Genomic DNA, 230,686 nt, shown 5'->3' with positions numbered 1-230,686 from the left:
ATTCCCAAGTTCAAGCGCAACTTGCTGCTGCGTGAGTTCATCGCGTCGGAAGGTTGCAGTGCTCACACGATGAGCTGCGCCGCATTGGACTACATGGTGTTCGGGGAGGCCTATTTCCTGGCGCACGAAAACTTCCTGGGGCACGTCCTGGAGCTGGAGCACCTGCCGGCGATCAACATGCGCGTAAAGGTGGATGGCGGCTTTGTCCAGTTGCTGCAGAACGGCGAGGAGGAGGAGTACGACCAGGACGAGATTGTCCACATCAAGGACTACGACGTCGAGCAGAACATCTACGGGATTCCGGACTACCTCGGCGGCCTGCAGGCGCTGCTGCTGAATGAAGCGGCCACGCTGTTCCGTCGGCGCTACTACAGCAACGGTGCCCACGCGGGCTACATCTTCTATACCAATGATCCGAACTTGTCCGAGGAGGACGAAGACAACCTGCGCTCGCAAATCAGCGCAAGTAAGGGGGTGGGTAACTTCCGTTCGATGTTCGTGAACATTCCAGGCGGGCATGAGAACGCGATCAAGATCATCCCAGTGGGTGATTTCCAGGCGAAGGACGAGCTGGAGAAAGTGAAGAACATCACCAGGAACGACATCATCGCCGCCTGGCGCATGAATCCGGCACTGGCGGGCATCATTCCGGAGAACAGCGGTGGGTTCGGGGACATCGAGAAAATCGACAGGGTATATACCAGCAACGAGATTTTGCCGATCTGTCAGTTGTTCGAGCAGGCGAATGAAGTTCTGCGGGAAGATCGCAGGTTCAATTGGAGGGAGCAGGTTGCGGCTGAGTCTTGAAATGAACTATCGGCGCATTGAGCACTTTTGTGTGGCAAAATAGTACCCATACAGGAACCCTGGGGAGGGGATATGCGAGTTTACTGCAAGGAATGTAACGGGAAGGGGCGGATATCATCTAGGAACGACATATCACGGGAGTTTTCTTCCTTGTACTGCACTTGTCTGGATTGCGGCCACCGCTGGGTCGCGCACCTGACTTTCTCGCATACCCTGACGCCTTCTGCGCAGATGATGGACCGACTTGTGTTCGATCAACTGCGGGCGTTACCCAGAGCACGACAGCAAGAAATATTTCAACAGCTCGGTGCAATTGATGCTCGATAGCGCTTAAATTGCTTTTCGATCTTTTCGAAGTCCCTCATCAGGGAGTGTGAAAACTGGATAAGGCCTATGCGTCCACGATCAGTAAGTTCGTCTGCCGGGACTTCATTCAATAGGGCAAGCAAATTGCCGTGACTTTCAAGATCGTCAGCAAGCTGGATCAGGCAAGGCGCAGGGTGTGTCATGGCGTAACTCCGTTTTTGCATGATGGCACATGGCTAATATTCTGTGCGCCACAATGCGACGCGTCAAGATCTTGAATTTTCCTTTGAAGTGTGGAATTAAATTCTTGAAGGAGTCTTGTCAATATATGCAATATACAATACGTGTATATTGACACTTAATGTGTATATTGTGGGCATCTTGCAGTTTAGTAATCCGAAGATACGAAAAACGGGCGCATATGCGCCCGTTTTTATTGGGTCGTGCAAGACCTATATAGGTGTCAGCTTGACGGCTCCATATTTTCGGTCCCCGTTCGTGTTCTCGAATGCCATCACAAAGACGTCAGCGGGCAGAGGGATGATGGCCAGTCCGTTGTCGGTGTCGTGGTAAAGCTGCTGTGTTGCGTCGACAATGTAGAAGTCCAGGGGCAGGCCCAACTGCTGCCGGGCATTTGCCACATCCTGCTCACACAGAGCCACCAAGCGACCATCTATCAGCATTACGCGGCCTCCGTGTCAGACTGCAGCTTTTCCTCAAGTTCGGTAATGCGTTGCAGGAGCATGCCGATCAGCTTGGTTTGTTCCTCGTTCAACTGGTCTTGGGTGATCGAGCGCTTCAGGCGATTGACGATCTCCGAATTCATGCTGCGATCATTGTCCTCGGCCAGCACGGCGATGTCAGCGCGCAGACCGTCTGGCAACCGAACGACGAACTTATCAGCAGTGCGGGAGTTGGGGGTGGTGTATTGCTGTTGCATAGTCTTTCCCTCAGTTCAATACAGTGCGTGGGTGCTGTGCCAGCAGCTGGCGAACGATGGCGGTGTCCTGAGCGCTCAGATCGCCCAGGCGGCAGGCCATGTCGGCTACGCTTTCCAGTTGTGTGCGGGCTTCTGATGTCTTGGTTACCAAGAAACCAATCAAGGCCCCGCCGACGATGGCGGTAGCCTGCAGGTGGCGCGGCGTTGTGGTAGCCTTCGAACCGCTGCTGCTTGGGTTGGGTGCTTGCATGTCTCTTCTCCTGGTAGTGGTTGGTGCCGAGGAGCTGCAACTCCTTGGCACTGTCCCTTCTGCTCTACTTCATCGCCTTCGCCGTGAATACCGGGCGCGTCACACTTCGAACCTCAAAGCTCCCCAGGTCCGTGTTGTCTACGCTGTGCAGGTGCACTACGCAGCGCTCGGGTGGGGTCTGGTGATTGCGCCAAAAGTCGCTTGTCACCAGCTCAGCCAAGTCCTCTGGCCGGGCAACCAGCAGATAGGTCGCGGGCATCAGCATCGACCCGGCCTGTCCATCGATTGTGTAGAGCACATTCATTCCAACGTCTCCGGCGCCCACTGCTCGATCAGGCGCTGCCAGATCTGGCTGCCATTCGCGATCCGCTCATGCACCTCCAGGTCAGGCGTGTAATCCATCATCAGCACCTTCAGGCAGTCCTCGAACAACGTCAGGTCCAGACTGCGCAGATCGCTCATGACAAAGGGGAAGTCTTCGCCGTTGTAAACGCTCAGCAGGAAGCGGCCCAAGACACGGCTCTGGCCGCTGTCACGCAGTGCGATCGGTACCAGTCGGTTTAGTGCCTGAGTGCCTGCGATGCGGATAGCTGGGACTTGTGCCTGATGCGCCTGGATGGCGGCCAGTGCAGAAGCCATGGTGCGGAGTCCGTTGCTCATTTCCATTTTCCCCCTTCCTCGACGCGGTACAGCTCGCACTGCTGCAGTTCAGGATTAAGTTCTTGTCGCATGGATTGCCTCTCCTTAAATCGCCTGGTGGCGGAACAAACTTGTGGGTGCCCCCGTTTTGTCCGGAACATCCGGAACATCGTCAGGGGCGAAACTGGGAGCCCGCGAAATACGCGGCCTCCAGCCTTGCCAGAATGTTCTGGCAGTACCGGAACATTCCGGAACAGGGTTTTCTCTCAAAGTTGCTGCAGGCCGCGTGATTCGTGGCCTCCAGCCATGTTCCGGTGAGAAGTCACGGGTGGAACATTGCCGGAACATGGTAGAACGGAATTTGTTCGGGTCTGTTCTGGTAAGTTCTGGTGCTACCGGAACATGTTTACCTCTCTCAACTACCTGTATTTATTGATTTTTTTCTTATCTATTTACCAATGTTCTGGATATTCCAGATAAAACAGGGGGCTTCACACAAATTCCCTATCCCCCTTGGATCACCCCGGCCCAGGTTGACCCCATACGTTTTAGGCCCCTCCACGTTTGCTGAAGAACCAGAGGTTCAGGGACCGCTTCTCGATGCGGGAACGGGCTTTGCGTATCTCGATGAACTTGTGCGTGGTGCTGCTATAGAGGGCGCGGCGCAGCTGGACGTCGGGGATGACCTCCTGGCCGGCCATCCTGCAGCGCTGCTGGAAGTGCTCGATGTTGATAGCGATCAGCTCTTTGTCGATGCTGTGGTTCAGCGTCTCCCGGATTTCCTCGCGCTCACCATCGCCATCGATCGTCGTCACTACGTCTTCGTTGAGGTAGTGGTAGATCTGCCAGAACTTCGCCGCAGTAGGGTCTTCCGACTTGCAACGCTGCTGCCGATCGACAGCACGGGACTCGACATGGGCAGCGAGCTGATCCAGGTCCTGGTTGCTCCAGTCAGGGAAGAACATCTGTGTGGCATAGGCCGCTGCCAACACCTGGGCGTGGGATTGGTAGATCCGCATTTCGGTGATGGCCGGGTTTTCCATCAGCTTGCTCTCGTAGCGTGGAAAGGCTTCGAAGTAGCGTTCCAACCACACTTTTTCATTGGACAGGCAGCGGCGGAGGTAGCCGCCCAGTTGCTTGGCTCGCAGGGCTTTGAGGCGTTCGGCTTTTGGTTTCAGTGCGAGGCTGTGGCCATCCTTCGTGAAGTGGAAATGGACGATCCGGGACAGCGTGGCCTCGTCACCGGTTACGCTCGCGTTCTGTGCGATGGCCAGCGCGCCCCGCCAGAGGTCTACACGCTTTTCGTTGCCGGTCGTCTTTGCGCCGGTCACACGCAGCTGTGCGTGGTAGTCGAACATCGGTTTGACGTCATCCCAGGTGAACTGGATGGTGACCGTGCGCCCTTGGGCATCGATGTAGGTCCGATCGGACTCGATCAGTACCAGCGGTAGGTTGCTGACCTCAGCGAATGACCGGAGCAGGCCGACGGCACTTGCCCCCGAGCCGCTTGGTTTGATGCCTTCAGTATTTTCCCGACCGAGCAGGCGCCAGAGCAGGCGGAGCAACATGGACTTACCAGAGCCTGGTTCGCCGCTCAGCTCCAGGAAGCCGAACGATGCCTGCTGGCTTGCGATCTGCTGCACGAAGAGGGAGGCGGTCCACCACGCCAGCGCGCCAAGGCCATTCATACCAGTGACGTCCACGAAGTCGCGGAACCAGGACGGGTCGAACTCTTCGCCGCGTTCGAATTTGACGGTGGCCAGCGCCGTCTTGATCCCTCGACCTTTCACCTCGATGAAACCGTGGCTGTTCACCTGCAGCTCGCGGCCACCCTGAAAACCAAATTCAGGGAAGCAATAGGTGCCTGTCTCTTCGTCGTATCCAAGGAACGGCAGACTGCGCACGGTGCGAACAGGTCGGTATTCGTCATTCAGCCATTTGGCTTTGAGCCAGGCCAACTCGCGCGCGCCACCTTCGAAGTTACCGCCAGGTGTGAAGTCCAGCATGCCCTTCACGAAGCCACGGGGATCAGCGATCGATCCCGAGGAAAGTGCGGCTTGGCAGTTGCGGCTTTGGTCAGGGAAGGCAAAGCTGAAGTGATAGCGCTGCTCGCCGGTGATGACATCCTTTTCCAGGTAGTCCAGGTCCGGTACGCAGTTGGATACCTGCTCCACCCGTGATGCGCCGTAGAAGATGTCGCGGTTGCCTTCCAGCTTCTGGTCGTCCAGGGCCTTGGTCAGCTCGGCCTGGTTGACCCGAACAGAGAACAACTGGTTGTTGAACTCAACCAGGTAGAAGCCGGCCGGCCGGCGCAGGTAGACCAGGTAGGCCAGTTTGCGCGCACTCTCGGCGGTGAACAGCCGGCCCCTGTAGCAGGCATCATCGATGAAGGCCTGGTCAAGTTTGCCGTCACGGTAGACGTCGTCCCAATCCAGTTCGCCAGCCAGGGCAACCCACCCGATCTCTTTCATCGAGCGCAGTTGTTTGAGGTGCTTGCGGATATAGGTCCGGCCTGCCTTGTCGTCGTCCAGGGCGACTACCCAGGTGACCATCTTGCCTTCGTTGGCCTCGACGATGTCCCAAGGGAAGTTCACGCAGCTGATCGCGGCGATTGCCTTGAAGCCGGCCAGGTGGAGAGCGATAGCGTGGAAAATGCCTTCGACGATGTACACCCGATCATGTTTCTCGATCGTCTGCCCAGGCGGCACCCATCCGGAATTTGTGTACTTCATACCGGCCTTAATCCCGGCCTTCTGGTTCTCGTTACCCGCGATGGCTCGCGCATCGATGATGCGCTCCCAGTAGCCGTCGCAGAGCGGGAAACGGACAGTGTCAGCCCACTCCCCGGACGGCTTCATCTGGCGACGCCCTTGGGTGTACCAGCCCTGCAGCTTGCTGATGTCGAAGCCGCGGGCTCGGCTCAAGTAAGCGTCTGCGGTTGCGGTAGGGTTCTCCGGGGTCGACGGAAAACGCTCACTCAGGTTCTCGAACAGGTGCTGGTAGCGATCGCGGGTGCGTTCCTCATAGCCGCAGTTGTTCAGCCTGTTGCATTTGAGTTGGTATGGCTTCTCTTTCTTGACGAACACAGAACGCTTACCGCAACTCGGGCATACGCCCTTGTTCAGGTATTCCTTCGTCTCGTCCTTGGCTTGGAAACCCAGTTCCGGGTCGCGCTCAAGGGCGGGAATGACGTCCTCAAGGTAGATCCGGTCAAAGTGTTCCGGTGTGATCCGTGCGTTCATTTCAGTCCCTTACCGCTTCGCTGCCAAACGAACGCGCTCTGCCTGCTCTGCGGCTTCCAGAGTCATGTGGACCATGTTGATAAGCACTGCGCTTTTGGACCCGATTTCCTTCGGCCGGGTCAGGTAGTGCCCTGCCTTGATTTCGTTCTCGACGGCGCTTTTGGACTGGCCGGAACGCTTCACGAACTCAGCGATGGTCACGTATGGCGTGTCGATAGCAATCTGCATTCTGTTAACCTCTGCACCGGATATTTAGGGATATTTGGGTTAAAAGTACCCATATGGAACCTAGGTTAAGTACCCATACGGAACCATGTCAAGAGGGAGATGCAGTTAATGGAGCTAGCTGAGAAGCTGAAGGCGATCCGGATCAAGGAAGGTCTGACCCAGTCTGAGCTTTGCGAAGCGACCGGACTGAGCCTGAGCAGCTACAAAAAGTACGAGCTGGCACTGCGCACCGAAGTGAGTTCTGTAGCGCTGCTCAAGATCACGAATCACGAGCGCTTCAAGAAATACACGCTGTGGCTGATGACTGGCGACGTGGCTCCCACATGTGGCCAGGTGAGCCCGGTTTAACCCATGTCGATCAAGAAACTGGATTCAGGCGAATGGCTGGTCGATTGCAGGCCAGAGGGCCGTGATGGGCCTCGCGTGCGTCGCAAACTGAAATCCAAGAGTGAGGCGATTCACGCCGAGCGGATGCTGATGGGGGATGGAGCTCGAGGAGAATTCGAGAAGAAATCCAAGCGTGACGATCGACGTCTGACCGACTTGGTAGACCTCTGGCACAAGCTGCATGGCCAAACCTTGAAGCGAGGTGAGGAGCGTCAGCGGGCTCTGCAGGCTATGGCCGAACGCATGGGAAATCCTCGCGCAGCCGACTTTACAGCTGCGCACTTCACGAAGTACCGCGCCGAGCGTTTGGCTGGTGAGCATGGCCGCACTTCACCTGGGAATGGGATGAAGAAAGGGCAGAAGGCCAAGCCTGTGAGCCCCAACACCCTGAACCATGAACTGGCCTATCTCAGTGCGGTTTTCAACGAGCTGGATCGACTAGGAGAGTGGTCGGGGGGAAATCCCCTGGAGAAGGTTCGCCGGCTCAAGTTCGACGAAACGGAAATGGCTTACCTGGAGAAGGGCGAGATCCCATCACTGCTCAAGGCGTTGGATGCAATCTCGGACAAGGCCGGGGTGGTTGCAAGAGTTTGCCTCGCCACAGGTGCACGTTGGTCTGAGGCAGAAGGGTTGACCCCTAAGCAGGTTCGGGGCCAGCGAATCAGTTATCACCGCACCAAAAATTCCAAAAGTCGGGTAGTACCGATAACCCAGGCGCTGGAAGACCAGGTCAAGGCTGCTTTGCCATTTGGTGACTGCTACAAGAAGTTTGGCGAAGCGATCGAGGCCGCCGGCATCGAGTTACCAGATGGCCAGCTCACGCACGTTCTGCGGCACACCTTCGCCAGCCACTACATGGCCAATGGAGGCGATATCCTGACCTTGCAGCGGGTTCTTGGTCACTCCTCCCTGACCATGACGATGCGCTATGCCCACTTCAGTCCTGGCCATCTCGCTGAAGTAGTAGCTTTGAATCCGATTGCAGCCTTGGCAGGTGAACGATGAAGGCAGGTTTAGAGTGGTGCACCGTGGTCTGGCAGATCACAGGTGACAACGCAGGTAGCGGAAACAGCGGATATACGCCTTTAATTGTCGCCGTGCTCGCTGGCTGTTTCACCATTGCTTCAGTCATCTTTGGGCGCCTATATCAAGAGAGATGCGATAAGCGCAGTGTTAGGGCATCTCTCCTGGCGGAGGTCGCAGCCCTTAGAGATGTAGTCCGGATGCGGGGGTATTTAGACGATCTTCGAGAAACTGCAGTTGAGCTTAAAGGCTCGCTCGGCGAGCAGATGCGAGCGAAAGGCACCGTCTGGAAGTTCGAAATACCAATCTCCACAGACTACAACCAAATCTATAAGGCGAATCTCGGTCGATTGGGGGTACTGTCAGAGCATGAAGCGGTCTCTATTGTCCGATTCCACATCCTCGCTGAAAGCGTCCGAGCAGACGTTTCTGAGGGTGGCATTCTCGCCCAAGGTAGTGATGAGGCAGAAGATTTTGACGATGCTGCGGATTTATTGGAGGAGGCGATGCTTTTGGCTGATGAGCTTGTCGCCAAGCGCTCTTCGTGGCTGAAGAGGCTAGCTAACCGCATGTGGACATTTTGTGGACGCTGAGGCCATGTGAAAATCGCTTTCACGGAACCCCAGAAAGGCGAAAGCCCCGCATTGCGGGGCCTCTAAGGTGGTGCCGGCACCAGGAATCGAACCCGGGACCTACTGATTACAAGTCAGTTGCTCTACCATCTGAGCTATACCGGCAATGGGGCGTCATTATAACGATCGTTTGGCGCCTGTAAACCACTTCGTTGCGAATGTTCGCAAAAGACCTAAGTCACCGGCCCAAAAGGAGAATTTTCCTACCAGCCGCGGTGGATCGTGGTAACGCTCGGCTCGCTTTTACCCGGGTTGAAGAACAGCTTGTCGTTGTCGCAGCCGCGCTTGCGGCAGGGGCTTTCGGTGCGCAGGGGCAGGCCGTTGTCGCCGCCCAGTTGCATGCCGGGGTGGTTCCAGCCCAGGTTGCTGTTGGCGTGGGGCGCGGTGCCGCTGGCGCAGCCGGTCAGGGCCAGGGCGAGGGTTAGCAAGGCGAGGGGTTTGGCTTGGGTCACGATGGTCAGGTCCGTTGGTCCACTGTCGGTTCTGGCGCAACGCCAGAAGGTCGCGGGGCTGGCGGGCAGCGCGCGACGTCACTTTTTAAGGATTTGGGGGAGGGATCATACACGGTTGCGAGGGCGGGGTATTAGCCTTGTGTTGCCTGTCAGGGCCTTTTCGCGGGTGAGCCCGTTCCCGCAAGGGCCGCGTAAGCGGCTGCAATCTGTGTAAGGTAATTCTGAACCATGGGGCCAGGCGCTTCAGGGTTTGGCTGCTTAGGAAGTATCCTACGCGCGCCGCCGAAGTATCGCTGTTGTCGGGGAAGTGGCTCACGGATACCGTTTTCGGGTCGCTCTGGCGACCGGGTGTGAGAACCCGACTTTGAACGTATCGGCTGCGTAATGGCGACCGTGCGCGGGCAGACCTTGGTCTGGCCGGGCTTCCTATGTTCACTCGGTTTCTCACCTCGTGCACGGTTGCCGCCTTTGTTCCGTGGGAAAGAATGAACACGGCAACTCCTCTGAACTAGGGAGTTTGAAAATTGAAAACGATCGATACTGATCCCAGCAGCCCCAAGCCAATCACCACCGCAGGCGTAGAAACGTTCCTCGCAGCCGGTAACCCCTCCCTCAACCTACTACGCGTACAGCCCGGCATCCCGGTCGATGCGGCCTATGAGCATGTTTCGATCCTGATGGGCTACATCAAGCACCTGGTGCGCGAGGGGGATATGGAGGATGACCATAAGCTCCTGGGGGCGGCTGATTACTTGTGCGATATGGCCAAGGCGCTGATGAACGATATCGAGATTGCCAAGAATAAATCGCATTGAAAATGTGAAATCGATGGGGCCGCCTTGCGGCCCTTTCGCGGCGCAAGGCCGCTCCTACAAAAGACCGTACATGCAGCTCTAGTCGCAACCACAAGAAATGTTTATGCACAAGTGGCATTAGCGCCTTGCGCGAAAGGCATGCCGGATTGCTGCGCCGCCGGTCTTTGCGCAAACGCCTGTTTTTACTGGGCTTGACGCATAAGCAGGAATAAGCCAAGCGCTTGAAATAGCGCTTGGATCCAACAGGTAATCAAAAGCTTGTTCACAGACTTATCCACAGGTTGTGCTGCGGCTAACGGTCGCGTTCCGCGAGGATAAGCAGGTTGCGCGGCGTCAGCGGGTAGTCGCAGAAAAGGCCCAGGCGCACCTCAAAGCCTTGTTCTTCGAGGAACAGGGCGCGATCGAGCACCAGCCACACCTCCAATGGCCGACGGAACAGGTTGCGCACGCGCTCCAGATTGCGTACTTCGGCCAGGCGTTGCCAGCCGGCGGCTTCCAGAGCGGCCCAGTCCGGGTTGCCATTCAGGGGCAGTTGCTTAAGTTCGGCCAGGTCGCGGCAGTACTGCTCGAAGGGCTTTTCCAGCCAGGCTACCGGCAGCGACGGTGTAGGCAGGTATTCGTCGCGCTGGCGCTGCTGGCGTTGTAGCAGATCGAAGCCCAGGCGCCGGGCCATCGAGGTGTCACGTTGGCGCCGCACGCGAGCCCCGGCGGTAACGGTTTCACTCAGGGGCAGGCCCAGATCGTCCAGCGACAGCTGCAGGCCGGACGCTTGCGCGGCTGTGGATAACGGCTGGTAGTGCTGCACTGCAATGCGGTTGTAGCAGCAAGGGGCTATCGCCAATTGCCGGCAACCTTGCTGGCTGGCCAGTTGCATCAGGCGTACATGCAGGTCGCCGCAGGCGTGCAGGGCAACCACGCTTTTTTCACCCGCCAGGTGGCACGCGCTGTCGCTGGCCATCACATCCTGATGCACATGCTGCGCTGGCAAGTGGTGGTGCGCGCTCAGGGCCTGGCCGGCGGCGACCAGTTCGGCATCGTACTCCAGGCAGGTCAGCTGCTGGCCGGGTTGCAACAGGCGGCGGCCGAGGTGGCCTTTGCCGGAGCACCAGTCCAGCCAGTGGCGGGGCTGGTGGTGGAAGGCCAGGTGGCTGGCGAAGGCTTCGATCTGCTGCCATTTGCGGCCGGGGACTGCGACGTCCAGGCGGTGGGCGGCGGGGGGCAGGTCGGTTTGCGGGAGGCTGCCGAGGGCGGTGAGCTGTTGGGCTTGCTGGGCCAGTTGTGGGAACGGGGCGGGCAAGGCATCAGCTGCGCTATCGGTTTCGGCGTCGGCCAGCGAGCATTGGCGCAGGTGGGTGGCCAGCTCGGGGTGGGTGGTTTCCCAGTCCAGGCGCAGGGTGGTGAAGGGGCGGGGTTTCCACAGCTGTTGGTGCTCGATCAGGAACTGGTCGAGGGCCTGGAAGCGGGTGCTTAGGTGGTGGCTGTGGAGGTAGCTGGGCATGGGAGGATTTGGGTTGGGTTTGAGGGCCTCTTCGCGGGTGAACCCGCTCCCACAGGATTAGCACAGGTTTCAAGGCCTGTGATGTACCTGTGGGGGCCGGTTTACCCGCGAAATGGCCAGTAAGGTCTCAGCGACCCTGGCAGGCGTCGACGCGCAACCAACGTTCCAGCAGCTTGAAACCTTGCACCAGCAAGAACGAGATCACCAAGTAGAACACGCCTGCGGCAAAGAAGATCTCCACCGGCAGGTAGGTGCGGGCGATGATGGTACGGGCCATGCCGGTCAGTTCCAGCAGGGTTACGGTACTGGCCAGGGCACTGGCCTTGAGCATCAGGATCACTTCGTTGCTGTACGCCGGCAGGCCGATGCGCGCAGCACGCGGCAGCATGATGTAGAACAGTGCCTTGCCACGCGACATGCCCAGCGCCCGTGCCGCTTCGATCTCACCTTTGGGGATCGATTGCAGCGCGCCGCGCAGGATCTCGGCGATGTAGGCGGCGGTGTGCAGGGTCATGGTCAGCACCGTGCACCAGAACGGATCGCGCAGGTACGGCCACAGCGAACTCGAACGCACGGCATCGAACTGCGCCAGGCCGTAGTAGACCAGGAACAGCTGCACCAGCAGCGGCGTACCGCGGAAGAAGAAGATGTAGCTGAACGGCACAGCGCGCACGTACCAGTGGCGCGAGGAGCGGGCGATGCCCAGCGGGATGGCCAGGATCAAACCGGCAACCACCGCAATGGCCACCAGCTCCAGGGTCAGGACCGCGCCCTCGGCCAGGCGTGGCAGCCATTTGAAGATGACTTCCCAATTCATTATTCGGCCCTCGCAAAGCCGCGAGCGGCGCGTTTTTCCATGAAGTGCATGCCGGTCATGGCGATGACGGTCAGGCTCAGGTAGATGCAGGCCGCCACCATGTAGAAGGTGAACGGCTCTTTGGTCACGGTCACGCCGATTTGCGCGTGGCGCATGATTTCTTCCAGGCCGATCACCGACACCAGCGCGGTGTCCTTCATCAGGATCATGAACAGGTTGCCAAGGCCGGGCAGGGCGATGCGCCACATCTGCGGCAAAATGATCCGCGAGAGGATGCGGCCCTTGGACAGGCCCAGCGCCAGGCCGGCTTCACGGTGGCCCTTGGGGATTGCCAGAATGGCGCCACGGAACACTTCGGTGGCGTAGGCGCCGAAACACAGGCCGAGGGCGATCACGCCCGCCGCGAAGGCACTCAGCTCAAGGCCTGGCAGGTTCAAGGCCTCGCCGAGGGCGTTCATCAACCCGACGGTGCCGAAATAAATAAGCAGAACCCACAGCAGTTCGGGCACGCCACGAACCAGGGTCGAGTAGAAACCGCCAAGCCATTGCAGTGGCTTGACCGAGGAGGTTTTGGCCAGGGCGCCGAGCAGGCCCAGCACCAGCCCCAGCAGCAAGGCGCAAAGCGCCAGTTTTACGGTCATCAGGGTGCCGGCCATCATGGCCGGACCGAATCCGTGCAGGTCGATATTCATGGGCAGGTCATATTAGGGACTGGCGCGCCACGGGGGCGCGCCGGTCGGGGCGGGTCATTCGATGCTGAACGGGAAGTACTTGTCGTTGATCTTCTTGTACGTGCCGTCGGCCTTGATTTCGGCCAGGGCTTTGTTCAGGTCGTCGCGCAGCTTGGTGTCACCTTTGCGCACGGCAATGCCGATCTTGTCGCTGTCCATCACTGGCTCGCCCTTGAACTCGAAGTTCGAGCCGTCTTTGCTCTTCAGCCACTCGTATTGCACGTACTTGTCGGCCAGGATGCCGTCGATGCGGCCGGACACCAGGTCCAGGTAGGCGTTTTCCTGGGTGTCGTACAGCTTGATGTCGACGCCTTTGAAGTTGTCTTCCAGGTAGGTACCGGCCAGGGTGGCGCGCTGGGTGCCGATGACCTTGCCCTTCAACGACTCTTTGTCAGTCTTGAAGTCGACATTCTTCGGCGCAATGAACTGCAGCTTGTTGGAGTAGTACGGCTCGGTGAAGTCCACGGCCTGCTTGCGCTCGTCGGTGATCGACAGCGACGACACCAGGAAGTCGAACTTCTTGGCGTTCAGGGCCGGGATGATGCCGTCCCAGTCGGAGGTGACGACCGAGCACTCGACTTTCATCTTGGCGCACAGGGCGTCGCCGATGTCTTTATCGAAGCCGACCACGTTACCGCTGGCGTCCTTGTTGTTGAACGGTGGGTAGGCGGCTTCGATGCCCATGCGCAGTTTTTCTGCGGCCATGGCGTTTGCCGACATCACCAGCGTGGCAGCAGCTGCCAGGAGGAACTTCTTGTAAGTGTGCATGTATTGCTCCGTTAGCGGTGGCTGGACATGAATTGCTTGCAACGCGCCGAGGTCGGGTTTTCGAAGACCTGTTGCGGCGATCCCTGCTCTTCTACCAGGCCCTGGTGCAGGAAGACGACTTCACTGGACACATGGCGGGCAAAGCTCATCTCGTGCGTTACCAGCAGCATGGTACGGCCTTCTTCGGCCAGTGCGCGGATAACGTTAAGCACTTCCTGGACCATTTCCGGATCGAGTGCCGAGGTTGGCTCGTCGAACAGGATGACCTTGGGCTTCATGGACAGGGTACGGGCAATGGCGGCGCGCTGTTGCTGGCCACCGGAAAGCTGGGCGGGGTAGCTGTGGCGTTTGTCGTAGATGCCAACCTTGTTCAGCAGCGCTTCGGCGGCCTCGATGGCCTCGGCCTTGCTTTGGCCGAGCACGCGGCGTGGCGCCTCGATGATGTTGTCGAGGATCGACATGTGCGGCCACAGGTTGAAGTTCTGGAAGACAAAGCCGATTTCGCTACGCAGGCGGTTGATCTGGCGATTGTCGGCTGCGATCAGGTCGCCGTTCTTGGCGGCCTTGAGCTTGAGGGCTTCGCCGGCAACCAGGATTTCGCCCTGGTGTGGGTTCTCGAGCAGGTTGATGCAGCGCAGCAAGGTGGACTTGCCGGAGCCGGACGACCCCAGGATGGAGATCACGTCACCGTCGCGTGCGGTCAGCGAAATGCCCTTGAGAATTTCCTGCTCGCCGTAGCGTTTGTGCAGATTGCGGATTTCCAGCGCGGGCGTGGCCTGAGCCATGTGCGGTCCTCATGTGTTCGGGTGCGTTCCCAGCTGTTGGCGGCCTTCCTGGCGTGCGCCAAGCTAGCATAGCGGCATTATGACGGCCAACAGGGTCGCCGGGGACTGTGGGCACTGGTGGGGCAGTTTGTCGCATCGCTACAGCGTAACGTCGCGCAGATGTCCGCGAAGGTGTCGCCCAGCACCAGAGCCTTGATGAAAAAAGGCGCGATGGTGCCAGCTTTGGCCCGCTCATGGAAGCGGTTTTGGCCCATTCAAGGGGTAAACCCTACCTTCAGCTAGCAGACGCGGGTTTACCCGCGAAGGCGTCATGCGTTGATCAGGTTGTACCTGAGGGTTGCACTTTTTTGCATTGCGGCGGTGCGCAGGTGTTACCGAGGAGCACCTTTGGTGCGTTTGTAAGTGGGTATTTCAGTAATCCGATGATTTGGTGCCCTTTCGGTCAAGGTGTGGCCGAAAGCCCTCCAAACCGTGTCCTAAAAGGCCTGCGGAATTTTCTGACGAATGCATTCAGCACATGGCGCGCTTATTGCCAGTAGGAAACCGCCGATTGCAGCGACGCCTAGGTCAACCCTTGGCGCGCTCCGTACCCGCAGTCGGAGTGGTCCACTCCTTACAAAGGTAGTTTCAATGAGCGGTAACAATTCCAATGACCTCGCTCAGGGGCTCAAACAACGGCATGTCACCATGCTGTCCATCGCTGGCGTCATCGGTGCCGGCCTGTTCGTAGGCTCCGGCCACGCCATCGCAGCGGCCGGCCCGGCCGTGCTGCTGGCTTACGCCGCTGCCGGTACGCTGGTTGTGCTGGTGATGCGCATGCTGGGTGAAATGGCGGTCGCTTCGCCAGACACCGGTTCGTTCTCTACATACGCCGACCGCGCCATCGGGCGTTGGGCCGGTTTCACCATTGGCTGGCTGTACTGGTGGTTCTGGGTGCTGGTGATTCCGCTGGAGGCCAACGCCGCCGCCGCCATCCTGCACGCCTGGTTCCCTGCGGTCGACCTGTGGGCGTTTTCCCTCATCATTACCTTGGCGCTGACCCTGACCAACCTGTGCAGCGTGAAGAACTACGGCGAGTTCGAGTTCTGGTTCGCCCTGCTCAAGGTGCTGGCGATCATCGGCTTCATCGCCGTAGGTTGTGCTGCCATGTTCGGCTTCGTGCCAAGCAGCCAGGTGAGCGGTGCCAGCCACCTGTTCGATACCCAAGGCTTCATGCCCAATGGCCTGGGCGCGGTGCTGGCAGCCATGCTGACCACCATGTTCTCGTTCATGGGTACTGAAATTGTCACCATCGCCGCTGCCGAGTCGAAGGACCCGGGCAGGCAGATCAGCCGCGCCACCAACTCGGTGATCTGGCGTATCTGCCTGTTCTACCTGGTGTCGATCTTCCTGGTGGTGGCCCTGGTGCCGTGGAACGACCCGGCCCTGGCCGAAACGGGCTCCTACCAGACCGTGCTGAGCCGCATCGGCGTGCCGAATGCCAAGCTGATCGTCGACATCGTCGTGCTGATTGCCGTTACCAGCTGCCTGAACTCGGCGCTGTACACGTCTTCGCGCATGCTGTTCTCGCTGAGCAAGCGTGGCGACGCCCCGGCCATTGCCCAGCGCACCACCAAGTCGGCGACCCCGCATGTGGCGGTATTGCTGTCCACTGCAGCGGCGTTCCTCTGTGTGTTCGCCAACTTCGTGGCACCGGCCCAGGTGTTCGAGTTCCTGCTGGCCAGCTCGGGTGCCATTGCGCTGCTGGTGTACCTGGTGATTGCCGTGTCGCAACTGCGCATGCGTGCCCAGCGTGAAGCCCGCGGCGAGAAAATTACCTTCAAGATGTGGCTGTTCCCGGGCCTGACCTGGGCGACCATTGCCTTCATCGTTGCCATTCTGGTGGTGATGGCGCTGCGTGAAGACCACCGTGCGGAGATCATCGCGACTGCGCTGCTGAGCATTGGTGTGGTAGCGGCTGGCTTGCTGGTGCACCGCAAGCGTGAAGCTGCCGGGCGGGTGGCGCTGGATAACTGATTTGCGCTGGCTGTAACGAAAAGGCCGCGCCCTGTGAAGGGCGCGGCCTTTTTTGTTGCCTGTGCCGGCCCTTTCGCGGGCAGGTTACATGGCTCTGTCAGCCAAACTGTTTCTGCTGTTGCTGCTGCTTGGCCACCAGCTCGGAAGCGGCGATATAAGCCTCCTGGAACTCATCGCTCTCCAGCCAGGCCATGGTGGCCTCTTCATCAGCGCCGTCCAGCCATTTGCGGTAGGCGTTGAACACCAGCACGATGTAGTCGGTGGCGTGTTCTTCCTTGTGTCCCTTGAGCACCAGGGCCAGCAGCGGGTCTACCAGGAACACCGAAATCATCGGTACCAGGCCGCCCTCCTGGGCTTCCTTCATCTTGTTGAACATGGTGTCGTAGCTGCCCGATTCCATGGCCTTCTTGTACACCTGCTCGACGCTGGCGCTGTCACCGGCACTGGCCTTGACCGCCTGGCCGCTGCGTACCATGCGGTTTTGCTTGGCCTTGCTGGCGGCGCGCTTGGCGCGTTTCTGTTGCTTGGTAGGGGTGGCCATGGGGCAAGTCCTGGGGTTGTCTGAAAGTGCGCTATTGAAGCGCAATTACCCGAGAAACCCAAGCTGTGTGGTAGCGCTGCGCAGGCTGGCGGGATCTGACATGGATCCTCATCCAGATTATGTCGGCCAGGTGCGCGCTATAGCTTCTCTCTCGCTGTAGCCCAGTCCTACGCCATGTCGGCGTTTGGAAAATGCGCAAGTGTGCGCTGAGAGGAAGAGCCATGAAACATTACTATCTCGTAACCCTTTACGGCTATGACGAAGAGGGAGATCTTTACTTTCCGACTGTGTTCGCCAAGTGCAATCAACAGCTGATCACGAAGGCTGACTTGATTGCATGTATCGAGGATGGCGAAAAGCACGGTGAGCTTCAGTTGCACGCAATCGCCTACATGGGGCACATGACCGAGGACGCTTTCGAGCACCTTCGCTCCGTCGCGTAAGCGGCAGCCCGCAGCCCTTTTCCGGGCTGCGGGTGGCTGCCGATGGCATCTTGAGCTTCAGGCTGCTGGCTGAGCTCCCTCGTCTTCTTCGAAACCTCGCGAGGCCCGGCCAACCAGCAGCGGGTCGGGAGCATGTGCTACGTGAGGGTTTTTACCTGGATAGTCCAGTGCATGCAGAAAGTGGCGGATGCAGTTGATCCGTGCACGCTTCTTGTCATCGGACTTGATCACTGTCCACGGTGCATCGGCGGTGTCGGTATGGAAGAACATCGCTTCCTTGGCGCCGGTGTAATCATCCCACTTGTCTAGTGACTTGATATCGATGGGCGACAGCTTCCAGTGTTTGAGCGGGTCGTCACGGCGCGAAATGAAGCGGCGCAGTTGCTCTTCGCGGTTTACCGAAAACCAGTACTTGAACAGCAGGATGCCGCTGTTGCACAGCATGCGCTCCAGGTCCGGGGCTTGGCGCATGAACTCCAGGTACTGCAGCGGTGTGCAGAATTCCATCACCTTCTCGACCCCGGCGCGGTTGTACCAGGAGCGATCGAAGAACACCATTTCACCTGCGGTGGGCAGGTGCTGGATGTAGCGCTGGAAATACCACTGGCCCTGTTCCTGCTCGGAAGGTTTCTCCAGTGCGACGATGCGGGCGCCACGGGGGTTGAGGTGCTCCATGAAACGCTTGATGGTGCCACCCTTGCCTGCGGCATCGCGCCCTTCGAACAGGATCACCACGCGCTGGCCGGTTTCCTTCACCCAGCTTTGTACCTTCAGCAACTCGATCTGCAGCGCATGCTTGGCTTTTTCGTAGTCCTGGCGTCGCAGGCGGGTGCGGTAGGGGTAGCTCGCCGGCAGGCGCGCCGAGGTGCTGTCTTCGTTGCTGCCTTTGGGGGCGGTGGCCACTTCCAGTGCGGCGGGTTGCTGGCTGATGGTGGTGATCGTCGGTTCCGGCTTGCGCTGGCGTGGGCGCCGGGTGCGGACTGGATTGGTGGCGGGTTCGCTAGGGGCGGGGAGCAGGAGGGGGGATTCTTCGCTCATGGAGGTCCTTGCTGATCGATTCGGATGTCCGTCTCTGATTCTGAAGGTGGGCGAATGCTGGCTATTTGATGCTGGTCAATGAGCAGAAATTGTAGACAACAAAAAACCCGCACTAGGCGGGTTTCTTGTTGTCGCTTCGGGTAACTTTGCAACCACCAGAAGCTTGAAGGTGGTGCCCAGAGACGGAGTCGAACCGCCGACACGAGGATTTTCAATCCTCTGCTCTACCGACTGAGCTATCTGGGCGACGAGGTAAATTAAATAGATTTCCGGACCGCTCGTCAACGACTTTTTGAAAAAATTTTAAATTAATTCCGTCGCTTACGATTTTTGGGGTCATTCAGCCGGTGGAACGTAGCCTTCCGCCTGCGCGTATTCTTCGCCGGCGAAAAACTTGTCCATCTCGGCCTGGAGGAATTTGCGGTCCTCGGCGTTCATCATGTTCAGGCGCTTTTCGTTGATCAGCATGGTCTGGTGCTTCTGCCAGTCGGCCCAGGCCTTCTGCGAGATGTGTTCGAAGATGTCCTGGCCCTTGGCGCCTGGGTAGGGCGGGCGTTCCAGGCCTGGCAGTTCTTCTTGGTACTTGCGGCACATCACGGTGCGGGTCATCGGGCGTCTCCTGCAATCAGTTCGTCGGCCGCGCGTTTAAGCAGCTTTTTCACCGGGGCGGCAAGGCCAAGGCGCGGCGGGGTGGCGAGGTTATACCAGAGCCAGTCGGCCTCGGCCATGTGCTGGCCGACCGAGTCGACGCGCACCAGCCAGGGCTCGATGGCCAGCTGAAAGTGGCTGAAGGTGTGGGTCAGGCCGTCCATGGCGCGGCTGTCAGCCAGGCGCAGGCCATGCTGGTAGGCCAGGTCATCGAGCTGGGTGATGTCGTCCAGTTCCGGCAGGCTCCACAACCCCCCCCACAGCCCGCTGGAGGGGCGGCGGTACAGCAGGATGGCGCCTTCGTGGTTGGCCAGCAGTGGCATCAGCGTGCGCCGCTGCGGCAGTGCCTTGCGCGGCTTGGGCTCGGGGTAGCGGGTTTCTTCACCGTGTAGGTGCGCTTCGCAGCCGCGCTGCAGCGGGCAGATCAGGCAGCTGGGCTTGCTGCGCGTGCACAGCGTGGCGCCCATGTCCATCATCGCCTGGGTGTAGTGGTTGGCGCGTTGGTGCGGGGTAAAGCGCTCGGCCGTGGCCCACAGCTGGTTGGCCACCTTGGGTTCGCCGGGGTAGCCCGCCTGGGCGGTGTAGCGGGCCAGTACGCGCTTGACGTTGCCGTCCAGGATTGGCGCGCGGATGCCCAGGCTGATGCTGGCGATAGCGCCTGCGGTGGAGCGGCCGATGCCGGGCAGCTCGGTGAGCTGCTCGACACTGCGTGGGAATTCGCCGCCGTGTTGCTCGACGACGATCCTGGCGGCCTTTTGCAGGTTGCGTGCACGGGTGTAATAGCCCAGCCCTGTCCACAGGTGCAGCACTTCGTCCTCCGGCGCTTCGGCCAAGGCCTGCACGGTCGGCAGGGCCTGCATGAAGCGGTCGAAGTAGTTGAGCACGGTGCTGACCTGGGTCTGCTGCAACATGATTTCCGACACCCACACCCGGTACGGGGTGATGCCCTGTTGCCAGGGCAGGTCGTGCCGGCCGTGCTCGTCATACCAATCCAGCACAGCGCTGGAGAACTGCTCGGGGCTCATCGCTTGAACAGCCCCTTGAGTGCGTCTTTCACTTCCGGGCTCACTTTGTCTCCGAGTTTTTCATCAAGCTTTTCGTCAATCTTGTCTTTCAGGCGGTTGCCGGCCAGCTTGGCCGCGACTTTGCCCAGGCCGTTCTGGTCCAGGCGACAGGCCTTGGCGCCAAGTTCCAGCGGGCCACGGCAGCGCAGCGGCACTTCAACGCCAACGTAGCGTTCGTTGACCTGGCAGGCTGGGTCCGGCATGGCGCGCTGGTCGCCTTCGACGATCACACCCACGTTGTAGTCCATGCCCAGCACCCGCAGGTCGAGGTCGCCGTTACCGTTCACGGTCAGGCCCGGGATGCGTGCCTTGAGGTCGGGGTTGCTGGCGACGCCATTGCGCACCACCAGGCTGCCGCGCAGCTCCTGGAACGGGGTGTCCTTGCCCCGTGGCTCGCCGCTCAGGGTCTTGCGGTTGAGCGTGGCGATGGCCTGGCACAGCTGCTGCTCCAGGTTGGCGTTGACCAGCACGCCATCGTTGATGGTGAAGTTTGCGCTGCCATTAAGGGTGTCGACCAGTGCCTTCTGGCTGTTGCCGGTGGCGGTCAGATCACTGGTCAGGGTCAGCAGGCCCTTCACAGGGGGTGCCTGCTCCTTGCCTTCGGTCTTGATGAAGTGTTCCACCGGCACCCGCTGGATGTTGGTGTTCACACCCAGTTGCGGGACGGCAGGGCGTACGTCGACCGTGCCCTTGGCTTCGAAGGTGCCGTTGTACAGCTCGCCGCGCAGGGTTTGCAGGGTCAGCAGGCCGCCCTGGCCGATGGCCTTGAGCTGGGCGTCTTCGATCGGCAGTTTGTCCAGGGTCAGCGAACTGAAGGCCAGGTCGGCCTGCAGGTCCAGGGCCCGCAGGCGGTCGACGGGCAGCAACTTGTCGTCGCTCCAGGCCACTTGGGTCGGGGCATTTGGCAGTGGCGTGGTACCCGCACCGGCTACGGCGCTGGCCTCTTGCTGCTTGACCTCGGCCTGGCGCGCAGCGGTGGCGCCCTTGGCTTCTTCGCTCTTGGCGGGGAAGTAGCGGTCGGCGTCAAAGGCATCGCCCTTGAGCTGCAGGCGCAGGGCCTGCTTGGCGAAGTCTTCCACGGCCACGCGGCCGCTGAAGGTGCTGTCGTCCAGCTTTACGGCCAGGTCTTCCAGCGCCAGGCTGTTGGGCGTGCCCTGCAGGCGGGTGACCAGCTCCAGCTTGGCGAAGGCCGCCGGATCGTTGGTAGCCGGCAGCGGTCGGCCAATGCTGTCGAGGAAGGTGCGCAGGTTGAACTGGGCAATGGAAAGGCCGCCGCTCAGTTGTGGCGCCTTGTCCAGGTCACGCAGGTTCAGCTCGCCCAGGGCGCGTAGCTGGTTGGCCGAGACTTTCAGGCCGTTCCAGGAGGCGACATTGGCAGCCAGGTCGACCAGCAGCTGGCCTTGGGCGGCGAATGTCACGGTCTTGCCGCCGGTGGGTTCACCCGAGGTTTCGCCCGACAGGCGCATGTCTTCGAAGTTGTAGCGCTTGAGCTTGCGGTCGAAGCGCAGCTCGCCGGCCAGTTCGGTGCGGGCTTTGATGTTCGGCTCGCTGGCGCTGATGAAGGCGCTGGCCTTGAGCGGAATGTTGGCGCCTTCGTGGACCGGGCCCGTGCTTAGCTGGATGCTTTCGGCGCTATAGCTTTGGCCGGTCTTGGCATCGGTGTACTGCACGCGGGCGTTGTTCACGGTCAGGCTGTCGATGTCCAGCTTGACGGCACGCTCGTTGCCTTCGGGAGGTGCCGGCTTCTGTTCAGCGGGTGCCTGAACGGTGGCATTGGCCTGTGCATCGGCTGGGGTGCCGTTTTGCGCGGGCAGCGGTTTGCCGATGTCTTCCCAGTTGCCGTGGCCGTGTTCGTCACGGGCCAGGGTCAGGTTCAGGCCCTCGACGCGTACGTCGCTCATCTGCACTTCGCGGCGCAGCAGCGGCAGCACACGCACGGACAGGCCGAGCATTTGCAGGTCGGCGAACGGTTCCTTGGGTTTGGCCAGGGTGGCAATGCTGGCCTCATGCAGCTCCAGGCCTAGCCACGGGAACAGGCTCCAGCCGATATCCCCGTCGAGTGTCAGTTCGACGTTAGCCTTGTCGCGTGCCAGCTGGCGAATCTCGTCTTTGTAGTCGTTGGGATCAAAGAGGTGGGTCAGGGCGAAGCCCAGCGCCACGATGATCAGCAGCAACCCGAGAAGCCCCAGTCCCAGGATTTTGCCGAACGCTTTCATGGGCGAGTCCTTGTAGTCCGTTAGTGAAATTCAGGCGGCAGAGTATAACGCCGCAGTGGTTGTCCCTGCGTATTCGACCAGAGATACAGGGCATTTCTTACGGTTACAGCAGATGGTACGGCTTTCCACAAGCAAAACATGACCGTTTCAGCCGGGCAAAAATTAACGATATCAGACTGCTTTCACGCTACTTGGCTCTGCTACCCTTGCGCCGCTTTGCGAGCACCCTCCCTATAAAAAGGATCAGATCCATGACCAGTACCGTCGCAACCGGCTCTGTGGCCAGTGCGCCTGGCTTCCTGTCGAAGGAACGCATCATCGCCCGCCCGGGCTTCAACCGCTGGCTGGTCCCGCCAGCCGCCTTGGCCATTCACCTGTGCATCGGCATGGCCTATGGTTTCTCGGTGTTCTGGTTGCCCCTTTCGCAAGCCCTCGGCATCACCGCTCCTATCGCCTGTGCAGCGGACATGGGCTTCATGGCCCGTATGTTCAGCGCCGAATGCGACTGGCCGATCTCGATGCTGAGCTGGATCTACACCCTGTTCTTTGTTTTCCTGGGTTGCTCGGCGGCCGTGCTGGGCGGCTGGCTGGAGCACGCCGGCCCGCGCAAGGCCGGCCTGGTCTCGGCGCTGTGCTGGTGCGGCGGCATGCTGATCTCGGCCATTGGCGTGAAAACCCACCAGCTGTGGCTGATGTGGCTGGGCTCCGGTGTAATCGGCGGTATCGGCCTGGGGCTGGGCTATATCTCCCCCGTGTCGACGCTGATCAAATGGTTCCCTGACAAACGCGGCATGGCCACCGGCATGGCGATCATGGGCTTTGGCGGCGGAGCCATGGTGGGTGCGCCACTGGCCACTGCGCTGATGGGGCACTTTGGCAATGAGCACGAAGTGGGCGTATGGCAGAGCTTCGTCGCCATGGCGGCGATCTACTTTGTGTTCATGACCGCTGGCGCCCTGGCGTACCGCGTGCCGCCGACTGGCTGGAAGCCCGAAGGCTGGGTCGCTCCGGCCAAAAAAGCCGGCAATGCCATGGTCACCGACCGCCATGTGCACGTCAGCGTGGCCTGGAAAACCCCACAATTCGCCTTGATCTGGCTGGTGCTGTGCCTGAACGTGTCGGCCGGCATCGGCATTCTCGGCATGGCATCGCCACTGCTGCAGGAAGTGTTCGCGGGCAAGTTGCTGGGCAACGAGCTGACGTTCAGTGAGCTGAATGCGGCTCAGTTGGCGCAGATCGCCGCGATTGCTGCCGGCTTTACCGGCCTGTTGAGCCTGTTCAACATCGGCGGGCGGTTCTTCTGGGCGTCGTTCTCCGACTACATCGGCCGCAAGAACACCTACTTCGCCTTCTTCGCCCTGGGTGTGGGCCTGTACAGCCTGGTGCCGAACATGGGGCACCTGGGTAACGTTGCGCTGTTCGTGGCGGCGTTCTGCATCATCCTTTCAATGTATGGCGGTGGTTTTGCCACGGTGCCGGCGTACCTGGCCGACCTGTTCGGTACGCAGATGGTCGGGGCCATTCATGGTCGCCTGCTGACCGCCTGGGCGGCGGCGGGGGTATTGGGGCCTGTGTTGATCACCTACCTGCGCGAATACCAACTGGCGGCAGGGGTTGAGCGTGCGGCGGCCTACGACATGACCTTGTACATCCTCGCCGGCCTGCTGGTGCTGGGCTTTATCTGCAACATGCTGGTGCGGCCGGTCGCCGACAAGCACTTCATGAGCGATGCCGAACTGGCTGCCGAGCGAGCGTTGAGCCATGACAAAGGGGCCGACGGTGCGCGGTCGCTGGAGTGGAAAGCCGCACCGGGCAGCCTGCCGCTGGTGCTGCTGGCCTGGGCGGTGGTGGTTGTGCCGTTGGCCTGGGGGGTGTGGGTAACCTTGCAGAAAACGGCGGCGCTGTTCCACTGATCCCGGACATCGGGGTTGCAAAGCAGCCCCGATTACTGGCTTGTATAGACTTGTAGCAGCATCCAGCCCTTGTAATTCCTCGTTTTGCCATATGTCATCCGCGTTTCAAGCTGGCGCGTTCTGGGCCTATAATGGAGCCCTTTTCGCCCAATGATTTTGCGGAGCTGGTGATGGTCGAACGTAAGGCTTCCGTCGAGCGCAATACCCTGGAAACCCAGGTCAAGTGCTCGATCAACCTCGATGGCAGTGGCAAGGCCCGATTCGATATCGGCGTGCCTTTCCTTGAACACATGCTGGACCAGATCGCCCGCCATGGGCTGATCGATCTGGATATCGAGTGCAAGGGTGACACGCATATCGACGATCACCATACCGTCGAAGACGTCGGTATCACCCTGGGCATGGCATTCGCCCAGGCCATCGGTGACAAGAAAGGCATCTTCCGCTACGGCCACGCCTACGTGCCGCTGGACGAAGCACTGTCGCGCGTGGTCATCGACTTCTCCGGCCGCCCAGGCCTGCAGATGCATGTGCCGTACACCCGTGCCAGCGTCGGTGGCTTCGATGTCGACCTGTTCCAGGAGTTCTTCCAGGGCTTCGTCAACCACGCCCTGGTCACCCTGCACATCGACAACCTGCGTGGCCACAACACCCACCACCAGATCGAAACCGTGTTCAAAGCTTTCGGCCGCGCCCTGCGCATGGCCGTGACCCTCGACGAGCGCATGGCCGGGCAAATGCCTTCGACCAAAGGGTGCCTGTAAATGCAGACGGTAGCCGTAATCGACTATGGCATGGGCAACCTGCACTCGGTGGCCAAGGCGCTTGAGCACGTCGGCGCCGGCAAGGTGCTGGTCACCAGCGACGCTGCGGTCATCCGTGAAGCTGACCGCGTGGTGTTCCCGGGTGTAGGCGCGATCCGCGACTGCATGGCCGAAATCCGCCGCCTGGGCTTCGACAGCCTGGTGCGTGAAGTGAGCCAGGATCGTCCGTTCCTCGGTATCTGCGTCGGTATGCAGGCATTGCTTGAGCACAGCGAAGAGAACGACGGTGTCGACTGCATCGGCCTGTTCCCTGGCCAGGTGCGCTTCTTCGGCAAAGACCTGAAAGAAGACGGCGAGCACCTGAAGGTGCCGCACATGGGCTGGAACGAAGTGGGCCAGACCATCGATCACCCGCTGTGGCACGACATCCCCGACCGCGCGCGCTTCTACTTCGTGCACAGCTACTACATCAATGCCGGCAAGCCGGGCCAGGTGGTCGGTCGCGGCCATTACGGTGTCGATTTCGCCGCTGCGCTGGCCGATGGCTCGCGCTTTGCCGTGCAGTTCCACCCGGAGAAGAGCCATACCCATGGCCTGCAGTTGCTGCAGAACTTCGTCGCCTGGGACGGGCGCTGGTAAATGAGCAGGTCGAAGACCAAGGCCCCGGTCATTACCCTGGCCCCCGAGCAGGAGCGCGATGCGCTCGACACGCTCAAGCGCTTCCTCGAAGACCGTTTCGAGCTGCAGCTGGGGTCGTTCGAGGTGGCCGAGGTCCTCGAGCTGTTCAGCAAAGAAATTGCACCCCATTACTACAACAGGGCGATTGCCGATGTTCAGCTGCACCTCAAGGAGCGGTTCGAGAGCATCGAAAGTGATCTGTGGGCGCTCGAAAAGCCCTGAAACCCCAAGAACAGACAGGTTCCCAAGATGCTGATTATCCCCGCTATCGATCTGAAGGACGGTGCCTGCGTGCGCCTGCGCCAGGGCCGCATGGAAGACTCCACGGTATTTTCCGACGACCCGGTGAGCATGGCCGCCAAGTGGGTCGAGGGTGGCTGCCGCCGCCTGCACCTGGTCGACCTCAACGGCGCCTTCGAAGGCCAGCCGGTCAACGGTGAAGTGGTCACCGCCATCGCCAAGCGCTACCCGACCCTGCCGATCCAGATCGGCGGCGGCATCCGCTCGCTGGAAACCATCGAGCACTACGTCAAGGCGGGCGTCAGCTACGTCATCATCGGCACCAAGGCGGTCAAAGAGCCTGAGTTTGTGGCCGAAGCGTGCAAGGCCTTCCCGGGCAAGGTCATCGTTGGCCTGGATGCCAAAGACGGCTTCGTTGCCACCGATGGCTGGGCCGAAGTCAGCGCGGTACAGGTTATCGACCTGGCCAAGCGTTTCGAGGCGGATGGCGTGTCGTCGATCGTCTACACCGACATCGCCAAGGACGGGATGATGCAGGGCTGCAACGTGCCGTTCACCAAAGCACTGGCCGAAGCCACCCGCATTCCGGTAATCGCCTCGGGCGGCATCCACAACCTGGGCGACATCAAGGCCCTGCTGGATGCCAAGGCCCCAGGCATTATCGGCGCCATCACTGGCCGTGCCATCTATGAAGGCACCCTCGATGTCGCCGAGGCTCAGGCCTTCTGCGACAACTACCAAGGCTGAGGACTGAACCATGGCACTGGCCAAGCGCATCATCCCTTGCCTGGACGTGGACAACGGCCGGGTGGTCAAGGGCGTCAAGTTCGAGAACATCCGTGATGCCGGCGACCCGGTGGAAATCGCCCGTCGCTACGACGAGCAGGGGGCCGACGAAATCACTTTCCTCGACATCACCGCCAGCGTCGATGGCCGCGACACCACCCTGCATACCGTCGAGCGCATGGCCAGCCAGGTGTTCATCCCGCTGACCGTGGGCGGTGGCGTGCGCACCGTACAGGACATCCGCAACCTGCTCAATGCCGGTGCCGACAAGGTATCGATCAACACGGCGGCGGTGTTCAACCCGGAGTTCGTGGGCGAGGCGGCGGACCGTTTCGGTTCGCAGTGCATCGTTGTCGCGATCGACGCGAAGAAGGTGTCCGGGCCGGGTGAAGCACCGCGCTGGGAAATCTTCACCCACGGCGGGCGCAAGCCGACCGGGCTGGATGCAGTCGAGTGGGCGAAGAAGATGGAAGGCCTGGGGGCTGGCGAGATCCTGCTGACCAGCATGGACCAGGACGGCATGAAGAACGGCTTTGACCTGGGCGTTACCCGTGCCATCAGCGATGCGCTGGGTATTCCGGTGATTGCTTCGGGTGGTGTGGGTAACCTGCAGCACCTGGCGGACGGCATTCTGGAAGGGCATGCCAGTGCGGTGCTGGCGGCCAGTATCTTCCACTTTGGCGAGTACACGGTGCCTGAGGCCAAGGCTTATATGGCTTCGCGCGGCATCGTCGTTCGCTGATCCAGTGATTGGGGCCGCAACGCGGCCCCAATTGCATCACCCGTGATTCTTGCCGAGTAAAGCGTGGTAAAGCTCGGTATCCCCAAGAATCCCGACCACCCGGTCGTTATCCTGCAACACCAGCTTGTTGCCCGTCTGATAACGAATCTGCAGCGCCTCGCGCATGCCGATGTCGGCGTGCACCACGGTAGGCCTGCGCTGCAGTAGCTCCACATCCTGCCCCGGTGCCCAGTTCTGCATGTCCAGCCCGTTCTGGCCCTGGCGTGCACGCTTCAGCGCGCCACCTTCGCCCAGGTCCAGCCACGAATCGATACCCGGGTCCAGGCACACCGAACCATTGACCCGCTTGCAGTTGTCCAGGCTGCGCATCAGGCTGCGGCCACACAGCACGTTCAGCGGGTTGGTGTGGGCAACGAAGGTGCGCACGTACTCGTCGGCCGGGTTGAGCACGATTTCTTCCGGCTTGCTGTACTGGATGATCCGCCCGTCTTTCATGATGGCGATGCGGGTGCCCAGCTTCAGCGCTTCGTCCAGGTCGTGGCTGACGAACACGATGGTTTTGTTCAGCTTGCTCTGCAGGGTCAGCAGTTCGTCCTGCAGGCCTTGGCGGATCAGCGGGTCGAGGGCCGAGAACGGTTCGTCCATCAGCAGGATGTCGGCATCCATCGCCAGCGCCCGGGCCAGCCCCACACGCTGCTGCATGCCGCCAGACAACTCGTCCGGCTTCTTGTTGCGCCATTGGGTCAGGCCCACCAGCTCCAGCTTCTCGTCGACCAGTTTGCGCCGTTCCTTTTCCGGGCGGCCCTGCATTTCCAGGCCAAAGCTGATGTTCTCGCGCACCGTCAGCCAGGGCATCAGGGCGAATTTCTGGAACACCATGGCAATGCGCTTGGTGCGCATCATCTTCAGTTCGGCCGGGGTGCAGTGGGCAATGTCGATGTGCTTGCCTTCGTGCTCGACAAACAGCTTGCCGCGGCTGACGGTGTTCAGGCCGTTGATGCAGCGCAGCAGGCTCGACTTGCCCGAACCGGACAGGCCCATCAGCACGCAGATCTCACCCTTGTTGATGTCCAGGTTGGCCTTTTCGACGCCCACCACCAGGCCGGTCTGCTTGAGGATCTGCTCGCGGGTCTTGCCCTGGTCCAGCAGCGACAGCGCTTCGCGTGGCTTGTTGGAAAAGATGACGTCGACGTCTTCGAAACGAATAATGCTCATGCCTCACCCCTTACCGGCAGTTCCGGTTGCTTGCAGATACGGTCGAGCATGATCGCCAGCAGCACGATCGCCAGGCCCGCTTCGAAGCCCAAGGAGATATCGGCGGTGTTCAGTGCGTTGACCACAGGTTTGCCCAAGCCGTCCGCGCCGACCAGGGCGGCAATCACCACCATCGACAGCGACAGCATGATGCACTGGGTGACGCCGGCAGCGATGCTTGGCATGGCGTGCGGCAGTTCGATACGGGTGAGCAACTGGCGGCGCGAGCAGCCGAACGCTTTACCCGCGTCCATCAGCTCTTGTGGTACGTCGCAGATGCCCAGGTAGGTCAGGCGAATAGGCGCTGCGATGGCGAACACCACGGTAGAGATCAGCCCCGGCACTACGCCCAGGCCGAACAGGGTCAGGGTAGGGATCAGGTAAACGAAGGTCGGCACCGTCTGCATCAGGTCCAGCACCGGGCGCATGGCGGTATAGAACATCGGTTTGTGCGCGGCAAGGATGCCCAGCGGCACGCCGATGACCACGCATACCACCGTGGCGAAGGTAACCTGCGCCAGGGTTTCCATGGTTTCCTGCCAGTAACCCAGGTTGAGGATCAGCAGGAACGACAGGGCAACGAACACGGTCAGCGCCCATGTGCGCTGGATCAGGTGCGCCAGGGCGGCGAACAGGGCGATGAGTACGAATGGGTTGAACCAGGTCAGGGCACTGGTGACGCCATGGATCATGAATTCCAGGCCTTGGGCGATAGCATCGAAATAGTTGGCGCCGTTCTGGGTCAACCACTCGACAAATGAGGCGATGTACTGCCCCAGGGGTATTTTCTGATCGATAAGCATGATAGCGAGCTTCCACCTGCATAGATTGAAATCAACCCGGGGCAGGCACGGTCCTGCCCCGAGGTAGCGCTATTGCGTAGTACGTTATTGCGCGAGCTTGGCCTTGGCTGCCTCAAGGCCCGGTTTGCCATCCACGGTGGTTACGCCGGCCAGCCAGGCATCCAGCTTGCCCGGGTTGTCCTTGAGCCATTTCCTGGCGGCGGCATCGGGTTTCATCTTGTCGTCCAGGACATAGCCCATCATGGTGCTTTCATCCTTGAGCTCGAACGACAGGTTCTTCAACAGCTGGCCGACGTTGCTGCACTCCTGCGCATAGCCCTTGCGGGTGTTGGTCAACACGGTCGCCTTGCCGAAGTCGGGGCCGAAGAACTCGTCCCCGCCGGTCAGGTACTGCATCTTGAAGCGGGTGTTCATCGGGTGTGGTTCCCAGCCCAGGAACACCAGCGCCTCGCCGCGCTTCTGTGCGCGGTCGACCTGCGACAGCATGCCGGCCTCGCTCGACTGCACGATCTTGAAACCGGCGTCCTTCAGGCCGAAGGCGTTCTTGTCGATCATGCTCTGGATGGTGCGGTTGCCATCGTTGCCGGGCTCGATGCCGTAGATCTTGCCGTCCAGTTCCTTCTTGAACTTGGCAATGTCGCTGAAATCCTTCAGCCCCTTGTCGTACAGCGCCTGGGGTACCGCCAGGGTGTACTTGGCGTTTTCCAGGTTGGCGCGCACGGTTTCTACTGTGCCAGCGTCGCGGTACTGCTTGATGTCGTTCTCCATGGTCGGCATCCAGTTGCCGAGAAACACGTCCAGGTCCTTGCCGGTGGCCAGCGACTTGTAGGTCACCGGTACCGAGATCATGGTGGTGTGGGTCTTGTAACCCAGTGCTTCAAGCACAACGCTGGTGGTGGCGGTCGTGACCGTGATGTCGGTCCAGCCGACATCGGAGAAACGTACCGTCCGGCACTGTTCGGGCTCGGCGGCCTGGGCCAGCAACGGTGCGGACAGCAACGCAACCAGCAACAGCGAGGGTGAACCTTTCATGGATGGACTCCTGTGATTTTGTCTTCGGGTTCGCGTGGGTCGCCGGGCTTTCTCAGGGTCCGGTCGACCAGGCCTGCAGAGGGCAGGATGCGTGGCCGTGCTTTACGAGTCGCTTTCGATAATCCTCCAGCGCCGGGCAATCGCCTACTGGTGGGGTCGTAACCAGTACGGAACGGGTCGTATCCAGTATGGGCGATGTCGCTTATGGATTTTTCCACCCCCTCAGCCGCATTTTTACGTCACCAGGCCGCCGGAAAACGGCGAGGTGAGCGCTGCTCTCCCTGTAAAAAACGCGCGGCGCTGCTGGACAAAAGTACGTCGGTTGCAGACGGCGAGGGTGGCGTTAAAAGCCCGATGATGCTGGCATTCAAGGCGGCCCGCTGTTTGAGCCTAGCAGCTGCCCCGCCCTGCGCATGGCGCGCAGAGACAAGCCCATCAAGAGGTGATTCGACAATGGCCATCAGCGTGTTCGACCTGTTCAAGATCGGTGTCGGGCCTTCCAGCTCCCACACCGTCGGCCCCATGCGTGCTGGCGCCCTGTTCGTCCAGGGCCTGCGCGAGCGCGGCGAGCTGGAGCGTGTCAAGCGGATCGAAGTGCGCCTGTACGGCTCGCTGTCGGCCACCGGTATCGGGCATGGCACCGACAACGCCACCATCATGGGCCTGATGGGCGAATGGCCTGACGCCATCGACCCCACCCAGATCGTGCCGCGTATCGCCGACCTGCGTGAAACCAACACCCTGCAGCTTGATAGCCGCCTGCCCATCGAGTTTGTCTGGGCTCGCGACATGCTGCTGCTGGACGAGAACCTGCCGTACCACCCCAACGCCATGACCTTGATTGCCGAAGGCGAGCAGGGCGAGCTGCACCGCGATACCTATTACTCGGTGGGTGGCGGCTTCGTGGTCGATGCCGCCCAGGCCGCCAGTGGCGTGCTGGACGCCGACCAGACGGTGCTGCCGTACGATTTCAACAGCGCCGCCGAGCTGCTGCGTCTGTGCAAGCAAAACGACCTCAGCGTGTCGCAATTGATGATGGCCAACGAGAAGGTCTGGCGCAGTGAGGAAGAGATCCGTGCCGGCCTGCACAAGCTCTGGGAAGCCATGCAGGAATGCGTCAACAACGGCCTCAAATACGAAGGCACGCTGCCCGGCGGGCTGAACGTGCGCCGCCGCGCCGCCAAGCTGCACCGCAGCCTGCAGGAAGTCGGCAAGCCCAATGTGATCGGCTCGACCATGAGCGCCATGGAGTGGGTCAACCTGTTCGCTCTGGCGGTCAATGAAGAAAACGCCGCCGGCGGGCGCATGGTCACCGCACCTACCAACGGCGCGGCCGGCATTATCCCGGCGGTGTTGCATTACTACATGCGCTTTAGCGACGCGGTAAACGAGTCCAACGTGGTGGAGTACTTCCTCGCGGCGGCCGCTGTGGGCATCTTGTGCAAGAAGAACGCGTCGATTTCCGGTGCCGAAGTCGGTTGCCAGGGCGAGGTTGGCTCCGCTTGCGCCATGGCCGCTGCTGGCTTGGCCGAAGTGCTTGGCGCCACACCGCCACAGGTGGAAAACGCCGCTGAAATCGCCCTGGAGCACAACCTTGGCCTGACCTGCGACCCGGTCGGCGGGTTGGTACAGGTGCCGTGCATCGAGCGCAACGCGATTGCGGCGGTAAAAGCCATCAACGCGGTGCAGATGGCCCTGCGCGGTGACGGCGAACACTTCATCTCCCTCGACCAGGTGATCCGCACCATGCGTGATACCGGGGCCGACATGCACGACAAGTACAAAGAGACCTCGCGCGGTGGCCTGGCGGTCAGCGCCATCGAATGCTGATTGCTTGATCCGCCCTCAAGGACCCCTTCGCGGGCACGCCCGCGAAGGGGCCCTTGAGGTTGATGCAGGTGCAACTTGATCACCTATGCTCCCTAATGGTGCAAGCGACGCCTACCGATCGTCGGGTGTCGTTATCAGTGCCTGGATTGTCGGTGACACTCAAGAGTGTCGTTTCTGGGCAACTTACACTGCGCTTGTCACCAAATTGCTCAGCCGTTACACGCACGGCGCCTAGCACGCCCATTTGCGAACACCCAGCCAACTCGACCAAAGCACCTGATTTGCCGAACAAAGGCGTCGTTTTCAGGTTTTTTTGGACAGCCGTTCAATTTCAGGCACGGCGTTTGCGTTGAGATTGGCAACCAAGCCCCAGCACATGAACCGGGGCCATAACAAGAAATCAGTGCCCGCCTGAGGCACACCCTGCATTTGTGTGAGGAGAAATCGCGATGACGTCGTACACCTCCGGGAACCCAACCCAGAACCGCACAACACCCCAGTCCATCGGGTTTCTTCTATTGGACAATTTCACCCTGATTTCACTGGCATCAGCCGTTGAGCCGCTGCGTATGGCCAACCAGCTGTCCGGCCGAGAGCTTTACCGCTGGCATACCCTGACCGTCGACGGCGGCCAGGTGTGGGCCAGCGATGGCTTGCAGATCACTCCGGATGCTGCAATCAGCAATGCGCCGCCCATCGACACCGTGATTGTCTGCGGGGGGGTTGGTATTCAGCGTTCGGTCACCCGTGAGCACGTTACCTGGCTGCAAGCTCAGGCTCGCCAGTCGCGCCGTCTTGGTGCGGTGTGCACCGGCAGCTGGGCACTGGCCTGTGCCGGTCTGCTCGACGGCTTCGATTGCAGCGTGCACTGGGAGTGCCTGGCGGCAATGCAGGAAGCCTTCCCACGCGTAAACATGAGCACCCGCCTGTTCACCCTCGACCGCAACCGCTTCACCAGCTCTGGCGGTACCGCGCCGCTGGACATGATGTTGCACCTGATCAGCCGCGACCATGGCCGTGAACTGTCGGCGGCGATTTCCGAGATGTTCGTCTACGAGCGCATCCGCAACGAACAGGATCATCAGCGCGTGCCGCTCAAGCACATGCTCGGCACCAATCAGCCGAAGCTGCAGGAAATCGTCGCGCTCATGGAGGCCAACCTCGAAGAGCCGATCGACCTGGACGAACTGGCGGTATACGTGTCGGTTTCGCGTCGGCAGCTTGAGCGGTTGTTCCAGAAGTACCTGCATTGCTCGCCATCGCGCTACTACCTGAAACTGCGCCTGATTCGTGCACGGCAATTGCTCAAGCAAACGCCGATGTCGATCATCGAGGTGGCGTCGGTATGCGGTTTTGTGTCCACGCCACACTTCTCCAAGTGCTACCGCGAGTACTTCGGCATTCCGCCGCGTGACGAGCGCGTGGGCTCCAACACTGCGCAGCAGGTGGCGATGATGCCGATCCCGCAGGCCATGACACTGTCGCCGCACAGTGGGCCTATGGCCGCTCTGAGCCAGGCGCGCAACGAGTCGACGTTTGCCAGTGTAAGGCTCTGAAACAGCGCGGGCCCCTTCGCGGGCAAGCCCGCTACCACAGGTATCGCACCGCTTTTGAATCCGGTGCAGTACTTGTGGGAGCGGGCTTGCCCGCGAAGAGGCCAGTACAGGAAAATCAGTTAAGCGCGTTTGTTGAATTGCGCCAGCGCGGGTAACAGCTGTTTGTCGATCGCCTGGCGTACCGCCGGAAGGATGGTCGCGCTACCTGTATACATCTGCTCCACCATCCCCTTCAGCGCCCGAGCATTAGGCTCGGTCAGCCCACGCACCACCGCTTCGCAAGCCTGCTCGGCACTGGCGCCCGCCGGAATCTCGAACCCGCGTGCGCGCAGGTGGCCGGCGAGGTCGTCCTGATCAATCAAATCCGCATGCATCATGGCTGTTGTCCCTTTTATCGCTAAGAGAGTGCTGCTGTGATTTACGACCGATTCTGTGACGCCCGCGACATGCCCGCAACAACAAGATGCCGGCATGGCTGCTTTGGCTAAGAACAGGTCGTTTACGGCTAAATCCACCTGGCGGGAACTGCGCACACTCAAGCCATCTACAGCAACCGAGGGTTTGGTCACCCTCATTCATGCACAGTGGATGTTGCTCGCTCTTGGCCCCGGATGCTCACGGCTTTCCGGGGTTATTTTTTTGCAAGGCCGATCACGCGGCCTACATAAACGGGCGCTTGAAGTTGACGTTGTTCGTCCACTAGCCCCTGTAGTAACCCCGTGCTGTTCTCGCTGAACGGCGCCGACGTCGGCCCTGCCAAATCCACATGCAACAGCATCTGCTCACTGGCTGCCAGCGCCTCATCGAACCCTGCCCGGTGCAGGCTGTGGTACACCTGCAGACGCTTGCGATCAAAACCGATGATCTGCGTCTGCACCCACACCTCAGTCCCTAGCTTCACTTCGTGCAGGTAGTTGATATGCGCCTCCAGGGTGAACAGCGAGTGGCCGCTTTGCCCACGGCTATCAGCATCCAGGCCGATGCGCTCCATCAGCGCATCGGTGGCATAGCTGAAGATCAGTAGGTAAAAGGCATCGCGCAGATGCCCGTTGTAATCGACCCAATCTTCCTGGATCTGGGTGCGGTAAGTGATCAATGCGGGCATCGTTACCTCCTCAATCGCTGAACGACATGCCGTGGTTGGTCTTGCTGGTCTTCACCGCTTCCAGCACCGCCAGCAGGGTGTCATCACGATAGCGTTCCAGCGCGGCGATGCTGCGGTCGCCCAACTGCTCCGAGGTGCCGTCGACCACGTCGTCGATCAGCTTGTCGGTCAGCTCCGGTGCCGGCAGGTATGTCCAGGGCAGCTTCAGCGCCGGGCCGAACTGCGACATGAAGTGGCGCATACCGGCGTCGCCACCCGCGAGGGTGTAGGTGAGGAAGGTGCCCATGAACGACCAGCGAAGGCCCGCGCCAAAGCGGATCGCGTCGTCGATTTCCCCGGTAGTGGCCACGCCGTCGTTGACCAGGTGCAGGGCCTCGCGCCACAGCGCTTCCAGCAGGCGATCGGCAATGAAGCCGGGGACTTCCTTGCGCACATGTAGCGGGCGCATGCCAAGAGTGGTGTAGATGGTCTTTGCCGCCTCGATGGCTTCAGGCGCGGTACGGTTGCCGCCGACGATCTCGACCAGCGGCAGCAGGTACACCGGGTTGAACGGGTGGCCGACCACGCAGCGCTCGGGGTGGGTAGCCGACTCGTAGAATTCGCTGGGCAGCAGGCCTGAAGTGCTGGAGCCGATGATGGCATCAGGCTTCGCGGCAGCGCTGATTTTCGCGTGCAGGTCGAGCTTGAGGTCCAGCCGCTCTGGCGCGCTTTCCTGGATGAAATCGGCGTCGCGGACACATTCCTCGATGGTGGCAACGAACTTCAAGCGGTCCTGCGTCGCGCCTGGCGCAAGCCCCTGTTTTTCCAGTGCCGGCCAAGCGTTGGCGATGCGCTTGCGCAGTGCTTGCTCGGCACCCGGCGCCGGGTCCCAGGCGACCACGTCCAGGCCGTGGGCGAGGGCGCGGGCAACCCAGCCGCTGCCGATTACGCCGCTACCCAGAGCGGCGAAGGTCTTGATCTCGGTGATGAAGGGCATATCGGTCTCCTGAAGGGATCAGCGGCGCTTGAGGTTCATTTTTTCCCGGCCTTCTGCCGGGGTGAGTACACGGCCACCCATGCGGGTGATGATCTCGCTCGCGCGTTCGACCAACTGGCCGTTGCTGGCCAGCACGCCACGGTCCAGGTACAGGTTGTCTTCAAGGCCCACGCGCACGTTGCCGCCCAGCAGCACGGCTTGCGCCGCCATCGGCATCTGCATGCGGCCGATGCCGAAGCCGGCCCAGGTGACGTTGGCGGGCAGGTTGTCGACCATCGCCTTCATGGTGGTGGTGTCGGCCGGCGCGCCCCACGGGATGCCGAGGCACAGCTGGAAAAGGGGGTCTTCAAGCAGGCCTTCTTTCATCATCTGCTTGGCGAACCACAGGTGGCCGGTGTCGAAGATTTCCAGTTCGGCTTTAACGCCCAGTTCGGTGATGCGCTTGGCGCCAGCGCGCAGTTGCGCGGGGGTGGAAACGTAGATTGAGTTGCCGTCACCGAAGTTGAGCGTGCCGCAGTCGAGGGTGCAGATTTCCGGCAGCAGCGCCTCGACATGGGCCAGGCGCTCCAGCGGGCCGATCAGGTCGGTGCCTGGGCCGAACTCCAGCGGCGTTTCGCCAGGGCCGATTTCCAGGTCGCCACCCATCCCGGCGGTGAGGTTGACGATGATGTCTACGTCGGCTTCGCGGATGCGTTCCATGACTTCGCGGTACAGCGCCACGTCGCGGCTGAAACGGCCGGTTTGCGGGTCGCGGACGTGGCAGTGGACGACGGTGGCGCCGGCTTTGGCAGCCTCTACGGCGGCTTCGGCGATCTGTTTGGGGGTGACCGGGACCAGGTGGCTTTTCGAGGCGGTGTCGCCAGCGCCGGTGAGGGCGCAGGTGATGATGACGTCGTGGTTCATGGTGTGTTCCTTGTGGTGTCTGTGTTTGGCTTTTCGCGGGCATGCCCGCTCCCACAGGATCAATGTGATCCTGAGTGTGGAGCTGTACCTGTGGGAGCGGGCGCGCCCGCGAAAGGGCCCAGTCAGTTGGCAGTGAGCTTGAGGTTGTCCGCAGCCGGCTTGCCATCGAGGGTGGTCACACCTTCCAGCCAGCGGGCCTTGTCCTCGGGATGGTCTTTCAGCCACTGGCGGGCCGATTCCAGCGCGTCCTTGTGGTCGAGCAGCGGCTGCATCATGCGGCTCTCGTCTTCGGCGCTGAACTTCAGGTTGGCCAGCAGGCGGTGGGCGTTGGGGCAGCGTTCGGCGTAGTCCGGCGCGGTCACCGTCCATACCGTCGCGCGGCCTTCGTCCGGGCCGAGCGCGTCTTGGCTGTCGCCCAGGTAGGCCATGTCGATGTTCACGTTCATCGGGTGCGGCGCCCAGCCGAAGAACACCACGGCTTCCTTGCGCCGCACGGCGCGGTCGACAGCGGCGAGCATGCCAGCCTCGCTGGACTCGACCAGCTGGAACTTGCCAAGTTCGAATTGGTTCTTGGTGATCATTGCCTTGATCTGGGTGTTGGCGCCGGAGCCCGGTTCGATGCCATAGATCTTGCCGCCCAGCTCTTTCTCGAACTTATGGATGTCGGCGAAGGTCTTCAAACCCTTGTCGTAGAGGTATTTCGGCACGGCCAGGGTGGCGCGGGCATCCTCCAGGCTTGGTTTCTCCAGTACCTTGACCTGGTTGGCGTCGATGAACGGCGTGATGGTCTGGGTCATGATCGGGTTCCAGTAACCCAGGAACATGTCCAGGCGTTTGTCGCGGATGCCGGCGAAGATGATCTGCTGCGAGGCACTGGTCTGTTTGGTCTGGTAGCCCAGGCCATCGAGCAGCACCTGGGCCATGGCGCTGGTGGCGATGACGTCGGTCCAGTTGACCACGCCCAGGCGGATGTTCTTGCAGGCCGCAGGTTCGGCGGCGTAAAGCGGGGAGGTGGCGATGCTGCTCAGGGCAAGGGTCAACAGGCTGCGGCGGATCAAGCTGTGCATGGTGGCTCTCCATCGGCAGTGCATATTGTTATGGGGTTTCGACCTCTCTGGGCCGTGTGAACACGCTACGCTGCTGAAGGGGTGAAAAATCGCACCCTGGCGACCAACATTTGCACGGAGGCGACCACCTTTGCCGTGGAGCATGCAATGCTGCAAAACATTCATTTCCTGCTGTTACCCGGCTTTTCGGCCATGGGATTCATCAGTGCCCTGGAACCCCTGCGGGTGGCCAACCGCTTCAAGGGGCCGTCGTATCGCTGGCAGGTCTTGAGCCTGGATGGCGGCGCGGTGCAGGCGAGCAATGGCATGTCGGTGAATGCCGATGCAGCGTTGGCAGCGGGCGAGCCTGTCGGCATCTTGCTGATAGTGGCAGGCTTCGACCCCCTGGCATGCTATGGGCCAGTACTACAGCAGGCGCTACGCCGCCTGGACCATGACGGGGTAACCCTGGGCGGTATTGATACCGGCGCCGTGGTGCTGGCTGAAGCCGGGCTGCTCGACGGTCACCGCGCCACCGTGCACTGGGAGGCGTTGGAGGCGTTCAAGGAAAACTATCCAAGCTTGCAGGCGACCCAGGAGTTGTTCGAGATCGACCGTCGGCGCATTACGTGTGCTGGCGGTACGGCCTCGATCGACCTGATGCTCGATCTGATTGCCCAGGCCCACGGCAGTGAGCTGGCAGTGCAGGTGTCGGAGCAGTTCGTGCTCGGGCGTATCCGTCAGCGACAGGACCACCAGCGCATGCAGATCGCCAGCCGCTATGGCATCAGCAACAAGAAACTGGTGAAAGTGATTGGTGAAATGGAGCGCAACACCGAACAGCCGCTCAATACCCAAGTGCTGGCTGAGGCGGTGCAGGTGACCCGGCGGCAGCTGGAGCGGTTGTTTCGCGTGCATCTGGACGACACGCCCAGTGGGTTCTATTTGCGACTGCGCCTGGACAAGGCGCGGCAATTGTTGCGCCAGACCGACATGAGTGTGCTGGAGGTGGGGGTGGCGTGCGGGTTTGAGTCGGCTTCGTACTTTACCCGCTGCTATAGGGCGCGGTACCAGCGTTGTCCGCGGGAGGACAGGTTGGCCAGGGCAGTTTGATGTTTGTCTGTGCTGGCGTCTTCGCGGGACAAGCCCGCTCCCACAGAAAGGTGTGGTCCCAACGGATACGCAGCACCTGTGGGAGCGGGCTTGTCCCGCGAAGAGGCCGGTCCAGGACTACTGTTGGCCAATGGACTGCAAGTACTCCGAGCGGTCATCACTACGCTGCGCCACGCAGGTATCCCACGCCGCCTCGAACGCCTTGCTACCGGGCTTCTCGGCGTAGGTCTCAACCTTGCAATCCGCATCGCGCAGCTGTGTCCACAGCTTCTCGGCCGCATCCATACGCCCGACCAGAGCGGTAGCCTGGTCGCCCTCATCGGCATATTGGTCGCGAATACGCTGGATCAAGTCATCGTAAGCGGACTTCAGCTCACGCTCGGCAGTCTGCTTGTTGAACGCAGCGCACGCGTAGGTCTGCTGGTCGGTCTCGACGTTGTCGCACGGGGTGCTTTCTTCCTCGCCGGCCTGGGCGCCCGATACGACAGCCAGCAGTACCAGCCATGCCAATGATTTCATCCGTTTTCTCCTCAACAGGCTGACGAATCGCAAGGATTCTCGCTCAGCCGAAGGCAAGGCGGTAGCTCTCTGACGAAATGTTCATAAAACGGCCAGAAACGTCGCTATCGAGACTGTCTCTCATCGCCACGCCGCATGCCAGAGGGCGTGTTGTCGCGCATTGACGCTTTCGGCAAACCCCCTGTCGTTTTTGCATCGGGGCGTCATTGGGCACAGGCATATGCTGGCCCCAAAGCGCCGGCAGAAGGTTTGGCGCAGCCCAACTCAATAAAAGGGGACAGCCTGATGAGCCCAGCCGAACTTCACGCCGACAGCATCGTCATCGACGGCCTGATCATTGCCAAGTGGAACCGCGAGCTGTTCGAAGACATGCGCAAAGGCGGGCTGACTGCGGCCAACTGCACGGTGTCGGTCTGGGAAGGCTTCAAGGCAACCGTCGACAATATCGCTGCCAGCCAGAAGCTGATCCGCGACAACAGCGACCTGGTGATGCCGGTGCGCACCACCGCCGACATCCGCAAGGCCAAGGAACTGGGCAAGACCGGCATCCTCTTCGGCTTCCAGAACGCCCATGCCTTCGAAGACCAGATCGCCTACGTGGATGTGTTCAAGCAGCTGGGCGTGGGCATCGTGCAGATGTGCTACAACACCCAGAACCTGGTAGGCACCGGCTGCTACGAGCGTGACGGCGGCCTGTCGGGCTTCGGCCGCGAGATCGTGGCGGAAATGAACCGCGTCGGCATCATGTGCGACCTGTCCCACGTGGGTTCCAAAACCTCTGAAGAAGTCATCCTCGAATCGAAAAAGCCGGTGTGCTACTCCCACTGCCTGCCCTCAGGCCTGAAGGAGCACCCGCGCAACAAGTCGGACGAAGAGCTGAAGTTCATCGCCGACCACGGCGGCTTCGTTGGCGTGACCATGTTCGCGCCGTTCCTGGCCAAGGGCATCGACTCCACCATCGACGACTACGCCGAAGCCATCGAGTACACCATGAACATCGTGGGTGAAGACGCCATCGGTATCGGTACCGACTTCACCCAAGGCCACGGGCAGGACTTCTTCGAGTACCTGACCCACGACAAGGGCTACGCCCGTCGCCTGACCAACTTCGGCAAGATCATCAACCCGCTCGGCATCCGCACTGTCGGCGAGTTCCCCAACCTCACCGAAACCCTGCTCAAGCGCGGCCACTCCGAGCGCGTGGTACGCAAGATCATGGGCGAGAACTGGGTCAACGTCCTCAAGGACGTCTGGGGCGAGTAAGCCGCTCTCCAAGCCTGATAGCCCCTGCCAGCAACGCCGGGGCACCCACATAAAAATTTTATGGAGTTGAGTTTCCATGGCCAAGATCGCCCCGCAATTGCCAATCGAAGTCGACAGCGAGACCGGTGTCTGGACCAGTGACGCCTTGCCGATGCTGTACGTGCCGCGCCATTTCTTCGTCAACAACCACATGGGTATCGAGGAAGTGCTGGGCGCCGATGCCTACGCCGAAATCCTCTACAAGGCCGGCTACAAGTCTGCCTGGCACTGGTGTGAAAAAGAAGCTGAATGCCATGGCCTGGAAGGCGTGGCGGTGTTCGAGCACTACATGAAGCGCCTGAGCCAGCGTGGCTGGGGCCTGTTCGAAATCCAGGACATCGACCTGGACAAAGGCACCTGCAGCGTCAAGCTCAAGCACTCGGCGTTCGTGTACGTGTATGGCAAATGCGGCCGCAAAGTCGACTACATGTTCACCGGCTGGTTCGCCGGCGCCATGGACCAGATTCTCGCTGCCCGCGGCAGCAAGATCCGCACCGTGGCCGAGCAGGTCTACGGCGGGTCGGAAGAAGGCCACGAAGATGGCCTGTTCGTTACCAAGCCGTTGTAAGCCGGAGATAGCGTCATGGCATTCGAAGCAATGTTCCAGCCGATCCAGATCGGCAAACTGACCATCCGCAACCGCGTGCTCAGCACCGCGCACGCTGAGGTCTACGCCACTGACGGCGGCATGACGACCGACCGCTACGTGAAGTACTACGAAGAAAAGGCCAAGGGCGGCATCGGCCTGGCGATCTGCGGTGGTTCGTCCGTCGTGGCCATCGACAGCCCGCAGGAATGGTGGGCGTCGGTCAACCTGTCGACCGACCGCATCATCCCGCACTTCCAGAACCTGGCCGACGCCATGCACAAGCATGGCGCCAAGATCATGATCCAGATTACCCACATGGGCCGTCGCTCGCGTTGGGACGGCTTCAACTGGCCGACCCTGATGTCGCCGTCGGGTATCCGTGAACCCGTGCATCGCGCCACCTGCAAAACCATCGAGGTGGAAGAGATCTGGCGGGTGATCGGCAACTACGCGCAAGCGGCACGTCGCGCCAAAGAGGGCGGCCTGGACGGCGTGGAACTGTCGGCGGTGCACCAGCACATGATCGACCAGTTCTGGAGCCCACGGGTCAACAAGCGTACCGACGAATGGGGCGGCACCTTCGAAGGCCGCATGAAGTTCGGCCTGGAAGTGCTCAAAGCCGTGCGTGCCGAGGTCGGTGACGACTTCTGCGTGGGCATGCGTATCTGCGGTGACGAGTTCCACCCCGATGGCCTCAGCCACGAAGACATGAAGCAGATCGCCGCGTACTACGACGCCACCGGCATGCTCGACTTCATCGGCGTGGTCGGCTCGGGTTGCGACACCCACAACACCCTGGCCAACGTTATCCCCAACATGAGCTACCCGCCGGAGCCGTTCCTGCACCTGGCGGCCGGCATCAAGGAAGTGGTCAAGGTCCCGGTGCTGCACGCGCAGAATATCAAGGACCCGAACCAGGCCACGCGCATCCTTGAAGGCGGTTATGTGGACATGGTCGGCATGACCCGTGCGCACATGGCCGACCCGCACCTGATCGCCAAGATCAAGATGGGCCAGATTGACCAGATCAAGCAGTGCGTCGGTGCCAACTACTGCATCGACCGCCAGTACCAGGGCCTGGATGTACTGTGCATCCAGAACGCCGCGACCTCCCGTGAATACATGGGCGTGCCGCACATCATCGAGAAAACCACCGGCGTGAAGCGCAAGGTGGTGGTGGTTGGCGCGGGCCCTGCCGGTATGGAAGCTGCCCGCGTAGCGGCCGAACGTGGCCACGACGTGACCCTGTTCGAGAAGAAAGACCAGATTGGCGGGCAGATCACCATCGCCGCCAAGGCACCGCAGCGTGACCAGATTGCCGGTATCACCCGCTGGTACCAGTTGGAGCTGGCGCGTTTGAAAGTCGACCTGCGCCTGGGCACTGCCGCTGACGTGGCCACCATCCAGGACCTGCGCCCGGACGTGATCGTACTGGCAGTGGGTGGGCACTCGTTCCTGGAGCAGAACGAACACTGGGGCGCTGCCGAAGGGCTGGTGGTCAGCAGCTGGGATGTGCTCGACGGCAAGGTTGCGCCGGGCAAGAACGTGCTGGTGTACGACACCATCTGCGAATTCACCGGCATGTCGGTGGCCGACTTCATCGCTGACAAGGGCAGCCAGGTGGAAATCGTCACCGACGACATCAAGCCGGGCGTGGCCATGGGCGGTACTACCTTCCCGACCTACTACCGCAGCATGTACCCCAAAGAAGTGATCATGACCGGCGACATGATGCTGGAAAAGGTCTACCGCGAAGGCGAAAAGCTGGTGGCGGTGCTGGAGAACGAATACACCGGCGCCAAGGAAGAGCGCGTGGTCGACCAGGTGGTGGTGGAGAACGGCGTGCGCCCTGACGAGCAGCTGTATTACGCCCTGAAGGAAGGTTCGCGCAACAAAGGCCAGATCGACGTGGAGGCGCTGTTCGCCATCAAGCCACAGCCGATCCTCAGCCAGCCGGGCGAAGGCTACCTGCTGTACCGCATCGGCGACTGCGTGGCCCAGCGCAACGTGCATGCGGCGATCTACGACGCCTTGCGCCTGTGCAAGGACTTCTGATCCAGCAGGCATAAACGCCGTAGACCCCTGTGGGAGCGGGCTTGCCCCGCGAATGCGTCAGCAAGAACAACGATGTTGTCAGGCCGGACGTCTTCGCGGGACAAGCCCGCTCCCACAAGGGGCATAGCGGCGCAAGAATTCAGCTGTTTGTGGGAGCCTCCCATGTTGAACACCCTTCTACCCATCCTGCTGTTCGCTGCCCTTGGCCTGGCAGTGCTCGGCGCCCTGCGCCGGGTGCGCATGTGGCGGCGAGGCCGGCCGTCCAAGGTCAACCTGATCGGTGGCCTGCTGGCCATGCCGCGCCGCTACCTGGTGGACTTGCACCACGTGGTCGAGCGCGACAAGTACATGTCCAAGACCCACGTGGCCACTGCGGGCGGCTTCGTGTTGTCGGCCGTGCTGGCGATCCTGGTGCATGGCTTTGGCCTGCAAAGCAAAATCCTCGGCTACGCGTTGCTGGTGGCCACCGTGATCATGTTCAGCGGCGCCATCTTTGTCTTCAAGCGCCGCCTCAACCCGCCTTCGCGCCTGTCCAAAGGGCCGTGGATGCGCCTGCCGAAGAGCCTGATGGCGTTCGCCGTAAGCTTCTTCATCGCCACCTTGCCGGTCGCTGGCATCCTGCCCGCCAACACCGGTGGCTGGGTGATGGTCGGCATCCTTGGCCTGGGCGTGCTGTGGGGCGTGTCGGAGCTGTTCTTCGGCATGACCTGGGGCGGCCCGATGAAACACGCCTTCGCCGGTGCCCTGCACCTGGCCTGGCACCGCCGCGCCGAACGTTTCGGGGGTGGCCGCTCCACCGGCCTCAAGCCGCTGGACCTGGAAGACCCGAACGCGCCGCTGGGCGTGGAAAAACCGGCGGACTTCACCTGGAACCAGCTGCTGGGCTTCGATGCCTGCGTGCAGTGCGGTAAATGTGAGGCCATGTGCCCGGCCTTTGCCGCTGGCCAGCCGCTGAACCCGAAAAAGCTCATCCAGGACATGGTCATCGGCCTGGCCGGTGGTACCGACGCGCAGTTCGCTGGCAGCCCGTACCCGGGCAAGCCGATCGGTGAGCACGGTGGTCACCCGCACCAGCCGATCGTCAATGGCCTGGTCGATGCCGAAACGCTGTGGTCGTGCACCACCTGCCGTGCCTGCGTCGAGGAATGCCCGATGATGATCGAGCACGTCGATGCCATCGTCGACATGCGCCGCCACCTCACTCTGGAAAAGGGCGCCACCCCGAACAAGGGCGCCGAGGTGCTGGACAACCTGATCGCCACCGACAACCCTGGCGGCTTCGCCCCTGGCGGGCGCATGAACTGGGCTGCTGACCTGAACCTGCAGCTGTTGTCCGAGGTGAAAACCACCGAAGTGCTGTTCTGGGTCGGTGATGGTGCCTTCGACATGCGCAACCAGCGCACCCTGCGTTCGTTCGTCAAAGTGCTGAAGGCCTCGGGCGTGGACTTTGCCGTGCTCGGCCTGGAAGAGCGCGACAGCGGCGACGTGGCCCGTCGCCTGGGCGATGAAGCGACCTTCCAGCAACTGGCCAAACGCAATATCCAGACCCTGGCCAAGTACAAGTTCCAGCGCATCGTCACCTGCGACCCGCACAGCTTCCATGTGCTGAAGAACGAGTACGGCGCACTGGGCGGCGAGTACCAGGTGCAGCACCACAGCACCTACATCGCCGAACTGATCGCGGCCAACAAGCTCAACCTCGGTCAGCACAAGGGCGGTAGTGTCACCTACCACGACCCGTGCTACCTGGGTCGCTACAACGGTGAGTACGAAGCCCCGCGTGCAGTGTTGAAGGCGTTGGGGATCGAGGTCCGCGAGATGGAGCGCTCGGGCTTCCGTTCCCGTTGCTGCGGCGGTGGTGGCGGTGCGCCGATCACTGACATCCCGGGCAAGCAGCGTATCCCCGACATGCGCATGGACGACATTCGCGAAACCGAGGCCGAGCTGGTGGCCGTGGGTTGCCCGCAATGTACCGCCATGCTCGAAGGTGTGGTCGAACCGCGCCCACAGATCAAGGACCTGGCCGAGCTGGTGGCCGACGTGCTGATCGAAGAGGAATCGCCCGCCGCCCCAAAGCCGCAAGCGGCCAAACGTGAACCTGCGGAGGTGCACTGATGAGCGACATTATCCGCCGCGACCCTCGCGCCGAGTGGATCGCCCGTAACCGTCTGCACCCGCTGCATGCGGCCATGCAGACGCAACAGACCAGCTGGATGGGGCCCAACGGCCTCATCCGCAAGAACCCCCATGCGATTGCCGCAGGCTTCATCGGCCCGGCCGGCATCAAGCGCATTGATCGCAGCGGCGCCCAGCAGGGCACCGGTGTGGGCGGTCGGCGTACGGCGGCGGCAGAGGTCAAGTTGCCGTTGCACCAGGTGCCGGCGCCGGCGTTCTACATTGCCGTGGTGCCCGACATGGTCGGTGGCCGCCTCAGTAGCCACGACCGCGACCTGCTTGGCCTGGCCCACAGCCTGGCTGGCAGCGATGGTGCGGTATTGGCGGTGGTGTTCAACGAACACAAGGAAAGCAACTTTTCCACAGCCGGCGTCGACCGCCTGCTGGTCATCGAAGGTGAAGCATTCGAGGGTTATGCACCGGAGCAACTGGTGCAGGGCCTGCGGGCTGTGGATAACCAGTTCACCCCACGCCACTGGCTGCTGCCCGACAGCCGCACCGGTGGTGGCGAACTGGGCCGTCGCCTGGGTGCCGCGTTGGGCGAGCGTCCGGCGACGCGGGTGTGGCAGGTCAAGGATGGCCAGTGCATCGGCCGTGCCGGTGCCGGCCAGCAAGACCTACAGCGCGCCGTACCGCGCCTGATCCTGGCGGCGGCAGAGTGTGCCGAACCGGTCAGCGAAACCCGCCACGAAGCGTTGCCGGTGGAGTTGTCCACAAGCGTGGCGCGCAGCCTGTCGCGTATCGAAGACCTCGGCTCGGTGGCCGTGGACCCGGCCACCATTGCCATGGCCGAGGCTGAGTTCATCGTCTCGGGCGGTAACGGGGTCAAGGACTGGGACCTGTACCACAAGGCTACCGCTGCCTTGGGCGCCACCGAAGGCGCCTCGCGGGTGGCGGTGGACGACGGCTTCATGCCGCGCAACCGCCAGGTGGGTGCTACCGGTACCTGGGTGACCGCACGGGTCTACGTGGCTGTGGGTATCTCGGGCGCGATCCAGCACCTGCAGGGCATTGGCGCCTGCGACAAGGTGGTGGCGATCAACATGGACCCTGGCTGCGACATGATCAAACGGGCCGACCTGTCGGTGATTGGCGACAGCTCGGCGATTCTCAAGGCACTGATCGAGGCTGTGGACAACTTCCGCAGCGGCGGCCAGCGCGACGCGGCATAAGGGCACGAGCATGAGTACGAAAGTGATCAGCCTGGTATCCATCGGTGCCCACCCAAGCTCTGGCCGCGCCCGCCGCGCCGAGCAGGATGCCCGCGCGGTGGAGCTGGGTTTGCAGCTGGCTGGGGAAAACTTGCAGGTGGTGCACGCCGGCGACCCGCGTGAAGAGGCATTGCGCGCCTACCTGGGCATGGGCCTGGACCACCTGGACGTGCTGGAGCAGCCGGCTGGCGCCGATGTACTGGGCGTGCTGGGGGACTACCTGCGCGATGCCGGGGCACAGCTGGTATTGACCGGCAGCCAGGCCGAGACCGGAGAGGGGTCGGGCATGCTGCCGTTTCTGCTGGCGGAAAAGCTCGGCTGGCCGTTGATCGTGGGGTTGGCCGAGGTGGAGTCGATCGACAACGGCACGGCCCAGGTGCTGCAAGCGTTGCCGCGTGGTCAGCGGCGTCGGCTGAAAGTGCGCCTGCCGTTGCTGGCGACTGTGGATAACGCAGCGCCCAAGCCACGGCAGAGTGCCTTTGGGCCTGCACGCCGGGGTGTGCTGGCGGCGCGTAATGTGGCCATCGTCGAGGACGACCTGCTGGCCGATGCCGAGTTGCAACCGGCCCGTCCTCGCCCCAAGCGCCTGAAGGTGATCAAGGCCAAGAGCGGTGCGGACCGGATGAAAGCGGCGACGGCCAAGGCCAGTGGCGGCGGTGGCAAGGTGCTGAAGGATGTTTCACCGCAGGAAGGCGCCGAGGCGATCCTCAAGCTGTTGGTAGAAGAAGGTGTGCTGCGCTAAAGCCTTTAGCCTTTACTGGCCTCATCGCCGGCAAGCCAGCTCCCACAGGATCACCACTGCCTTCGGGTTTAGTGGAATACCTGTGGGAGCTGGCTTGCCGGCGATTGGCCCTGACAGGCTAATGACGTCCCCAGGCCACATTGAACGCCCAGTAGCCCAATACCTCGGTCACAGGATTGAATGACACCCGCATCCCCCTCGACAACGCCACATTCACCGCTGCGCAGCGTAGAACCAGGTATTCCCGGGTTTGACCTTCGGCGCTGATAACCCCAATCCCCCGCCCTTCATCGAACCACTTCACAGTGCCCTCCTGGCGGCTGTGCATAAGTCACTCCTGGATAATGACAAAGTAGTAACCATTACCCCATCACATTGCGGTATTTGACGAAACTGGCAGAAATATCAGGTACCCCTCCGTTTTGCCCACGGAATCTGTTCGCCAAGGTGTGGATAAAGTGTTGGCGCATGGCTGTGGGCCTTATATAGCGGGCGTTACAGAGTTTTGATCATAAAGTGATCAGCGCTGATGTGGCTCCTCAGCTACAGATTCGCGTCACTCTGTCTGCTTTTGCCCACAATCGCTGTTAGCGGGTCTGTGGATAATCTGTTCGGCACTACCTGAAAGCCGCGCAGATCATGGCTTGTGAGGGATTGGCTAAAAAACGATCAAATTGGCGCGAATGTCTTCTGATCCACGATTATCAAGATCTTGAATCGCTTATCCACAGAACGAACGCTGCATGGCTGCGTTTTGCTCACAAACTCTGTTGGTGTCTCTGTGGACAACGTGTACGGAGTAGCCTGCAGGCCTTTGGGGCCAAGGCCTTTACCGGTTTGATCAAATATTGATCAGATGATCTGGATTTTTGCTCAAAGCGGCGCAAAGCCAATCCTCCACCGGTCTCTTCACAACCTGTGAATAAGTCGCGGGCACCTGTCATTACTGTCAGTTCGCAGCGCTGCTTGCAGCTGTTAGGGTTAGCCATCACAAACGGTCGGGCCCTTACCATGCACCATACCCTGCAAACATCCATGCGAACCCGGGCAGGCGGGGTTGCCAGGTCTTATCTACCCTACGGTGCCCGCGGATTGGACGATGCCGCGTCGCTCGCATTTACCGGGCAGCCTGTCGATCCTCTGACCGGTTGCTACCACCTGGGTAATGGCCGGCGAACATACAACCCGGTATTGATGCGCTTCCAATCCCCCGACTCATTCAGCCCATTTTCCATCGGCGGGCTGAATGCCTATGCCTATTGTGATGGCGATCCAGTCAACCGGTCAGACCCAAGTGGGGCAAGTTGGCTAAGCAAATTGATAAGTGGCATTAGCATGCTTTCAAGTTCGGTCACCATGGGCGGTGCCGTTACGCGAACAGCCAGAAACGTGGTCAATCGCCTGGAAAGCCAACATTCGCGTTCCCTCTTTAGCCCGCCGAGCCTCAGGTCACGGGTAGGCAACACTGCCTTTTTCTACACAGGGGCAATGGGGGTGGGAGGCACTGCGTTGAGCGGTGTTGAGCAAGGGTGGATAGGCAATGTGCTGACGAGCAACGGCCGTCGACTGGGGCTTGGTAATGCGGTGGGAAACATTACCGGTGGTCTTTCCTCAAACGCCGAGGCGGCGCAGGCCGTATGGCGCGGGATTGGGCGGCCAGGCGTGTCTGCGGGCAGGGTTGCGTGGGAAACGGTCTATGAAGTTACCGGGGCAAGGTTGGTGGTTGAAGGGGCTTCATATTTATGGGGAAGCGCAAGGGCATTAGGGGCACGGATAAGCTCAGCCTATGGCGCAGCTGCGGACGCTTGGCGTAGCTGGGGTGCCGGGCAAACCCCGAGTGCACCCCCTACGACACCTATGGAAGAAATCAGGCGCTGACACGGCGCTGTGCCGTGCCAGCGGGATGGGGCGTGTTACTGCGCCTTAACCTCTTTCAGGTATGGGGCAGGCTCTGCGCCCAAGTTGGCCAATACGCGGTCGCTGTACCAGTCGATGAAGTTCACCACGCCAAACTCGTAAGTCTTCGAGTACGGCCCAGGCTGGTACGCGGTGGAGTTGATCCCACGCTGGTTCTCTTCCGCCAAACGGCGGTCCTGGTCGTTGGTGGCGTCCCACACCTTGCGCATGCGCTCTGGGTCGTAGTCCACACCTTCCACGGCGTCTTTGTGCACCAGCCACTTGGTGGTGACCATGGTTTCCTGGGCGCTGATCGGCCACACGGTGAACACGATCATGTGGTCGCCCATGCAGTGGTTCCACGAGTGCGGCAGGTGCAGGATGCGCATCGAGCCCAGGTCTGGGTTCTTGATGCGGCCCATCAGCTTCTGGCAGGCCTGCTTGCCGTCCATGGTCATCGATACGGTGCCCTTGAGCAGCGGCATGCGCACGATGCGGTTACGCAGGCCGTGGCTCTTGTGCAGGTACGGAATTTTCTCGGCTTCCCAGGCGGCGGCCGAGGCGGCCACGTGGTCCTTGAATTCCTGGCTGGCGCGCGGGTCGTTGGTGTCGTCCCACTCCAGCAGGGTTTGCAGCAGCTCCGGGTGCGAACCGCTGCAGTGGTAGCACTCGCGGTTGTTTTCCAGCACCAGCTTCCAGTTGGCCTTTTCCATCAAGGTGGTTTGCACCGCCACCTTGGTGTTCTCCATGTCGTACGGCTCCATGTAGTGTTCCAGGGTGGCCAGGAACTCGTCGATGGCAGGCGGGTTTTCCGCCAGGCTGATGAAGATGTAACCGCCGGCCACCTTCACGTTCACCGGCTTCAGGCCGTACTGCTTCATGTCGAAGTCGGCGCCCATTTCGGTGCCGGCGAACAGCAGGCGGCCGTCCAGCTCGTAGGTCCACTGGTGGTAATGGCACACCAGCTTGGCCACCTTGCCTTTGTCGCTGACGCACAGGCGTGAGCCGCGGTGGCGGCAGACGTTGTGGAAGGCATGCACCTTGCCTTCGGCGCCACGCACCACCAGGATCGGGTTGTTGCCGATCTGCAGGGTGATGTAGTTGCCTTTCGCCGGGATTTCGCAAGTCATGCCGGCGATCAGCCATTCTTTCTGGAAGATCTCCTGCATGTCGATCTGGAACAGACGCTCGTCGGTGTAGAAAGGCTGGGGCAGCGAGTAGGTGCGCTCGCGGGTTTGCAGCATCTCGGCGGTGGCCTTGCGTGCTGGCTCCAGTGGATCGCCCAGGCTCAGGTTTGCGGTGACGTCCATCGTGTATTCCTCGGGGCCGTGTGCGGCCGGCAAAAGGTGGCTAATCGTTGTTGTGGTGCCGCAAGGCTGCTTATCAAGAAACAGCGTGTTTATTTGCCGTGGAGTGTGCGTCCGAAGCCGCCGCGAACCGTATCCATGGGCGACATGGCCGATTTGAATTACGACGCGCCAACCCTTGTGGCGCGGGGCTGGTCGCGATAAGCACGCCGATGTCGCTGGCAGGAATGTACGCAGCCGCAAGCTTGCGCATTATCCAAGCCATAAAAAGCCCAATAGTCGGCTGCTGGAGATGAACATGTCCGATACCTTCCTCAATCCGGTCACCACCCAGACCTGGGCCAACGGCCGCCACATCGTGCGCTGCGTCAAGGTCATCCAGGAGACCTGGGACGTGCGCACCTTCTGCTTCATGGCCGATCAGCCGATCATGTTCTTTTTCAAGCCCGGGCAGTTCGTCACCCTGGAGCTGGAGATCGAAGGCAAGCCGGTGATGCGTTCCTATACCATCTCCAGTTCACCGTCGGTGCCCTACAGCTTCTCGATCACCGTGAAGCGTGTGCCGGGCGGCCTGGTGTCCAACTTCCTGCACGACACCATGCACGAAGGCGCCGAGCTGCCGGTGCATGGCCCGGTGGGGCTGTTCAATGCCATCGATTTCCCGGCGGGCAAGGTGCTGTACCTCTCGGGCGGCGTGGGCATTACCCCGGTCATGTCGATGGCACGCTGGTTCTACGACACCAACGCCAACGTCGACATGGTGTTCGTACACAGCGCCCGCTCGCCGAAGGACATCATCTACCACCGCGAGCTGGAGCAGATGGCCTCGCGCATCCCCAACTTCAGCCTGCACATCATTTGCGAGAAGCATGGCCTGGGCGAGCCATGGGCGGGGTATCGCGGTTACCTGAACCAGCGCCTGATGGAACTGATTGCCCCGGACTACATGGACCGCGTGGTGTTCTGCTGCGGCCCGACGCCTTACATGACGGCGGTCAAGCGTATGCTCGAAGCGGTTGGCTTCGACATGAAGAACTACCACGAGGAATCGTTCGGTGCGACCCCACCCGATGCCAAGGCCGATGCAGTGGAGCACGCCGAGCAGGCGGCCGATGCACCGGAGCTGGATGTTTCCGACCTCAACCTGGTTGAGTTCATCGGCAGCGAGAAGAGCATTCGCATTGCCCCGGGCGAAACCGTGCATGCGGCGGCGGCCAAGGTTGGCTTGATGATCCCGAAAGCCTGCGGCATGGGCATTTGCGGCACCTGCAAGGTGCTCAAGCTGGGCGGTGAGGTGGAGATGGAGCACAACGGCGGTATTACCGAAGAGGACGAAGCCGAGGGCTATATCCTGTCGTGCTGCAGTGTGCCGAAGGGGGATGTGCGGATCGATTACTGATCCACTGATCCGAGATTGCAGGGGCTGCTTCGCAGCCCATTCGCGGGACAAGCCCGCTTCCACAGGTTCTCTACTCAGCCTGAGGGCAGTCCAGGCTCACCGTAACCGTTAAACCAGCGCAGATCCTGTGGGAGCGGGCTTGCCCCGCGAATGGGCCGCAAAGCGGCCCCAGATGCTTCAGGTCAGGTGCGGAAGCGGGCTACCAAGCCATTGAGGTCTACGGCCAACCTAGACAACTCCGCACTCGCCGCACTGGTCTGATGCGCCCCGGTAGCACTCTGTACCGACAGGTCATTGATGTTCACCAGGTTGCGGTCCACTTCCCGTGCCACCTGCGCCTGTTCTTCCGCCGCGCTGGCAATCACCAGGTTACGCTCGTTGATCTGCGCCACCGCCCCGGCAATGGTATCCAGCGCCATGCCCGCACCACGGGCGATGTTCAGGGTGGATTCGGCGCGTTCGGTGCTGGTGCGCATCGACTCCACCGCTTCTTCCGTACCGCCCTGGATGCTGCCGATCATCCGCTCGATTTCGCTGGTCGACTGCTGGGTACGGTGGGCCAGCGCACGCACTTCATCGGCCACCACGGCAAAACCACGGCCCGCTTCGCCGGCACGCGCCGCCTCGATGGCGGCGTTCAGTGCCAGCAGGTTGGTTTGATCTGCCAGGCCACGGATCACGTCGAGTACCTTGCCGATGTCACGCGACTGTTCGGCCAGGTGGGTAATCAGTTTGGCAGTGGCTTGCACATCACCGCTCATGCGCTCGATGGCACCCACGGTCTCCATCACCAGGTCACGACCGTCGCCGGTGGAGCGGCTGGCTTCACTGGAGGCTTCAGAAGTGCTCACGGCATTGCGTGCCACTTCTTCGACAGCACTGGTCATTTCAGTAACGGCTGTGGCGGCCTGTTCAATCTCGTTGTTCTGCTGTTGCAAGCCACGGGCACTTTCGTCGGTGACGGCATTCAGCTCTTCGGCTGCCGAGGCCAGCTGCGTGGCCGAGCCGGCAATCTGCTGCAGGGTGTCGCGCAGCTTGTCTTGCATGCGGGCCATGGCGCGTAGCAGGCGGGCGGCTTCGTCGGTGCCTTCGGCGCGGATGATATGGGTCAAGTCACCGTCGGCAACCTGTTCGGCGCTCTTGAGCGCCTCTTCGATCGGCTTGACGATACTGCGGGTCAGCAGGAAGGCACAGGCGAAGGTCAACACGGTAGCGGCCACCAGCAGGCCGATCACCAGGGCGAAGGCCGCAGCATACTGGTTGGCAGCCTTCTCGTTGGTGGCGCGGGTCTGGTCCGTGTTGATGCGCACCAGGGTGTCCATGACCTTGTTGATCTGCTCTGAGTTGGCCAGCAGATCACGGTTCAGCAGGGCGCGCAGCTCGTCCAGGCGGTCGGCCTGGCTCAGGGTGCGCATGCGCGACTCCAGCTGGCGGTACTGGTTGAGCAACTGGCCATACTGGTCGAACGCGGCCTGTTCGTCGGCGGCGCCGATCATGGGCAGGTAGGCCTGGCGTGCGCGGTCGATCTGGCTGTTGCGTTGGTCCAGCAGGTTGAGGGTTTCGCGCTGGGTGTCCGGCTCGCGGTTGAGCAGCAGGCGGTAGGAGAGGGTGCGCATACGCAGGTTCAGCGCGGTGAGCTCGTCGAGGATCTTGATGCTGGGCACGCTGACCTGCTCGATAGCCACGCCGGCTTGGCGGATGTTGCCCATCTGTATCAGCGAGAAGACACCAAGGCCAAGCATCAGCAGGCCGATCAGCGCGAAGCCCAGCAGCGCGCGCGGGGCGATATTCATGTTGCGTAGAGACATGGAGAGGAGGGTCCAGGCAAGGGGAAATAAGGTGCGTAAAGTGCGACAAAACATGACTTGCCGGGCTATCGGTCGTGACTGGCCAGTCTTGAGTGCGACCGGTGAAAATTGTGAGGTGGCTAACCTTTTCCTGACCGGCGGTTGACGCAGGTCGGAACAAGGGGGCCGTTACCCTGTCAATCTGCGGGTTCGACACCTTATGAATCTGATATTTAATGGCGATGGGCGGCACTTTTCTTTATCGTGTGCGCCCCTCGCAACAACCTGAGATAGACCCATGCTGGAAGCTTCCCTGAATCAAATCGAGCAACTGGTCAGCGACCTGATGCAGAAAAACGCTCAACTCACCGAGCAGAACGCTACCCTCGGCACGCAATTGGCGCAGGCCAAGGAAGAGAACGAAACCCTGCAACTGTCGCTGATGGAGCAGGAAGAGAAAAACGGCAGCACCGCTGCCCGCCTGCAGGCCCTGGTTGATCGCGCCAGCGCTGGCGTCGGCGCATGAGATTGCACGAGCAGCCGGTCAATGTCGTGTCGATTCTCGGCATCGACTATTCGATCAAGGCGCCCGAAGGCCAGGAAGAAACCCTGGCCCAGGCGGTGCGGATGCTCAACACCGCCCTGAACGAGACCAAGCGTCAGTACCCGACCCTGATCGGCGACAAGTTGCTGGTGCTGGCTGCCCTTAACCTGTGCTCAAAGCAGGTTGAACTGCAGAAAGAACACCAGCAAACCCTGGCACGTACCCAGGCGCAGATCGACGCCACGGTGGACGCCATCGTGCGGACCATTGCCGAGCAATAACGGCCTGATACCGAGATCCCTGTGGGAGCGGGCGCGCCCGCTCCCACAGGATTCGTGTTGTTGTTCTAGATCACTGGATTAACTGGATACGCAAGTGTATACACTTCTCGCAAAACAATAATGTGCGGGGAGTAGGGGCATGCGTATCTGGCGTAAAAGCATCCAGTGGCAATTGATCACCAGCATGGGCGCCGCCCTGCTGGCCAGCATCCTGGTGGTGGTCATCATTTTCACCGTGGCGCTCAACCGCCTCACCGATCGCTACCTGGTCGACACTGCGCTGCCGGCCAGCATCGAAGCCATCCGCAACGACATCGAGCGCATGCTCGGCCAGCCGCTGGTAGCTGCAGCAGACATTGCCGGCAACACCCTGCTGCGCGACTGGCTGGCTGCTGGCGAAGACCCCGCCCAGGCCCCGCAATTCATCGAATACCTGGCCGCCGCCAAGCAGCGCAACAAAGCCTTCACCACGCTGTTTGCCTCGACCGAAACCGGCCATTACTACAACGAGAATGGCCTGGACCGCACCCTTGACCGCAGCAACCCCAAGGACAAATGGTTCTACGGTTACATCGACAGCGGCGCCGAGCGGTTCATCAACATCGACATCGACGGTGCGACCGGCGAGCTGGCGCTGTTCATCGACTACCGCGTAGAAAAGCAAGGCCAATTGGTGGGCGTGGCCGGCATGGGCCTGCGCATGACCGAACTCTCGAAGCTGATTCACGACTTCAGCTTCGGCGAACACGGCAAAGTATTTCTGGTGCGTAACGATGGCTTGATCCAGGTGCATCCGGACGCTGCCTTCAGTGGCAAGCGCCAGCTTGCCGAGCAGCTTGGCACGGACGCAGCCAAGGGCGTCATGACGGGAAGCGAAGGCCTGCGCAGCAGCCGTTTCAGCCGCGACGGCGAACGCTACCTGGCGCTTGGCTTGCCCCTGCGCGACCTCAACTGGACCCTGGTGGCCGAAGTGCCAGAGTCGGAAATCTACGCGCAAATGCACCAGGCTGTCTGGCTGACCAGTCTCATCGGTGGTGCCGTAGCGTTGGTGTCGCTACTGCTGGTGGTGCTGCTGGCGCGTGGTCTGGTGCGACCAATCCGTCGCGTCACTGCGGCATTGGTGCAGATCGGCAGCGGTGCGGGTGATCTCAGCCACCGCCTGGATGATGCGCGCCAGGACGAACTGGGTGACCTGGCCCGTGGCTTCAACCGCTTCCTCGACAGCCAGCGCAGCCTGATCGGCGAGGTGTTGCAGACTTCCGAACGGCTGCATCGGGCGGTTGAGCAGGTGACTCAGGTGGTGGATAACACGGCCGAGCGTTCCGGGCGGCAGCAGGAGATGACCGAAATGGTCGCTACCGCCGTGCATGAGATGGGCCTGACTGTTCAGGACATTGCCCGCAATGCTGGTGATGCGGCGCAGGCCTCGCAGTCGGCACGGGATGAGGCCTTGCAGGCGCGTGAAGTAGTGCGGCGTTCGATTCAGGGGATCGAAGGTATGTCTGGCGACATCGGCAAGGCCGCTGATGCCGTCAGCCAGTTGGCCGATGAAGTCGCCTCGATCGATGAAGTGCTCGCAGTAATCCGTAGCATCTCTGAACAAACCAATTTGCTGGCGTTGAACGCTGCCATCGAGGCCGCACGGGCAGGGGAGATGGGGCGCGGGTTTGCCGTGGTGGCCGATGAGGTGCGTACGTTGGCCAGACGTACACAGCTGTCCACCGACGAAGTGCAGCAGATGATCCAGCGCCTGAAGCAGGGCGCGGGTTCGGCGGTGAGCTCGATGCAGGCGGGGCAGCAGGCGACTGGCAGTGGTGTGGCATCGAGCCAGCGCACCGGGGCGTCGCTGGGTGCAATTACCGACCAGGTGGAGCACATTAGCGACATGAACCATCAAGTGGCTACGGCGACGGAAGAGCAGTCGGCGGTGACTGAAGAGATCAACCGGACAGTGCAGGGGATTTCCGACTTGGCGCGGGAGACGGCGGCGGAGGTGCAAGGGTGTCGCGAGGAGTGCCAGGCGCTGCGTGGCTTGGCCGATGACCTGGCGCGGCAGATGGGTGGGTTCAGGCTCTAGATCGGTGTTGGCTTTTTCGCGGGGCAAGCCCGCTCCCACAAGTACAGCGCCGTCGCTGAGGTTGGCGCTGTACTTGTGGGAGCGGGCTTGCCCCGCGAATGCGGCCTGTCAGTCAGTGATGATGCTACGGATATCCGCCGCCAGCTCCCGCACCCGCTCTTCCTCGGTATCCCACGAGCACATGAACCGCGCCCCGCCGCTACCAATAAAGGTATAGAACCGCCACCCCTTGCCCCGCAGCGCTTCAATCGCGTGCTCCGGCATCTGCAGAAACACCCCGTTGGCCTCCACCGGGAACATCAGCTCCACCCCTGGCAAGTCACTCACCAGCGAGGCCAGCAGTTGCGCGCAATGGTTAGCGTGATTGCCATGGCGCAACCAGGCGCCATCTTCCAATAGGCCCACCCACGGTGCCGACAGGAAGCGCATCTTCGACGCCAGTTGCCCGGCCTGCTTGCAGCGGTAGTCGAAGTCTTCGGCCAGCTGGCGGTTGAAGAACAGGATCGCCTCACCCACGGCCATGCCGTTCTTGGTGCCGCCAAAGCACAGCACATCTACACCGGCCTTCCAGGTCAGCTCGGCCGGACTGCAGCCGAGAAACGCGCAGGCATTGGTAAAGCGCGCGCCATCCATGTGCAGGTTCAGCCCCAGTTCCTTACAGGTCGCGCTGATCGCTTTGAGCTCATCTGGGCGATAAACGGTGCCTACTTCGGTGGCCTGTGTGATGGTGACCACACGCGGTTTTGGGTAGTGGATGTCTTGGCGCTTGAGCGCCACTTCACGGATGGATTCCGGCGTCAGTTTGCCGTTGACGCTGGCCGCCGTCAGCAGCTTGGAACCGTTGGAGAAGAACTCCGGGGCACCGCATTCGTCGGTTTCGACGTGCGCGGTCTCGGAGCAGATGACGCTGTGGTAGCTCTGGCACAGCGAGGCCAGGGCCAGGGAGTTGGCGGCGGTGCCGTTGAAGGCGAAGAACACCTCGCAGTCGGTTTCGAACAGGTTGCGGAAGTATTCCGAGGCGCGCTCGGTCCACTGGTCGTCGCCGTAAGCGCGGTCGTGGCCGTGGTTGGCCTTTTCCATTGCTGCCCAGGCTTCTGGGCAGATGCCGGAATAGTTGTCGCTGGCGAATTGTTGGCTCTTATCTGTCATGACACGGTCCTGTGAACGACGCAGAACAGCACTCTAAACCATCGATTCAGCGGTTGCCTATACAACCCCGACATAAGCTGATTTCAGGGTGTCTGGACCGGCCTCTTCGCGGGACAAGCCCGCTCCCACAATGGCCCGGGTACACAGGGCCATTGTGGGAGCGGGCTTGTCCCGCGAAGAGGCCGGCACGACTAACACAAAAGCCAATGTCGTAAACGCGCCATTGCAAGGCGTGCGCAGGCATCTGACCCGCCCCGACCAGTCATAACATCGCCACAAAGGGCCACAGTGCCCCACGACAAAAAACGATCGCTGCCGGGAGATACACGATGTTCAGCAAGCAAGACCAGATCCAGGGTTACGACGACGCACTGCTGGCGGCGATGAATGCCGAAGAACAGCGCCAGGAAGATCACATCGAGCTGATCGCCTCGGAGAACTACACCAGCAAGCGCGTCATGCAGGCCCAAGGCAGCGGCCTCACCAACAAGTACGCCGAAGGCTACCCGGGCAAGCGCTACTACGGTGGCTGCGAGCACGTGGACAAGGTAGAAGCCCTGGCCATCGAGCGCGCCAAGCAGCTGTTCGGCGCCGACTACGCCAACGTCCAGCCGCACTCCGGTTCGTCGGCCAACGGCGCTGTCTACCTGGCCCTGCTGCAGGCCGGTGACACCATCCTCGGCATGAGCCTGGCCCACGGCGGCCACCTGACCCACGGCGCTAAAGTGTCGTCCTCGGGCAAGCTGTACAACGCTGTTCAGTACGGCATCGACACCAACACCGGCCTGATCGACTACGACGAAGTCGAGCGCCTGGCCGTCGAGCACAAGCCGAAAATGATCGTTGCCGGCTTCTCGGCCTACTCCAAAACCCTCGACTTCCCACGCTTCCGCGCCATCGCCGACAAGGTCGGTGCGCTGCTGTTCGTCGACATGGCCCACGTTGCCGGCCTGGTTGCTGCTGGCCTGTACCCGAACCCGATTCCGTTCGCAGACGTGGTGACTACTACCACCCACAAGACCCTGCGCGGCCCACGTGGCGGCCTGATCCTGGCCAAGTCGAACGAAGAGATCGAGAAAAAGCTGAACGCCGCTGTATTCCCAGGCGCCCAGGGCGGCCCGCTGATGCACGTGATCGCCGCCAAGGCCGTGTGCTTCAAGGAAGCACTGGAGCCAGGCTTCAAGGCCTACCAGCAACAAGTGATCGAAAACGCCCAGGCCATGGCCCAAGTGTTCATCGACCGTGGCTACGACGTGGTATCCGGTGGCACCGACAACCACCTGTTCCTGGTCAGCCTGATTCGCCAGGGCCTGACGGGTAAAGATGCTGACGCCGCCCTCGGCCGCGCGCACATTACCGTCAACAAGAACGCCGTGCCGAACGACCCGCAGTCGCCGTTCGTCACCTCGGGCCTGCGCATCGGTACCCCGGCCGTCACCACCCGTGGATTCAAGGTTGCCCAGTGTGTGGCCCTGGCCGGCTGGATCTGCGACATCCTCGACAACCTCGGTGACGCCGACGTCGAAGCCGATGTGGCGAAGAACGTCGCTGCCCTGTGCGCCGACTTCCCTGTTTACCGCTGAGTGGAGTAAACGACCATGCAACGCTACTCGGGCTTCGGCCTTTTCAAACACTCCCTCAGCCACCACGAAAACTGGCAGCGCATGTGGCGCACGCCCACCCCTAAAAAGGTGTACGACGTGGTTATCGTCGGCGGTGGCGGCCATGGCCTGGCCACGGCTTATTACCTGGCCAAAGAGCACGGCATCACCAACGTCGCCGTTATCGAGAAGGGCTACCTGGGCGGCGGCAACACCGCCCGTAACACCACCATCGTGCGTTCCAACTACCTGTGGGACGAGTCGGCGCACCTGTACGAGCACGCCATGAAGCTGTGGGAAGGCCTGTCTCAGGACCTGAACTACAACGTCATGTTCTCCCAGCGCGGCGTGTACAACCTGTGCCACACCTTGCAGGACATGCGTGACTCCGAGCGCCGCGTCAGCGCCAACCGCCTGAACGGCGTGGATGGCGAGCTGCTGAACACCGCCCAGGTTGCCGCAGAAATCCCGTACCTGGACTGCTCCAAGAACACCCGCTACCCGATCCTGGGTGCCACCGTGCAGCGCCGTGGTGGCGTGGCCCGTCACGACGCCGTGGCCTGGGGCTTCGCCCGTGCTGCCGACGCCCTGGGCGTTGACCTGATCCAGCAAACCGAAGTGATCGGCTTCCGCAAGGAAAACGGCGCGGTCATCGGTGTAGAAACCAACAAAGGCTTCATTGGCGCCAAGCGCGTTGGTGTGGTCACCGCCGGTAACTCCGGGCACATGGCCAAGCTGGCCGGCTTCCGCCTGCCGCTGGAATCGCACCCGCTGCAAGCGCTGGTGTCCGAGCCGATCAAGCCGATCATCGACAGCGTGATCATGTCCAACGCCGTACACGGCTACATCAGCCAGTCCGACAAGGGCGACCTGGTGATCGGTGCCGGTATCGATGGCTGGGTCGGCTACGGCCAGCGCGGTTCGTACCCGGTGATCGAGCACACCCTGCAGGCCATCGTCGAAATGTTCCCCAACCTGTCGCGCGTTCGCATGAACCGCCAGTGGGGCGGCATCGTCGATACCTCGCCAGACGCCTGCCCGATCATCACCAAGACCCCGGTCAAGAACATGTTCTTCAACTGCGGTTGGGGTACTGGCGGCTTCAAGGCGACCCCGGGTTCGGGCAACGTCTTCGCCGCAAGCCTGGCCAAGGGCGAAATGCACCCACTGGCCGCGCCGTTCTCCATGGACCGTTTCTACAACGGCGCACTGATCGACGAACACGGCGCCGCCGCCGTCGCCCACTAACCGGAGACACCGTCATGTTGCATATTTTCTGTCCCCACTGCGGCGAGCTGCGCTCCGAAGAAGAGTTCCACGCCTCTGGCCAGGCGCACATCGCCCGCCCGCTGGACCCTAACGCCTGCTCCGACGAGGAGTGGGGTACCTACATGTTCTACCGTGACAACCCACGCGGGATTCACCATGAACTGTGGGACCACGTTGCCGGCTGCCGCCAGTACTTCAACGTCACCCGCGACACCGTGACCTACGAGATTCTGGAAACCTACAAGATTGGCGAGAAGCCGCAAGTGACCGCCAACGGTAAAGCTGCAAACGCACCGTCGACCGTCAAAGGCCAAGGGGAAAAAGTATGAGCCAGACCTATCGCCTCGCCAGCGGCGGCCGTATCGACCGCAGCAAGGTCCTGAACTTCAGTTTCAACGGCAAGACCTACCAGGGTTATGCCGGTGACAGCCTGGCCGCTGCGTTGCTGGCCAACGGCGTCGACATCGTTGGCCGCAGCTTCAAGTACTCGCGCCCACGCGGCATCATCGCTGCAGGTACCGAAGAGCCGAACGCCATCCTGCAGATCGGCTCCAGCGAAGCCACCCAGATCCCGAACGTGCGTGCCACGCAGCAGGCGCTGTACGCAGGCCTTGTCGCCACCAGCACCAACGGCTGGCCGAACGTCAACAACGACGTCATGGGCATCCTTGGCAAGGTGGGCGGCAGCATGATGCCGCCGGGCTTCTACTACAAAACTTTCATGTACCCGAAATCGTTCTGGATGACGTACGAGAAGTACATCCGCAAGGCAGCCGGCCTGGGCCGTGCGCCGCTGCAGAACGACCCGGACAGCTACGACTACATGAACCAGCACTGCGACGTGCTGATCGTCGGTGCCGGCCCTGCTGGCCTGGCCGCTGCACTGGCCGCTGCGCGCAGCGGTGCCCGCGTGATCCTGGCTGACGAGCAGGAAGAGTTCGGCGGCAGCCTGCTCGACACCCGCGAAACCCTCGACGGCAAGCCTGCTGCCGACTGGGTCAACGCCGTGGTCAAAGAGCTGGAAGGCCTGCCGGAAGTGACCCTGCTGCCACGTGCCACGGTCAACGGCTACCACGACCATAACTTCCTGACCATTCACGAGCGCCTCACCGACCACCTCGGCGACCGCGCCCCGATCGGCCAGGTTCGCCACCGTGTGCACCGTGTACGCGCCAAACGCGTGGTACTGGCTGCCGGCGCCCACGAGCGCCCGCTGGTGTACGGCAACAACGACGTGCCGGGCAACATGCTGGCCGGCGCCGTTTCTACCTATGTTCGCCGCTACGGCGTGGCCCCAGGCCGCAAGCTGGTGCTGTCGACCAACAACGATCACGCCTACCGCGCCGCGCTGGACTGGCACGACGCTGGCCTGCAAGTGGTCGCCATTGCCGACGCCCGCCACAACCCACGTGGCTCGCTGGTTGAAGAAGCGCGTGCCAAGGGCATTCGCATCCTCACTTCCAGTGCCGTGGTCGAGGCCAAAGGCAGCAAGCACGTTACTGGCGCCCGCGTGGCCGCCATCGATGTGCAGGCGCACAAAGTCACCAGCCCAGGCGAAACCCTCGAGTGCGACCTGATCGCGTCCTCGGGCGGCTACAGCCCGATCGTTCACCTGGCCTCGCACCTGGGCGGTCGCCCGGTATGGCGTGACGACATCCTCGGCTTCGTGCCGGGCGATGCGCCGCAAAAACGCGAATGCGTGGGTGGTATCAATGGTGTCTACGCCCTTGGCGACGTGATTGCCGATGGCTTCGAAGGCGGCGTGCGCGCAGCCACCGAGGCAGGCTTCAAAGCCACAGTCGGCACCCTGCCAAAAACCGTTGCACGCAAGGAAGAGGCCACCGTGGCGCTGTTCCTGGTGCCGCACGAAAAAGGCACCAAGGGGCCGAAGCAGTTCGTCGACCAACAGAACGACGTGACCGCCGCCGGTATCGAACTGGCCACCCGTGAAGGCTTCGAGTCGGTCGAGCACGTAAAACGCTACACTGCACTGGGCTTCGGTACCGACCAGGGCAAACTGGGCAACATCAACGGCCTGGCCATCGCCGCCCGTTCGATCGGCATCACCATCCCGGAAATGGGCACCACCATGTTCCGCCCCAACTACACGCCGGTGACGTTCGGCGCCGTAGCGGGCCGTCACTGTGGTCACCTGTTCGAGCCGGTGCGCTTCACCGCCCTGCATGCCTGGCACGTGAAGAACGGCGCCGAGTTCGAAGACGTCGGCCAGTGGAAGCGCCCGTGGTACTTCCCGAAAGCCGGTGAAGACATCCATGCCGCCGTGGCCCGTGAATGCAAGGCCGTGCGCGACAGCGTGGGCCTGCTGGACGCCTCCACCCTGGGCAAGATCGATATCCAGGGCCCGGATGCGCGCGAGTTCCTCAACCGCATCTACACCAACGCCTGGACCAAGCTCGACGTGGGCAAGGCCCGCTACGGCCTGATGTGCAAGGAAGACGGCATGGTCTTCGACGACGGCGTAACCGCCTGCGTTGGCGACAACCACTTCATCATGACCACCACCACCGGCGGCGCCGCCCGCGTGCTGCAGTGGATGGAGCTGTACCACCAGACCGAATGGCCAGAGCTGAAGGTGTACTTCACTTCGGTCACCGACCACTGGGCCACCATGACCCTGTCCGGCCCCAACAGCCGCAAGCTGCTGAGCGAGCTGACCGACATCGACATGGACAAGGAAGCCTTCCCGTTCATGACCTGGAAGGAAGGCAACGTGGGCGGCGTGCCAGCCCGTGTGTTCCGTATCTCGTTCACCGGTGAGCTGTCGTACGAAGTGAACGTGCAGGCCAACTACGCCATGGGCGTGCTGGAACAGATCATCGAGGCCGGCAAGAAGTACAACCTGACCCCGTACGGCACCGAGACCATGCACGTACTGCGTGCCGAGAAGGGCTTCATCATCGTGGGCCAGGACACCGACGGCTCGATGACCCCGGACGACCTGAACATGAGTTGGTGCGTGGGCCGCAACAAGCCGTTCTCGTGGATCGGCCTGCGTGGCATGAACCGTGAAGACTGCGTGCGCGAGAACCGCAAGCAACTGGTAGGCCTGAAGCCGGTCGACCCGACCAAATGGCTGCCGGAAGGCGCCCAGCTGGTATTCGACCCGAAACAGCCGATCCCGATGGACATGGTTGGCCACGTGACCTCCAGCTACGCGTCCAACTCCCTGGGCTACTCGTTCGCCATGGGCGTGGTCAAAGGCGGCCTCAAGCGCATGGGCGAGCGCGTGTACTCGCCGCAGGCGGATGGCAGCGTGATCGAGGCGGAGATCGTGTCTTCGGTGTTCTTCGATCCGAAGGGTGAGCGGCAGAACGTCTAAAGGCCCCCGGATAGCGGCGCAGCCCGGTGCTGCGCTGCCCTGACGAACAAGAATTCAAGGCAGGTAAGAAATGAGCGCTATCAACGTCTTCCAGCAAAACCCCGGCGCCGAGGCCAAGGCCCAGTCGCCACTGCACCACGCCGACCTGGCCAGCCTGGTTGGCAAAGGCCGCAAGAACGCAGGCGTGACCCTGCGTGAACGCAAGTTCCTTGGCCACCTCACCCTTCGCGGCGATGGCCACAACCCGGAATTCGCCGCAGGCGTGCACAAGGCCCTGGGCCTGGAGCTGCCGGTGGCCCTGACCGTGGTCGCCAACAACGACATGTCGCTGCAATGGGTTGGCCCGGATGAATGGCTGCTGATCGTACCCGGTGGCCAGGAACTGGCTGTCGAGCAAAAGCTGCGTGCAGCCCTTGAAGGCCAGCACATCCAGGTGGTCAACGTGAGCGGCGGGCAAAGCCTGCTGGAACTGCGCGGCCCGAATGTGCGTGAAGTGCTGATGAAGTCCACCAGCTATGATGTTCACCCGAACAACTTCCCGGTGGGCAAGGCAGTGGGTACCGTGTTCGCCAAGTCGCAACTGGTGATTCGCCGCACTGCGGAAGACACCTGGGAACTGGTGATTCGCCGCAGTTTCGCTGACTACTGGTGGCTGTGGCTGCAGGACGCTTCGGCCGAGTACGGCCTGAGCATCGAAGCCTAAGGAGCGCAGAACATGAGTCGGGCACCGGATACATGGATTCTCACCGCCGACTGCCCGAGCATGCTCGGCACCGTCGACGTGGTGACGCGTTACCTCTTCGAGCAGCGCTGCTACGTGACGGAGCACCACTCCTTCGATGACCGGCAGTCGGGGCGCTTCTTCATTCGCGTCGAATTCCGCCAGCCGGATGATTTCGACGAGGCGGGCTTCCGGGCCGGCCTTGCCGAGCGCAGCGAAGCGTTCGGCATGGCCTTCGAGCTGACCGCACCCAATCACCGCCCCAAGGTGGTGATCATGGTGTCCAAGGCCGACCACTGCCTGAATGATCTGCTGTACCGCCAGCGCATCGGGCAGCTGGGCATGGACGTGGTGGCGGTGGTGTCCAACCACCCTGACCTGGAACCGTTGGCCCAGTGGCACAAGATTCCTTACTACCACTTCGCGCTCGACCCCAAGGACAAGCCTGGGCAGGAGCGCAAGGTGCTGCAGGTGATCGAGGAAACCGGCGCAGAGCTGGTTATCCTCGCTCGCTACATGCAGGTGCTATCGCCCGAGCTGTGCCGGCGCCTGGATGGCTGGGCGATCAACATTCACCACTCGTTGTTGCCGGGGTTCAAAGGCGCCAAGCCTTATCACCAGGCGTACAACAAGGGCGTGAAGATGGTCGGCGCGACTGCGCATTACATCAACAACGACCTGGACGAAGGGCCGATCATTGCCCAGGGCGTTGAAGTGGTGGACCACAGCCATTACCCGGAAGACCTGATTGCCAAAGGGCGCGACATCGAGTGCCTGACCCTGGCGCGGGCTGTGGGTTATCACATCGAGCGGCGGGTGTTCCTCAACGCCAACCGGACGGTCGTTCTCTAGCGCCTGTACCGGCCTCTTCGCGGGGCGAGCCCCGCGAAGAGGCCGGTGCAGGTCAACACGCCTGCCTCATCCTCCATACCCTCCAGCGACACCCTTGCCGCTAAAAGGCATCTCCCTGTCGCTCCCAGTCAGTGCATCCCGGCCCATCAGGCCCACAATTCCCCTCACTCCAGAAACACATGCCGCCCATGGATGGCGGCGCGTTCAACCACCGCTGCATAAATACAAATCAAGCGAGGTAAGAGCATGTCTGGCAATCGTGGAGTGGTATATCTCGGCGCCGGCAAGGTCGAGGTGCAGAAGATCGACTACCCGAAAATGCAGGACCCGCGCGGCAAGAAGATCGAACACGGCGTGATCCTGAAGGTGGTCTCCACCAACATCTGCGGCTCCGACCAGCACATGGTCCGCGGCCGCACCACTGCCCAGGTCGGCCTGGTCCTGGGCCACGAAATCACCGGTGAAATCGTCGAAAAAGGCCGCGATGTCGAGCGCATGCAGATCGGCGACCTGGTCTCGGTACCCTTCAACGTTGCCTGTGGCCGTTGCCGCTCCTGCAAAGAGATGCACACCGGCGTCTGCCTCACCGTTAACCCGGCCCGCGCCGGCGGTGCCTACGGCTACGTCGACATGGGCGACTGGACCGGTGGCCAGGCCGAGTACGTGCTGGTGCCGTACGCCGACTTCAACCTGCTGAAACTGCCCGAGCGCGACAAGGCCATGGAAAAGATCCGTGACCTGACCTGCCTGTCCGACATCCTGCCTACTGGCTACCACGGCGCCGTCACTGCTGGCGTAGGCCCAGGTAGCACCGTTTACGTAGCGGGCGCTGGCCCGGTTGGCTTGGCCGCTGCTGCCTCGGCCCGCCTGCTTGGCGCTGCCTGCGTGATCGTTGGCGACCTCAACCCGGCCCGCCTGGCCCACGCCAAGTCGCAAGGCTTCGAAGTGGTCGACCTGTCCAAGGACACCCCGCTGCACGAGCAGATCGTCGACATTCTCGGCGAGCCGGAAGTGGACTGCGCCGTTGACGCCGTTGGCTTCGAGGCCCGTGGCCATGGCCACGAGGGCGCCAAGCACGAAGCCCCTGCTACCGTGCTGAACTCGCTGATGCAGGTTACCCGCGTTGCCGGCAACATCGGTATCCCGGGCCTGTACGTGACCGAAGACCCGGGCGCGGTAGATGCCGCCGCCAAGATCGGCGCACTGAGCATCCGCTTCGGCCTCGGCTGGGCGAAGTCGCACAGCTTCCACACCGGCCAGACCCCGACCATGAAGTACAACCGCCAGCTGATGCAGGCGATCATGTGGGACCGGATTAACATTGCCGAGGTAGTGGGGGTGCAGGTGATCAATCTGGATCAGGCGCCGGAAGGGTATGGCGAGTTTGATGCGGGTGTGCCGAAGAAATTTGTGATCGATCCGCACAAGATGTGGGGGGCGGCGTAATCATCATTAAGTAAGAAGAGCCCCTCCAGTCGAGGGGCTTTTCATTTAGGTGCGGTTCTGCCCCGGTTGCATGCCTTAGCCTCGCTTGAGCTGGGTATGAAGACAAGTCGCAAGAGTTCGTGCGGCTGTTGGGGCGTTGCCGCACGTCGCTGTTTCTAGCTTTCCGCGACTCTGATCCGTGCGAGTGAGGTATTGATCTGATCAATGTTCCCTTGGGCATTTTCTTCCAGTTTTTTGTGGTGGTGGTATTGCGCTTTATATTCGTTCTCGGTTTTTATGTGTGCTTTTTTTGTACTAGGCTTTTGGAAAAATTTTTTCGTCTTCTTATTTTCCTTGAAGGCGGCCTGGAGATACAATGATTTTTCATTTTTGTGGAATTCAAGTATTTTTTCTTGCGCGAGGAGATCTTCGAGGAGGAAAGCTTTAGCAGTAGAAAGTTCGCTGGGATGCTCGGAGAGTACCTTTGCATAGCTGGGGAGCGAGGTGACATGGTCATAATGACCCGGTTGGCCTACCTGCGTGTTTTTAGTTGGCTCGGGAAAAATTTTTTTTAAAGCCTTGAAAAGAAGGGCTGCTCTAGAACGTCCTGATGGGTCGTGGAAGTTTGTCGGGTCTCCCGAGCAATAGGCGTAAGCGTTAAGTCCACCAGCGCCGAAAGGGCTGATTTCATCGGGAGAGCAAAAGCGCATAGTTGCTGGTTTGAATAACCTATGGCCGTTACCGAGTATGTAACCTTCTAAGAAGTTATCGAATGGTTTCCCGTTAAAACCTATCGTTGTGAATGCGGTGTGAAAATAGGATTCGTGTCCGTAAGGAGAGTAGGCATGTGTTTCTTGTTTTTCGGCGCTTGTTCTAATCAGTGTGGAGTTGCTTTGATCGCCTGCTGTAAGTGCTTGTCCATGGGTGGTGCTTCGCTCGGAAAGCAACGTGGTCGTGTGGCGAAAAATTGTTAGGCTTTCCTTATTGGTTATGATGGTGCTAAGTTCGCCATTTTGATAGAGAAACTTTCTAGTGCTGGCTCTGATAAGCATACGAATACTTCCAGTTGTGTAGTGCGTGGCCAATTAATTGGCAGCGCTTCTTTATGGATGACGTGAGCGTCTCAAGCATGACTGCCGAAGAATCGACTAGCAACTGGTAAAAATACTAGGTATTTGAAATGTTCCAATTGGTATATGTGATTTCTTGAGTACTTCCACCGCAACCTGCCGTCTCGCAGCGCTTATCGATTACGGGGACATGCGCTTGTGATCGGCTCGGAACAAAGGTTGGTTTTTTTAGTCAAATTTCTCGTTTCCGCAGCCATCCCGGCTCACGAGGTCCCTCCCGATGAAAGCACTCACCCTGGCAACCCTGATGACCCTGGCTGCAAGCCCGGTGTTCGCCTTCAATCTCAGCGATGCGGCCAACGCCGTGTCGGCCATGCAGAACCAGCAACAGCAAGGCCAGGTGCAGGCGCCCGAGGCACAGGCCAACCTGCTCAACACCCTGGGTAGCGAATTGAAGATCACCCCCGAACAAGCCGTTGGCGGAGCAGGGGCGATGTTGGGCTTGGCGCGCAATAACCTGAGCAGCGATGACTATGGGCAGCTGACCAAGGCGGTACCGGGGCTGGACCTGCTGGCCGGGGCCAATGCGCTGGGTGGCTTGAGTGGATTGGGCGATTTGCTGGGCAAGAACAGCGAAAGCCAGTCGGCGCTGAGCAATGCCCTGGGCAACAACGTCGAGAATCGCAACGACCTGGACACTGCGTTCAAGGCGCTGGGGATGGACACCGGGATGATCGGCCAGTTTGCCCCTCTGATTCTGCAGTACCTGGGCCAGCAGGGCATCGCCGGGTCGTTGCTGCAGAACCTGGGGAGCCTGTGGACCACGCCGGCGCCAGTGAATACGCCATCGGTTTGATTGGGCTGGACATGGGGTTGGTCAGGAGTGGAACCACCTGACCATCGCCACGTTCAATTGATCTTGCTGTTTTAGCACTTCACTACGGATGCTGGCGAGATTCGCAAGGTAATTGGCACGCATTTTCGGTTCATGCACGTATGTCAGAAACGCTGGAGCATCTGCAAGGGACCGCTTCGCCCCCGCCAGTTCTTTGGCCAGAGTTACGACCTCACTCAATGGCACGCTTGGATTTCTCCGGTCTTCAAACGGCATTCGACCACCGTTTGCCAGTGGGTTTCTATTGGCGCGTGGCTGCTGAATTTGCGGTGGAGGAGTGAGCGGATCGCTGCGTCCGGTCTGCAAGCCCTGCCTGTTGAGGGAGCGATTGAGATGCTGGGCCGTTTGGGGGGGAGGAACATCGGGCGTCAGTATGGCGGCGTGGCGGCGTAATCGATTGACAACAGCATGCCCATCTGGATCTACATTGTTAATGGAGTCTCCTGCGCAATAGCCATAGGCATTCAGCCCCCCCTTGCCGAACGGGCTCCAGCTGTCAGGCGCAAGGAATCGCATGATTATCGGGTTGTACGGACGATAGCCATTGCCAAGCAGGTACGCTCCAGAGTGCCTTTCTAGCAGTTCGCCATTGAAGCCGAGCAGTTGCTGATTTGAAAGGCTATAGTGAAAATGCCCATAAGGTGTATAAGCGCGAAGCGACGCACTACTCATCAGATATTCCTCATGCCATTAGACTCGATAGCTTCTGAGTGTGGAGTTAAGGTTTTTCAACCGATCTTGCGCGTCGTCAAGCCATGTGGCGAGTGCCTCCAGCGAAGTCTGGTATCTTTCCTCACTGATGCCAAAACTTTTCGCGAGGTCAGGCGTCGACGGCTCCATGAGAAAATTGAAGTCTTCTGTTTTTCGTTTTACGCGCTGAGTGAACTTGTAAATGTAAACTTGCAATGACTGTTTTTCTTCAATAAGCCTGGCTCTCTGTACGTCGTGTTCGCCCGTATAGATACGGCCAGTTATCTTTCTGTTAAATGTCACTTTCTTTTTTGGCGCTCGTATCAAAGGGGTCGTTGAGGATTGGGCCGACTGGCTATGTTCAACCCAGAACTTCCGTAGCTGAGCAAATGTTCGCGCATGACCTGTGTCATCCCGGAAATTGATCGGATCACAGTTGCAGTATGCGTAAGTGTTATATCCGCCCTGCCCAAAGGGGCTGAGGTTATCGGGCTTATGGAAGCGCATCAGGGTTGGACTGTAGCTACGGTAACCTTGTCCTAATGGGTAGATGCTGGTGAGGGGGTCGTTCTTTTCGCCATTGAAGCCAAGCAGGGTGGCCAACCAAGCTTGACTGTCGATGTATCCGTATGGGGTGTAGGCCAGGGCGGCTGTTCTCAATGGCGGGTACCTCGCAAAAGACGGTGTTACGTAAGTCTTTGTCTTCGCGAGGCCACGCACAACTGGCAGAATTGTCAGTACTTGCGGCGGACCTCAGCCCGCCTCGGAGAAGTCCGTCAGTAGAACCGGACGACGGAAGCCGGCAGTCAGAACGGCAAGATACGCCAGCCCCAGCGCAAACCAGCACAACCCAATCACCAACGTCAGCGCCGACAGGCTGGTCCACAGCCACAGTGTCAGCCCCAACCCCACCAGCGGCACCACGCCATAACTCAACAACCCCTTGGCATTACGCTGGCTGGCATCGTCCATCAGGTGGGTCTTCACCACTGCCAGGTTCACCGCCGAGAACGCCACCAGCGCGCCGAAACTGATCAGCGAAGCGAGGGTGGACAGGTCGATCACCAGCGCCAGCAGCGAGAACGCCGACACCAGCAGAATGGCGAACACCGGCGTGCCGAAGCGTGGGGACAGGTAATCGAACGTGCGCTGCGGCAGCACCTTGTCACGGCCCATGGTGAACAGGATGCGTGACACCGCCGCCTGCGAGGCCAGTGCTGAACCCAGGCTGCCGGCGACGAAGGCGGCGGTGAAGAAGTTGGCCAGGAATTGCCCACCCGCGCTGAACATCACTTCATTGGCCGCCGCATCGGCGTTTGCAAACGTGCTGCCTGGCAGCACCAGTTGGCTGACGTAGGCCAGCGCGGTGAACAGTACGCCGGCGAAGAGCGTGGTAAGGATGATCGCCCGTGGCACATCGTGGCGTGCATCGCGGCATTCTTCGGCCAGGGTCGAGACGGCATCGAAGCCTAGAAACGACAGGCACAGTACTGCAGCACCGGCCATCAGCGGGCCGAAGCCAGGTTGTGTGCCGTCACCCATCAGCGGCGAGAGCAGGTCTACCGGTTGCCCGGCCAGGGTCTGGCAGGACAAGGCCACGAACACCCCGATGAACACGATCTGCGCGCCAACGATCAGGTTGCTGGCCTTGGCGACAGAGTGGATGCCGATCACGTTCAGCACGGTAACCAGCGCGATCGAGGCGAGGATGATGGTCCAGGCCGGGATGGCCGGAACAGGCGATGGAGATCTCAGCCCATATCCGCCCGCAACTGCTCGATCCGCTGATCCTTTTCCAGCCACAGCTGGTTCACCCAAGCCTGCACGGTCTGCCTGAAGGCCGGGTCATTTTCATAATCCCCATCCCACAAGGCGGGGTCCAGCTCACGCACCTGAATGTCGATAATCACCCGGCTAATGCTGCCGTTGAGCAAATCCCAGAACCCCGGCGCCTTGTTGCCGGGGTACACGATGGTAACGTCCAGCAGGGCATCCAACTGCTCACCCAATGCCGCCAGCACGAACGCCACGCCGCCGGCCTTGGGCTTGAGCAGGTAGCGATAAGGCGACTGTTGTTCCTGGCGCTTGGCTTCGGTGAAGCGCGTGCCTTCGAGGTAATTGACCACGGTGACGGGCTGGCGCTTGAACAGCTCACAAGCGGCCTTGGTGATCTCCAGGTCCTTGCCCTTGAGTTCGGGGTGCTTGTCTAGAAACGCCTTGCTGTAGCGCTTCATGAACGGGTAATCCAGCCCCCACCAGGCCAGGCCCAGCAGCGGTACCCAGATCAGCTCCTTCTTGAGAAAGAACTTGAAGAACGGCGTGCGGCGGTTGAGGCTTTCGATCAGCGCGGGGATGTCGACCCAGGTCTGGTGGTTGCTCACGGCCAGGTACGAGGTGTCTTTGCGCAGGTTCTCGACGCCGCGAATGTCCCATTGGGTAGGAATGCACAAGGCGAAGATGGCCTTGTCGATTTCCGACCAGGTTTCGGCTACCCACATCACCGCCCACGAGGCATAGTCGCGGCCACGGCCCGGCAACACCAGTTTGAGCAGGGCGAAGACCAGCAGCGGGCAGATCAACACCACGGTATTGAGCAGCAACAGGGTGGTAGTGAGAATGCCGGTCAGCAGGCGACGCATAAGGAGACTCTTGTTGTGGGAGATAAACGGTTGGCAATGATAAGCAGCGCCGTGGCCTACGCCAAATGTCCAATGCCCGACGGCAGGGACAAATGTTTCACAACATGTTGGTTAACCTTGTGACAGCGAACCTATTCTGCCCGTGCAGTCTAAGCACTGACCCCTCTCAAGGAAGCCTGCCTGTGAAACCTCTGCTTGCCCTGTTGTCGTTGTTGGCACTGCCGGTAATGGCCGCCGAGCCTACGATCTATGGCCGTTACGAGAACATCACCCTGCCCGAGCTGAGCGAAACCCTGAAGGCCAAGATGGACACCGGTGCCTTCACCGCGTCGCTATCGGCCAAGGACATCGAACTGTTCACCCGTGATGGCGAGGAATGGGTGCGCTTCCGCCTGGCCACGAAAGACTCGGACGGCAAGGTGTACGAGCACAAGGTGTCACGCATCAGCAAGATCAAAGGCCGTGCCGATGAAGAGGAAGAAGGCGATGCGCCGGAAATCTCCAAGCGTCCGGTGGTGGACCTGGAGCTGTGCCTGGGTGACGTGAAGCGCACCATGGAAGTTAACCTGGTGGACCGCAGCAGCTTCAATTACCCGCTGCTGGTGGGTTCCAAGGCGCTGCGTGAGTTCAAGGCGGCGGTGAACCCGGCCAAGAAGTTCACCGCCGGCAAGCCGGATTGCTGATTCAAGAGGCCGGTCAGGCCACCGGCGTTGTGGCGACCATCGATGGCCGCTTGGCCACCTCGGCGTACCACGCCGCCAAACCTGGCTGGCGCTCACGCCAGCCAAACGCCGGCTGACGTAAGTCCAGATACCCCAGCGCACAGGCCACACCAATCGCTGCCAGGTCGAACCCGGACATCAGCTCGGGCAAATGCTCCTGCTCCAGGTTGGCCAGGCTACGGCGGATCTTGTCGCCCTGCGCCTGCAACCAACCGTCCCAGCGCTTGTCCTCGGGCCGCAGGAAGCTTTCATAGCGTGACGACACCGCTGCATCCATGATCGCATCAGCCTGCGACACCAGCGTCATGCGCCGCCAGCGCGCCGAGCCTTCGCGTGGCAGCAGCGGCAGGCCGACGTGCTGCAGGTCGAGGTACTCGCAGATCACCCGGCTGTCATACAGCACGGTGCCGTCTTCCAGGCGCAGGGCCGGGATCTTGCCGATCGGGTTGTCCTGGTTAAGCTGCGGGTCACTGCTCACCGGGCTGATGTTCACCGGCTGCAGCTGCACCCGCTCAAGTTGGCCGGTCTCATGCAACACCACCATGACCTTGCGCACGAAAGGCGACAACGGCGAGTGGAACAGGGTCATCGTGCTCATGCTTCAGTTGCCCTGCAGGCTGGGTGGCAGGCATACACCGGTGCCGCCGATACCGCAGTAGCCGTCCGGGTTCTTGGCCAGGTACTGCTGGTGGTAGGCCTCGGCGAAGTACACGGTCGGTGCCTGGTCGATTTCAGTGGTGATTTCACCAAAGCCTGCCTTGTTCAGTTCGACCTGGAAGGCGTCGCGGCTGGCCTTGGCCTGTTCCAGCTGTTCCGGGCTGGTGCAGTAGATGGCCGAGCGGTACTGGGTGCCGACGTCATTGCCCTGGCGCATGCCCTGGGTCGGGTTGTGCAGTTCCCAGAACATCGCCAGCAGCTCACGGTAGCTGACTTTGTCCTTGTCGAACACCACCAGCACCACTTCGGTGTGGCCGGTCAGGCCCGAGCAGACTTCTTCGTAGGTAGGGTTTGGGGTGAAACCGCCGGCGTAGCCGACCACAGTGCTGACCACACCTTCACGCTGCCAGAAGCGGCGCTCGGCGCCCCAGAAGCAACCCAGGCCGAAGATGGCGAAGTCGATGGCGCCTTCGAAGAACGGGCCGAGCAGCGGGGTGCCTTCGAACACGTAATGGAACTCGGGCAGGGTCATTGGCGTTTCGCGGCCAGGCAGCGCCTGCTCCGCAGTTGGCATGACGTTTTTGTTCACCAGGATTTCCGAACGCAGGACCATGGCCGTTCCTCTGTTTTTTTTCAGTTGGATAGGTGTTGAGGCATTCGCGGGCATGCCCGCGAAGAGGCCCGAATGGCTTCTATAGTGCCCGAGGTTTACGCCGCTGTCAGGCCACCGGGCCACGCGGGTAGCGCTTCAGCCGCTCAGCCAGCTCCCGTCCCGGAATCGGCCGGTCGAACAGGTAACCCTGGCCCACGTCGCAACGGTGGCGGCGCAGAAACGCCAGCTGCTCCGGCGTCTCGATCCCTTCAGCCACTACCTTCAGCTTGAGGTTGTGCGCCATGGCCACCACCGCCGAGGTAATTTCCATATCGTCCTGGTTGTCGGGGATCTCATTGATGAAGCTGCGGTCGATCTTGAGAATGTCGATCGGAAACTTCTTCAGGTAGCTGAGCGAGGAGTAACCGGTGCCGAAATCGTCCATGGCCAGGGTCAGGCCCAGGGCCTTCAGCTCGTCCAGCTGGCGGTGGGTGTCTTCGGTGGCTTCCAGCAGTAGGCCTTCGGTCAGCTCCAGCTCCAGCAGGTGCGGGGGCAGGGCTTCTTCCTTGAGGATGGTGCTGATAGAGGCTACCAGGTCGGGGTCGGAAAACTGCTTGGGCGACAGGTTGATCGCTACGTGCAGGTTACCCAAGCCGGCCTCGCGCAGTTGCTGGCTCATGCTGCATGACTGGCGGATCACCCATTTGCCAATGGGAATGATCAGGCCGGTTTCTTCTGCCACGCTGATGAACTGGTCCGGGCGGATCATGCCGCGCTCGGGGTGGTTCCAGCGCAACAGCGCTTCCAGCCCCAACAGGCGGCCGCTGCGCAGGCAGATCTTGGGCTGGTAGAACACTTCCAGCTCGTTCTGGGTAAGGGCACGGCGCAGGTTGTTCTCGACGAACAGTTTGTAGCTGGCTTCGGCATTGAGCACTTCGGTAAACACCTGCACCTGATGCTTGCCGTTGGCCTTGGCCTTGTGCAACGCCAGGCCGGCGTTTTTCATCAGGCTGGCCGGGTCAGCGCCGTGCAGCGGCGCGTAGGCCAGGCCCACCGAGGCCGTGACGTTGATCAACTGGTTGTCGACGAACATCGGCTTGTCGAGGGTGCGCAGCAATTGCTGGGCAACGCCTTGGCCATCTTCCAGGCTGGTGTCGTCAAGCAATACCGCGAACTCGTTACTGGCAAAGCGCGCCAGGATACCGCCGGTGTGCAAGCTGTTGCGCAGGCGGCGGGCCAGGCTGATCAGCAGCTTGTCACCGGTCTGGTGGCCAAGGCTGTCGTTGATGCGCTTGAAGTTGTCGATGTCCACCAGCAGCAGGCACATCGCGCTTTCGCCATCGCGGGCAAAGCACTCGTCCAGGCTGCGGATGAACGCCGGGCGGTTGCCCAGGTTGGTCAGGTTGTCGGTGTAGGCCAGTCGTTCGATGCGCTGCTGGGCCAGCTTGGTCTGGGTGACGTCTTCGTATATGCCGATGTAGTGGGTCAGCTCACGGTTATCGCCGTACACCTTGGAAATCGACAACTGGCCCCAGTAGGGCTCCAGGTTCTTGCGCCGGCTCTTGAACTCGCCCTGCCAGCTGTTGCCCATGGCCAGGCTCGACGGCGAGTCGAACAGCAATTCGCTGAGGTTCTCCAATGCCGGCAGCTCACCCAGGTGACGGCCTTGCACTTCATCGGTGCTGTATTGGGTGATGGCAGTGAAACTCGGGTTGACGTACTCCACCCGGCCATCGCGGTTCACCAGCAAAAAGGCGCTGGCGCTTTGCTCGACGGCACGCTGGAACAGGTGCAATGCGCTGGCCGCAGTGCGCCGGTTGTGGTTGGTGATGACTTGGGCGAACTGGTCGGCCAGCTCACCTGCAAAGGCAATCTCGTCCGACTGCCAGGCCCGTGGCTGGCCGGTCTGCTCAAGGCACAGCACGCCGACTACCTGGCCATCGACACGGATACTGGCGTCGAGCATGGCCTTGTTTTCCGGGCGCAGGCTTTGCGCCAGGGCACGGGTGCGTGGGTCGTGGCCGGCGTTGTGGGCGTCGATGGCGCGGCTGGCGTGCAGCGCGTCAAGGTAGTCGGGGAAGTGGCTGGCATCGATGGCTTCGGGCTGGCGATGCTCTTGTGCAACGCGGTACCAGGCGGTGATCGGTTCCAGACGCTGGTCGTCCAGGTGCCAGATGCTGGCGCTGTCGACCTTGTAGATTTCGCAGGCGCTGCGGGTAATCAGCTGGGCAGCTTCCAGCAGCGAGTTACCGGCACTGTAGCGCTGGCGAGCCAGGCGCAGGATCAGGTCCTGCTGGCCACGCACGCGCTCCAGGTGTTCCAGCTGCTCTTGCTGGGCGCGCTGGTTCAGTTGCAGGGCCAGCTGCAGGCGGTTGTTGCGTGATTCCAGATCGTTGGCGTCGGCTTCGCCGGTATCGTCCTGCTGGTCATCGAGCACGCTCAGGTAGCCGCGCAACAGCTGGCGGTTATGCTGCTTGTAGGCTTCACCCACCTCCAGCAGGCGCAGCGAGGCGCTTGGCGTGTGCAGGGTGTAGCGCACGCGGTAGTAGCCGCGCTGTGCCAGTTGCAGTTGGACCTCGTCGTGCAGCCGGTAGCGTGCTTCCGGTTCCATCAGGCTGGCGTAGGGTGCATCTACCAAGGCACAAAGGTCGCCGGCGTGCAGGCCGAACTGGCGCTCGCAGGCCGGGTCCAGGTAGAGCATGGCCCAGGTGGCTTCGTTGAGCCGTTCGAAACGCAGCATGCCGAGCCGCGAGGGCACGGGTAACGGCGTGACGACCTCGGCCGCCACACGGCTGGCGGCATCGGGTTGGCTTTTCATCGAAGACTCGCTTGAAGAGGGAACGCGGCCTTGCGGCGGCGGCAGATTCGGCAAGGTTGCATCATGTCCCGAGGGCTGGCAAGCGGCCATGCGTGATGCTGTGTACGGGTTATCGGCTGTTGGGCCGGAAATGTTAGTTCGCCTTGAGAATTTTGGCGCCTGGGAAACCGAGCGCCGCGCGGGCGGCGCTCGATCTCCCCGGCGCCACAACCCTATCGGCGGACAAAAAAAGCCCCGCCAATCGACGGGGTTGAGGTACGAGCGTGGCAGCTCGAAAAGGGTACTGCCCCTCGCAAGGAGGGGCAGCGGGCTGCCTTACAGCAGCATGGTGCGGATATCGCCCAGCACGTCGCCCAGGCGCTTGGTGAAGCGCGCGGCGGCTGCGCCGTTGATCACACGGTGATCGTAGGACAGCGACAGTGGCAGCATCAGCTTAGGCTGGAAGGCCTTGCCATCCCACACAGGCTGCATGGTCGCCTTGGAGACGCCCAGGATAGCCACTTCCGGCGCGTTGACGATCGGCGTGAAGCCGGTGCCGCCAATGTGGCCGAGGCTGGAGATGGTGAAGCAGGCGCCTTGCATCTCGTCGGCCGACAGCTTCTTGGTGCGGGCTTTTTCGGCCAGCGCAGCCGCTTCGGCAGCCAGTTGCAGCAGGCTCTTCTGGTCGACGTTCTTGATCACAGGGACCAACAGGCCGTCCGGAGTGTCCACGGCGAAGCCGATGTGCACGTACTTCTTGCGGATGATGGCCTTGCCGCTTGGTGCCAGCGAGCTGTTGAAGTCTGGCAGTTCCTTGAGCAGGAAAGCACAGGCCTTGAGCAGCAGTGGCAGCACGGTCAGCTTCACCCCAGCCTTCTCGGCCACGGCCTTCTGCGCAACGCGGAAGGCTTCCAGCTCGGTGATGTCGGCGGAGTCGAACTGGGTCACGTGCGGCACGTTCAGCCAGCTGCGGTGCAGGTTAGCGGCACCGACCTGCATCAGGCGAGTCAGGGCCACTTCTTCCACTTCACCGAACTTGCTGAAGTCCACGGCAGGGATCGGCGGGATGCCGGCGCCGCCGGTTGCACCGGCAGCGGCCGGAGCTTCCTTGGCCTTCTGCATCATCGCTTTGACGTAAACCTGCACGTCTTCTTTCAGAATGCGGCCGTGCGGACCGGTGGCGGCAACAGCGCCCAGGTCGACACCGAATTCACGGGCCAGCTGACGAACGGCTGGGCCTGCGTGAACCTTGGCGTTGCTGCCAGCGGCCGGTGCGGTAGCAGCCGGTGCTGGGGCAGCAGCCGGGGCGGCAGCGGCGGGTGCGGCTGCCGGAGCAGCCTCAGCCTTGGCTGGCGCCGGGGCAGCAGCAGCGGCCGGAGCGGCAGCCGGGGCTGCGCCAGCGACCTTCAGCTTGAAGATCAGGTCGCCAGTGCCGACTTCGTCTTCCAGCTTGCACAGCACTTCTTCGACCACGCCAGCAGCTGGCGACGGGATTTCCATGGAGGCCTTGTCGGACTCCAGGGTAATCAGCGACTGGTCGGCTTCGACAGTGTCGCCGACCTTGACCAGCACTTCGATGATCTTGGCCTTGCCCGACGAACCAATGTCCGGCACGTGGATGTCCTGCACGCTGGCGGCAGCCGGGGCTGCGGCTGGCGCAGGGGCGGCTTCGGCAGCAGGTGCTGGGGCAGCAGCCGGGGCAGGAGCAGCAGCGGCCGGAGCCTCAGGGGCCGCAGCAGCGGCGCCCTCGGCTTCCAGAACCAGCAGTTCGTCGCCTTCTTTCAGGCGGTCGCCCAGCTTGACCTTCAGTTCCTTGATGACGCCGGCCTTGGGGGCCGGGATTTCCATGGAGGCCTTGTCGGACTCCAGGGTCAGCAGGCTCTGGTCAGCCTCGATACGGTCACCGACCTTGACGAACAGCTCGATGATTTCACCTTCACCGCTGCCGATGTCAGGTACGCGAATGAGTTCGCTCACTTAAAAATACTCCTCAGCAGTCCAGTGGGTTGCGCTTGTCCGGGTCGATACCGAACTTGACGATAGCGTCTGCAACAACCTTGGGTTCGATCTCGCCACGGTCAGCCAGGGCTTCCAGGGCAGCCAGCACCACGAAGTGGCGGTCGACTTCGAAGAAGTGACGCAGCTTCTTGCGGCTGTCGCTGCGACCGTAACCGTCGGTACCCAGGACCTTGAACTCTTTGCTCGGAACCCACTGGCGAATCTGCTCGGCGAACAGTTTCATGTAGTCGGTAGAGGCGATGACCGGGCCTTTGCGACCGTTCAGGCACTGCTCGACATAGGTCTGCTGTGGCTTCTGGCCAGGCTTCAGGCGGTTGGCGCGTTCTACGGCCAGGCCGTCGCGGCGCAGTTCGTTGAAGCTGGTGACGCTCCATACGTCGGCACCGACGTTGAACTCTTCACGCAGGATTTTCGCCGCTTCGCGGACTTCGCGCAGGATGGTGCCGGAGCCCATCAGCTGTACGTGGTGCGCGGCTTCGCGGGTGTCTTCTTCCAGCAGGTACATGCCCTTGATGATGCCTTCCTCGACACCGGCCGGCATGGCTGGCTGCTGGTAGGATTCGTTCATCACGGTGATGTAGTAGAAGATGTCCTGTTGCTCTTCGGTCATCTTCTTCATGCCGTCCTGGATGATCACCGCCAGCTCGTAGCCGTAGGTTGGATCGTAGGTGCGGCAGTTCGGGATGGTGCCCGCCATCATGTGGCTGTGACCGTCTTCGTGCTGCAGGCCTTCACCGTTCAGGGTGGTACGGCCGGCGGTACCGCCGATCAGGAAGCCACGGGTGCGGCTGTCGCCAGCGGCCCAGGCCAGGTCGCCAATGCGCTGGAAGCCGAACATCGAGTAGAAGATGTAGAACGGCAGCATCGGCTGGTTGTGGCAGCTGTACGAGGTACCGGCAGCGATGAACGACGACATGGCGCCGGCTTCGTTGATGCCTTCTTCGAGGATCTGGCCCTTCTTGTCCTCGCGGTAGAACATCACCTGGTCTTTATCGACTGGCTCGTAGAGCTGGCCGACCGACGAGTAGATGCCCAGCTGGCGGAACATGCCTTCCATACCGAAGGTACGGGCTTCGTCCGGGATGATCGGGACGATGCGCTGGCCGATTTCCTTGTCCTTGACCAGCTGCGCCAGAATGCGCACGAAGGCCATGGTGGTGGAGATTTCGCGGTCGCCCGAGCCGTCCAGGATCGCTTTCAGCGTTTCCAGTGGCGGGGTCGGTATGCTGAAGCTCTTGGCACGGCGCTGTGGCACGAAACCGCCCAGGGCAGCACGGCGCTCGGCCAGGTATTTGGCTTCGGCAGAACCTTCTTCCGGCTTGAAGAACGGCAGGTTTTCGAGGTCGGCATCCTTGACCGGGATGTCGAAGCGGTCACGGAAGTGACGCAGGCTGTCGACGTCGACCTTCTTGGTGTTGTGCGCTGTGTTCTTGGCTTCGCCGGCACCGGTACCGTAACCCTTGATGGTCTTGGCGAGGATGACGGTAGGCTGGTCCTTGTGGTTGACCGCCTGATGGTACGCTGCGTAGACCTTGTACGGGTCGTGGCCGCCACGGTTGAGCTTCCAGATCTCTTCGTCGGACAGGTCTTCGACCATGGCCTTGAGCTCTGGGGTGTTGAAGAAGTTCTCACGAACATACGCGCCGTCTTTGGCTTTGTAGTTCTGGTACTCGCCGTCGATGACTTCGTCCATGCGGCGCTGCAGGGCACCGTTGGTGTCCTTGGCGAACAATGGGTCCCAGAAACGGCCCCAGACAACCTTGTTGACGTTCCAGCCACCGCCACGGAACACGCCTTCGAGTTCCTGGATGATCTTGCCGTTGCCGCGAACCGGGCCGTCGAGGCGCTGCAGGTTGCAGTTGATGACGAAAATCAGGTTGTCCAGCTTCTCGCGGCCGGCCAGGGCGATTGCGCCCAGGGATTCCGGCTCGTCGCACTCGCCGTCGCCCATGAAGCACCAGACCTTCTGCTTGCCGGCCGGGATGTAGCCACGGGCTTCCAGGTACTTCATGAAGCGTGCCTGGTAGATGGCCTGGATCGGGCCCAAACCCATCGATACGGTCGGGAACTGCCAGAAGTCAGGCATCAGCCATGGGTGCGGGTACGAAGACAGGCCGTTGCCGTCCACTTCCTGACGGAAGTTGTTCATCTGGTCTTCGCTGATACGGCCTTCCATGAAGGCACGGGCGTAGACGCCTGGGGAGGCGTGGCCCTGGAAGAAGATCAGGTCGCCGCCGTGTTCTTCGGTCGGGGCCTGGAAGAAGTAGTTGAAGCCGATGTCGTACAGGGTGGCACTGGAGGCGAAGCTGGAGATGTGTCCGCCCAGGTCCGAGTCTTTCAGGTTGGTGCGCATGACCATGGCCAGGGCGTTCCAACGCACCATCGAGCGAATGCGGCGTTCCATGAACAGGTCGCCAGGCATGCGTGCTTCGTGGGTGACAGGGATGGTGTTGCGGTATGGCGTGGTGATCGCATACGGCAGCTGGGAGCCACTACGGGTGGCCAGCTCGCCCATACGGGTCATCAGGTAATGAGCGCGGTCTTCGCCTTCTTTGTCGAGGACCGACTCCAGGGCATCCAGCCATTCCTGGGTTTCGATTGGATCGAGGTCTTGCATGGCTTGCTCCAGGGCGGAAAGGCAACCAGAATCGATTGCCTGAAGTTGCGACTGGCCTTATGGGCAGACGTCGTGAATTCTTGGATTACCGGGGTGTCTTCCGGCGCGTTGTAGTTTTACTACATTTGCTTTCGCATTTCATGCTTTTACACGACGCGAGTAGTAGTAAAACTACATTTGTGCGACGTTTGGTCGCACCTTGGCTTGTGAGGAAAAACGTTCATGTTGGTTGGCATTGTGTCGCGAACGGGTGGTTCTTGATGTTTGTTGCCAAGTTTTCGTTTTTTTCAGCTATTTCCAACTTTTGTACGACAGTCCAACCGTGGTCCGGCTTCCCCTTGGCCGCTTTTTCCCCTCTATTTCACGCCGATCAAGGATAGACCATGCGCCTGCCTTTGCCGTCCGATCTGCCCGCCATCCTCCAGCCACTGGTCGCTCGCAACCAGCAATTCCTCAGCGATGCGCTAGCCGCTCACCCTGAGCTCGACCTGAATGCCTGGAGCCCGCTGCACCGGCAGCAATTCGACCAGGTGGCCGCAGCCAGCGATTTTGTCCTGGGCCTGGCCCAGCGCGAGCCGGCCATGCTGTTCGGCCTGCTGACCAGTGGCGAGCTGGAGCGCCGTTATGCACCGGGTGAGCTGCGCGGGCACATCGCGGCGGCCGCCCAGGCGGCGCAAAGCGACGATGAGCTGGCGCGCAACCTGCGCCGTGAGCGCAACCGCCAGCAGCTGCGCATCATCTGGCGAGACATCACCCGCCAGGCGGAACTGGGTGAAACCTGCCGCGACCTGTCGGACCTGGCCGATGCAGCCATCGACGAAGCCTACCAATGGCTGTATCCGCGCCATTGCCAGCAATTCGGCACGCCCATCGGCAACCGCAGCGGCCAGCCGCAGCACATGGTGGTGCTAGGCATGGGCAAACTGGGGGCGGTGGAGCTGAACCTGTCGTCGGACATCGACCTGATCTTCGGCTTCCCCGAAGGCGGCGAAACCGAAGGGGTGAAGCGCTCGCTGGAAAACCAGGAGTTCTTCACCCGCTTGGGCCAGCGGCTGATCAAGGCGTTGGACCCGGTTACCGTCGACGGTTTCGTGTTCCGCGTCGACATGCGCCTGCGCCCCTATGGTTCGGCCGGCGCACTGGTGCTCAGCTTCAATGCCCTGGAGCAGTACTACCAGGACCAGGGGCGCGACTGGGAGCGCTACGCGATGATCAAGGCGCGGGTGGTGGCGGGTGACCAGGCTGCCGGCGCACAACTGCAGGAGATGCTGCGCCCGTTCGTGTACCGCCGTTACCTGGACTTTTCCGCGATCGAAGCGCTGCGCACCATGAAGCAGCTGATTCAGCAGGAAGTGCGGCGCAAGGGCATGGCCGACAACATCAAGCTGGGTGCCGGTGGTATCCGCGAGGTTGAGTTCATCGCCCAGGCTTTCCAGCTGATCCACGGCGGGCGCGACCTGAGCTTGCAGCAACGGCCGTTGCTCAAGGTGCTGGCCACCCTCGAAGGCCAGGGTTACCTGCCGCCGGCGGTGGTCGCCGAGCTGCGCGAAGGTTATGAGTTCTTGCGTTATACCGAGCATGCCATCCAGGCCATCGCCGACCGCCAGACGCAAATGTTGCCAGAGGGCGAGACCGACCAGGCGCGGGTGGCCTACATGCTCGGTTTTGCCGACTGGCAGAGCTTCCACGACCAGTTGACCTATTGGCGTGGCCGTATCGACTGGCACTTCCGCCAGGTGATCGCCGACCCGGATGATGAAGACGGTGAAGGCGAACTGGTGGTGGGTGGCGAATGGTCGCCGCTGTGGGAACAGGCGCAGGATGAAGAAGCCGCTGGCCGGCAGCTGGAAGAGGCTGGCTTCAAAGAGCCTGTCGAAGCCTTGCGGCGTTTGGCGGGGCTGCGCTCAAGCCCGCAGTTGCGGTCGATGCAGCGCATTGGCCGTGAGCGGCTGGATGCCTTTATTCCGCGCCTGCTGGCCCAGGCGGTCGAGCACGATAATCCCGACTTGGTGCTGGAGCGTGTGCTGCCACTGGTCGAAGCCGTGGCGCGGCGTTCGGCTTACCTGGTGCTGCTGACCGAAAACCCGGGTGCCCTGCGCCGTCTGCTGACCTTGTGCGCCGCCAGCCCGTGGATTGCCGAGCAGATTGCGCTGTACCCGTTGCTGCTCGACGAACTGCTTAACGAAGGCCGCCTGTTCAGCCCGCCCCTGGCTCCGGAGCTGGCCAGCGAGTTGCGCGAACGCCTCACGCGCATCCCCGAGGATGACCTGGAGCAGCAGATGGAGGCGCTGCGCCACTTCAAGCTGGCCCACAGCCTGCGTGTGGCCGCGTCGGAAATCAGTGGCAACCTGCCGTTGATGAAAGTCAGCGACTACCTGACCTGGCTGGCCGAAGCCATCCTCGACCAGGTACTGGCCCTGGCCTGGCGCCAGACCGTGGCCCGCCATGGCCAGCCCAAGCGCAGCGACGGCAGCCTCTGCGATCCGGGATTCATCATCATTGGTTATGGCAAGGTCGGCGGCCTGGAGCTGGGGCACGGCTCTGACCTGGACCTGGTGTTCATCCACGACGGCGACCCGCAAGAGGAAACCGACGGTGCCAAGCCCATCGACAGTGCGCAGTTCTTCACCCGGCTGGGCCAGCGCATCATCCACCTGCTGACCACCCAGACCAACTCGGGCCAGCTGTATGACGTGGACATGCGCCTGCGTCCGTCCGGCGCCTCCGGCCTGCTGGTGAGTTCGCTGGGCGCCTTCGAGCGCTACCAGCAGAACGAAGCCTGGACCTGGGAGCATCAGGCCTTGGTGCGGGCCCGCGTGCTGGTGGGCTGCAAGCAGGTTGGCGCGGCGTTCGAAGGCGTGCGTGCCAAGGTGCTGGGCCAGGCCCGCGACTTGGAAAAACTGCGCACCGAAGTGAGTGAAATGCGCGCCAAGATGCGTGACAACCTGGGGACCAAGGCCACGGCTGCGGGTACTGCGGCTAACGCGTTCGAGGCCGGTGTGCCCTTCGATATCAAGCAGGATGCCGGCGGTATCGTCGATATCGAATTTATGGTGCAATACGCGGCTTTGGCCTGGTCCCATGACCACCCGGCCATACTCCGATGGACCGATAACATCCGCATTCTGGAAGAACTGGAGCAGGCGAGTTTGATGCCGGCCAGTGACGCGGTGCTGTTGCGTGAAGTGTACAAGGCGTTCCGCTCAGCCTCGCACCGCCAGGCCCTGCAGAAGCAGGCCGGGGTGATCGACGCGGCGCAGTTTGCCGATGAACGCCGTCAAGTGCGGCGGATCTGGGGGGAACTGGGTTTGACCTGACGGCCCACCGTCCCCACAGGGGCTGTGATCAGCCATGGACTTGCCTGAGTGGTACACTGTCCGCCACATAGCCTGAATATAAAGAGGGGAGGCCAGGCTGTACCGCAGTCTGTAGCCTCCCCGAGCGTTTCTGGACTAAGCATGAGAATACTGATCATTGGCCCCAGCTGGGTCGGCGACATGGTGATGGCGCAGACCCTGTTCCAGTGCCTGAAACAGCAGCACCCCGACTGCGTGATCGACGTGTTGGCCCCCGAGTGGAGCCGGCCGATCCTGGAGCGCATGCCCGAGGTGCGCCAGGCCTTGAGCTTCCCGCTCGGTCACGGCGCGCTGGAGCTGGCCACGCGCCGGCGCATCGGCAAGTCCCTGGCCGGCCAGTACGACCAGGCCATCCTGCTGCCCAACTCGCTGAAGTCGGCACTGGTTCCGTTCTTCGCCGGTATCCCCAAACGCACCGGCTGGCGGGGCGAAATGCGCTTTGGCCTGCTGAACGATGTGCGCAAGCTGGACAAGGCCCGCTACCCGCTGATGATCGAGCGCTTCATGGCTTTGGCCTACGCGCCTGGTGCCGAGCTGCCGCAGCCGTACCCGCGCCCCAGCCTGCAGATCGAAGCGCAAAGCCGCGACGCCGCGCTGGCCAAGTTCGGCCTGGAGCTGGACCGCCCGGTACTGGCGCTGTGCCCTGGTGCCGAGTTTGGTGAGGCCAAGCGCTGGCCGTCCGAGCATTACGCTGCCGTGGCCGACGCGATGATCCGTCAGGGCTGGCAGGTGTGGCTGTTCGGCTCGAAGAAAGACCACCCGGTCGGTGAGCAGATCCGTGACCGGTTGATCCCGGGTTTCCGTGAAGAGTCGTCCAACCTGGCAGGCGAAACCTCGCTGGCCGAGGCCATCGACCTGATGTCTTGCGCCCATGCCGTGGTGTCCAACGACTCTGGCCTGATGCACGTGGCCGCCGCGCTGAACCGCCCACTGGTGGCCGTATACGGCTCGACGTCGCCCGGATTCACCCCGCCGCTGGCCGACCAGGTGGAAGTGGTGCGCACCGGCATCGAGTGCAGCCCGTGTTTCGACCGTACCTGCCGCTTCGGTCACTACAACTGCCTGCGTCTGCTGGAGCCGGGCAAAGTCATTGCCGCCCTGCACAGCCTGAGCGGGCCGGACCTGATCGATACCGTGGCCGAGGTCGACTAAGTGCGGGTACTGATCATCAAGACCTCGTCGCTGGGTGATGTGATCCACACCTTGCCGGCGCTTACCGATGCCGCCCATGCCATCCCGGGCATCCGTTTCGACTGGGTGGTGGAAGAAGGCTTTGCCGAAATCCCCAGCTGGCACCCGGCGGTCGACCAGGTTATCCCGGTGGCCATCCGCCGCTGGCGCAAGAACCTCTGGCAAACCCTCAAGAGTGGCGAGTGGAAGGCGTTCAAGCAGCGTGTGCGCGAACGCCAATACGACCTGGTGATCGACGCCCAGGGCCTGGTGAAGTCGGCCTGGCTGACCCGCTACGTGAAGGCCCCCGTCGCCGGCCTGGACCGCTACTCGGCCCGCGAAGGCTGGGCCAGCCGCTTCTATGACCGGCGTCTGTCGGTTGCCACCGGCCAGCATGCGGTGGAGCGGGTGCGCCAGTTGTTCGCCATGGCCCTGGCCTACGACTTGCCGGAAGGCATCGGCAACTACGGCCTGGACCTGGACCGCCTGCAGCTGCCCCCGGCTGCGCCCTATGTAGTGTTCCTGCATGGCACCACCTGGGCAACCAAGCATTGGCCTGAAGCTTATTGGCGCGAACTGGCCGAGCGCATGGGCCGGCGCAAGCTGGAAGTGCGTCTTCCTTGGGGCAACCCGGCCGAGAAGGCGCGCGCCGAGCGCATCGCCCAAGGCTTGAACAACTGCCAGGTGCTCCCCAAATTGAACCTTGCCGGCGTTGCCCGCGTGCTGGCAGCGGCAAAAGCCTGCGTGGCGGTCGATACCGGCCTTGGCCACCTGGCCGCAGCACTCGATGTACCCACCATTTCGCTGTTCGGCCCGACCAACCCAGGCCTGACTGGCGCCTACGGACGGACCCAGATTCACCAGGCCAGTGACTGGCCTTGCGCTCCCTGCCTGCAGAAGAAGTGCACCTACAAACCGAGCGCCGATGACCTGCGCCGGTTCGATCTGAAACGCGAGTGGCCGCTGTGCTTCACTCGCCTGAATCCCGAGCATGTGGCGGGCCGCTTGAGCGCGTTGCTGCTGGCTGAGGATGTCCGTTGATGCAACTGGCTTTCGTGCTTTACAAATATTTCCCCTTCGGCGGGCTGCAGCGCGACTTCATGCGCATTGCCCTGGAATGCCAGAAGCGGGGCCACCAGATCCGTGTATACACGCTGATCTGGGAAGGTGACATTCCGCCGGGCTTTGAAGTGCTGGTGGCGCCGGTGAAGGCGATTTTCAACCACCGCCGTAACGAGAAGCTAAGCGCCTGGATGGCCGCCGACCTAGCCAAGCGCCCGGTCGACCGCCTGATCGGCTTCAACAAGATGCCGGGGTTGGACGTGTACTACGCCGCCGACGGTTGCTTCGAAGACAAGGCGCAGACCCTGCGTGGCGGCCTGTACCGCCGCTGGGGCCGTTACCGGCACTTTGCCGAGTACGAGCGTGCGGTATTCGCCAAGGACGCGCACACCGATGTGCTGATGATTTCCGAAGTGCAGCAGCCGCTGTTCATCAAGCACTACGGCACCCCGGTGGAACGCTTCCATCTGCTGCCGCCGGGCATTTCCCAAGACCGCCGTGCGCCGGCCAATGCCGCTGAAATTCGCGCCGAGTTCCGCAAGGAATTCAACCTGGGCGATGACGACCTGCTGCTGGTGCAGATTGGCTCGGGCTTCAAGACCAAGGGTGTGGACCGCAGCCTCAAAGCGCTGGCCGCGCTGCCTTCGGCCCTGCGCAAACGCACCAGGCTGATGGTGATCGGCCAGGACGACCCCAAGGTGTTCCAGCTGCAAAGCGCCACCCTGGGCCTGGGCGACCAGGTGCAGTTCCTCAAGGGCCGCAGCGACATCCCGCGCTTCCTGCTGGGTGCCGATTTGCTGATTCACCCGGCCTACAACGAGAACACCGGTACGGTGCTGCTCGAAGCGCTGGTGGCCGGCCTGCCGGTGCTGGTGTCCAAGGTGTGCGGTTACGCCCACTACATTGCCGAGGCCGACTGCGGGCTGGTGCTGGACGAGCCGTTCGAACAGGACCAGCTCAATGGCTACCTGCAACGCATGCTCGAAGACTCGCAGGCCCGCGCCAGTTGGTCGCGCAACGGCCTGGCGTTCGCTGAAACCGCTGATCTTTACAGCATGCCGCAGCATGCTGCCGACGTGATCCTGGGGCAGAAAACCGCATGAAGCTGATAGTGGCCGAGCCCTTCAAACGCCTGTGGGCCGGGCGGGATGCCTTCGACGCCGTCGAGGCGCTGCAAGGCGAGGTCTATCGCGAACTGGAAGGGCGCCGCACGCTGCGTACCGAGGTGGAGGGCGAAGGGTTCTTCGTCAAGATCCACCGCGGCATCGGCTGGGGCGAGATCTTCAAGAACCTGTTCACCGCCAAGCTGCCGGTGCTCGGTGCCGGCCAGGAATGGCAGGCCATCCAGCGCCTGCACGAGGTGGGCGTGCCGACCATGACCGCAGTCGCCTATGGCGAGCGCGGCAGCAACCCGGCTACGCAGCACTCGTTCATCATCACCGAGGAACTGGCGCCGACTATCAGCCTGGAAGATTTCAGCATCGATTGGGTCAAGCAGCCGCCCGCGCCACGCCTGAAGCGCGCGCTGATCGCCGAAGTGGCGAAGATGACCGGTGGTATGCACCGCGCTGGGGTCAACCACCGCGACTGCTACATCTGCCACTTCCTGCTGCACACCGACCGCCCGGTGACGGCGGATGACTTCAAACTGTCGGTTATCGACCTGCACCGTGCCCAGACCCGAGCGAAAATCAGCCGCCGCTGGCGCGACAAGGACCTGGCCGCGCTGTACTTCTCGGCGCTGGACATCGGCCTGACCCAGCGCGACAAACTGCGCTTTTTGCGGGGTTACTTCCAGCGCCCGCTGCGGCAAATCCTGAAGGACGAAGCCCGTTTGCTCGCCTGGCTGGACCGCAAGGCGCAGAAACTCTATGACCGCAAGCAACGCTATGGGGATGCACTCTGATGGCGGGTTGGACACTGGCGCCAGGCTATGAACACCTGGCGGCGGACTTCGGCAGCCTCGATGCGGTATTTGCCCTCCAGGGCGAGCGCCTGACCCGCGACCCGCTCAGCGAGGTGGTGCGCATCGAGCGTGACGGGGTCAACTACTACGTCAAACGCTACACTGGGGCCGGCAAGCACATGCGCCGCTACTTGGGCCGGCCACGCATCAAGGCCGAATGGCAGAACCTCAAGCAGTTCGCCAAGTGGGGTATCCCCACTGCCGAAGTGGTGGCGTGGGGGCTTGAGCGCAATGGCCTGGCTTTTGGCCGTGGGGCGATGATCACCCGCGAGCTGCCGCGCACCGAAGACCTGTCGGCGCTGGCTGAACGCAACGATGCACGCTTGGCCGACCGGGCCTGGGTCGATCATCTCAGCCGCCAGCTGGCGCGCCATACCCGGGTGATGCACGAGCACCGCTTTGCCCATAACGACCTGAAGTGGCGCAACCTGCTGGTCGATGACCAAGGCACGCTATTCTTCATCGACTGCCCTACCGGCGACTTCTGGCGCGGCTTCATGTGGCGGCACCGGATGATCAAGGACCTGGCCTGCCTGGACAAAGTGGCCAAATACCACCTGTCGGCCACCCAGCGCCTGCGCTTCTACCTGCAATACCGTGGCCGCGACCGGCTGAATGTGCGTGACAAGAAGCGCATTCGCCAGGTGCTGGGCTTTTTCGAGGGAAGGGAATGACCGATTACCTGGCCAGCGCGGACCTCGCGCTGCTCAAACGCCATGGCCTGGACGACTTCGAGGCGCTGTGGGCGCTGCAACTGGATGCCGTGGACGAACCCAACACGGGCCGTGGCGGCTGGAGCAGCGTGTTCCGCCTGGAACTCGAAGGCAAGGGCTACTACCTCAAGCGCCAGAGCGACTACCTGACCCGCACCCTGCACCGACCGTTCGGCGAGCCGACCTTCGCGCGAGAGTTCCGCAACATCAGCCGCTACCAGAAACTGCACATTCCGGCCTTGCAGGCGGTGTTCTATGGCGAGCGCAAGCAAGGCGGTAAGCACCGGGCCATCCTGATGACCCGTGCCCTGGACGAGTGGGCCGACCTCGACAGCCTGCTGGCCCAATGGCCGCAGCTAGGCGATGGCGAACGCACCGGCATCCTGCAGGCGTGTGGCCAGCTGGCGCGCACCCTGCACAGCGCCGGCCAAGTGCACGGCTGCTTCTACCCCAAGCACATCTTCCTGCGCCAACGCCGCGATGGCTGGGACGCGCAACTGATCGACCTGGAAAAGACCCGGCCTTTGTTGTTCGGCATGCGCGACCGCCTCAAGGACCTGGAGCCGCTGCTGCGCCGCGCCCGGGCCTGGAGCGAGGCCGATGTGCGCACTATGCTGGCGACCTACCTGGCGCAGCCTGCTGACAGCACACTGGTCGACACCTGGCTGCAACGCCTGACGCAACGCCGTCGTGAAAAAGAGGCCCGCTGATGCGTTTGTCTGAACTGAAGGACGCCGGGCGAAGCCCGTCGTTACCCCTGAGTATCACCCTGGCCGACGCAGCCGGAAGCGCCGACCTGCAACTGCTCAGCCTGTTGCGCGTGCTGCCGGGCCAGCGCTATGTGGGCGCTGGCGTCTGGCGCGGTACCCCGGTGCTGGCCAAGTTGCTGGTAGGCGGTAGCGCCGCTCGGCATTTCCAGCGTGAGCTGCAAGGCGTGAAGCTGCTGGCCGAACAGGGGCTGACCACGCCGAAGCTGCTGGCTGACGGCCTCAAGGAAGGCGAGGGTGGCTGGCTGCTGTTCGAATTCCTCGACGGCGCCGAAAGCCTCGCCGATGCCTGGGCTGAGGTGGAAAACCTGCCGGTGTTATCTGACGAGCAACACCTGGTGCTGGGCGAAGCGCTAACGGCTGTCGCGCAGATGCACGCTAAGGGCCTGTGGCAGGAAGACCTGCACCTGGACAACTTGCTGCGCCACGGCGGCAAGCTGTACCTGATCGATGGCGCTGGCATCAAGGCCGAAACGCCTGGCCAGCAGCTGTCGCGCCCACGCGTGCTGGAAAACCTCGGCGTGTTCTTCGCCCAGCTGCCCAAGCGCCTGGAGCCGTTCATCGAAGAACTGCTGGTGCATTACCTGCTGGCCAATGCCGAACATGCACTGCCGATGGAGGCCTTGCAGAAGCAGGTGGACAAGGTGCGCAACTGGCGCCAGAAGGATTACCTGGAAAAGGCCGGCCGCGAGTGCAGCCTGTTCAGCGTCGAGCGCACCCTGTCGGGCTTGCAGGCGATTCGCCGCAGCGAGGTCGATGCCATGCAACCTGTGCTGGCGCAGGCTGATGCGTTGATCGACCAGGGCCACCTGTACAAGACCGGAGGTGCTGCCAGCGTGGCGCGGATCGAGGTCAATGGCCGCCAACTGGTGCTCAAGCGCTACAACATCAAGAACACGGCGCACTGGTTCAAGCGCTTCTGGCGCCCGAGCCGTGCCTGGCATTCGTGGATCGAAGGCCACCGCCTGGAATTTCTCGACATCGCCACACCCAAGCCGCTGGCGGTGCTGGAACAGCGGGTGATGGGCCTGCGCAGCCGCGCCTACCTGGTCACCGAGTATGTCGATGGCCCGGACCTGACGGCCTGCTTCGCACCCTACGTGGAGAGCGGTGAGGCCCCCGAGGAGCAGGTAGATGCCCTGGTGCATGTGATGCAGCAGCTGATTCGCGAACGCATCAGCCATGGCGACTTCAAGGGCCATAACCTGTTCTGGCACAACGGCCAGTGGTCATTGATCGACCTGGATGCCATGTGCCAGCACGCCACCCAGCTCAGCTTCGCCCCGGCCTACGCCCGGGACCGGGCGCGGCTGTTACGCAACTGGCCGAGTGGCAGCGCTTTGCATCAGCGGCTGGACCGGCTGCTGCCCAAGCTGGCCGAATAGCCCGAGGGTAACGCCAGCCAGTCGCTGCCGCGGCCGGTCTGGCGAACCCGGATGCGCCATTCACCCTCCTGGTGGCGCAGCACCGCCCAGGCAGGCACGACACCAGACAAGCCAGCGGGCAACACCAGGTGATAGTGGCCAGGCAGCAGGTGGCGGCGTACTGGCAACTGATGGTTATGCAGTTGCAGGTACTGTGTGCTGTCGTGGTTGAACAGGTGTTCGTCCTCACTATCTGCGGTGCCTTGAAGCGGTATTGCCAGTCGGCACTGTTCGAGCAGTTGCGTGATGTCTGGCAAACCGTCATGCCAGCGTACGGGAGAGTCCACTACCCAGTTGCCATCCTGACTGCGCTTGATCGGCAGTTTCAGGTACGCATAAGGCTGGTCGGGATCGGTGGCTCGCCAACGGGTGCCGTCAAAACTGACATTGAAGTAGCGGCCCAGGTTATCCCGCACGAAGTACTGGGTCAGCCCGGGGCTGGCGGACAGTTGTTCATAGACGGCCTCACCCTGTACCGAGTCGATCCGGTAGCGCAACCTGGCACGGTCCGGCGCGGTTTCGTAGTGTTTAGGCAGGGGTATCGGCGGCGGTTTGGGCAGCCCCCGCAAAGCACGGCGCATCAAGCTGGAACCTGCCATATCGTTCAACCCGGCGGTGGCATGGCCGAGAGCAGCCAAGGCATGGTGCAAGGCGCCCGCATGGTCGTCGTGGTCGAACGCTTCGAAGCCATCCCATATGGAAATCGCCATACGGCCAAATGCCAAGGCGACCAAAGTCCGTTGCGGCAGTACGAAGGTGACAATGTCCAGCACCAGCCGCAGCACATTGACCGAGAACTCTCCTAGCAGCTCCTGATTGCTGCGGGTGACGGAATCGGTGTGCGCGATCAGGTTTCTGACCTCGGCCCGGTAGAGTGCCTGATACAGATCGCCAGTGATGGTTTGCCGTGTAATGGATGCACCACCTACCCGCCCCTTGAGCAACCGCGCCTTGAGCTTTTTGCTGCTGGCCTGCGGCAGGCGCTGGACCAGGTAGTCCTGCAACCTCAGGTCACCGCGAATAGCCCGGATCAACGCTTTGATGTCGCGGTACTCACGCCAATAGCGCCTGTCCGGGACGTCAGGGCAATGAACGACGATTCGATTCGAGTTCTCTGGCGAGACGAGCAGCAAAACCCCCATCAATGTATCGCCGTGTACGAGCAGTTGCTGAACGATCACCTGTTGCTCGTTGTAATGTGGGCGTGCATGGCTGTCGGGGTTGCGGATGACCGTGCTGGCCCAGCCATACCCCTGCGCGAAAGTGTCGGCGAGAAAATGGCCTACATAGCGCGCTTTTACCGCTTCGGCATTCAGGCGGGCGCGGTAGACCTGTGTGTATGCCGCCTGGCGCCATCGGCCCTCTGGCGAGTCGAGCAATTGCGTGTGCAGGTAAGCCTTGTAACCGCTGCCGGCATTCAGGCGCCGTACGATCTGTTTTACCCGCAATGGCGTGAGCGCGGGCAAGGGTTGATCACCGTGAAGATAGACCCGGGCAGTCAGCCAGTAGTCCACATCGAACCAACTGATGTTCAGCAGCGCCAGTTCGTCGAGGCGGTAGGTGTGATTCACCAGTTCGACGGTACCGCCCACCTGTTGTCGGCTGACCACCGGAATGTAGCCCACTGTGCTGCCCAGCGGGAGAGGGTTCACGATCGGCCCTACCTGGCGGGCAAGGGTGACGCTGATGGTGATATCACGCGGATCGCAGTCCAGGCCCGGGTCACGTTGCAGGTACTCGCGCAGGCGCACGTTTACCCACTGCAGCAGCGAATGCTGCTGGCTGAACTGTTCCAAAGTCAGAATGCCAGGCGCACTGGCCGCTTCGATGGCCATCACCTGTTCTTGCATGGCCTGCATGATGTGAGCGACACCTTGCTGCGATGCGGTGCGCAGCCAATTGGGCATGTGCTTCTCCAGCAGCAGGCCGTAGCGGTTGGCCAGTGGGCCACGGCTACCGACGGCTCTGCGTATGTCGAGTGCTGGGGCAAGCGCGTTGTCCAGCTGCTCGATATCACGCTGCTTGCCTTGCTTCCATGCAAGTTGCCAGGCATGGCTCAAGTGCCTTGATTGGGCGTCACGCAAGGTAGAGGCCAGGTAGTCGGCCACGTCCTCGGTATACCAGTCATAACGTAAACGCGCCGCGCAACGCGCGCTTTGCTGGTCAGCAGGGGTAATCATGAGCTTGAGCAGGTGCTCGCTCTGCTGCGGATCTTCCAGGCGCTCGCATACCTCCTTGTGGAGATCGTTCAGGTTGTCGAAGGCTTCGATGCCGTGAGCGATACTGCACAATAGTGCTCGGCCAACCGGTTCAGGGTGCTCAAGCGTACGTCCTTCAGCCCCCTGCTCGGTAATCACCAGAAAACCCGGCACATGGCTGCGCCAGTTGGGGTCAGTGCTGGTTAGCAACAGGCGGTAGACCTGAGGGCGTGCGGTGACGGGCAAGTGCCGCCGCTGCCAAGGTTGTGGCAGTTCCAGGCATGTCCTGAGCAGTTGGGCATGCGCTGCAGACAGGGTCTGATCGGTAGTGCGCAAGCGAATTTCCGCATCCAGCTGGTCGCGGAACAACACTGCCAGGCTGACAGCGCGCGTCAGCCCTTTGCTGTTGCGCTCCAGCCAGTACGCTGCCTGGCTCGCGTGCAGTTGCTGACGAATGGTTTGGCAGAAGCTGCCGATACGGCTGCTGAAATCGGGAGGTAGGCTAAGTGCCGGGTAGTCGACATGCCTGATGCGGCTACCCGCAGGCAGACGAAAAGTGCCACCGTCGAACAGATGGAATCCCACCAGTTGCAATAGGTGATGCGTACCGAAAAACAGCGTGCGCGCACTGATGGAGAGGCCCGGGAACAGTTGGGCAAGCGTCAGATCAAGGCTGTGCTCGACGCCATGAATGGGGGGTAGCAGTGCATCAAGCTGGTTATCCAGCGTGTGAAAATGCGGCTGGGTGGTCATGGTCCGGCTCCTGTTGCGAAGGCGGACCATGCTGCGCCCGGGCGCCAGGACGGAGGTGTTAGCCGGCTACCTCAGCGGCGCCACAGGCCGTGTATCGAGAACCATGCTGGTAGGCCGAGCCCGAGCCAGGACAGCCCATCCCACCAACCATCACCCAGCAAGGCGGCGAACAGCCCCAGGGCTCCCAGCAAGGCGATCAGTGCCGGCCAGGCAAAAATGCGCGAGGCGGGTTGCGACTTATGGCTCATGCGCGTGCCTCCTTGGGTTTGCGTTGCTTGCCCCACCACAGGTACAGGCCGCTGCCGAGCACGATGATGGTCAGCACATCGAGCACCGCCCAGAGGAGTTGCATCGGGCGCCCGCCGTAATCGCCGAAATGCAGGGGTTGCGACAGGCCCATGGCGTCCATGTACCAGGGGCGCTCGCCGACCGCTGTAACTGCCAAGGTGCGGGCGTCGATCAGTACCGGCGTGAACAGGTGTGAACTCAGGTGTGTGGCACCGTTCATGAACACCGCATAGTGGTGTTCGCTGGAAAAGCGTGTGCCGGGGAAGGCGATGAAGTCCGGGCGCATGCCGGGGGCAGCCTGTTCGGCAATCTCCAGCAGGCGTGTGGCTGGCGCGCGCAGGGTGAGCGGCGGGGCGTCGCGGTAAGGCGCGATCATGGCAGCCAGGCTGTCGTTGCGCCAGGCGGCGATGACCAGGTCGGACAGGGCGCTGATTACGCCGGTCACGCCTACCGTGAGTGCCCAGGCCAGGGTTACCACGCCGATCAGGTTATGCAGGTCGAGCCAGCGCAGGCGACGGGATTTTTCGTGGCGTACCGTGCCGAAGTCCAGGCGGCGCATGAACGGCGCATAGAGCACGGTGCCGGAGACGATTGCGAGGATGAACAGTACGCCCATGAAGGCCAGCAGCAGCTTGCCGGGCAGGCCGGCGAACATGTCCACATGCAGGCGCAGCATCACCATCATGAAACCGCCATTGGCGGCCGGCATGGCCACGGCTTCGCCGGTGCGGGCGTCGAGCATGAAGGTGTGCGACAAGTTGGGGTCGGTGCCAGCAGTGGCGGCGGTGATGGCGACCACGCCATTGGGTTCGTCTTTGTCGTAGCCGAAGTACTGCATGACCTCGCCGGGGCGGTGCTGCTCCGCTTTCAGTACCAGCTGCTGCAGGTCGAGGTGTGGGGTACCTGCGGGCATTTCACGCAATTGCGGGGCGTCGCCAAGCAGATGTTCGAGTTCGTGGTGGAAAATCAGCGGCAGACCGGTGACTGCCAGCAACAGCAGGAACAGGGTGCAGACCAGGCTGCTCCAGGTGTGGATCACGGACCAGCGGCGGATGGTTGGGCTTTTCATCACGGTACCGTTTGTTGTCTGTTGGAACGGGGGCCGCAAAGCGGCCCCCATTCACTCAGAACTTGTAATTGACGCTGGCGACCACGTTGCGTTCGTCGCCGTAGTAGCAGTAGTACCCGTCGCACGTCGACAGGTAGTCCTTGTTGAACAGGTTTTTCGCATCTACAGCCACGGTGACACCTTTGAGTGTGCTGTTCAGGCGGCCCAGGTCGTAATGTACGGAGGCGTCGTACACAGTGTACGAGCCCACATGGCCCCAGTCGGTATTCGTGGTGTTGCCGTAGGTGTCGCCCACATAGCGCACGCCAATGCCTACGCCAAAGCCGTCCAGCGCCCCGCTGTTCCAGGTGTAGTCGGCCCAGGCAGTGGCCTGGTTACGCGGAACCTGCGCCATGCGCTTGCCTTTCTCTTCACGGGTGCCTTTGGTGATTTCGCTGTCGTTGTAGGTGTAGGAACCCACCAGCTTGAGGTTTTCGCTCACATCCGAAGTAGCCTCAAGCTCAAGGCCTTTCACGCGCACTTCGCCAACCTGGCGGGTGACGCCACCCTCGGTCACCGACATGTTCTGCTGCGTCAGGTCGAATACAGCTGCGGTGAACAGGCTTTTGCTGCCTGGCGGTTGGTATTTGATACCCAGCTCGTACTGCTTGCCTTCGGTCGGCTTGAATGCATCGGTGCTATTGACGGTTGACCCGGTAGCGGCCTGGAACGACTCGGCATAGGAGATGTATGGCGTCAGCCCGTTATCGAACACATAACTGAGCGCTGCGTTACCACTGAACTTCTTGTCGCGCTGGGTATTGGTGGCGTCGCCCTGATTGTGGAAGGTGGTGCCGGTATGCACCCAGTCCTCACGACCACCCAGGGTCAGGCGCCAGTTGTCCAAGGCCATCTGGTCTTGGGCGTACAGGCCGGTCTGCTGGGTTTTCTGATCGTAGTCGTACATGTCGAAGTACTGAACGTTCGAGAAATCCTGGCCGTATATCGGGTTATGGATATTGCTTGATGGCACACCGGCCGAGCCCCAACGCCAGCGAGCGTTGCTGTCCGAGCGCTGATGGTCGAGGCCCAGCAGCAGGGTATGGGAGAGTTGGCCAGTCTGGAAGTCGGCCTGGAAGTTGTTATCCACTGCGAACTGGGAGATATCTTCTTCGACGATACCGGCAGTACGTTGCACGGTGCCATCGGCGCTGACGGCCTCGTCCGGTCCGGCTGGCCCGATCGAGCCGCCGGCGGTAATGCCCTTGAAGTCCAGTTCGTTGCGCGCATAGCGCAGGTTCTGGCGGAACTGCCAGGTGTCATTCAGGCGGGTTTCGAACGCATAGCCGAGGTGGTAGTAGGTGCGGTCGTAGGACTCCCAATCCGGATCACCCAGGTTCTTGTGGTGAGAAATCTTGCCTGCCGGGCTGTCCAGCTTGGTGCCTTGCAGAGGCAAGAACTGGCCAGTAACACCCGTATCATCGCGGGTGTACTGGGAGATGAAGGTCAGCTTGGTGTCGTCGTTGATGTTCCAGGTCAGGCTGGGCGCGATGTTATAGCGCTTGTCCGGTATATGGTCGATCGGCGAGCCGCTGTCACGCACGGTACCGCTCACCCGGTAGAGGAACTGGCCTGCATCGTCGAGCTTGCCGGTGCTGTCAAAATTGATCTGCTTGTGATTGTTGCTGCCAACCTGGGCTTCGATTTCATGGCTGCTTTCCAGTTGCGGCCGACGGCTGGTCATGTCCAGCAACCCGCCTGGCGGGGTCTGGCCGTACACTGATGAAGCCGGGCCGCGCAGCACGGCGATGCGCTCCAGGTTCCAGGGCTCGATTTTGGGGGTGGCATAGTTCCCCTTGGGTAATGGCAGGCCATCTAGGAACTGGGTGGGCACAAAACCACGTACCAGCAACCAGTCGCTGCGCGAGTCGGAGCCGTAGCCGCTGCTCTGCACGCCTGCCGTATAACGCAGGGCATCATTCAGGCTGAGTACTGGCCGATCTTCCATCTGCTGCCGGGTGATCACGGTTACCGAGCGGGGTAGTTCGGCGATGGCAGTGTCTGTCTTGGTGCCTGCTGCCGTGCGGGTTGCGGTGTAACCCTCGACCGCCCCCCAGGCGCTTTCATAATTGGCTGTAGCGTTGATCGCTGTTTCTGGTAACGCCAGTGTCCCTTCCGGCGTAGCCACCAGGCTGTAGCTGCCCACGCTGCTTTGTTGCAGTTGCAGGCCAGTGCCGCGCAAAGCGGCTTGCAGGGCACCTAGGCCGTCGTACTGGCCGGTCACCGGGGCCGAGGAGCGGCCGTTGACCAACGCCGGGTCGATGGCCAGGGCGATACCGGCCTGGCTGGCGATCTTGTTCAGGGTGGTGGCCAGCGGGGCGCTGGGCAGGTCATAGGCGCGCGCAGCGGATTGCTCGGCGGCACACAAGACAGGGCTGGCCAATGGCGCGGCTATGGCGATGGCAAGGGCCATCACGCTAGGGCGCAAGATACGATCAACAGCACGGGACATGCAGTGGCTCCTGGACGGATAAGTGCTAACTGCTTCCTTGCCGAGCGAGATTTGAAAAGTGTCAGGGCTGATCTGAAAATTATTGAGCAGTATTTTTGGCTTTCAGCCTTACTTCGGTACCACGTTCACCCACCACTGGGTATGCCGCTCGATTTTCACCGGCAAAGCCGGCACCAGTGATGCCAGCGCCAGGTCGGTGTCGGTCAGTGGGAAGCTGCCGGTCACGCGCAGGTCGGCGACCTTGGCGTCCACCCCCAGGTGGCCACTGCGGAACTGGCCAAGCGTGGCCAGCAGGTCGCCCAGGCGCACGTTGTCGGCCACCAGCATGCCCCGGGTCCAGGCATCGGCACCGGCGGGCACCGTGCCGATCTGGCCGAGGCCGTTGGCGTTCATCAACACTTGCTGGCCTTCACGCAGCACCTGCTCGTCGCCACTGTTATGCGGCATGGCCGCAACCGAGGCTTGCAGCACTTCCAGGCGCGTACCGTCGGCTTCGCGGCGTACCAGGAAGCGCGTGCCCAGTGGCCGCAGGCGACCATCGTCGGTGCGTACCAGCAGCGGACGCGGGTCCTGGTGGCCGGTTTCGACCGAAATTTCGCCTTGGTGCAGCACGATCACCCGTTGCTCGCCTGCGTAGTCGATATCCACGGCGGTGTGGGTGTTCAGGCTCAGCAATGTGCCGTCTTGCAGGCGCAAGGTACGCAACTCGCCAGTTGCGGTGCGCTGGTCGGCCAGCCAGTAGCTGGGTGCCAGCGACGGGGCGCCGACCCAGGCCAGCAGTGAACCGAGCAGGAACATCCCGGCCAGCCCGCCGCCAACCTTGCCGATTCGGCGCCGCAGGCTGACGCGCGACTGCAGCAGGGCCTGGCGTGCCGGGCCGGCCGCCGCGCTGACGCGTTGGTCCATGGCGCCGAGCTGGCGCCAGGCCCGCGCGTGTTCTTCACTGGCGGCATGCCATCGCGTGAATTCGTTGCGTTCATCCGGTGTGCCGCTGGCGTCGCCGAGGCTGAGTTTCCAGGCGATGGCGGCTTCAAGTACCCGGGACGAAACCGGCGCGTTGCTCACGTCGGCTCCCCGTACAGGGCCACGTAGCACTGGCGCATGCCTTGGGCGATGTACTGGCGCACCCGCGATACCGAAACGCCCAGGCGCTCGGCGATCTCGGCATGGGCCATACCGTCCAGACGGTTGTGCAGGAAGGCCGCGCGGGCCTTGCTCGACAGCTTGCCCAGCAGGCGGTCGATGGCCATGAGGTCTTCGAGGATCAGGTGCTGCACTTCGGGCGAGGGCTGTTCAGCTTCCGGGATCAGCGCCAGCTCGGCCAGGTAGGCCTGTTCCAGCGCCGCACGGCGGAAGTGGTCAAACATCAGCCCCTTGGCCACGGCGGCGATGAAAGCGCGGGGTTCGCGGGGGGTGTCCAGCTGCTCGCGGCCGAGCAGGCGCACGAAGGTGTCCTGGCTCAAGTCTTCGGCACGTTGGCGGCAGGCCATGCTGCGTTGCAGCCAGGCGAGCAGCCAGCCGCGATGGTCGCGGTACAGCGCACCGACCAGATCGGCGTGTGGGCTCTGTGCAGAAGACAAGCAGCGTCCCCCCGGAACGTATGCATTAACTAACGATAATTATTCGCGATTGTTGCAGAGGGGAGGGGGTGGGTGCAATGGACGCTTATCGGATTGCCATCATGGAAAAGGCTAAGGGGGCTGGCTTGAGGTTTTCAGCGCCTGTGAAATCGAGCGCCGCCCGCGCGGCGCTCGATTTCACAGGCGCTGCCTTACTAACGCCCTACAACCCGTGACTTTGCACCTTGCGCCGCCGCCACCCACGCAACCGCTGCTCCAGCTGCAACGGGCTGTCCAGCTGCTGGCGCCGGGCCTGGCTGAACAAAATCAGCGCCAGTTCAGCCGTAACCTGAGCATCGGCACTCGCATGGTGGCGTTCTTCCACCTGCAAGCCAAACCGCACGACCCAGTCATCCAGCCCGGCCTCGCGCAGCACGGTGTCGGGGTTAAGCATCGGCGCCAGTTCGGCCACATCGAGGAACGGTGACTGCAAGCGGTAACCCAGGCTTTCCTTCAGCGCCCGCGCCAGCATGCGTTGGTCGAATGGCGCATGAAACGCCAGTACCGGGCTGCTACCAATGAAATCGAGCAAATCCAGCAAGGCCTCGGCCGGGTCGCAACCGGCGGCCAAGGCACTAGGACCCAGGCCGTGGATCAGCACGCTGGCGTTGGTTTTCTGCAAAGGCCTGTGCAGGGTACGTTCGAACTGTTGCGCAAAGTCGATGGCACCGTCCTCAATAGCCACCGCCCCGATCGACAATACCTGATCACGGTTGGTGTTAAGCCCGCTGGTTTCCAGATCCAGCACTACCCAGCGCTGCTCACGCAAACTGCACACACCCAGCGGCGCGGGCTTGGGCAGCCGGGCCAGGCGCTGACGCATGGCGTCGTCCAGCTCGGGCGCGCTGGGGCGCAGCCAGGCAAACAGGCTCATAGCTGATACCGCAAGGCCAGGCTGCTTTGCAGGCGTTGGGCCTGGCGCAGGGATTCGCGCAGGATGCGCCGGTCCAGGTGGTTGAGGCTGTCCGGGTCGAGCCGGTTGGAGTACGGCAGGTTGTCGCGGGTCTGGCGCTGATGCTGCTGCATGCGGGTCTGCTGGATGAAGTGATAAGCCTCTTCATAGGCAGCGCCGTCCAGTGGCTCGATCACGCCATTGGCCACCAGTTGGCGCAGGCGCTCCAGGGTATTGCAGGCGCCGATGCCATTGGCCAGGGCCAGCAAGCGTGCGCCATCGACGAAGGGCGTCAGGCCCTGGACCTTGAGGTCGAGGGTGGCGGCCTTGTCGTTGCCCTGGCGGGTCAGCACGAATTCGCGCAGGCGGCCCACTGGTGGGCGCTGGCGCAGGGCATTGTCGGCCAGCATGCGCTGGAAGAGGCGGTTGTCGGCTACTTGCTCCAGCAGGCGCTGGCGCAACTGCTCGCAGCCTTGCTCGTCGCCCCACACCACGCGCAGGTCGAAATAGATGCTGGAGCCCAGCAGGTTCTCCGGGCTGGCTTCGCGGACAAAACCGGCAAAGCGCCGTGCCCACTCGCTGCGCGACAGGCACAATTCAGGGTTGCCGGCCATGATGTTGCCCTTGCACAGGGTAAAGCCGCACTGTGCCAGGCACTGGTTGATGTACTGCGCCAGCGGCAGCAGGCGCGCACGGATGCTGTCGGCCTCGGCGCTGTCGGCGGCCTCGAAGAGGATGCCGTTGTCCTGGTCGGTGTGCAGGGTCTGCTCGCGTCGCCCTTCGCTGCCGAAACACAGCCAACTGAATGGCACGCCCGGGTCGCCGCGCTCGGCCAGTGCCAGCTCGATCACCCGGCACACGGTGTGGTCGTTGAGCAAGGTGATGATCTGGGTGATCTGCGTGGACGATGCGCCGTGGGCGAGCATGCGCTCGACCAGCTGGCTGATTTCACCGCGCAGCGATACCAGGGTGTCCAGCCGAGGCGCATGGCGGATGGTACGCGCCAGGTGCACCAGGTCGACCCGTTGCAGTGAGAACAGGTCACGCTCGGAAACCACCCCGCACAGGCGTCGGTTTTCCACCAGGCACACGTGGGCGATATGCCGTTCGGTCATGGCCATGGCCGCGTCGAAGGCGCTGGCCTGGGGGCTGAGGTAGAAAGGCTTGGCGGTCATGTGCCGCTCGATGGGGGCGCCCAGGTCCGCATCCATCGACGCCACCACCTGGCGCAGATCGCGCAGGGTGAAGATGCCGACAGGGTAGCGCTGCTGGTCGATCACCACGATGCTGCCGACCTGCTGTTCGTGCATCAGCCGCACGGCATCGCGCAACGGTGTATCGGCGCTGCACACCACCGGGTGACGCATGGCCAGCTCACCCAGCGGGGTGTTCAGTGAGTACTGGGTCCCGAGGGTTTCCACCGCGCGCTGGCGTACCTGTTGGTTGACCTGGTCGAGCAGGCTGCTGACCCCACGCAAGGCAAAATCCCGAAACACTTCAGACATCGAGAACACGCGGATGAACGCGGCTTTGTTCAACTGCAGGCAGAAGGTGTCTTCACCGGCGAGGTGCTCGGTGCGGGTCGCCCGTTCGCCCAGCAGTGCGGCCAGCGGGAAGCATTCGCCGCTGGTGATTTCGAAGGTGGTTTCCACGCCAGGTTTGACCAGGTGCTGGCGCTCGCCAACCACTCGTCCCTGCTTGACGATGTAGAAGTGCTCCACCGGCCCGTCGGCAGGTTTGACGATGCTTTCGCCGCTGGCATAGAAGCGCAGCTGGCACTGTTCCACCAGGAAGGCCAGGTGGCTGTGCTCCATCTGGTTGAACGGCGGGAAGCGCTGCAGGAACTGCAGGGTGCCCTGGATGTTCTGCAGCACTGCCGTCCTGCCCGCCTGGCTGTAGGCGTCCTTTTTGCTCATGAAACTGACCGTATCGCTATGCCGAACTATATATATCTATATATAGGTGCCGGCCCTGTTGTTCTCTGCCTCCATGGTCGGCTTGCGGCGGGGTGGTGCCCATTGGACGTAAGTCTATGAGCCCCCCTGTCAAAGACCCGACGAAAGGCGAACCGGGTTATGCAAGTAAAGTGGTCCTACTGCTGAAGCGGAATTTTTTTGACGAGATGACCATGCCTGAGCAAACCGACATCCTGAGCGACGCCGAGCGCGAGGCATTGGCTGGGGTGAGCGCGCCTGTGGCATTGAAGCCGTTGGTACTGATCGTTGATGACAACCCAGTGAACTGCGAGGCACTGGGCTATTTCCTGAAAAGCAGGGGCATCGACAGCATGATCGCCGATGGTGCCAAAGAGGCGCTGTGGAAGTTGCACTGGGAACCCAGAATCTCGCTGATGATCACGGATCTGCGCATGGAACCCTGGGACGGGATGGAATTGATTCGCCAAATACGTAAATCGAAGTGGGCGGCGTTGTCGATCATCGTGGTGTCGGGCGACACCGATGTGAAAGAGGCGGTGGACGTGATGCACCTGGGGGTGGTGGATTTCCTGCTCAAGCCGGTGGACCTGGACAAGCTGCTGGAGCTAGTGAAGAAAGAACTGAAACTAGAGTGATACGGAAAGGGGCCGCCAAGCGGCCCCTTTCGATTTACAGCCCGTTACGCGCCTTGAACTCACGGCGACGACGGTGCAGCACTGGCTCGGTGTAGCCGTTCGGCTGCTTGCCACCTTCCACCACCAGCTCGACAGCGGCCTGGAACGCGACGTTGTCGTCGAAGTTCGGCGCCATCGGGCGGTACAGGGCGTCGCCGGCGTTCTGCTGGTCAACCACCACGGCCATGCGCTTGAGGCTTTCCAGCACTTGCTCCTGGCTGACTACGCCATGGCGCAGCCAGTTGGCCAGCAACTGGGCCGAAATACGCAGGGTGGCGCGGTCTTCCATCAGGCCGACGTTGTTAATGTCCGGCACCTTCGAGCAACCCACGCCCTGGTCGATCCAGCGCACCACGTAGCCGAGGATGCCCTGGGCGTTGTTGTCCAGCTCGTTGCGGATTTCTTCGGCAGACCAGTTGGTATCGGCAGCCAGCGGGATGGCCAGGATGTCGTCTACCGACGCCGGGGTACGCGAAGCCAGTTCACGCTGGCGCGCCTGTACGTCCACCTTGTGGTAGTGCAGGGCGTGCAGGGTGGCGGCAGTCGGCGACGGCACCCAGGCGGTGTTGGCACCGGCCAGCGGGTGGGCGATTTTTTGCTCCAGCATGGCAGCCATCAGGTCGGGCATGGCCCACATGCCTTTGCCGATTTGCGCACGGCCTTGCAGGCCGGTGGCCAGGCCAACGTCGACGTTGTTGTTTTCGTAGGCGCCGATCCACTTCTCGTTCTTCATGGCGCCCTTGCGCACCACGGCGCCGGCTTCCATCGAGGTGTGGATTTCATCGCCCGTGCGGTCGAGGAAACCGGTGTTGATGAACGCCACGCGCTCGGCGGCTGCCTTGATGCAGGACTTGAGGTTGACCGTGGTACGGCGCTCTTCGTCCATGATGCCGACCTTGACGGTGTTGCGCGGCATGCCCAGCAGGTCTTCGACCTGGCTGAAGATCTCGGCGGCGAACGCCACTTCTTCCGGCCCGTGCATCTTCGGCTTCACGATGTACACGCTGCCGCTGCGGGTGTTCTTGCGGGTGGTGTTGCCGTTGAGGTTGTGCAGGGCGATCAGGTTGGTGAACAGGCCGTCCTGAATACCTTCAGGAATTTCGTTGCCTTGGGCATCGAGAATCGCCGGGTTGGTCATCAGGTGGCCAACGTTACGCACGAACAGCAGCGAACGGCCATGCAGGGTCACGCTGCCGCCGTTTGGTGCGGCGTACTCGCGGTCCGGGTTCATGGTGCGGGTGAAGGTTTTGCCACCCTTGCTCACGCTTTCGGCCAGGTCGCCTTTCATCAGGCCCAGCCAGTTGCGGTAGACGATCACCTTGTCGTCGGCATCGACGGCGGCAACCGAGTCTTCGCAGTCCATGATGGTGGTCAGTGCCGATTCCATCAGGATGTCTTTCACACCGGCAGCGTCGGTGCTGCCAACCGGGGTGCTGGCATCGACCTGGATTTCGAAGTGCAGGCCGTTGTGCTTGAGCAGCACGGCGGTCGGCGCGGCGGCATCGCCGTGGAAGCCGATCAGTTGCGCGTCATCACGCAGGCCGCTGTTGCTGCCGCCTTTGAGGGCCACAACCAGTTTGCCGCCTTCGATGCGGTAGCCGGTGGAGTCGACGTGCGAGCCGGCGGCCAGTGGCGCGGCTTCGTCGAGGAAGGCGCGGGCAAAGGCGATGACCTTGTCGCCACGAACCTTGTTGTAACCCTGGCCTTTTTCGGCGCCGCCTTCATCGCTGATGGCGTCGGTGCCGTACAGCGCATCGTACAGCGAACCCCAACGGGCGTTGGCGGCGTTGAGGGCGAAGCGGGCGTTCATCACCGGAACGACCAGCTGTGGGCCGGCCATGTGGGCGATTTCTTCGTCCACGTTCTGGGTGGTGGCCTGGAAATCGTCGGCTTGTGGCAGCAGGTAGCCGATTTCCTGGAGGAATGCTTTGTAGGCTACGGCGTCGTGGGCCTGGCCTTTGCGTGCCTGGTGCCAGGCGTCGATCTTGGCTTGCAGCTCGTCGCGCTTGGCGAGCAGGGCTTTGTTCTTTGGAGCGAGGTCATTGATGATCTTCTCTGCACCCGCCCAGAACTGCTCGGCGACGATGCCGGTCCCGGGGATGGCTTCGTTGTTCACGAAGTCGTACAGGACCTTGGCGACCTGAAGGCCACCGACTTGAACGTATCCAGTCATTGCTTGCCTCACTCTGCTCAGCTATTTCGCTCTTCTGTATTAAGCCTGTAGCGCTTCTCTAAACACGGCACCAGTGCATGCCCCCGGGTTGCGCCGGACGCGGCTGGGTGCGGCCTTCCAGACTAGCTGGCGGGCAGTGTGCGTATTTTCACAGGCGCCTTGGCAGACATCCAAACGACGTTTTGTAGTCCGCGCCACGGGATACTACATGAAGCAGTAGGCGGGGCAAAATCAGACTAAAAGCGCCGTTATGCGACCCGTTGGTCGCGTATGGTCACGCTGGGAGTGGGTATGTTCGCAAAAAACAGGTGGATTGTTCCAGATAAATCTTGAAACAGTACACGATTGGTTGTGCGGATTGCCCTGCGGCAGGTTGCCGCGCCTTGCCTATACTGAGTCGATCCCCCGATTTTCTGCCGCCCGGCGCGGTCCGACACGAGGAAGGGCTTGTGGATCATCTTGTACTGACGGTAATTGCCCCTGACAAGGCCGGCCAGGTCGAACGTATTGCCCAATGCATCGCCGACCACAGTGGCAACTGGCTGGAAAGCCGCATGTCGCGTATGGCCGGGCAGTTTGCCGGCATCCTGCGGGTGGCGGTGCCGGCTGAAAACTACGATGAGCTGGTGGCGTCGCTGCAGGGGTTGGCCAGTTATGGCATTCGGGTGCTGATTGCCGAGAGCGGGATTGAGCCCTCTTGCACATGGAGACCGATTGCCATGGAGCTGGTGGGTAACGACCGGCCAGGGATCGTGCGCGACATTACTCGTTTGCTGGCCGAGTTGCAGGTGAACGTCGAGCGGTTTTCCACAGAGGTGGGGCCTGCACCGATGAGCAGCGAGCCGCTGTTTCATGCCGATGCGCTGCTGGCGCTGCCGTTGACCTTGCCGCTGGATGTGCTGCAGCAAAAGCTGGAGAGCCTGGCGGATGACTTGATGGTGGAGTTGCACTTGCGGGCCGAGGATTGATTCGAGACTGGCCCTTGCGGTTATCCCGATATCACGGGGAAGGCCCTGTGGATAACCTGGGGGTTCCCCTCTCCAGCCCAGGCGGCGCGTGCCTTACCCAGCTTTGCTCAAAAAACACCCAAAAATCAGCACCTTGTGCACAAAGCACGGGGACCAGGGTGTGGATAACCTTTGGAGATGTCTCTGCAGGCCACGCATCACCTGGCTTGCAGAGATTTGATCGTTTTTTGATCAGCTGCGCTTGCGCAAACTCAGCCAGGCATCGACGCTGTAAATGGCCAAACCCGCCCAGATGAACATGAACGCCACCAGGTTGCTCGACGACAGGTGCTCATCAAACAGCAGCACTGCTTGCAGCAACACCAGTGTGGGTGCCAGGTATTGCAGGAAGCCCAGCGTGGTATACGGCAGGTGCCGCGCCGCAGCGTTGAAGCACACCAACGGTATCAGCGTCACCGGCCCGGCAGCCATCAGCCACAGCGCCTCGCTGCTGGTATAAAACGCCGCTTGGGCACTCATCGCCGCCGGGTGCAGCAGCAGCCAGCCAAGGGCCAGTGGCACCAGCATCCAGGTTTCCACTACCAGGCCCGGCAATGCCGCCACTGGCGCTTGTTTGCGAATCAGCCCATAGAAGCCGAAGCTCAGCGCCAGTACCAGTGACACCCAGGGCAGGCTACCCACTTGCCACACCTGCTGCGCCACGCCCACAGCGGCCATGCCCACCGCCAGCCACTGCAGGCGGCGCAGGCGTTCGCCAAGAATCAGCATGCCCAACAACACATTGATCAGCGGGTTGATGTAGTAGCCCAGGCTGGCTTCGAGCATGCGGCCGTTGTTCACCGACCACACGTACGTCAGCCAGTTACCGGCGATCAGCGCACCGCTCAGGGCCAGGATGCCCAGCCGGCGCGGGTTGTCACGCAGTTCGCGCCACCAGCCGGGGTGCTTCCACACCAGTAGCAGCAGCGAGCCGAACAATGCCGACCAGAGTACCCGGTGGACAATGATCTCCACCGCCGGGACGCTCTGGATCGCCTTGAAGTACAGGGGGAACAGGCCCCAGATGATGTAGGCACTGAGGCCCAGTAGGTACCCGCGACGCGGGTTTGCGGCGTGCATGCAGAATCCTTGCTTAGGTAGCTAAATAAAGCGACGCCTATTGTAGACAGAGGCGGGCGTGCTTCTAGAACAATTTCAGCGGTGCTTCATCCAGTGCCGCCATTTGTTCGCGCAGGGCGAGAATCTGGTCGCCCCAGTAGCGGGGCTGGCCGAACCACGGGAAGCTAGGCGGGAACGCCGGGTCGTCCCAACGCCGTGCCAGCCAGGCGCTGTAGTGCAGCTGGCGCAGGGCGCGCAGGGGTTCGATCAGGGCCAGTTCGCGCGGGTCGAAGTCGTGGAACTCGTTGTAGCCGTCGATCAGCTCGGCCAACTGCCCCAGGCGCTCTTCGCGGCTGCCGGCCAGCATCATCCACAGGTCCTGCACGGCCGGGCCCATGCGGCAGTCGTCCAGGTCGACCACGTGGTACACCTCGTCGCGGTGCATCAGGTTGCCGGGGTGAAGGTCGCCGTGCAGGCGGATGAGTTGGTGGGGCGTGCGGGCGTAGATCTCCTCAACCCGCTTGAGCACGTCGCGGGCCACGGATTCGAACGCTGGCAGCAACTCGCGCGGGACAAAATCGCCTGCCAGCAAGGTGTTGAGCGAGGCGTGGCCAAAGTTGTCCACTGCCAATGCCTCACGGTGTTCGAACGGTTTGCTGGCGCCTACGGCGTGCAGGCGGCCGAGCAGTTGGCCCAGGCGATACAGCTGGTCGAGGTTGCCCGGCTCCGGGGCGTGACCACCGCGGCGGGGGAACAGGGTGAAACGGAAACCCTGGTGTTCGAACAAAGTGCGGCCATCGTGCTGCAGGGGGGCAACCACCGGCACTTCGCAGTCAGCCAGTTCGGCAGTGAAACTGTGTTCTTCGAGGATGGCCGCATCGCTCCAGCGGCCCGGGCGGTAGAACTTGGCGATCAGCGGCTGCGCGTCCTCGATGCCCACCTGATAGACGCGGTTTTCGTAGCTGTTCAGTGCCAGCACCCGTGCATCGCTGAGAAAGCCGATGCTTTCCACGGCGTCCAGGACCAGGTCGGGGGTGAGGGTGTCGAAGGGGTGGGACATGGAGGCTCCGGGGGATAAGCGGCATAGGTCCCATGGTACAGCGTTATACCTGTGGCGGCCTCTTCGCGGTTGAACCCGCGAACCGCGCACAGCGCGGCCAGGCTACGCAGGAACTCCGATCAACACATAAGAGGGATGAAACTGCACCCGCACCGCACTGCCATCCACCACCTGCTGCCCCGCCAGCCAATCCGCTTGCGCAATGGCACACAATGTCTGCCCATTACCCAGCGCCAGTCTGACTTCACTGGGCCCATCAACATCTGTCAGCACTTCCTCAACCGTCGCCCGCAGGCAATTGCTCCCTGCCTCAGCCTCTTCCCCTTCCGCCAGTAACCGTACCCACCCCGCCTTGAGCAACGCCACCACCATCGTCCCCAACGTCAGCTCCAGCCGCGCGGTACTGTCGTGCGTGATCAGCGCATCAATTTCCAGCCCACCGCCCAATGCCAGGCTGACACGGTCATACCGGCCTTCACGGCGCAGGCCGCTGACCTGGCCTTGCAGCTGGTTACGCGCACTGGTGCGCAGCATCAGGCGCCCGAGCAGGTCGAGGTCGCTGGACTCTTCGGCGGCTTCAAGGATTTGCGCCTGCAAGGCCTGCAGCCGCTGATACAGGCGCAGCACCCGCTCGCCCTCCGGCGACAAACGCGCACCGCCACCGCCACGGCCACCGGTGCTGCGCTCCACCAAGGGCTGGCTGGCCAGGTTGTTGAGCTCATCAATGGCATCCCAGGCTGCCTTGTAGCTGATGCTCGCAGCCTTGGCGGCGCGGGTGATCGAGCCTTGCTCGGCAATGTGCTGCAGCAGCGCAATGCGCTGGGGGCGGCGGGCGATGTGCTGGGTAAGCAAAGTAGGCAGCGGCATGAGCATTGAGTCGTTGTAGATGAAGGGCCTGAAGGTAGATTGTGTAGGACTGTGCAGTGTCATGCATACCCCGGCTTGGGCGTGCGCGCCAGGCAATACACATCCACACGCTGCGCGCCGGCTTTGCGCAGCACTTCGGCAATGGTCTGCACGGTGGCACTGGTGGTTACCACATCATCGACAATGGCGACATGCTTGCCTGTCAAATCGCCCGTGACCGCAAACGCCTGACGTAAATTGCGCTGCCGTGCCTTGGCGTCCAGCTGTTGTTGTGCAGGCGTCTCGCGCATGCGCACCAATAACCTCTCGTCGCAAACCAGCCCAAGTTGCGAAGACAACCAACGCCCAAGCATCCCCGCCTGGTTGAACCCTCGTTCGCGCAGTCGACGCCTGGCCAAGGGAACGGGCAACAGCAGGTCAGGGCGGGCTAACCCTTCGGCAAAGCGGTGCAGCAGCCCATGCCCCAGCAATTCAGCCATCAACCGCCCCAAGGGCCACTGCCGGTTGTGCTTGAAGCGGCTGACCAGCGTATCGACCGGAAAGCCGAATTGCCAAAGCGCAAACACCTGGTCGAAGGCCGGCAGGTGGCGACAGCACTGGGCGCAGGTCAGGCCCGCCATGGGCAGCGGCAGGGCGCAGCGCAGACAATGATCGCCTAGCCAAGGTAATTCCTGCTCGCAGGCAATACACAGGGGGTAGGCCTGCTCGGCAGGTTCATCACACAATAAACACGATTGATTAATAAATGAGCACTTGTAAACCAGTGTTTTCCAGTATGGTTGACAGTTCATAGGCCTTCCATGAGTATGCGAGCTATCCGTGATGCGCTGGCGGGCTTTCCTGTCCCGGCGCCAGCTACAGCCTAAACAAGGAAACGCCGATGAGCGCCAGCACAACTGCAACAACACGTCACGACTGGTCCCTGGCCGAGGTCAAGGCGCTGTTCCAGCAACCGTTCAATGACCTGCTGTTCCAGGCGCAGACCGTGCACCGGGCGCATTTCGACCCGAACCGCGTGCAGGTTTCGACCCTGCTGTCGATCAAGACCGGCGCCTGCCCGGAAGACTGCAAATATTGTCCGCAGTCCGGCCACTACAACACCGGGCTGGAAAAACAGAAGCTGATGGAAGTGCAGAAGGTGCTGGAAGAGGCCGCGCGCGCCAAAGCCATCGGCTCCACCCGTTTCTGCATGGGCGCGGCGTGGAAGCACCCGTCGGCCAAAGACATGCCCTATGTGCTGGAGATGGTCAAAGGCGTGAAGGCCATGGGCCTGGAAACCTGCATGACCCTCGGCAAACTCGACCAAGAGCAAACCGTGGCCTTGGCCCAGGCGGGCCTGGACTACTACAACCACAACCTCGACACCTCGCCGGAGTTCTACGGCAGCATCATCACCACCCGCACCTACAGCGAGCGCCTGCAAACCCTGGCCTACGTGCGTGATGCCGGCATGAAGATCTGCTCTGGCGGCATCCTGGGCATGGGGGAGTCGCTGGACGACCGCGCGGGCCTGCTGATCCAGTTGGCCAACCTGCCCGAGCACCCGGAGTCGGTGCCGATCAACATGCTGGTCAAGGTGGCCGGCACGCCGCTGGCCGAGGAAGAGGATGTGGACCCGTTCGACTTCATCCGCATGCTGGCCGTGGCCCGCTTGCTGATGCCCAAGTCGCACGTGCGCCTGTCCGCCGGCCGCGAGCAAATGAACGAGCAGATGCAGGCCTTGGCCTTCATGGCTGGCGCCAACTCGATCTTCTACGGCGAAAAACTGCTGACCACCGCCAACCCGCAGGCCGACAAGGACATGCAGCTGTTCGCGCGCCTGGGTATCAAGCCCGAAGCGCGTGAAGAGCACGCCGACGAAGTGCACCAGGCGGCCATCGAGCAGGCGTTGGTCGAACAGCGCAGCAGCGAGATGTTCTACAACGCTGCATCGGCCTGACATGGCCTTCGACCTGGCGGCGCGCCTGGCCGAACGGCGCGCCGCAGACCTGTATCGGCAGCGGCCACTGCTGGAAAGCCCGCAGGGGCCGGAAGTGGTGGTCGACGGGCAGCGCTTGCTGGCCTTCTGCAGCAATGACTACCTGGGCCTGGCCAACCACCCTGAAGTGATCGCCGCCTGGCAGACCGGCGCCGAGCGCTGGGGTGTGGGCGGTGGCGCTTCGCACCTGGTGGTCGGCCACAGCACGCCGCACCATCAGGTTGAAGAGGCGTTGGCCGAACTGACCGGGCGCCCGCGTGCGCTGCTGTTCTCCACCGGCTACATGGCCAACCTGGGTGCTATCACCGCATTGGTGGGGCAGGGCGATACCGTGCTGCAGGACCGCTTGAATCACGCGTCCTTGTTGGATGGCGGGTTGCTCAGTGGCGCCCGCTTCAACCGCTACCTGCACAACGAACCGGCCAGCCTGGCCAGCCGCCTGGACAAGGCCGTCGGCAATACCCTGGTGGTGACCGATGGCGTGTTCAGCATGGACGGCGACCTGGCCGACTTGCCGGCACTGGCCGATGTCGCCCGGGCGCGTGGTGCCTGGCTCATGGTCGACGATGCCCATGGTCTGGGTATCTTGGGTACGCAGGGTGGCGGTATCGTCGAGCACTTTGGCCTGGGCGTGGAGGACGTGCCGGTACTGATAGGCACGCTGGGTAAGGCCTGCGGTACTGCCGGTGCCTTTGTTGCCGGCAGCGAAGAGCTGATCGAGGCGCTGGTGCAATTCGCCCGCCCCTACATCTACACCACCAGCCAGCCACCGGCACTTGCCTGTGCCACGCTCAAGAGCCTGGAGTTGCTGCGCCGCGAGACTTGGCGGCGTGAGCATCTGACTGCGTTGATTCGCCAGTTCCGCGAAGGCGCGCAGCAGATCGGGCTGCAACTGATGGACAGCCCAACGCCGATCCAGCCCATCGTGATCGGCGACAGCGCACAGGCCCTGCGCCTGTCGCGCATGCTGCGCGAGCGCGGCTTGCTGGTGACGGCCATCCGCCCACCCACCGTGCCGGCAGGCAGTGCGCGCCTGCGGGTGACCCTGAGCGCCGCGCACAGCGAAGCGCAGGTGCAGCTATTGTTGAATGCATTGGCCGAGTGTTATCCACAGTTGGAGAACGCTGATGCGTAATCGCCTTGTACTGCTGCCCGGCTGGAGCCTGGGCACTGCTTCCCTGCATCCGCTGGCAGCCAGCCTGCGCGCCCAGGACGCCCGCCTGCAGGTGGAGTTGATGCCCTTGCCGGAATTGGCCGACAGCGATGTTCAGGCCTGGGTCGACCACCTGGATCGCAAGCTGCCGAACGACGTGTGGCTGGGCGGCTGGTCGCTGGGCGGCATGCTGGCCAGCGCCTTGGCACACAAGCGCGGTGACCACTGCTGTGGCCTACTGACCTTGGCCAGCAACCCCAGCTTCGTGGCCCGCCCGGACTGGCCCCATGGCATGGCCGAAGACACCTTCGGCACCTTCCTCGATGGCTGCCGCAGCCATACCCAGGTCACGCTCAAGCGCTTCCGCACGCTGTGCAGCGATGGCGCCCAGCAACCGCGCACGTTGCTGCGGCAACTGGGTGTCGGCGTGCCGGATACCGACCCGCTGTACCTGGCCACAGGCCTTGAAGTGCTGGCCAAGCTTGATACCCGTGAAGCCCTGCAGGCCTATGCCGGCCCGCAGTTGCACCTGTTTGCCGGTAGCGATGCACTGGTGCCGGCAGAGGCGGCAAAAGCGTTGAGCGAGTTGTTGCCCGATGTGGAAGTGGGCCTGGTCGAAGACAGTTCCCACGCATTCCTGCTGGAGTACCCGCAGGAGCTGGCGGCGGGCATCAAGAGTTTCCTGCATGAGAGTGGCGATGACTGACCTTTCCCGTCCGACTTTACCCGGCGCGCTGCCCGATAAACGCCAGGTGGCCGCTTCGTTCTCCCGGGCTGCCGCCAGCTACGACAGCGTGGCGGCCTTGCAGCGCGCTGTAGGTTTAAGCCTGCTTGAGCAGTTGCCGACTGGCCTGCAGCCGTCGCGCTGGCTGGACCTGGGCAGCGGCACGGGCCATTTCAGCCGTATCCTGGCGCAGCGTTTTACCCTGGCCAGCGGCGTGGCGGTGGATATCGCCGAAGGCATGCTGCGCCATGCCCGTCATGAACAGGGTGGGGCGCAGTATCACGTGGCAGGTGATGCCGAGCGTTTGCCGCTGCGTGACGGCAGTGTCGACCTGGTGTTTTCCAGCCTGGCCGTGCAGTGGTGCGACCAGTTCGCCAGCGTGCTGGCAGAGGCGTCGCGTGTGTTGCGTCCTGGTGGTGTGTTGGCCTTCAGTAGCCTGTGCGTGGGCACCCTCGACGAACTGCGAGCCAGTTGGCAGGCAGTGGATGGCCTGGTGCATGTGAACCGCTTCCGCCGTTTTGAGGATTATCAACGCCTGTGTGCTGGCAGCGGGTTGGAACCGCTTGAATTGCAGCGTTGCCCGCACGTGCTGCACTACCCGGATGTACGAAGCCTGACCCATGAACTCAAGGCGTTGGGGGCACACAACCTGAACCCCGGGCGACCTTCCGGGCTTACCGGTCGGGCGCGCATGCAGGGCCTGTTGCACGCCTATGAGGCATTTCGCCAGCCTGCGGGGCTGCCAGCCACCTATCAAGTGGTCTATGGTGTGTTGCGCAAGCCACACGCGTAAGGGGAGCACGATGAGCCAGGCCTATTTCATCGCCGGTACCGATACCGATGTCGGCAAGACCACCATCGCCGCCGGGCTGTTGCATGCGGCGCGGTTGCAGGGCATGAGCACGCTGGGCGCCAAGCCGGTGGCCTCGGGCTGCACGATGACGCCGAAAGGGTTGCGCAATAGTGATGCCCTGGCGCTGATCGATGAAAGTACGATCAAGTTGCCGTATGAGCAGGTCAACCCGTTCGCCTTCGAGCCGGCGATTGCCCCGCATGTCGCGGCGCGCGAGGCGGGGGTGACGCTGGCCGTGCCGGCGCTGTTGGCAGCGATGCGCAATGTGCTGCAACAAAATGCCGATTTCACGTTGGTTGAAGGTGCGGGTGGCTGGCGTGTGCCGTTGTCGGGGTTGGAGAACCTTTCGGACCTTGCCGTTGCCCTTAAATTGCCAGTGATACTGGTTGTGGGCGTTCGCTTGGGTTGTATCAGCCATGCCTTGCTTAGCGCCGAGGCGATCGAGCGTGACGGGCTGCAGTTGGCCGGGTGGGTGGCGAACATCATCGAGCCGCGTACTTCGCGGCTGGAAGAAAACCTCGCCAGCCTTGCCGAGCGCCTGCCGGCGCCTTGCCTTGGGCGGGTACCTAAACTGAAGCAGGCCAGTGCCGATATGGTGGCTGAACACCTGCAACTGGATCTTCTGGATTAGTGGTTTCCTGGCCTGGCCGTTTCGCGGGCAGGAATACCCAAGGCCTATCAGATGGCATCGGGCCATTAGGGATTTAAACGGGCCTTTTTACGGCAGGCCTGCTTTAATTGAACCTGTTCGTCATCCAGCGTCAATGGAGTCCTGACATGGAAATCACCGGTAGCTCCGCCTACTACGCGGGCCTGAGCGCAATCCAGACCGGCCAGAACCGCGTCGATCAGGCCGCCGGCCAGATCGCCAACACCACCGCCGAACGTACCGCCACCAGCCAGTCCAGCGATTTTCAGGCTGAGCGTTTGCGCGCGGTCGACCGCAGCCAGCAGATGGACCTGGCCACCAGCACCGTGCAGATGGCCCTGGGCAAAATCGAAGTCGAGCTTGGCGCAAAGGTGGCCAAGGCATCCGACGAAATGCTCGGCCGGATTATCGACACTTACGCCTGATTCTCGGCGCACTCGTCAGCATTATCACCAACCCCTGTGGGAGCGGGTTTACCCGCGAATGCGTCAGCCCAGACAAGATCATTTTCTGGGCGGGCCTATTCGCGGGTAAACCCGCTCCCACAAGGGCTTTTGTCGTGTCGTGGCATATTTGCCATTTTTCGTGGCGTAAATGGCACCATAGTCCATCCTTGACAGAACGCGGTGCTAAACGTAAGTTTCAAACAACTGTTTGATAAGACGGCCGCCAAGAGCTGGTCACCCCACAGAACTGACTCAGAGGTTCATCGCAATGCCTGATTACAAAGCCCCCTTGCGTGATATCCGCTTCGTTCGCGACGAGCTGCTTGGCTATGAGGCGCACTATCAGAGCCTGCCGGGCTGCCAGGACGCCACGCCTGACATGGTCGACGCGATCCTCGAAGAAGGCGCGAAGTTCTGTGAGCAGGTGCTGTCGCCGCTGAACCGTGTGGGTGACCAGGAAGGCTGCACCTGGAGCGAATCGGGCGTTAAAACCCCGACAGGCTTCAAGGCAGCCTACCAACAGTTCGTCGAAGGCGGCTGGCCGAGCCTGGCCCATGACGTCGAGCACGGCGGCCAGGGCCTGCCAGAGTCGCTGGGCCTGGCCCTGAGTGAAATGGTCGGTGGTTCGAACTGGTCGTGGGGCATGTACCCAGGCCTGTCCCATGGTGCGATGAACACCATCTCTGCGCACGGCACCCCCGAGCAGCAGCACACTTACCTGACCAAGCTGGTGTCCGGCGAGTGGACCGGCACCATGTGCCTGACCGAGCCACACTGCGGCACCGACCTGGGCATGCTGCGCACCAAGGCCGAGCCACAGGCTGACGGCAGCTACAAGGTGTCGGGTACCAAGATCTTCATTTCGGCCGGTGAACATGACATGGCCGACAATATCGTCCATATCGTCCTGGCCCGCCTGCCGGACGCACCGGCTGGTACCAAGGGTATTTCGCTGTTCATCGTGCCGAAGTTCCTGCCTAACGCCGAGGGCGGTGTGGGTGAGCGCAACGGCGTGAGCTGCGGCTCCATCGAACACAAAATGGGCATCCACGGTAACGCTACCTGCGTGATGAACTTCGATGCGGCCACCGGTTACCTGATCGGCCCGGCCAACAAAGGCCTGAACTGCATGTTCACCTTCATGAACACCGCTCGCCTGGGGACCGCGCTGCAAGGCCTGGCCCACGCCGAAGTGGCGTTCCAGGGTGGCCTGAAGTACGCCCGTGAGCGCCTGCAGATGCGTTCCCTGACTGGCCCGAAAGCGCCTGACAAGGCTGCTGACCCGATCATCGTCCATCCGGACGTGCGCCGCATGCTGCTGACCATGAAGGCCTTCGCCGAAGGCAACCGCGCGATGGTGTACTTCACGGCCAAGCAGGTGGACATCGTCAAGTACAGCCAGGACGAAGAAGAGCGCAAGAAGGCCGATGCCCTGCTGGCGTTCCTGACCCCGATTGCCAAGGCGTTCATGACCGAAGTCGGCTTCGAGGCCGCCAACCATGGCGTGCAGATCTACGGCGGCCACGGCTTCATCGCCGAGTGGGGCATGGAGCAGAACGTACGCGACAGCCGTATCTCCATGCTGTACGAAGGCACCACCGGCATTCAGGCGCTGGACCTGCTCGGCCGTAAAGTGCTGATGACCCAGGGCGAAGCACTGAAGGGCTTCACCAAGATCGTGCACAAGTTCTGCCAGGCGCAGGAAGGTAACGAAGCGGTCAAGGAGTTCGTCGAGCCGCTGGCGGCAATCAACAAAGAGTGGGGCGAGCTGACCATGAAAGTGGGCATGGCCGCCATGAAGGACCGCGAAGAGGTGGGTGCGGCCTCGGTCGATTACCTGATGTATTCCGGCTATGCCTGCCTGGCCTACTTCTGGGCCGACATCGCCCGCCTGGCGGCCGAAAAACTGGCAGCCGGCACCAGCGAAGAGGCGTTCTACACCGCCAAGCTGCAAACGGCGCGTTTCTACTTCCAGCGCATCCTGCCGCGCACCCGTACCCATGTGGCGACCATGCTGTCGGGTGCCAACAACCTGATGGCGATGGACGAAGAAAACTTCGGCCTGTCGTACTGATCCTACCGCTGTACACGGAACCCGCCTGCCCTCACCGGCAGGCGGGTTTTTCGCATCTGGGGCCAATTGACCCAACGGCAAATTCAACTGTTCATGTGCACTGCCGATGAACTAAGGGCACAATGCCACTATTGATCTGCCGGGTTGGAGATTACCCTTGTTTCGTCTTAATGCTGTTCGCGCAAGCCACTTCCTGCCTTCGCTGTTCTTGTTGCTGGCAGGGCTCGCCGCAGCCTATGTGAGAGACCTCAGCGTCTTTTTCACATCGCTGTTCAATGTCTTGCCTACTTTGGTTCTGCTGCTGGGCGGCGCCTACTGCGCCGTGTACCGCCGGCAACGTGAGCTGTTCCTGATGCTTACGGTGTACATCGCCTACTTTCTGCTCGACACCCAGACCGACTTCTACCGTGACCATGGCCGCGTGCGCGAGGACGCGGCGGTGATCTTCCACCTGGTGTGCCTGTTGCTGCCCGCGCTGTTCGGCTTGTATGGCGCCTGGCAGGAACGTACCCACTTGCTGCAGGACCTGGTTGCCCGCGGCGCTGTGCTGTTTGCCGTGGGCAGCGTGGCGGTGGCCCTCGAACAAAGCTACCCCGAAGCCCTGTTGAGCTGGTTGGCGGAAATCCGCTGGCCAGCCTTGCATGGCCAGTGGATGAGCCTGATCCAGATGGTTTACCCACTGTTCCTCGTTGTGTTCATCCTGCTGGTAGTGCAATACCTGCGTGCCCCCAGGCCGCTGCATGCTGCGCAGTTGACCGGCCTGCTGGGCATTTTCTGGATGCTGCCGCAAACGTTCATCCTGCCGTTCACCCTTAACATCATGTGCAGCCAAGTGATGTTGATGATCGCCGCAGCGGTAGCGCACGAGGCCTACCAGATGGCCTTCCGCGACGAGCTGACCGGTCTGCCGGGGCGCCGTGCGCTGAACGAGCGCATGCAGCGCCTGGGGCGCAACTATGTGATCGCCATGACCGACGTGGACCACTTCAAGAAATTCAACGATACCCATGGCCACGACGTGGGTGACCAGGTGTTGCGCCTGGTGGCCAGCCGTTTGTCCAAGGTGACCGGCGGCGGCCGGGCCTACCGATATGGCGGCGAGGAGTTCGCTCTGGTGTTCGCGGGCAAGACAGCCGAGGAGTGCGTGCCCCACGTGGAAGCGGTGCGTGAGGTAATCGCCAACTATGTGATGCACCTGCGCGATCAGCACAACCGCCCGCAGGACGATACGGCCGGGCGCCAGCGCCGGGCGGGCAGCAGTGGCGGCACGGTGTCGGTCACCATCAGTATCGGCGTGGCCGAGCGCCAGGCCGATCATCGCAACCCCGAGGCGGTGCTGAAATCCGCCGACCAGGCGCTTTATAGCGCCAAAGGCGCGGGGCGTAATTGTGTCATGGTGCATGGGCAACAATCGCAGCGCGGAGCTGTACGCACGGCGTGACCATGCAATACTGTATGGTCAGTTGATGACCCTATGTCTCGTAAAAGTTGTTCGGTTACACTGCCAGTAACCCCTGTGTCGCGGTTCCCCGAGACCGCCCCGACCCGACTAGTGAGAGGTTGTCATGGCTGACTATAAAGCGCCCCTGCGCGACATGCGCTTCGTACTGAATGAAGTCTTCAACGTGGCTGAGCAGTGGGCGCAATTGCCCGGGCTGGCTGACGTTGTCGATGCCGACACCGCTCTGGCCGTGCTGGAGGAAGCCGGCAAGGTCACCGCCAAGTCCATCGCGCCGCTCAGCCGTGCCGCAGATGAAGAAGGTTGCCACTGGGACAACGGCGCTGTGCGCACCCCCGCCGGTTTCATCGAGGCCTACAACACCTACGCCGAAGGCGGTTGGGTCGGCGTGGGCGGCGACCCGCTGTTCGGCGGCATGGGCATGCCCAAGGCCATCTCGGCCCAGGTCGAGGAAATGGTCAACGCCTCCAGCCTGGCCTTTGGCTTGTACCCGATGCTGACCGCCGGTGCCTGCCTTTCGATCAATGCCCACGCCAGTGAAGCGCTGAAGGAAAAGTACCTGCCGAACATGTATGCCGGCGTATGGGCCGGTTCCATGTGCCTGACCGAGCCGCACGCCGGTACCGACCTGGGCATCATCCGTACCAAGGCCGAGCCTCAGGCCGATGGTAGCTACAAGGTCAGCGGTACCAAGATCTTCATCACCGGTGGCGAGCACGACCTGACCGAGAACATCATCCACCTGGTGCTGGCCAAGCTGCCGGACGCACCGGCGGGGCCGAAGGGCATTTCGCTGTTCCTGGTGCCCAAGTTCCTGGTCAACGAAGATGGCAGCCTCGGTGCACGCAACCCGGCCACTTGCGGTTCGATCGAACACAAGATGGGCATTCAGGCCTCGGCTACCTGTGTGATGAACTTCGACGAAGCAGTCGGCTATATCGTCGGTGAGCCGAACAAGGGCCTGGCGGCCATGTTCACCATGATGAACTACGAGCGCTTGGGTGTTGGTATCCAGGGCCTGGCCTCGGCCGAGCGCTCCTACCAGAACGCCGTGGAATACGCCCGCGACCGCCTGCAGAGCCGTGCCCCGACTGGCCCGCAGGCCAAGGACAAGGCCGCCGACCCGATCATCGTCCACCCGGACGTGCGCCGCATGCTGCTGACCATGAAAGCGCTGATCGAGGGCGGCCGCGCCTTCTCCACCTACGTAGCCATGCAACTGGACAGTGCCAAGTACAGCGAAGATGCCAGTGTGCGCAAACGCAGCGAAGAGCTGGTGGCGCTGCTCACGCCGGTGGCCAAGGCCTTCCTCACCGACCTGGGGCTGGAGTGCGCGGTGCATGGCCAGCAGGTGTTCGGCGGGCATGGCTACATTCGCGAATGGGGGCAGGAGCAGTTGGTGCGTGATGTGCGCATCACACAGATCTACGAAGGCACCAACGGCATCCAGGCCCTCGACCTGATGGGGCGCAAGGTGGTGGCCAGCGGTGGCGCGTACTACCGGTTGTTCTCCGACGAGATCCGCCAGTTCACTGCCAGCGCAGGTGGCGAGCTGGACGAATTTGCCAAGCCGTTGGCGGCCAGCCTCGACCAGCTCGACGGGCTGACTGAGTGGGTGCTGGAAAAGGCCAAGGGCAACCCGAATGAAATCGGCGCGGCTTCGGTCGAGTACCTGCATGCGTTTGGTTATGTGGCCTACGGCTATATGTGGGCACTGATGGCACGGGCGGCCAAGGCGGGTGAGGGCGACGAGGCGTTCTACTTGGGCAAGCTGGGTACGGCGCGGTTCTACTTTGCGCGGTTGCTGCCACGGGTGGATTCGCTGGTGGCGTCGGTGAAGGCGGGCAGTGAATCGCTGTACCTGCTGGATGCCGAGCAGTTCTGACGTATTTAGGGGCCGCTCGGCGGCCCCGATTTTCGGTATGTCTGGGAATGAATCCCCTTTGTAAGCTTTTTCCTACACGACGTGGTGACTTTTCGCCACTGTTCTCAGATTGGATCCACGGTTAATCTTTAACACATGGACGTTGCGCAGGAAGCGCAAAGGACAGATCAAGGAAGACGACGAAGGACCACCTGCCAGGATGGCGGGGCGATACGGATGTCACAGGGAAACAGTCTGGAAAACCCCGCTTCGGCGGGGTTTTCTTTGTGTGCGTGTTTTTTCAGGCCAGCACATCCAGCGGTGATGCGCCCAACAGGCGGGCATCCGTCTCTTCTTCCAGCAGCGTGCGCAGTAGCTCCACAGAGGCCTGCTGGCGCTGGGCATCGCGGAACACCAGGCCAACCTTCAGCGGCACCCGTGGCTCGCTCAATGGCTTCCACAACAGCCCCTGATCATCTTCGGCGGCCTCCTTGGCCCGCCCGGGCAGGATGGTTGCCAGCGCCGTGTGCGCCAGGCTGTCGAGAATCCCCGCCATGTTGTTCATCTCTGCCTGAACCTGCGGTCGACGGCCCTGGCTGGCCAGTTGCGCCTGCCAGATCTGACGGATCTGGAATTCTTCGCCCAGCATCAGCATGGGCAATTCGGCAGCCTGGCGGATAGACACCTTCTTGAAGTCCTTTAGCGGGTGAGTATCGGGGATGACCAGTTGCAGCTCGTCTTCATACAGCAGCAGGCCATGTAACCCGGGCTGGCGCGGTGGCAGGTAGCTGATGCCGATGTCCAGGCTGCCATTGAGCAGGCGCCGTTCGATCTCCAGCCCCGACAACTCGTAGATCTGCACGACAAGGTGCGGCTGTGCCTTGCGTAGCCGTTCGAGCAGCTGTGGCACCAGGCTCGGTCGCACGGTCTGCAGCACGCCGATGGCCAGGGTGCGTAACGACTGGCCCTTGAAGTTGCGCATGGCTTCGTGGGCGCGCTGTAGGCCGTCAAGCAAGGGCAAGGCATGGTTGTACAGGGTATGGGCAGCCAAGGTGGGCAACAGGCGCTTGTTGCTGCGCTCGAACAGGCTCAAATCAAGGCTGTGCTCCAGTTGCCGGATCTGCTGGGAGAGAGCCGGCTGGGACAGCGACAGGCGTTCTGCAGCGCGGCCCACGTGGCCTTCTTCATACACCGCGACGAAATAACGCAGTTGGCGGAAATCCATAAGTAACACTTATCGAAAATGCTGGAAAAACGAAATGGTCGAAAACCCTCGCGAAGCCTAGTCTATCGCCGTATTCCAGCGGGTTACAGCGATGAATCGTTCGATTGTTACCCCGGATGAAAAACACTTTTGATAGGCAAGGCAAAATATCGAGTGGCGGCACCAAGACCGCACCGTTGCCGCCCCTTACCGTGATTGGTTGGAGCCCTGATGAACCTGTTCAACCTGCGCCGCTCGGCCCCTGTCGCTGCCGCCGAGCCCAAGCGTGCGCCGGTGATCGTGCCGCAAGCCGATGAGCTGTCGCGTGATCGCCTGATGCCCAGCGCCGAGCGCGCAGCGCAGGTGTTCGTGCGCGGTCAAGGCTCCTGGTTGTGGGACAGTGAAGGGCATGCCTACCTGGACTTCACCCAAGGCGGCGCGGTCAACAGCCTGGGCCACAGCCCGAGTGTGCTGGTGAAAGCGCTGGGTAACCAGGCCCAGGCGTTGATCAACCCGGGCTCGGGCTTCCATAGTCGTGGCTTGCTGGGGTTGGTGAACCGCTTGTGTCAGAGCACTGGCAGCGACCAGGCCTACCTGCTCAACAGTGGTGCCGAGGCCTGCGAAGGCGCGATCAAGCTGGCGCGCAAGTGGGGCCAGCTGCACCGCAACGGCGCCTATCACATCATCACGGCCAGCCAGGCCTGTCACGGCCGCAGCCTGGGTGCGCTGTCGGCGTCCGACCCGCTGCCATGCAACCGCTGCGAGCCTGGGCTGCCGGGGTTCAGCAAGGTGCCGTTCAATGACCTGGCGGCACTGCACGCCGAGGTGGATTCACGCACCGTGGCGATCATGCTGGAGCCGATCCAGGGCGAGGCGGGCGTGATTCCGGCAACCCAGGAATACCTCAAGGGTGTGGAAACGCTCTGCCGCGAACTGGGCATCCTGCTGATCCTCGATGAGGTGCAGACCGGTATTGGCCGCTGTGGTGCGCTGCTGGCCGAGGAAACCTACGGCGTGCGTGCCGACATCATTACCCTGGGCAAGGGCTTGGGCGGTGGGGTGCCACTGGCCGCCTTGCTGGCTCGGGGCACGGCGTGCTGCGCCGAGCCTGGCGAACTGGAAGGCAGCCACCACGGCAATGCGCTGATGTGCGCCGCCGGCCTGGCAGTGCTGGACACCGTGCTGGAGCCTGGCTTTTTCACGCATGTGCAGGACAACGGCCGTCACCTGCGTGAAGGCCTGAGCCGGCTGGCCGGGCGCTATGGCCAGGGCGAAGTGCGTGGGCAAGGCCTGCTGTGGGCGCTGCAACTCAAAGAAAACCTGGCCCGTGAACTGGTGGCTGCCGCGCTGCACGAAGGCCTGCTGCTCAACGCGCCACAAGCGGATGTGGTGCGCTTTTCACCTGCGCTGACCGTGAGCAAGGGCAACATCGACGAAATGCTGCTGCGCCTGGCACGCGCTTTTGCCCGCCTTCATGCCCAGCAGCAGGCCCGCCGCGAAGTGCCGGCCTGACTGTGTAGCAACACTGAGAATTCAACGAACCGTCTGGCGTTCCTGCGCATCGCCCCTGGCCTGTTTCATTCGGCCCGGGGCGTTTTTTTTTGCCTGTGGAACCTCTGCGTAGAGCGGCTAGTCTGTGAGATAACCCCTTCAGGAGAGACTCGCATGGACTTTATTCGCATCATCATCGCCATCATCCTGCCGCCGCTGGGCGTGTTCTTGCAGGTGGGGTTTGGCGGGGCGTTCTGGCTGAATATTCTGCTGACCTTGCTGGGCTACATTCCGGGGATCGTGCATGCGGTGTACATCATCGCCAAACGGTGAGGTTTTCCGGGGCCGGCAAGCGGCCCCGGAAGTTCAACCTTTCAACACCCGGCAATAGAACTTCCACTCTTCTTCCAACGCATGCGCCAGGTTCTCTGCCTTGCGGAACCCATGCCGTTCCCCCGCATAGAAGTGCCCCTCAGCCTCGATCCCGTTAGCCTGCAACGCCGCCAGCATCGACCGCGTCTGTTCCGGCACCACCACCGCGTCCAGCTCACCCTGGAAGAAAATCACCGGCACCTTGATCTGCCCCGCATGCAGCAGCGGCGTGCGCTGGCGGTAGCGCTCGGCATCCTGTTGCGGATCGCCGATCAGCCAGTCCAGATAATCGCCCTCAAACTTGTGCGTGGCCCGGCCCAGGGCAACCGGGTCGCTGACCCCGTACAGGCTGGCACCGGCGCGGAACACGTCGTGGAAGGCCAAGGCACAGAGGGTGGTGTAGCCACCCGCGCTGCCGCCACGGATGAACGCCTTACGTTTGTCGACCAGGCCCTGAGCCGCCAGGTACTCGACCGCCGCACAGGCATCGGCCACATCGCTTTCGCCCCAGCGCAGGTGCAATGCCTGGCGGTATTCCCGGCCATAGCCGGTGCTGCCCCGGTAGTTCAGGTCGGCCACGGCAAAGCCGCGCTGGGTCCAGTACTGGATGCGAGGCTCGAGCACCGGATAACAGGCCGAGGTCGGCCCGCCGTGGATGAACACCACCAGCGGCGTCGCGCCTTGCGAGTGCGCTGCCGGGTAGAAGAATCCGTGGGCCCGCTCGCCGTCACTGCCATAGTGAATCGACTGCGGCAGGCTGATTTGCCCTGCCGGCAGTATCTCGGCCCCCCCGGCAAGCACACGTACTTCGTGGTTACTGCGGTCGATGGCAATCACTGCAGGCGGGCTGATGGGCGAGGCGGCAATGGCATAAAGGTGATCGCTGTCCATGGCCAGGCTGCGAAAGCGCGTGTAGCCACTGGCGAAACGCTCCATGCGTCCATCGGTGTTACGCAGCCCCAGTTGCCCGAAGCCGTCTTTGAACCAACTCGCCAGATAGCTTTGCGGCCCCAGTGCCAACCAGGTACAGGTACCCAATTGCCAGGGCGCAGCAGCATGGTCCGCAGTCTCGGCAGGCAACGCCTGCCAGTGGCCATCGACCTCGCCCCAGGGCTGCCAGAAGCCACTGCGGTCGGACAGGCCGTAGAGCCGGCCTTCGGCATCGAAACGCGGTTGTTGCAGCGATTCATCATCGCTTGCCACGCATTGCACGGGGCCCCAGTGGCCACTGCTGTCGCGTGCGCGGCACATCAATCGGGTGATAGTCCAGGGCTGTGCCGGCCGGTCCCATTCGATCCATGCCAGGCGCATGCCATCTGCACTCACTGTGGGTGAGGCGTAAAAATCGGCGCCCTCGGCGAGCACCACCCGGTCGCTCTCACTCAACGCGACAAGCCGATGCTCCACCTGCTCGGCATGGCGTTCCTCGACGGCCAGCACCTGGCCATCGTGCCACTGCACATCGCCGTAGCGGCAGCTGGCATCCTGGGTCAGCGCACGCGGTTGCGAATCGTCCAGCGGCTGGGTGTAGACCTGCTGGTCCTTTTCGTTGACGAACACCAGCCCGTCGCCACCCAGGCAGAAGCTACCACCGCCGTACTCGTAGACCCGGCTGCGCACGCTGAAGCCATCCGGCGTCAGGCAGCGGGCCTGGTGGTACAGCCAGTGCCAGATACGGCAAGCACCATCGGCCGGGCGAAACTCGATCCAGAACAGCCCGTCGGCACTGGCTTTGAGTTCGGCGAAGTCGGTGCCGGCGGCAACGGCCTGGGCCGCGCTGAATTCAGCCACGGGCGATGACACGGGAGTTTCGTTCATTGCGGAAGGTCATTTGTTCAATGGCGAGCTGGGCGCTTTCCGCCTCCTCGCGGGCCTTCAGGATGATGCGGTGGTCGGCCGACTTGGCACACACCGGGTCGGCGTTGCTGGCATCGCCGGTCAGCATGAAGGCCTGGCAGCGACAGCCGCCGAAGTCCTTTTCTTTTTCGTCACAGGAGCGGCACGGTTCGCGCATCCACTCGTAACCACGGAAGCGGTTGAAGCCAAACGACTCATACCAGATATGGTGCAGGTCGTGGTCGCGTACATTGGGGAACTGCACCGGCAGCTGGCGGGCGCCGTGGCAGGGCAGCGCGGTGCCGTCCGGGGTAATGGTGAGGAACAGGTTGCCCCAGCCATTCATACAGGCCTTGGGACGCTCTTCGTAGTAGTCCGGGGTGACGAAGATCAGCTTGCACGGGTTGCCCTCGGCCTTGAGCTTGTCCCGGTATTCGTTGGTGATGCGCTCGGCCCGCTCAAGCTGCGCACGGGTCGGCAGCAGGCCCAGGCGGTTGAGGTGCGCCCAACCGTAGAACTGGCAGGTGGCAAGCTCGACGAAGTCTGCTTCCAGGGCGATGCACAGCTCGATGATGCGGTCGATCTTGTCGATGTTGTGCCGATGGGTAACGAAGTTGAGCACCATCGGGTAGCCGTGGGCCTTCACGGCGCGGGCCATCTCCAGCTTTTGCGCAAAGGCCTTCTTCGAACCGGCCAGCAGGTTGTTCACCTGCTCGTCGCTGGCCTGGAAGCTGATCTGGATATGGTCCAGGCCGGCCTTCTTGAAGTCAGCGATACGCGCTTCGGTCAGGCCAATGCCCGAAGTGATCAGGTTGGTGTAGTAACCCAGCCGGCGGGCTTCGCCGATCAGTTCGGCCAGGTCCTGGCGCACCAGCGGTTCACCGCCGGAAAAGCCGATTTGCGCCGCGCCCATCTCCCGCGCTTCGGCCATGACCTTGAACCACTGCTCGGTGCTCAGCTCCTGGCCCTGGGCGGCAAAGTCCAGCGGGTTGGAGCAGTACGGGCATTGTAGCGGGCAGCGGTAGGTGAGCTCGGCCAGCAGCCACAGCGGCAGGCCGACCTGGGGCGTGGGCGGCAACTCAGGCGAGGACGATCCAGTGTTCGGCACGGGCCACCTCCATGAACTGCTCGATGTCGTCGGCCACTTCCGGGACATCGGGGAATTGCTGTTCGAGTTCGCTGATGATGGCGGCCACGTCACGTTGGCCGTCGATCAAGCCGCCAATCAGGCTGGCGCTGTCGTTGAGCTTGATCATGCCTTCGGGGTACAGCAGCACATGGCCTTTCTGCGCCGGTTCGTACTGGAAGCGGTAGCCGGGGCGCCAGTTCGGCACCTGATTGCGGTCGAAACTCATAGGGTGATCCCCTTGTGCCACACCCGTTCCTGGGTGACGGAATGATAGGGCGGGCGGTTCAGCTCGTAGGCCATGCTCATGGCGTCGAGCATGCTCCAGAGGATATCCAGCTTGAACTGCAGGATCTCCAGCATACGCTCCTGGCCCGCGCGGGTGGTGTAGTGCTGCAGGGTAATCGCCAGGCCGTGCTCTACGTCACGACGAGCCTGGCCCAGGCGGGTGCGGAAGTATTCGTAGCCGGCCGGGTCGATCCACGGGTAGTGCTGTGGCCAGCTGTCCAGGCGCGACTGGTGGATTTGCGGGGCGAACAACTCGGTCAGCGAGCTGCTGGCCGCTTCCTGCCAGCTGGCGCGGCGGGCGAAGTTGACATAGGCATCGACGGCAAAACGTACGCCGGGCAGTACCAGCTCTTGCGAACGCAGCTGGTCCGGGTCCAGGCCGACAGCCTGGCCCAGGCGCAACCAGGCTTCGATGCCGCCGTCCTCGCCGGGCGCGCCGTCGTGGTCGAGCAGGCGCTGGATCCACTCGCGACGTACTTCGCGGTCCGGGCAGTTGGCCAGGATCGCGGCATCCTTCATCGGGATGTTGACCTGGTAATAGAAGCGGTTGGCTACCCAACCCTGGATCTGCTCACGGGTGGCGCGGCCCTGGTACATCGCCACGTGGTACGGGTGATGAATGTGGTAATAGGCGCCCTTGGCGCGCAGGGCCTGCTCGAATTCGGCAGGGGACATTGGCAATGCGTCGCTCATCAGGGCTCCTTACAACTCAATGCTCATTCCGTCGAAGGCAACTTCGACACCGCGGCGCTGGACTTCGGCGCGCTCCGGGGAGTCTTCATCGAGGATCGGGTTTGTGTTGTTGATGTGAATAAGCACTTTGCGCTGACGCGGGAAAGCGTCCAGCACTTCGAGCATGCCGCCCGGGCCGTTCTGCGCCAGGTGGCCCATTTCGCGCCCCGTGCGAGTGCCCACGCCACGACGTTGCATCTCATCGTCTTCCCACAGCGTGCCGTCGACCAGCAGGCAGTCGGCGCCGTGCATCATCGCCAGCAGCTTGTCGTCCACCTGGCCCAGGCCTGGGGCGTAGAACAGCTTGCCGCCGGTGCGGGTGTCTTCGACCAGCAGGCCCAGGTTGTCGCCCGGGTGCGGGTCGAAGCGGTGCGGCGAATAAGGCGGTGCGGCGCTGCGTAGGGGGAATGGGGTGAACTTGAGGTTTGGGCAGGCCTCGATAACGAAGCTACCTTCCAGCTCGATGCAGTTCCACTGCAGGCCACCGTTCCAGTGGCTGAGCATGTTGAACAACGGGAAGCCGGTGGTGAGGTCCTGGTGGACCATGTCGGTGCACCACACCTGGTGCGGGCAGCCTTCACGCAGGCTGAGCAGGCCGGTGGTGTGGTCGATCTGGCTGTCCAGCAGCACGATGGCGTTGATGCCGGTGTCGCGCAGGGCCCGGGCTGGCTGCATCGGCGCGAAGGCCTGGAGCTGGGCGCGGATGTCGGGCGAGGCATTGCACAGCACCCAGTGTACGCCGTCGTCGGACAGGGCGATGGACGACTGGGTGCGCGCGGTGGCCCGCAGGGTGCCGTCACGAAAACCCTTGCAGTTGATGCAGTTGCAGTTCCACTGCGGGAACCCGCCACCGGCGGCGGAGCCGAGAACCTGGATGTACATGGCCACTCTCTATGCAGAAAACCGGATCGGAAAAACGAAAACGCCCCGGCAGGCCGAGGCGTGGAACCCTAAGCCGGGCTTAGCGGTTAGCGAAGTACATGGTGACTTCGAAGCCGATACGCAGATCAGTGTATGCAGGTTTGGTCCACATGGGATTACTCCTTCCGGATGGGTTTGGGGTTGCTCAGTTACTACTTGGGTACCACCGCGCAAAGGCGGTTCCCGGAACTGGGATTGCGCTATCTTACAAGAAAAATTTGTACTGGAAGGTTAATTATTCGAAAAGTGCCGTTGCATTTTGCGTAACAATCACGGGCCTGGATCACTTCCACGTAGGGGTTGGCGCGGCAGCGTTGGCCAAACACAACCAGGAGGCGTCCGCATCGAGCAGGTTACCCAGCAGGTGGTCCAGATCCGTCTGCCGCGTGTTCAGAATAGCCCTGCGCAACGTATCCAGCCTATCGGGTTGTGTAGCCAGGTGTGTCTGCCACGCCCATTCGGCGACATCGGCGTTGGCCATGGCCGGTTCATCGAATTGACTGGCCAGGGCTTGTTGGGTGCCTGGGTCAAGGGTGACACCCTTGTTGAGTAGCGTGAGCAGGTGGTCGAGGATCTGTGCCTGCTGGGTATGAGGCGATTGCACCCCGAACAGCAGGCCGCCGACCCCCTCTATCTGACGAAAGGTACTGAATACCGCATAGCCGAGTTGCAGCTCCACCCGTAGCCGCTGGTAAACCGGCCCTTGCAGCAGTTGCGCGAGCAGGCGGCCGCTGGCTTCGCTGGCGGCAGGTAGCGGGCAGAACAGCAGCATGGCGTGTTCGCTGCCCGGTACTTCGGCATGCTGCCAACGGCGGTTGGCCCAAGTGGGCAACGGGCTTGGCAGCGAGCCGTGCCCCGGGCAGTGCTGCAGCGCAGTGCCCAGGGCGTTCAGGGCTGAATCGTCGAAGCCTGCGGCCAGGCCGTGCCAGCGTGTGTGCTGCCACAGCTTGTCGAGTTGCTGCTGCTCCAGCGTGCAGGCAGGGCCAGTTGGGGGCGGGGTGCCGAGCACCGCGTCGGGCAGTTGCTTGAGCAAGGCCCTGATGGGGATCAGTGCAACTGGTGGCGTTGTGCAAGGCAACCAGCATCTGGCCGGGGGGGTGACGATCAACGCCAAGGCCTGCGTCACTGCCCGCAGCACCGCTGCCGGTAGCCCGGCGCAGCGCAACTGCCAGTATTCCCCGGCAGCCGTGAATTGCAGTTGTACCGAGGCGCGTTCACAACGCTCCTGCAGTGGCGCCAGGGCCTGTTCGAGCACACCCTGCAAACGTTGGCGCAACGGTGAGGGTACGTGCCAGCGCAGGTAGAGCGCTGCGTATTGGCGGGCACCAGGGAGCTGCTCACTGACCCTCAGCGCTGCCGGTAGCGGTATGGCATTGGCCTGGGGCAGATCAGCCATCAGCAAGGGGTCGACCAAGGGCATGTGCCATTGGCCATACACGTTGCATGGCAGGCCTTGCAGCACGGCTTGAAGGGCCTGCAAACCGTGCGCATCCAACTGGGCAAACGGCTGCCCCGTGCTGTCACGCCGGGCCAGTTCAAGTGCACTGGCGCTGCGTTCGCGGCTGTGCTGCAACAGGCCGAATTCGCGGTTCAACAGCTCAAGGTCGGCCTGGCGGATGAAGCTGAACCAGCCGTGTAACAGGGCGCGGGCTTCGTCTGGGCAGGCGTCGGCGCTGAGCTTGAGGTCGAGGTGCCACAGCAGCTGGCCGGCAAAGGCATACAATGTTTCGGCCTTGAAACGTTGCAGCCAGCCACGCTCGCGAAGTGCACCCAGCCAGGTACCCGGGCGGCTGTCGCCGAGGCAGGCGATCAGCAGCTCCAGCGCTTGCTCGGCAGCTGCCGGGAGGTTCTCGTGAGTGAAGGCCAGTGGTGTAGTCGTTGCCGACAATGGCGGCGGTTCGATTTGCGGCACATGCTTGCCTGTGGCGAACAGCGTCGCATGCTGTCGGCCAAGTTGCTCCAGCTCATCCAGTGGCTGCGGCCCGCACAGGCTCAAGACGATCTGGCCGCCCTGGTAGAAGCGTTGGTGGAAGCCCGTAAGTGCTTGCTGAAAGGCAGGGGCCTGCAGGGCCAGGGTATACCGGTTGCCGGCATGAAATGCGCCCAGCGGATGGCCTTGCGACACCGACTGCAACAAGGCGAATTGCTGCTGGGCCTGCGGGTTGCGTGACCAGGCAATGAACTCGGCGTGGATCACTTCACGCTCGCGGCGTTGGCGCTCGATGCCCAGATCCGGTTCGGCCAGCATCTGGCAGAGGCGCTCAAGGCCCCCGGCCAACGCATTGGGCGGGACTTCGAAGAAAAAGTCGGTGGTGCGTTCCCGGGTGCTGGCGTTGACCTGGCCGCCCAGGGTCTGCACGTAACGCATCAGGCCGTCGTCCAGCGCAAAGCGTGGGGTGCCGAGGAAGAACAGGTGTTCGAGGAAGTGGGCCAGGCCCGGCCATTTGCCCGGTGCGTCGTGGCTGCCCGCATGCACCCGCAGTGCGGCGGCCGAACGTTTCAGGCGCGGGGCGTGGCGCAGGGTGAGCTGCAGGCCGTTGGCGAGGGTGAGGTGGCGGATGGCGTCAGGCATGGGGGCTCCGGTTGCTGCTGTCCATGCTAACCCATTTGTTTGCAGGCCCGGCCCTTTCGCGGGCTTGCCCGCGAAAGGGCCATCAGCCTTTACGCATGTGCAGTTCCTGACGCAAATCGTTCAGGTACGGGAATGCCTCCCGCCCCTGCACAACCTGCTCATGTTCCAGCTCGGCCAGCAACAGGCATTCATCCCGCCCGCCCATGGCCAGCAAACTACCATCCGGGCCGATGATGCTGCTTTGCCCGCAATACTGGATCTCGTCTTCCGCGCCGCAATAATTGGCATACACCAGGTAGCACTGGTTCTCCTGCGCCCGTGCCCTTACGGTCACCTGGCAGATGAAGTCATACGGCGCCATGTTCGCCGTCGGCACCAGGATCAGCTCGGCACCCGCCAGCGCCAGGCGTCGGGCGTTTTCCGGGAACTCGATGTCGTAGCAGATCAGCAGGCCGACTTTCCAGCCTTCAAGCTCTACCACCGGAAAGTGGTCCGGGCCTGCGCTGAACATCGAACGGTCCAGTTCGCCAAACAGGTGGGTCTTGCGGTAGTTGCACAGGCTGCGGCCATGGGCATCGATCAACTGCACGCTGTTGTAGATCGCGCCATCGTCCGCCCGCTCCGGATAGCCATAGACAAGGGCAATGCGGTGCGCCTGGGCGATTTCCGCTACCTCCATGGCCGCCGGGCCATCGTCAGCTTCGGCCAGGCGCTCGACCCGGGGCAGGCCGATGTTGTAGCCGGTCAGGAACATCTCCGGGCACACCAGGAGCTGTGCGCCGCGCTCGGCTGCCAACTGCGCCTGATGGCGCAGCCGTTGCAAGTTGCCGGGCACATCCAGTGGCTTGGGTGCGCCCTGGAACAAAGCGATGCGCATGACGCCTCCTTGATTCAGTCTGCCAGGGCGATAGGGCCGATTTCATCGAACACATCGCCTGGGCCTGGGTTGTCCGGGTGGGTGTGGCCACCGAAGTGGTTCATGATACCCCACACCGCATTCAGCGATGTTTGCACTGCGCCCTCCACCCAGGCGGGTGTCCACGATACATCGTCACCGGCGATGAACATGCCGCGCTGCTCGGCGGGCATGTCCTGCTGCATGAAGTGTGCGTACATGCGCTGGTTGTAGCGGTAATGACCCGGCAGTGCGCCCTTGAAGGCGCCCAGGAAGTGCGGATCAGCCTCCCACGAAATGGTGATCGGATCGCCGATGATGTGCCCGGCGATATCGGTTTTCGGGTAGATCTTCTTCAGCGCATCCAGGGCCAGCTGCACGCGCTTTTCCACCGGATGCGGCAGCATTTTCAGCGCATCGCTCATCCACGCATAGGACAGGCAGATCACCCCCGGCTTGTCGTCGCCGTTGTCGAACAGGTAGGTACCGCGGGTGAGGCGGTCAGTGAGGGTCATGCTCATCAGGTCACGACCGGTTTCCGGGTCCTTGTCCTTCCAGAATGGCCGGTCGACCATGACGAACGTCTTCGATGACTGCATGTAGCGGGTGCGGTCCAGGGCCATCCACATCTTTTGCGAGAACAGCGATTCCTCGCAGTCGATCTGGGTGGTCAGCAGCCAGGTCTGGCAGGTGGCGAGCACGGCGCCGTAGTGGCGGGTGTCGCCCCAGTTGTCGGTAACCGCCAGGCGGCCGTCAGCAGCGCGGGCGATGCGCTTGACCCCGGTACGCGGTGCACCGCCATGCAGGCCGCTCAGGCTTGTGCCCTCCGGCCAGTGGGCACAGCGCTCCGGCACATGGCGCCAGATCCCTTGCGGCACCTGCTCCACACCGCCGACGACCAGGTGTTGGTGGTCGTCGCAGTTGGTCATCACCACGCGGAAAATTTCCAGCATCGAGTTAGGGAAGTCCGAGTCCCAGCCACCGGTGCCGAAGCCAACCTGGCCGAACACTTCGCGGTGCTGGAAGCTCAGTTTGGCGAACGAACGTGAGGTGGCGACGAAGTCGTAGAACGTGCGGTCGTCCCACAGTGGGACCAGCTTGTTCCACAGCGCTTTAAGGCGCGGTACATCGCGATCGCGGATGGCTTGCTGGATGTCGGCGAACTGGGCACCGCTTTCCAGCGCATCGGCCCAGGCGTCGGCCACTTCGTGGAACAGCTTGGGCAAGTCGGTGGTTTTTTCGGCGTAGTAGGTCTGGCCTTCAAGGTCGATCACGGTGCTGCCCGAGGCCGGGGTCAGCGGGTTGGGGAAAGGCTTGGTTTCCAGGCCCAGCTTGTCCACGTAGTGGTAGAAGGCAGTGGACGACACCGGGAAGCGCATGCCGCCCAGCTCGGCGATGATCCCGTCGGTGCCATTGAAGGCTTGCGAACGCAGCCGGCCGCCCAGCTTGGAGGCCTCGTACACCACCGGCTTTAGGCCTAGCTTCATCAGCTCGTAGGCCGCCACCAGGCCGGCAATACCGGCACCCACGATGGCCACTTCTTCACCCTGGCGCTCAGCCGGAATACTGCCCAGGCCTGCGGGGTGCTCCAGCCAGTCATCGAAAGCGAAGGGGAAGTCCGGGCCGAAGATGGTGATGGGCTTTTTGCCGTCGGCGGGGTGGCGGTTTTTCTTGTTCATGAAGTGACCTTGCCAGAGGGGCTGCGCGGGTGGCGGAGCCTGAGTATAGGAGATGGCTGGAGGTCATTTTAAGGAGTGGGGGAATCGTAATTAAGGTGCATATTGGTGTCTTAATGTATTACTTTTCGTCGAAAAAATAAGTTTAAAGTTATTTATGACGAAGTGTTTGTAGTGCGATTTGCTGTGCCTATCAGATCGAGCGCCGCCCGCGCGGCGCATCGCGAGCTGCGCTCGCTCCTACGTTTGTTTCGGGCCAGTCATGCCTGTGACAGGCGCGCGCGACCGCCTGTTTGTACGACGCGGTAGTTGGATATGCGCCAAGGCGTTCGCGCGCGAATCTCCCAGGAATAATTGGCCGGAAACAAACGTAGGAGCGAGCGCAGCTCGCGATGCGCCGCGCGGGCGGCGCTCGATCTGATAGGCGCAGTAAATTGCAAGGCAAGCACCTGGGCCTCACGCGGCCTCTCCGGCGGGCATAAGTACACGTTGGACGGGGTGTGAGCAGCTAGAGGCGCACTGCTAAGGCAGCTGTGCGCGGGCAGGCTTTGCCTGGCCGGGTATGCGCCTCCAAGTTCGCCGGTTCTCACCTCGCGCATGGCTGCCACCCAATTCCCGTGAGAAGGAAGCGATTGGCCGCCAGTCATCCCTGTGATCTGGAGGCTATACCATGACTGACCGTTTGCCAGATCAACCTGTAAAACTGCAACCCACCGCTGAAAAACCCTTTTGCAACTGCGAACCCAGCCACCCGCCGTTATTTGCCATCCGTCCTGGCATCGACGCCGCCGACGCTCTAGTCCACGCCTGCCTGCTGGCCCGTGGCCTCAACCAGATTATCACTGACTACGCCCAGCACCACGCCCCCGAGCGTAGCCGAGACATCGTCTGGTCGATGCAGCATTCTGCCGAGAGCCTTTCGGCGATTCTGGAGGGGCTGCTCGACGGCCAGGAGGCCTGATTGATCAGAGCGGCTGCCCCCGGTCCACCTTGCTACTGAGAATGATCGACGTGGTGGTCTTCTCCACCCCGTCGACACTGCCGATCTGGTCGAGCAACTGGTCCAGTTGCTCAGGCGAATCCGTAAGCAGCCAGGCCACGTAGTCGAACTCGCCGCTCACTGCGCACAGCTGCTGCACTTGGCCCATGGCACTCAAGCGCCGCACCACTTCCTTGCCGGAGCGCGGCTGCACCTTGATCCCCACATAGGCCTGCAAGCCGCCACCCAGCACCCGCTGGCCCAAGCGCACGCCATAGCCGGAGATGACCTTGTTCTTCTCCAGACGCTCCAGGCGCGAATTGACGGTGGTGCGGGCGATACCCAACTGGCGGGCGAGGGTGGCGACGCTTTCGCGGGCGTTGATTTGCAGCAAGGCGATCAGCTGGCGATCGATTTCATCCAGCGTGATGGAGCGGGAATCCGACATGGCGAGTCTCTACGGTTGGCCTGCTAGCCTATCGAGCGACTGCCAATCAGGGCAAGACCGCATCTACAGCGACCGCGCTGGCCTGAAGGCTGGGCCTTCGGCATGATGAAACGCTAGTCCAACGAGAACCTGAGCGTGAACCTCGACAACCTGCTCGAATGCTGGCGACTGGAAGTCTCCAACAAGAAAAGGCCAGGACGCCGTATCAGCCTGCTGTTCAACGTACTGCGCCGCGCACGCAAGGACAACAAACTGCGCTTTCTCTTTGCCTACCGCCTGGCCCAATACCTCGATGCTCGCGGCGGCCTGGCCCGGCGTCACGCTCGGCGCATGCAACAACGGCTCAACCTCAAGTACGCGGTGGACATCGACATCGGCGCACAAATCGCGCCCGGCCTGCGCATCGCGCACCTGCCGGGGGTGGTGATTACCCGGCATGTCAGCATCGGGCGCAATTTCTTCATTCGCCAGAACTGCTCTATCGGCATCAAGACGCTCGGGCTGGAGGAGTACGCGCTGCGCATTGGCGACAACGTGAGCATGGGTGCCAACAGCTGCATCGTTGCTGATCGCATCGTTATTGGTGACGACGTGGTGATTGGCGCGATGTCGCTGGTTATGCGGGATATTCCGACTGGGATGGTCTTCTACAACCAGAGGCAGGTCGAGATGCGGCCGATAGGCGAGTAAGGGCTCACAAAATCTAACGATTAATCCCTGCGGTATTAGCCGTTGTAAGGTCGAGAATGGTCCGCTCATGAGGCGGAGTTCGGAACCGAACCCATGACCACCAATCATTTTCAGTTGAGCGAGGTCGTTGCTACGCCCGCGAGTACCTTGCGACTAACCTTTGCGGACAGGCAGCAACTCACTGTGGCTCTGGATGAAATCATCCGGAACACGCATCTTTGGCTCCTCTTGCCGACCCTAAGGTATTCGCAACGGCTGCAATGGGTGAGTGCAACGACACGGTCATCCGGGCAGGTGACGACAATCTTGAGCTTGCTGCCGCCAACCTGCGCGTACGCGCGGTCGAACAAGCAGGGGAGTGTTCGCATGAGCTTATCTGGAACTGGATGGCCCAGCATGGGTTGACGTTGGATCGTGCAGCTCAGGAGCTGGGTTTGAGCTGGCGCCTGCTGGCTTACTACCGAAGCGGCGAGAAGCCTGTGCCTAGGACAGTCGCCCTGGCAATGAAGGGGGGAAGCGTTGCGGATGGCTGATGTGGTAAGCGCAGCGGCAGGGCATGCCTCGAAGAAACGGGCGCGATACCTAAAAAGACAACGGGCACAAAAAAGCCGCGCAATTGCGCGGCTTTTTTATATCTGGTGTCCCGTCCTGAATAAGGTTTACACCTCCCATCCCGAATTTCCGGAGAGCTAGATGGAGCAAGGTGTAAAGCGCACACAGCGGGATTACTCGCTGTCTTTTAAATTGGCCGTCGTTGATCAGATCGAAAAAGGCGAGCTGACCTACAAGCAGGCCCAGGTGCGGTATGGCATTCAGGGTCGTTCGACGGTTCTGGTATGGTTGCGTAAGCATGGTCGGCAGGATTGGAGCCAAGGGGCGTCGATCCGGGCCGAGAGGAGCTGCGCGATGTCCGACCCTAAAGCGCTCACTCCAGAGCAGCGGATCAAAGAGCTTGAGCAGCAGCTTGAGCTGATGAGCCAGAAGGCTCAGTTCTTCGAGACCGTCGTTGATGTCCTGAAAAATGACTACGGTGTCTCGGTCGTAAAAAAGCGATCCGGCAAGTCCTCTCGCAAGGCCAAGTCGCAGGACTGAGCATTGCCAGGGCTTGTCAGTTTCTGGGTATCAGCCGACAGGCTTACTACAAACGTAATCGAGTTGCTGATAGCAAGGCGCGCCAAGCGGATCGCGTCGTTGAGTTTGTTCAGCAAGTCCGGATGCGCCAGCCCCGCTTGGGTGCGCGAAAGCTGCACTACCTGCTGCATTGCCAGCCTGACAGGCGTGTCCAAATCGGGCGAGACCGGCTGTTTGAGGTCTTGGGGGAGCGTCGCTTGCTGGTGTTGCCCAAGCGGGCGTATCACAAGACAACTCAGAGCTTTCATCGTTTCTATCGTCACCCCAACCTACTCAAGCCAGGCCCGAATCAGATTGTCCCATCAGGGCCAGAGCACGTTTGGGTGGCGGACATCACTTACCTGCCGGCCAGAAGCGGCCCGCTGTACCTAAGCCTGGTAACGGATGCTTACTCCAGAAAGATTGTTGGCCATCATGTGCATGAGAGTCTGCATGCCGAGTCGGTTGCGCAAGCCTTTAGACAGGCTCTGCGCAAACGGCGGCGTCGCCAGCCGTTAGTCCATCACTCGGACCGGGGTATTCAAGGCGGATTCAACCGGTCGTCGCAACACTGGATTGTTGTACAGACTTCAGATACTCATTCAGTGTTTCGGCAGGTGTTTTCCAGCCGAGTGTTTTTCGAGGTCTAGTGTTAAGTACGTGAGCTACCGCCTGTATTTCTTGGGCACTCCAACGAGAGAGGTCAGTGCCTTTCGGGAAGTATTGCCGCAGAAGGCCGTTCGTATTTTCATTGGTGCCGCGCTGCCAAGGACTATGTGGATCAGCAAAGAAAACCTTTACTCCGGACTCGATGGTAAATCGAGCGTGATCCGACAGCTCCTTTCCACGATCCCAGGTCAAAGATCGCCACAGCTCGCTGGGAAGCTCAGCCACCGTCTTCTTCAATGCATTGGCCATACTAACAGCCCCATAGCCAGCCAGCGCCGGGCCATTCTTCGTGCGGGGAATTAGCCCATAACCTTCCTCGCGAGGCAGATGGACAAGCATGGTAAATCGAGTTGAGCGCTCGACCAGAGTTCCAATCGCAGAACGGTTCAGACCGATGATCAGGTCACCCTCCCAATGCCCGGGCACAGCCCGATCTTCTACCTCAGCTGGGCGACTGGAGATCATGACGTCCTCGCTGACGTGTGCCCACACTTTGGCCTGCGCTCTGGCTCTCGGCACGCGCAATGCTCGTCCTGAGCGCAGGCAGCTCACCAGTTCGCGCTTGAGAGCTCCTCTACCCTGAATGTAGAGCGCCTGATATATCGCTTCATGAGAAATGCGCATGGATTCATCATCCGGAAAATCGAGCTGGAGCCGGTTGGCAATCTGTTCAGGCGACCAGCCATTGACCCATTTACGGTCACTGCGATGCGGTTTATTTCGGCCTTTGAAGGGTGCTTGCCGAGGCCCAGAAATCTCACGACCATCGGCGTCTTGAACCTTGCCCTCAAGGCGGTCGTGTACGTACTGGTGCAGTCGCGGGTTAGTGACCAGTTTCGCTGGTTTCGGCCTCTTGGCCACCAGTTCTGCCTTCCACTGCGCTACTGACGCTCGATATTCAAGCCGACCGCAACGGGTAGCAGCATTGCGTGTCAGCTCCCGTGAAATTGTCGATGGGCTTCTTCCAAGGCGACGGGCGATCTCACGAACGCCAACACTTTGCGCTCGAAGCAGCCCAATCTCTTCTCGCTCTGCAAACGATAAGTATCGTCCTGATATGTGATTCGACATGAATAATGGCATCCCGCCTCGATGACGGAACCAGCGTGTACCTACCGCTGTTGATACGCCAACGGCATGTGCTGCCTTTTCGCTTGTGATGCCTGTTTCAATCTGCACCCAAAATAGCCGTTCGATCTCATTACGAAGTGAGGGTGCACCTGGAGAACGCATCGCTCCCCGCCCAGTCAATTTTTGCATCCATCCTGCGGGTCGCCCCATAAACACCTCGATCAAGGTGTTGCGACGACCGGTTGAATCCGCCCAATACTGCTCGGCGCTGTACCAGTCACTGCATGCACGGCACGGGGTCCAATGCTCGATGACTGATGGATATGACTGCTACCAGAACGCACTGGCCGAACGGATCAACGGAATCCCCAAAACAGAGCTGCTGCTGAGCAATCCAGAAAATCTGGAGCAGGCGAGGAAGATGGTTGATGAGGCGGTGCAGATCTACAACGCAGAGCGGCCTCATATGGCCCTGAAAAACAAAACGCCCGATGTCGTGCATCGGGCGTTTTGAGGCCTATCGGCCTACCTGAGCAGGTGTAAACCTATTTCAGGACTAGACATGGTGGGCCCACACGGACTCGAACCGTGGACCAAAGGATTATGAGTCCTCTGCTCTAACCAACTGAGCTATAGGCCCTCAGTAAGTGGCCGGATTATAACGAGGGTTTCGCACCTGTGCCATCTGAAAGATCCGATAGTGCTATGCGAAGAAACGCGGCCGCAAATTCCTCGGGTGGCAGTGGCAGGCTGACGATGTAGCCCTGGATCTGCTCGCATCCCTCCGCTGCCAGAAAACGCTGCTGGGCCTGGTTTTCAACACCCTCGGCAATGATCGCCAGTTGCATGCTGCGGCCCAGGGCGATGATCGCACGGGCGATGGCAGCGTCGTGTGGGTCGTCAGGCAGGCCACGGATGAACGATTTGTCGATCTTGAGGATGTCCAGCGGCAGGCGCTTGAGATAGCTCAGTGATGAGTAGCCGGTGCCAAAGTCGTCGATGGCCAACTGCACGCCCAGTTTTTTCAGCTGGTACAGCACGGCCAAGGCCTCTTCTGCCTGGCTCATGATGAAGTTTTCGGTGATTTCCAACTGCAAGTCGCCGGCCTTGAGCTGGTGCTGCTTGAGCAGTTGCTCGATGCGTCGGGCCAGGTGTGGGTGGCGTAGCTGGGCGCCGGCGAGGTTGATCGACAGCGGGCCGAACGGTTCGTAGTGTTGCTTCCAGGCCTGCATCTGTCGGCAGGCTTGCTCCAGCACCCAGTCGCCGAGCTGGAGAATGGTGCCGTTCTCTTCCGCCAGGTGGATGAAGTGCTCCGGCGGTACTTCACCAAAGGTGGGGTGGCTCCAGCGGATCAGCGCCTCGGCGCCTACCAGGCTTTGGGTCTTGAGGCTGAGCTTGGGCTGGAAGCACAGGCTCATTTCGTTGCGTTCGACGGCGCGTCGCAGCTCGTGCTCAAGGGCGATGCGCTCGCTGGCCTGAGCGGTGAGGTCGCGGGTGTAGGCTTCGACGCGGTTGCGGCCTTTGGCCTTGGAGCGGTACATGGCCGCGTCGGCGTTGCGGATCAGTGTCGCGACATCAGTGCCGTCCTGTGGGTACAGGCTGATGCCGATACTGGCGCTGGTGAAGAACTCGTGCTCACCGGCCTGGAACGGCGCGACGAAGCAGGCCAGCAGCTTGTTGGCGATGGTGCTGGCGTCACTGGGCTTGTGCAGGCCAGGTAGCAGGATGATGAACTCGTCGCCGCCCAGGCGGGCCACGGTGTCGACGTCACGCACCTGCTCCTTCAGGCGCTGAGCGATGCCTTTGAGCAGCAGGTCGCCGACCGGGTGGCCCAGGCTGTCGTTGATGTGCTTGAAGCGGTCGAGGTCGAGGAACAGCACCGCGCCCTGGCGGTTTGATACTTGCGCGCAGGTAAGCACGGCCTGCAGGCGGTTCTCGAACAGGGCACGGTTGGGCAGGCCGGTCAGCGGGTCGTGGTGGGCCTGGTAGTCGAGTTTGGCCTGGGCGTGCTTGAGGCTGGAAATGTCGGCAAACACGGCCACGAAATGGGTGATCTCGCGCTCGTTGTTGCGCACCGCACTGATGGTCAGCCAGCCGGGGTACAGTTCGCCGTTCTTGCGCTTGTTGTAGATCTCGCCTTGCCAGTGGCCTTCGTCGGTAAGCTGGTGCCACATGGCGGCGTAGAAGGCGCTGTCGTGCTGGCCGGAGGCGAGCAGGCGCGGGGTTTGGCCAAGGGCTTCGATTTCGCTATAGCCGGTGATTTCGCTGAAGGCGCGGTTGACGGCACTGATGCGTTGGTCGATGTCGGTGATCAGCACGCCTTCGGCGGTGTTTTCGAACACGGTGGCCGCCAGTTGCAGCTTCTCCTGCATCAGATGGCGTTCGGTGATGTCGCGGGCAATGGTCAGCATGCAGTCGACGCCGGCAATCGGCAGGGGCCTGGCGGAAAGCTCGCAGAGGCGGATCTGCCCATCACTGCGGCGGATGTGGCAGGTGAAGTCGCGTACGAAGTTGTCGCGGTTGAGCTGGTCGACCAGGCGCTTGCGCTCGTTGAGATCGACCCAGATACCCAGGTCCAGCGAAGTCTGGTCGATGGTCGGGTTGAGGTCATAGCCGGTGAGGCGACAGAAGCCCTCGTTCACCTCCAGCAGCAAACCGTCGCTCTGGCGCGACAGTAATAGGCCGTCGGGCGATGCGTGGAAGGCTTTGGCGAACTTCTCTTCCGAGGTTTGCAGCTGTTCCTGGGTTTCCTTGAGCTGGCTGATATCGCGTACTGCCACCACCAGCGCCGGGGTGCCGTCGAGCTCGAAGGTTTCGGCCGAGGTCAGGCCGGTGAACAGTTGGCCGTTGCTGCGGCGGAAGCTCATTTCAAGGTTACGGATACCGCCCTGGTGCAGGCGTTCGAGCACCCGCGGGCCGCTGCCTTCGACACCCCACAGGTTGAGGTCGGTGGCGGTACGGCCAATCACCTGGCCTGGGGTCAGGCCGATCTGTTCTTCGAAAGCTTCGTTCACCTCCAGCAGGCAACCGTCACTGTGACGGGCGATTAGCAAAATATCGGGGCACTGCTGGAACACCGAGGCGAACTTCTGCTCGGACAAACGCAGGGCATCTTCGGTGCGCTTGGTTTCGCTGATGTCGATCATCAGCCCGCGCATCACCGGTTGGTGGCCGTGTTTGATCATGCTGACGATGTTGCGTACCCAGAGGGGTTGTCCGTCGGCCCGGATTACCCGGTAATCCAGGCTGTGGTCGCGCCCGGCTGCAGTTTCGCTGTCGCAGTACGCCTGGGCCCAGAGGGCGTCTTCCGGGTGCAGAACGCTGCGCCAGAAACCAGGCTTGAGCCAGTCATTCAAGGGGTAGCCAAGCAGGTCTTCGGCATGCGGCGAAACGTAGCTGTAGGTGAAGTCGTTGGCATCGGCTTCCCAGGCGATGGCCGACAGGCTTTCTATCAAGCTGCGGTAGTGGTATTCGCTGCTGCGCAGCTCCTGTTCCAAGGCAATGCGCCGTGAAATTTCCGAACTGAGGCGGCGGTTGATGCGGATCACCACGGCCAGTACGGCCATCAGCAACAACACCGTTGGCAGGCCATACACCAGCAGGTCGGACCAGAACATCCGCTGGTCGACCACATTGCCTACCCAGCGCTGCTGTATCTGGCTGACTTCGCTGCTGCTCATGTCGGCCATCACTTTGTCGAGAATACCGACCAATACGTGGTTGCTGCGTGGGACGGCCATCGCCAGTTGGTAGCGATAGGGCGTTTCGCCGCTGACGTAGAGGCCGTCGAGCTTGAGCTGGCGCAGGCTCCAGATGCTGGAAGCGAGGTCGCCGACGACGGCATCTACCTGATCGGTGGCCAAGGCCTGCAGCGTGGAGCTTACATTGGGCAGTGCGACCAGGTTGAGGTCCGGGTGGTGGGTGCGCAGCAACTCGTGGGGGGCGTAGTTCTCGACCACAGCGATTTTCAGGCCGTACAGGTCCTCCAGTTTACGCGGCTGTGCGCCGCCTTTGTGGGCAAGGATGACAATGGGAAAGTCGAGGTAAGGGCGGGTGAAAGCCAGGTAGCCCTGGCGTTCAGGGGTAGACATGATGCCGGGCAGCAGGTCGATGCGGCTTTCGCGTGCCTGCGCCAATACTTCGGTCCAGCTACTGGGTTCGACCGGTTTTAGCGTCACACCCAGACGTTGCTGGATCATGGCGATGTAATCGGCGGCCAATCCCTGGTACCGGCCCTCCTGGTCGCGAAACTCGAACGGTGGCCAAGAGGCGTCGACACCCAGGCTTAGCTGCGGGTGGGCAGCCAGCCAGGCTTTTTCCTCGTCTGTCAGGGTCAGGGCGCCGGCCGTTGTGTTCCACAGCATCAGGAGCAGCAACAGAATGGCCGGCTTCAAGGACATGGCAGCCTCGCATTCAGGTGGTCTGAAGTCGAGTGTAGACGGGCATTGCGGCAGATGTGCAGTGGAAGCCGTGCTTTATGTTTAAGGCCACTAAAGAAAAACCCCGGCCTGGGCCGGGGTTTGTCTTCACTCGTCGAGGAAGGAGCGCAGGTGCTCGCTGCGAGTCGGGTGGCGCAGTTTGCGCAACGCCTTCGCTTCGATCTGACGGATCCGCTCACGCGTTACGTCAAACTGCTTGCCCACCTCTTCGAGGGTGTGGTCGGTGTTCATGTCGATACCGAAACGCATGCGCAGCACCTTGGCTTCGCGTGCGGTCAGGCCCGAGAGCACGTCGCGGGTGGCTTCCTTGAGGCTTTCGACCGTGGCTACGTCGATCGGGGACTGCATGGTCGAGTCCTCGATGAAGTCGCCCAGGTGCGAATCTTCGTCATCACCGATCGGGGTTTCCATGGAGATCGGCTCTTTGGCGATCTTCAATACCTTGCGGATCTTGTCCTCAGGCATTTCCATGCGCTCGCCCAGCTCTTCCGGGGTCGGTTCACGGCCCATTTCCTGCAGCATCTGGCGGGAAATACGGTTGAGCTTGTTGATCGTTTCGATCATGTGCACCGGAATACGGATGGTGCGTGCCTGGTCGGCGATCGAACGGGTGATCGCCTGACGAATCCACCAGGTGGCGTAGGTCGAGAACTTGTAGCCGCGACGGTATTCGAACTTGTCCACCGCTTTCATCAAGCCGATGTTGCCTTCCTGGATCAGGTCGAGGAACTGCAGGCCACGGTTGGTGTACTTCTTGGCGATGGAGATCACCAGACGCAAGTTCGCCTCGACCATTTCTTTCTTGGCGCGGCGGGCCTTGGCTTCACCGATCGACATGCGACGGTTGATTTCCTTGATCTCGGCAACGGTCAGGCCGGTTTCGGTCTCAAGGTCGATCAGCTTCTGCTGGCAGGCAACGATGGCGGCGTCCTTTTCACCCAGGGCAGCAGCCCACTTGGTGTTGCGCTTGGCCAGGTCACCGCTCCAGGTCTGGTCGGTTTCGTTGCTTGGGAACATGCGCAGGAAGTCGGCACGCGGCATGCGGGCGTCACGCACGCACAGCTGCATGATGGCGCGTTCTTGCTGGCGCAGGCGGTTCAGGGCATCACGTACACGCTCGACCAGTACCTCGAACTGCTTCGGTACCAGCTTGATCGGCATGAACAGGTCGGCCAGTGCCTGCAGGGCCTCGACGCTTTCCTTGTGGGTACGACCGTTTTTCTTCAGGACCTTGGTGGTCGCCTGAAGCTGCTCGGATACCGCACCGAAGCGCTGGGCTGCGACAACCGGGTCCGGGCCGCTTTCGGCCTCTTCCTCGTCGTCACCGCCTTCGGACTCTTCTTCTTCGTCGTCGGACTCTTCTTTCGCAGCGGCGGCCTTGGTGCCAGGGATCGGCACTTCTTCGGTCGGTGCTGCGATGTTGTCGTCAGGGTCGATGTAACCGCTGAGAACGTCCGACAGACGGCCACCCTCGGTGGTGACGCGGTCATATTCGCCGAGAATGTAGTCGACAGTGCCCGGGAAGTGGGCGATAGCGCCCATGACCTCACGGATGCCTTCCTCGATACGCTTGGCGATTTCGATTTCGCCTTCGCGGGTCAGCAGCTCGACGGTACCCATTTCGCGCATGTACATGCGCACTGGGTCGGTCGTGCGGCCGATATCGGTTTCAACTGCCGCCAACGCAGCAGCGGCTTCTTCGGCCGCGGCTTCGTCGGTGTCGGCTTCCGCCAACAGAAGGGCATCCGCATCCGGAGCACTCTCGAATACGTTGATCCCCATGTCGTTGATCATGCGGATGATGTCTTCCACCTGTTCCGGATCTGAAATATCCTCAGGCAGGTGGTCGTTGACCTCCGCGTAAGTCAGGTAGCCCTGCTCACGACCGCGGGTGATCAACTCTTTGATACGAGACTGCTGTTGCGCTTTTCCGGACATAACACCCTATCCACTGAAGGTCTTGGCGGGCAAAAAACAAGCCGAGGATTATACCCGAGCATGGGCCTCACGCGCCAGATGAGGTCGGCGTTTGTGCGGGAACATTCCGGCTCAGCAGGGCGAGGAGCTGGGTTTTTTCCTCGCTGGTCAATTCGCTTTGACGTGATTTCCTGAGCAGTTGTTCCAGGCTGCGCTCGCGTTGGCGGGCGGACAAGCTAGTTATAGTGTCGAAAAACTGTTGTTCAAGGTTGTCGGCCACGATCAACCATTCCTTTTCTGCCAGCGCCCGCAGCAGCCGGCCCTGTTCGGTGCCGTGCCAACGTGCGATCAGCTGCATTGAGCTTAGCCCAGGATTTTTCTGCGCGGCTTCGATCAGCGCCACCAGCAGCTGGCTGTACAGGTGTTCTTCGTCGGCAAAATGGCTGGCGTCTTCCACCTTGCCGGCCAGCAGCGGGTGGTGCAGCAGGGTGCGCAAGGCCGCCAGGGTAGGTGGCTCGACCGGGGCCGGTACGCGCGGTGGCGCTTCGTCGCGTTGCTGCCAGGGTTTGCCGCCTTTGCGGTTCTTATCCCAAGGCTTGTCGCTCCATTGCTTCTTGCCGCCGCCCTTGTTCGGCTTCCACTGCTGTTCCTGATGAACAGGGGCGTAGTCGTGCTGCGGCATGTCGCCGAAGTCGGGGGTGTAGCTGGCCATGGCGTCGTAGTCGTAGCCAGGGTCGTAGTCCGGCACGCTGTTGGCCGCGGGTGCCTGTTGCGCCAGTTGCTCGACCTGCTGCGGGTCGAGGCCGGTGATTTCCTTCAGACGGTTGCGCATCAACTGGCGCAGGTTGGCGCCAGGGATCTTTTCGATCAACGGTGCGGCCAGGGTCGCCATGTGCGCCTTGCCTTCCAGTGAGCGAGGGTCGGCTTCGACACTCAGCTGCTCGAAGAAGTAGTCAGCCAGTGGCTGGGCGTGCTGGTTGATACGGGCCTTGAAGGCATCGGTGCCTTCGGCGCGCACCAGGCTATCCGGGTCTTCGCCTTCGGGCAGGAACAGGAAGCGCGCGCGGCGGCCGTCCTGCAGGTTCGAGAGGGTCGACTCCAGCGCACGCCAGGCGGCCTTGCGCCCGGCCTGGTCGCCGTCGAAGCAGAACAGCACGCTGGGCACCACGCGGAACAGCCGCTTGAGGTGCTCTTCGCTGGTGGCGGTGCCCAAGGTGGCCACGGCATTGCGCAAGCCTTGCTGGGCCAGGGCGATGACGTCCATGTAGCCCTCGACGACGATGATTTCGTCGAGGTTGCGGTTGTGCTTGCGCGCCTCGTACAGCCCGTACAGTTCCTGGCCCTTGTGGAACACCGGGGTTTCCGGGGAATTCAGGTACTTGGGTTTGTCGTCGCCGAGCACCCGGCCGCCGAAGGCGATGATGCGCCCACGGCTGTCGCGGATCGGGAACATCACCCGGTCGCGGAAGCGGTCGTAACGCTTGCCGCTTTCGGCGTTCTCGATCAGCAGGCCGGCGTCGATCATCACTTTCTGCTGCAGGGTGTCGGCACCCAGGTGCTTGAGCAGGTTGTCCCAGCCTGGCGGGGCAAAGCCCAGGCCGAAGTCGCGGGCAATTTCCCCGGACAGGCCGCGGCCTTTGAGGTAGTCCACCGCCGCCTTGCGGGTCGGGTGGCTGCGCAGGGCCTGGCGGTAGAACTCCGAGGCGGCATCCAGTAGCGGGTACAGTGGCGAGTCGGTGGGCTGGCGCGGCTTGTGGTCGCGGCGGCCCTGTTCGCGGGGCACTTCCATGCCGGCTGCGCGGGCCAGTTCCTCGACGGCCTGGGGGAAGTCCAGGTTGTCGTGGTCCATGACGAAGCCCAGGGCGTTGCCGCCGGCGCCGCAGCCGAAGCAGTAGTAGAACTGCTTGTCGGGGCTGACCGTGAAGGAGGGGGTTTTCTCCTTGTGGAACGGGCAGCAGGCGGAGTAGTTCTTGCCGGTTTTTTTCAGCTGGACGCGCGAACTCACCACGTCGACGATGTCGAGGCGGTTGATCAGGTCGTCAATGAAGCTCTGGGGAATCAGCCCGGCCATGGCAGTCTCGTCATCTGGCAACTGGCAAGTCTAATCGCTCACGCGCCGAATGGGGCGAGTGTTGCTTGGGGAAGTGCGAGGGAGTGTGCTCGTCGCCGGCCCTTGAGGGCCCGTCAGTCGGACGTGCACGTCTGATCATACAACAAGGAAGACCAGCTCTGACGTTTCAGGCAGGTTGCCCATGTGCAGTTCGCATGACGCTTGTGCAGGGCCTTGAGCTAGCTGCTCAAGTTTGAAGCGACCACTGCCATCGCCCGGCGGTTAGCCGGGCAGGGCAGAAGCTTTGCGTTGAACGCCTGTATTAGTACAGACGAACGGCGCGGCGCTGTTCGCGCTGAACTTTCTTGGCGTGACGCTTAACAGCGGCAGCTGCTTTGCGCTTACGCTCTGCGGTCGGCTTCTCGTAAAACTCGCGGCTACGAACTTCAGCCAGTACACCGGCTTTTTCGCAGGAGCGCTTGAAACGACGCAGAGCTACGTCGAAGGGTTCGTTCTCTTTAACTTTGACGGCTGGCATCCAGGGCTACCTTAATTCATTACCGGGGTAGACGTGCTCCTGGCAAAACAAAGGTGTGCTGGAGAACGTCGGTTTTCAAGGGTTGCGGATGTTAACCCTTAGCAAGCCGGAATGCAAAGCCTCTGATCGAAAACCGCTGGTCGGCATCCGACACGGGGACTATCATGCGCGGCTTCGAATTCAGCCCCCACAAGGGACGAACCCATGCTAGTACTGGGATTGGAAACATCCTGCGACGAAACTGGTGTCGCATTATACGACAGTGAACGCGGTTTGTTGGCCGACGCACTGTTCAGCCAGATCGACCTGCACCGCGTGTTTGGCGGTGTGGTGCCCGAGCTTGCCTCGCGTGACCACGTCAAGCGCATGCTGCCGCTCATCCGCCAGGTGCTGGACGAGGCCGGCTGTGTCGCCACCGAGATCGACGCCATCGCTTACACCGCAGGCCCTGGCCTGGTCGGTGCTTTGCTGGTGGGTGCCTCCTGCGCCCAGGCACTGGCCTTTGCCTGGGACATTCCGGCAATTGGCGTACACCACATGGAAGGCCACTTGCTGGCGCCCATGCTGGAAGAAAACCCACCGGAGTTTCCGTTCGTCGCTTTGTTGGTTTCCGGCGGGCATACCCAGTTGGTTCGGGTCGATGGTATCGGCCAGTACGAACTGCTGGGCGAGAGCCTGGATGACGCTGCCGGTGAAGCGTTCGACAAGACCGCCAAGCTGATCGGTCTCAACTACCCTGGTGGCCCGGAAATCGCGCGCCTTGCTGAAAAGGGTGTGCCTGGGCGTTTCGTTTTCCCACGGCCGATGACTGATCGCCCGGGCCTGGAGTTCAGCTTCAGCGGCTTGAAAACCTTCGCCCTCAACACCTGGCAGCAATGCAAGGATGCTGGCGACGACGGTGAGCAAACCCGTTGCGACGTGTCCCTGGCATTCCAGCAGGCGGTGGTGGAGACTTTGACCATCAAGTGCAAGCGGGCGCTCAAGCAGGCTGGCCTCAAGCGCCTGGTCATCGCCGGTGGCGTGAGTGCCAACAAGGCGTTGCGGGCGTCCCTCGAGGACATGCTCGGCAGCATCAAGGGCAACGTGTACTACGCGCGGCCACAGTTTTGTACCGACAATGGCGCGATGATCGCTTACGCCGGCTGCCAGCGCCTGTTGGCCGGGCAGCAGCAGGACCTGGCCATCAGCGTGCAGGCACGCTGGCCGATGGAACAGTTGCCGCCGCTGTAGGTTTCAGAAGTGCCGTTCGCGCCCGGCAAACAGGTCGCGTAGGTTGCTGCGGTGGCGCCACACGATCATCACCGTCAGCACGGTGATCGGTAGCAGGGCTTCCGGCTCGCGCCAGGCCAGCAATGGCAAGGTCAATGGCGTGGCAATCAGCGCCGCCAGCGAGCTGGTACGGGTAAGGTAGAACGTCAGTAGCCAGGCGCCTATGGCCAGCAGCGCGGCCGGGAAGTACAGGCCCATGAGCATGCCGGCGGCGGTGGCTACGCCTTTGCCACCGCGGAAGCAGAAATACAGCGGGAACAGGTGGCCCAGCACCGCACACACGCCTACCCAGGCTTGCGCGTGCAGGTCCAGCCCGGCAAAGCGGGCAAGCAATACCGGCAAAAGGCCCTTGCACAGGTCGCCGAGCAGGGTCAGGATCGCCAGTTTACGGCCTGCCAGGCGTAGCATGTTGGTGGCGCCGGCATTGCCTGAGCCGCTGGAACGCGGGTCCGGGCTGCCCGAAAGGCGGCTTAGGACAATGGCGAAGGACAGCGAGCCGAGCAGGTAGGCGAGCAACGCCAGTAACCAAAACATGCTAACTATTCCGGGCGAGGACGCCCTGATTCTAACGGCGCCAGTCGCCCTTGTCGTGCTGTGGAGAGAAGTGCTTGGACAGAGTGTTCATCGAAGGCCTGGAAGTCGATACCGTCATCGGTGCCTATGACTGGGAGCGGGATATTCGCCAGTGCTTGCGCCTGGACCTGAGCTTCGCCTGGGACAACCGCCCGGCGGCGGCGGGTGACGACCTGAGCCTGGCGCTGGACTATGCCAGCGTGTCGGCGCGCGTCCAGGCGTTTGCCGAGCAGGCACGTTTCGAGTTGGTGGAAACCTTTGCCGAGCGCCTGGTGGCCACTTTGATGGAAGAGTTCCAGATCCCGTGGGTGCGGTTGAAACTGACCAAGCCGGGGGCGGTGCCGGCGGCCCGTGGTGGTGTAGGCGTGGAGATCGAGCGCGGATGTCTCTGAGCACGGTTTACCTGGGCCTTGGCAGCAACATCGACCGCGAGGCGCACTTGTGCGCCGGGCTCGATGCGCTGGCCGGTATTCTGACTGACATGCGCTGCTCACCGGCGTTCGAAAGCCAGGCGGTGGGGATCAAGAGCGGGCCATTCATCAACTTTGTGGTGACCGGGCAAACCGCGTTGCCCTTGATCGAGCTGGACCGCCGGCTGAAGTTCATCGAGGCCGACAACGGCCGATACGCGCCGGACCGCAAAGGGTTGCCGCTGGATATCGACGTGCTGATGTATGACGATTTGCACGGTACGTTCGATGGGCTGGTGCTGCCCAGGGCCGAGATCCTGAAGAACGCGTTTGTGCTGTGGCCGTTGTCGTTGCTGGCGCCTGAGCTGGTGCATCCGGGGGCGGGCAAGACCATGGCGCAGTTGTGGCAAGAGGCGCAGATCGATCAGGTGTTGGCGCCGGTCGCCTTTGAGTGGCGTGGATTGCAGTTGACACCGGCATAAGTCTGTACCGGCCCTTTCGCGGCTTTAGCCGCGAAAGGGCCAGTACAGACAGCCGAAAAATCACCCTTCTGCAACACCGATGTAGGCTTCAATCGCCTTCAATCGCTCAGCCTTTAGGGCCTCGCCCAGTGCCTGGCCCGTCAGCCCGGCCTGCACCAAGGGCTTCACATCCACCGCTCGCGCTGCGGTGGATGCACCCCGCAGATAAGCTGCCTGTGGATAACCCTCCTTGCCATCACCCTGCGCCACCATCTCGCACGCGGCAATGAAGTCCTCGAACCGCTGCGGTCGCCGATACACATCGAACTTTTGCAACAGCTCCAGCAGTGCCGCAGCAGGTAAATCCAGCGCATGATTGCCCTGTGCCAGGCATTCCCCTGTCAGCAGTGCCAATTCCTGGCATTCCCGCGGGGCCTTGAGGCGCTGGTTGACGGCTTTTATCGATGCTGGTTCCAGCCCATGCAGCAGGCAGGCCCAGCGTATGTGCAGTGGCTGCTTGTGCAAAGCTGCTTGCTCCAGCGCCGCCAGGGCCTGGGAATCGTCTAGAAGCTCAGGCAGTAGCTCCTGTAGGGCATCGCACGCGCGCAGCACCTGGAAGAACACCTGCGGTTGGGCTTCCATTAGCGCCCGCTCGATTTCCTTCCAGCTACGTTCGGCAGTCAAGGCCTGCAGCTCGCCAGAGGCACTGATCTGACGCATCAGCTCCAGGGTTTCGTCGGCAACCCGGAAACCCAGTGGTGCATAGCGGGCAGCAAAGCGGGCAACGCGTAGCACACGCAAAGGATCTTCGGCAAACGCCGGGGAAACGTGGCGTAAAAGTCGTTGATCGAGATCGTCCTTGCCGTGGTAAGGGTCGTACACCGTGCCCGCCTCATCCTCGGCCATCGCATTGATGGTGAGGTCGCGGCGGATCAGGTCTTCTTCCAGGGTCACGTCAGGGCTGGCGTGAAAGGTGAAACCGCCATAGCCGCGCCCGCTCTTGCGCTCGGTGCGCGCCAGCGCGTATTCCTCGCCGGTTTTCGGGTGCAGGAATACCGGGAAATCGGCGCCGACCGGCCGATAGCCTTTGGCGAGCATTTCTTCGACGGTGGCGCCCACCACCAGCCAGTCGATATCGCTGACCGGGCGGCCGAGCAGGCGGTCGCGCACAGCGCCGCCGACTTTGTAGATGTGCATGTGCAGCTCTCCATAACGGCCGACAGGATAACCTGTCGGCCGTCAAGGCGTTGCACTAGAGGTGGTGGATGACCGCCAGGTCCATGCGACCGTAGTCCGCGCTTTCGCCGTGCTCGCCACGTGGCGGCATGTGATGGGTCTTCATCACCTGCTCACCTTGCACCGTTTCCAGGTGGATATCGAATCCCCACAGGCGGTGCAGGTGCTTGAGCACTTCATCGGTCGAGTCGCCCAGCGGTTTGCGGTTGTGCTGCTGGTGGCGCAGGGTCAGCGAGCGGTCGCCACGGCGGTCGACGCTCCAGATCTGCACGTTCGGTTCACGGTTACCCAAGTTGTACTGTGCCGCCAGTTGCTCACGAATCACCCGATACCCGGCTTCATCGTGAATCGCGGGCACCAGCAGGTCGTCGCGCTGGTCGTCATCAAGGATGCTGAACAGCTTGAGGTCGCGCATCACTTTAGGCGACAGGTACTGCAGGATGAAGCTTTCGTCCTTGAAACTGCTCATGGCGAACTTGATGGTAGAAAGCCAGTCACTGCCGGCAATGTCGGGGAACCAGCGGCGATCTTCCTCGGTCGGATTTTCGCACATGCGGCGGATGTCGGTGTACATCGCAAAGCCCAGTGCGTACGGGTTGATGCCGCTGTAGTACGGGCTGTCGAAGCCAGGCTGGAACACCACGCTGGTGTGCGACTGCAAGAACTCCATCATGAAGCCTTCGGTAATCAACCCCTCGTCGTACAGGTCGTTCATCAGGGTGTAGTGCCAGAACGTCGCCCAGCCTTCGTTCATTACCTGGGTCTGGCGCTGTGGGTAGAAGTACTGGGCAATCTTGCGCACGATGCGCACCACTTCGCGCTGCCAGGGTTCAAGCAGCGGGGCGTTTTTCTCGATGAAATACAGGATGTTTTCCTGAGGTTCGGCGGGGAAGCGCCCGTCATCGCGGTCGTTACCCTTATCCGCGCTTTTCGGAATGGTGCGCCACAGGTCATTGATCTGGCGCTGCAGGTGCTCCTCGCGCTCCTGTTGTCGACGCCGCTCTTCCTCGGCAGAAATGGGGTAGGGCCGCTTGTAGCGGTCGACGCCGTAGTTCATCAGGGCATGGCAGGAGTCGATCAGGTCTTCAACTGCATCAATGCCATGACGCTCTTCGCACTGGGCGATGTACTGCTTGGCGAACACCAGGTAGTCGATGATCGAACTGGCGTCAGTCCAGGTGCGGAACAGGTAATTGCCTTTGAAGAAACTGTTATGGCCGTAGCAGGCATGGGCGATTACCAGTGCCTGCATGCACATGGTGTTTTCTTCCATCAGGTAAGCGATACACGGGTCGGAGTTGATCACGATCTCGTAGGCCAGGCCCATCTGGCCACGGCTGTACGACTTTTCTGTGCTGAGGAACTGTTTGCCGTAGGACCAATGGTGATAGCCCAGCGGCATGCCGACCGAGGCGTAGGCGTCCATCATCTGCTCGGCCGTGATCACCTCGATCTGGTTGGGGTAGGTGTCCAGGGCGTAACGCTCGGCCAGGCGGCTGATTTCCCGATCGTAGGTCTGGATCAGCTCGAACGTCCACTCGGACCCGGTGGAAATGGGTTGGCGTCTCTGTGCTCTGGCGGTCATGTGGCTAACCTGCGCTGGAAGAGTTCACGGAAGACCGGGTAGATGTCGCCGGCCGATACCAGCTGCTGCTGAGCGAACGTATCGGGGTAGGCTTCACCGATGCGTTCGTATTCATACCACAGCGCCTGGTGCTCACGGGGGGTGATCTCGACGTAAGTGTAGTACTGCACATGCGGCATGATCTGCTTGGAGAGGATCTCGCGGCAGATGGGCGAGTCGTCGTTCCAGTTATCGCCGTCGGAGGCCTGCGCGGCATAGATGTTCCAGTCGCTGGCCGGGTAGCGTTCAGCCATGATCTCCTGCATCAGCTTGAGTGCGCTGGAAACGATGGTGCCGCCTGTTTCCCGCGAGTAGAAGAACTCTTCCTCGTCGACTTCCCGGGCGCTGGTGTGGTGGCGGATGAACACCACTTCGATGCGGTCGTAGTTACGCTTGAGGAACAGGTACAGCAGGATGAAGAAGCGCTTGGCGATGTCCTTGGTGGCCTGGGTCATCGAGCCGGACACGTCCATCAGGCAGAACATCACCGCCTTCGAGCTGGGGTTGGGCTGCTTGACCAGCAGGTTGTACTTGAGGTCGAAGGTATCGAGGAAGGGCAGGCGGTTGATGCGCGCCTTCAAGCGTTCGATTTCCTGTTCGACTTCCTGGATATCGGTGAAATTGTCCGGTTCTTCGACCCGCAGGCGGGCGAGTTCCTTTTGTGCTTCGCGCAGCAGTGCGCGGCTGCTTCCGGTCAGGGCGATACGCCGGGCATGGGCCGAGCGCAGGGTACGAACGATATTGATGCGCGATGGGTTACCTTCATTGGCGATACCGGCGCGCACGGTCTTGAAGGTGTCGGTGCCTGTCAGGTGACGCTTGACCAGGTTGGGCAGTTCGAGGTCTTCGAACATGAATTCGAGAAACTCTTCCTGAGTGATCTGGAAGACGAATTCGTCCATGCCTTCGCCGGAATTACCGGCCTTGCCACGGCCCCCGCCGCCACCCCCGCCGCCTTGCGGCCTTGGGATGTGTTCACCTGCAGTGAATTCCTTGTTGCCAGGATGCACGATGGTCTGTTTGCCGCCGCGACCATGGTGTAGCACCGGTTCGTCGATGTCGCGACCGGGAATGCTGATCTGCTCGCCATGTTCCATGTCCATGATGGAACGGCGGCTTACCGCCTCTTCGACGGCCTTCTTGATGTGTTCGCGGTACCGCCGCAAAAAGCGCTGGCGGTTGACCGTGCTCTTGTTCTTGCCGTTCAGGCGTCGGTCGATAACGTAGCTCATGGTCCCTCCGGTAGCTGGGAACAGCTGCACGCTTCAAGCTACGAGCTGCTGCACGTCATGGCAGCAAAGCAGCTGCCGCCGCCCAAGGCCGGCATGGCAGCCTTGGGCGCGCGGTGTATAGCTTGTCGCTTTATTGCGATTTCCTGACCCGCAGGTACCATTCCGACAGCAGGCGCACCTGTTTGTCGGTGTATCCACGCTCCACCATCCGGGTGACGAAGTCGTTGTGTTTCTTCTGGTCCTCTTTGCTGGCCTTGGCGTTGAAGCTGATGACGGGCAGCAGGTCTTCGGTGTTGGAGAACATTTTCTTCTCGATCACGACCCGCAGTTTTTCATAGCTCAGCCAGCTTGGATTCTTGCCGTTGTTGTTGGCGCGTGCGCGCAGTACGAAGTTGACGATCTCGTTGCGGAAGTCTTTCGGGTTGCTGATGCCGGCCGGTTTCTCGATCTTTTCCAACTCCTCGTTGAGGGCGATGCGGTTGAGGATTTCGCCGGTTTCCGGGTCGCGGTATTCCTGGTCCTGGATCCAGAAGTCGGCGTACAGCACATAGCGGTCGAAGATGTTCTGGCCGTATTCGCTGTAGGACTCCAGGTAGGCCGTCTGGATTTCCTTGCCGATGAACTCGATGTAGCGTGGTGCCAGGTATTCTTTCAGGTAGCGCAGGTAGCGTTCGCGCACTTCCGCCGGGAACTGTTCCTGTTCGATCTGCTGTTCCAGCACGTACAGCAAGTGCACCGGGTTGGCGGCGATCTCGTGTGGGTCGAAGTTGAACACCTTGGACAGGATCTTGAAGGCGAAGCGGGTCGAAAGGCCGTTCATGCCTTCATCAACGCCAGCGGAGTCACGGTATTCCTGGATCGACTTGGCCTTCGGATCGGTATCCTTGAGGTTTTCCCCGTCGTAAACGCGCATCTTGGAATAGATATTGGAGTTTTCCGGCTCTTTGAGGCGGGAAAGCACCGTGAACTGAGCCAGCATCTTGAGCGTATCCGGCGCACAATGGGCCTTGGACAGCGAGCTGTTGACCAGCAGCTTGTCGTAGATCTTGATCTCATCGCTGACGCGCAGGCAGTACGGCACCTTCACGATGTAGATCCGGTCGATGAACGCTTCGTTATTCTTGTTGTTGCGGAAGGTATGCCACTCCGATTCGTTGGAGTGCGCCAGCAGGATACCGGTATAGGGAATGGCCCCAAGGCCTTCGGTACTGTTGTAGTTGCCTTCCTGGGTGGCAGTGAGCAAGGGGTGCAGGACCTTGATCGGCGCCTTGAACATTTCGACGAATTCCATCAGGCCCTGGTTGGCCCGACACAGCGCGCCCGAGTAGCTGTAAGCATCGGCGTCGTTCTGTGGGTACTCTTCAAGCTTGCGGATATCGACCTTGCCGACCAGGGCCGAGATGTCCTGGTTGTTCTCATCGCCGGGCTCGGTCTTGGCAATGGCGATCTGGTTGAGAATCGACGGGTAGAGTTTCACTACCTTGAACTTGGAGATATCGCCGCCAAACTCCTGCAGGCGCTTGGTGGCCCATGGCGACATGATGGTGTTCAGGTAGCGCCGTGGGATGCCGTACTCTTCCTCGAGAATATCCCCATCTTCGGTGGCGTTGAACAAACCCAAGGGCGACTCGAACACCGGTGAACCCTTGATGGCGTAGAACGGCACCTTTTCCATCAGCTGCTTGAGTTTTTCGGCCAGCGACGACTTGCCGCCGCCCACCGGGCCCAGCAGATAGAGGATTTGTTTCTTCTCTTCCAGGCCTTGGGCGGCGTGACGGAAGTACGAAACGATCTGGTCGATGCACTCTTCCATGCCATGGAAGTCGGCAAAGGCCGGATAGCGGCGAATAACCTTGTTGGAAAAGATGCGCGACAGCCTGGAGTTGGTAGAGGTGTCGATCAGCTCTGGCTCACCGATGGCCAGCAACAGCCGTTCGGCCGCCGATGCGTAGGCACTGCGATCCTCTTTACACAGCTCGAGGTACTCCTGCAGCGAGAGTTCTTCCTGGCGCGTAGACTCGAAACGTTGTTGGAAGTGGCTAAAAATACTCATGACGTCACCTCGCTCGATACGTGGAGACGACGCCGGATCAGTCAGCTGATGCTGGCATGCAACCGGGTTCGCCGATTGCTGTATACCCCCCAGAACACCCTGTAACGCTACCGATGACCCGCACGCCGGTGTACCGGCTCTCCCCTTTTTTGGATGGCCTGAGCTTAAGCGTAGTTGGTTATCTGCAAGGTCAAGGGGCGAGGTGGGCAGAAGTTACGAACGACCGTTCGTCAGATAAGCCGCAAGCCCGCACGGGGCGCGGGCTGCAGGAAAAATGAAAATATTTATTCGGCGCTGCCTTGGGCGGTCTCGGCCGGGTAGGTGGCGCGCCACAGTTCGAAGCCGCCGTCCACGCTGTACACGTTGGAGAAGCCTTGGCCTACCAGGTAGGCGGCAGCGCTCTGGCTGGAGTTGCCGTGATAGCAGACCACCAGGGTCGGGGCGTCGAGGTCGGCATTGCGGATGAACTCGGCAACCGAATGGTTATCCAGATGCTGGGCACCGGTGATGTGGCCGGCAGCGAAGGCCTGCGGGTCGCGAATGTCGACGACGACCGCACCTTCTTGCTTGCGAAGCTCCAAGGCCTGCTCGGGAGGGATGCGCTTGAATTCGCTCATGGGTACTACTTCCTTCAGGTGTGGTCGTTGAGTGTAGTGGGTTGTGTCGGCTGGCGCAGGGTGCCGTCGTCGGCGCAGTCGCAGCGGTGGTATTCGCCGCTGTCGACGTTGTACAGGGTCATGGCGCCGCCCCACACGCAGCCGGTGTCCAGTGCGATGACGCCTGGCGCGTCTGCGCGGCCTTCGAGGGCGGCCCAGTGGCCGAAGATGATCTTCACATGCCGCGAGCGGCGGTCCTTGTGTGCGAACCAGGGCTTGTAGCCCTTGGGCGCGGTGCCCAGGCCCTCTTTGCTCTTGAGGTCGAGCTTGCCCTCGGCGGTGCAGAAGCGCATGCGGGTGAAGTAATTGGTGATGACCCGCAGGCGTTCGACGCCGGTGAGGTTCTTGCTCCACTTGTTCGGCTCATTGCCGTACATGCCATCGAGGTAGAGCTTCAGTCGGCCATCGTCGCGCAGTACTTCTTCCACCTCTGCCGCCAGACCAAGTGCCTGGCCGAGCGTCCACTGTGGCGGGATGCCGGCGTGCGCCATGGCAATGCCGCGTGCCTCGTCGTAATGCAGCAGCTTTTGCTGGCGCAGCCAGTCGAACAGTTGATCGGCATCCGGCGCTTCGATGATTTCGCGCAGGGTGTCGCTTTTCTTAAGGCGCTCGACGTTGTGCCAAGCCGCCAGCAGGTGCAGGTCATGATTACCCAACACGCAGACCAGCGACTGGCGGATTGAGTACAGGAAGCGCAGGGTTTCCAGCGACTCGGGGCCGCGGTTGACCAGGTCGCCGACCAACCACAGGCGGTCGACTGCCGGGTTGAAATTGACACGTTCAAGCAGGCATTTGAGAGGTTGCAGGCAGCCTTGCAGATCGCCGACGGCGTAGGTGGCCATCAGTGCAGCGCCCCGGGCACAGCCAGGCGGAAGGGCGCGATTTCGGCGTCGAAGCGCTTACCGTCTTCGGCGAACATCTGGTAGCTGCCCTGCATGGTGCCCACGCGGGTGCTGATGACCGCACCACTGCTGTAGGTGTGGCTCTGGCCCGGGTCGATGTTGGGTTGCTGGCCAACCACACCGGCGCCGCGCACTTCCTCGACTTCGCCGTCACCGTTGGTGATCAGCCAGTGCCGCGACAACAGCTTGGCCTTGAGTGAGCCGTTGTTCTGCACGGTGATGGTGTAGGCGAACGCGAAACGACTGTTCTCCGGGTCGGATTGTTCATTCAGGTAGCGGGTCACGACGCTGACGTCGATTTGATAGCGGGGGTCGGACATGCAAGGGCCTTGGGCGAACTGACGCAATAATGCAGTCTAGGCCATTGGGAGGGGGGAGGGCCAGCGCCGAGGGGGCTTGAGGGCTAGGTTGGATATGCTGGCCTCTTCGCGGGCTTGCCCGCGAAGAGGCCGGTACAGGCGAAATCAGGCTTGCTGATCAGCCAACTGATCGGCCAGGCGCACAAAGGCCGCCAGATCCAGCTGTTCAGGGCGCAGGCTGCCATCCACGCCGGCGGCTTCGATGGCTGCGCTGTCGAGCAGGCCCTTCATGGTATTGCGCAGGGTCTTGCGGCGCTGGTTGAACGCCTCGCGCACCACCTGCTCCAGCAGCTTGGCATCCTTGGCCGGGTGTGGCAGCACTTCGTGCGGTACCAGGCGGACGATGGCCGAGTCCACTTTCGGCGGCGGGTTGAAGGCGCCAGGGCCTACGTTGAACAGGTGCTCGACCCGGCAGTGGTACTGCACCATGATCGACAAACGCCCCCAATCACCACCACCGGGGCCGGCGGCCATGCGCTCGACCACTTCCTTCTGCAGCATGAAGTGCATGTCACGGATCAGCCCGGCATGGCTGAGCAGGTGGAAGATCAGTGGGGTGGAGATGTTGTAGGGCAGGTTGCCCACCACCTTGAGGCTGCGCGGCGGCACGCCGAGCTGGTTGAAGTCGAACTTCAGGGCGTCACCCTGGTGCAGGCGGAAGTTGCTGCGGTCAGCGAACTTGTGCTGCAGGATCGGCACCAGGTCTTTGTCCAGTTCCACCACATCCAGCTGTGCACCGCTGCCCAGCAGGCCTTCGGTCAGGGCGCCCTGGCCCGGGCCGATTTCCAGCAGGTGTTCGCCGGCCTTGGCGTTGATGGCACGCAGGATGCGGTCGATGATGCCGGCGTCGTGCAGGAAGTTCTGGCCGAAGCGCTTGCGCGCCCGGTGTTGGTATTGCTCGTTCATGGTCGGTTCTCGGCCATCTGGTAGGCGGTTTCCAGCGCGACGCGCAGGCTGCCGGTGTCGACCTTGCCGGTGCCGGCCAGGTCCAGGGCGGTGCCGTGGTCGACCGACGTGCGGATGATCGGCAGGCCCAAGGTTACGTTGACCGCAGCGCCGAAGCCTTTGTACTTGAGTACGGGCAGGCCCTGGTCGTGGTACATCGCCAGCACCGCGTCGCAGTGCTCCAGATATTTGGGGGTAAACAGGGTATCGGCCGGCAGTGGCCCGCGCAGGTCCATGCCTTCGGTGCGCAGGCGGGCCAGGGTCGGCTCGATGATGTCGATTTCTTCGCGGCCCAGATGGCCGCCCTCGCCCGCATGCGGGTTGAGGCCGCACACCAGAATACGCGGGTTGGCGATGCCGAACTTGTCGCGCATGTCGGCATGCAGGATACGGGTTACACGCTCCACGCGCTCGGCAGTGATGGCGTCGGCAATATCACGCAGTGGCAGGTGTGTGGTCACCAGGGCCACACGCAAGCCACGGGTGGCCAGCATCATCACCACCTGTGCGGTGTGGGTCAGTTCGGCAAGGAACTCGGTATGCCCGGAGAAGGCGATACCGCTTTCGTTGATAACACCCTTGTGCACCGGGGCGGTGATCATCCCGGCGAAGTGCCCGTCCAGGCAGCCTTGGCCTGCACGGGTCAGGGTCTCCAGCACGAACGCGGCGTTGGCTTTGTCGAGCTGGCCTGGCGCTACTGGGGCAGCGAGGGGGGTATCCCAGACGTAAAGGCTGCCTGCGGGTGCCGGCTGGTCGGGCCATTGGCCTGGGGCTACCGGCAGCAGGCTGACAGCCAGCCCCAGCTGCGTGGCCCGCTCGGCGAGCAGGTCACGGCTGGTGATGGCGATCAGGGGGTGGGGCTGGGCGTCTGCGGCGAGCAGCAGGCACAGGTCGGGACCTATGCCGGCTGGTTCGCCGGGAGTGACGGCGAAGGGCAGGGGCTTCACTGGGCGGCCTGGTCAGCGCCAGGCAGCTTGATTTCAACGTAGGCTTCGTCGCGGATCTGGCGCAGCCAGGTTTGCAACTCTTCGTCGTACTTGCGGTTACGCAGAACGCTCAGGGCCTGCTGTTCGCGGGCCTGCTCGGTGCTGTCGGTGGCGCGGCGGCCCAGCACTTCCAGCACATGCCAGCCGTACTGGGTCTTGAACGGCTTGGTCACCACGCCTTGCTGGGCATTGGCCATCTGTTCACGGAACTCCGGTACCAGGCTGTTCGGGTCTACCCAGTTGAGGTCGCCGCCGTTAAGCGCCGAGCCTGGGTCTTCCGAGAAGCTCTTCGCCAGTTCGCCGAAGTCTTCGCCGTTCTTGATGCGTTCGTACAGGCGCTCGGCCAGTTGCTCGGTGGCCGCATCGCTGCGGATCTCGCTTGGCTTGATCAGGATGTGGCGTACATGCACTTCGTCACGCAGCACGTTCTCGCTGCCCCCGCGCTTCTCCTCGAGCTTGAGGATGATGAAGCCGTTAGGGATGCGGATAGGCTGGGTGATTTCGCCGACCGGCATGCTGCTGAGCATCTTGGCGAAGTCGGGTGGCAGCTGGCCGGCTTTACGCCAGCCCATTTCGCCGCCTTCCAGGGCGTTTTCGCTGGCGGAGCGGGCAATGGCCAGTTGGCCGAAGTCGGCGCCTTGCTTGAGCTGCTGGTACACATCGCCAACCTGGCGCGCCGCCGCCTGGATGGCTTCCGAGTTGGCGCCTTCCGGGGTCGGGATCAGGATGTTTGCCAGGCGGTACTCTTCCGACATCTGCATCTTGCCCATGTCGGAGTTGAGGAAGTTCTTCACTTCCTGCTCCGACACCTGGATGCGCTCGGCCACACGGCGCTGGCGCACGCGGCTGATGATCATCTCGCGCTTGACCTGCTCGCGGGCGTCGTCGAACGACAGGCCGTCGTGGGCCAAGGCAGCACGGAACTGGTCCAGCGACATGCCATTGCGCTGGGCAATGGTGCCGATGGCCTGGTTCAGCTCTTCGTCGGTGATGCGGATGCCGGAACGTTCGCCGATCTGCAGTTGCAGGTTTTCGACGATCAGGCGCTCCAGTACTTGCTGTTCCAGGGCACCGGTCGGCGGTACACCGCCGCCGCGCTTGGCGATGGTTTGCTGTACCTCGTGGACGCGTTGGTCCAGCTGGCTTTGCATGACCACGTCGTTGTCGACGATGGCCACCACGCGATCAAGAGGTTGCACCGCGGCATGCACCGCGCCACTCAGCAATGCAACGCCCAGCAACGCCGGGCGCAGTCGATCAATAAGCTTGGTCTTCACGTTCACGGTAACCTTGAATGCCTTGGTCGAGGAAAGATTCGACCTTGTTGCCAACTACGCCACCGAGGCCTTTCAGGACGATCTGAAGGAAGACACCGTGGTCGCCTTTCTCGTTCGCCGGGAGGGCTTGGCTGAAGTCGTCGTAATCGATCCAGTAGCGGTTGATCAGGCGCAGCTTCCAGCAGCAGTTGTCATACTCGAAACCGCCCATGGCTTCCAGGGTGCGGTTGCGGTTGTAGTCATGCTGCCAGCGAGCGATAACGTTCCACTGCGGAACGATCGGCCATATGACCGAGAAATCGTGCTGCTGGATCTTGTAGTAGTCCTTGATGTAGTTCGCGCTGCCTGGGGTGCCGTAGTCGCCACCACCCACTCGCCACTGACCGGTAGTGGAATCGTAGGAAATGGTGTCGTTACGGTAGCGATAACCGAGGTTAAGCACCTTGTTCGGGTTGTCTTCAGGCTGGTAATGGAACATCGCACTGCCCGAGCGGGTGCTGCGGCTGTCCGGGTCCCAGTTGAAGTCCGAGTTGAAGCGCCAATCGCGGTTGAAGTAGTAGTTGTACAGCAGCGCGTATGGCGACACGTCGGACTGAGAGTCGGTACGGGTGCGGTAGTCGATACCTGGCAGCTGGACCTTGCGGTCCTTGAAGTAATAGGCCTGGCCGATACTGAAGTTCTGGCGCTCGAAGCCGTTTTCTTCGATAAAGCGGGTTGTCACGCCAAGCGAAAGCTTGTTCTCGTCGCCGATGCGGTCGGTGCCGCTGAAGCGGTTGTCGCGGAACAGCGAGTCGTAGCTAAACAGGGTTTCGCCCGAATCGAACAGCGGGATGTCCCTCTGGTCCTTGTACGGCACGTTGAGGTAGAACAGGCGAGGTTCGAGGGTCTGCTTGTAGTTGGTGCCGAACAACGACGTGTTGCGGTCGAAGTACAGGCCGCTGTCCACGCTGAAGATCGGCACGTCGCGGTTCAGCGAGCTGTTGTAGCTGCCATACGCCGGGTTGGCGGACTGCGTGATCGCTTGCGCCTTGCCCTGGCTGTCCAGGTCGAGGTCGTAGTGGGTGTATGCGTACTTCAGCTTGGGGGTCAGGTAGCCATAGCTGGCTTCCATCGGCAGGCTGATCGACGGTGCGACGTTGAAGCGGTTGCCGTTGGCTCGGGCAATACCGCTGACGTTCTGGTCCAGACGACGGCCGGCTGCACCTGCCGAGAAATCTGGGTTACCGTCTTTGTCCCGTACGAAGTCGTCCTTCAGGTCGCGGTCGAAGCGTACCGCTTCGCTCTCGTAACCCAGAACTAGACCACCCGGGTTGTAAGGCAGTACGCCATTCAGCGTGATCTGCGGGAGGCGGTCGTATGGCGTAACCTGCGAAATGGTCGCCATTTCGTAGGCATGCACGTTCAAGCGTGCGGTGTAACCCTCGCCACGGTAAGTCAGCGCGCCCTGCTGATCCAGCAGATCCTTGCTTTCGATGCCGATCTGGTCGGACTCCAGGTCCTGGAAGTAGAACGGGTCGCTGATGTCGGTGTAGTCCACCTCGGTCATCAGGCGCTCGTCCAGCCCGCCCTTGTGCTGCCAGTTGACCATCCAGCGCTGATCTTTGTAGTCAGTCTGGTCTTTGCGGTCGTCGTTCTTGTCGTTCAGGTACGCACCACCGAACTGCCCTTCGCTGGACTTGGTGAGGTAGCGGAACTCGCCTTCCATCAGCAGGCCGCGCTTGGCCATGTAACGCGGGTACAACGTGGCGTCGTAGTTAGGCGCCAGGTTGAAGTAGTACGGCGTCACCAGCATGAAGCCGGTGTCGCTGCTGGTGCTGAACGATGGCGGCAGGAAGCCGGACTGGCGACGGTCGTCGATCGGGAAGTAGATGTACGGTGTGTAGAACACCGGGAAATCCTTGACCCGCAGCGTCACGTTGGTCGCGGTACCGAAACCGGTGGCCGGGTTCAGGGTGATGTTGTTGCCCTTCAGCTGCCAGGCGTTGCTGCCCGGTTCGCAGGTGGTGTACGTACCGTCCTTGAGGCGGATGATGGCGTTTTCGCCACGCTTGGCGTACAGGGCGCTGCCGCGGATGTGCGACTTGTGCATCACATATTCGGCGTTATCGACCTGGGCTTCGCCCGTGTCGAGCTGAATCTGTGCCTCGTCACCGACCACCAGCGAGCCGTTGTCACGGATCTTGACGTTGCCCTTGAGCTCGCCACGGTTCTCGGTCTGGTAGAGGTTAGCCTCGTCGGCTTCGGCCTGCATGCTGCCCTGGCGCATCACCACGTCACCGGCGAGGGTAGCGATCTGCTGCTCCTGCTGGTACTTGGACACCTTGGCGTTGATGTAGGTCGGCGACTCGTCCTTCGGCGTGGTGTCGGCCATGCCCGGGCGGGTTGGCTCGATGTACGCACCCCCGCAGTACGGGCCGGTTTCGGCCAGCTGCGCGGCGGTGAGTTTTTCACGCGGAACCCAGTCCAGGTGGCTGTAGTCTTCGCTGCGCGACTTCAGGGCGCGGCCTTTGGCCTCGGTGACCAGCATTGGCCGGTCCGCGGTTTCGCCTTCGCTCGCGGCTTCGGTGCCGGTGCTGACAGCAGCACCCTCATGCACCGGGCGCGGCGGCAGGTTGTTGACCGGAGCCTTGGGCTTGCAGTCCCAACCACCGGCAGCGGACACTTGGCAGTCGAACTGTTCGGCTGCCACCACATACGACGTGGCCAGAGGTTGCAGGGCCAGCAGACCGCCGGTTACCAGCAACGGAAACTTTCTACGAAACGCGGGGGATTTCAATGCCATCTTATTAGTCCGGGCTTCCTGCGTGCCATCTGCCCGCGTGTGGGGCCGCACGCCTCTCGATGGTCTGAAAAAGATGCTGGATAATAAAGCATGACCCGCTTGACGGCTAGGGCCGTCGGAGACCCTTGTAATGCCTGAACACGATGTACGCTTGCAACAACTGACGGTCTGGCTCGATGAGCAGCTCAATGATCTTTTCCGCAACAACGCCTGGGGCGAAGTGCCGGCCGGCAGCCTGACTGCGGCCAGCAGCGACGCCAGCTTCCGCCGCTACTTCCGCTGGCAGGGCGCCGGCCACAGCTTTGTGGTCATGGACGCACCGCCTCCGCAGGAGAACTGCCGACCGTTCGTCGCCATCGACCATCTGCTGGCCAGCGCTGGCGTGCATGTGCCGCTGATCCACGCCCAAGACCTGGAGCGCGGCTTCCTGCTGCTGGGTGATCTGGGCCATCAGACATACCTTGATATCATTGATGCCGACAACGCCGACGGGCTGTTCGCAGACGCTATCGATGCACTGCTGGCCTTCCAGCGCCTGCCGATGGACGCGCCACTGCCCAGCTACGACGACGCGCTGCTGCGCCGTGAAGTGGAATTGTTCCCGGAGTGGTACGTGGGCCGTGAACTGGGCCTGACCTTCACCGATGCCCAGAAGGCTGCCTGGCAGCGTATCAGCCAGCTGCTGATCGACAGTGCCCTGGCCCAGCCCAAGGTGTTGGTGCACCGCGACTACATGCCGCGCAACCTGATGCAGAGCACCCCCAACCCCGGCGTGCTGGACTTCCAGGACGCGGTGTACGGCCCGGTCACCTACGACATCACCTGCCTGTTCAAGGACGCCTTCCTCAGCTGGCCTCAGCCACGGGTCGAAGGTTGGCTGCGTGACTACTGGCAGAAGGCGCAGGCTGCCGGCATCCCGGTACAGGCCGACTTCGAGGCGTTCCAGCGTGCCAGCGACCTGATGGGCGTGCAGCGCCACCTGAAGGTGATCGGCATCTTCGCCCGTATCTGCCACCGCGACGGTAAACCCCGCTACCTGGGCGACGTGCCGCGTTTCTTCGCCTATATAGAAGAAGTGATCAGCCGCCGGCCCGAATTGGCGGAGCTGGGTGAACTGATCGCGCAGTTGCAGGCCGGAGCGCGTGCATGAAGGCAATGATCCTGGCAGCGGGTAAAGGCGAGCGCATGCGCCCGCTGACCCTGCACACCCCAAAACCGCTGGTCCCGGTGGCCGGCCAGCCGCTGATCGAGTACCACCTGCGTGCCCTGGCGGCGGCAGGCGTTACCGAGGTGGTGATCAACCATGCCTGGCTGGGACAGCAGATCGAAGACCACCTGGGTGATGGCAGCCGCTTTGGCCTGAGCATCCGCTATTCGCCCGAGGGCGAGCCGCTGGAAACCGGTGGTGGCATCTTCAAGGCCCTGCCTTTGTTGGGTGACGCGCCATTTTTGCTGGTGAACGGTGATGTCTGGACCGACTACGACTTCGCACGCCTGCAAGCCCCCTTGCAAGGGCTTGCTCACCTGGTGCTGGTCGACAACCCGGGCCACCATGGCCGAGGTGACTTCCGCCTGCTGGGCGAACAGGTTGTCGATGGCGATGAGGCGCCGGGCACGCTGACTTTCAGTGGCCTTTCAGTACTGGACCCTGCGCTGTTCGAAGGCTGCCAACCGGGTGCCTTCAAGCTGGCACCGCTGTTGCGCCAGGCCATGGCGGCAGGGCAGGTCAGTGGCGAACACTACCGTGGGCACTGGGTGGATGTCGGCACGCTCGAACGCTTGGCCGAAGCCGAGCGCCTGATTGGCGAGCGCGCCTGACATGTGGTGGCCAGGGACACTGATTGGCGCTGGCGCCGGCTTTGCCGTGGCCAGCATTCCGGGCGCTTTGCTGGGCCTGTTGCTTGGGCAGGCCCTTGACCGCCGCTTGCGCCTGGAAGGCTGGGAAGACATGCGCGAGCGTCTGGGCGGGCGCCCGGCCTTGCGCGATGACGAGTTGCTGTTCGTGATGCTTGGGCGCCTGGCCAAGTGCGATGGTCGGGTGGGCGAGCAGCACATCCAGCAGGCGCGTCAGGAGATGGTGCGCCTGGACCTGGCCGAAGCGGCCCGGCTACGCGCTATCAATGCGTTCAACCGTGGCAAGGCGGGCAAGGACCGGCTTGGCAGGCACCTGCGGCGCATTCGCCAGCAGCCACATGCGGCGGAAGGTACCTTGCGTGCCTGTTGGCGCATGGTCTGGGCCGACGGCAAGATGGGCAACAAGGAGCGTGAGCTGCTGCTGGACTGGGGGCAGAAACTGGGCCTGAGCCGACGGCAGGTGCAGGCCATGTCGCTGGAGTACGAGCCGCGCAAGGCTACGGGCGCGGAAGGTGTCCCCATGACCTATGCGGCTGCCTTGCGCTTGTTGGCGGTGGAGGCGGACACCGAAGGCGACAAGGTCAAGCAGGCCTATCGTCGGCTGGTCAGCCGTCACCACCCAGACAAGCTGGCGGGCACCGGCGCCAGTGAGGCGCAGGTGCGGGAAGCGACCGAGCGTACCCGTGAGTTGCACCAGGCGTATGCCATGATCCGTAAGCGGCGGGGCCTGTAAAAACAGGGCCGCAAAGCGGCCCCATCGATTTCAGCTCAACCCTGTGGGCTCATCCACCCCCGCACCCGTCGGAACAATTGCTCCTGCTCCGCCGCCTTGTTCCCCGGCATGGCAATCAGCGACAACTGCCGGTACTGGCTGTCCTTCTGCCGCTTGCTGGCCTGCAGCCGCTGTTGGGCTGCGCTGCGGTCCTGGCTGCGGGTGGCGTAGTAGATATCGGCTGTAGGCACCTTCAAGGTTGGCGCCAGGCTTTCCAGGTCATGTTCCACCCGTGCTGGCGTCTGCGCCGCCACCATTACCAGTTTCTGCACGTGCGGTGGCTGTTTTTCGCTCAGGTAGCGGGCTGCCCAGTACGCACCGCTGCCATGCCCGATCAGCACGATGCTGCGGGCATTGTGCTGCTGGGCAAACGCCACAGCAGCGTCCAGGCGGGCGAAAATGCGCTCGGCGTCGGCCGGGTCTGTCTGCTCGCTGGCCTGTTCGGCGTCGGTACTTTCCGCCGTGTCGGCATCGGCAGCAGTGGCCTGGGCGACATTGGCATTGGCGTCAGCGGGTACGTCCTTGGCTGGCGCACTTTCACCCTTGGTTTTTTCGGGTTCGGCAGCCGACTTGGCCTCGACCCGCGCCTGCGGGCTGTCGGCCAGCAGATCCGGCAGGCTAAGGCTCAGGCTGTGCCAGCCGACATCTGGGAATTTTTGCCGCAGGGGGCCTACGGCATTTGGCCAGTCGGCCGTTTCACCAGCACCCGGGACGATGATCACTGCCCCTTGCGGGTCGCTGTCGTTGGCCGGCTTCCACAAGGCCAGGAAGCTGTCGGCGCCCGCCTGCAACGTCTGTTGCTCAGCCCTGGGTACCAGCCGCTCCAGCGCCAGGGCGTCTTCCTGGCTGCGCTCCAGCAGGGGCGCGCGAGGGGCTTCGGCAGCGGGTGCCTCGGTTGTGGCGGGTGCTTTTTCTGCATCGGCGGCCAAGGCGGCGAGCGGAAGGATCGACGCCAGGCAGCACATTGCCAGCGTCGTGCGATAAAGTGTGGACATGCGTCAACCCAAGGCCAGAATGATACCGGCAGCCTAATAGTATTTGCCCGTGACGGCCATGCTGCATGGCCGCCTTTGCCAAGACGAGCGTGTAGATGAAGCGAGTGCGTCGCCTGTTGGTTATCGGCTGCTTGTGGCTGCCCTTGATAGCCTTGGCCAGGACCGAGGCGGAGCCCACGGTTGTACTGGAACCTGCGCAGCAGCAGTGGCTGGACAGCCATCGCAGCCTGCGCGTCGGCCTGGTGCTGCAGGCGCCTTACGCCCAGTTCGACCGGCGCCTGCAGCAATTGTATGGGGCCAACGTAGAACTGGTGAACAGCCTGGCGCAGGCACTGCGCCTAGACCTTACCTGGCGCAACTTCACCGACCAGACCAGCCTTGAACATGCCCTGCAGGCCGGGGAAATCGACTTTGCCCCAGGCCTTACCCAGACGCCAGCCAGCCTGCGCCTGTGGTTGTTCAGCGACCCGTACATGCGCGTGCCGCAACTGGTAGTGGGGTCGCGCACTGGGGCCATGGCGGTAGAGCTGGAAAAGCTCGAGGCCGAGCAGCGCGTGGCGGTGCGCATGCCCAGCCAACTGGCGGATTATCTGCGTGGCAACTACGGCAACCTCAACCTGCAGGGGGTACCCAACGAGCGTGAGGCCTTGCAACTGGTGGTAGGTGGCCAGGCCAGTTTCGCCGTGCTGGATGAAGCCCAACTCAGCCGCCTGTCGCGTGAGAGCGAGTTCAGCGAGCTGGCTGTGGTTGGCGATATAGGCCTGCCGCAGTTACTGCGCATTGGTTCTCGGCGCGACTGGCCACTGCTGGCCGACGTGCTGGAGCGTGGCCTGCAGGCATTGCCGGCTAAAGAGCTGGAGCAAATGCACCAGCGCTGGTTGCAGCCGAAGTACCCACGCCTGAGCGAGTCGCCTGGCTTCTGGCAGAACCTGGCCTTGCTGTTCGGCATGCTGCTGTTGTGCGCGCTGGCCACGCTGGTGTGGCAACGCCGGCAGCAGCGCCAGCTGGAGCGCAGCCTGTTGGCCACGCGGGAAAGCCTGGTGGAGCGCCAGGTGCGCGAAGAGGCGTTGCGATTGAGCCAGTTCGCCATCGACCAGAGCACGGTGGGTATATTGTGGGTCAACTGGGACAGCCACGTGCGCTACGCCAACCACGCTGCCGAGCGCATGTTGGGTTACGCCGAGGGGGAGCTGCTGGAACGGCCGCTGGGTGACTTCGAGCCAAGCCTTAATATGGACCGCTGGCTGGAGCTGTGGAAAGGCGCGCGTACGGGGGCAAAGGGTATCGGGCAGTTCGAGACGCAATGCCGACGGGCCGACCACAGCCTGCTGCCGGTCGAACTGTCGCTGAGCTTTCTGCGCTTTCGTGATTCCGAATACCTGGTGGTCTACCTCGCCGACGTCACCGAGCGCCACCGTGCCTTGGCGGCACTGCGCGAAAGCGAGGCGCGGCTTAAGGGCATTGCCGGCAATGTGCCGGGGCTGGTATTTCGTCTGGAACGCGACCCGGCCGAGGGCGATCTGGAGTTTCCCTACATCAGTGAAGGCAGTGAGGCGCTGGTGGGCTATACGCCCGGCGAAATCCAGCACCCGCAGATGGGGCTGCGTAACCTGGTACACCCTGAGGACCGTGCCGATTACCACCGGGTGCAGGACCTGGCCCTGGCCAGTGACCAGGACTGGTCCTGGCAGGGCCGCATCCTCACCCGCCAGGGCGAGCAGCGTTGGGCCGACATCAAGGCCAGTACCCGGCGCCTGGGTAACGGCCAGGTGGTGTGGGACGGCGTGGTGTGGGACATCACCCAAGGCAAGCGGGCGGAAATGGCACTGGCCAAGTCCCAGGAGCAGCTACGCGAGCTGTCGGCCCATCTGGAAAGCGTGCGTGAAGAAGAGAAAGCCCGCATCGCCCGGGAAGTGCATGATGAGCTGGGGCAGATGCTGACCGTGCTCAAGCTGGAAGTGTCGATGTGCGAGCTGGCCTTTGCCGAGCTGGACCCGGGCCTGAACGAGCGTCTGGGTAGCATGAAACGCCTGATCGCCCAGCTGTTTCAGTTGGTGCGCGACGTGGCCACGGCCTTGCGCCCGCCAATCCTCGATGCCGGCATTGCCTCGGCCATCGAATGGCAGGCACGGCGTTTCGAGGCGCGCACGCAGATCCCGTGCCTGGTACAAGTGCCGGATAATCTGCCAGCATTGAGCGATGCCAAGGCCATTGGGTTATTCCGTATCCTCCAGGAGGCACTGACCAACGTGATGCGTCATGCCCAGGCGCACAGCGTGGAGATCGAGCTGGTGCTTGCACAGGGGCAATTGCGCATGACGGTCAGCGATGATGGCCAGGGCTTTTGCCGCGAGCAGACCCGGCCCACCTCGTTTGGCCTGGTGGGCGTGCGTGAGCGGGTGCTGATGTTGGGGGGCAGCATGACGCTGGACAGCGAGCCGGGCGAAGGCACCAGCCTGAGCGTGGCCATACCGTTGGAGTAGGAGAGCGATCGTGATTCGAGTGCTGGTGGCCGAAGACCACACCATTGTCCGTGAAGGGATCAAACAACTGATTGGCCTGGCCAAGGACATGCAGGTGGCGGGGGAGGCCGGTAACGGCGAGCAGCTGCTCGAAACCTTACGCCACACGCCTTGTGAGGTGGTATTGCTGGATATCTCCATGCCGGGTGTGAATGGCCTGGAGGCGATCCCGCGGATACGCGCGTTGCACGATGCCCCGGCGATCCTGATGTTGTCGATGCACGACGAGGCACAAATGGCGGCGCGGGCGCTGAAGGCCGGAGCGGCAGGTTATGCCACCAAGGACAGTGACCCGGCGCTGTTGCTGACCGCGATTCGCCGGGTGGCGGGTGGCGGGCGTTACATCGACCCGTCGCTGGCTGACCGCATGGTGTTCGAAGTGGGCCTGACCGAGTCGCGGCCGTTGCACACGCTGCTGTCGGAACGCGAGTTTTCGGTGTTCGAGCGCCTGGCCCAGGGCGCCAACGTCAACGACATCGCCCAGCAGCTGGCGCTGTCGAGCAAGACCATCAGCACCCACAAAGCGCGCCTGATGCAGAAGCTGAAAGTGAACTCGCTGGCGGAGCTGGTGAAGTACGCCATGGAGCACAAGCTGGTCTGATTGCGACATACGCTATCGGTGATCCTGTCGACGTCCCTGTGGGAGCGGGCGTGCCCGCGAAAGGGCCTGACCTGCTGATCTCCATGGCTGTGCCGGCCTCATCGCGGGCACGCCCGCTCCCACAGGTTCGGTGGAGTGTTCGCAAGGGCATTCCAATCCCGCCATCCTTGTAGGGCAATCCCTACAACAAATCTTCCATCCGGATGATGGCATTCTCTCAGCACCCCCGATTTTCGGGCGCTTGCGCCTCTTCTACTCTTTTGCCTACGCAGTCATCCAACAAGAAGGTGCAGGCATGAGCGAGGCGAAGTCGAACGCTGCAACCAGCGAAACGCTGGTCAGCTTCCGTGGTGTGCAGAAGAGCTACGACGGCGAGTCGCTGATCGTCAAAGACCTCAACCTGGAGATTCGCAAGGGCGAGTTCCTGACCCTGCTCGGCCCGTCCGGCTCGGGCAAGACCACCAGCCTGATGATGCTGGCCGGCTTCGAAACGCCCACCGCTGGTGAAATCCAGCTGGCCGGGCGCTCGATCAACAACGTGCCGCCGCACAAGCGCGACATCGGCATGGTGTTCCAGAACTACGCGCTGTTCCCGCACATGACCGTGGCCGAGAACCTGGCCTTCCCGCTGACCGTGCGCAACCTCAGCAAGACCGACATCAGCGAGCGGGTCAAGCGCGTGCTGAACATGGTGCAGCTCGATGCCTTCGCCAAGCGCTACCCCGGCCAGCTCTCGGGTGGCCAGCAGCAGCGCGTGGCCCTGGCCCGGGCGCTGGTGTTCGAGCCACAGCTGGTGCTGATGGACGAACCGCTCGGCGCGCTGGACAAGCAACTGCGGGAACACATGCAGATGGAGATCAAGCACATTCACCAGCGCCTTGGCGTAACCGTGGTGTACGTGACCCACGACCAGGGCGAAGCGCTGACCATGTCCGACCGTGTGGCGGTGTTCCACCAGGGCGAGATCCAGCAGATCGCCGACCCGCGCACGCTGTACGAAGAGCCCTGCAATACCTTCGTCGCCAACTTCATCGGCGAGAACAACCGCATCAACGGCACATTGCTGGCCAGCGACGGCAAGCGCTGCCAGGTGCAACTGCCGCGCGGTGAGCGGGTAGAGGCGCTGGCGGTGAATGTCGGCCAGGCCGGCGAGCCGGTCACCCTGTCGATCCGCCCCGAACGCGTGCGCCTGAACGGTCACAGCGAAAGCTGCGTGAACCGCTTCTCTGGCCGGGTGGCTGAATTCATTTACCTGGGCGACCACGTGCGGGTGCGCCTGGAAGTTTGCGGCAAGGGCGATTTCTTCGTGAAACAGCCTATTGCCGAGCTCGACCCGGCGTTGGCCGTGGGCGATGTAGTACCGCTGGGCTGGGAGGTGGAGCACGCCCGCGCGCTCGATCCGATTGCCGAAGCCCATTGATGGATTGCTTCACCAACCCTGTACTGTGGAGAGAATAAGAATGCGCAAGCAGTTGAAACTGACCGCCCTGGCCTTGGGGCTTTTCGCCGCTGGCCAGGTCATGGCCGCAGACCTCACCGTGATCTCGTTCGGGGGCGCCAACAAGGCGGCCCAGGTAAAAGCGTTCTACGAGCCATGGGAGAAGGCGGGTAATGGCAAGATCGTCGCCGGTGAGTACAACGGCGAAATGGCGAAGGTCAAGGCAATGGTCGACACCAAGAGTGTGTCGTGGAACCTGGTAGAGGTTGAGTCGCCAGAGCTGGCGCGTGGTTGCGATGAAGGCATGTTCGAAGAGCTCGACCCAGCCCTGTTTGGCAATGAGGGTGACTACGTGCCGGGTGCCATCCAGCCTTGCGGCGTGGGCTTCTTCGTCTGGTCCACGGTCATGGCCTACAACGCCGACAAGCTGAAAACCGCACCTACCAGCTGGGCTGATTTCTGGGACACCAAGAAATTCCCAGGCAAGCGCGGTCTGCGCAAAGGTGCCAAGTACACCATGGAATTCGCACTGATGGCCGATGGCGTTGCGCCCAAGGACGTCTACAAAGTGCTGGCCACCAAGGAAGGCCAGGACCGCGCCTTCAAGAAGCTTGATGAGCTCAAGCCCAGCATCCAGTGGTGGGAAGCGGGTGCACAGCCACCGCAGTTCCTGGCCTCGGGTGACGTGGTCATGAGTTCTGCGTACAACGGCCGTATTGCCGCTGTGCAGAAAGAGAGCAACCTCAAGGTGGTGTGGAACGGCGGCATCTACGACTTCGATGCCTGGGCCATTCCGAAAGGCGCCAAGGATGCCGAAGAAGCGAAGAAATTCATCGCTTTCAGCGTGCAGCCCGAGCAGCAGAAAACCTACTCCGAGAACATCGCCTACGGCCCGGCCAACGCTAAGGCTGTGAGCCTGCTGTCGGACGAAGTGAAGAAGGACATGCCGACCACGCCTGAAAACATCGCCAACCAGGTGCAGATCGACGTGGCCTTCTGGGCCGACAACAGCGAGCAGCTGGAGCAACGCTTCAACGCCTGGGCGGCGAAGAAGTAAACGTCCAGTGTGCGGGGCTGCATCGCAGCCCCCATTTCAGCCTGTATTGCGGAGTTCGCCATGGCCATTGCAGTGCCCCTCAACGAAGGCGCAGGTCCAAGTCTCAAGCAGCGCCTCAAGCACGCCGAGCGGGTCAACCGCTGGAAGGCGCAGGCGTTGATCGCGCCGCTGGCGCTGTTTCTTCTGCTGGTGTTCCTGGTGCCGATCGCGGCGCTGCTGTACAAGAGCGTCGGCAACCCTGAAGTGGTCGGCGGCCTGCCACGCACGGTCGAAGTCATTAGCCAGTGGGATGGCAAGAGCCTGCCCGGCGAGGATGTGTACAAGGCGCTGAGCCAGGACCTGGCCGAATCGCGCAAGAACCAGACCCTTGGCGACCTTTCCAAGCGCTTGAACATGGAACTGGCCGGTTACCGCAGCCTGTTGACCAAGACCGCCCGGGCACTGCCATTCAAGGCTGAGCCTGCCTCATATAAGGACGCGTTGCAGGCCGTCGACGAGCGATGGGGTGATCCAGCCTACTGGCAGGCGATACGCCGCAATACCAGTTCGGTGACATCGTTCTACCTGCTGGCCTCTGTCGACCATCGCATCGATGACCTTGGCGAACTGGCCAAGGCCACACCGGACCAGGCCATTTACCTGGACATTTTTGCCCGTACCCTGTGGATGGGTGTGGTGATCACCGCCATCTGCCTGGTGCTGGCCTACCCACTGGCCTATTTACTGGCCAACCTGCCGACCCGGCAGAGCAACCTGCTGATGATCCTGGTGCTGCTGCCGTTCTGGACTTCGATTCTGGTGCGGGTGGCGGCGTGGATCGTGCTGCTGCAGTCGGGCGGCCTGATCAACAGCGCGCTGATGGCCATGGGCATCATCGATCAACCGCTGGAACTGGTGTTCAACCGTACCGGTGTTTACATCTCGATGGTACACATCCTGCTGCCGTTCATGATCCTGCCACTGTACAGCGTGATGAAGGGCATTTCGCCCAGCTACATGCGTGCGGCAATTTCGCTGGGCTGCCACCCGTTCGCCAGCTTCTGGCGGGTTTACTTCCCGCAGACTTACGCCGGTGTAGGTGCGGGTTGCCTGCTGGTGTTCATCCTGGCCATCGGCTACTACATCACTCCGGCACTGCTGGGCAGTCCGAACGACCAGATGGTCAGCTACTTCGTTGCCTTCTACACCAACACCAGCATCAACTGGGGCATGGCCACCGCGCTGGGCGGGCTGTTGCTGCTGGCGACTGTGTTGTTGTACCTGATCTATAGCTGGCTGGTCGGCGCCAGCCGCCTGCGCCTGAGCTGAGGAGCCTTGTGATGTTGAGCCCATACATGTCGCCCGTGGAGCGGGTCTGGTTCTACAGCCTGCGCATTCTTTGCGGTTTGATCCTGCTTTTCCTGATCTTGCCGGTACTGGTGATCGTGCCGCTGTCGTTCAACAGTGGCAGCTTCCTGGTGTACCCGCTGCAGGGCTTCTCACTGCAGTGGTACCAGGACTTCTTCGGCTCGGCCGAATGGATGCGGGCGCTGAAGAACAGCATCATCGTCGCCCCGGCAGCCACGGTGCTGGCCATGGTGTTCGGCACCCTGGCGGCCATCGGCCTGACCCGTGGCGATTTCCCCGGCAAGTCGCTGGTGATGGCGCTGGTGATTTCGCCGATGGTGGTGCCGGTCGTGATTATCGGTGTAGCCAGTTACCTGTTCTTTGCACCGCTGGGGATGGGCAACAGCTTCACCTCGCTGATTCTGGTGCATGCGGTGCTGGGTGTACCGTTCGTCATCATTACCGTGTCGGCCACCTTGCAGGGCTTCAACTACAACCTGGTGCGCGCGGCGGCCAGCCTGGGCGCGTCGCCACTGCTGACCTTCCGTCGGGTGACCCTGCCGCTGATTGCGCCCGGGGTGATTTCGGGGGCGCTGTTCGCCTTTGCCACGTCGTTTGACGAGGTGGTGGTGACCCTGTTCCTGGCAGGGCCCGAGCAGGCGACCCTGCCGCGGCAGATGTTCAGTGGTATTCGCGAAAACCTGAGCCCGACCATTGCAGCGGCTGCGACCTTGCTGATTGCCTTCTCGGTGATATTGCTGCTGACCTTGGAGTGGTTGCGTGGGCGTAGCGAGAAGCTGAGAACCCAGCAGCCTGCCTGATTGTCAGTTTTCTGAGCCTGCCTCTTCGCGGGTAAGCCCGCGAAGAGGCCGGTACAGGTTGAAACAGCTGGTCGACACGGATTGATACCAATCAGCCTCTACCCGTTTGCCTGAGTTACAATGCGCGCCACCGTGATTCTGCCAACAGGTGCGCCATGCAGCCCTACGCTATTGCCCCCTCCATTCTTTCCGCCGATTTCGCCCGCCTGGGTGAGGACGTCGACAAGGTTTTGGCTGCGGGTGCCGACATCGTTCACTTCGATGTCATGGACAACCACTACGTTCCCAACCTGACCATCGGCCCGATGGTATGCACTGCCCTGCGCAAGTACGGCGTCACCGCGCCCATCGACGTGCACCTGATGGTCAGCCCGGTCGACCGCATCATCGGCGACTTCATCGAGGCCGGCGCCACCTACATCACCTTCCACCCGGAAGCCACCCAGCACATCGACCGCTCGCTGCAGTTGATCAAAGACGGTGGCTGCAAGGCCGGCCTGGTGTTCAACCCGGCCACCAGCCTGGACGCCCTGAAGTACGTGATGGACAAGATCGACATGGTGCTGCTGATGAGCGTTAACCCAGGCTTCGGCGGGCAGAAGTTCATCCCCGGCACCCTCGACAAGCTGCGCGAAGCGCGTGCGCTGATCGACGCCAGTGGCCGTGATATCCGCCTGGAAATCGACGGCGGCGTCAACGTCAACAACATCCGCGAGATCGCTGCCGCTGGCGCCGACACCTTCGTGGCCGGCTCGGCCATCTTCAACGCCCCGGACTACCAGGAAGTCATTGCCCGGATGCGCGCCGAACTGGCTCAGGCCCGCCCATGAGTGGCTTCGAGCAGCTGTTCCCGGGGACGCTGCCCAGGCTGGTGATGTTCGATCTGGACGGTACCCTGATCGACTCCGTGCCAGACCTGGCCGCCGCCGTGGACCGCATGCTGCTCGAACTGGGGCGCCCGCCTGCCGGCCTTGAGGCGGTGCGCCATTGGGTTGGCAATGGCGCCCAGGTGCTGGTGCGCCGAGCACTGGCGGGCGGTATTGAGCATGACGCTGTGGATGATGTGCTGGCCGAGCAGGGCCTGGCGCTGTTCATGGAAGCCTATGCCCAAAGCCATGAGCTCACTGTGGTTTATCCCGGCGTGAAAGACACCCTGCGCTGGCTGCAGAAGCAGGGTGTGGAAATGGCACTGATCACCAACAAGCCGGAGCGCTTCGTCGCCCCTTTGTTGGACCAGATGAAGATCGGCCGCTATTTCCGCTGGATCATCGGCGGCGACACCCTGCCGCAGAAAAAACCGGACCCGGCGGCGTTGCTGTTCGTCATGCAGATGGCCGGCGTTACCCCGCAACAAGCGTTGTTCGTCGGTGATTCGCGCAGTGATGTGCTGGCGGCCAAGGCGGCTGGCGTGCAATGCGTGGGGCTGACCTACGGCTACAACCATGGCCGGCCGATCCACGACGAAACCCCCAGCCTTGTGATCGATGACCTGCGCGCCTTGCTGCCCGGTTGCGAAGACCCGGCCACTGGGATAACGTTGGCGGACCTTCAAGCCTCACAAGACAGAGAGTCCACCGTGGCGGTTACTGGCAAATTCTGGATGAAAGTCATCAAGGCTCTGGCCCGTTGGCGTTGGCGCGCCTGACTTCTGCCTGCCGGCGTGTGCCGGCCCATCCGTTTGCCTGACTTATTGCTGCTTGCCACGAGGCTACTCATGAACCGCGAAGAATTCCTGCGCCTGGCCGCTGTCGGCTACAACCGCATCCCCCTGGCCTGCGAAACCCTGGCCGACTTCGACACGCCGCTGTCGATCTACCTGAAACTGGCCGACCAACCCAACTCGTACCTGCTCGAATCGGTTCAGGGCGGTGAGAAGTGGGGCCGTTACTCGATGATCGGCCTGCCGTCGCGCACCGTGATGCGCGTTCACGGCTACCACGTCAGCATCCTGCAGGATGGCATCGAGGTGGAAAGCCACGATGTCGAAGACCCGTTGGCGTTCGTCGAAAGCTTCAAGGACCGTTACAAGGTCGCCGACATCCCTGGCCTGCCGCGCTTCAACGGCGGCCTGGTCGGCTACTTCGGCTACGACTGCGTGCGTTATGTGGAAAAGCGCCTGGGCGCCAGCCCCAACCCGGACCCGCTGGGTGTGCCGGATATTCTGCTGATGGTGTCCGATGCCGTAGTGGTGTTCGACAACCTGGCAGGCAAGATGCACGCGATCGTGCTGGTCGACCCGGCTGAAGAGCAAGCCTTCGAACAGGGCCAGGCACGGCTGCAAGGCCTGCTGGAAACCCTGCGTCAGCCGATCACCCCGCGCCGTGGCCTGGACTTGAGTGGCCCGCAGGCCGCCGAGCCGGAATTCCGCTCCAGCTACACGCGTGAGGACTACGAGAACGCCGTCGGCCGTATCAAGGAATACATCCTGGCCGGTGACTGCATGCAAGTGGTGCCGTCGCAGCGCATGTCCATCGACTTCAAGGCAGCGCCTATCGACCTGTACCGCGCGCTGCGCTGCTTCAACCCGACGCCCTACATGTACTTCTTCAACTTCGGTGACTTCCATGTGGTTGGCAGTTCGCCCGAGGTGCTGGTGCGTGTCGAGGACAACCTGGTTACCGTGCGCCCGATTGCCGGTACTCGCCCGCGTGGAGCGACCGAAGAGGCCGACCGTGCGTTGGAAGACGACCTGCTGTCGGACGACAAGGAAATCGCCGAGCACCTGATGCTGATCGACCTGGGCCGTAACGACGTGGGCCGTGTGTCCTCGACCGGCAGCGTGCGGCTGACCGAGAAGATGGTGATCGAGCGTTATTCCAATGTGATGCACATTGTCTCCAACGTCACCGGCCAGCTGCGTGAAGGGCTGACGGCGATGGATGCGCTGCGGGCGATTTTGCCGGCTGGCACCTTGTCGGGCGCACCGAAGATTCGTGCGATGGAGATCATCGACGAACTGGAGCCGGTCAAGCGTGGGGTTTACGGTGGTGCCGTGGGGTATTTTGCCTGGAATGGCAACATGGACACCGCGATTGCCATCCGTACTGCCGTGATCAAGGACGGCGAACTGCATGTGCAGGCCGGTGGCGGCATCGTTGCCGACTCGGTGCCGGCGCTGGAGTGGGAAGAAACCATCAACAAGCGCCGCGCGATGTTCCGTGCGGTCGCCTTGGCTGAGCAGACTTCAGCCAAGTAAATGGATTGGGGCCGCCGAGCGGCCCCATCTATTCAGAAGTCCACGCTGATCCCCAGGCTCACCCCCTGCTGGGTCAATTCATCGCTCTTGCGCCAGTTGTAGTTTCCGCGCAAATGCACCCCTGCCACCACTTCATGGCTTACCCCCAGGCTCGCCCGGGTCAGGTCGCTGTGCGGCGTATACCCGGTCAGGGTGAAGTCATTCGCCGGCAAGCTGGTGAGGTGCATGGTCACATCCTGCCGGTCATCCTCGAACTCATGTTCCTGCGCCACTTCTGCGAACAGCCGGGTACTCGGCAGCACCTGCACACTGCCCTGCAAACCCAGGCCCAGGCGGCGTGACGTGCGCGCCTGGTCATCGAAGCCCAGCGCCGTCGAGCGACCACTCTTCTCGTCGTAACCATCCACCTTCACGCGCGCATAGTCGGCACTGATGAAGGGTGCCAGCTGCCAGTTGCTGCTATCGGCTGCCAGGTTGTAGCCCAGCCGCCCGGATATCGCCCAGGCTTCGCCATCAGTGTCGCCTTTTTCGCTGCGGTCATTCACGCCAAGGGCGAAGGTGCGCTTCAGGTCGCTGTAGTCCAGGTGCCCGGCGGTTAGCGCGGCATCCGCCCACCAGCGGTCCTGGCGGTATTGGGCAAAGGCGCTGGCCAGATAGCTGTTCAGCGTGTAGTCCGAGTCGTGTCCGCCGGCTTCCAGTTTCTGCCGGTATACGCCTCCCGCCAGACCCAGGCGCCAGGCTTCGTTCAGGCGATAGCTGCCCCCCACGGTCAGGTTGTAGCCGCGGCCATCGCCACTGGCCGCGCTGCTCTGGCCGTCGAAATCCAGGTCCTGGGCGCCGCTGGCGACAAAGGCTTGCCACTGGCCAACGGCCTGCCAGGGTGTCTGCCACTGGTTGCGCAGTTCGTCCTGGTGGGCACGCAGGCTTGTGTGGGCCATTTCCGGAAGCAGGGTCAGTTCCCATGGTGCGGAGAGGATCGAGTAGGCGTAATCGGCGATCAGTTGCTGGCCAGCGATGGTCGGGTGCACCAAGTCGTTGAACAGCAGCTTGGTCGGGTCTGGTGTTGTGCCGTTGTTGCCGTACACCGGGTTTTCCACGCAACCTTCGCCGCTGTAGCAGGTACCCACCAGGTTCTGGCCGGTGGCCAGGCCGAACTGGCTGGGGCTGGCCAGTGCCTCGCTCAGCAGCATGGGCACGTTCAGCGGGATGATCTCGGCGTCAATTTGCCCCAGTTGGCTGAGCAGCGACTGGTTGAAGACACCAGACAGTAATGACAGGGGGGTCTGCTGCGGCGTGCCGCTGAAGTTCGGTGTTTGGCCAAGGTCCGGGAGCAGCCAGACCATGATGTAGCGGGCGCCACCTTGTTGCAGGGCCTGGGCGCTGGCGGCCAGGCGGGCACCGGCGGCTGCGGCATCGGCGGGGCTGTTGACCAGGCCCTGCAGGAAGTCATTACCACCACCAGTCAGGTAGTACAGGGCGTTAGGGTCGGCACGCAGGCCGTTAGCCAGGTAGCCTGGCTTCTCCCGTAATACTTGCCCGGCGCCGGGGCGTCCTGGCGGGATGACCGTCTCGGAAGTGCTGGTGATCGAATCCAGGATCTGTTGGGTGGTGTAGCCACCGACTGCCCAGTTATTGCCGTCGGGAAGCCCCAATACCGGATTTAGAGGGGAGGTGGAAGGGCCAAGCTCGGTCGGGTTCACACCCAGCTGCCCGCCCAGGATCATCGGCGACACTGGCGCATAGTTGCCATTGGCATCGAGGTTGGTGAAGCGCACGCCGCCAAACTGCCCGGCATCGCTGAGGCTGTCGCCAAACACAATCATGCCGGAGTAGGGCGAGGGTGCCGCGAATGCCTGGCTGCAGGCTAATGCCAATGAGGCGAGGGTAAAGCGCAATAATGGGGCTTTTCGCATCAGGGAACATCCTTTTCTTTGTTTTTATGAGGTACTGCCCGATCGACCTTAGCAAATCGCCGTGCATCCCTCCCAAGTCCATTCGTTTCCCCGTGTTTACAGGCATATTGCGCCCGCCGCCCCGGTAAGCTACTGTGCCGGGACGTATGAGCGAGACCTATCCTGTGTTGATCGTCAGCAAACTCTTGATGCGCGTAATCAAGGCCCACGCCCGTTGGCGTTGGCGCGCCTGACTTTATCTCTTGCCGGCCCGCCCGGCCCGTCCCCGTTTGCCTTCTTCATTTTCTGCCCTTTGTGGCGAAGCTGTGCCCGTGACGGCAGCAAGAAGGTTCGAATTCTGAAGTCAGTAAGTCCAAGAGGTTTAACACCATGTTACTGATGATCGATAATCAGCATCGGCTTCTTTGAATGTCCGTAAGAGTCTATGCGTATTCGTAAAAGCCAGTAAAACCAATAGTTTTACGTCCTTTATCATCCATGCCGTCCGTTGGCATCTACGAATAATGCGGGTATCGTTGCGGGTATCGAGATTCGGATACCCGCAGATATGCCCCTGACAGATGCCAAGGTCCGCAACGCCAAGCCTGCCGAGAAACCGCTCAAGCTGACCGACGGTGGCGGCTTGTATCTGGAGGTGCGTCCTAGCGGCACCAAGCTGTGGCGGCTCCGCTATCGCATAGACGGCAAGGAGAATGTGTTTGCCATTGGCAGCTACCCGGAGATTGGGCTGGCTGATGCGCGCAATGAGCGGGAAAAGACCAAGCCACTGATTCGCCAAGGTATCCATCCGTCACACAACAGGCAGGCCGAACGGCTGGCTGTCAGCGCTGCGAACGCGAACACTTTCGAGGCGGTTGCGCGCGAATGGATCAAAAAGAAGGCGCCAGGCTGGACGCCTTACTACTTGCGGCAGGTTGAGAGGTTCATGGCGGCAGATGTCTTCCCCTTCGTGGGGAAGCTGCCGATACGCAATGTATCGGCCGCACACCTGTTGGATATTCTCGGCCGGATTGAGGCCCGAGGGGCTGCAACGGTGGCGCTGCTCGTCAGGCAGTGGTCGTCGGCAGTCTTTCGGTATGCCGTCGCGACATTGCGTGCCGACGCCGATCCGGCGGCCGCTCTGAAAGGCGCTATACATCGCCCCAAGGTGCAGCATAACAAGCCGCTCAGTCGTGAGCTGATAGCTGAATTTTCTAAGGTCCTGGAGCAATACGGTGGCTACAGGACTACGGTGATCGCGCTGCGTCTGATGCTGCTCACCTTTGTTCGCACTGTAGAGCTCCGCAAGGCAGAGTGGAGCGAATTCGATCTGGATCGGGCCGAATGGCGAATTCCGGCTGAGCGTATGAAGATGCGAGAGACGCACATAGTCCCGCTATCCAGGCAGGTGGTCGAGTTGCTGCGTGAACTGAGCACCCATACAGGTGGTCGTCGACTACTTTTCCCGAACTATCGCAAGCCAAACGAATGTATGACCGCCACAACTCTGAACCGAGCACTTGAGCGCATGGGCTTCAATGGCAAGGACAGCATAGGCTTTTCAGCTCATGGCTTTCGCGCGACAGCTTCGACCATGCTGAACGAAATGGGATTTCGCGCAGACGTGATTGAACGTCAGTTGGCGCATGCTGAGAGAAACAAAGTTCGTGCAAGTTACAATCAGGCTGAATATCTGGAAGAGCGACGTCAGATGATGCAAGCGTGGGCTGACGAAATTGATGCTCAAGTTGTGGCGAAGGGGTGATCCTGATCTGTCCTTAATTTACTTGGTTGAGTTCGCGAATTTATTTTTCTCGCAAGGCTGTTTAATGAATCCCTGACAGCCTTGTTAGTAATTAGGATGTTCCGGCAGAGTATTTTTGACGGAGCATGAATAGATCATGCTGCCTGTGCAATCTTTAGCTGTCGGCTAGCGCTTTCAGTCTTGCTGGGATGTAAGTTCCTTTTTCTTCCTCCATTTTTAGCAGTATATCTAGGACTTGAGTTCGTTTTAGATCATGTTTTTCGGCTAGCTTATCAAGGCGATTAATAGTCTTTTGGGATAGGATGAAGTTATACTGCTTTTTTCCGGCATCTTTATTTTTGGCGCGGCTTTTATTTTTGCTCCATTGTTTCTTGATGGAGTCCATGAGCAGTACTTTTTCTGATGTGGTGATGCTTGGGGTGTCAAGGAAAATAATTAAATCCTCTACTTCTTGAAGTTGGATTTTATGGGGGTCTAAATGTGAGTATTTGGCTTTGGTTGTTTTCCATGCTGCACTCAACTTTTCCTTCTCGTCTGGTCCGTCGAACCATTTAAATAAGTAGTCTGACTCTGTATGGGCTTCCCATTCGGATCTTATCTGGTTGACGATTGCTGACTTTTGAGTTCTTTCTGTTTGCCATGTATCAATTGCTGCAATGGTTAGATTTCTACCGGTTAGATTTTCGGGGGCGTCTGTGTAGGGGATCCCATTTTTTTCGGTCAGTTTTCTGATTAGGAAATTGTTCTGCCTTTTGTTATTTGTTATCCACTGAAGGCTCTGCTCGGGTAAGAGGTCGGTGATCTTTTTATTTTCGATTGTTTGTTTTAGTCCTGGGTGGTTGATGACGAGTTCCGCCATTCGGTCTCGCATACCCGGGCTTCCGAATTCTCCTAAATCTATATTTGGGAAATTCTGGATTATAAAAACCCATAGCCAAGTAGAGAATCTCCTGTCGGCATTAAGGCTATTAAATGTTTTCTGAAGTTTGTCTTTGTGAGCTATTGGCATAATTCTTGCTTTCGTTATTTTCGGGTTGGGAGGCTGCTAAATCTCTAGTAGTTCCATAGGTGAAAATATCATATTTCTAGCTCTTTTCTAGGGAAATCCTAGGGGTTTCCAAGGGGGTTCCTAGGGTGAAAAATCGGCTCAGGTGCCAGTGTTCATGGGGTTATCAGAGGTAAGCTTACGGTGATAGGCATTCTGTCTTCCAGGAACACTGTGAGGCTGTCGGATCGGCCTCCTGCAAATGGACTGTAGGCGGTGTTGGCGTGAGGGGAGCGGTGTAAAGGCGCGCCTACAAATGAGGCGAGTGCTCGGTCATTCTTCGGTTATATAACTCCCTTCGTTTAGGTGAAGTTGTACTTTATTATTTCTGCTGTGTGAGTGCATGGTCGGGGTTGTATGATCTTGCCCAGTCCCAGTGGACACCCCGTTAAGCGATAAACTGCAACGAGGTGAATCATGGCAAGACAAGCAACCCCAATGAAACAGACCCGCACCCGCCATTCCCAAGCCTACAAGGACGAAGCGCTGGCTTTGGCCGAGCGCATTGGCGTCAGCAAGGCTGCCGAACAGCTCGGCCTGCATGCTTCCCAGCTCTACGGCTGGCGGAGCAAGAAGCACCAGACTCAGGCCGGCAGCGAGCGCGAGCAGTCGCTGGCCGACGAGAATGCCCGACTCAAGCGGCTGTTGGCCGAGCACGCCGAGGAGCTGGCCATCGTAAAAAAGGCCGCCGCGTACTTTGCCAAGAGCCTCAAGTGAAGTACGCCTTCATGAGGACTCATACCGCGCATTTCTCGATCCAGGCCATGTGTCGCGTGTTGGGCGTTGCCCGCAGCGGTTACTACGCTTGGTGCTCTCGCAGGCCGTCAATCCGCCAGCGGCGAAGAGCCGAACTGGATCGGCAGGTCGCTCAGGCATACAGCGCACGCAAGGGCCGCAGCGGGGCTCCACGGCTGTGCCACGACCTGCGGGAAGCCGGCCTACCCTGCAATCGCAAGACGGTAGCCGCCTCGATGCAACGGCAAGGACTGCGTGCCAAGGCCGCCAAGAAGTTCAAGGCCACGACCAATTCTCAGCACTCCCTGCCAGTGGCAGAGAACTTGCTCAAGCAGGATTTCAAGGCATCTGCGCCAAATCAGAAATGGGTGGGTGACATCACCTACCTGCATACGGAGGAAGGCTGGCTGTATCTGGCAGTGGTCATCGATCTGTATTCACGGATGGTGATCGGCTGGGCCATGAACGAGCGCATGACGGCCGACTTGGTTTGCGATGCCTTGCACATGGCGCTGTGGCGACGTAGGCAGCCTAATGACGTGATCGTGCATAGCGACCGCGGCAGCCAGTACTGCTCAGCGGCTTACCAGGAGCTGATCCGCGCCCATCACTTGCGATGCAGCATGAGCGCCAAAGGCAACTGCTACGACAATGCCTGTGCAGAGAGCTTCTTCCACAGCCTGAAGGTCGAGTGCATCCACGGCGAGCGCTTCACGAGCCGCGCCCAGATGCGTGAAACCGTGTTTGAATACGTCGAAACCGATTACAACCGCCAGCGGCGACACAGCACGCTGGGGCACATCAGCCCAGAGACCTTCGAGGCCAGGATGTGTGCTTAAACCCGTGTCCACGGCTGCTGGGCAAGATCAGTAGGGTGCAAGGCTGAAAGTTCTTCTCTGCTTTCTTGGGTGGACTAATCACAAAGTAAAGGATTACATGGAAGCCAGATCTGATGAGTAAAATTAGGAGCTCATCATGAAGGTGATTCGACTACAGCAGGTAATGGAAATGACAGGCCTTGGACGCTCGACGGTTTACAAGTATGTTTCCGGTAACTGGTTCCCGAAGCCGATCCCCTTGGGAGGGCGGAGTGTTGGGTGGCTGGAGAGTGAGGTTAAGGAATGGATCTTGGATCGAATTGAGGAGCGCGACACGCAAGGAATCGTTTCGGTTTGATCTTAAAGTTCTCTATGGTTTTAGATGAGGTGCTACGGCCAGGTTAGCTGGTCGTGGCAATTTTTTTCCAGAGTTTATTTTTGGAGTTTCGCATGGTTTTTATTGGATGTCTTCCCGGTGGTGATAGGCATTTTTCTTATTGGGTCTATCGGTATTGGTAGTATGCTTTATTATTTGTGTATCAGGTGTCATTGTGTTTGGGTATGTGTTAGTGATGAATTGCAGGAATCCGTGGGATGCCTGAATGATGTGCATCGCAGATGCGTCGTAAAAAACTACTCATTGCTAGAAGTTTATGAAACTAGCACCGGAGTGTTTGAAAATGCAGCGTCTTCCTCAAAACCGAAATCTGATTATTCATGATGCAAGCAGCTATTTGGGATTCCCTATTCAAGTCGATAAAGGGCCTTTTGTTCAACAGTATCTGGAAAGACTTCACAGTACTACAGAGAGGGCTGTTCAGCAGTATTCACGTGTTTTCGCATTTAGGGTTGATCTGAGGTTTCCTACAGGCGTTGATCTGCCTGAAAGCTATTACACGAATCAGGTAATTGATCGATTTGTTGAATCGTTTAAGGCCAAGATACGGCACAATCGTCGAATAGCACGAATGGAGAACAAGAGTGCGCATGACAGTAATGTGCGGTGCGTCTGGAGCAGGGAGGTGGGGCAGCATGGAAGACCCCACTATCACATGGCCTTCCTGCTGAACTTCGATGCGTTCAATGCCCTTGGAAAATTCGAGGCCGGAAGAGACAACATGTTCAATCGTCTTGAGGGGGCATGGGCCAGTGCCCTGGGACTACCAGTTGAAGCGGTCAGGGGGCTGGTCGAGATACCGACCAATCCAACCTACTGTCTACGTCGGAATGACCCGCAGAGCCAGGCTGACTTTTTCTACAGGACCAGCTACCTCTGCAAGGTAGCCACCAAGGTTTATGGGGATGGCCAGCATGGCTTCGGTGCGAGCCGGCTGTGACAGCCCTTTGCAATGCCTTTCGTGCTGATAACCAATAGCATCTGTACTCTCCTCGCTCAAAAGAGATTCAGGCGAAGGGAGCAAGATCAGCGCTATCAGGCAACTCAGCAAGTGATCGAAGTCGCCCTCTACGTGGGTACCGTGCTTGATTGCTACGCCCGTACCTGTGTGGTCAGGATTGTATGAGGCCGATGAAGGCCTCGGTCAGTTGCCCAAACTGCAGAAAGCGTGGAGAGCGGCTTTACCCACGCCGTGCCAATGGATAAGGTGATGTATTTTGCATCATAGCAGGCGGTAGTATCCCAGGGATGGCCAATCTACAGTGTTCTCTGCGATCACGAATGCCGTTTCCAGCCCTGGGCTTCGCACCTGTACTCAATTGAATTTAGTGCTTCGGGCTTTCGAAAGCGCGAAGCCCATAGGTGTTTGCTCATTCGTCGTCATCGGCTAGATGAAGACGGTGTTAAGGGGTTAAGAATGACTGCAATGGCGGAAGGCAGCAGCTACCGTGATATCCCGCAACCAGGTCAGCTTGTCGAAGTTAGACGCCGGCAGTGGGTGGTGGCTGAGGTGGACGCTTCCAAATTAGGCAGCGTGCAGCAGCACGCTGTCACGCTGGCTTCCATTGATGAGGATGCCCTAGGCGAAGAGCTCCAGGTGATTTGGGAAATTGAGCCAGGTGCGCATGTCATTGAGCGTGCTGGTTTGCCAGCCATCACCGGACAGGACGACTCCTGCACTCTGGAGGCTTTTCTCGATGCCGTGCGTTGGGGGGCTGCTACGAATGCTGATCGCGGCTTCCTCCAGGCACCGTTTCGCAGTGGTGTAAGTCTGCAAGACTTCCAGCTGGATCCCCTGGTTCGTGCAATCGACATGGCTCGCGTCAATCTGCTGATCGCCGACGATGTAGGTCTGGGCAAGACCATCGAAGCCGGCTTGGTCATTCAGGAAATGCTCCTGCGTCATCGTGCTCGAACTGTGCTGATCGTCTGCCCCGCGTCACTGCAAGAAAAGTGGCGTGTCGAGATGATGGAAAAGTTTGGTCTGGAATTTCGTATCGTCGACAGCACTTACATCAAGGAGATGCGGCGCGAGCGTGGAATACATGCTAATCCTTGGACCTCGTTCCCGCATCTGATCACGTCGATGGATTGGGCTAAGGCCGGTGATGGTTTGCGTGCATTCCGCGATATCCTGCCGACGCATGTCAGCTATCCGCGTAAGTTCGATATGTTGGTCGTCGACGAGGCGCACAACGTCGCGCCGTCAGCGAGCGCTCAATACGCGATCGAAAGCCAGCGTACTCGTTTCATCCGCACCATAGCCCCGCATTTTCAGCACCATCTGTTTCTGACTGCGACGCCACATAACGGCTACACCGAGTCCTTCACTTCGCTGTTGGAGCTGCTCGATGATCAGCGGTTCGCCCGCAATATCATGCCGGAGCAGAAGCAGCTGTCTCAGGTGATGATCCGCCGCCTCAAGAGCGAAATCACTGACAAGGACGGGAATCTGATTTACGCACAGCGCAAGCTCGAAGCATTGCCCGTCTACTACACCGCAAAAGAAAGAGAAGTCCATCGCAAGCTTCAAGAATTCTGTGCCAGCAGAGAATGCGCGGATGACGAGTTGGGTGGTGTGACCGGTGCGTCCTTCGTCAACCAACTGCTACGGAAACGCTTGTTCTCGTCGCCGGCTGCTTTCGCGTCGACCCTGGAAAAGCATGTCGCGACGCTGGAAAACGACGGAACTAGCAAAAGACGAACGGATTTGTCCGAGCGAATTTTGCTCAAGGCTATACAGCGTGCCGAAGAGGATTACGCCAACGACTCAGACGTCGAAATTGCGCAGCAAGAGGCCGTCGAGGAAGCCACGCGCTACTCACGCCCGTTGAACGCAGAGGAGCGTATCCTGCTCGATGAGCTCAGGCACTGGTCTCAGCAGGCGATGAATCAAGCCGACTCCAAGGCCAAAGCGTTGCTTGATTGGATCAATCGGCATTTGAAGACCGATGGATCCTGGAATGGTAAACGAGTGATTCTCTTCACCGAGTACCGCACCACGCTCGACTGGCTACATCAGATTCTGGCGACTAATGATTTGGGTGGCGATCGCCTGATGATCTTGCATGGCGGCATGGATCACGACGATCGAGAACAAGTGAAGGCGGCATTCCAGGCCGCTCCAGACATTTCCCCCGTGCGCATCCTGCTTGCCACCGACGCCGCTTCCGAAGGTATCGACCTGCAGAACCACTGTAACTACCTCATTCACTTGGAAATCCCGTACAACCCCAACGTCATGGAGCAGCGCAACGGTCGTATCGACCGCCATGGCCAGCGTGAGAAAGAGGTGGTGATTTGGCATCCGGTCGATGCTCGGCAAGACCAGGATACTGTCGGTGGCCATCAGGACGATATCCTGCGCGCCTTGCGTAAGCTCGATTCCATGCGTGCCGATATGGGCAGCGTGAACCCCGTAATCGCACCGCAGATGTCTGGACTCATCGAAGGGGCGCTACGTGATCTGGATACCCGTTTGGCGGATGCGAGGATTGCCCAGACCCGCCGATTCGTCAGAGCTGAAAAAGACCTCGCTAACCGAATAGCGAAGCTACATGAGAAGTTGGTCGAGACTAGGGAGGACTTCCACCTCTCTCCTGAGCACATCCTGAAGGCGGTCGAAACCGGCTTGGCGTTGGCCGAGAAACCGGCTCTCAAGCCGCTGACGCTGGCGGGGATCGCGCCGGGTAAAGTCTTCGAGCTGCCGCCCCTAGGAGGTGCCTGGGAGCGGTGCCGCGAAGGGCTGGAGCATCCATTCACCGGCAAGTCACGCCCGGTGACATTCGATCATGAAGTCGCCAATGGGCGAGACGACCTGGTGCTCATCCATCTCAATCATCGGTTGGTGCAGATGTGTCTGCGTTTGCTGCGTGCCGAGGTTTGGGCGCAGGAAGACAACAAGCGCTTGCACCGAGTGACGGTGCGAGCGTTGCCTGACGATCGTCTCGAGGCCCCGGCGGTTGTGGTCGTGTCACGCTTGGTGATCACTGGCGGCAATCACCATCGTCTACATGAGGAACTGACGTTGGCTGGGGGCTATCTGCGCGAACAGGGCTTCAAGCGCGAAGAGGGCGTCGCCCGCGTACAGGGCTGGTTGGACGACGCGCAGCCGTGTCGGCTCGATGATTCGCTCTTTGTCATGTTGCGCTCTCGCTTCGCCACTGCGGAAGAGGCGATTCAGCAATCCCTCGGAGCACGTTCACGCAATCGTCTCGAATATTTGGGCAACACCCTGGAAACCCGCAAGAACAAAGAAAAAGAAGACATCTTCGCCGTGCTGGATGAGCTGGATAGTGCCATTCGCAGGGAGCTGGATAAGGACGAGTTGCCTGAGCAGTTTTCTTTGTTCAGTGAGGATGAGCGCACCCAGGTTCGTCGTGACAACTCCGCCCTGCAAGCACGTCTCGTGCGGATTCCTGCGGAGCGGGAAGAAGAGGCCGGTGCCATCGAAGCTCGTTATGCCGAACCGCAGGATCGCACCTTCCCGGTAGCCGTCATTTTCATCGTACCTGTACCGCTAGCCCAGGGAGGCCGCGTATGAACCCCCTCGATATTCACGATGAATGGTTGTCGCTGATTGAGGTCTCCGGTCCTTTCCTCGCCACGCCGGTACTGAAACGAATCTTCTCCACTGGTCTACCTGCTGTCGAACCTCGCATTCGACAGTACCTGCGGCAAGCTTATGACGAATGGTGCGAGGCGCGTGACAATGACGATCCCAGATTCACCGAACTGCATCGCGCCTGGATTCACGAGGTGCTTGCCCGCGGCCTGGAATACGACGAGAACGATAGCGGTGAGCTTCTACTACGAGGTGAGCGCATTCCTTCTGAGCTACGCGTCACTCTGCCGGAACATGGTGTCACCTTGGAGCCTGACTATGCGTTGGTCTCAGGCGGCAAAAGTCAGCTGCTCGTGCAAATCTATTCTGCGGGCACGGATCTCCAGGCAGCACTGAAATTGGATGGCTGGTCCGCTAGTCCAGCCGAGCGCATGGAGCGGCTCTGCCGGGCCAGCGGCTGTCGCCTTGGTTTGGTCACCGATGGTGAGCGCTGGATGCTAGTCGATGCTCTCGTTGGCGCTGTTTCGACCTTCGCAAGTTGGTATGCACGTCTCTGGGGGCAGGAGCGGCTGACGCTGCAGGCCTTTCTCACCCTATTGGGTATCCGGCGCTTCTTCGGGCCAGACGATGAGTCCTTACCCTCAATGCTGGACGAGTCTCTTCAGTATCAGGAGGAGGTCACCGATGCCCTGGGTGAACAAGTCCGCCGCGCGGTCGAGGTGTTGATCCAGGCACTGGGTAAGGAAGACCGTGAACGGTCAGGAGCGCTGCTGCAAGGTGTCGAGCCGACCGAGCTCTACGAAGCGGGTCTGAGCATCATGATGCGTCTGGTGTTCCTGCTGTCGGCCGAGGAGCGGGGGCTCTTGCTGATGGGAGAGGAGGTGTACGAAAGCAACTACGCCATTTCCACTCTGCGTATGCAGCTGCGCCAGGAAGCCGAGGAGGTGCTGGAGCGGCGCAACGATGCCTGGTCACGGTTACTAGCGACATTTCGCGCAGTGTACGGCGGCATTGAGCATGAAATGCTGCGCCTTCCAGCGCTGGGTGGTTCGCTGTTCGACCCTGATCGTTTCCCTTTCCTCGAAGGGCGCTCTAAGGGCTCCGATTGGAAGATCGACTCCGCGCGACCACTACCGATAGATAACCGCACCGTGCTGCTCCTGCTGGAGGCGATCCAGCAGTACGAGGGGCGTACGCTTTCCTACCGAGCGCTGGACGTTGAGCAGATCGGTTACGTTTACGAAGGCTTGCTGGAGCGGACTGTCGGACGAACCGAACGGGTGACAGTGGAGCTGGCCGGTGGCAAGGGGGCAAAGAAGACCCTTTATGCTCTGGAGGAGCTCGAAGCTCTGCACCAGCGGGGGGACGAAGTGTTGGCCGAGGTGCTCTCCGGTGCCGATGCGATCAAGCGTGGCGGAGGAGCGATACTCAAGGATCTTGAACGCTCGGTCGATGTTGTCCAGGCAAACCGCCTGCTCACCGCCTGCGCTGGAGACGAAGGCCTGCGTGATCGTGCTTTGCCATTTATAAACCTGCTGCGTACTGATCCTTGGGGGTACCCGCTGATTTACCCAAGCGGAGCCTTTATCGTCACCACGGGCAGCGATCGGCGCGAGACGGGAACGCACTACACGCCGAAACTGCTCACCGAAACCATTGTCGACGAGACGCTGACGCCGATCGTCTACACGGGGCCGGCAGAGGGAGCTTCACGTGAACAATGGGTGCTGAAGTCGCCCGCCGAACTGCTGGATTTGAAGATCTGTGATCCAGCCATGGGCTCGGGGGCCTTTCTGGTGCAAGTCTGCCGCTGGTTGGCTGATCGACTGATTGAGGCATGGTCAAAAGTTGAAGGCAGCGGAAAGACAGTGAGTGTGGGCGGCGAAATTTTGGATGCGCCGAATGCCAAGGAGCCTTTGCCCTCGGATGCTGAAACACGCACCGTGATCGCTCGCCGCCTTATCGCTGAACGCTGCCTCTACGGCGTGGATCTTAATCCCCTGGCGGTGGAACTAGCCAAGCTCTCCATCTGGCTGGTTACGATGGCCAAGAATAGGCCGTTCGGCTTCCTCGACCACAACCTGCGTTGTGGCGATAGCCTATTGGGCATCCATCGACTGGAGCAGCTTACCGAGCTTTCGATGACGCCCGGCGGTAAAGGGCAGCAGCGTCTGTTTGGAAAGAACATCGAAAAGGCCGTCCAAGCAGCGATCGAGCTACGCCAGCGACTGCGCGAGATGCCGATACGCGACATTCATGACGTCGAAGCGATGGAGCGACTTGATGCTGACGCGCGTAGAAAACTGGAAGTAGCGGAAAACATTGCCAACGCATTCATCGGTGAGGTTCTTGCCTCCGATGGCAGCGTATCTGCACTAGCGAGCGGACTGGCATCTCTTGCCGTTCAGGCCGGAGAAGCCGTTGAAGGAGATACCGAGTCAACCCAATCCATCGCGACGCGTGCGGGAATCACCCTTGCCTCTGGTTTATCGATTGGAATGGCAGCCCGCCGCCCGTTCCACTGGCCATTGGAATTCCCTGAAGTGTTCATGATTGGACGGCCAGGTTTTGATGCTTTCGTGGGGAACCCTCCATTTTTGGGTAACCGCCTATGGAAGTCATCGATGGGTGAGAAGCTACAGTGGCAGTGCCAGATGATTCTTGGCACATCGCCTGGAAAGATCGACCTGAGCATCGTCTTCCATAGGCGAGTCGTCGATCTGCTCTGCCCGAATGGCTGTTATGGCCTACTTGCCACGAGCAACATCGCTGAAGGAAGTGCGGTCGCGGTTGGACTCGGGGCCATCGTTCAGAGCGGTGACATCTATTTTTCCAGAAAAGGCATGCCTTGGCCTGGTACCGCCTCTGTGGTTGTAGCGGTTATTGGCTTTATCAAAGGCCGATGGGCTGGCGCTTGTCACTCAGAGGGTCGCTCATGTGAACGCATCGGGCCACGATTAGAGCCCGAAACAACTGACGTTTGGCTTCCACAAGAGCTTCCAAGTGCACCATTTACTTTCGCTGGCGTGGACAACAGTAAAGGACTGGCGTTTGTTCTCACTGCTGATTCCCCATGGTTCGAGCGTCTCAAGAACGAGCCGAATAGTCTTCTCCGGCCATACATCACCGGAGACGACATAACCAGTTATGCGCTTCGGATAACCGACCGATGGGCGCTGGACATCGCTGATAAAAAGCTGGAGGAGATTGAAGAGAACTGGCCAATTGCTTTCCAGTTTCTGATCCAGGAGGTTCAGCCAACCCGAACGCCAGAGGCGTTGAAGAGTTATAAGGGACTCTATGGCCGCTGGTGGCAATTCTGGAACCATCGAGCTGATCTCATGCGCAAGCTGCGCAAACAGGGGCACTTCATTGCATTTGCCAAGGTCACCAAATACCCATTTTGCTTGATGGCACCTGCTGAATGGATCTACACAAACAAAATCCTGCTTATTGGTGCTGACAGAGATGACCTTTTCGTAATTTGCTTGAGCTCGTTCTTCCGAAATTGGCTCTATGCATTCTCCGTTCGTAGCTTGGGGGCAGACACCAATACGCTCACGCTTTCTATTCGAGAGGCTGTTTCGACTTTCGCCCTACCGAATGAGATGGTATCGCTTGCCGGTCGAGACCATGCAACTCGTTTTCAAGACGTTCTCGTCGCGTGGAGCGATCAGAATCAGTGTGGTTTAACTGACGCACTGAACGCTGTGAACACGCCCAGCTGCAACGATCCAGCCATCTGTGAACTGCGCCAGATCATGGCTGCAATAGACGTCGAAGTTGCGCAGGCTTATGGCTGGGATGATCTTGATATTCCCTACGATTTCCGGGAGTTCAGTGGCGGTTCTGCAAGGGATTCGTGGCGCTGGGCGCTTTCGGAAGACCTAACAGCGGAGTTGATGCATCGGCTCACAGAGCTGAACCGACATCGCTTTGGTGAGCTCTCGCAAGCACCAGCGAATGCTCCCAGTCCAGCCAAACGAGGGCGTCGTTCGAAAGCTGCTTCATCCGTGCGCCTGGATGATTTGTTCGCCGGAGACAACGTATGAGCGACCAGCGTTACTCCGCCGACCTGATTGTCACGGCGCAAGACTTCGCAGAGTGCAGCTGGAAAAACGCTCTGGCCAATGAAGAGCGCGAAGGCTATGGAGGAAGAAAATGACGAATGAAGTCGTACCGACGTTCGAGATGACCGTCGACCTCAACGTCCTTGAGCATCTCGGCATCAACCTCTACAGCAACATCGCCGCCGTCCTGACCGAAGCGGTGGCCAATGCATGGGACGCGGATGCATCGAGCGTGCAGATTCGCGTCGCTCCTAACAATGAGTGGATCGAGATCGAAGATGACGGTATCGGCATGTCTGTCGATGACCTAAATGGTAAGTACCTGCGCGTCGGCTATCGCCGCCGCGATGAGGATACGGAGCATGGATGCAAGACGGCGAAGGGCCGGCCCGTGATGGGGCGTAAGGGACTAGGCAAATTGTCTTTGTTCTCTATCGCCAACGTCATCGAAGTGCAGTCTGCCAAGGATGGGGATGCGCATGGCTTCCGCATGAGCGTGCCGGGTATCCAGCAGGCTGTGCAGGAAAAGCGCGCATATCACCCTGAGCGCCTGGAGAGCGGCACGCTCACGGCGACGCGAGGCACGAAAATCGTGCTGCGCGACATCAAGCGCCAGCGGCTCGGCAAAGGCGTCACAGCGTTGCGCAAGCGTCTTGCTCGGCGTTTCTCGATCATTGGGCAAGCTCATGGCTTCGAGATCAAGATCGACGGCCAGCCGATTACGGCTGCTGATCGAGGTGACTTGCCCAAGGTGCAATTCCTTTGGACGTTCGAGGGTTACGAGCCGGAAGCCAGCACGGTTTCCCATGTCTTGGAGCGCGAATCGCTACCAGCTCGGTTCGAGGCATGGGATTCATCGTGGCGTGTGAGCGGTTGGCTTGGTACTGCACGTAAGCCCAAAGACCTCGATGACGAAGAGGCAGGGAACCTAAATGGCATCGTGGTCTTCGCACGAGGCCGCTTGATCCAGGAAAACGTCATCGATCGACTGAATGATGGGAGGCTTTATACGAAGTACCTTACTGGTCAGATTGAGGCGGATTTTCTCGATGCGGACGATCGCCCCGACATCGCCACCAGCGACCGCCAGCGTGTGCAGGAAGATGACGAGCGCTACGTCCAGTTGATCGTTTTTCTCAAATCTCGCTTGGGGCAGCTCGAGAAGCGCTGGAGCGAGTGGCGGAGAAAGCACGAGGTCAAGGAAGCCCAGGAGACGTCACCTGCCCTTGCAGAATGGCTGGAGTCTCTCCCTGTAGGTTACAGGAATAGTGCTGAAACGCTGATCTCCAAGCTGAGCGCTCTGCCGGTCGATGATGAGGATGACCGCAAGCTCATGTATCGGCACGGCATCCTGGCATTCGAGCGAATGAAGCTGCGTGGCTCGACCGAAGAGTTCGTCACGAGCATCGAGAGTGCCGACAGGCTCTTGGCTGTGCTCGCTGACCGGGACTCTCTCGAAGCCTCGCTCTATCGGGACATCGTGAAATCCCGTCTGGATGCGATTCGAGACTTTCAAAACATCATCGACGAAGACGCGAAGGAAAGGGTGCTTCAGAAATACCTGTTCGATCATCTCTGGTTGCTGGACCCCGCATGGGAACGTGCCACGGGTAGTTCGATAATGGAGTCGCGTCTGATGACGGAAGGCGTGCTGATCGAAGACATGACTGAGAAAGAGCGCTTGGGTCGTGTCGATATCGCCTACCGCACCAATGCAGGCAAACACGTCATCGTCGAACTGAAGAAGGTCGGGCGCAAGATGGCATTGCTCGAATTGGTCGAGCAAGGGCAGACCTATGTCGACAAACTGACGAAGATCTTGCGTGAGCAGAATCAGACCAGCCCGGATATCGAGGTGATCTTCGTGCTTGGGAAGACCGTAGCCGAAGAGGCATCCAACCCGGATCGACTCAAGTCGTCGATGACATCGATCTCGCCAGGCAGTCGCATCGTTCATTATGACACTCTGATTCGTGGAGCGCAGGAAGGGTATTCAGCCTATATCGCCCAGAGTAAGTCGCTCGACAAGCTGGAAGATATCGTGAATAGGATTTGAAGAATGAGCATGGAAGAGATGCAGCAGAACAGCACCCCAGAGGCTTGGATAGTCGTCGATCGTGGCTTGGAGCGCGATGTTCGTTTGGCCGACAAGGTCGTCTATCTGAAAGGAAACCATCCCGCGTTGCGCGAGGGGGCCTGGGTACTGGTTTTGAACCCAGCCGGTGGCATCGTGCGTGTCGGCCATGTCTTGCGTATCCGAGTCGATGCGGAAGGCACTTGGCTGTACTTCGACAAGGTCAAGGCGGTCGAGCCAGTGGTAGGGATCGGCAGCATCGGTTTGCTGCCTCCGACCGCAGGCAGTGTCGTACGTGCATCCTGGACAGATTTCGCAGAGGCTATCCCTCGTGCGCTGGGTATCACTCTCGCCGACATTCCGCTGATCGAGAACGAGGCTTACGTTCGTGAGCTTTTACAGTTCGCGATCATGGACGACCTTCTAGGGCCAGCCGGTGGGCCGGAAGAGCTCATCGTCGATATGAGCGTTCGCGATCGGTACCTCGTCGGTAAGCTCGCGCCGATGGAAAACGCCGAACGCGGTGAGGATATGGCTCCCCCGGAAAAGAACGAGGAAGACGAGCCTGCTGATCTTCAGCCGAAGGCACAGTCGAGCAAAGTAGACTCTCCCCAAAAAACGGGTGGCGGAGACTCCGAAGCCGAGGAAGAGGTGGATACCGCTTCGAACCAGTCGCTCGCACCGTCGAGTTTGGGCTTCACTTTTTGCGTCGATGGCGATGCGGAAAGTCTAGAGGTGGTAGTGAGTTGGGGGCGCTACGAGCGCTTCGAGTCCGATGATCCGGCTCATGCCAAGGTGGTCAAGAAGGTGGTCCGTGACGCCGAAGGCCGGGTGATCAAGACCACCGAGCAAGTTCTCAAAGCCAAAGTCTGGCGGCGTAAGCCCTCCGGTGGAACCTTCCAGCTGGCGCTGAAGGATGGAGTGATCTCTCCGGTCACCCCTGATTCTGCCTGCCCAGAAGTGATCATCCAGGGTACGGTGCGTTCACCCAACGAGAAGGGTGAACGATTGATCACGCTCTTCCTAGTGAATGGTCAAACGGAGCCTGATGAGAATCGCGATACCGCTTGGGTGTTCCAGCCAGAAATCCTCGTACGAGCCAATGACAAAAAATCGTTGAAAGATATATTCCGCCGCCGCCCAGCATTGGAAGCCGATGCTGGCGCTGCGGACGATGACGATTTACGCGAGCGCTTGGCGCTGGAGATGATCTATCGCGATCGGGTCGAGTTCGCAGTAGGGCACGGCGTTGCAGTGCATGCAGTGGCTGGTCCAGATGCGGCAAGGGCGGTGGAGCTGCGCACTGCGGTGATGCCGCAATACGAGGTGCCGGTCACCGAAACGCCGGGTTTGGATCCGCAGGATCGGCCAGCGATGCGCAGATTGGTCGACGAAGGTCTGCTGGACATGAAGCGACTGGCAGAGCTGGAGAAAGACCAGCTCGTCACTGCGCTCGGGATGCTGACCGAGGACTATGCAGCATGGATCGAAGATCAGCGGGCGCGCACCGATAGGGATGTGGCGGGCTATGTGCAGCAGGCCGATGAGGCGCTTAGCCACTGCGAATCGATCCTGATTCGTCTGCGCGAGGGCGTGGAGTTATTGGGTTCGGAGGAAAAAGCCTTGGCGGCTTTCCGCTTCGCTAACCGAGCGATGGCGATTCAGCGGGTCCATAGCGCATTCGCGTTGCAGCGCCGTCGCGGGCGCGTTGTGGCGCTGACGGAGTTCGATGTGCCGAAGAACCGCTCTTGGCGCCCCTTCCAGTTGGCTTTCCTGCTGCTGTCCATTCCTGGGCTGACCGATCCTAAGCATACGGATCGCACTCAGCCTCTGCAGGCCTATGCGGATTTGCTCTGGTTCCCTACTGGAGGTGGTAAGACTGAGGCATACCTTGGGGTGGCTGCATTCACAATGGCGATCCGCCGTCTACAAGGGAATTTGGGGGGCTACGATTCGTCTCGCGGGCTCGCAGTGATCATGCGCTACACCCTGCGGTTGCTGACTTTGCAGCAGTTCCAGCGGGCTACCGCGTTGATCTGTGCGATGGAACATATTCGTCGGGAAGCATTGTCGGCAGGTGATAAGTCCCTTGGTGAGAGCGCATTCACCATCGGCCTTTGGGTCGGTAACAAGGTGACGCCTGGCACTACCGAGGATAGCCATAAGTTCATCGAGGCCATTCGTACCCCAGGGCGAAACCCCACTGGAATGGCTTCGCCGGCGCAGCTGACAGGTTGCCCATGGTGCGGAACCGAGATCGACCCGAAGAGGGATATCGAGGTCGACAAGATATCAGGGCGTACGACGATCTATTGCGGCGACAAGCTGAGCACCTGTGACTTCTCTCGTGGTCGTTCGAGCAAGCAGGTACACCCTGGTTTGCCGGTGATGGTCGTGGACGAGGAGATTTACCATCGCCCGCCGTCGATGATGATCGCCACGGTGGACAAGTTCGCCATGATGGCGTGGCGTGGGCAGGTACGGAACCTCTTCGGCCGGGTATCGAAGGAGTGTTCCCGCCATGGATTGCTTTGGCCTGGCTCGGATTGCAATACCGGCCATAGGGCTGTTGCCGGTAGGGCTGCTGCTTCGGTCAAGGCTATTTCTCCGGTGCGGCCTCCGGATCTGATCATCCAGGACGAGTTCCACCTGATCAGCGGTCCCTTGGGAACCATGGTGGGCCTCTACGAGAGCACGGTCGATGAGCTGTGCACGTGGCAGTTCGATGGCGATGCTATTCGGCCGAAGGTGATCGCCTCCACCGCTACAGTTCGCAAGGCGCAGCAGCAGGTCAACAACGTCTTCATGCGTCAGGTCTCGGTGTTCCCGCCCCATGGCTTAGACGTCGAGGACAACTTCTTCTCGGTGCAGCGGCCCATCGAGCAAAAGCCAGGACGGCGTTATCTGGGGATCTGCTCTCCGGGCAGCTCACGGCCGGCGATGTTGATCCGTGTCTACACGGCAGCGCTGACTGCTGCTCAAGCACTATTTGATCGATTCGGCAAAGCTGCCGATCCTTACATGACCATGGTGGGCTACTTCAACTCGTTGCGAGAGCTGGGAGGCATGAAGCGTCTAGCCGAGGACGATGTGCAGACCCGTGCGTACCGTGTCCAAATGAGCATGGTGCAGCGGCCTGGCCTGGCCCAGCGCAGCGTCATGAATATCCGTGAACTGACTTCCCGGGTTTCCAACCAGGACATCCCCAAGTATCTCGATCAGCTCGAAGTGATGTTCAAGTCCGAATGGGATCCTGAGCTAGGTAGGTACGTGACCAAGTGGGAGGAGGGCGATGCACGTGCCATCGACATCGTTTTGGCGACCAACATGCTGTCGGTCGGCGTCGACGTCAATCGGTTGGGCATCATGGCCGTCAACGGTCAGCCGAAAGGAACGGCGGAATATATTCAGGCAACCAGTCGTGTCGGCCGACAATTCCCTGGGTTGGTCTGTACCGTACTGACATGGGCTCGCCCACGCGATCTTTCGCATTACGAGACCTTCGAGCATTACCACGCGACGTTCTACAAGCACGTCGAGGCGCAATCGGTCACTCCGTTCTCGCCGCGTGCGATGGATCGAGGTCTGACCGGGGCGATGCTGTCGCTGATCCGTGGCAAGAGCGATCGCTTCGCTCCGAACGAGGGGGCGCAGAGTCTCAAGCAACCTAATCAGGTGGAAATGCTGGATGCGATGAAGGTGCTCGAAACGCGTGCCGACAACATCGCGGAGGCCCCTGCGAAGAAGCTCGCTAGCGGCATGCTCAAGCAGCGGGCGGATCAGTGGGTGAATGAGGTGATGCAGGGCAATCGTATCTTGGCGTACGAGAAGCGTGGGCCTGAGAAGGATCTGACCTATGCCTTGATCAAGGCACCTGGAACGCATACGTGGGATAACTGGACGGTGCCCATGTCGATGCGCGAGGTCGAACCTGGCGTTCGCTTGGTCATGAACTCAGCGAAGATCAAAGACGATATTCAATGGAAGCCTCGCCCCGCGGCGGCTGATAAGGACGAATGAAGATGGCGCACGAAAAGACTCCCGTTGGCTCGGTACGGCCCAGCCAACTGCTATGGACCTATGGTCCAGGTGCCCTCATCGATTTGCCGAATCTGTCGGTCGTGACTTCAGGTATCGACATCTGGGAGAGGGATCGATGCAACCTGGTGATTGAAAATCGCCTGCTCGCCGCGGTGCAGAAAGCGCTTGGTCCTCAGGTCGAATCACTACGAATGCCGCCTATCAGCAAGAGCGAGTCGAATGACACGAGCTCTGCGGAGGCTAATGTCGGTGTGCCGGTAAGGCCGTTCCCTCGTTGGTTGCGCTGTGTGAAATGCGGGCTGCTCTCGCCTTACGACAGCGGGTTGTTCGAGTTGAAGGAAGGGTATCGCCGCCCTGAGGCGACTCGTTTCGTGCATCAGGGCTGTCGCGGTTCGAAGGGCGATCAGCCTGCGAAGGATGCCGATGCTGTTCCCGCACGTTTCCTTTTGGCTTGCAAGAATGGGCATCTGGATGATTTTCCTTGGCAGTGGTTCGTCCACAGCGGCCCCAACGATTGCAAAGGCACGCTGCGTTTCTTCGAGAGTGGCGCATCCCTTCAGACCGAGAACCTATGGGTCAAATGCGATACTTGCGGCGCGGCGCGGAACATGGCTCATGCCTTCGGACAGCTCGGTAAGGAGAACCTGCCGGGCTGTCGTGGACGGCATCCTCATTTGGATCAGTTCGATCCGGATTGCGATGCCGAGCCGCGGGCCGTCCTATTGGGGGCTACCAATAGCTGGTTTCCGGTCTCCTTGTCGGCGTTGGCGATACCTCAGGCAAAAGATGGTCTAGCGCAGCTATTGGAAGATGGTTGGAGCTTCTTCAGCGATCTGGAGTCGCTCGATGAGGTTCCTCTGACCATCAAGCTATTGAAAAAGACTGGCTCATTGCCTGGAATTGACCAATATTCCGCAGCAGCCATTTGGGCGGGCATCGAGGCTCACCGCTCAGCAGATGGCGAGAGTGTCACCGAGGCTGATATCAAAGGCCCCGAGTGGCGGGTGCTGATCGCCCCGGTGCCGGTGAATGACTATCCGCATTTCTTGTCCGAGGCAGTTGCCGTTCCTCAGGGCTACCAAGGCAAGATCGCCAGGGTATTGTTGTTGAAGCGTCTGCGCGAGGTGAACGCTTTGCTCGGCTTCACGCGAGTCGAGGCGCCTGACGACTCCGGTGGCGTTGGAGTTGGACCGATTCAGGCACCACTGTCACGTACGAAGCCCGATTGGGTCCCCGCGAATCAGGTGCACGGTGAGGGTATCTTCATTCAGTTCGACGAGCAGGCGATAGCTGAGTGGGAGCAGATAGCTGACGTGCAGGCCGCCGACATGAAATTGCGCGGGGGGCACAAAGGTTGGCGAAACTCCCGCCGTCTCTGTCCTCCGGAAGACGGTTATCCAGGTGCTCGTTACGTGATGTTGCACACTCTGGCGCATCTTCTGATCCGCGAGTTGGCGTTGGAGTGCGGATACAACGCAGCCAGTATCAGAGAGCGGATCTATGCCGAGTTGAATGAGGATGGCAACCAGTGCGGCTTCATCATCTACACAGCCGCTGCGGACTCCGATGGTACCTTGGGTGGATTGGTCGAGCTGGGCAAGCCCGAAAACTTGGAGCGCCTACTGGTTCAGGCTTTGCGGCGTGCGCGCATTTGCTCCTCTGACCCTCTGTGCGCGGAGCATGATCCCCGGAAAGACCGTAGTTTGCATGCAGCGGCATGCCATGCTTGCTCCTTTGTCGCGGAGACATCGTGCGAGCGTGGCAACCGTTATCTTGACCGGGCGATGGTCGTGCCGACTTTCGAGAATGCCAAAGCGGCATTCTTCCCGGATGCTTGAGATGCGAGAGCTACTCGCAGCGGTGTCCGAGTTGGTTTCCATAGTCTCCTATGACCGCGTAGCAGCTTTGGCGGCGAAGATCAGAGGAATGCAGGTCGCGAGGGCCGGTAATCTGAGGGTGGGGGCGCTGTCCGCGAAGGCCGACAACGCGCTCAGAGAGCTGGTCGATGGCTGGAAAGCGTCGACCATCAGTGGCGAGACGTTGGCTGCCATGCTCATGGCCGCTGCGCATGCGTTTCGTCATGCCGAGGGTCGGCAGAGGGTCGAGCTGGTGTGGACTGGGCCGACGACCGAACTCGTTCCTGCTCGGCGAACCGAGCAGGCTTTGATACAAGTGATCGATGCTGCTCAGCAGCGGTTGTTCATCACCAGTTACGTCGCTTACGACATAGAGTTGGTAGCTAGAGCTCTGAAGTCAGCGGCAGTGCGGGGTGTGAGGATCGAATTTCTGATGGAGCTCTCGAGCGCGCAGGGTGGCAAGGTTAGCATCGACCCTATCGGGAAGCTGAAGAAGATCGTTCCCGATGCGCTGTTTTACGTCTGGAAAGACAAAGATGCTGCTTTCGTCAATGGCAGCGTGCACGCGAAGGTCGCGGTGGCGGACGGGGCATATTGCTTCATCACCAGTGCCAATCTGACGGGGTATGCGATGGATCAGAATATGGAGGCTGGGGTATTGATATCTGGCGCTCCCTTACCCGAGCAACTTCATCGACATCTGGAGGCTTTGGCGATGACGGGAGTGGTCGTTCCTATCGATGGTCAGGGGGATGGCTAGTGTCGCGAAGCGACATCATGCGGGCGGTCAAGCGTGCCCATACAAAGCCAGAGATTATCGTGCGCCAAGCGTTGCATGCTCTTGGGCTCCGATTTCGTCTGCATCGTCGTGATCTTCCTGGTTCGCCGGACATAGTCCTGCCTAGACTCCGGACGGTAGTCTTCGTGCATGGGTGTTTCTGGCACCGGCATCCTGCTTGTCGCTACGCGACCACACCTAAGAGCAGGCAGGAGTACTGGCTGCCCAAGTTCGAAGCGAATGTAGAGCGTGACGCGCGTAAGGAAGCCCAATTGCGAGAATTGGGCTGGCGTGTGGTGGTGATATGGGAGTGTGAAACGAAAAGCCTAGAGGCGTTGGAGGCACGACTCAGGCTTGAATTCGACGTTCCGCTTGGCGAGCCGCCTCATAAGCCCTAACGTGTTGTACAAGGCTTTCTCCGATCACTTCCCCCAGTCGCACCGGAACCGCATTTCCGATCATACGACCCACGGCTTTAAAGGTGATCCGTTCTGGTTCCATGAACGCGTAGTCCCTAGGAAAGGACTGTAGGATCGCTGCTTCACGCAGAGATAGCGCGCGAGCCTGCTCAGGGTGGCCGAAACGACCATTCCCGAAACCGTAGCAGAGGGTAGTCATCGTCGGGCTAGGGCGATCTGCGCGCATGCGTCCGTAGACGCTCGGATACGTTTTGCCGCTCGCTTTGCGATGACATTCGGCGACCAGCTCTGGCGGCCAATCTTTCCAGGTTCCGCCTGGCCTGGAGTGAATGATACGGCGCATGTTGATCGGGGTGAGTGTTGCTGCCCTGTGAAGTGGATCGTTCGGGTCGCATTCTCCGGCGGCTAGGCGAGGCAGTGCGCCGATGACGTCCTCGACATTGACCGGGGCGTTCAAGTGTGTAGGTGGGATGATGCTTATTGGCATCCCCAGTTTGGAGGCGAGCAGTACATGTCGGCGGCGCTGTTGCGGCAAACCGTAGTCGACGCAGGCTACGCGCCCATCCCATATTTCGTAATCTTGATCCCGGAGGCTCTGCACGAAGTCGTGGTAGACCTCGTGCTTGGTGACATCAGGGACGTTCTCCATGGTTACCAGGTGAGGCTCGGTTTCTTCGATGAGGCGGCTGAAATGATAGAGCAGCGGCCACTTGCGATCGTTGCGGGTATCTTTGCCTTGGTTGTAGGTCGAGAACGGCTGGCAGGGCGCGCAACCGGCCAGCAATCTGTATCGGCCAGGGCGATACCAGGCCAGCAGCTCTTCGGCCGTCACTTCCTTCACATCTTTGGTGACGAAGGCAGCCTGGTTGTTTTCTTGGTAGGCGTACGCACATTGGCCTTCGATGTCATACCCGGCATGTACCGTAATACCGGTGTTTCGCATGCCAGCGGTAAGGCCACCAGCGCCACAGAAAAGGTCAACAGCATCGATCATGGGATTAGGCCCTCCTAACGGAAGGTATTCTAGCTGGAACTTGTATAAAGATCGAGCACGATAATTAGGTTAGTTGTAAGCGTCCGACGAACTCACCTTCCGAAGCTCTTATCCGAAACCATTCAAGGCTCAGGTCGTTCAGGAATACCTGCAACCCGGAGCATCCGTTTCCAGCGTCGCCATCCGTCACGGCATCAACGCCAACGTCATCCGCAAATGGATGCCTCTTTTCCGAGATCAGGTCGTAACCTCGGCGCCGGCATTCGTTCAAGTAACAGCTGCACCCAAACGATCAGCCGAAGCGTTGGCAAACATCAAGCTGTCTGTGGCCGGTCAAGCGATCACAGTGAAATGGTCCGCTTCAGATCCTGAAGGCTGCGCGCTTTTTATTCGGGCTGTTGCTTGATGATCCGCATCACGCTTACTTTTTGGGCGACGGAATGGGCTGTAATGCTCAAGTATCTATATAGAGGGCCGATAGGGACTAGCATCTACCCCCTGATGCCGCTACGCCGCAGTGCCACGCTTAGCACATTCATTTGTATTGCTTAGACGGCCACTGGCCGGCGCTTGTGCCGAAGCTCGCATGCTGCGGCCCCTTGATGATCGAACGAGGAAACCACAGTGACCCTGCAGTCCCCGGAAGCCCTACTTGAACACCTGAACAATGCCTTACGCCATCTACGTGGCGCCTGCACTGTCTTGGACAGTGATGACATTGACAGCAAGCTGTTGGCCGTGATGCGCCGTTTGCTGCTGGCCCAGGTACTGGGCGACACCTGGGTGGTGGCGGTGGGCGGCTCCCAAGGGGCGGGCAAAACCACGCTGATGGCCAGCCTGTACGGTTTGCTTGATACCGAGCAAAAGTGGCTTGAGGGCAACGAAGGGCGCGGTGAGAAAATGCCCGTATTGGTCCTCGAACAAGACGGCGTGAAGCAGGCGCAAGGCTTCGTGCGCCGCCTGGTGCAGAATGAGAGCGCAGCAGGCTACAGGCTGCAGGATGTGCAGGTTGAAGTGGCTGACTTTCAAAAGGCGATTAGCGACCCAAACGCTGAGGACCTGCTGCCGGTGCTGCGGGTGCCGCGGCGTTACTTCAACCGTGACAACCAGGCTTGGCTACTGCTGCCGGGCTACGAGCGACAGGACCGTGAAAACCGTGCCTGGCAAGAGCTGATGCGCCAGGCCATGATCGCCGCCGCCGGCTGCATTGTGGTCACTGACGAAACCCGCATGGCCAACCAACAGCAGGTCGAGATCGTCAAAGACATGCTGGCAGGTGAACTGGCCGGTGTGTACCCCTACGTGGTGGTTACCAAAACCGAGTCCAGCCAGGGCGATGACGCCAAGCGCCAGGAACTGCGCAACAGTGCACAGACCACGTTTCAAGTGGCGCCAGAGCGTGCCGAGACGCACATCATCCTCACCGGTACTGACGACTCCGATTACATTACGCAGTGGCTGCCGCAGCTTGAGCGCGCGCTGTACGGCCTCAACTTCACCGGGCAGGCCAACCGCCATCTGCAGATGAGTGACTTGTCCGAGTTGCTGGGCAAAGACCTTACGCGTGTGCTCGGCTTGATCAGTGGTAAGGCGCAGTTGTACTTCAACAATGACACCAGTTCCGAGGGTGCGCGGGTGCTGGAGCTGGTACTGAGCGAGTTCGACGATGCGGCGCAGGCCCTGCGTGAAGAGCACCTCAAACAGGTCAATGAAGTGGTGGGCCATGCGCTGGACCGTGCCAGCAAAAAACTCGACGAAGCTCTCAAGAACGACCACGAAGGTTTCAAGAACTGGCTATCAAACGTGTTCGACACCACCAGTGAAACCAGAATAAAAATGAAGGCGGTGGTCACCAACGCCTGGGCTGATGGCGCCGCACCACTGTTCACCCAGTATTCGGGGGAGTTAGAAAAACTGACGGCCAAACGCTTGGGCCGAGACGCCACAGTACCTGCCGTGGGGGCCGCAAAACCGTTGCTGGCGGCAGCGCCGTCACGTGCGCTGAAGCAGGTCGGCTATATGCACAGCTCTGGGGAAATGGTGCGTTTTAACGCGCTGACGCCTGACGCCACCCACGATGTTCGGCAACTGCTGAGTGATCCTGTGCAGGATAGCAATGCCGTCTCGCAGCCGTTCAGCAAGGCGCTGAGCAAAAGCGTGAAGCTGATCCCGGCACTCTCGCTGGAATACACCCGCCTGGTCTATGCGCTACCCGAGGTGGTAGGGCTCAAGGATGGCCTAGTGCTGGCCGATGCTGTACCGGCTGGCAATCTGGTTGAGGACGGCGTGCAAAGCCTAGGTGCAGGCGTTGAGCTGGGTAAAACCGCGATCAAGTCTTTGGCAGCAGTGATGGCGGTGGATGTGGTCAGCGATGGCAAGGCCGACATCCTCAACACCCTGCTTGGCAACACCCAGATCACCAGTGCTGACCCAGGCGCCACCCTGCCTATAGTACCGCCTTCGCCGCACCCGGCGGCGATTGCAGCGACTGCCGTCGTTGCTGCGGCGTACCTGACCACGGTTGCAGTGACGCGGCTACGTTCGTTCGAGAAAGCCGCCAGCGCCCAGGCGCACACCATGCTGCATGGTGTTCACGATGCCCATGTCGAGCACCTGCGTGTGCAGTTCGATCAGACTATGGCGGTGGCCCGGGCGCGCATCGTCGACTCGATACGCGCACGCTACAAGATGGACGAATCCTTGATGCTCAAGGATCGCCTAGCGTGCGCGCTAACCACGGTGAAATCACTGGCCGGCGACCTGCGCCATGACCTTGATGCCTCGGCCACCGGCCTGAACGTGCTCGCGGCCGGGCGCGGTGCTTGAGATGGCGCCTGAGCGCGCACCCAACCTGGCTGTGGCGCACTGGCATGGCTTGAGAGTAGAGCATCCGCAGTGGGCCCTACGCGCTTATGCCCGGCTGGTGAGCACCCTTAGCCCGCAGGTGCAGCAGCGCTTGCAGGTCAAGGAGGCTGAGGCCGAGCCTTACGTGGTGGTGTTCGGCAAAACCCAGGTTGGCAAAACCACGCTGCTGCTCGACCTTATGGGGGTTGCCCCGACGCAGATGGCCAGGGTATCGACAGTGTTACGCGGTGGCCGCGAGGCCGGCCAGTCGGCGACAGCCACCACCATGGAGTACTGCCGCTCTGCCAGCGAGCAGTGGGGCCTGGGGTGCCAGGGCGAGCCTAAGTGGTTTGCCAGTGACCAGGCCATAGCTGAGGAACTGGGCGGTTTGCGTGCGCGCATGGAGGCCGGCCAGTTGCACACTGGCACTGCGCCCTGGGTAGTGCACATCCCACGGGGCTGTTTTGTGGCCGACGCTAAAGGTCCGGGGGTACGCATGCTCGACCTTCCGGGAGACAAACCGTCCAACGAGCAAGAGCAGCGGCACGTGCATCTGATGGCCAAAACCTACTTGCCGTTTGCAGACTTGATTCTGCTGGTGGGCCGCGGTGATGACTTAAGCTTTTTGCGTGCCGGCGAACTTGCGCTGCCGGGCATCGAAGACTGGCAGGCCATGCCCTACCGGTTTCGGATCGTGACCACCTACTCGTATTTTGCCAAATCGGCGAAGGACTTTTTGCGCGAGCACCCCGGTGCCGGCACAGCGCAGGTACGCCAACGGCTGTTAAACGAGGCACAACGTTTCGGCGCATTCAGCGAATCGGCGCGGCAGGAGCGGTTGTTCTTCCCGCTTGAGTTCGGCAATAGCTGGCAGAACACCGCCAAGGATGACCCCCTGCTGCACAAGCGCATGGCGCCCATCATTACTGGCCTGCGCGATGAGCTGCTGGCACAGATCCGCAGCAATACTACTCCCATGGGGCGCATGCTCGGCACGCTCCAGGCGCACATTAGCGTGCGCTACATTCAGCAGCAGAAAACCTGCGCGGTTGAGCAAGCGCTCAATGTGCTGGCTACTCGCCGGGACGCATCGGAAACCGAGGTAAAAAGCTGGGCAGTACTGAGCGCATCATCTACAGCGCATTTTAAGGAGATACGCGACGTCATGGGCACACAGCCATGCCAGCAAGGCATTGCGGCCATCGACGCAGCGGCCGAGGCCTTGCAGGAAGACCCCGAAGAACACTACTGGCCGAAAGCCGGTAGTGTAGAGGACGACCGTGAAACCCTTTACACGTTGATCAGGGACTACCGCCGGGTACTGGCAGCCCTGCGCTTGGAGGTTTCACCAAATAGCATCCCTCCCAACTTTTGGCGGCAGGTGCGCAAGCAGTTCAACGAACCGCCGACGCGCGCCATCGACAGTGCGCTGGATGCTGCCTTTGGGTGGGTGCGCGGCGTACTCAACGGCTATTGGTTCGACACCTACCTGTCATCTGACAATTACCAGAAGGACCGAAAGCGCGTACGTGCGGCCGGCGCCGAGGCCCTGGAGCTGTTGGTCGGTCTATGGAAAAACCAGTGGCTCGAAGCCCTTATGGGTACCGAGCGTGCATTTACTGAAGCCGCCAGGGCCGCTCAGGCCCAGGCCGCTGCGCACAAACAGGAAGCTGAGCACGCACTGCAACGCCACCGCTTTATTACCCAGGCCATCGCCGAAAACGCCACAGAGCTTGAGCGTATTGCTCAGGATTCCAAGGATGATCTTGAGCGCTGCGAGCGCTACGTTGGGCTTCTGAAAGAGGAGTACGGCACTGAGCTTTGCCATCGCTACACCACGGCGCTGGCCGAGGTCGAGCCGGTCGATGCGTTGCTGGGGCTGTTGTCCTGCGTTGCGTTGCGCCATCAGTACGCTGAGCTCATGCAGGTGTGCGGACCCGCGGCAACCTGAGCCTGCCAACATTCACTGTTTTTTTAGAGTACCCATCGTGAGCGACCAAACCCAGGAAAAAGAAAATAGCCTTGCCGAGTTGATGGTCAGGATCTTAAAAGAGCCGCTCAAGCCGCTGGATGAGTCGGTCAAAGGCTTGAAGGGTGAGCTGGCCGACATCAAAGAAGAGATTGAACACACAAAAAACTCCGTCGTCAGCGGTGTTGTCGACGTGCTGAACAAGCACGAGCGCAACGCTAAAAACCGGGACGAAGAAACGCTGGAGGTCCTTCGCACCAGCCTCTCTGAGCAAGCACTGGCGTTGGCTGCTATGCCTGGGCTCGTGAGCGACGCGCTGGCGGGTACCGTAACCAGTCTGCACGAGCAGCTTAATAAGCAGCAGGCAAGCTTGGCCGCCATATTGGCACAGTGGCAAACCCATGCGAGCGCCGCCCATACTGAGCAGGCCGCGAGCATAAACACCGCCGTCGCCGGCATCAGCCAGCGCCTTGAACAGCAGCAAAAAAGCGCCCAGGCTGCGCAGCTAGCACTGCTCGGCGCCCTGAAGAGCGCTGCCGAGCACTCACAATCGGCCATGGCTAAAACCCAACAAGACGGCCAAACGCTGCGCGAGGCATTTGCCACCGCCCAAGCCGAGGTACTTGGCGCCTTGCACCAGCAGGCCGAGGTGTTCAGTACCCGCCTCGACCAGAGCCAGGCTAAGGTACGCCAGCTAACCGTCATCATCGGGGTGTTTTTCGGTTCGATGATAGCGTACGTAGTGTACGACCTGTTGGGCCGGGTCTAGCGGAGCGATCACGGCGTTGGATCGGTCGCGGTAGGGACGGCAGCTACCTGCAGCCCCCCGCACAAATCCGTACATGCGGAAGTACCGCATTAAGTGTAAGGGGCAGGTTCGGAAGGTGTGTTCACCGGCCCCTTACGGTTAGTTATCATATCGCGTGCTTGGGGTTAGCTTACAACGTGTACTTCTTAGCGCCTGAACCTGCTCCATATTCGGCCATGTGCTCTTGGGGTGGATGAGGTTTGTCAGGCGGAATGCCGCTGGATTGCGACAAAAAATAAACGATAGGAAGCCATCCCGATGGTCGCCCTGGCATCAGCCAAGGGCAGTCCATCGGACGGTGTGAGCTATAGGGATTACAGGTAACCTCGTTCGGCCAACGACACACAACCTTCATGGCCAACCACCACATGATCCAATATGTGGGTGCCGACCATGTTCAGAGCGTTCTTGAGGGTGGTGGTCAGGGTCCGATCGGCTTGGCTTGGTTCTGGGTCTCCGGAGGGATGATTGTGCACCATAATTATGGCCGCAGCGTTGTGCTCCAAGGCGATCTTGACCACTTCTCGTGGGTACACGCTAGCCCCATCCAGCGTACCTCTGAACAGTTCTCTAAAACCTATGACCCGATGTTTGGAGTCGAGCAGCAGCAGGGCAAAGACTTCATGCTCGTGGTACTGCAGCAGTGTTTGCAGGTGACTGAAGACCTGCTTCGGCTCAGTCAAAGCCCGGCCTTTAGACAAACGGCTCATGGCCAGTTGTTGTGCCATCCGTAGGATGTCGGCCTCGGTGACGGGTGATTCCATGACGTAGGTGCCACTTGCCTCACCGGCTTTGAGCTTGTGATATTTCATGACGGCATTCCTGTACGAATGAGGGGTAGGCTGGAGAGGTTGAGCAGAGCGTTACTTAACGGAAGGCCTAATGCTGTGCACGGTAGCTTGAGCCTCCAGCTTCTGAGCCAGTGAGGGCTTTGAGGGTACTGTCGGTTGTGGCTCTGCGTTGTTGGGCTGTGTTTCATCAGCAGGGAAGAACTCCTCGACAATGGCGCCGGTGTCTTCCTCGCTGTCTTCAAAAGCGCCATTGTTAAAACCCTGCCGGGCTGCGCGATCTAAGGCGCTCTGGTCAAAGCCCGAGGCTTGCCGGGTTTCCCCCAGTTGCTTGGCGGCCAATAGGGCGTCCTCTAAACTCAGTCCACTGCGCACCGTGATATCGACGTAGAAGATCGGCGTGCCATGGCTCTGACGGGTAGATTTGCCACGCAGACGCAGCTCCAATGGCAGGCAGGCCAGGCGATTGCCAGAGATGGCTTGCAGGTAATGCAGACGCGCTGCCAGGGTACGGATGCTGTTGAACCCAGTGGTGCGGAAGACAAAACTGCCCAGTGGGTCGTCATCACCAATCACCACGTTCAGTCGACCGTAAGGTTTGCATGCATTGCCTTGGGCCAGTGGGCAACCATCAGGTGAAGGGCAGGGCAGCGATTGGATGCCGTCCTTGGTCAAACGCTTGCAAGTTTCACCATTGCCGACGCACAACGGCCTGCCGGTAGTACGGTCGAACAGGCTGAAGTCCGCACGAAAGTTGAGGTCTGGTTCGTTGAACAACAAGCGGATCGGAATGCTGCGCAGCTTGCCGTCCTGACCATTGCGCAGTTCTTCGTTGAGTGGATGCAGCAGCCAGCCGTCACGGCTCTGGACTTGCGACGTGATGGTGAACTGATTGTCCTTCTCTGGCAGGCGCTTGCCATTTTTCTCGACGACCTTGCCGATGGAAATGCGCCCGAGTACCGGCGGGGTAATGGCTAAACCTTTAAGCATGGCGGTTATCCTTGATCTGAAATAAAAAAGCCACCGGGACGTGAGTGGTCCGGGTGGCTAGGGTGAACAGGCTGTTTTAGGCGATCAGGAAGCGACGAGTGCCTGCTTTGACCTTGGGGTAGCGAGCTTGCAGGTAGGGCTTGTCTTTGAGCATCTGTTCGACATCTAGACCAATGCTGTCCTTGGATTTCTTCCAGCTGATGTAACCCTCGGCAAACTCGGCTCGGGCGGCCTCCCCCATGGCCTGCTGCAGAACCTGCTTGAGCTGCGCCTCCCGCGTTTCCTGCTGAGCAATGCTCTGACGAATAGACTTGAGTTCCAGGAAGGTGCTGCTCAGTTCCGTGTGCTGTCTGAAGTCCAGGGTCTGTCCGTTATCCTCGGGGTAGAGGCAGCGCAATGCCGCTTCTGCAGACGCTGTGCCATCGGCTGGTGGCGGGGTGTCACTGACGACGTAATCCCAGAACAGCCGTTCTAGGTCAATCAGCCGCGTAATCAGCGCCTCGTCGCGTGTGATGCGATGGATTTCCAGATGCTGGCCACCGAGCAGCACCGCCACATCAGCGGCCTGCTTGCCAGTGACTGCAAGCTGGTGCATGACTTGCAATTGCACATATTCGGGCACGCCCTCTTTCCAGAGGCGTGCCCCGTTTATGCCGGCAGTTTTGCATTCGAGGATTTGCACCTCTGGAGCACCGATCACCTCGCGGTCGATATTGGCGAGCATCCAGGACAGCGCAGGATCGGGATGCTGCAACACTGCATTGATGCGACGGACCTTGTGCTGGCTGCGCTTGCTGTAGTGCCAGGCCACGATGGGCTCCAGCACATTGCCCCAGTACAGCGGGCTTTCCTCATCCTGAGGATCGGCCTTGGGCATGCTGGCGTCGCGGCCAGTCTTCTCTAGCCACAGTTCCAACTGCGACTTGTAGGGATTCAGACCCACCGCAGCGGCGGCGTCCGAACTGCCAATGCCTTGCTTGCGGATCTGCAGCCAGTCCTCGCGCGGCAGCTCCTTGGTGCTGATCAGGCGCAGGGCGGGGCGTTTCTGGCGGGTGCTGCTGTTCAATGACGTTGCTTTCATCGTCTTTACCTGCTGGCATAAAAACGCCCGACCAGCACAAGGCTGGCCGGGCGCGAGGATTGATGCGAGTGAGGGTTAGGCGGCGAGTTGCAGTGCGGCATCCAGGGCGCGTTGCTTGATCTGTGCCCCCTGACCGAACCATGCCGAGTCCAGGCGGTACTCGTTACTGCGGGCACGGCGTTCGTGGTCTACGTACTCGGTCACGGCATTGAGCAGGCCCCAGGCCGTGCCGCGTGCCGAGTCCAGCTGGCTGCCGCGACCACGGCCCTCGTATAACTCCTGGACCTTGCGTAGTGCACGTTCGTTGGGCAGTACTTCCGGTAATTTGGCGGTTGGATTGGTTTCGCACAGCACGTTCATGAAGAAGCCCAGGGCCTCATGCCACTGCACCTTACGTTCAGCCAAAGCCCTCATGCGATACATAAACTCGTCCCAGCCAGAGACGGCGATGCCCAGTTGCCTCTTCACCGTCTGCGGGTCAAAGCGAGTGTTGTGCGGTACCTTGATCGCCCGGCTGCTGCCGTCCAAGGCGATGGTCAGGGTGTTGTTGCACACCACGCGCACCGTGGTCGGTGTCGCTGTGGTGGCCAGGGTGCCGTCACAGGATGTAGCCAACAACAGGTAGCCGTTGACCTGGTCATTGCCCTTGAGCGTTGCACCTTGCCCGGTACGCGCCAGTGCCCAGAACTTGCGTCCGCCCTTGAGCACGCCAGCGGTTTCCAGCTCGTAGCCGGAAATCTCGGTTAGATCGCGGTAGAACTCCAGCACCTCGCGCGGCTGCACGGTGTGATAGCGCTGCGAAACCACCGACAGAGGAGCCTTGGTGTCGGAACGGTAGAGCACTTTCTGTTCAGGGAAGGAATGGATGGCGCCTAGGTGACCGACTGCGTCCGACTTGAAGTGCACCGGGCTTTCCAGAATCTGCCAGTCCATTCCAGCTTCACGTTGCCAGACTTCGATAGCTTGTTTACGGGGCAGGTTGTTGCCAAGTCCATGCCAGGGAGTAGCGCCAACGTAGGCCATGGTTTCGATGAGATGTGCCATTGGAGTGATTCCTTGCGAATGAATGGGGAAGGGCGTCGTTTCAGCAAACGACGCCTGATCACAACGACTTAACGATTGACGCTAAAGCTGTAACCACACTCCAGGCATTCGTAATTAGCCAGCACCTTGTCATCAATCTGCTCACCTAGCGTGGCCCCGGCTATCCCGCCCGCTACCCCGCCAAACAGACCACCGAGCAGAGCCCCAGCAATACTGCCAATGGCAACCCCTACCGGCCCGCCGACCACTCCCAGTACCGCACCGGCTTCAGCACCCGATAGGGCACCAGCGGCTCCACTGGCCGCACCACCTGCGGCACCAATCAAACCGCCCGCTTGTTTTCCGATATTTTTAGTGATGACGCGTCCCGAGTTGCAGCTTGGGCAAGGGGTATACATGTGCAGATCCTCTCAAGTGATGAGCGTGCCGAGGTAGAAACTGGCACGCCAAATCCCCAGCAGCAGTCGATACTGCGGGGCGTTCACTGAGGTGATATAGGTTTGAAATATTTTTGGATCCAACTATCTGCGGAGGTATTGCTATGAAAGTAATCGGATGCTTGGCGTGGGCTTTATTCTATATTTCGTTTGTTTTTTGACTAATTTTAATAAACTGGTCTAGATGTTTCAGGCTATGGGTTGCAGGGTGACCTGGGCTGCAGAGCTACGCCGGCTAGATCTCAGAATGAGTCCCCACAACCTCCGGTAGGTACAGTGTTATTGCACTGTATTGCGCGGTCGGCTACTGTGCCCGGATAGCAAACGCGAGATATCGTCGTGAACACCAGCAGCACCCTCCTGATGCGCGTCATCAAGTCCCTCGCCCGTTGGCGTTGGCGCACCTGACTTTCTCCTTGCCGGCACCGCCGGTCCGTCCTTTGTTCGTTCCTGTTTCCTCGGCTGTCGGCCACCTACCCCAAAAAACCTTTGCAGCAAAGTAAAAAGCGGGTATTTGTGCGGGTATCAGAGCAGGGTCATTCAATAAAAAGACAGTAAATTCAAGAGGTTAAGCTTAAAATGCTGCTGATGATCGACAATTACGACTCATTCACTTACAACGTCGTTCAGTACCTGGGCGAGTTGGGTGCCGAGGTGAAGGTCATTCGCAATGACGAAATGACCATCGCCCAGATCGAAGCACTCAACCCTGAGCGCATCGTCGTATCCCCAGGCCCATGCACACCGAGCGAGGCCGGTGTGTCCATCGAGGCTATCCTGCATTTTGCTGGCAAGCTGCCGATCCTGGGCGTGTGCCTGGGCCATCAGTCCATCGGCCAGGCCTTTGGGGGTGACGTGGTGCGTGCCCGCCAGGTGATGCACGGCAAGACCAGCCCGGTGCATCACCGCGACCTGGGTGTGTTCACCGGGCTCAACAACCCGCTGACCGTTACCCGATACCACTCGCTGGTGGTCAAGCGCGAAACCTTGCCCGACTGCCTGGAAGTCACGGCCTGGACTGCGCATGAAGACGGCTCGGTCGATGAAATCATGGGCCTGCGCCACAAGACGCTGAATATCGAAGGGGTGCAGTTCCACCCCGAGTCGATCCTGACCGAACAGGGCCACGAGCTGTTCGCCAACTTCCTCAAGCAGACCGGCGGCCGCCGTTAAGGATCGAGCATGGATATCAAGAGCGCGTTAGGCCGTATCGTCGGCCAGCTGGACCTTACTACCGAAGAAATGCGCGATGTGATGCGCCAGATCATGACTGGCCAGTGCACTGAAGCGCAGATCGGTGCCTTCCTGATGGGCATGCGCATGAAAAGCGAAAGCATCGACGAAATTGTCGGTGCGGTTTCGGTCATGCGTGAACTGGCCGACAAGGTCGAACTGAAAAGCCTCGATGGCGTGGTCGACATCGTCGGCACCGGCGGTGATGGCGCCAACATCTTCAACGTGTCCACCGCTTCGTCGTTCGTCCTGGCGGCGGCAGGCTGCACCGTGGCCAAGCACGGTAACCGCGCGGTGTCGGGCAAGAGCGGTAGTGCCGACCTGCTGGAAGCTGCCGGTATCTACCTGAACCTGACGCCCACCCAGGTGGCCCGCTGCATTGACAGCTTAGGCATCGGCTTCATGTTCGCGCAAAGCCATCATTCGGCCATGAAGCATGCTGCCGGCCCGCGTCGCGACCTAGGGCTGCGTACCCTGTTCAACATGCTCGGCCCGCTTACGAATCCGGCCGGAGTGAAGCACCAGGTGGTCGGCGTGTTCGCCCAGACCCTGTGCCGCCCGTTGGCCGAGGTACTGCAGCGCCTGGGCAGCAAGCATGTGCTGGTGGTCCATTCGAAGGACGGCCTGGATGAGTTCAGCCTGGCTGCCCCGACTTTTGTTGCCGAGTTGAAGAACGGCGAAATCACTGAATACTGGGTCGAGCCGGAAGACCTTGGCATGAAGAGCCAGAGCCTGCATGGCCTGGCTGTCGAGAACCCGCAAGCGTCGCTTGAGCTGATCCGCGATGCGCTGGGCCGGCGCAAGACCGAAAACGGCCAGAAGGCCGCTGAAATGATCGTGCTCAACGCGGGGGCTGCACTCTATGCCGCCGATCACGCGATGACCCTGGCTCAGGGCGTGGAACTGGCCCACGATGTACTGCACACCGGCCTGGCCTGGGAAAAGCTGCAGGAGCTGGGTGCCTTTACTGCAGTATTCAAGGTGGAGAACGAAGCATGAGTGTGCCGACGGTGCTGGAAAGGATCATTGCCCGCAAGTTCCAGGAGGTGGCCGAGCGCAGCGCGCGCGTCAGCCTTGCCGAGCTGGAACGCCTGGCCAAAACTGCCGATGCCCCGCGTGGCTTCGCCAATGCGCTGATCGAGCAGGCCAAGCGCAAGCAGCCAGCCGTGATTGCCGAAATCAAGAAGGCTTCGCCGAGCAAGGGCGTGATTCGCGAGCACTTCGTGCCGGCGGAAATCGCGGTTAGCTACGAGAAAGGCGGCGCTACCTGCCTGTCGGTGTTGACCGATGTCGATTATTTCCAGGGTGCCGATGAATACCTGCAGCAGGCCCGCGCGGCGGTATCGCTGCCGGTTATCCGCAAAGACTTCATGGTCGACCCTTACCAGATCGTCGAAGCCCGGGCCTTGGGTGCGGACTGTGTGCTGTTGATCGTGTCGGCACTGGATGACGTGAAGATGGCCGAGCTGGCGGCTACGGCCAAGGATGTCGGCCTCGACGTGCTGGTGGAAGTGCACGACGGTGATGAGCTGGAACGCGCGCTGAAAACCCTGGATACGCCGCTGGTGGGGGTGAACAACCGCAACCTGCATACCTTCGAGGTCAGCCTGGAAACCACACTCGACCTGCTGCCGCGTATTCCGCGTGACCGCCTGGCAATTACCGAGAGTGGCATTCTCAACCGGGCCGATGTGGAGCTGATGGCGATCAACGAGGTTTACTCGTTCCTGGTGGGCGAAGCGTTCATGCGCGCCGAGCAGCCTGGGCTGGAGTTGCAGCGGTTGTTCTTCCCGGAGCAGGTGAAGAAGACTGTTCAGCCACTGGACTGAATAAATGAAGCCGGCGTTTTTGCCGGCTTTTTTGTATGCCTGTCATGGCCTCTCGCGCCGGACCGCCGCGAAGAGGCCATCAATAACAACATCAAAGGTGGATCAATGACCGATCAACCCCTGGCCCTGACCGTCGAACAAGGCCTGCACGCCGAACAGGAACTGCTGGCCGCCGTGTGCCGCGGCGAACGCGACAGTGGCGTGCTGTTCTGGCGCCCCACCGACCATGCCCTGGTCATGCCCCGGCGCATGAGCCGTCTGGACAACTTTGAGGCCGCCTGCTCGGAGCTGGCGATTGCCGGCTGGCCGGTGCTGCTGCGTGAGACGGGCGGTGAGCCGGTACCGCAGTCGCATTCGACCGTGAACGTTGCACTGGTCTATGTCGCCCCGCGCAGCGAAGGTGATCATGGCCGCATCGAGAATGCCTACGAACGTTTGTGCCTGCCGCTGTGCGATGTGCTGCGTGAGTGGGGTGGGGTAGCTTCGGTGGGGGAAATCGACGGGGCGTTCTGCGATGGCCGCTACAACGTCAACCTCAACGGCCGCAAGCTGGTGGGCACTGCCCAGCGCTGGCGCCAAGGGCTGGGCGGCAAGCGCCCGGTGGTGCTGGTGCACGGTGCGTTGCTGCTGGACAACGAACGGGAGTCGATGGTGGCGGCGGTCAACCGCTTCAATGAATGCTGCGACCTGGAGCAACGCTGCCGCGCCGACGCGCACATCGCCTTGCATGAAGTGGCACCCGAGGCGCCCTGGTTCGAGCGCCTGTCAAAGGCTTACGCCAAGGTGCTGGCGGACCTGCCCAAAGACTAGCGGGTACCGTAGACCACCATGGTCTTGCCCTTGACCTGCACCAGGCTGCGCTCTTCAAGGTCCTTGAGGACGCGGCCGACCATTTCCCGAGAGCAACCGACGATACGGCCGATTTCCTGACGGGTAATCTTGATCTGCATGCCGTCGGGGTGGGTCATGGCATCAGGCTGCTTGCACAGCTCCAGCAGGCAGCGGGCAACCCGCCCGGTCACGTCGAAAAAGGCCAGGTCGCCGACTTTGCGCGTGGTGTTACGCAGGCGCTGGGCCATCTGGCTGCCCAGCGCGTAGAGGATTTCCGGGTCCTGGCGCGCCAGTTCGCGAAACTTCTCGTAACTGATCTCGGCCACTTCGCATTCGGTCTTGGCCCGTACCCAGGCACTGCGCTGCTGTTCACCTTCAACGGGTTCGAACAGGCCCAGCTCGCCAAAGAAATCGCCATTGTTGAGGTAGGCAATGATCATTTCATGCCCGTCGTCGTCTTCGATGAGGATGGTCACCGAACCCTTGATGATGAACGACAGTGTCTCGGCCCGGTCGCCGGCGCAGATGATGTTGCTTTTGGCGGTATAGCGGCGGCGCTGGCAGTGCACCAGCAGCTTGTCGATATTCTTGATCTTGGCGGGTAGGGCGGAGGCAACCATCACGAAATCCTGTTCGATACGACGCATAGGCTTTTTATAGAGGTTGGCTGGCGGCGAGCGCCAGTCATTTGGCGCCAGCTTATCAGACACTACAGGATGTTTCGGTACTAAACCGACACCTCTCGTACTTTTCCCACAGCTGCACAAGGTCTAAGCTGACACCCTTTTCCGAAAATCAGGAGTCCGGGTAGATGAAGGCACGTATCCAGTGGGCCGGTGAGGCCATGTTCCTCGGCGAATCGGGGAGTGGCCATGTCGTCGTGATGGACGGCCCGCCCGAGGCCGGCGGCCGCAACCTGGGTGTGCGCCCGATGGAAATGCTGCTGTTGGGCCTGGGTGGCTGCAGCAGCTTTGACGTGGTGAGCATCCTGAAGAAATCGCGCCAGGCGGTGGAAAGCTGCGAGGCCTTTCTGGAAGCCGAGCGTGCCAGCGAAGACCCGAAGGTGTTCACCAAGATTCACATGAATTTCGTGGTGAAAGGCCGTGCGTTGAAAGAAGCCCAGGTCAAGCGGGCGGTGGAGCTGTCGGCGGAGAAGTACTGCTCGGCTTCGATCATGCTCGAGCGTGCCGGGGTTGAGATTACCCATGGTTACGAGATTGTTGAGCTGGGTTGACTTCGAGAAACCGGGGCTGCAAAGCAGCCCCGGCAATATCAGCGCCGAAGCGCCGGCAGTGCAGCTTGCATCCACCCTGGCAACCATCCTCGCATCATTTGGCTCAACCGCTCCCGCCGCTTCTGGTAAACCAGCCCCAGCCCGATAACCCCCAGCCCGATCAGGGTCAACACCACCGGGAACAGCAGCGATTCGGCAAACACCTCGTACGACAGGTACCCCAGGTAAGCCGCCACCCCCAGCGCCCCAAACACCATGAATACCGGCCTGCGCAACAGAACCGCCGTGCTCATCAACGCTACGTTGATCACGCAGTAGATGGCCTTGCCCAACTCACTGCCGCTGTCCAGCAGCGTCAACCCGCCCCAGAATGCGGCCAGCCCGGCCAGGTAGCCCCAGCGGGCGTAGTCCTCTCGTGTGCGACCGTCTATCACCAGGAATACCACCAGCAAACCCAGCCCGAACCACAACGAAACCTCGCGGCGCTGCTCCCAGCTGAACGGCGAGCCGAAGAACCATTCGCTCAGGTCCATCGACATGAACCACAACGCCACAGCCATTGGCATGACAATGAACGGGTAGGGGATCAGCCGCACCATCAGTAGCCCGGCAAGCACCGTGGCCGCTTCCATCGCCAACCAGCCGCCCTGCACGTAGGTGTAGTACTGGTGATAGTTGGCTTGCGCGTCGTCCAGTGGCCACCAACCGGCCAGGCGTTCGATGGCGAACACTGCCAAGGGCACGATGCTGACTGCCACCGCGGCCAACACCCCGGCAGCGACAGGCTGGGCGCGCCGTTGCAGGTTGAGGGCGAACACTGTGAGCAACAGGATGTACAGGCTGGCGATGACCAGCAGGGCGATGTCACCGATGCGCATCCACGCCTCGGTGAGCAGCCAGCCCATGGCCGCCATGATCAGCATGGCGCCAAAGTAGAAGGCGACATGGGCCAGCTGGAAGCTGCCCCGGTGCGCCGGTTGCTGGCGCAGGAATGCAAGCAGCGCCTGGTCCTGGCCCGGCTGGAGAATGCCGGCTTGCACGGCGCGCGCCAGGTCCTTGGCGTCGAAACGGTCCGTCATGGTGATGCCTTCAGATGCGGTAAGTGCTCTTGGTCATGACCTTGGCCAGCAAGCTCATGCCAAAGCGGACCGGCGCCGGGAAGCGATAGCCGCCGGCTTCCAGGGCAGACTCGGCGTGCTGCTCTTCGTCGACGCGCATTTGTTCGAGAATGGCCCGGGATTTTTCATCTTCGTGCGGGATCTGCTCCAGGTGCTCGTCGAGGTGCTTGCACACCTGGTGCTCGGTGGCGGCGACGAAGCCCAGGCTGACCTTGTCGCTGACAAGCCCGGCGAGCGCGCCGATGCCGAACGACATGCCGTAGAACAGGGGGTTGAGCACGCTCGGGTGGCTGTTCAGCTGGCGAATGCGTTGCTCGCACCAGGCCAGGTGGTCCACTTCTTCCTCGGCGGCATGCTCCATGGCCTTGCGCACTTCGGGCAGCTTGGCGGTCAGGGCCTGGCCCTGGTACAGCGCCTGGGCGCACACTTCACCGGTGTGGTTGATACGCATCAGCCCGGCGATGTGGCGGGTCTGCTGCTCGTCGAGGTCGACGTCTGGCTGGACGATGGCCGGCGATGGCCGGGCGGGTTGGCCGCTGAAGGGCAGCAAGGTGCGCATGGCGGTATCGGCCTGCAGCAACAAGCGGTCGAGCGGCGAGTAGTGACGTTCGGTAGCCATCGGGCACCTCCGCAAGAATGTGCCCGACAGTTTACCGCAATAGCGGCGGGGTCGCTTGCCGTGGATCAGCCCGGTGGCCAGTTCATCTGGCGCTGGCCAAGCACATGCATATGGATGTGGTAGACAGTCTGGCCGCCTTTCGGGTTGCAGTTCATGACCACGCGGAAACCTTCCTCGCAGCCTTGCTCGACTGCCAGACGCTGGGCAGTGAACAGGATGTGGCCAGCCAGGGCCTTGTCTTCTTCGGTCAGGTCATTGAGCGTGCGGATGTGCTTTTTCGGGATGACCAGAAAATGTACCGGTGCCGCGGGTGCAATGTCCTTGAAGGCCAGGATCTGGTCGTCTTCGTAGATGATATCCGCCGGGATTTCCCGGTTGATGATTTTGAGGAAAAGATCGTCCACAGCACTTGCTCCATGGTGAGGGTCGGGCCGAGTGTACTCAGCCGGGCGCCGCTCGCCCAGTGGCTATTCCATGCCGACCGGGCAATAGCGGCGGTGGATGGCCCCGGCCAGCTTGCGCAGCAGCCAGCGTGGCAGCAGGCGTGGGGCGAATGCCAGCCAGCGGTTGCGCCGGCCGGGTAGGATCAGTGCGCGGTTCTTGTCCAGCGCACGCACGGTGTACAACGCCACTTCCTCGGGGCTCAGGCAGCGTGGTTTGCCATCGAGCCGCGGTATGCGTCGGCGTGAGGAGCGGACCGGGCCGGGGCATAGCACCGAAACCTTGATGCCGGTGCGCTTGAGTTCTTCGCGCAGGGCCTGGGAAAAACTCAGTACATACGCCTTGCTGGCGGCATAGGCTGCCATCCATGGGCCAGGGGCGACCCCGGCCAGGCCCGCGACGTTCAGGATCTGCCCGCCGCCCTGAACGGCCATCAGGTTGCCGATGGCGTGACACAGGCGGCTCAGGGCCAGTACGTTGACCTCCAGCAGGTCCTGCTCGTCGGCCCACTCATGGGCCAGGAACGGCCCGTAGGTACGCAGGCCGGCGCAGTTTACGAGCAGGTCGATACGCCGCTCGCCTTCTTCCAGCTCCAGCACGAAGCCAGACAGGCGTAGCGGCTGGCTGAGGTCGCAGGCGCGAAACAGTACCTCGACACCAAAGCGTTGGGTCAGCTCGATGGCCACCGGTTCCAGCGTTTCTCGCTGGCGTGCCACCAGGATCAGGTTGCGCCCGCGCCGTGCCAGGGCTTCCGCCAGGGCCAGGCCCAGGCCGCTGGAAGCACCGGTGATCATGGCGTAACGGGTCATGCAAGGCTCCTGGGACCGGAAGAGGGCGCCTAGTGTACAGCTTGGCCGGGCAAGGTGTTGCCTTTTGCTACAAGGTGCGGGCGCGCAGGGCCTGGCAGCGTTCCAGTGCCTCCCGGTACTCGCTGTGCAGGCGCTCGATCAGGGCGCGGGCACTGGGCAGGTCGTCGATACCACCGACGCCCTGGCCCGCCGACCAGACGGTCTTCCAGGCTTTGGCTTCGTCGTCGATCGGTTTGAGCTTGCCCTGTTCGTGGCTGCTCTTGAGGGCATTCATGTCATAGCCGGCCTGCTCCAGGCTCGGGCGCAGGAAGCTGGCAGGGATGCCGGATACTGCCGGGGTGTGGATGATGTCTGCCGCGTGGGCGCTCAGCAGCATCTGCTTGTAGGCGTTCTGGGCATGGCTTTCTGCCGTGGCGATGAAGCGCGTGCCCATGTAGGCCAGGTCAGCGCCCAATAGTTGCGCAGCCAGGATCTCATGGCCGTGGTTCATGCAGCCGGCCAGCAGCAGGGTCTTGTCGAAGAACTGGCGAATCTCCGCAGCCAGGGCGAACGGGCTCCAGGTGCCGGCATGGCCACCCGCACCAGCGGCGACAGCGATCAACCCGTCCACGCCTGCTTCAGCAGCTTTTTCGGCGTGGCGGCGGGTGGTGACATCGTGGAACACCAGCCCACCGTATCCGTGCACCGCATCGACCACCTCCTTCACTGCGCCAAGGCTGGTAATGACGATTGGTACGCGGTGCTCTACGCACAAGGCCAGGTCGGCCTGCAGGCGCGGGTTGGTCGGGTGAACGATCAGGTTGACCGCGTAGGGCGCGGGTGTCTGAAGTTGTCCCAGGCCTGCCTCGATCTCTTCCAGCCACGCCTTGAAGCCGGCGCTGTCACGCTGGTTCAGGGCCGGAAAGCTGCCCACCACGCCGTTGGCGCAGCAGGCCAGTACCAGTCGGGGGTTGGAGATCAGGAACATCGGTGCGGCAACCACGGGCAGGCGCAGGCGTTGTTCGAGCGAGGCGGGTAGCGACATGGCAAAGCTCCTTGTGCGGGTGGCTATGTCAGAACGGTTTGACCACCACCAGAATTACGATACCCAGCAGGAACAGCACAGGTACTTCGTTGAACCAGCGATAGTAGACGTGGCTGCGGGTGTTGTTGCCGCTGGCGAAGCGTTTGCGCTGGGCGCCACACATGTGATGGTAGCCGGTCAGCAGGATGACCAGGGTCAGCTTGGCATGCAGCCAGCCCTGGCTCAGCCAGCCGGGGGTGAGGTACAGCATCCACGCACCGAACACGTAGGTGGCGATCATCGCCGGGTTCATGATGCCGCGGTACAGCTTGCGCTCCATGGTCACGAAGCGGTCCTGGCTGATGCTGTCCTGGCTTTGGGCGTGGTAGACGAACAGCCTGGGCAGGTAGAAAAGGCCGGCGAACCAGCAAACCACGCTGACGATATGCAGCGCTTTGATCCATAGGTAGAGCATGGAGGGAGTTCCTTCAGGTATTCACGGTCGTCAGATAGTAGTGGTCAAGCGCCCGAAGGGTCACCCGAAGAGTTGTTACAGGCGCCTTGCGCCCCTATTATCGTGCGCTTTCCAGACGGCTCGTTGATAAGGGGCAAGCGTTATGATCAAGGTCGGTATCGTCGGCGGCACGGGTTACACCGGCGTCGAACTGTTGCGTCTGCTGGCACAGCATCCACAGGCCGAAGTGGCGGTCATCACTTCGCGCTCCGAGGCGGGCGTGGCGGTGGCGGACATGTACCCGAACCTGCGCGGCCACTATGACGGGCTGGCGTTCAGCGTGCCGGACAGCAAGACCCTGGCTGCCTGTGACGTGGTGTTCTTCGCCACCCCGCACGGTGTCGCCCATGCACTGGCCGGTGAGCTGCTGGCAGCCGGCACCAAGGTGATCGACCTGTCGGCCGACTTCCGCCTGCAGGATGCCACCGAGTGGGGCAAGTGGTACGGCCAGCCGCACGGTGCTCCAGAGCTGCTCAAGGACGCGGTGTACGGCCTGCCTGAAGTCAACCGTGAGAAAATCCGCCAGGCGCGCCTGATTGCAGTGCCGGGTTGCTACCCGACCGCCACCCAGCTGGGCTTCCTGCCGCTGCTGGAAGCGGGCCTGGCCGACCCGTCGCGCCTGATCGCCGACTGCAAATCGGGTGTCAGCGGTGCTGGCCGTGGTGCGGCAGTGGGTTCGCTGTTCTGCGAAGCCGGCGAAAGCATGAAGGCCTACGCGGTCAAGGGCCATCGCCACCTTCCGGAAATCAGCCAGGGCCTGCGCCTGGCCGCTGGCAAGGACATCGGCCTGACCTTCGTGCCGCACCTGACGCCGATGATCCGTGGTATCCACGCCACCCTGTACGCAAATGTCGTCGATACCTCGGTCGACCTGCAGGCGCTGTTCGAGAAGCGCTACGCCGATGAGCCGTTCGTCGACGTGATGCCAGCGGGCAGCCACCCGGAAACCCGTAGCGTGCGCGGCGCCAACGTCTGCCGCATTGCGGTTCACCGCCCGCAGGGTGGTGACCTGGTGGTGGTGCTGTCGGTGATCGACAACCTGGTCAAGGGCGCGTCGGGCCAGGCGGTACAGAACCTGAACATCCTGTTCGGCCTGGACGAGCGCATGGGGTTGTCCCACGCAGGCCTGCTGCCGTAAGCATCCTTGCTTTGAAAAGGCCCGCGTCGTGCGGGCCTTTTTGTATGTCGCGACTAAAGCCGCACAATTCTTGACCGATTTTCTCGGGAAAGCGGATAATGCGCGTCATCGAGTTTTAAGACGGCTACCGCGCCGGGAGAATCAACATGAGCGTCGAAACCTTCACCCCTACCGGTCTGGAGTTCACCCATGGGGCAGCCCAGAAAGTGAAGAACCTGGTCAATGAGGAAGGCAATGACCGTCTGAAGTTGCGGGTGTTCGTGACCGGTGGCGGTTGCTCGGGCTTCCAGTACGGCTTCACGTTCGATGAGGATGTGGCCGAAGACGACACCATCGTCGAGCGTGAAGGCGTGTCGCTGGTGGTCGACCCAATGAGTTTCCAGTACCTGGCCGGCGCCGAAGTGGATTACCAGGAAGGCCTGGAAGGCTCGCGTTTCGTGATCAAGAATCCGAATGCCGCCACCACTTGCGGTTGCGGGTCTTCGTTCTCGATCTGAGGCCTGGCCCTATGAAAACGCCGCGCAATTGCGCGGCGTTTTGCTTTCTGGCGTAGCGGTTAGGCCGGGTAGATTGCGCCCAGTACGCGCAGGCCCTTGGCGGCAGTGACGCTGGGGCGGTTGGCGGGGATGCCTTCCAGGCAGCAATGGGCCAGCCAGGCAAAAGCCATGGCTTCTACCCAGTCAGGGTCAACGCCGTGAGCGCCAGTGCTGGTGACGCGGGCTTCAGGTAACAACTGGCCGAGGCGGGCCATCAGTGCACCGTTGCGTGCGCCGCCACCACATACCAGCAGTGCTTCGGTGCCTTGTTGGGCATTGATCAGTGAGTCGATGATGCTGCGTGCGGTCAGCTCAAGCAGTGTCGCCTGTACATCCTCATCGCGGTAGGCAGGCAGGCGGGCCAGGTGGCCATCCAGCCAAGCCAGGTTGAATACCTCGCGGCCCGTGCTCTTCGGGCCGCTACCGGCGAAGAACGGGTCGGCCAGCAATGCGTTGAGCAAGCCGGCCTGCACCACTCCAGACGCTGCCCAGGCACCATCGGCATCATAGGCCTGGCCGTGCTTGCGCTCGATCCAGGCATCCAGTAACACGTTACCGGGGCCGCAGTCGAAACCGTGGACCGGCTTGTCTTGCTCGATCAGGCTGAGGTTGCTGAAACCGCCCACGTTCAAGACTGCCAGATGCTTGCCGAGATGGCCGAAAAGGGTTTCGTGGAAGGCCGGCACCAGCGGCGCACCTTGACCACCGGCAGCCACATCGCGCCGGCGGAAGTCGGCGACCACGCTGATGCCGGTAAGCTCGGCGAGCAGTGCCGGGTTACCGATCTGAACAGTAAAGCCGCGCGCAGGCTCGTGGCGAATGGTCTGGCCGTGGCTGCCGATGGCGCGGATGGCATCGGCCTGCAGGCCCTGGCGAGCCAGCAGTTGGCGGATGCCTTCGCCTGCCAGGGTGGCCCAGCGATTTTCCGCCAGTGCCGCACGAGCGATCTCGTCAGGGCCGCTGCTACATAGCGCAAGCAGTTCCTGGCGCAGGTCGCCGGGCATGGGCAGGTAATGGGTGGCGAGCAGTTCAGGCTGCTCGCCTTGTTCGATCAGGGCGATGTCCAGGCCATCGAGGCTGGTGCCGGACATTACCCCCAGGTAGAGCGCCATGGCTTAGCGCTTGTTCGCTGCGAGCAGGGTGGCCTTTTCCTGATCCATGCGGGCGATCAGCGGCTGACTCTGCTGCAGGAAGCGCTGGCGCTCGTTCTTGGCGATCGGGTCGGCCATCGGTACCTTCTGGCTCAGCGGGTCGACGTGCACGCCATTGACCTGGAACTCGTAGTGCAGGTGTGGGCCGGTGGACAGGCCAGTGGTGCCGATGTAACCAATGATCTGACCCTGCTTCACGGTGCTGCCGGTCTTGATGCCTTTGGCAAAGCCCTGCATGTGGCCGTATAGCGTTTTGTAACGGTTGCCGTGCTGGATGATCACGGTGTTGCCGTAACCGCCACGGCGCCCGGCCAGTTCGATGCGGCCGTCACCCGCTGCCTTGATTGGCGTACCGCGTGGGGCGGCGTAGTCGACGCCTTTGTGGGCACGGATCTTGTTCAGGATCGGGTGCTTGCGGCCGGCGGAAAAGCGCGAGCTGATGCGGGCAAAGTCCACCGGGGTACGGATGAATGCCTTGCGCAGGCTGTTGCCGTCGGCGGTGTAGTAGGTAGTGTTGCCCTGCTTGTTGGTGTAGCGCACGGCAGTGTAAGTTTTGCCCCGGTTGGTGAAGCGGGCGGACAGGATATTGCCGGTGCCGACGACCTTGCCGTCCATCACCTTCTGCTCGTAGACCACGTCGAATTCATCGCCTGGGCGAATATCCTGGGCGAAGTCGATGTCGTAACCCAGCACGCGGGCCATGTCCATGGTCATGCTGTGAGACAGGCCGGCGCGCTGGGCCGAAGCCGACAGCGAGCTTTTGATCACGCCATGGGCATAGGCGGTACGCACGACCGGCTTGCTGATTTCACGGTTGAAGGTATAGCCCTTGGCGGTTTTGGTCAGGCGAATGGTTTCGAGGTTGCTGACTTTGCTGTGCAGGCTGGCCAACTGGCCGTCCTTGTCGAGCTCGAACTGCAGCACCTGGCCGTGCTTGAGCTGGCTGAACTGCTTGGCCTGCTTGTTGCTGGCCAGCAGGTCATGCACTGCATTGGCCGGCAGGCCAACCTTGGCAAAGAGGGTGGACAGCGTGTCGCCACGGGCCACGGTGACTTCGCGGTGGCCAGGTTCCTTGGCTGCTTCGGCGACCGGCTCGCCGGCAGGGGCTTGCTGTTCGGCCTTCTGTGTTTCGGGGGTAGTGTCTTCGATCTGGGCGAAGGGCGAGCCTTGCTCATTTTGTGCCTGCACCAGAGGCGCAGCGCGGGATTCGTCTTTCAACTGCTCGGCAGGGCTTTCCAGCTCGAGGTTGAGGGTGGTTTTCTTGGCTTCCACTTCGCTGGAGGGAAATACCAGCAAAGCCAGGCTGAGCAGGGCGGCGATGCCGCTGGCGGCCAACAGATGGCTCTTCGGATAAAGCGGGGGCGCTTTAGGCGGTTCGTTGGTCATGGGCAAAGTGACTTTGAAAAAGGTGAAATGGAAAAGATGAATGACATGATGAAGATGAAATAACTGTATAAAATATAACCAAATCCATTTTCACGCAAGGGCGCGTAGACGCCGCAACCCCGTGTTCGGGTCACATCCCTTTGCGAAACTTGTAATTGACGGCCGATCTTGTATGGTTGGCTCCCCCTGAATCTGAGCCTTGCGGGTTTGTCTATGAAGTCGGTTGAAGAGCAGCTTGCGCTTATCAAGCGCGGTGCGGAAGAAGTACTGGTCGAGTCGGAACTGGTGGAGAAGCTCAAGCGCGGCCAACCTCTGCGCATCAAGGCCGGCTTCGACCCGACCGCGCCCGACCTGCACCTTGGCCACACGGTGTTGATCAACAAGCTGCGCCAGTTCCAGGAGCTGGGCCATCAGGTCATCTTCCTGATCGGTGACTTCACCGGCATGATCGGTGACCCGAGCGGCAAGAGCGCCACACGCCCGCCGCTGACCCGTGAACAGGTGCTGGACAATGCTGAGACCTATAAGCAGCAGGTGTTCAAGATTCTCGACCCGGCCAAGACCGAGGTCGCGTTCAACTCTACCTGGATGGACAAGCTGACCCCGGCCGACTTCATTCGCCTGGCGTCGCAGTACACCGTGGCGCGCATGCTGGAGCGCGACGACTTCGACAAGCGCTATACCACCAACCAGCCAATTGCCATTCACGAGTTCCTTTATCCGCTTGTGCAAGGCTATGACTCGGTGGCGCTGAAGGCGGACGTCGAGCTGGGTGGTACCGACCAGAAGTTCAACCTGTTGATGGGGCGCGAGCTGCAGCGCGCCTATGGCCAGGAAGCGCAGAACATCGTGACCATGCCGCTGCTCGAAGGGCTCGATGGCGTGAAGAAGATGTCCAAGTCGCTGGGCAACTATGTCGGCATCCAGGAAGCGCCGGGGGTGATGTACAGCAAGCTGGTATCGATCCCGGATACCTTGATGTGGCGCTACTTCGAGCTGCTGAGCTTCCGTTCGATGGAAGAGATCGAGCAGTTCCGTGCCGATGTCGCCAACGGTGCCAACCCGCGTGACATCAAGATCAAGCTGGCTGAAGAGATTGTGGCGCGCTTCCATGGTGAAGAGGCTGCGGCCAATGCTCACCGCGCTGCGGGTAATCGCATGAAGGAAGGTGAGCTGCCTGAAGATCTGCCGGAGATCGAAGTGGCTGCGGCCGAAGACTTGCCAATTGCTGCCGTGCTGAACCGGGCTGGCCTGGTGAAGAACTCGGCACAGGCGCGGGACCTGCTGAGTGGTGGTGCGGTGAAGGTTGATGGCGCAGTGGTCGACAAGGACTTCATCTTTGTTCTCGGTGCC

At 61.2% G+C, this 230,686-nt stretch carries 197 protein-coding genes, 3 tRNA genes and 5 pseudogenes (3 of these 205 running past the window's edge); 101 read left to right on the top strand and 104 right to left on the bottom strand.

The annotated features are described in order from the left end of the window. Window positions 1-35, top strand: the 3' end of a protein-coding gene (locus tag D8767_RS27850) for a terminase large subunit domain-containing protein (RefSeq protein WP_232889830.1). Its footprint begins 2,008 nt before the window's first position; only the last 35 of its 2,043 coding nucleotides appear in the window; the start codon falls outside the window, past its left edge; the stop codon is at window positions 33-35. Beyond that, on the top strand, window positions 1-807 hold the 3' portion of the coding sequence (locus D8767_RS27845; RefSeq protein WP_232889831.1) for a phage portal protein. It extends 69 nt beyond the left edge of the window; only the last 807 of its 876 coding nucleotides appear in the window; its start codon lies off the left edge, out of view; its stop codon occupies window positions 805-807. The genes D8767_RS27850 and D8767_RS27845 overlap by 104 nt, the downstream gene beginning before the upstream one ends. 72 nt (window positions 808-879) lie before the next feature. Next, window positions 880-1,134 (top strand): ogr/Delta-like zinc finger family protein, encoded by a 255-nt coding sequence (locus D8767_RS27840; protein ID WP_081259025.1) that lies wholly within the window; start codon window positions 880-882, stop codon window positions 1,132-1,134. Here the strand turns inward: D8767_RS27840 and D8767_RS28895 are convergent. The 8 genes from D8767_RS28895 to D8767_RS27805 all read right to left on the bottom strand — a co-directional run bounded on the left by D8767_RS28895 (window position 1,104) and on the right by D8767_RS27805 (window position 6,412). Next, entirely contained in the window at window positions 1,104-1,316 is a 213-nt protein-coding gene (locus tag D8767_RS28895) for a hypothetical protein (protein ID WP_163002502.1), read from the bottom strand. The two genes, D8767_RS27840 and D8767_RS28895, sit on opposite strands and share 31 nt — an antisense overlap. A 249-nt stretch (window positions 1,317-1,565) precedes the next feature. Next, window positions 1,566-1,796, bottom strand: coding sequence for a hypothetical protein (locus tag D8767_RS27835; protein ID WP_122048484.1), 231 nt, complete (start codon window positions 1,794-1,796; stop codon window positions 1,566-1,568). Beyond that, entirely contained in the window at window positions 1,796-2,053 is a 258-nt protein-coding gene (locus D8767_RS27830; RefSeq protein WP_122048483.1) for an Arc family DNA-binding protein, read from the bottom strand. Before D8767_RS27830 ends, D8767_RS27835 begins: the two co-directional genes overlap by 1 nt. Window positions 2,054-2,063: 10 nt before the next feature. Continuing rightward, entirely contained in the window at window positions 2,064-2,303 is a 240-nt protein-coding gene (locus D8767_RS27825) for a hypothetical protein (protein WP_122048482.1), read from the bottom strand. Between the two features lie 64 nt (window positions 2,304-2,367). Further along, window positions 2,368-2,607, bottom strand: coding sequence for a hypothetical protein (locus D8767_RS27820; protein WP_103443342.1), 240 nt, complete (start codon window positions 2,605-2,607; stop codon window positions 2,368-2,370). Continuing rightward, complete coding sequence (locus D8767_RS27815; protein ID WP_232889829.1) at window positions 2,604-2,963, bottom strand: hypothetical protein; 360 nt, start codon at window positions 2,961-2,963, stop codon at window positions 2,604-2,606. Before D8767_RS27815 ends, D8767_RS27820 begins: the two co-directional genes overlap by 4 nt. 527 nt (window positions 2,964-3,490) lie before the next feature. After that, window positions 3,491-6,184 (bottom strand): toprim domain-containing protein, encoded by a 2,694-nt coding sequence (locus tag D8767_RS27810; protein ID WP_122048481.1) that lies wholly within the window; start codon window positions 6,182-6,184, stop codon window positions 3,491-3,493. A 9-nt stretch (window positions 6,185-6,193) separates the two neighbouring features. Continuing rightward, window positions 6,194-6,412 (bottom strand): hypothetical protein, encoded by a 219-nt coding sequence (locus tag D8767_RS27805; protein WP_103443345.1) that lies wholly within the window; start codon window positions 6,410-6,412, stop codon window positions 6,194-6,196. Between the two features lie 108 nt (window positions 6,413-6,520). On the opposite strand from D8767_RS27805, the gene D8767_RS27800 reads away from it, so the two are divergent. From D8767_RS27800 to D8767_RS27790, 3 genes are read left to right on the top strand one after another with little or no spacing between them, the layout of a single operon-like run. Further along, window positions 6,521-6,760 carry a helix-turn-helix domain-containing protein gene (locus D8767_RS27800; RefSeq protein WP_103443346.1) on the top strand — a complete coding sequence of 80 codons (240 nt, stop codon included), beginning with the start codon at window positions 6,521-6,523 and terminating at the stop codon, window positions 6,758-6,760. Between the two features lie 3 nt (window positions 6,761-6,763). Further along, window positions 6,764-7,804, top strand: coding sequence for a tyrosine-type recombinase/integrase (locus D8767_RS27795; protein ID WP_122048480.1), 1,041 nt, complete (start codon window positions 6,764-6,766; stop codon window positions 7,802-7,804). After that, window positions 7,801-8,415, top strand: coding sequence for a hypothetical protein (locus D8767_RS27790; protein ID WP_122048479.1), 615 nt, complete (start codon window positions 7,801-7,803; stop codon window positions 8,413-8,415). Before D8767_RS27795 ends, D8767_RS27790 begins: the two co-directional genes overlap by 4 nt. 68 nt (window positions 8,416-8,483) lie before the next feature. Here D8767_RS27790 and D8767_RS27785 read toward each other — a convergent pair. Together D8767_RS27785 and D8767_RS27780 are read right to left on the bottom strand one after the other, a co-directional pair. Next, window positions 8,484-8,559, bottom strand: a tRNA-Thr gene (locus D8767_RS27785). 98 nt (window positions 8,560-8,657) lie between these two features. Then, window positions 8,658-8,906, bottom strand: a complete 249-nt coding sequence (locus tag D8767_RS27780) for a hypothetical protein (protein WP_016714488.1) — start codon at window positions 8,904-8,906, stop codon at window positions 8,658-8,660. Window positions 8,907-9,430: 524 nt separating this feature from the next. On the opposite strand from D8767_RS27780, the gene D8767_RS27775 reads away from it, so the two are divergent. Beyond that, window positions 9,431-9,721: a DUF3077 domain-containing protein gene (locus tag D8767_RS27775; RefSeq protein ID WP_016714489.1), complete on the top strand. Its 291-nt coding sequence runs from the start codon at window positions 9,431-9,433 to the stop codon at window positions 9,719-9,721. Between the two features lie 292 nt (window positions 9,722-10,013). On the opposite strand, the gene D8767_RS27770 is transcribed toward D8767_RS27775, so the two are convergent. From D8767_RS27770 to D8767_RS27750, 5 genes are all read right to left on the bottom strand, one after another. After that, window positions 10,014-11,219: a methyltransferase gene (locus D8767_RS27770; protein WP_016714490.1), complete on the bottom strand. Its 1,206-nt coding sequence runs from the start codon at window positions 11,217-11,219 to the stop codon at window positions 10,014-10,016. A gap of 127 nt (window positions 11,220-11,346) precedes the next feature. Then, window positions 11,347-12,036 (bottom strand): ABC transporter permease, encoded by a 690-nt coding sequence (locus D8767_RS27765; RefSeq protein ID WP_016497592.1) that lies wholly within the window; start codon window positions 12,034-12,036, stop codon window positions 11,347-11,349. Beyond that, window positions 12,036-12,728, bottom strand: coding sequence for an ABC transporter permease (locus tag D8767_RS27760; RefSeq protein ID WP_016714491.1), 693 nt, complete (start codon window positions 12,726-12,728; stop codon window positions 12,036-12,038). The genes D8767_RS27765 and D8767_RS27760 overlap by 1 nt, the downstream gene beginning before the upstream one ends. 54 nt (window positions 12,729-12,782) lie before the next feature. Beyond that, complete coding sequence (locus D8767_RS27755; protein ID WP_011953233.1) at window positions 12,783-13,535, bottom strand: ABC transporter substrate-binding protein; 753 nt, start codon at window positions 13,533-13,535, stop codon at window positions 12,783-12,785. An 11-nt stretch (window positions 13,536-13,546) separates the two neighbouring features. Then, complete coding sequence (locus D8767_RS27750; protein ID WP_122048478.1) at window positions 13,547-14,320, bottom strand: ABC transporter ATP-binding protein; 774 nt, start codon at window positions 14,318-14,320, stop codon at window positions 13,547-13,549. A gap of 630 nt (window positions 14,321-14,950) precedes the next feature. Between D8767_RS27750 and gabP the strand changes: the two genes are divergently transcribed. Beyond that, entirely contained in the window at window positions 14,951-16,336 is a 1,386-nt protein-coding gene (gene gabP / locus D8767_RS27740) for a GABA permease (RefSeq protein WP_016714492.1), read from the top strand. Between the two features lie 97 nt (window positions 16,337-16,433). Here gabP and D8767_RS27735 read toward each other — a convergent pair whose 3' ends face one another. Beyond that, complete coding sequence (locus D8767_RS27735; RefSeq protein WP_016714493.1) at window positions 16,434-16,877, bottom strand: hypothetical protein; 444 nt, start codon at window positions 16,875-16,877, stop codon at window positions 16,434-16,436. 221 nt (window positions 16,878-17,098) lie between these two features. Between D8767_RS27735 and D8767_RS27730 the strand changes: the two genes are divergently transcribed. Then, window positions 17,099-17,320 carry a hypothetical protein gene (locus tag D8767_RS27730; RefSeq protein WP_016714494.1) on the top strand — a complete coding sequence of 74 codons (222 nt, stop codon included), beginning with the start codon at window positions 17,099-17,101 and terminating at the stop codon, window positions 17,318-17,320. A 57-nt stretch (window positions 17,321-17,377) separates the two neighbouring features. Here D8767_RS27730 and ppk2 read toward each other — a convergent pair whose 3' ends face one another. The 5 genes from ppk2 to D8767_RS27705 all read right to left on the bottom strand — a co-directional run bounded on the left by ppk2 (window position 17,378) and on the right by D8767_RS27705 (window position 22,286). Further along, on the bottom strand, window positions 17,378-18,358 hold the full coding sequence (gene ppk2, locus D8767_RS27725) for a polyphosphate kinase 2 (RefSeq protein ID WP_016714495.1): 981 nt from the start codon (window positions 18,356-18,358) through the stop codon (window positions 17,378-17,380). Window positions 18,359-18,528: 170 nt separating this feature from the next. Then, window positions 18,529-18,604, bottom strand: a tRNA-Phe gene (locus D8767_RS27720). A gap of 90 nt (window positions 18,605-18,694) precedes the next feature. After that, window positions 18,695-18,967, bottom strand: a complete 273-nt coding sequence (locus D8767_RS27715) for an oxidative damage protection protein (protein ID WP_003255742.1) — start codon at window positions 18,965-18,967, stop codon at window positions 18,695-18,697. Next, complete coding sequence (mutY, locus tag D8767_RS27710; RefSeq protein WP_016714496.1) at window positions 18,964-20,031, bottom strand: A/G-specific adenine glycosylase; 1,068 nt, start codon at window positions 20,029-20,031, stop codon at window positions 18,964-18,966. Before mutY ends, D8767_RS27715 begins: the two co-directional genes overlap by 4 nt. Continuing rightward, entirely contained in the window at window positions 20,028-22,286 is a 2,259-nt protein-coding gene (locus D8767_RS27705) for an AsmA family protein (protein WP_060709056.1), read from the bottom strand. The genes mutY and D8767_RS27705 overlap by 4 nt, the downstream gene beginning before the upstream one ends. Window positions 22,287-22,537: 251 nt before the next feature. On the opposite strand from D8767_RS27705, the gene D8767_RS27700 reads away from it, so the two are divergent. From D8767_RS27700 to hisF, 6 genes are all read left to right on the top strand, one after another. After that, entirely contained in the window at window positions 22,538-24,199 is a 1,662-nt protein-coding gene (locus D8767_RS27700; RefSeq protein ID WP_016714498.1) for an OFA family MFS transporter, read from the top strand. Between the two features lie 170 nt (window positions 24,200-24,369). Beyond that, window positions 24,370-24,963 carry an imidazoleglycerol-phosphate dehydratase HisB gene (gene hisB / locus D8767_RS27695; protein WP_009682881.1) on the top strand — a complete coding sequence of 198 codons (594 nt, stop codon included), beginning with the start codon at window positions 24,370-24,372 and terminating at the stop codon, window positions 24,961-24,963. Then, the gene (gene hisH / locus D8767_RS27690) at window positions 24,964-25,602 is read left to right on the top strand and encodes an imidazole glycerol phosphate synthase subunit HisH (RefSeq protein ID WP_016714499.1); all 639 of its coding nucleotides are present in this window, start codon (window positions 24,964-24,966) and stop codon (window positions 25,600-25,602) included. It abuts the gene before it with no gap. Continuing rightward, window positions 25,603-25,863, top strand: coding sequence for a DUF2164 domain-containing protein (locus D8767_RS27685; protein ID WP_016714500.1), 261 nt, complete (start codon window positions 25,603-25,605; stop codon window positions 25,861-25,863). Between the two features lie 27 nt (window positions 25,864-25,890). Then, window positions 25,891-26,628, top strand: coding sequence for a 1-(5-phosphoribosyl)-5-[(5-phosphoribosylamino)methylideneamino]imidazole-4-carboxamide isomerase (gene hisA, locus D8767_RS27680; RefSeq protein ID WP_016714501.1), 738 nt, complete (start codon window positions 25,891-25,893; stop codon window positions 26,626-26,628). Between the two features lie 10 nt (window positions 26,629-26,638). Then, the gene (hisF, locus tag D8767_RS27675) at window positions 26,639-27,409 is read left to right on the top strand and encodes an imidazole glycerol phosphate synthase subunit HisF (protein ID WP_003255729.1); all 771 of its coding nucleotides are present in this window, start codon (window positions 26,639-26,641) and stop codon (window positions 27,407-27,409) included. Between the two features lie 36 nt (window positions 27,410-27,445). Here hisF and choV read toward each other — a convergent pair whose 3' ends face one another. The 3 genes from choV to D8767_RS27660 form a co-directional block, all read right to left on the bottom strand. Then, window positions 27,446-28,624 carry a choline ABC transporter ATP-binding protein gene (choV, locus tag D8767_RS27670; RefSeq protein ID WP_016714502.1) on the bottom strand — a complete coding sequence of 393 codons (1,179 nt, stop codon included), beginning with the start codon at window positions 28,622-28,624 and terminating at the stop codon, window positions 27,446-27,448. Then, on the bottom strand, window positions 28,621-29,469 hold the full coding sequence (gene choW / locus D8767_RS27665) for a choline ABC transporter permease subunit (protein ID WP_177412736.1): 849 nt from the start codon (window positions 29,467-29,469) through the stop codon (window positions 28,621-28,623). Before choW ends, choV begins: the two co-directional genes overlap by 4 nt. Window positions 29,470-29,550: 81 nt before the next feature. After that, entirely contained in the window at window positions 29,551-30,498 is a 948-nt protein-coding gene (locus D8767_RS27660; protein ID WP_016714504.1) for a choline ABC transporter substrate-binding protein, read from the bottom strand. 453 nt (window positions 30,499-30,951) lie between these two features. Between D8767_RS27660 and D8767_RS27655 the strand changes: the two genes are divergently transcribed. Then, the gene (locus D8767_RS27655; RefSeq protein WP_016714505.1) at window positions 30,952-32,328 is read left to right on the top strand and encodes an L-serine ammonia-lyase; all 1,377 of its coding nucleotides are present in this window, start codon (window positions 30,952-30,954) and stop codon (window positions 32,326-32,328) included. Between the two features lie 449 nt (window positions 32,329-32,777). Further along, window positions 32,778-33,884 carry a GlxA family transcriptional regulator gene (locus D8767_RS27650; RefSeq protein ID WP_016714506.1) on the top strand — a complete coding sequence of 369 codons (1,107 nt, stop codon included), beginning with the start codon at window positions 32,778-32,780 and terminating at the stop codon, window positions 33,882-33,884. A gap of 119 nt (window positions 33,885-34,003) precedes the next feature. Here the strand turns inward: D8767_RS27650 and D8767_RS27645 are convergent, their stop codons facing one another. From D8767_RS27645 to choX, 5 genes are all read right to left on the bottom strand, one after another. Then, entirely contained in the window at window positions 34,004-34,261 is a 258-nt protein-coding gene (locus tag D8767_RS27645) for a hypothetical protein (protein ID WP_012270100.1), read from the bottom strand. Between the two features lie 254 nt (window positions 34,262-34,515). Next, window positions 34,516-34,989: a thioesterase family protein gene (locus D8767_RS27640; protein WP_016714507.1), complete on the bottom strand. Its 474-nt coding sequence runs from the start codon at window positions 34,987-34,989 to the stop codon at window positions 34,516-34,518. Between the two features lie 10 nt (window positions 34,990-34,999). After that, window positions 35,000-35,965, bottom strand: a complete 966-nt coding sequence (locus D8767_RS27635; protein WP_016714508.1) for an L-carnitine dehydrogenase — start codon at window positions 35,963-35,965, stop codon at window positions 35,000-35,002. 18 nt (window positions 35,966-35,983) lie between these two features. After that, a complete protein-coding gene (locus tag D8767_RS27630) occupies window positions 35,984-36,868 on the bottom strand; it encodes a 3-keto-5-aminohexanoate cleavage protein (RefSeq protein ID WP_016714509.1) in 885 nt (294 codons plus the stop codon). Window positions 36,869-36,990: 122 nt separating this feature from the next. After that, entirely contained in the window at window positions 36,991-37,935 is a 945-nt protein-coding gene (gene choX, locus D8767_RS27625; RefSeq protein ID WP_016714510.1) for a choline ABC transporter substrate-binding protein, read from the bottom strand. A 147-nt stretch (window positions 37,936-38,082) separates the two neighbouring features. Here choX and D8767_RS27620 point away from each other — a divergent pair, with 147 nt between their 5' ends. Continuing rightward, a complete protein-coding gene (locus tag D8767_RS27620; protein ID WP_016714511.1) occupies window positions 38,083-39,027 on the top strand; it encodes a GlxA family transcriptional regulator in 945 nt (314 codons plus the stop codon). A 117-nt stretch (window positions 39,028-39,144) separates the two neighbouring features. Here D8767_RS27620 and D8767_RS27615 read toward each other — a convergent pair whose 3' ends face one another. After that, complete coding sequence (locus D8767_RS27615) at window positions 39,145-39,546, bottom strand: lysozyme inhibitor LprI family protein (RefSeq protein WP_016714512.1); 402 nt, start codon at window positions 39,544-39,546, stop codon at window positions 39,145-39,147. Between the two features lie 285 nt (window positions 39,547-39,831). Here D8767_RS27615 and D8767_RS27610 point away from each other — a divergent pair, with 285 nt between their 5' ends. The 6 genes from D8767_RS27610 to D8767_RS27585 all read left to right on the top strand — a co-directional run bounded on the left by D8767_RS27610 (window position 39,832) and on the right by D8767_RS27585 (window position 47,620). Beyond that, window positions 39,832-40,809 carry a dipeptidase gene (locus D8767_RS27610; RefSeq protein WP_003257506.1) on the top strand — a complete coding sequence of 326 codons (978 nt, stop codon included), beginning with the start codon at window positions 39,832-39,834 and terminating at the stop codon, window positions 40,807-40,809. Between the two features lie 76 nt (window positions 40,810-40,885). Further along, complete coding sequence (locus tag D8767_RS27605; RefSeq protein WP_003255698.1) at window positions 40,886-41,416, top strand: DUF5943 domain-containing protein; 531 nt, start codon at window positions 40,886-40,888, stop codon at window positions 41,414-41,416. A gap of 15 nt (window positions 41,417-41,431) precedes the next feature. After that, window positions 41,432-43,492 (top strand): dimethylglycine demethylation protein DgcA, encoded by a 2,061-nt coding sequence (dgcA, locus tag D8767_RS27600; protein ID WP_016714513.1) that lies wholly within the window; start codon window positions 41,432-41,434, stop codon window positions 43,490-43,492. A 162-nt stretch (window positions 43,493-43,654) separates the two neighbouring features. Continuing rightward, window positions 43,655-45,607 (top strand): dimethylglycine demethylation protein DgcB, encoded by a 1,953-nt coding sequence (gene dgcB, locus D8767_RS27595; RefSeq protein WP_016714514.1) that lies wholly within the window; start codon window positions 43,655-43,657, stop codon window positions 45,605-45,607. Continuing rightward, window positions 45,607-46,839 carry an electron transfer flavoprotein subunit alpha/FixB family protein gene (locus D8767_RS27590; protein ID WP_016714515.1) on the top strand — a complete coding sequence of 411 codons (1,233 nt, stop codon included), beginning with the start codon at window positions 45,607-45,609 and terminating at the stop codon, window positions 46,837-46,839. Before dgcB ends, D8767_RS27590 begins: the two co-directional genes overlap by 1 nt. A gap of 10 nt (window positions 46,840-46,849) precedes the next feature. Beyond that, window positions 46,850-47,620, top strand: a complete 771-nt coding sequence (locus tag D8767_RS27585) for an electron transfer flavoprotein subunit beta (RefSeq protein WP_016714516.1) — start codon at window positions 46,850-46,852, stop codon at window positions 47,618-47,620. Between the two features lie 118 nt (window positions 47,621-47,738). On the opposite strand, the gene D8767_RS27575 is transcribed toward D8767_RS27585, so the two are convergent. Next, a complete protein-coding gene (locus tag D8767_RS27575) occupies window positions 47,739-47,948 on the bottom strand; it encodes a hypothetical protein (RefSeq protein WP_016714517.1) in 210 nt (69 codons plus the stop codon). 683 nt (window positions 47,949-48,631) lie between these two features. Between D8767_RS27575 and D8767_RS27570 the strand changes: the two genes are divergently transcribed. Continuing rightward, window positions 48,632-49,498 carry an RHS repeat-associated core domain-containing protein gene (locus D8767_RS27570; protein ID WP_080578122.1) on the top strand — a complete coding sequence of 289 codons (867 nt, stop codon included), beginning with the start codon at window positions 48,632-48,634 and terminating at the stop codon, window positions 49,496-49,498. A gap of 35 nt (window positions 49,499-49,533) precedes the next feature. Here D8767_RS27570 and gbcA read toward each other — a convergent pair whose 3' ends face one another. Continuing rightward, entirely contained in the window at window positions 49,534-50,826 is a 1,293-nt protein-coding gene (gene gbcA, locus D8767_RS27565; protein ID WP_016714518.1) for a glycine-betaine demethylase subunit GbcA, read from the bottom strand. A 295-nt stretch (window positions 50,827-51,121) separates the two neighbouring features. Between gbcA and gbcB the strand changes: the two genes are divergently transcribed. Then, on the top strand, window positions 51,122-52,222 hold the full coding sequence (gene gbcB / locus D8767_RS27555; RefSeq protein ID WP_016714519.1) for a glycine-betaine demethylase subunit GbcB: 1,101 nt from the start codon (window positions 51,122-51,124) through the stop codon (window positions 52,220-52,222). 182 nt (window positions 52,223-52,404) lie between these two features. Here the strand turns inward: gbcB and D8767_RS27550 are convergent, their stop codons facing one another. Further along, on the bottom strand, window positions 52,405-54,030 hold the full coding sequence (locus D8767_RS27550; protein ID WP_016714520.1) for a methyl-accepting chemotaxis protein: 1,626 nt from the start codon (window positions 54,028-54,030) through the stop codon (window positions 52,405-52,407). Between the two features lie 277 nt (window positions 54,031-54,307). Here D8767_RS27550 and D8767_RS27545 point away from each other — a divergent pair, with 277 nt between their 5' ends. The 3 genes from D8767_RS27545 (at window position 54,308) to mcpH (ending at window position 56,911) form a co-directional block, all read left to right on the top strand. After that, window positions 54,308-54,535, top strand: a complete 228-nt coding sequence (locus D8767_RS27545; protein WP_016714521.1) for a hypothetical protein — start codon at window positions 54,308-54,310, stop codon at window positions 54,533-54,535. Beyond that, window positions 54,532-54,834 (top strand): cell division protein ZapA, encoded by a 303-nt coding sequence (locus tag D8767_RS27540; RefSeq protein ID WP_016714522.1) that lies wholly within the window; start codon window positions 54,532-54,534, stop codon window positions 54,832-54,834. Before D8767_RS27545 ends, D8767_RS27540 begins: the two co-directional genes overlap by 4 nt. Before the next feature lie 139 nt (window positions 54,835-54,973). Next, window positions 54,974-56,911: a methyl-accepting chemotaxis protein McpH gene (gene mcpH / locus D8767_RS27535; RefSeq protein ID WP_028699079.1), complete on the top strand. Its 1,938-nt coding sequence runs from the start codon at window positions 54,974-54,976 to the stop codon at window positions 56,909-56,911. A gap of 108 nt (window positions 56,912-57,019) precedes the next feature. Here the strand turns inward: mcpH and D8767_RS27530 are convergent, their stop codons facing one another. Next, the gene (locus D8767_RS27530; protein ID WP_016714524.1) at window positions 57,020-58,060 is read right to left on the bottom strand and encodes a low specificity L-threonine aldolase; all 1,041 of its coding nucleotides are present in this window, start codon (window positions 58,058-58,060) and stop codon (window positions 57,020-57,022) included. A gap of 329 nt (window positions 58,061-58,389) precedes the next feature. On the opposite strand from D8767_RS27530, the gene D8767_RS27525 reads away from it, so the two are divergent. From D8767_RS27525 to fdhA, 7 genes are all read left to right on the top strand, one after another. Then, window positions 58,390-59,643 carry a serine hydroxymethyltransferase gene (locus tag D8767_RS27525; protein WP_003255681.1) on the top strand — a complete coding sequence of 418 codons (1,254 nt, stop codon included), beginning with the start codon at window positions 58,390-58,392 and terminating at the stop codon, window positions 59,641-59,643. 15 nt (window positions 59,644-59,658) lie between these two features. Then, entirely contained in the window at window positions 59,659-60,909 is a 1,251-nt protein-coding gene (locus D8767_RS27520) for a sarcosine oxidase subunit beta family protein (protein WP_003255680.1), read from the top strand. 14 nt (window positions 60,910-60,923) lie between these two features. After that, complete coding sequence (locus D8767_RS27515; protein ID WP_012270119.1) at window positions 60,924-61,259, top strand: sarcosine oxidase subunit delta; 336 nt, start codon at window positions 60,924-60,926, stop codon at window positions 61,257-61,259. Beyond that, window positions 61,256-64,270: a sarcosine oxidase subunit alpha gene (locus D8767_RS27510; RefSeq protein WP_063977383.1), complete on the top strand. Its 3,015-nt coding sequence runs from the start codon at window positions 61,256-61,258 to the stop codon at window positions 64,268-64,270. Before D8767_RS27515 ends, D8767_RS27510 begins: the two co-directional genes overlap by 4 nt. 70 nt (window positions 64,271-64,340) lie before the next feature. Next, window positions 64,341-64,973, top strand: a complete 633-nt coding sequence (locus tag D8767_RS27505) for a sarcosine oxidase subunit gamma (protein ID WP_016484539.1) — start codon at window positions 64,341-64,343, stop codon at window positions 64,971-64,973. 12 nt (window positions 64,974-64,985) lie between these two features. Next, window positions 64,986-65,843, top strand: a complete 858-nt coding sequence (purU, locus tag D8767_RS27500) for a formyltetrahydrofolate deformylase (protein WP_016714526.1) — start codon at window positions 64,986-64,988, stop codon at window positions 65,841-65,843. A gap of 246 nt (window positions 65,844-66,089) precedes the next feature. Continuing rightward, window positions 66,090-67,289 carry a formaldehyde dehydrogenase, glutathione-independent gene (gene fdhA / locus D8767_RS27495; protein ID WP_003255673.1) on the top strand — a complete coding sequence of 400 codons (1,200 nt, stop codon included), beginning with the start codon at window positions 66,090-66,092 and terminating at the stop codon, window positions 67,287-67,289. Window positions 67,290-67,444: 155 nt separating this feature from the next. On the opposite strand, the gene D8767_RS27490 is transcribed toward fdhA, so the two are convergent. Continuing rightward, window positions 67,445-68,320, bottom strand: coding sequence for an RHS repeat-associated core domain-containing protein (locus D8767_RS27490; RefSeq protein ID WP_080578124.1), 876 nt, complete (start codon window positions 68,318-68,320; stop codon window positions 67,445-67,447). Between the two features lie 298 nt (window positions 68,321-68,618). Here D8767_RS27490 and D8767_RS27485 point away from each other — a divergent pair, with 298 nt between their 5' ends. After that, window positions 68,619-69,194, top strand: coding sequence for a DUF2780 domain-containing protein (locus D8767_RS27485; RefSeq protein ID WP_016714529.1), 576 nt, complete (start codon window positions 68,619-68,621; stop codon window positions 69,192-69,194). Between the two features lie 447 nt (window positions 69,195-69,641). On the opposite strand, the pseudogene D8767_RS29415 reads toward D8767_RS27485, so the two are convergent. From D8767_RS29415 to D8767_RS27465, 4 genes and pseudogenes are all read right to left on the bottom strand, one after another. Then, a pseudogene (locus D8767_RS29415) lies at window positions 69,642-69,884 on the bottom strand (RHS repeat-associated core domain-containing protein); the annotation flags it as partial. A 39-nt stretch (window positions 69,885-69,923) separates the two neighbouring features. Then, window positions 69,924-70,583, bottom strand: a complete 660-nt coding sequence (locus D8767_RS27475) for an RHS repeat-associated core domain-containing protein (RefSeq protein ID WP_016714531.1) — start codon at window positions 70,581-70,583, stop codon at window positions 69,924-69,926. Between the two features lie 93 nt (window positions 70,584-70,676). Then, window positions 70,677-71,657: pseudogene (locus D8767_RS27470) on the bottom strand (APC family permease); the annotation flags it as partial. A 17-nt stretch (window positions 71,658-71,674) separates the two neighbouring features. Continuing rightward, window positions 71,675-72,562, bottom strand: a complete 888-nt coding sequence (locus D8767_RS27465) for an acyltransferase (protein WP_016714533.1) — start codon at window positions 72,560-72,562, stop codon at window positions 71,675-71,677. Window positions 72,563-72,744: 182 nt separating this feature from the next. Here D8767_RS27465 and D8767_RS27460 point away from each other — a divergent pair, with 182 nt between their 5' ends. Then, entirely contained in the window at window positions 72,745-73,245 is a 501-nt protein-coding gene (locus tag D8767_RS27460; RefSeq protein ID WP_122048476.1) for an ATP-dependent zinc protease, read from the top strand. A gap of 13 nt (window positions 73,246-73,258) precedes the next feature. Here D8767_RS27460 and D8767_RS27455 read toward each other — a convergent pair whose 3' ends face one another. The 5 genes from D8767_RS27455 to aceE all read right to left on the bottom strand — a co-directional run bounded on the left by D8767_RS27455 (window position 73,259) and on the right by aceE (window position 81,966). Then, a complete protein-coding gene (locus tag D8767_RS27455) occupies window positions 73,259-73,882 on the bottom strand; it encodes a glutathione S-transferase (protein WP_016714535.1) in 624 nt (207 codons plus the stop codon). 3 nt (window positions 73,883-73,885) lie between these two features. Further along, window positions 73,886-74,554 (bottom strand): peptide-methionine (S)-S-oxide reductase MsrA, encoded by a 669-nt coding sequence (msrA, locus tag D8767_RS27450; RefSeq protein WP_016714536.1) that lies wholly within the window; start codon window positions 74,552-74,554, stop codon window positions 73,886-73,888. 106 nt (window positions 74,555-74,660) lie between these two features. Continuing rightward, window positions 74,661-77,351, bottom strand: coding sequence for a bifunctional diguanylate cyclase/phosphodiesterase (locus D8767_RS27445; protein ID WP_016714537.1), 2,691 nt, complete (start codon window positions 77,349-77,351; stop codon window positions 74,661-74,663). Between the two features lie 315 nt (window positions 77,352-77,666). Then, window positions 77,667-79,307: a dihydrolipoyllysine-residue acetyltransferase gene (aceF, locus tag D8767_RS27440; RefSeq protein ID WP_028699073.1), complete on the bottom strand. Its 1,641-nt coding sequence runs from the start codon at window positions 79,305-79,307 to the stop codon at window positions 77,667-77,669. Between the two features lie 13 nt (window positions 79,308-79,320). Then, window positions 79,321-81,966: a pyruvate dehydrogenase (acetyl-transferring), homodimeric type gene (gene aceE, locus D8767_RS27435; protein WP_016714539.1), complete on the bottom strand. Its 2,646-nt coding sequence runs from the start codon at window positions 81,964-81,966 to the stop codon at window positions 79,321-79,323. Between the two features lie 383 nt (window positions 81,967-82,349). Here aceE and glnE point away from each other — a divergent pair, with 383 nt between their 5' ends. From glnE to D8767_RS27395, 8 genes are all read left to right on the top strand, one after another. Beyond that, complete coding sequence (glnE, locus tag D8767_RS27430) at window positions 82,350-85,283, top strand: bifunctional [glutamate--ammonia ligase]-adenylyl-L-tyrosine phosphorylase/[glutamate--ammonia-ligase] adenylyltransferase (RefSeq protein WP_016714540.1); 2,934 nt, start codon at window positions 82,350-82,352, stop codon at window positions 85,281-85,283. A 141-nt stretch (window positions 85,284-85,424) separates the two neighbouring features. Continuing rightward, complete coding sequence (gene waaF / locus D8767_RS27425) at window positions 85,425-86,474, top strand: lipopolysaccharide heptosyltransferase II (RefSeq protein WP_016714541.1); 1,050 nt, start codon at window positions 85,425-85,427, stop codon at window positions 86,472-86,474. Next, window positions 86,475-87,533 (top strand): lipopolysaccharide heptosyltransferase I, encoded by a 1,059-nt coding sequence (gene waaC, locus D8767_RS27420; protein ID WP_016714542.1) that lies wholly within the window; start codon window positions 86,475-86,477, stop codon window positions 87,531-87,533. Beyond that, window positions 87,533-88,657, top strand: coding sequence for a glycosyltransferase family 4 protein (locus tag D8767_RS27415; protein WP_016714543.1), 1,125 nt, complete (start codon window positions 87,533-87,535; stop codon window positions 88,655-88,657). Before waaC ends, D8767_RS27415 begins: the two co-directional genes overlap by 1 nt. Continuing rightward, window positions 88,654-89,460, top strand: a complete 807-nt coding sequence (gene rfaP / locus D8767_RS27410) for a lipopolysaccharide core heptose(I) kinase RfaP (RefSeq protein ID WP_016714544.1) — start codon at window positions 88,654-88,656, stop codon at window positions 89,458-89,460. The genes D8767_RS27415 and rfaP overlap by 4 nt, the downstream gene beginning before the upstream one ends. Beyond that, window positions 89,460-90,194, top strand: a complete 735-nt coding sequence (locus D8767_RS27405; RefSeq protein WP_016714545.1) for a lipopolysaccharide kinase InaA family protein — start codon at window positions 89,460-89,462, stop codon at window positions 90,192-90,194. Before rfaP ends, D8767_RS27405 begins: the two co-directional genes overlap by 1 nt. Then, on the top strand, window positions 90,191-90,943 hold the full coding sequence (locus D8767_RS27400) for a lipopolysaccharide kinase InaA family protein (protein ID WP_016714546.1): 753 nt from the start codon (window positions 90,191-90,193) through the stop codon (window positions 90,941-90,943). The genes D8767_RS27405 and D8767_RS27400 overlap by 4 nt, the downstream gene beginning before the upstream one ends. Beyond that, window positions 90,943-92,385 carry a lipopolysaccharide kinase InaA family protein gene (locus D8767_RS27395; protein ID WP_016714547.1) on the top strand — a complete coding sequence of 481 codons (1,443 nt, stop codon included), beginning with the start codon at window positions 90,943-90,945 and terminating at the stop codon, window positions 92,383-92,385. The genes D8767_RS27400 and D8767_RS27395 overlap by 1 nt, the downstream gene beginning before the upstream one ends. On the opposite strand, the gene D8767_RS27390 is transcribed toward D8767_RS27395, so the two are convergent. From D8767_RS27390 to D8767_RS27360, 8 genes are all read right to left on the bottom strand, one after another. Then, the gene (locus tag D8767_RS27390) at window positions 92,346-95,375 is read right to left on the bottom strand and encodes a dermonecrotic toxin domain-containing protein (protein WP_016714548.1); all 3,030 of its coding nucleotides are present in this window, start codon (window positions 95,373-95,375) and stop codon (window positions 92,346-92,348) included. The genes D8767_RS27395 and D8767_RS27390 overlap by 40 nt on opposite strands. Before the next feature lie 71 nt (window positions 95,376-95,446). After that, window positions 95,447-95,623, bottom strand: a complete 177-nt coding sequence (locus D8767_RS28890; protein WP_016714549.1) for a hypothetical protein — start codon at window positions 95,621-95,623, stop codon at window positions 95,447-95,449. Next, the gene (locus D8767_RS27385) at window positions 95,620-96,732 is read right to left on the bottom strand and encodes a PepSY domain-containing protein (protein ID WP_016714550.1); all 1,113 of its coding nucleotides are present in this window, start codon (window positions 96,730-96,732) and stop codon (window positions 95,620-95,622) included. The genes D8767_RS28890 and D8767_RS27385 overlap by 4 nt, the downstream gene beginning before the upstream one ends. A gap of 55 nt (window positions 96,733-96,787) precedes the next feature. Next, window positions 96,788-99,223 carry a TonB-dependent siderophore receptor gene (locus D8767_RS27380; protein WP_028699069.1) on the bottom strand — a complete coding sequence of 812 codons (2,436 nt, stop codon included), beginning with the start codon at window positions 99,221-99,223 and terminating at the stop codon, window positions 96,788-96,790. A gap of 108 nt (window positions 99,224-99,331) precedes the next feature. Beyond that, window positions 99,332-100,288 carry a FecR domain-containing protein gene (locus tag D8767_RS27375; RefSeq protein WP_016714552.1) on the bottom strand — a complete coding sequence of 319 codons (957 nt, stop codon included), beginning with the start codon at window positions 100,286-100,288 and terminating at the stop codon, window positions 99,332-99,334. Continuing rightward, window positions 100,285-100,803 (bottom strand): RNA polymerase sigma factor, encoded by a 519-nt coding sequence (locus tag D8767_RS27370; protein WP_016714553.1) that lies wholly within the window; start codon window positions 100,801-100,803, stop codon window positions 100,285-100,287. Before D8767_RS27370 ends, D8767_RS27375 begins: the two co-directional genes overlap by 4 nt. Window positions 100,804-101,005: 202 nt before the next feature. After that, window positions 101,006-101,716, bottom strand: a complete 711-nt coding sequence (locus tag D8767_RS27365; RefSeq protein WP_016714554.1) for a PolC-type DNA polymerase III — start codon at window positions 101,714-101,716, stop codon at window positions 101,006-101,008. Further along, the gene (locus tag D8767_RS27360) at window positions 101,713-103,650 is read right to left on the bottom strand and encodes a DUF294 nucleotidyltransferase-like domain-containing protein (RefSeq protein ID WP_016714555.1); all 1,938 of its coding nucleotides are present in this window, start codon (window positions 103,648-103,650) and stop codon (window positions 101,713-101,715) included. The genes D8767_RS27365 and D8767_RS27360 overlap by 4 nt, the downstream gene beginning before the upstream one ends. A 116-nt stretch (window positions 103,651-103,766) precedes the next feature. Here D8767_RS27360 and D8767_RS27355 point away from each other — a divergent pair, with 116 nt between their 5' ends. Continuing rightward, entirely contained in the window at window positions 103,767-104,306 is a 540-nt protein-coding gene (locus tag D8767_RS27355) for a response regulator (protein WP_016714556.1), read from the top strand. Window positions 104,307-104,340: 34 nt separating this feature from the next. Here the strand turns inward: D8767_RS27355 and D8767_RS27350 are convergent, their stop codons facing one another. Further along, window positions 104,341-106,518, bottom strand: coding sequence for a malate synthase G (locus D8767_RS27350; RefSeq protein WP_016714557.1), 2,178 nt, complete (start codon window positions 106,516-106,518; stop codon window positions 104,341-104,343). 449 nt (window positions 106,519-106,967) lie between these two features. On the opposite strand from D8767_RS27350, the gene D8767_RS27345 reads away from it, so the two are divergent. Further along, complete coding sequence (locus tag D8767_RS27345) at window positions 106,968-107,486, top strand: glycine cleavage system protein R (protein WP_016714558.1); 519 nt, start codon at window positions 106,968-106,970, stop codon at window positions 107,484-107,486. A 231-nt stretch (window positions 107,487-107,717) separates the two neighbouring features. On the opposite strand, the gene rarD is transcribed toward D8767_RS27345, so the two are convergent. The 4 genes from rarD to D8767_RS27325 form a co-directional block, all read right to left on the bottom strand. Further along, window positions 107,718-108,605 (bottom strand): EamA family transporter RarD, encoded by an 888-nt coding sequence (rarD, locus tag D8767_RS27340; protein ID WP_016714559.1) that lies wholly within the window; start codon window positions 108,603-108,605, stop codon window positions 107,718-107,720. A gap of 64 nt (window positions 108,606-108,669) precedes the next feature. Then, a complete protein-coding gene (locus D8767_RS27335; protein ID WP_016714560.1) occupies window positions 108,670-109,644 on the bottom strand; it encodes a serine/threonine protein kinase in 975 nt (324 codons plus the stop codon). Window positions 109,645-109,746: 102 nt separating this feature from the next. Continuing rightward, window positions 109,747-110,511 carry a TOBE domain-containing protein gene (locus D8767_RS27330; protein ID WP_016714561.1) on the bottom strand — a complete coding sequence of 255 codons (765 nt, stop codon included), beginning with the start codon at window positions 110,509-110,511 and terminating at the stop codon, window positions 109,747-109,749. A 59-nt stretch (window positions 110,512-110,570) separates the two neighbouring features. Beyond that, the gene (locus D8767_RS27325; protein ID WP_016714562.1) at window positions 110,571-111,302 is read right to left on the bottom strand and encodes a ComF family protein; all 732 of its coding nucleotides are present in this window, start codon (window positions 111,300-111,302) and stop codon (window positions 110,571-110,573) included. 89 nt (window positions 111,303-111,391) lie between these two features. Here D8767_RS27325 and bioB point away from each other — a divergent pair, with 89 nt between their 5' ends. From bioB to D8767_RS27280, 9 genes are all read left to right on the top strand, one after another. After that, entirely contained in the window at window positions 111,392-112,450 is a 1,059-nt protein-coding gene (bioB, locus tag D8767_RS27320; protein ID WP_016714563.1) for a biotin synthase BioB, read from the top strand. A gap of 1 nt (window position 112,451) precedes the next feature. Continuing rightward, a complete protein-coding gene (bioF, locus tag D8767_RS27315) occupies window positions 112,452-113,624 on the top strand; it encodes an 8-amino-7-oxononanoate synthase (RefSeq protein ID WP_016714564.1) in 1,173 nt (390 codons plus the stop codon). Next, window positions 113,617-114,348, top strand: a complete 732-nt coding sequence (locus tag D8767_RS27310) for an alpha/beta fold hydrolase (RefSeq protein ID WP_016714565.1) — start codon at window positions 113,617-113,619, stop codon at window positions 114,346-114,348. The genes bioF and D8767_RS27310 overlap by 8 nt, the downstream gene beginning before the upstream one ends. Next, the gene (bioC, locus tag D8767_RS27305; protein ID WP_016714566.1) at window positions 114,341-115,159 is read left to right on the top strand and encodes a malonyl-ACP O-methyltransferase BioC; all 819 of its coding nucleotides are present in this window, start codon (window positions 114,341-114,343) and stop codon (window positions 115,157-115,159) included. Before D8767_RS27310 ends, bioC begins: the two co-directional genes overlap by 8 nt. A 10-nt stretch (window positions 115,160-115,169) precedes the next feature. Next, window positions 115,170-115,850 (top strand): dethiobiotin synthase, encoded by a 681-nt coding sequence (gene bioD, locus D8767_RS27300; protein WP_016714567.1) that lies wholly within the window; start codon window positions 115,170-115,172, stop codon window positions 115,848-115,850. A 146-nt stretch (window positions 115,851-115,996) separates the two neighbouring features. After that, window positions 115,997-116,293 (top strand): hypothetical protein, encoded by a 297-nt coding sequence (locus tag D8767_RS27295; protein WP_016714568.1) that lies wholly within the window; start codon window positions 115,997-115,999, stop codon window positions 116,291-116,293. 289 nt (window positions 116,294-116,582) lie between these two features. Beyond that, entirely contained in the window at window positions 116,583-118,388 is a 1,806-nt protein-coding gene (locus D8767_RS27290) for a phenylacyl-CoA dehydrogenase (protein ID WP_016714569.1), read from the top strand. Window positions 118,389-118,545: 157 nt separating this feature from the next. Continuing rightward, window positions 118,546-119,829: a diguanylate cyclase gene (locus tag D8767_RS27285; RefSeq protein ID WP_016714570.1), complete on the top strand. Its 1,284-nt coding sequence runs from the start codon at window positions 118,546-118,548 to the stop codon at window positions 119,827-119,829. Between the two features lie 124 nt (window positions 119,830-119,953). Next, window positions 119,954-121,732, top strand: a complete 1,779-nt coding sequence (locus tag D8767_RS27280; protein WP_016714571.1) for an acyl-CoA dehydrogenase C-terminal domain-containing protein — start codon at window positions 119,954-119,956, stop codon at window positions 121,730-121,732. A gap of 280 nt (window positions 121,733-122,012) precedes the next feature. Here the strand turns inward: D8767_RS27280 and D8767_RS27275 are convergent, their stop codons facing one another. Next, on the bottom strand, window positions 122,013-122,936 hold the full coding sequence (locus tag D8767_RS27275) for a LysR family transcriptional regulator (RefSeq protein WP_012270171.1): 924 nt from the start codon (window positions 122,934-122,936) through the stop codon (window positions 122,013-122,015). A 210-nt stretch (window positions 122,937-123,146) separates the two neighbouring features. On the opposite strand from D8767_RS27275, the gene D8767_RS27270 reads away from it, so the two are divergent. Then, complete coding sequence (locus tag D8767_RS27270; protein WP_016714572.1) at window positions 123,147-124,427, top strand: aspartate aminotransferase family protein; 1,281 nt, start codon at window positions 123,147-123,149, stop codon at window positions 124,425-124,427. Between the two features lie 153 nt (window positions 124,428-124,580). Next, window positions 124,581-124,739 carry a YqaE/Pmp3 family membrane protein gene (locus tag D8767_RS27265; RefSeq protein ID WP_009681539.1) on the top strand — a complete coding sequence of 53 codons (159 nt, stop codon included), beginning with the start codon at window positions 124,581-124,583 and terminating at the stop codon, window positions 124,737-124,739. Window positions 124,740-124,772: 33 nt separating this feature from the next. Here D8767_RS27265 and D8767_RS27260 read toward each other — a convergent pair whose 3' ends face one another. From D8767_RS27260 to D8767_RS27220, 9 genes are all read right to left on the bottom strand, one after another. Beyond that, window positions 124,773-126,596 carry a S9 family peptidase gene (locus tag D8767_RS27260; protein WP_016714573.1) on the bottom strand — a complete coding sequence of 608 codons (1,824 nt, stop codon included), beginning with the start codon at window positions 126,594-126,596 and terminating at the stop codon, window positions 124,773-124,775. Then, a complete protein-coding gene (gene pqqE / locus D8767_RS27255) occupies window positions 126,562-127,722 on the bottom strand; it encodes a pyrroloquinoline quinone biosynthesis protein PqqE (RefSeq protein ID WP_019097152.1) in 1,161 nt (386 codons plus the stop codon). The genes D8767_RS27260 and pqqE overlap by 35 nt, the downstream gene beginning before the upstream one ends. Beyond that, window positions 127,694-127,969 carry a pyrroloquinoline quinone biosynthesis peptide chaperone PqqD gene (pqqD, locus tag D8767_RS27250; RefSeq protein WP_003255595.1) on the bottom strand — a complete coding sequence of 92 codons (276 nt, stop codon included), beginning with the start codon at window positions 127,967-127,969 and terminating at the stop codon, window positions 127,694-127,696. The genes pqqE and pqqD overlap by 29 nt, the downstream gene beginning before the upstream one ends. Then, on the bottom strand, window positions 127,966-128,721 hold the full coding sequence (pqqC, locus tag D8767_RS27245; protein WP_003255592.1) for a pyrroloquinoline-quinone synthase PqqC: 756 nt from the start codon (window positions 128,719-128,721) through the stop codon (window positions 127,966-127,968). The genes pqqD and pqqC overlap by 4 nt, the downstream gene beginning before the upstream one ends. A gap of 9 nt (window positions 128,722-128,730) precedes the next feature. Beyond that, window positions 128,731-129,642 carry a pyrroloquinoline quinone biosynthesis protein PqqB gene (gene pqqB, locus D8767_RS27240; protein ID WP_016714575.1) on the bottom strand — a complete coding sequence of 304 codons (912 nt, stop codon included), beginning with the start codon at window positions 129,640-129,642 and terminating at the stop codon, window positions 128,731-128,733. Window positions 129,643-129,721: 79 nt separating this feature from the next. Beyond that, window positions 129,722-129,793 carry a pyrroloquinoline quinone precursor peptide PqqA gene (gene pqqA, locus D8767_RS27235; protein ID WP_003243383.1) on the bottom strand — a complete coding sequence of 24 codons (72 nt, stop codon included), beginning with the start codon at window positions 129,791-129,793 and terminating at the stop codon, window positions 129,722-129,724. 171 nt (window positions 129,794-129,964) lie between these two features. After that, on the bottom strand, window positions 129,965-132,253 hold the full coding sequence (pqqF, locus tag D8767_RS27230; RefSeq protein ID WP_016714576.1) for a pyrroloquinoline quinone biosynthesis protein PqqF: 2,289 nt from the start codon (window positions 132,251-132,253) through the stop codon (window positions 129,965-129,967). An 82-nt stretch (window positions 132,254-132,335) separates the two neighbouring features. Then, window positions 132,336-133,130: a carbon-nitrogen hydrolase family protein gene (locus D8767_RS27225; RefSeq protein ID WP_016714577.1), complete on the bottom strand. Its 795-nt coding sequence runs from the start codon at window positions 133,128-133,130 to the stop codon at window positions 132,336-132,338. A 14-nt stretch (window positions 133,131-133,144) separates the two neighbouring features. Continuing rightward, window positions 133,145-134,827 carry an NAD(P)/FAD-dependent oxidoreductase gene (locus D8767_RS27220; protein ID WP_016714578.1) on the bottom strand — a complete coding sequence of 561 codons (1,683 nt, stop codon included), beginning with the start codon at window positions 134,825-134,827 and terminating at the stop codon, window positions 133,145-133,147. Between the two features lie 667 nt (window positions 134,828-135,494). Here D8767_RS27220 and D8767_RS27215 point away from each other — a divergent pair. Further along, window positions 135,495-135,785, top strand: coding sequence for a hypothetical protein (locus D8767_RS27215; protein WP_016714579.1), 291 nt, complete (start codon window positions 135,495-135,497; stop codon window positions 135,783-135,785). Between the two features lie 4 nt (window positions 135,786-135,789). Here the strand turns inward: D8767_RS27215 and D8767_RS27210 are convergent, their stop codons facing one another. After that, the gene (locus D8767_RS27210; RefSeq protein WP_016484597.1) at window positions 135,790-136,251 is read right to left on the bottom strand and encodes an Lrp/AsnC family transcriptional regulator; all 462 of its coding nucleotides are present in this window, start codon (window positions 136,249-136,251) and stop codon (window positions 135,790-135,792) included. 135 nt (window positions 136,252-136,386) lie between these two features. Between D8767_RS27210 and D8767_RS27205 the strand changes: the two genes are divergently transcribed. Together D8767_RS27205 and D8767_RS27195 are read left to right on the top strand one after the other, a co-directional pair. Continuing rightward, window positions 136,387-136,941 (top strand): serine acetyltransferase, encoded by a 555-nt coding sequence (locus D8767_RS27205; RefSeq protein ID WP_016714580.1) that lies wholly within the window; start codon window positions 136,387-136,389, stop codon window positions 136,939-136,941. Between the two features lie 693 nt (window positions 136,942-137,634). Further along, window positions 137,635-138,596, top strand: a pseudogene (locus D8767_RS27195) (IS3 family transposase); the annotation flags it as partial. A gap of 7 nt (window positions 138,597-138,603) precedes the next feature. On the opposite strand, the gene D8767_RS27190 reads toward D8767_RS27195, so the two are convergent. Then, window positions 138,604-139,980: an IS30 family transposase gene (locus tag D8767_RS27190; RefSeq protein WP_081259058.1), complete on the bottom strand. Its 1,377-nt coding sequence runs from the start codon at window positions 139,978-139,980 to the stop codon at window positions 138,604-138,606. A gap of 64 nt (window positions 139,981-140,044) precedes the next feature. On the opposite strand from D8767_RS27190, the pseudogene D8767_RS27185 reads away from it, so the two are divergent. After that, window positions 140,045-140,305 (top strand): annotated as a pseudogene (locus D8767_RS27185) (integrase core domain-containing protein); the annotation flags it as partial. Window positions 140,306-140,354: 49 nt separating this feature from the next. Here D8767_RS27185 and D8767_RS27180 read toward each other — a convergent pair. From D8767_RS27180 to rpsU, 5 genes are all read right to left on the bottom strand, one after another. Further along, window positions 140,355-140,431 (bottom strand) — tRNA-Ile (locus D8767_RS27180). Window positions 140,432-140,447: 16 nt separating this feature from the next. Continuing rightward, complete coding sequence (locus D8767_RS27175; protein ID WP_016715756.1) at window positions 140,448-144,191, bottom strand: bifunctional diguanylate cyclase/phosphodiesterase; 3,744 nt, start codon at window positions 144,189-144,191, stop codon at window positions 140,448-140,450. A 126-nt stretch (window positions 144,192-144,317) separates the two neighbouring features. Then, complete coding sequence (gene rpoD, locus D8767_RS27170) at window positions 144,318-146,168, bottom strand: RNA polymerase sigma factor RpoD (protein ID WP_016715757.1); 1,851 nt, start codon at window positions 146,166-146,168, stop codon at window positions 144,318-144,320. A gap of 67 nt (window positions 146,169-146,235) precedes the next feature. After that, window positions 146,236-148,218 (bottom strand): DNA primase, encoded by a 1,983-nt coding sequence (dnaG, locus tag D8767_RS27165; protein ID WP_016715758.1) that lies wholly within the window; start codon window positions 148,216-148,218, stop codon window positions 146,236-146,238. Between the two features lie 301 nt (window positions 148,219-148,519). Beyond that, entirely contained in the window at window positions 148,520-148,735 is a 216-nt protein-coding gene (gene rpsU, locus D8767_RS27160; protein ID WP_003255575.1) for a 30S ribosomal protein S21, read from the bottom strand. A 204-nt stretch (window positions 148,736-148,939) separates the two neighbouring features. Here rpsU and tsaD point away from each other — a divergent pair, with 204 nt between their 5' ends. Further along, on the top strand, window positions 148,940-149,965 hold the full coding sequence (gene tsaD, locus D8767_RS27155; RefSeq protein ID WP_016715759.1) for a tRNA (adenosine(37)-N6)-threonylcarbamoyltransferase complex transferase subunit TsaD: 1,026 nt from the start codon (window positions 148,940-148,942) through the stop codon (window positions 149,963-149,965). 3 nt (window positions 149,966-149,968) lie between these two features. On the opposite strand, the gene plsY is transcribed toward tsaD, so the two are convergent. Continuing rightward, on the bottom strand, window positions 149,969-150,538 hold the full coding sequence (gene plsY / locus D8767_RS27150) for a glycerol-3-phosphate 1-O-acyltransferase PlsY (protein WP_016715760.1): 570 nt from the start codon (window positions 150,536-150,538) through the stop codon (window positions 149,969-149,971). 74 nt (window positions 150,539-150,612) lie between these two features. On the opposite strand from plsY, the gene folB reads away from it, so the two are divergent. Both folB and folK read left to right on the top strand, forming a co-directional pair. Continuing rightward, on the top strand, window positions 150,613-150,969 hold the full coding sequence (folB, locus tag D8767_RS27145) for a dihydroneopterin aldolase (RefSeq protein ID WP_016715761.1): 357 nt from the start codon (window positions 150,613-150,615) through the stop codon (window positions 150,967-150,969). Further along, window positions 150,960-151,469 carry a 2-amino-4-hydroxy-6-hydroxymethyldihydropteridine diphosphokinase gene (gene folK, locus D8767_RS27140; RefSeq protein ID WP_016715762.1) on the top strand — a complete coding sequence of 170 codons (510 nt, stop codon included), beginning with the start codon at window positions 150,960-150,962 and terminating at the stop codon, window positions 151,467-151,469. The genes folB and folK overlap by 10 nt, the downstream gene beginning before the upstream one ends. 60 nt (window positions 151,470-151,529) lie before the next feature. On the opposite strand, the gene D8767_RS27135 is transcribed toward folK, so the two are convergent. The 11 genes from D8767_RS27135 to D8767_RS27085 all read right to left on the bottom strand — a co-directional run bounded on the left by D8767_RS27135 (window position 151,530) and on the right by D8767_RS27085 (window position 165,500). After that, window positions 151,530-152,645, bottom strand: coding sequence for a multifunctional CCA addition/repair protein (locus D8767_RS27135; RefSeq protein ID WP_016715763.1), 1,116 nt, complete (start codon window positions 152,643-152,645; stop codon window positions 151,530-151,532). A 55-nt stretch (window positions 152,646-152,700) separates the two neighbouring features. Next, window positions 152,701-154,269 carry a SpoVR family protein gene (locus tag D8767_RS27130; RefSeq protein ID WP_016715764.1) on the bottom strand — a complete coding sequence of 523 codons (1,569 nt, stop codon included), beginning with the start codon at window positions 154,267-154,269 and terminating at the stop codon, window positions 152,701-152,703. Further along, a complete protein-coding gene (locus D8767_RS27125; protein WP_016715765.1) occupies window positions 154,266-155,540 on the bottom strand; it encodes a YeaH/YhbH family protein in 1,275 nt (424 codons plus the stop codon). Before D8767_RS27125 ends, D8767_RS27130 begins: the two co-directional genes overlap by 4 nt. 130 nt (window positions 155,541-155,670) lie before the next feature. After that, the gene (locus tag D8767_RS27120) at window positions 155,671-157,593 is read right to left on the bottom strand and encodes a PrkA family serine protein kinase (RefSeq protein WP_016715766.1); all 1,923 of its coding nucleotides are present in this window, start codon (window positions 157,591-157,593) and stop codon (window positions 155,671-155,673) included. A 284-nt stretch (window positions 157,594-157,877) separates the two neighbouring features. Further along, window positions 157,878-158,210 (bottom strand): thiosulfate sulfurtransferase GlpE, encoded by a 333-nt coding sequence (glpE, locus tag D8767_RS27115; RefSeq protein ID WP_016715767.1) that lies wholly within the window; start codon window positions 158,208-158,210, stop codon window positions 157,878-157,880. A gap of 14 nt (window positions 158,211-158,224) precedes the next feature. After that, window positions 158,225-159,091, bottom strand: a complete 867-nt coding sequence (locus D8767_RS27110; RefSeq protein ID WP_016715768.1) for a symmetrical bis(5'-nucleosyl)-tetraphosphatase — start codon at window positions 159,089-159,091, stop codon at window positions 158,225-158,227. Then, on the bottom strand, window positions 159,091-159,471 hold the full coding sequence (gene apaG, locus D8767_RS27105) for a Co2+/Mg2+ efflux protein ApaG (RefSeq protein ID WP_016715769.1): 381 nt from the start codon (window positions 159,469-159,471) through the stop codon (window positions 159,091-159,093). The genes D8767_RS27110 and apaG overlap by 1 nt, the downstream gene beginning before the upstream one ends. Before the next feature lie 144 nt (window positions 159,472-159,615). Then, window positions 159,616-160,416 (bottom strand): 16S rRNA (adenine(1518)-N(6)/adenine(1519)-N(6))-dimethyltransferase RsmA, encoded by an 801-nt coding sequence (gene rsmA, locus D8767_RS27100; RefSeq protein ID WP_028699058.1) that lies wholly within the window; start codon window positions 160,414-160,416, stop codon window positions 159,616-159,618. Then, on the bottom strand, window positions 160,413-161,402 hold the full coding sequence (gene pdxA, locus D8767_RS27095) for a 4-hydroxythreonine-4-phosphate dehydrogenase PdxA (protein ID WP_016715771.1): 990 nt from the start codon (window positions 161,400-161,402) through the stop codon (window positions 160,413-160,415). The genes rsmA and pdxA overlap by 4 nt, the downstream gene beginning before the upstream one ends. After that, on the bottom strand, window positions 161,399-162,718 hold the full coding sequence (gene surA / locus D8767_RS27090) for a peptidylprolyl isomerase SurA (RefSeq protein ID WP_033724242.1): 1,320 nt from the start codon (window positions 162,716-162,718) through the stop codon (window positions 161,399-161,401). The genes pdxA and surA overlap by 4 nt, the downstream gene beginning before the upstream one ends. Beyond that, entirely contained in the window at window positions 162,699-165,500 is a 2,802-nt protein-coding gene (locus D8767_RS27085; protein WP_028699057.1) for an LPS-assembly protein LptD, read from the bottom strand. The genes surA and D8767_RS27085 overlap by 20 nt, the downstream gene beginning before the upstream one ends. Window positions 165,501-165,630: 130 nt before the next feature. Between D8767_RS27085 and D8767_RS27080 the strand changes: the two genes are divergently transcribed. The 3 genes from D8767_RS27080 to D8767_RS27070 are packed head-to-tail and all read left to right on the top strand — an operon-like array spanning window position 165,631 to window position 168,087. Further along, window positions 165,631-166,650, top strand: a complete 1,020-nt coding sequence (locus tag D8767_RS27080) for an aminoglycoside phosphotransferase family protein (RefSeq protein WP_016715774.1) — start codon at window positions 165,631-165,633, stop codon at window positions 166,648-166,650. Then, window positions 166,647-167,318, top strand: coding sequence for an N-acetylmuramate alpha-1-phosphate uridylyltransferase MurU (gene murU, locus D8767_RS27075; protein ID WP_016715775.1), 672 nt, complete (start codon window positions 166,647-166,649; stop codon window positions 167,316-167,318). The genes D8767_RS27080 and murU overlap by 4 nt, the downstream gene beginning before the upstream one ends. Window position 167,319: 1 nt before the next feature. Next, window positions 167,320-168,087, top strand: coding sequence for a TerB family tellurite resistance protein (locus D8767_RS27070; protein ID WP_016715776.1), 768 nt, complete (start codon window positions 167,320-167,322; stop codon window positions 168,085-168,087). Between the two features lie 35 nt (window positions 168,088-168,122). Here the strand turns inward: D8767_RS27070 and D8767_RS27065 are convergent, their stop codons facing one another. Then, the gene (locus D8767_RS27065; RefSeq protein WP_063977469.1) at window positions 168,123-169,121 is read right to left on the bottom strand and encodes an alpha/beta hydrolase family protein; all 999 of its coding nucleotides are present in this window, start codon (window positions 169,119-169,121) and stop codon (window positions 168,123-168,125) included. Between the two features lie 95 nt (window positions 169,122-169,216). Between D8767_RS27065 and D8767_RS27060 the strand changes: the two genes are divergently transcribed. The 9 genes from D8767_RS27060 (at window position 169,217) to trpE (ending at window position 180,082) form a co-directional block, all read left to right on the top strand. Beyond that, on the top strand, window positions 169,217-171,604 hold the full coding sequence (locus tag D8767_RS27060; RefSeq protein ID WP_016715778.1) for a PAS domain S-box protein: 2,388 nt from the start codon (window positions 169,217-169,219) through the stop codon (window positions 171,602-171,604). Window positions 171,605-171,611: 7 nt separating this feature from the next. Next, window positions 171,612-172,244, top strand: a complete 633-nt coding sequence (locus D8767_RS27055) for a response regulator transcription factor (protein ID WP_173401663.1) — start codon at window positions 171,612-171,614, stop codon at window positions 172,242-172,244. Between the two features lie 295 nt (window positions 172,245-172,539). Continuing rightward, window positions 172,540-173,664, top strand: a complete 1,125-nt coding sequence (locus tag D8767_RS27050; protein WP_016715779.1) for an ABC transporter ATP-binding protein — start codon at window positions 172,540-172,542, stop codon at window positions 173,662-173,664. 40 nt (window positions 173,665-173,704) lie between these two features. Next, window positions 173,705-174,739, top strand: coding sequence for an ABC transporter substrate-binding protein (locus D8767_RS27045; protein WP_016715780.1), 1,035 nt, complete (start codon window positions 173,705-173,707; stop codon window positions 174,737-174,739). Between the two features lie 60 nt (window positions 174,740-174,799). After that, window positions 174,800-176,047 carry an ABC transporter permease gene (locus D8767_RS27040; RefSeq protein WP_016715781.1) on the top strand — a complete coding sequence of 416 codons (1,248 nt, stop codon included), beginning with the start codon at window positions 174,800-174,802 and terminating at the stop codon, window positions 176,045-176,047. Between the two features lie 11 nt (window positions 176,048-176,058). Beyond that, a complete protein-coding gene (locus D8767_RS27035) occupies window positions 176,059-176,886 on the top strand; it encodes an ABC transporter permease (RefSeq protein WP_016715782.1) in 828 nt (275 codons plus the stop codon). 155 nt (window positions 176,887-177,041) lie between these two features. Further along, the gene (gene rpe, locus D8767_RS27030; RefSeq protein ID WP_016715783.1) at window positions 177,042-177,716 is read left to right on the top strand and encodes a ribulose-phosphate 3-epimerase; all 675 of its coding nucleotides are present in this window, start codon (window positions 177,042-177,044) and stop codon (window positions 177,714-177,716) included. Beyond that, window positions 177,713-178,531 carry a phosphoglycolate phosphatase gene (locus tag D8767_RS27025; RefSeq protein WP_016715784.1) on the top strand — a complete coding sequence of 273 codons (819 nt, stop codon included), beginning with the start codon at window positions 177,713-177,715 and terminating at the stop codon, window positions 178,529-178,531. The genes rpe and D8767_RS27025 overlap by 4 nt, the downstream gene beginning before the upstream one ends. A gap of 69 nt (window positions 178,532-178,600) precedes the next feature. Next, window positions 178,601-180,082, top strand: coding sequence for an anthranilate synthase component I (gene trpE / locus D8767_RS27020; RefSeq protein ID WP_016715785.1), 1,482 nt, complete (start codon window positions 178,601-178,603; stop codon window positions 180,080-180,082). Between the two features lie 32 nt (window positions 180,083-180,114). Here the strand turns inward: trpE and estP are convergent, their stop codons facing one another. Continuing rightward, on the bottom strand, window positions 180,115-181,995 hold the full coding sequence (gene estP / locus D8767_RS27015) for an esterase EstP (protein WP_063977467.1): 1,881 nt from the start codon (window positions 181,993-181,995) through the stop codon (window positions 180,115-180,117). A 547-nt stretch (window positions 181,996-182,542) separates the two neighbouring features. On the opposite strand from estP, the gene D8767_RS27005 reads away from it, so the two are divergent. Further along, window positions 182,543-183,739, top strand: a complete 1,197-nt coding sequence (locus tag D8767_RS27005; RefSeq protein WP_122048475.1) for an integrase arm-type DNA-binding domain-containing protein — start codon at window positions 182,543-182,545, stop codon at window positions 183,737-183,739. Between the two features lie 154 nt (window positions 183,740-183,893). Here D8767_RS27005 and D8767_RS27000 read toward each other — a convergent pair whose 3' ends face one another. After that, entirely contained in the window at window positions 183,894-184,598 is a 705-nt protein-coding gene (locus D8767_RS27000; RefSeq protein ID WP_228031004.1) for a hypothetical protein, read from the bottom strand. A 603-nt stretch (window positions 184,599-185,201) separates the two neighbouring features. On the opposite strand from D8767_RS27000, the gene D8767_RS26995 reads away from it, so the two are divergent. From D8767_RS26995 to D8767_RS26950, 10 genes are all read left to right on the top strand, one after another. Further along, a protein-coding gene (locus D8767_RS26995; protein ID WP_122048320.1) for an IS3 family transposase occupies window positions 185,202-186,358 on the top strand; the annotation gives its coding sequence in 2 pieces (ribosomal slippage) (window positions 185,202-185,460 and window positions 185,460-186,358; 1,158 coding nt in all). A 136-nt stretch (window positions 186,359-186,494) separates the two neighbouring features. Continuing rightward, the gene (locus tag D8767_RS26990) at window positions 186,495-186,695 is read left to right on the top strand and encodes an AlpA family transcriptional regulator (protein WP_122048474.1); all 201 of its coding nucleotides are present in this window, start codon (window positions 186,495-186,497) and stop codon (window positions 186,693-186,695) included. A 322-nt stretch (window positions 186,696-187,017) separates the two neighbouring features. Further along, a complete protein-coding gene (locus D8767_RS26985; RefSeq protein ID WP_122048473.1) occupies window positions 187,018-187,674 on the top strand; it encodes an inovirus Gp2 family protein in 657 nt (218 codons plus the stop codon). 477 nt (window positions 187,675-188,151) lie between these two features. Continuing rightward, complete coding sequence (gene drmD / locus D8767_RS26980) at window positions 188,152-191,277, top strand: DISARM system SNF2-like helicase DrmD (protein WP_122048472.1); 3,126 nt, start codon at window positions 188,152-188,154, stop codon at window positions 191,275-191,277. Beyond that, window positions 191,274-195,350: an Eco57I restriction-modification methylase domain-containing protein gene (locus D8767_RS29000; protein ID WP_177412731.1), complete on the top strand. Its 4,077-nt coding sequence runs from the start codon at window positions 191,274-191,276 to the stop codon at window positions 195,348-195,350. The genes drmD and D8767_RS29000 overlap by 4 nt, the downstream gene beginning before the upstream one ends. 109 nt (window positions 195,351-195,459) lie before the next feature. Further along, window positions 195,460-197,424, top strand: a complete 1,965-nt coding sequence (locus tag D8767_RS26970; protein WP_122048471.1) for an ATP-binding protein — start codon at window positions 195,460-195,462, stop codon at window positions 197,422-197,424. 3 nt (window positions 197,425-197,427) lie between these two features. Continuing rightward, on the top strand, window positions 197,428-201,462 hold the full coding sequence (gene drmA, locus D8767_RS26965; RefSeq protein WP_256658604.1) for a DISARM system helicase DrmA: 4,035 nt from the start codon (window positions 197,428-197,430) through the stop codon (window positions 201,460-201,462). A gap of 2 nt (window positions 201,463-201,464) precedes the next feature. Next, complete coding sequence (gene drmB / locus D8767_RS26960) at window positions 201,465-203,321, top strand: DUF1998 domain-containing protein (RefSeq protein WP_060493985.1); 1,857 nt, start codon at window positions 201,465-201,467, stop codon at window positions 203,319-203,321. 1 nt (window position 203,322) lies between these two features. Continuing rightward, the gene (gene drmC, locus D8767_RS26955) at window positions 203,323-204,099 is read left to right on the top strand and encodes a DISARM system phospholipase D-like protein DrmC (RefSeq protein ID WP_060493984.1); all 777 of its coding nucleotides are present in this window, start codon (window positions 203,323-203,325) and stop codon (window positions 204,097-204,099) included. Further along, window positions 204,099-204,515, top strand: coding sequence for a very short patch repair endonuclease (locus tag D8767_RS26950; protein ID WP_256658603.1), 417 nt, complete (start codon window positions 204,099-204,101; stop codon window positions 204,513-204,515). The genes drmC and D8767_RS26950 overlap by 1 nt, the downstream gene beginning before the upstream one ends. On the opposite strand, the gene D8767_RS26945 is transcribed toward D8767_RS26950, so the two are convergent. Next, entirely contained in the window at window positions 204,466-205,530 is a 1,065-nt protein-coding gene (locus D8767_RS26945; RefSeq protein WP_060493983.1) for a DNA cytosine methyltransferase, read from the bottom strand. The genes D8767_RS26950 and D8767_RS26945 overlap by 50 nt on opposite strands. 112 nt (window positions 205,531-205,642) lie before the next feature. On the opposite strand from D8767_RS26945, the pseudogene D8767_RS29815 reads away from it, so the two are divergent. The 4 genes and pseudogenes from D8767_RS29815 to D8767_RS26925 all read left to right on the top strand — a co-directional run. Beyond that, window positions 205,643-205,936 (top strand): annotated as a pseudogene (locus D8767_RS29815) (transposase); the annotation flags it as partial. A gap of 218 nt (window positions 205,937-206,154) precedes the next feature. Further along, window positions 206,155-208,356, top strand: a complete 2,202-nt coding sequence (locus tag D8767_RS26935; RefSeq protein WP_122048469.1) for a sugar kinase — start codon at window positions 206,155-206,157, stop codon at window positions 208,354-208,356. Window position 208,357: 1 nt separating this feature from the next. Then, the gene (locus D8767_RS26930; RefSeq protein WP_256658602.1) at window positions 208,358-210,325 is read left to right on the top strand and encodes a dynamin family protein; all 1,968 of its coding nucleotides are present in this window, start codon (window positions 208,358-208,360) and stop codon (window positions 210,323-210,325) included. A gap of 37 nt (window positions 210,326-210,362) precedes the next feature. Beyond that, the gene (locus D8767_RS26925) at window positions 210,363-211,112 is read left to right on the top strand and encodes a hypothetical protein (RefSeq protein ID WP_122048468.1); all 750 of its coding nucleotides are present in this window, start codon (window positions 210,363-210,365) and stop codon (window positions 211,110-211,112) included. A 353-nt stretch (window positions 211,113-211,465) separates the two neighbouring features. Here D8767_RS26925 and radC read toward each other — a convergent pair whose 3' ends face one another. The 5 genes from radC to D8767_RS26900 all read right to left on the bottom strand — a co-directional run bounded on the left by radC (window position 211,466) and on the right by D8767_RS26900 (window position 215,452). Beyond that, entirely contained in the window at window positions 211,466-211,963 is a 498-nt protein-coding gene (gene radC / locus D8767_RS26920; RefSeq protein WP_122048467.1) for a DNA repair protein RadC, read from the bottom strand. A gap of 51 nt (window positions 211,964-212,014) precedes the next feature. Next, the gene (locus D8767_RS26915) at window positions 212,015-212,929 is read right to left on the bottom strand and encodes a hydrolase or metal-binding protein (protein WP_122048466.1); all 915 of its coding nucleotides are present in this window, start codon (window positions 212,927-212,929) and stop codon (window positions 212,015-212,017) included. Between the two features lie 76 nt (window positions 212,930-213,005). Continuing rightward, window positions 213,006-214,010, bottom strand: a complete 1,005-nt coding sequence (locus D8767_RS26910; protein WP_122048465.1) for a YqaJ viral recombinase family protein — start codon at window positions 214,008-214,010, stop codon at window positions 213,006-213,008. A 75-nt stretch (window positions 214,011-214,085) separates the two neighbouring features. Then, window positions 214,086-215,054, bottom strand: a complete 969-nt coding sequence (locus D8767_RS26905) for a DUF932 domain-containing protein (RefSeq protein WP_122048464.1) — start codon at window positions 215,052-215,054, stop codon at window positions 214,086-214,088. Window positions 215,055-215,122: 68 nt separating this feature from the next. Beyond that, complete coding sequence (locus D8767_RS26900) at window positions 215,123-215,452, bottom strand: hypothetical protein (protein ID WP_122048463.1); 330 nt, start codon at window positions 215,450-215,452, stop codon at window positions 215,123-215,125. Between the two features lie 618 nt (window positions 215,453-216,070). Between D8767_RS26900 and D8767_RS26895 the strand changes: the two genes are divergently transcribed. The 4 genes from D8767_RS26895 (at window position 216,071) to D8767_RS26880 (ending at window position 219,363) form a co-directional block, all read left to right on the top strand. After that, window positions 216,071-216,664, top strand: a complete 594-nt coding sequence (locus tag D8767_RS26895) for an aminodeoxychorismate/anthranilate synthase component II (RefSeq protein WP_016715787.1) — start codon at window positions 216,071-216,073, stop codon at window positions 216,662-216,664. A 9-nt stretch (window positions 216,665-216,673) separates the two neighbouring features. Then, window positions 216,674-217,723, top strand: coding sequence for an anthranilate phosphoribosyltransferase (gene trpD, locus D8767_RS26890; RefSeq protein WP_016715788.1), 1,050 nt, complete (start codon window positions 216,674-216,676; stop codon window positions 217,721-217,723). After that, on the top strand, window positions 217,720-218,553 hold the full coding sequence (trpC, locus tag D8767_RS26885) for an indole-3-glycerol phosphate synthase TrpC (protein ID WP_016715789.1): 834 nt from the start codon (window positions 217,720-217,722) through the stop codon (window positions 218,551-218,553). The genes trpD and trpC overlap by 4 nt, the downstream gene beginning before the upstream one ends. 105 nt (window positions 218,554-218,658) lie before the next feature. Continuing rightward, window positions 218,659-219,363 carry a lipoate--protein ligase family protein gene (locus D8767_RS26880; RefSeq protein ID WP_016715790.1) on the top strand — a complete coding sequence of 235 codons (705 nt, stop codon included), beginning with the start codon at window positions 218,659-218,661 and terminating at the stop codon, window positions 219,361-219,363. Here D8767_RS26880 and crp read toward each other — a convergent pair. Continuing rightward, window positions 219,360-220,004: a cAMP-activated global transcriptional regulator CRP gene (crp, locus tag D8767_RS26875; protein ID WP_012270218.1), complete on the bottom strand. Its 645-nt coding sequence runs from the start codon at window positions 220,002-220,004 to the stop codon at window positions 219,360-219,362. The genes D8767_RS26880 and crp overlap by 4 nt on opposite strands. Before the next feature lie 191 nt (window positions 220,005-220,195). Between crp and D8767_RS26870 the strand changes: the two genes are divergently transcribed. Next, on the top strand, window positions 220,196-220,618 hold the full coding sequence (locus D8767_RS26870) for an OsmC family protein (protein ID WP_016715792.1): 423 nt from the start codon (window positions 220,196-220,198) through the stop codon (window positions 220,616-220,618). Window positions 220,619-220,656: 38 nt separating this feature from the next. On the opposite strand, the gene D8767_RS26865 is transcribed toward D8767_RS26870, so the two are convergent. From D8767_RS26865 to hemJ, 6 genes are all read right to left on the bottom strand, one after another. Beyond that, the gene (locus D8767_RS26865) at window positions 220,657-221,697 is read right to left on the bottom strand and encodes a hypothetical protein (protein WP_016715793.1); all 1,041 of its coding nucleotides are present in this window, start codon (window positions 221,695-221,697) and stop codon (window positions 220,657-220,659) included. Between the two features lie 10 nt (window positions 221,698-221,707). Further along, a complete protein-coding gene (gene coq7, locus D8767_RS26860; protein ID WP_016715794.1) occupies window positions 221,708-222,355 on the bottom strand; it encodes a 2-polyprenyl-3-methyl-6-methoxy-1,4-benzoquinone monooxygenase in 648 nt (215 codons plus the stop codon). 65 nt (window positions 222,356-222,420) lie between these two features. After that, window positions 222,421-222,759 (bottom strand): histidine triad nucleotide-binding protein, encoded by a 339-nt coding sequence (locus tag D8767_RS26855; RefSeq protein WP_003255518.1) that lies wholly within the window; start codon window positions 222,757-222,759, stop codon window positions 222,421-222,423. A 63-nt stretch (window positions 222,760-222,822) separates the two neighbouring features. Further along, window positions 222,823-223,605 carry an SDR family oxidoreductase gene (locus D8767_RS26850; protein ID WP_016715795.1) on the bottom strand — a complete coding sequence of 261 codons (783 nt, stop codon included), beginning with the start codon at window positions 223,603-223,605 and terminating at the stop codon, window positions 222,823-222,825. A 67-nt stretch (window positions 223,606-223,672) separates the two neighbouring features. Then, window positions 223,673-224,629, bottom strand: a complete 957-nt coding sequence (locus D8767_RS26845; protein WP_016715796.1) for a nitronate monooxygenase family protein — start codon at window positions 224,627-224,629, stop codon at window positions 223,673-223,675. A gap of 28 nt (window positions 224,630-224,657) precedes the next feature. Further along, window positions 224,658-225,083, bottom strand: coding sequence for a protoporphyrinogen oxidase HemJ (gene hemJ / locus D8767_RS26840; protein WP_016715797.1), 426 nt, complete (start codon window positions 225,081-225,083; stop codon window positions 224,658-224,660). Window positions 225,084-225,225: 142 nt separating this feature from the next. On the opposite strand from hemJ, the gene argC reads away from it, so the two are divergent. Both argC and erpA read left to right on the top strand, forming a co-directional pair. Then, a complete protein-coding gene (gene argC, locus D8767_RS26835) occupies window positions 225,226-226,260 on the top strand; it encodes an N-acetyl-gamma-glutamyl-phosphate reductase (protein ID WP_016715798.1) in 1,035 nt (344 codons plus the stop codon). A 146-nt stretch (window positions 226,261-226,406) separates the two neighbouring features. Next, the gene (gene erpA / locus D8767_RS26830) at window positions 226,407-226,757 is read left to right on the top strand and encodes an iron-sulfur cluster insertion protein ErpA (RefSeq protein ID WP_026020379.1); all 351 of its coding nucleotides are present in this window, start codon (window positions 226,407-226,409) and stop codon (window positions 226,755-226,757) included. Window positions 226,758-226,816: 59 nt separating this feature from the next. Here erpA and D8767_RS26825 read toward each other — a convergent pair whose 3' ends face one another. Further along, complete coding sequence (locus D8767_RS26825) at window positions 226,817-227,908, bottom strand: anhydro-N-acetylmuramic acid kinase (protein ID WP_016715799.1); 1,092 nt, start codon at window positions 227,906-227,908, stop codon at window positions 226,817-226,819. Between the two features lie 3 nt (window positions 227,909-227,911). After that, a complete protein-coding gene (locus D8767_RS26820) occupies window positions 227,912-229,333 on the bottom strand; it encodes a peptidoglycan DD-metalloendopeptidase family protein (RefSeq protein ID WP_016715800.1) in 1,422 nt (473 codons plus the stop codon). A 213-nt stretch (window positions 229,334-229,546) separates the two neighbouring features. Here D8767_RS26820 and tyrS point away from each other — a divergent pair, with 213 nt between their 5' ends. Then, window positions 229,547-230,686, top strand: the 5' portion of a protein-coding gene (tyrS, locus tag D8767_RS26810) for a tyrosine--tRNA ligase (protein ID WP_016715801.1). Its footprint extends 60 nt past the window's final position; the window shows 1,140 of its 1,200 coding nt (coding positions 1-1,140); its start codon is at window positions 229,547-229,549; its stop codon lies off the right edge, out of view.

The sequence above is a fragment of the Pseudomonas sp. LTGT-11-2Z genome, from assembly GCF_003691445.1.
Lineage (GTDB): Bacteria > Pseudomonadota > Gammaproteobacteria > Pseudomonadales > Pseudomonadaceae > Aquipseudomonas > Aquipseudomonas monteilii.
The sequence above is the reverse complement of the archived record's forward strand: the minus strand, read 5'-3'. Positions and strand labels throughout refer to the sequence as shown.

Coding starts and splice junctions, on each gene's coding strand:
- D8767_RS26820 (WP_016715800.1), bottom strand. CDS start 229,333: ATGACCAACGAACCGCCTAAAGCGCCCCCGCTTTATCCGAAGAGCCAT.
- dgcB (WP_016714514.1), top strand. CDS start 43,655: ATGTTGAACACCCTTCTACCCATCCTGCTGTTCGCTGCCCTTGGCCTG.
- pqqC (WP_003255592.1), bottom strand. CDS start 128,721: ATGAGCGACGCATTGCCAATGTCCCCTGCCGAATTCGAGCAGGCCCTG.
- D8767_RS27360 (WP_016714555.1), bottom strand. CDS start 103,650: ATGAGCAAAAAGGACGCCTACAGCCAGGCGGGCAGGACGGCAGTGCTG.
- D8767_RS27605 (WP_003255698.1), top strand. CDS start 40,886: ATGGCCAAGATCGCCCCGCAATTGCCAATCGAAGTCGACAGCGAGACC.
- apaG (WP_016715769.1), bottom strand. CDS start 159,471: ATGTCCGACCCCCGCTATCAAATCGACGTCAGCGTCGTGACCCGCTAC.
- D8767_RS27830 (WP_122048483.1), bottom strand. CDS start 2,053: ATGCAACAGCAATACACCACCCCCAACTCCCGCACTGCTGATAAGTTC.
- D8767_RS27835 (WP_122048484.1), bottom strand. CDS start 1,796: ATGCTGATAGATGGTCGCTTGGTGGCTCTGTGTGAGCAGGATGTGGCA.
- tsaD (WP_016715759.1), top strand. CDS start 148,940: ATGCTAGTACTGGGATTGGAAACATCCTGCGACGAAACTGGTGTCGCA.
- D8767_RS27795 (WP_122048480.1), top strand. CDS start 6,764: ATGTCGATCAAGAAACTGGATTCAGGCGAATGGCTGGTCGATTGCAGG.
- D8767_RS27390 (WP_016714548.1), bottom strand. CDS start 95,375: ATGACCACCCAGCCGCATTTTCACACGCTGGATAACCAGCTTGATGCA.
- D8767_RS26985 (WP_122048473.1), top strand. CDS start 187,018: ATGCAGCGTCTTCCTCAAAACCGAAATCTGATTATTCATGATGCAAGC.
- D8767_RS27085 (WP_028699057.1), bottom strand. CDS start 165,500: ATGGCATTGAAATCCCCCGCGTTTCGTAGAAAGTTTCCGTTGCTGGTA.
- D8767_RS27815 (WP_232889829.1), bottom strand. CDS start 2,963: ATGAGCAACGGACTCCGCACCATGGCTTCTGCACTGGCCGCCATCCAG.
- D8767_RS27550 (WP_016714520.1), bottom strand. CDS start 54,030: ATGTCTCTACGCAACATGAATATCGCCCCGCGCGCGCTGCTGGGCTTC.
- D8767_RS27645 (WP_012270100.1), bottom strand. CDS start 34,261: ATGATGCATGCGGATTTGATTGATCAGGACGACCTCGCCGGCCACCTG.
- D8767_RS27220 (WP_016714578.1), bottom strand. CDS start 134,827: ATGAACAAGAAAAACCGCCACCCCGCCGACGGCAAAAAGCCCATCACC.
- rarD (WP_016714559.1), bottom strand. CDS start 108,605: ATGCACGCCGCAAACCCGCGTCGCGGGTACCTACTGGGCCTCAGTGCC.
- D8767_RS27225 (WP_016714577.1), bottom strand. CDS start 133,130: ATGCGCATCGCTTTGTTCCAGGGCGCACCCAAGCCACTGGATGTGCCC.
- D8767_RS29000 (WP_177412731.1), top strand. CDS start 191,274: ATGAACCCCCTCGATATTCACGATGAATGGTTGTCGCTGATTGAGGTC.
- D8767_RS27335 (WP_016714560.1), bottom strand. CDS start 109,644: ATGTCCCACCCCTTCGACACCCTCACCCCCGACCTGGTCCTGGACGCC.
- D8767_RS27735 (WP_016714493.1), bottom strand. CDS start 16,877: ATGGCCACCCCTACCAAGCAACAGAAACGCGCCAAGCGCGCCGCCAGC.
- D8767_RS27615 (WP_016714512.1), bottom strand. CDS start 39,546: ATGAAATCATTGGCATGGCTGGTACTGCTGGCTGTCGTATCGGGCGCC.
- D8767_RS27290 (WP_016714569.1), top strand. CDS start 116,583: ATGCCTGATTACAAAGCCCCCTTGCGTGATATCCGCTTCGTTCGCGAC.
- D8767_RS27790 (WP_122048479.1), top strand. CDS start 7,801: ATGAAGGCAGGTTTAGAGTGGTGCACCGTGGTCTGGCAGATCACAGGT.
- gbcA (WP_016714518.1), bottom strand. CDS start 50,826: ATGGACGTCACCGCAAACCTGAGCCTGGGCGATCCACTGGAGCCAGCA.
- D8767_RS28890 (WP_016714549.1), bottom strand. CDS start 95,623: ATGAGCCATAAGTCGCAACCCGCCTCGCGCATTTTTGCCTGGCCGGCA.
- D8767_RS27570 (WP_080578122.1), top strand. CDS start 48,632: ATGCACCATACCCTGCAAACATCCATGCGAACCCGGGCAGGCGGGGTT.
- D8767_RS27080 (WP_016715774.1), top strand. CDS start 165,631: ATGCCTGAACACGATGTACGCTTGCAACAACTGACGGTCTGGCTCGAT.
- D8767_RS27530 (WP_016714524.1), bottom strand. CDS start 58,060: ATGACAGATAAGAGCCAACAATTCGCCAGCGACAACTATTCCGGCATC.
- D8767_RS27770 (WP_016714490.1), bottom strand. CDS start 11,219: ATGCCCAGCTACCTCCACAGCCACCACCTAAGCACCCGCTTCCAGGCC.
- D8767_RS27215 (WP_016714579.1), top strand. CDS start 135,495: ATGACTGACCGTTTGCCAGATCAACCTGTAAAACTGCAACCCACCGCT.
- D8767_RS27000 (WP_228031004.1), bottom strand. CDS start 184,598: ATGGCGGAACTCGTCATCAACCACCCAGGACTAAAACAAACAATCGAA.
- choX (WP_016714510.1), bottom strand. CDS start 37,935: ATGCACAGCTTGATCCGCCGCAGCCTGTTGACCCTTGCCCTGAGCAGC.
- D8767_RS26915 (WP_122048466.1), bottom strand. CDS start 212,929: ATGCTTAAAGGTTTAGCCATTACCCCGCCGGTACTCGGGCGCATTTCC.
- hemJ (WP_016715797.1), bottom strand. CDS start 225,083: ATGCTCTACCTATGGATCAAAGCGCTGCATATCGTCAGCGTGGTTTGC.
- D8767_RS27135 (WP_016715763.1), bottom strand. CDS start 152,645: ATGCACATCTACAAAGTCGGCGGCGCTGTGCGCGACCGCCTGCTCGGC.
- trpE (WP_016715785.1), top strand. CDS start 178,601: ATGAACCGCGAAGAATTCCTGCGCCTGGCCGCTGTCGGCTACAACCGC.
- D8767_RS27355 (WP_016714556.1), top strand. CDS start 103,767: ATGAGCCCCCCTGTCAAAGACCCGACGAAAGGCGAACCGGGTTATGCA.
- D8767_RS27265 (WP_009681539.1), top strand. CDS start 124,581: ATGGACTTTATTCGCATCATCATCGCCATCATCCTGCCGCCGCTGGGC.
- D8767_RS27765 (WP_016497592.1), bottom strand. CDS start 12,036: ATGAATTGGGAAGTCATCTTCAAATGGCTGCCACGCCTGGCCGAGGGC.
- dnaG (WP_016715758.1), bottom strand. CDS start 148,218: ATGGCCGGGCTGATTCCCCAGAGCTTCATTGACGACCTGATCAACCGC.
- D8767_RS27365 (WP_016714554.1), bottom strand. CDS start 101,716: ATGAGCCTGTTTGCCTGGCTGCGCCCCAGCGCGCCCGAGCTGGACGAC.
- D8767_RS27005 (WP_122048475.1), top strand. CDS start 182,543: ATGCCCCTGACAGATGCCAAGGTCCGCAACGCCAAGCCTGCCGAGAAA.
- D8767_RS26905 (WP_122048464.1), bottom strand. CDS start 215,054: ATGGCACATCTCATCGAAACCATGGCCTACGTTGGCGCTACTCCCTGG.
- D8767_RS27540 (WP_016714522.1), top strand. CDS start 54,532: ATGAGATTGCACGAGCAGCCGGTCAATGTCGTGTCGATTCTCGGCATC.
- folK (WP_016715762.1), top strand. CDS start 150,960: ATGTCTCTGAGCACGGTTTACCTGGGCCTTGGCAGCAACATCGACCGC.
- D8767_RS27110 (WP_016715768.1), bottom strand. CDS start 159,091: ATGGCCACCTACGCCGTCGGCGATCTGCAAGGCTGCCTGCAACCTCTC.
- glpE (WP_016715767.1), bottom strand. CDS start 158,210: ATGAGCGAATTCAAGCGCATCCCTCCCGAGCAGGCCTTGGAGCTTCGC.
- D8767_RS27820 (WP_103443342.1), bottom strand. CDS start 2,607: ATGAATGTGCTCTACACAATCGATGGACAGGCCGGGTCGATGCTGATG.
- D8767_RS27260 (WP_016714573.1), bottom strand. CDS start 126,596: ATGAACGAAACTCCCGTGTCATCGCCCGTGGCTGAATTCAGCGCGGCC.
- pqqD (WP_003255595.1), bottom strand. CDS start 127,969: ATGAGTTTCGACCGCAATCAGGTGCCGAACTGGCGCCCCGGCTACCGC.
- pqqF (WP_016714576.1), bottom strand. CDS start 132,253: ATGCCTGACGCCATCCGCCACCTCACCCTCGCCAACGGCCTGCAGCTC.
- dgcA (WP_016714513.1), top strand. CDS start 41,432: ATGGCATTCGAAGCAATGTTCCAGCCGATCCAGATCGGCAAACTGACC.
- estP (WP_063977467.1), bottom strand. CDS start 181,995: ATGCGAAAAGCCCCATTATTGCGCTTTACCCTCGCCTCATTGGCATTA.
- D8767_RS27840 (WP_081259025.1), top strand. CDS start 880: ATGCGAGTTTACTGCAAGGAATGTAACGGGAAGGGGCGGATATCATCT.
- purU (WP_016714526.1), top strand. CDS start 64,986: ATGAGTCGGGCACCGGATACATGGATTCTCACCGCCGACTGCCCGAGC.
- D8767_RS27280 (WP_016714571.1), top strand. CDS start 119,954: ATGGCTGACTATAAAGCGCCCCTGCGCGACATGCGCTTCGTACTGAAT.
- bioB (WP_016714563.1), top strand. CDS start 111,392: ATGAGCGCCAGCACAACTGCAACAACACGTCACGACTGGTCCCTGGCC.
- D8767_RS27120 (WP_016715766.1), bottom strand. CDS start 157,593: ATGAGTATTTTTAGCCACTTCCAACAACGTTTCGAGTCTACGCGCCAG.
- D8767_RS27505 (WP_016484539.1), top strand. CDS start 64,341: ATGAGCGCTATCAACGTCTTCCAGCAAAACCCCGGCGCCGAGGCCAAG.
- D8767_RS26910 (WP_122048465.1), bottom strand. CDS start 214,010: ATGAAAGCAACGTCATTGAACAGCAGCACCCGCCAGAAACGCCCCGCC.
- trpC (WP_016715789.1), top strand. CDS start 217,720: ATGAGTGTGCCGACGGTGCTGGAAAGGATCATTGCCCGCAAGTTCCAG.
- rpe (WP_016715783.1), top strand. CDS start 177,042: ATGCAGCCCTACGCTATTGCCCCCTCCATTCTTTCCGCCGATTTCGCC.
- D8767_RS27630 (WP_016714509.1), bottom strand. CDS start 36,868: ATGAACCACGACGTCATCATCACCTGCGCCCTCACCGGCGCTGGCGAC.
- hisH (WP_016714499.1), top strand. CDS start 24,964: ATGCAGACGGTAGCCGTAATCGACTATGGCATGGGCAACCTGCACTCG.
- D8767_RS27175 (WP_016715756.1), bottom strand. CDS start 144,191: ATGTCCTTGAAGCCGGCCATTCTGTTGCTGCTCCTGATGCTGTGGAAC.
- D8767_RS27405 (WP_016714545.1), top strand. CDS start 89,460: ATGGCGGGTTGGACACTGGCGCCAGGCTATGAACACCTGGCGGCGGAC.
- pqqB (WP_016714575.1), bottom strand. CDS start 129,642: ATGTACATCCAGGTTCTCGGCTCCGCCGCCGGTGGCGGGTTCCCGCAG.
- gabP (WP_016714492.1), top strand. CDS start 14,951: ATGAGCGGTAACAATTCCAATGACCTCGCTCAGGGGCTCAAACAACGG.
- D8767_RS27070 (WP_016715776.1), top strand. CDS start 167,320: ATGTGGTGGCCAGGGACACTGATTGGCGCTGGCGCCGGCTTTGCCGTG.
- D8767_RS27060 (WP_016715778.1), top strand. CDS start 169,217: ATGAAGCGAGTGCGTCGCCTGTTGGTTATCGGCTGCTTGTGGCTGCCC.
- D8767_RS26850 (WP_016715795.1), bottom strand. CDS start 223,605: ATGACCCGTTACGCCATGATCACCGGTGCTTCCAGCGGCCTGGGCCTG.
- D8767_RS27310 (WP_016714565.1), top strand. CDS start 113,617: ATGCGTAATCGCCTTGTACTGCTGCCCGGCTGGAGCCTGGGCACTGCT.
- D8767_RS27705 (WP_060709056.1), bottom strand. CDS start 22,286: ATGAAAGCGTTCGGCAAAATCCTGGGACTGGGGCTTCTCGGGTTGCTG.
- D8767_RS27350 (WP_016714557.1), bottom strand. CDS start 106,518: ATGACTGGATACGTTCAAGTCGGTGGCCTTCAGGTCGCCAAGGTCCTG.
- D8767_RS27515 (WP_012270119.1), top strand. CDS start 60,924: ATGTTGCATATTTTCTGTCCCCACTGCGGCGAGCTGCGCTCCGAAGAA.
- fdhA (WP_003255673.1), top strand. CDS start 66,090: ATGTCTGGCAATCGTGGAGTGGTATATCTCGGCGCCGGCAAGGTCGAG.
- D8767_RS26880 (WP_016715790.1), top strand. CDS start 218,659: ATGACCGATCAACCCCTGGCCCTGACCGTCGAACAAGGCCTGCACGCC.
- D8767_RS27485 (WP_016714529.1), top strand. CDS start 68,619: ATGAAAGCACTCACCCTGGCAACCCTGATGACCCTGGCTGCAAGCCCG.
- D8767_RS27025 (WP_016715784.1), top strand. CDS start 177,713: ATGAGTGGCTTCGAGCAGCTGTTCCCGGGGACGCTGCCCAGGCTGGTG.
- trpD (WP_016715788.1), top strand. CDS start 216,674: ATGGATATCAAGAGCGCGTTAGGCCGTATCGTCGGCCAGCTGGACCTT.
- D8767_RS27045 (WP_016715780.1), top strand. CDS start 173,705: ATGCGCAAGCAGTTGAAACTGACCGCCCTGGCCTTGGGGCTTTTCGCC.
- D8767_RS27210 (WP_016484597.1), bottom strand. CDS start 136,251: ATGTCGGATTCCCGCTCCATCACGCTGGATGAAATCGATCGCCAGCTG.
- bioF (WP_016714564.1), top strand. CDS start 112,452: ATGGCCTTCGACCTGGCGGCGCGCCTGGCCGAACGGCGCGCCGCAGAC.
- drmA (WP_256658604.1), top strand. CDS start 197,428: ATGAGCATGGAAGAGATGCAGCAGAACAGCACCCCAGAGGCTTGGATA.
- D8767_RS27750 (WP_122048478.1), bottom strand. CDS start 14,320: ATGGCTCAGGCCACGCCCGCGCTGGAAATCCGCAATCTGCACAAACGC.
- D8767_RS27445 (WP_016714537.1), bottom strand. CDS start 77,351: ATGAAAAGCCAACCCGATGCCGCCAGCCGTGTGGCGGCCGAGGTCGTC.
- drmD (WP_122048472.1), top strand. CDS start 188,152: ATGACTGCAATGGCGGAAGGCAGCAGCTACCGTGATATCCCGCAACCA.
- D8767_RS27395 (WP_016714547.1), top strand. CDS start 90,943: ATGCGTTTGTCTGAACTGAAGGACGCCGGGCGAAGCCCGTCGTTACCC.
- D8767_RS27635 (WP_016714508.1), bottom strand. CDS start 35,965: ATGCCCTTCATCACCGAGATCAAGACCTTCGCCGCTCTGGGTAGCGGC.
- murU (WP_016715775.1), top strand. CDS start 166,647: ATGAAGGCAATGATCCTGGCAGCGGGTAAAGGCGAGCGCATGCGCCCG.
- D8767_RS27130 (WP_016715764.1), bottom strand. CDS start 154,269: ATGACCGCCAGAGCACAGAGACGCCAACCCATTTCCACCGGGTCCGAG.
- rsmA (WP_028699058.1), bottom strand. CDS start 160,416: ATGAACGAGCAATACCAACACCGGGCGCGCAAGCGCTTCGGCCAGAAC.
- radC (WP_122048467.1), bottom strand. CDS start 211,963: ATGAAATATCACAAGCTCAAAGCCGGTGAGGCAAGTGGCACCTACGTC.
- D8767_RS27685 (WP_016714500.1), top strand. CDS start 25,603: ATGAGCAGGTCGAAGACCAAGGCCCCGGTCATTACCCTGGCCCCCGAG.
- D8767_RS27190 (WP_081259058.1), bottom strand. CDS start 139,980: ATGCAAAAATTGACTGGGCGGGGAGCGATGCGTTCTCCAGGTGCACCC.
- D8767_RS26870 (WP_016715792.1), top strand. CDS start 220,196: ATGAAGGCACGTATCCAGTGGGCCGGTGAGGCCATGTTCCTCGGCGAA.
- aceE (WP_016714539.1), bottom strand. CDS start 81,966: ATGCAAGACCTCGATCCAATCGAAACCCAGGAATGGCTGGATGCCCTG.
- choV (WP_016714502.1), bottom strand. CDS start 28,624: ATGAGCATTATTCGTTTCGAAGACGTCGACGTCATCTTTTCCAACAAG.
- D8767_RS27325 (WP_016714562.1), bottom strand. CDS start 111,302: ATGAACTGTCAACCATACTGGAAAACACTGGTTTACAAGTGCTCATTT.
- D8767_RS27295 (WP_016714568.1), top strand. CDS start 115,997: ATGGAAATCACCGGTAGCTCCGCCTACTACGCGGGCCTGAGCGCAATC.
- D8767_RS27575 (WP_016714517.1), bottom strand. CDS start 47,948: ATGCACAGCCGCCAGGAGGGCACTGTGAAGTGGTTCGATGAAGGGCGG.
- mcpH (WP_028699079.1), top strand. CDS start 54,974: ATGCGTATCTGGCGTAAAAGCATCCAGTGGCAATTGATCACCAGCATG.
- D8767_RS27640 (WP_016714507.1), bottom strand. CDS start 34,989: ATGCCCGCATTGATCACTTACCGCACCCAGATCCAGGAAGATTGGGTC.
- D8767_RS28895 (WP_163002502.1), bottom strand. CDS start 1,316: ATGACACACCCTGCGCCTTGCCTGATCCAGCTTGCTGACGATCTTGAA.
- waaF (WP_016714541.1), top strand. CDS start 85,425: ATGAGAATACTGATCATTGGCCCCAGCTGGGTCGGCGACATGGTGATG.
- D8767_RS27610 (WP_003257506.1), top strand. CDS start 39,832: ATGAGCCCAGCCGAACTTCACGCCGACAGCATCGTCATCGACGGCCTG.
- D8767_RS26900 (WP_122048463.1), bottom strand. CDS start 215,452: ATGTATACCCCTTGCCCAAGCTGCAACTCGGGACGCGTCATCACTAAA.
- D8767_RS27465 (WP_016714533.1), bottom strand. CDS start 72,562: ATGCGTCGCCTGCTGACCGGCATTCTCACTACCACCCTGTTGCTGCTC.
- D8767_RS27270 (WP_016714572.1), top strand. CDS start 123,147: ATGAACCTGTTCAACCTGCGCCGCTCGGCCCCTGTCGCTGCCGCCGAG.
- bioD (WP_016714567.1), top strand. CDS start 115,170: ATGAGCCAGGCCTATTTCATCGCCGGTACCGATACCGATGTCGGCAAG.
- D8767_RS27825 (WP_122048482.1), bottom strand. CDS start 2,303: ATGCAAGCACCCAACCCAAGCAGCAGCGGTTCGAAGGCTACCACAACG.
- D8767_RS27715 (WP_003255742.1), bottom strand. CDS start 18,967: ATGACCCGCACCGTGATGTGCCGCAAGTACCAAGAAGAACTGCCAGGC.
- D8767_RS27125 (WP_016715765.1), bottom strand. CDS start 155,540: ATGAGCTACGTTATCGACCGACGCCTGAACGGCAAGAACAAGAGCACG.
- D8767_RS27590 (WP_016714515.1), top strand. CDS start 45,607: ATGAGCGACATTATCCGCCGCGACCCTCGCGCCGAGTGGATCGCCCGT.
- D8767_RS27415 (WP_016714543.1), top strand. CDS start 87,533: ATGCAACTGGCTTTCGTGCTTTACAAATATTTCCCCTTCGGCGGGCTG.
- D8767_RS27040 (WP_016715781.1), top strand. CDS start 174,800: ATGGCCATTGCAGTGCCCCTCAACGAAGGCGCAGGTCCAAGTCTCAAG.
- D8767_RS27755 (WP_011953233.1), bottom strand. CDS start 13,535: ATGCACACTTACAAGAAGTTCCTCCTGGCAGCTGCTGCCACGCTGGTG.
- D8767_RS27525 (WP_003255681.1), top strand. CDS start 58,390: ATGTTCAGCAAGCAAGACCAGATCCAGGGTTACGACGACGCACTGCTG.
- D8767_RS27490 (WP_080578124.1), bottom strand. CDS start 68,320: ATGCTTATCAGAGCCAGCACTAGAAAGTTTCTCTATCAAAATGGCGAA.
- ppk2 (WP_016714495.1), bottom strand. CDS start 18,358: ATGAGCGAAGAATCCCCCCTCCTGCTCCCCGCCCCTAGCGAACCCGCC.
- D8767_RS27730 (WP_016714494.1), top strand. CDS start 17,099: ATGAAACATTACTATCTCGTAACCCTTTACGGCTATGACGAAGAGGGA.
- hisA (WP_016714501.1), top strand. CDS start 25,891: ATGCTGATTATCCCCGCTATCGATCTGAAGGACGGTGCCTGCGTGCGC.
- D8767_RS27400 (WP_016714546.1), top strand. CDS start 90,191: ATGACCGATTACCTGGCCAGCGCGGACCTCGCGCTGCTCAAACGCCAT.
- D8767_RS27620 (WP_016714511.1), top strand. CDS start 38,083: ATGCTGCAAAACATTCATTTCCTGCTGTTACCCGGCTTTTCGGCCATG.
- D8767_RS27660 (WP_016714504.1), bottom strand. CDS start 30,498: ATGAAAGGTTCACCCTCGCTGTTGCTGGTTGCGTTGCTGTCCGCACCG.
- argC (WP_016715798.1), top strand. CDS start 225,226: ATGATCAAGGTCGGTATCGTCGGCGGCACGGGTTACACCGGCGTCGAA.
- rpsU (WP_003255575.1), bottom strand. CDS start 148,735: ATGCCAGCCGTCAAAGTTAAAGAGAACGAACCCTTCGACGTAGCTCTG.
- rpoD (WP_016715757.1), bottom strand. CDS start 146,168: ATGTCCGGAAAAGCGCAACAGCAGTCTCGTATCAAAGAGTTGATCACC.
- D8767_RS27520 (WP_003255680.1), top strand. CDS start 59,659: ATGCAACGCTACTCGGGCTTCGGCCTTTTCAAACACTCCCTCAGCCAC.
- crp (WP_012270218.1), bottom strand. CDS start 220,004: ATGGTTGCCTCCGCCCTACCCGCCAAGATCAAGAATATCGACAAGCTG.
- D8767_RS26825 (WP_016715799.1), bottom strand. CDS start 227,908: ATGGCGCTCTACCTGGGGGTAATGTCCGGCACCAGCCTCGATGGCCTG.
- hisF (WP_003255729.1), top strand. CDS start 26,639: ATGGCACTGGCCAAGCGCATCATCCCTTGCCTGGACGTGGACAACGGC.
- D8767_RS26930 (WP_256658602.1), top strand. CDS start 208,358: ATGGCGCCTGAGCGCGCACCCAACCTGGCTGTGGCGCACTGGCATGGC.
- bioC (WP_016714566.1), top strand. CDS start 114,341: ATGACTGACCTTTCCCGTCCGACTTTACCCGGCGCGCTGCCCGATAAA.
- D8767_RS27275 (WP_012270171.1), bottom strand. CDS start 122,936: ATGGATTTCCGCCAACTGCGTTATTTCGTCGCGGTGTATGAAGAAGGC.
- D8767_RS27510 (WP_063977383.1), top strand. CDS start 61,256: ATGAGCCAGACCTATCGCCTCGCCAGCGGCGGCCGTATCGACCGCAGC.
- plsY (WP_016715760.1), bottom strand. CDS start 150,538: ATGTTTTGGTTACTGGCGTTGCTCGCCTACCTGCTCGGCTCGCTGTCC.
- gbcB (WP_016714519.1), top strand. CDS start 51,122: ATGTCCGATACCTTCCTCAATCCGGTCACCACCCAGACCTGGGCCAAC.
- D8767_RS27065 (WP_063977469.1), bottom strand. CDS start 169,121: ATGTCCACACTTTATCGCACGACGCTGGCAATGTGCTGCCTGGCGTCG.
- D8767_RS26945 (WP_060493983.1), bottom strand. CDS start 205,530: ATGATCGATGCTGTTGACCTTTTCTGTGGCGCTGGTGGCCTTACCGCT.
- D8767_RS27455 (WP_016714535.1), bottom strand. CDS start 73,882: ATGAGCACGATGACCCTGTTCCACTCGCCGTTGTCGCCTTTCGTGCGC.
- D8767_RS26865 (WP_016715793.1), bottom strand. CDS start 221,697: ATGACGGACCGTTTCGACGCCAAGGACCTGGCGCGCGCCGTGCAAGCC.
- D8767_RS26970 (WP_122048471.1), top strand. CDS start 195,460: ATGACGAATGAAGTCGTACCGACGTTCGAGATGACCGTCGACCTCAAC.
- D8767_RS26895 (WP_016715787.1), top strand. CDS start 216,071: ATGCTGCTGATGATCGACAATTACGACTCATTCACTTACAACGTCGTT.
- D8767_RS27585 (WP_016714516.1), top strand. CDS start 46,850: ATGAGTACGAAAGTGATCAGCCTGGTATCCATCGGTGCCCACCCAAGC.
- D8767_RS26990 (WP_122048474.1), top strand. CDS start 186,495: ATGAAGGTGATTCGACTACAGCAGGTAATGGAAATGACAGGCCTTGGA.
- hisB (WP_009682881.1), top strand. CDS start 24,370: ATGGTCGAACGTAAGGCTTCCGTCGAGCGCAATACCCTGGAAACCCAG.
- D8767_RS27385 (WP_016714550.1), bottom strand. CDS start 96,732: ATGAAAAGCCCAACCATCCGCCGCTGGTCCGTGATCCACACCTGGAGC.
- D8767_RS27700 (WP_016714498.1), top strand. CDS start 22,538: ATGACCAGTACCGTCGCAACCGGCTCTGTGGCCAGTGCGCCTGGCTTC.
- D8767_RS27805 (WP_103443345.1), bottom strand. CDS start 6,412: ATGCAGATTGCTATCGACACGCCATACGTGACCATCGCTGAGTTCGTG.
- rfaP (WP_016714544.1), top strand. CDS start 88,654: ATGAAGCTGATAGTGGCCGAGCCCTTCAAACGCCTGTGGGCCGGGCGG.
- D8767_RS27760 (WP_016714491.1), bottom strand. CDS start 12,728: ATGAATATCGACCTGCACGGATTCGGTCCGGCCATGATGGCCGGCACC.
- D8767_RS27650 (WP_016714506.1), top strand. CDS start 32,778: ATGACGTCGTACACCTCCGGGAACCCAACCCAGAACCGCACAACACCC.
- msrA (WP_016714536.1), bottom strand. CDS start 74,554: ATGGTCCTGCGTTCGGAAATCCTGGTGAACAAAAACGTCATGCCAACT.
- coq7 (WP_016715794.1), bottom strand. CDS start 222,355: ATGGCTACCGAACGTCACTACTCGCCGCTCGACCGCTTGTTGCTGCAG.
- D8767_RS27810 (WP_122048481.1), bottom strand. CDS start 6,184: ATGAACGCACGGATCACACCGGAACACTTTGACCGGATCTACCTTGAG.
- D8767_RS27380 (WP_028699069.1), bottom strand. CDS start 99,223: ATGTCCCGTGCTGTTGATCGTATCTTGCGCCCTAGCGTGATGGCCCTT.
- drmC (WP_060493984.1), top strand. CDS start 203,323: ATGCGAGAGCTACTCGCAGCGGTGTCCGAGTTGGTTTCCATAGTCTCC.
- erpA (WP_026020379.1), top strand. CDS start 226,407: ATGAGCGTCGAAACCTTCACCCCTACCGGTCTGGAGTTCACCCATGGG.
- D8767_RS27035 (WP_016715782.1), top strand. CDS start 176,059: ATGTTGAGCCCATACATGTCGCCCGTGGAGCGGGTCTGGTTCTACAGC.
- D8767_RS27800 (WP_103443346.1), top strand. CDS start 6,521: ATGGAGCTAGCTGAGAAGCTGAAGGCGATCCGGATCAAGGAAGGTCTG.
- glnE (WP_016714540.1), top strand. CDS start 82,350: ATGCGCCTGCCTTTGCCGTCCGATCTGCCCGCCATCCTCCAGCCACTG.
- D8767_RS27330 (WP_016714561.1), bottom strand. CDS start 110,511: ATGCCGCTGCCTACTTTGCTTACCCAGCACATCGCCCGCCGCCCCCAG.
- D8767_RS26845 (WP_016715796.1), bottom strand. CDS start 224,629: ATGTCGCTACCCGCCTCGCTCGAACAACGCCTGCGCCTGCCCGTGGTT.
- D8767_RS27545 (WP_016714521.1), top strand. CDS start 54,308: ATGCTGGAAGCTTCCCTGAATCAAATCGAGCAACTGGTCAGCGACCTG.
- D8767_RS27050 (WP_016715779.1), top strand. CDS start 172,540: ATGAGCGAGGCGAAGTCGAACGCTGCAACCAGCGAAACGCTGGTCAGC.
- mutY (WP_016714496.1), bottom strand. CDS start 20,031: ATGAGCCCCGAGCAGTTCTCCAGCGCTGTGCTGGATTGGTATGACGAG.
- D8767_RS27655 (WP_016714505.1), top strand. CDS start 30,952: ATGGCCATCAGCGTGTTCGACCTGTTCAAGATCGGTGTCGGGCCTTCC.
- drmB (WP_060493985.1), top strand. CDS start 201,465: ATGGCGCACGAAAAGACTCCCGTTGGCTCGGTACGGCCCAGCCAACTG.